At 70.5% G+C, this 228413-nt stretch carries 207 protein-coding genes and 7 pseudogenes (1 of these 214 running past the window's edge); 105 read left to right on the forward strand and 109 right to left on the reverse strand.

Features of this window, described 5'->3' with window-relative positions; translation table 11 throughout:
- Positions 1-227 precede the first annotated feature (227 nt).
- Positions 228-1316 carry a redox-regulated ATPase YchF gene (ychF, locus tag ABZ826_RS05375; protein ID WP_361442512.1) on the reverse strand — a complete coding sequence of 363 codons (1089 nt, stop codon included), beginning with the start codon at positions 1314-1316 and terminating at the stop codon, positions 228-230.
- A 244-nt stretch (positions 1317-1560) separates the two neighbouring features.
- Between ychF and ABZ826_RS05380 the strand changes: the two genes are divergently transcribed.
- Positions 1561-2166 (forward strand): DUF6542 domain-containing protein, encoded by a 606-nt coding sequence (locus tag ABZ826_RS05380; protein ID WP_361442515.1) that lies wholly within the window; start codon positions 1561-1563, stop codon positions 2164-2166.
- 88 nt (positions 2167-2254) lie between these two features.
- Here ABZ826_RS05380 and ppgK read toward each other — a convergent pair whose 3' ends face one another.
- Complete coding sequence (gene ppgK / locus ABZ826_RS05385) at positions 2255-2995, reverse strand: polyphosphate--glucose phosphotransferase (protein WP_361442518.1); 741 nt, start codon at positions 2993-2995, stop codon at positions 2255-2257.
- Between the two features lie 67 nt (positions 2996-3062).
- Positions 3063-4043, reverse strand: coding sequence for a 4-hydroxy-3-methylbut-2-enyl diphosphate reductase (locus tag ABZ826_RS05390; RefSeq protein ID WP_361442521.1), 981 nt, complete (start codon positions 4041-4043; stop codon positions 3063-3065).
- A gap of 84 nt (positions 4044-4127) precedes the next feature.
- Between ABZ826_RS05390 and ABZ826_RS05395 the strand changes: the two genes are divergently transcribed.
- The 4 genes from ABZ826_RS05395 to ABZ826_RS05410 all read left to right on the forward strand — a co-directional run bounded on the left by ABZ826_RS05395 (position 4128) and on the right by ABZ826_RS05410 (position 8015).
- Positions 4128-5519, forward strand: a complete 1392-nt coding sequence (locus tag ABZ826_RS05395; protein WP_361443125.1) for an APC family permease — start codon at positions 4128-4130, stop codon at positions 5517-5519.
- 79 nt (positions 5520-5598) lie between these two features.
- Positions 5599-6813, forward strand: coding sequence for an exodeoxyribonuclease VII large subunit (gene xseA / locus ABZ826_RS05400; RefSeq protein WP_361442524.1), 1215 nt, complete (start codon positions 5599-5601; stop codon positions 6811-6813).
- 135 nt (positions 6814-6948) lie between these two features.
- Positions 6949-7206, forward strand: coding sequence for an exodeoxyribonuclease VII small subunit (locus ABZ826_RS05405; RefSeq protein WP_361442527.1), 258 nt, complete (start codon positions 6949-6951; stop codon positions 7204-7206).
- A gap of 218 nt (positions 7207-7424) precedes the next feature.
- Positions 7425-8015, forward strand: coding sequence for a malonic semialdehyde reductase (locus ABZ826_RS05410; RefSeq protein WP_361442530.1), 591 nt, complete (start codon positions 7425-7427; stop codon positions 8013-8015).
- 123 nt (positions 8016-8138) lie between these two features.
- On the opposite strand, the gene ABZ826_RS05415 is transcribed toward ABZ826_RS05410, so the two are convergent.
- Entirely contained in the window at positions 8139-8657 is a 519-nt protein-coding gene (locus tag ABZ826_RS05415; protein WP_361442533.1) for a DUF4245 domain-containing protein, read from the reverse strand.
- A 141-nt stretch (positions 8658-8798) separates the two neighbouring features.
- Between ABZ826_RS05415 and glpX the strand changes: the two genes are divergently transcribed.
- Complete coding sequence (glpX, locus tag ABZ826_RS05420) at positions 8799-9830, forward strand: class II fructose-bisphosphatase (RefSeq protein ID WP_351785198.1); 1032 nt, start codon at positions 8799-8801, stop codon at positions 9828-9830.
- Positions 9831-10003: 173 nt separating this feature from the next.
- Here glpX and ABZ826_RS05425 read toward each other — a convergent pair whose 3' ends face one another.
- Positions 10004-10387, reverse strand: coding sequence for a WhiB family transcriptional regulator (locus ABZ826_RS05425; RefSeq protein ID WP_361442537.1), 384 nt, complete (start codon positions 10385-10387; stop codon positions 10004-10006).
- Between the two features lie 272 nt (positions 10388-10659).
- Entirely contained in the window at positions 10660-11325 is a 666-nt protein-coding gene (locus ABZ826_RS05430) for a DUF1707 domain-containing protein (protein WP_361442540.1), read from the reverse strand.
- A 189-nt stretch (positions 11326-11514) separates the two neighbouring features.
- Here ABZ826_RS05430 and ABZ826_RS05435 point away from each other — a divergent pair, with 189 nt between their 5' ends.
- On the forward strand, positions 11515-13182 hold the full coding sequence (locus ABZ826_RS05435) for a fumarate hydratase (RefSeq protein WP_361442543.1): 1668 nt from the start codon (positions 11515-11517) through the stop codon (positions 13180-13182).
- Positions 13183-13301: 119 nt separating this feature from the next.
- Here the strand turns inward: ABZ826_RS05435 and ABZ826_RS05440 are convergent, their stop codons facing one another.
- A complete protein-coding gene (locus tag ABZ826_RS05440; protein ID WP_361442546.1) occupies positions 13302-14132 on the reverse strand; it encodes a LuxR C-terminal-related transcriptional regulator in 831 nt (276 codons plus the stop codon).
- Positions 14133-14594: 462 nt separating this feature from the next.
- Between ABZ826_RS05440 and ABZ826_RS05445 the strand changes: the two genes are divergently transcribed.
- Together ABZ826_RS05445 and ABZ826_RS05450 are read left to right on the forward strand one after the other, a co-directional pair.
- Positions 14595-15971: an MFS transporter gene (locus ABZ826_RS05445; protein WP_361442549.1), complete on the forward strand. Its 1377-nt coding sequence runs from the start codon at positions 14595-14597 to the stop codon at positions 15969-15971.
- A 602-nt stretch (positions 15972-16573) separates the two neighbouring features.
- Positions 16574-17875 (forward strand): M18 family aminopeptidase, encoded by a 1302-nt coding sequence (locus ABZ826_RS05450; RefSeq protein WP_361442552.1) that lies wholly within the window; start codon positions 16574-16576, stop codon positions 17873-17875.
- A gap of 72 nt (positions 17876-17947) precedes the next feature.
- Here ABZ826_RS05450 and ABZ826_RS05455 read toward each other — a convergent pair whose 3' ends face one another.
- Positions 17948-19477 carry a ricin-type beta-trefoil lectin domain protein gene (locus tag ABZ826_RS05455; RefSeq protein WP_361442555.1) on the reverse strand — a complete coding sequence of 510 codons (1530 nt, stop codon included), beginning with the start codon at positions 19475-19477 and terminating at the stop codon, positions 17948-17950.
- A 105-nt stretch (positions 19478-19582) separates the two neighbouring features.
- On the opposite strand from ABZ826_RS05455, the gene ABZ826_RS05460 reads away from it, so the two are divergent.
- The 4 genes from ABZ826_RS05460 (at position 19583) to ABZ826_RS05475 (ending at position 25646) form a co-directional block, all read left to right on the forward strand.
- On the forward strand, positions 19583-21007 hold the full coding sequence (locus ABZ826_RS05460; RefSeq protein WP_361442558.1) for a class II fumarate hydratase: 1425 nt from the start codon (positions 19583-19585) through the stop codon (positions 21005-21007).
- A gap of 44 nt (positions 21008-21051) precedes the next feature.
- Positions 21052-21756, forward strand: coding sequence for a DUF402 domain-containing protein (locus ABZ826_RS05465; protein WP_361442561.1), 705 nt, complete (start codon positions 21052-21054; stop codon positions 21754-21756).
- 371 nt (positions 21757-22127) lie between these two features.
- Complete coding sequence (locus ABZ826_RS05470) at positions 22128-24041, forward strand: SpoIIE family protein phosphatase (RefSeq protein ID WP_361442564.1); 1914 nt, start codon at positions 22128-22130, stop codon at positions 24039-24041.
- Positions 24042-24188: 147 nt separating this feature from the next.
- Entirely contained in the window at positions 24189-25646 is a 1458-nt protein-coding gene (locus ABZ826_RS05475) for a catalase (protein ID WP_361443128.1), read from the forward strand.
- A gap of 74 nt (positions 25647-25720) precedes the next feature.
- On the opposite strand, the gene ABZ826_RS05480 is transcribed toward ABZ826_RS05475, so the two are convergent.
- Positions 25721-27955 carry a transglycosylase domain-containing protein gene (locus tag ABZ826_RS05480; RefSeq protein WP_361442567.1) on the reverse strand — a complete coding sequence of 745 codons (2235 nt, stop codon included), beginning with the start codon at positions 27953-27955 and terminating at the stop codon, positions 25721-25723.
- Positions 27956-28187: 232 nt separating this feature from the next.
- Here ABZ826_RS05480 and ABZ826_RS05485 point away from each other — a divergent pair, with 232 nt between their 5' ends.
- The 5 genes from ABZ826_RS05485 to ABZ826_RS05505 all read left to right on the forward strand — a co-directional run bounded on the left by ABZ826_RS05485 (position 28188) and on the right by ABZ826_RS05505 (position 33236).
- Positions 28188-29159, forward strand: coding sequence for an SPFH domain-containing protein (locus ABZ826_RS05485; RefSeq protein ID WP_361442570.1), 972 nt, complete (start codon positions 28188-28190; stop codon positions 29157-29159).
- Between the two features lie 44 nt (positions 29160-29203).
- Positions 29204-29401, forward strand: a complete 198-nt coding sequence (locus ABZ826_RS05490) for a hypothetical protein (RefSeq protein ID WP_361443131.1) — start codon at positions 29204-29206, stop codon at positions 29399-29401.
- A gap of 231 nt (positions 29402-29632) precedes the next feature.
- Positions 29633-30157 carry a PadR family transcriptional regulator gene (locus ABZ826_RS05495; protein WP_361442573.1) on the forward strand — a complete coding sequence of 175 codons (525 nt, stop codon included), beginning with the start codon at positions 29633-29635 and terminating at the stop codon, positions 30155-30157.
- Positions 30154-30840: an ABC transporter ATP-binding protein gene (locus ABZ826_RS05500; RefSeq protein WP_361442576.1), complete on the forward strand. Its 687-nt coding sequence runs from the start codon at positions 30154-30156 to the stop codon at positions 30838-30840. Before ABZ826_RS05495 ends, ABZ826_RS05500 begins: the two co-directional genes overlap by 4 nt.
- Positions 30837-33236, forward strand: a complete 2400-nt coding sequence (locus ABZ826_RS05505) for an FtsX-like permease family protein (protein WP_361442579.1) — start codon at positions 30837-30839, stop codon at positions 33234-33236. Before ABZ826_RS05500 ends, ABZ826_RS05505 begins: the two co-directional genes overlap by 4 nt.
- A 62-nt stretch (positions 33237-33298) precedes the next feature.
- On the opposite strand, the gene ABZ826_RS05510 is transcribed toward ABZ826_RS05505, so the two are convergent.
- Positions 33299-34258, reverse strand: a complete 960-nt coding sequence (locus tag ABZ826_RS05510) for a hydrogen peroxide-inducible genes activator (protein ID WP_361442582.1) — start codon at positions 34256-34258, stop codon at positions 33299-33301.
- 131 nt (positions 34259-34389) lie between these two features.
- On the opposite strand from ABZ826_RS05510, the gene ABZ826_RS05515 reads away from it, so the two are divergent.
- Positions 34390-34944, forward strand: coding sequence for a peroxiredoxin (locus ABZ826_RS05515; protein ID WP_150487917.1), 555 nt, complete (start codon positions 34390-34392; stop codon positions 34942-34944).
- A 12-nt stretch (positions 34945-34956) separates the two neighbouring features.
- Positions 34957-35490: an alkyl hydroperoxide reductase gene (locus tag ABZ826_RS05520; protein WP_361442585.1), complete on the forward strand. Its 534-nt coding sequence runs from the start codon at positions 34957-34959 to the stop codon at positions 35488-35490.
- Between the two features lie 80 nt (positions 35491-35570).
- On the opposite strand, the gene ABZ826_RS05525 is transcribed toward ABZ826_RS05520, so the two are convergent.
- From ABZ826_RS05525 to ABZ826_RS05540, 4 genes are all read right to left on the reverse strand, one after another.
- Positions 35571-37019, reverse strand: a complete 1449-nt coding sequence (locus ABZ826_RS05525; protein ID WP_361442588.1) for an AI-2E family transporter — start codon at positions 37017-37019, stop codon at positions 35571-35573.
- A gap of 138 nt (positions 37020-37157) precedes the next feature.
- On the reverse strand, positions 37158-37871 hold the full coding sequence (locus ABZ826_RS05530; RefSeq protein ID WP_361442591.1) for a transglycosylase SLT domain-containing protein: 714 nt from the start codon (positions 37869-37871) through the stop codon (positions 37158-37160).
- 389 nt (positions 37872-38260) lie between these two features.
- Entirely contained in the window at positions 38261-39583 is a 1323-nt protein-coding gene (locus tag ABZ826_RS05535) for a PhoH family protein (protein ID WP_361442594.1), read from the reverse strand.
- A 391-nt stretch (positions 39584-39974) separates the two neighbouring features.
- Complete coding sequence (locus tag ABZ826_RS05540; protein WP_361442597.1) at positions 39975-40736, reverse strand: isoprenyl transferase; 762 nt, start codon at positions 40734-40736, stop codon at positions 39975-39977.
- Positions 40737-40936: 200 nt separating this feature from the next.
- Here ABZ826_RS05540 and mgrA point away from each other — a divergent pair, with 200 nt between their 5' ends.
- Complete coding sequence (gene mgrA, locus ABZ826_RS05545; protein ID WP_361442600.1) at positions 40937-41977, forward strand: L-glyceraldehyde 3-phosphate reductase; 1041 nt, start codon at positions 40937-40939, stop codon at positions 41975-41977.
- A gap of 247 nt (positions 41978-42224) precedes the next feature.
- On the opposite strand, the gene ABZ826_RS05550 is transcribed toward mgrA, so the two are convergent.
- The 4 genes from ABZ826_RS05550 to ABZ826_RS05565 form a co-directional block, all read right to left on the reverse strand.
- Entirely contained in the window at positions 42225-42758 is a 534-nt protein-coding gene (locus tag ABZ826_RS05550; RefSeq protein WP_361442603.1) for a hypothetical protein, read from the reverse strand.
- Positions 42759-42959: 201 nt separating this feature from the next.
- Positions 42960-43418 carry a hypothetical protein gene (locus ABZ826_RS05555; protein ID WP_361442606.1) on the reverse strand — a complete coding sequence of 153 codons (459 nt, stop codon included), beginning with the start codon at positions 43416-43418 and terminating at the stop codon, positions 42960-42962.
- A gap of 68 nt (positions 43419-43486) precedes the next feature.
- On the reverse strand, positions 43487-44311 hold the full coding sequence (locus ABZ826_RS05560) for a class I SAM-dependent methyltransferase (RefSeq protein ID WP_361442609.1): 825 nt from the start codon (positions 44309-44311) through the stop codon (positions 43487-43489).
- A gap of 84 nt (positions 44312-44395) precedes the next feature.
- Complete coding sequence (locus ABZ826_RS05565; RefSeq protein ID WP_361442612.1) at positions 44396-45208, reverse strand: A24 family peptidase; 813 nt, start codon at positions 45206-45208, stop codon at positions 44396-44398.
- Positions 45209-45311: 103 nt separating this feature from the next.
- On the opposite strand from ABZ826_RS05565, the gene ABZ826_RS05570 reads away from it, so the two are divergent.
- Complete coding sequence (locus ABZ826_RS05570) at positions 45312-45695, forward strand: DUF192 domain-containing protein (protein ID WP_361442615.1); 384 nt, start codon at positions 45312-45314, stop codon at positions 45693-45695.
- A 307-nt stretch (positions 45696-46002) separates the two neighbouring features.
- Here ABZ826_RS05570 and ABZ826_RS05575 read toward each other — a convergent pair whose 3' ends face one another.
- A complete protein-coding gene (locus ABZ826_RS05575; RefSeq protein WP_361442618.1) occupies positions 46003-47235 on the reverse strand; it encodes a glycosyltransferase family 39 protein in 1233 nt (410 codons plus the stop codon).
- 132 nt (positions 47236-47367) lie between these two features.
- Entirely contained in the window at positions 47368-47952 is a 585-nt protein-coding gene (locus ABZ826_RS05580; RefSeq protein ID WP_351085461.1) for an XRE family transcriptional regulator, read from the reverse strand.
- A 196-nt stretch (positions 47953-48148) separates the two neighbouring features.
- Between ABZ826_RS05580 and ABZ826_RS05585 the strand changes: the two genes are divergently transcribed.
- From ABZ826_RS05585 to ABZ826_RS05605, 5 genes are all read left to right on the forward strand, one after another.
- Positions 48149-49297: a Zn-dependent alcohol dehydrogenase gene (locus ABZ826_RS05585; protein WP_361442622.1), complete on the forward strand. Its 1149-nt coding sequence runs from the start codon at positions 48149-48151 to the stop codon at positions 49295-49297.
- Positions 49294-50724 carry an APC family permease gene (locus ABZ826_RS05590; RefSeq protein WP_361442625.1) on the forward strand — a complete coding sequence of 477 codons (1431 nt, stop codon included), beginning with the start codon at positions 49294-49296 and terminating at the stop codon, positions 50722-50724. Before ABZ826_RS05585 ends, ABZ826_RS05590 begins: the two co-directional genes overlap by 4 nt.
- A gap of 312 nt (positions 50725-51036) precedes the next feature.
- Complete coding sequence (locus ABZ826_RS05595; RefSeq protein ID WP_361442628.1) at positions 51037-53031, forward strand: hypothetical protein; 1995 nt, start codon at positions 51037-51039, stop codon at positions 53029-53031.
- A gap of 92 nt (positions 53032-53123) precedes the next feature.
- Entirely contained in the window at positions 53124-53690 is a 567-nt protein-coding gene (locus ABZ826_RS05600; RefSeq protein WP_361443134.1) for a hypothetical protein, read from the forward strand.
- Between the two features lie 20 nt (positions 53691-53710).
- Positions 53711-54160, forward strand: a complete 450-nt coding sequence (locus tag ABZ826_RS05605; RefSeq protein ID WP_361442631.1) for a DUF3592 domain-containing protein — start codon at positions 53711-53713, stop codon at positions 54158-54160.
- Positions 54161-54187: 27 nt separating this feature from the next.
- Here the strand turns inward: ABZ826_RS05605 and ABZ826_RS05610 are convergent, their stop codons facing one another.
- The 6 genes from ABZ826_RS05610 to ABZ826_RS05635 form a co-directional block, all read right to left on the reverse strand.
- On the reverse strand, positions 54188-54916 hold the full coding sequence (locus tag ABZ826_RS05610; RefSeq protein ID WP_361442634.1) for a hypothetical protein: 729 nt from the start codon (positions 54914-54916) through the stop codon (positions 54188-54190).
- Positions 54917-54966: 50 nt separating this feature from the next.
- Positions 54967-57336 (reverse strand): Tox-REase-5 domain-containing protein, encoded by a 2370-nt coding sequence (locus ABZ826_RS05615; protein ID WP_361442637.1) that lies wholly within the window; start codon positions 57334-57336, stop codon positions 54967-54969.
- A 170-nt stretch (positions 57337-57506) separates the two neighbouring features.
- Positions 57507-58100, reverse strand: a complete 594-nt coding sequence (locus ABZ826_RS05620; RefSeq protein WP_361442640.1) for a hypothetical protein — start codon at positions 58098-58100, stop codon at positions 57507-57509.
- Positions 58101-58295: 195 nt separating this feature from the next.
- Positions 58296-59708 carry an MMPL family transporter gene (locus tag ABZ826_RS05625; RefSeq protein WP_361442643.1) on the reverse strand — a complete coding sequence of 471 codons (1413 nt, stop codon included), beginning with the start codon at positions 59706-59708 and terminating at the stop codon, positions 58296-58298.
- 181 nt (positions 59709-59889) lie between these two features.
- On the reverse strand, positions 59890-60534 hold the full coding sequence (locus ABZ826_RS05630) for a response regulator transcription factor (protein WP_361442646.1): 645 nt from the start codon (positions 60532-60534) through the stop codon (positions 59890-59892).
- Positions 60498-61787: a sensor domain-containing protein gene (locus ABZ826_RS05635; protein ID WP_361442649.1), complete on the reverse strand. Its 1290-nt coding sequence runs from the start codon at positions 61785-61787 to the stop codon at positions 60498-60500. Before ABZ826_RS05635 ends, ABZ826_RS05630 begins: the two co-directional genes overlap by 37 nt.
- A 202-nt stretch (positions 61788-61989) precedes the next feature.
- Between ABZ826_RS05635 and ABZ826_RS05640 the strand changes: the two genes are divergently transcribed.
- Positions 61990-62493, forward strand: a complete 504-nt coding sequence (locus ABZ826_RS05640; protein ID WP_361442652.1) for a DinB family protein — start codon at positions 61990-61992, stop codon at positions 62491-62493.
- A 98-nt stretch (positions 62494-62591) separates the two neighbouring features.
- Here ABZ826_RS05640 and ABZ826_RS05645 read toward each other — a convergent pair whose 3' ends face one another.
- Positions 62592-63461, reverse strand: a complete 870-nt coding sequence (locus tag ABZ826_RS05645; protein WP_361442655.1) for an LLM class F420-dependent oxidoreductase — start codon at positions 63459-63461, stop codon at positions 62592-62594.
- Positions 63462-63683: 222 nt separating this feature from the next.
- Positions 63684-64436, reverse strand: coding sequence for a GntR family transcriptional regulator (locus ABZ826_RS05650; RefSeq protein WP_361442658.1), 753 nt, complete (start codon positions 64434-64436; stop codon positions 63684-63686).
- 296 nt (positions 64437-64732) lie between these two features.
- Here ABZ826_RS05650 and ABZ826_RS05655 point away from each other — a divergent pair, with 296 nt between their 5' ends.
- From ABZ826_RS05655 to ABZ826_RS05680, 6 genes and pseudogenes are all read left to right on the forward strand, one after another.
- Positions 64733-65854: an extracellular solute-binding protein gene (locus ABZ826_RS05655; protein WP_361443137.1), complete on the forward strand. Its 1122-nt coding sequence runs from the start codon at positions 64733-64735 to the stop codon at positions 65852-65854.
- Entirely contained in the window at positions 65854-66756 is a 903-nt protein-coding gene (locus tag ABZ826_RS05660) for an ABC transporter permease subunit (RefSeq protein ID WP_361442661.1), read from the forward strand. Before ABZ826_RS05655 ends, ABZ826_RS05660 begins: the two co-directional genes overlap by 1 nt.
- Positions 66744-67652, forward strand: coding sequence for an ABC transporter permease subunit (locus tag ABZ826_RS05665; protein WP_361442664.1), 909 nt, complete (start codon positions 66744-66746; stop codon positions 67650-67652). The genes ABZ826_RS05660 and ABZ826_RS05665 overlap by 13 nt, the downstream gene beginning before the upstream one ends.
- A gap of 3 nt (positions 67653-67655) precedes the next feature.
- Positions 67656-68744: an ABC transporter ATP-binding protein gene (locus ABZ826_RS05670; RefSeq protein WP_361442667.1), complete on the forward strand. Its 1089-nt coding sequence runs from the start codon at positions 67656-67658 to the stop codon at positions 68742-68744.
- A complete protein-coding gene (locus ABZ826_RS05675) occupies positions 68741-69409 on the forward strand; it encodes an HAD family phosphatase (protein WP_361442670.1) in 669 nt (222 codons plus the stop codon). The genes ABZ826_RS05670 and ABZ826_RS05675 overlap by 4 nt, the downstream gene beginning before the upstream one ends.
- Before the next feature lie 30 nt (positions 69410-69439).
- Positions 69440-69631 (forward strand): annotated as a pseudogene (locus tag ABZ826_RS05680) (IS200/IS605 family accessory protein TnpB-related protein); the annotation flags it as partial.
- Here the strand turns inward: ABZ826_RS05680 and ABZ826_RS05685 are convergent.
- From ABZ826_RS05685 to ABZ826_RS05700, 4 genes are all read right to left on the reverse strand, one after another.
- Complete coding sequence (locus tag ABZ826_RS05685) at positions 69610-69852, reverse strand: hypothetical protein (protein WP_361442672.1); 243 nt, start codon at positions 69850-69852, stop codon at positions 69610-69612. The pseudogene ABZ826_RS05680 and the gene ABZ826_RS05685 sit on opposite strands and share 22 nt — an antisense overlap.
- 198 nt (positions 69853-70050) lie before the next feature.
- Positions 70051-71130 (reverse strand): DUF916 domain-containing protein, encoded by a 1080-nt coding sequence (locus ABZ826_RS05690; RefSeq protein ID WP_361442674.1) that lies wholly within the window; start codon positions 71128-71130, stop codon positions 70051-70053.
- Between the two features lie 77 nt (positions 71131-71207).
- Positions 71208-73187 (reverse strand): fibronectin type III domain-containing protein, encoded by a 1980-nt coding sequence (locus ABZ826_RS05695; protein ID WP_361442677.1) that lies wholly within the window; start codon positions 73185-73187, stop codon positions 71208-71210.
- A gap of 126 nt (positions 73188-73313) precedes the next feature.
- Positions 73314-74519 (reverse strand): HupE/UreJ family protein, encoded by a 1206-nt coding sequence (locus tag ABZ826_RS05700; protein WP_361442680.1) that lies wholly within the window; start codon positions 74517-74519, stop codon positions 73314-73316.
- A 172-nt stretch (positions 74520-74691) separates the two neighbouring features.
- Here ABZ826_RS05700 and ABZ826_RS05705 point away from each other — a divergent pair, with 172 nt between their 5' ends.
- The 3 genes from ABZ826_RS05705 to ABZ826_RS05715 all read left to right on the forward strand — a co-directional run bounded on the left by ABZ826_RS05705 (position 74692) and on the right by ABZ826_RS05715 (position 77104).
- Positions 74692-75375, forward strand: coding sequence for a hypothetical protein (locus ABZ826_RS05705; protein ID WP_361442683.1), 684 nt, complete (start codon positions 74692-74694; stop codon positions 75373-75375).
- A 251-nt stretch (positions 75376-75626) separates the two neighbouring features.
- Positions 75627-76112, forward strand: a complete 486-nt coding sequence (locus ABZ826_RS05710; protein ID WP_361442686.1) for a hypothetical protein — start codon at positions 75627-75629, stop codon at positions 76110-76112.
- 11 nt (positions 76113-76123) lie between these two features.
- Complete coding sequence (locus ABZ826_RS05715) at positions 76124-77104, forward strand: aldo/keto reductase (protein ID WP_361442689.1); 981 nt, start codon at positions 76124-76126, stop codon at positions 77102-77104.
- Between the two features lie 323 nt (positions 77105-77427).
- On the opposite strand, the gene ABZ826_RS05720 is transcribed toward ABZ826_RS05715, so the two are convergent.
- The gene (locus ABZ826_RS05720) at positions 77428-77973 is read right to left on the reverse strand and encodes an ATP-binding protein (protein WP_361442692.1); all 546 of its coding nucleotides are present in this window, start codon (positions 77971-77973) and stop codon (positions 77428-77430) included.
- Between the two features lie 316 nt (positions 77974-78289).
- Here ABZ826_RS05720 and ABZ826_RS05725 point away from each other — a divergent pair, with 316 nt between their 5' ends.
- Complete coding sequence (locus ABZ826_RS05725; RefSeq protein WP_361442695.1) at positions 78290-79141, forward strand: helix-turn-helix transcriptional regulator; 852 nt, start codon at positions 78290-78292, stop codon at positions 79139-79141.
- Between the two features lie 11 nt (positions 79142-79152).
- Entirely contained in the window at positions 79153-79344 is a 192-nt protein-coding gene (locus ABZ826_RS05730) for a hypothetical protein (protein WP_361442698.1), read from the forward strand.
- Positions 79345-79460: 116 nt separating this feature from the next.
- Here the strand turns inward: ABZ826_RS05730 and ABZ826_RS05735 are convergent, their stop codons facing one another.
- Positions 79461-80216 (reverse strand): helix-turn-helix domain-containing protein, encoded by a 756-nt coding sequence (locus tag ABZ826_RS05735; protein WP_361442701.1) that lies wholly within the window; start codon positions 80214-80216, stop codon positions 79461-79463.
- A gap of 237 nt (positions 80217-80453) precedes the next feature.
- Between ABZ826_RS05735 and ABZ826_RS05740 the strand changes: the two genes are divergently transcribed.
- Positions 80454-81119: a DUF4097 family beta strand repeat-containing protein gene (locus ABZ826_RS05740; protein ID WP_361442704.1), complete on the forward strand. Its 666-nt coding sequence runs from the start codon at positions 80454-80456 to the stop codon at positions 81117-81119.
- Positions 81120-81273: 154 nt separating this feature from the next.
- Positions 81274-82092: an alpha/beta hydrolase gene (locus ABZ826_RS05745; protein ID WP_361442707.1), complete on the forward strand. Its 819-nt coding sequence runs from the start codon at positions 81274-81276 to the stop codon at positions 82090-82092.
- Positions 82093-82310: 218 nt separating this feature from the next.
- Here the strand turns inward: ABZ826_RS05745 and ABZ826_RS05750 are convergent, their stop codons facing one another.
- From ABZ826_RS05750 to ABZ826_RS05815, 14 genes are all read right to left on the reverse strand, one after another.
- Positions 82311-82961, reverse strand: coding sequence for an OmpA family protein (locus tag ABZ826_RS05750; RefSeq protein ID WP_361443140.1), 651 nt, complete (start codon positions 82959-82961; stop codon positions 82311-82313).
- Positions 82962-82969: 8 nt separating this feature from the next.
- A complete protein-coding gene (locus ABZ826_RS05755; RefSeq protein ID WP_361442710.1) occupies positions 82970-83581 on the reverse strand; it encodes a hypothetical protein in 612 nt (203 codons plus the stop codon).
- Between the two features lie 31 nt (positions 83582-83612).
- Positions 83613-84224: a pilus assembly protein TadG-related protein gene (locus ABZ826_RS05760; RefSeq protein ID WP_361442713.1), complete on the reverse strand. Its 612-nt coding sequence runs from the start codon at positions 84222-84224 to the stop codon at positions 83613-83615.
- Positions 84224-84454 (reverse strand): hypothetical protein, encoded by a 231-nt coding sequence (locus ABZ826_RS05765; RefSeq protein WP_361442716.1) that lies wholly within the window; start codon positions 84452-84454, stop codon positions 84224-84226. Before ABZ826_RS05765 ends, ABZ826_RS05760 begins: the two co-directional genes overlap by 1 nt.
- Positions 84455-84699: 245 nt before the next feature.
- Positions 84700-85803, reverse strand: a complete 1104-nt coding sequence (locus ABZ826_RS05770) for a response regulator transcription factor (RefSeq protein WP_361442719.1) — start codon at positions 85801-85803, stop codon at positions 84700-84702.
- 100 nt (positions 85804-85903) lie between these two features.
- Positions 85904-87220 (reverse strand): histidine kinase, encoded by a 1317-nt coding sequence (locus ABZ826_RS05775; RefSeq protein ID WP_361442722.1) that lies wholly within the window; start codon positions 87218-87220, stop codon positions 85904-85906.
- A 51-nt stretch (positions 87221-87271) separates the two neighbouring features.
- Positions 87272-88159: a DUF5936 domain-containing protein gene (locus tag ABZ826_RS05780; protein WP_361443143.1), complete on the reverse strand. Its 888-nt coding sequence runs from the start codon at positions 88157-88159 to the stop codon at positions 87272-87274.
- Between the two features lie 14 nt (positions 88160-88173).
- Positions 88174-89112, reverse strand: a complete 939-nt coding sequence (locus ABZ826_RS05785) for a type II secretion system F family protein (RefSeq protein WP_361442725.1) — start codon at positions 89110-89112, stop codon at positions 88174-88176.
- Positions 89113-89122: 10 nt separating this feature from the next.
- Positions 89123-90460 (reverse strand): CpaF family protein, encoded by a 1338-nt coding sequence (locus ABZ826_RS05790; protein ID WP_361442728.1) that lies wholly within the window; start codon positions 90458-90460, stop codon positions 89123-89125.
- 68 nt (positions 90461-90528) lie between these two features.
- Positions 90529-90939, reverse strand: a complete 411-nt coding sequence (locus ABZ826_RS05795) for a TadE/TadG family type IV pilus assembly protein (protein ID WP_361442731.1) — start codon at positions 90937-90939, stop codon at positions 90529-90531.
- Positions 90940-90942: 3 nt separating this feature from the next.
- Positions 90943-91428 carry a TadE family protein gene (locus ABZ826_RS05800; RefSeq protein ID WP_361442734.1) on the reverse strand — a complete coding sequence of 162 codons (486 nt, stop codon included), beginning with the start codon at positions 91426-91428 and terminating at the stop codon, positions 90943-90945.
- A 15-nt stretch (positions 91429-91443) separates the two neighbouring features.
- Positions 91444-92736, reverse strand: a complete 1293-nt coding sequence (locus tag ABZ826_RS05805; protein ID WP_361442737.1) for an AAA family ATPase — start codon at positions 92734-92736, stop codon at positions 91444-91446.
- Between the two features lie 7 nt (positions 92737-92743).
- Positions 92744-93451 carry a Flp pilus assembly protein CpaB gene (gene cpaB / locus ABZ826_RS05810; protein WP_361442740.1) on the reverse strand — a complete coding sequence of 236 codons (708 nt, stop codon included), beginning with the start codon at positions 93449-93451 and terminating at the stop codon, positions 92744-92746.
- Positions 93452-93526: 75 nt separating this feature from the next.
- Positions 93527-94393, reverse strand: coding sequence for a hypothetical protein (locus tag ABZ826_RS05815; RefSeq protein ID WP_361442743.1), 867 nt, complete (start codon positions 94391-94393; stop codon positions 93527-93529).
- 762 nt (positions 94394-95155) lie between these two features.
- On the opposite strand from ABZ826_RS05815, the gene ABZ826_RS05820 reads away from it, so the two are divergent.
- Positions 95156-96823, forward strand: a complete 1668-nt coding sequence (locus tag ABZ826_RS05820) for a glycoside hydrolase family 18 protein (RefSeq protein WP_361443146.1) — start codon at positions 95156-95158, stop codon at positions 96821-96823.
- A gap of 440 nt (positions 96824-97263) precedes the next feature.
- On the opposite strand, the gene ABZ826_RS05825 is transcribed toward ABZ826_RS05820, so the two are convergent.
- The 5 genes and pseudogenes from ABZ826_RS05825 to ABZ826_RS05845 form a co-directional block, all read right to left on the reverse strand.
- Entirely contained in the window at positions 97264-97692 is a 429-nt protein-coding gene (locus ABZ826_RS05825) for an SRPBCC family protein (protein WP_361442746.1), read from the reverse strand.
- A gap of 233 nt (positions 97693-97925) precedes the next feature.
- A pseudogene (locus ABZ826_RS05830) lies at positions 97926-98473 on the reverse strand (hypothetical protein); the annotation flags it as partial.
- 223 nt (positions 98474-98696) lie between these two features.
- Positions 98697-99107: a RidA family protein gene (locus ABZ826_RS05835; RefSeq protein ID WP_361442749.1), complete on the reverse strand. Its 411-nt coding sequence runs from the start codon at positions 99105-99107 to the stop codon at positions 98697-98699.
- A 6-nt stretch (positions 99108-99113) separates the two neighbouring features.
- Complete coding sequence (locus tag ABZ826_RS05840; RefSeq protein WP_361442752.1) at positions 99114-99872, reverse strand: IclR family transcriptional regulator; 759 nt, start codon at positions 99870-99872, stop codon at positions 99114-99116.
- Positions 99873-99945: 73 nt separating this feature from the next.
- Positions 99946-101043: a sugar kinase gene (locus ABZ826_RS05845; protein ID WP_361442755.1), complete on the reverse strand. Its 1098-nt coding sequence runs from the start codon at positions 101041-101043 to the stop codon at positions 99946-99948.
- Between the two features lie 125 nt (positions 101044-101168).
- Here ABZ826_RS05845 and ABZ826_RS05850 point away from each other — a divergent pair, with 125 nt between their 5' ends.
- Positions 101169-102503, forward strand: a complete 1335-nt coding sequence (locus tag ABZ826_RS05850) for an alanine racemase (protein WP_361442758.1) — start codon at positions 101169-101171, stop codon at positions 102501-102503.
- Between the two features lie 116 nt (positions 102504-102619).
- Positions 102620-104251, forward strand: coding sequence for a D-aminoacylase (locus tag ABZ826_RS05855; RefSeq protein ID WP_361442761.1), 1632 nt, complete (start codon positions 102620-102622; stop codon positions 104249-104251).
- Between the two features lie 69 nt (positions 104252-104320).
- On the opposite strand, the gene ABZ826_RS05860 is transcribed toward ABZ826_RS05855, so the two are convergent.
- On the reverse strand, positions 104321-105172 hold the full coding sequence (locus ABZ826_RS05860) for a siderophore-interacting protein (protein ID WP_361442764.1): 852 nt from the start codon (positions 105170-105172) through the stop codon (positions 104321-104323).
- 83 nt (positions 105173-105255) lie between these two features.
- Here ABZ826_RS05860 and ABZ826_RS05865 point away from each other — a divergent pair, with 83 nt between their 5' ends.
- Positions 105256-106077: a TetR/AcrR family transcriptional regulator gene (locus ABZ826_RS05865; RefSeq protein ID WP_361442767.1), complete on the forward strand. Its 822-nt coding sequence runs from the start codon at positions 105256-105258 to the stop codon at positions 106075-106077.
- A 153-nt stretch (positions 106078-106230) separates the two neighbouring features.
- Here ABZ826_RS05865 and ABZ826_RS05870 read toward each other — a convergent pair whose 3' ends face one another.
- The 4 genes from ABZ826_RS05870 to ABZ826_RS05885 form a co-directional block, all read right to left on the reverse strand.
- Positions 106231-107415, reverse strand: coding sequence for a DUF6596 domain-containing protein (locus ABZ826_RS05870; RefSeq protein WP_361443149.1), 1185 nt, complete (start codon positions 107413-107415; stop codon positions 106231-106233).
- An 8-nt stretch (positions 107416-107423) separates the two neighbouring features.
- Positions 107424-107831: a YciI family protein gene (locus ABZ826_RS05875; protein ID WP_361442770.1), complete on the reverse strand. Its 408-nt coding sequence runs from the start codon at positions 107829-107831 to the stop codon at positions 107424-107426.
- Positions 107832-108211: 380 nt separating this feature from the next.
- Entirely contained in the window at positions 108212-109090 is an 879-nt protein-coding gene (locus tag ABZ826_RS05880) for a serine protease (protein ID WP_361442772.1), read from the reverse strand.
- 135 nt (positions 109091-109225) lie between these two features.
- Positions 109226-110245 (reverse strand): DUF3626 domain-containing protein, encoded by a 1020-nt coding sequence (locus tag ABZ826_RS05885; protein WP_361442775.1) that lies wholly within the window; start codon positions 110243-110245, stop codon positions 109226-109228.
- 66 nt (positions 110246-110311) lie between these two features.
- Here ABZ826_RS05885 and ABZ826_RS05890 point away from each other — a divergent pair.
- The 8 genes and pseudogenes from ABZ826_RS05890 to ABZ826_RS05925 form a co-directional block, all read left to right on the forward strand.
- Positions 110312-110746, forward strand: a pseudogene (locus ABZ826_RS05890) (NAD(P)-dependent oxidoreductase); the annotation flags it as partial.
- A gap of 26 nt (positions 110747-110772) precedes the next feature.
- Entirely contained in the window at positions 110773-111630 is an 858-nt protein-coding gene (locus ABZ826_RS05895; protein WP_361442777.1) for an arylamine N-acetyltransferase, read from the forward strand.
- A gap of 374 nt (positions 111631-112004) precedes the next feature.
- Positions 112005-113216 carry a pyridoxal phosphate-dependent aminotransferase gene (locus ABZ826_RS05900; RefSeq protein WP_361442780.1) on the forward strand — a complete coding sequence of 404 codons (1212 nt, stop codon included), beginning with the start codon at positions 112005-112007 and terminating at the stop codon, positions 113214-113216.
- A 102-nt stretch (positions 113217-113318) separates the two neighbouring features.
- Positions 113319-113729 carry a hypothetical protein gene (locus ABZ826_RS05905; RefSeq protein WP_361442783.1) on the forward strand — a complete coding sequence of 137 codons (411 nt, stop codon included), beginning with the start codon at positions 113319-113321 and terminating at the stop codon, positions 113727-113729.
- A gap of 159 nt (positions 113730-113888) precedes the next feature.
- Positions 113889-114992 (forward strand): hypothetical protein, encoded by a 1104-nt coding sequence (locus tag ABZ826_RS05910; protein ID WP_361442786.1) that lies wholly within the window; start codon positions 113889-113891, stop codon positions 114990-114992.
- A 29-nt stretch (positions 114993-115021) separates the two neighbouring features.
- Positions 115022-116239 carry a toxic anion resistance protein gene (locus tag ABZ826_RS05915; protein ID WP_361442789.1) on the forward strand — a complete coding sequence of 406 codons (1218 nt, stop codon included), beginning with the start codon at positions 115022-115024 and terminating at the stop codon, positions 116237-116239.
- Entirely contained in the window at positions 116236-117867 is a 1632-nt protein-coding gene (locus tag ABZ826_RS05920) for a VWA domain-containing protein (protein ID WP_361442792.1), read from the forward strand. The genes ABZ826_RS05915 and ABZ826_RS05920 overlap by 4 nt, the downstream gene beginning before the upstream one ends.
- Before the next feature lie 40 nt (positions 117868-117907).
- A complete protein-coding gene (locus ABZ826_RS05925) occupies positions 117908-118498 on the forward strand; it encodes a hypothetical protein (protein ID WP_361443152.1) in 591 nt (196 codons plus the stop codon).
- Positions 118499-118746: 248 nt separating this feature from the next.
- Here ABZ826_RS05925 and ABZ826_RS05930 read toward each other — a convergent pair whose 3' ends face one another.
- Positions 118747-120582, reverse strand: a complete 1836-nt coding sequence (locus tag ABZ826_RS05930) for a phosphoenolpyruvate carboxykinase (GTP) (protein ID WP_361442795.1) — start codon at positions 120580-120582, stop codon at positions 118747-118749.
- 212 nt (positions 120583-120794) lie between these two features.
- On the opposite strand from ABZ826_RS05930, the gene ABZ826_RS05935 reads away from it, so the two are divergent.
- From ABZ826_RS05935 to ABZ826_RS05945, 3 genes and pseudogenes are all read left to right on the forward strand, one after another.
- Complete coding sequence (locus ABZ826_RS05935; protein ID WP_361442798.1) at positions 120795-121493, forward strand: hemolysin III family protein; 699 nt, start codon at positions 120795-120797, stop codon at positions 121491-121493.
- Positions 121494-121641: 148 nt separating this feature from the next.
- A pseudogene (locus tag ABZ826_RS05940) lies at positions 121642-123197 on the forward strand (MFS transporter).
- An 11-nt stretch (positions 123198-123208) separates the two neighbouring features.
- On the forward strand, positions 123209-123841 hold the full coding sequence (locus ABZ826_RS05945) for a TetR family transcriptional regulator (protein ID WP_361442801.1): 633 nt from the start codon (positions 123209-123211) through the stop codon (positions 123839-123841).
- An 81-nt stretch (positions 123842-123922) separates the two neighbouring features.
- Here the strand turns inward: ABZ826_RS05945 and ABZ826_RS05950 are convergent.
- Positions 123923-125966: pseudogene (locus ABZ826_RS05950) on the reverse strand (thioredoxin domain-containing protein).
- A 292-nt stretch (positions 125967-126258) separates the two neighbouring features.
- Between ABZ826_RS05950 and ABZ826_RS05955 the strand changes: the two are divergent.
- Together ABZ826_RS05955 and ABZ826_RS05960 are read left to right on the forward strand one after the other, a co-directional pair.
- Entirely contained in the window at positions 126259-126825 is a 567-nt protein-coding gene (locus ABZ826_RS05955; RefSeq protein WP_361442804.1) for a Uma2 family endonuclease, read from the forward strand.
- Between the two features lie 162 nt (positions 126826-126987).
- Entirely contained in the window at positions 126988-127245 is a 258-nt protein-coding gene (locus ABZ826_RS05960) for a DUF4365 domain-containing protein (protein ID WP_361442807.1), read from the forward strand.
- Here the strand turns inward: ABZ826_RS05960 and ABZ826_RS05965 are convergent, their stop codons facing one another.
- From ABZ826_RS05965 to ABZ826_RS05980, 4 genes and pseudogenes are all read right to left on the reverse strand, one after another.
- Positions 127246-128163, reverse strand: coding sequence for an IS3 family transposase (locus ABZ826_RS05965; protein WP_361442810.1), 918 nt, complete (start codon positions 128161-128163; stop codon positions 127246-127248).
- Positions 128160-128468 (reverse strand): transposase, encoded by a 309-nt coding sequence (locus ABZ826_RS05970; protein WP_361442813.1) that lies wholly within the window; start codon positions 128466-128468, stop codon positions 128160-128162. Before ABZ826_RS05970 ends, ABZ826_RS05965 begins: the two co-directional genes overlap by 4 nt.
- 539 nt (positions 128469-129007) lie before the next feature.
- Positions 129008-130214, reverse strand: a pseudogene (locus ABZ826_RS05975) (erythromycin esterase family protein).
- A gap of 24 nt (positions 130215-130238) precedes the next feature.
- The gene (locus ABZ826_RS05980) at positions 130239-130865 is read right to left on the reverse strand and encodes a thioesterase domain-containing protein (protein WP_361442816.1); all 627 of its coding nucleotides are present in this window, start codon (positions 130863-130865) and stop codon (positions 130239-130241) included.
- A 376-nt stretch (positions 130866-131241) separates the two neighbouring features.
- On the opposite strand from ABZ826_RS05980, the gene ABZ826_RS05985 reads away from it, so the two are divergent.
- On the forward strand, positions 131242-134469 hold the full coding sequence (locus tag ABZ826_RS05985) for a tetratricopeptide repeat protein (protein ID WP_361442819.1): 3228 nt from the start codon (positions 131242-131244) through the stop codon (positions 134467-134469).
- 140 nt (positions 134470-134609) lie between these two features.
- Here the strand turns inward: ABZ826_RS05985 and ABZ826_RS05990 are convergent, their stop codons facing one another.
- Complete coding sequence (locus ABZ826_RS05990; protein WP_361442822.1) at positions 134610-134843, reverse strand: hypothetical protein; 234 nt, start codon at positions 134841-134843, stop codon at positions 134610-134612.
- Position 134844: 1 nt separating this feature from the next.
- Positions 134845-135726, reverse strand: coding sequence for a mycothiol conjugate amidase Mca (gene mca / locus ABZ826_RS05995; RefSeq protein WP_361442825.1), 882 nt, complete (start codon positions 135724-135726; stop codon positions 134845-134847).
- Positions 135727-135877: 151 nt separating this feature from the next.
- Here mca and ABZ826_RS06000 point away from each other — a divergent pair, with 151 nt between their 5' ends.
- Together ABZ826_RS06000 and greA are read left to right on the forward strand one after the other, a co-directional pair.
- Positions 135878-136294: a DUF4307 domain-containing protein gene (locus ABZ826_RS06000; RefSeq protein ID WP_361442828.1), complete on the forward strand. Its 417-nt coding sequence runs from the start codon at positions 135878-135880 to the stop codon at positions 136292-136294.
- Between the two features lie 205 nt (positions 136295-136499).
- Entirely contained in the window at positions 136500-136997 is a 498-nt protein-coding gene (gene greA, locus ABZ826_RS06005) for a transcription elongation factor GreA (RefSeq protein ID WP_361442831.1), read from the forward strand.
- Between the two features lie 144 nt (positions 136998-137141).
- On the opposite strand, the gene ilvA is transcribed toward greA, so the two are convergent.
- On the reverse strand, positions 137142-138371 hold the full coding sequence (gene ilvA, locus ABZ826_RS06010) for a threonine ammonia-lyase (RefSeq protein WP_361442834.1): 1230 nt from the start codon (positions 138369-138371) through the stop codon (positions 137142-137144).
- Between the two features lie 156 nt (positions 138372-138527).
- On the opposite strand from ilvA, the gene ABZ826_RS06015 reads away from it, so the two are divergent.
- From ABZ826_RS06015 to ABZ826_RS06030, 4 genes are all read left to right on the forward strand, one after another.
- Positions 138528-139058, forward strand: coding sequence for a MarR family transcriptional regulator (locus ABZ826_RS06015; RefSeq protein ID WP_361442837.1), 531 nt, complete (start codon positions 138528-138530; stop codon positions 139056-139058).
- A gap of 153 nt (positions 139059-139211) precedes the next feature.
- The gene (locus ABZ826_RS06020; RefSeq protein WP_361442840.1) at positions 139212-139706 is read left to right on the forward strand and encodes a sigma factor-like helix-turn-helix DNA-binding protein; all 495 of its coding nucleotides are present in this window, start codon (positions 139212-139214) and stop codon (positions 139704-139706) included.
- Positions 139703-139951: a hypothetical protein gene (locus ABZ826_RS06025; protein ID WP_361442843.1), complete on the forward strand. Its 249-nt coding sequence runs from the start codon at positions 139703-139705 to the stop codon at positions 139949-139951. The genes ABZ826_RS06020 and ABZ826_RS06025 overlap by 4 nt, the downstream gene beginning before the upstream one ends.
- Positions 139952-140014: 63 nt before the next feature.
- Positions 140015-140206: a DUF1059 domain-containing protein gene (locus tag ABZ826_RS06030; protein ID WP_361442846.1), complete on the forward strand. Its 192-nt coding sequence runs from the start codon at positions 140015-140017 to the stop codon at positions 140204-140206.
- Between the two features lie 376 nt (positions 140207-140582).
- On the opposite strand, the gene ABZ826_RS06035 is transcribed toward ABZ826_RS06030, so the two are convergent.
- Positions 140583-141728 (reverse strand): cystathionine gamma-synthase, encoded by a 1146-nt coding sequence (locus ABZ826_RS06035; protein WP_361442849.1) that lies wholly within the window; start codon positions 141726-141728, stop codon positions 140583-140585.
- Positions 141729-141796: 68 nt separating this feature from the next.
- On the opposite strand from ABZ826_RS06035, the gene ABZ826_RS06040 reads away from it, so the two are divergent.
- The 4 genes from ABZ826_RS06040 (at position 141797) to ABZ826_RS06055 (ending at position 147479) form a co-directional block, all read left to right on the forward strand.
- On the forward strand, positions 141797-142900 hold the full coding sequence (locus tag ABZ826_RS06040; RefSeq protein WP_361442852.1) for a hypothetical protein: 1104 nt from the start codon (positions 141797-141799) through the stop codon (positions 142898-142900).
- 276 nt (positions 142901-143176) lie between these two features.
- Positions 143177-145945 carry a M48 family metallopeptidase gene (locus ABZ826_RS06045; RefSeq protein WP_361442855.1) on the forward strand — a complete coding sequence of 923 codons (2769 nt, stop codon included), beginning with the start codon at positions 143177-143179 and terminating at the stop codon, positions 145943-145945.
- Between the two features lie 168 nt (positions 145946-146113).
- Positions 146114-146788: a peptide-methionine (S)-S-oxide reductase MsrA gene (gene msrA, locus ABZ826_RS06050; protein ID WP_361442858.1), complete on the forward strand. Its 675-nt coding sequence runs from the start codon at positions 146114-146116 to the stop codon at positions 146786-146788.
- A 79-nt stretch (positions 146789-146867) separates the two neighbouring features.
- Complete coding sequence (locus ABZ826_RS06055; RefSeq protein WP_361442861.1) at positions 146868-147479, forward strand: DUF6461 domain-containing protein; 612 nt, start codon at positions 146868-146870, stop codon at positions 147477-147479.
- A gap of 103 nt (positions 147480-147582) precedes the next feature.
- On the opposite strand, the gene gdhA is transcribed toward ABZ826_RS06055, so the two are convergent.
- The 5 genes from gdhA to ABZ826_RS06080 all read right to left on the reverse strand — a co-directional run bounded on the left by gdhA (position 147583) and on the right by ABZ826_RS06080 (position 152503).
- Complete coding sequence (gene gdhA, locus ABZ826_RS06060; protein ID WP_361442864.1) at positions 147583-148962, reverse strand: NADP-specific glutamate dehydrogenase; 1380 nt, start codon at positions 148960-148962, stop codon at positions 147583-147585.
- 217 nt (positions 148963-149179) lie between these two features.
- Complete coding sequence (locus tag ABZ826_RS06065; protein ID WP_361442867.1) at positions 149180-149350, reverse strand: hypothetical protein; 171 nt, start codon at positions 149348-149350, stop codon at positions 149180-149182.
- Between the two features lie 250 nt (positions 149351-149600).
- Positions 149601-151133 (reverse strand): hypothetical protein, encoded by a 1533-nt coding sequence (locus ABZ826_RS06070; protein WP_361442870.1) that lies wholly within the window; start codon positions 151131-151133, stop codon positions 149601-149603.
- 179 nt (positions 151134-151312) lie between these two features.
- A complete protein-coding gene (locus tag ABZ826_RS06075) occupies positions 151313-151960 on the reverse strand; it encodes a hypothetical protein (protein WP_361442873.1) in 648 nt (215 codons plus the stop codon).
- A 276-nt stretch (positions 151961-152236) separates the two neighbouring features.
- Positions 152237-152503: a hypothetical protein gene (locus tag ABZ826_RS06080; RefSeq protein ID WP_361442876.1), complete on the reverse strand. Its 267-nt coding sequence runs from the start codon at positions 152501-152503 to the stop codon at positions 152237-152239.
- Positions 152504-152973: 470 nt separating this feature from the next.
- Here ABZ826_RS06080 and ABZ826_RS06085 point away from each other — a divergent pair, with 470 nt between their 5' ends.
- A complete protein-coding gene (locus ABZ826_RS06085; protein ID WP_361442879.1) occupies positions 152974-153597 on the forward strand; it encodes an RDD family protein in 624 nt (207 codons plus the stop codon).
- 327 nt (positions 153598-153924) lie between these two features.
- On the opposite strand, the gene ABZ826_RS06090 is transcribed toward ABZ826_RS06085, so the two are convergent.
- From ABZ826_RS06090 to ABZ826_RS06110, 5 genes are all read right to left on the reverse strand, one after another.
- Positions 153925-154419, reverse strand: a complete 495-nt coding sequence (locus ABZ826_RS06090; protein WP_361442882.1) for a hypothetical protein — start codon at positions 154417-154419, stop codon at positions 153925-153927.
- Positions 154420-154913: 494 nt separating this feature from the next.
- Positions 154914-155597, reverse strand: a complete 684-nt coding sequence (locus ABZ826_RS06095; protein ID WP_361442885.1) for an ABC transporter ATP-binding protein — start codon at positions 155595-155597, stop codon at positions 154914-154916.
- Between the two features lie 44 nt (positions 155598-155641).
- Positions 155642-157105 carry an ABC transporter permease gene (locus ABZ826_RS06100; protein ID WP_361442888.1) on the reverse strand — a complete coding sequence of 488 codons (1464 nt, stop codon included), beginning with the start codon at positions 157103-157105 and terminating at the stop codon, positions 155642-155644.
- A gap of 165 nt (positions 157106-157270) precedes the next feature.
- Positions 157271-158536, reverse strand: a complete 1266-nt coding sequence (locus ABZ826_RS06105) for an Ig-like domain-containing protein (RefSeq protein WP_361442891.1) — start codon at positions 158534-158536, stop codon at positions 157271-157273.
- A gap of 291 nt (positions 158537-158827) precedes the next feature.
- The gene (locus tag ABZ826_RS06110; RefSeq protein ID WP_361442893.1) at positions 158828-159223 is read right to left on the reverse strand and encodes a hypothetical protein; all 396 of its coding nucleotides are present in this window, start codon (positions 159221-159223) and stop codon (positions 158828-158830) included.
- A gap of 108 nt (positions 159224-159331) precedes the next feature.
- Between ABZ826_RS06110 and ABZ826_RS06115 the strand changes: the two genes are divergently transcribed.
- Entirely contained in the window at positions 159332-159619 is a 288-nt protein-coding gene (locus ABZ826_RS06115; RefSeq protein ID WP_361442896.1) for a hypothetical protein, read from the forward strand.
- 88 nt (positions 159620-159707) lie between these two features.
- Here the strand turns inward: ABZ826_RS06115 and hutH are convergent, their stop codons facing one another.
- The 5 genes from hutH to ABZ826_RS06140 all read right to left on the reverse strand — a co-directional run bounded on the left by hutH (position 159708) and on the right by ABZ826_RS06140 (position 165741).
- Entirely contained in the window at positions 159708-161258 is a 1551-nt protein-coding gene (hutH, locus tag ABZ826_RS06120) for a histidine ammonia-lyase (RefSeq protein WP_361442899.1), read from the reverse strand.
- 78 nt (positions 161259-161336) lie between these two features.
- Positions 161337-162497 (reverse strand): GGDEF domain-containing protein, encoded by a 1161-nt coding sequence (locus ABZ826_RS06125; protein WP_361442902.1) that lies wholly within the window; start codon positions 162495-162497, stop codon positions 161337-161339.
- A gap of 85 nt (positions 162498-162582) precedes the next feature.
- Positions 162583-163395 (reverse strand): enoyl-CoA hydratase-related protein, encoded by an 813-nt coding sequence (locus ABZ826_RS06130; protein WP_361442905.1) that lies wholly within the window; start codon positions 163393-163395, stop codon positions 162583-162585.
- 75 nt (positions 163396-163470) lie between these two features.
- The gene (locus ABZ826_RS06135) at positions 163471-164646 is read right to left on the reverse strand and encodes an adenylate/guanylate cyclase domain-containing protein (protein WP_361442908.1); all 1176 of its coding nucleotides are present in this window, start codon (positions 164644-164646) and stop codon (positions 163471-163473) included.
- Between the two features lie 228 nt (positions 164647-164874).
- Entirely contained in the window at positions 164875-165741 is an 867-nt protein-coding gene (locus ABZ826_RS06140) for a biotin--[acetyl-CoA-carboxylase] ligase (RefSeq protein WP_361442911.1), read from the reverse strand.
- 133 nt (positions 165742-165874) lie between these two features.
- Here ABZ826_RS06140 and ABZ826_RS06145 point away from each other — a divergent pair, with 133 nt between their 5' ends.
- The 4 genes from ABZ826_RS06145 (at position 165875) to ABZ826_RS06160 (ending at position 168679) form a co-directional block, all read left to right on the forward strand.
- Positions 165875-167467: an acyl-CoA carboxylase subunit beta gene (locus ABZ826_RS06145; RefSeq protein WP_361442914.1), complete on the forward strand. Its 1593-nt coding sequence runs from the start codon at positions 165875-165877 to the stop codon at positions 167465-167467.
- Between the two features lie 14 nt (positions 167468-167481).
- Positions 167482-167691 (forward strand): acyl-CoA carboxylase epsilon subunit, encoded by a 210-nt coding sequence (locus tag ABZ826_RS06150; protein ID WP_361442917.1) that lies wholly within the window; start codon positions 167482-167484, stop codon positions 167689-167691.
- A 229-nt stretch (positions 167692-167920) separates the two neighbouring features.
- Positions 167921-168049: a hypothetical protein gene (locus ABZ826_RS06155; protein WP_093900106.1), complete on the forward strand. Its 129-nt coding sequence runs from the start codon at positions 167921-167923 to the stop codon at positions 168047-168049.
- A gap of 12 nt (positions 168050-168061) precedes the next feature.
- On the forward strand, positions 168062-168679 hold the full coding sequence (locus tag ABZ826_RS06160; RefSeq protein ID WP_361442920.1) for a nucleoside triphosphate pyrophosphatase: 618 nt from the start codon (positions 168062-168064) through the stop codon (positions 168677-168679).
- A gap of 181 nt (positions 168680-168860) precedes the next feature.
- Here ABZ826_RS06160 and ABZ826_RS06165 read toward each other — a convergent pair whose 3' ends face one another.
- Positions 168861-169316: a hypothetical protein gene (locus ABZ826_RS06165; RefSeq protein ID WP_361442923.1), complete on the reverse strand. Its 456-nt coding sequence runs from the start codon at positions 169314-169316 to the stop codon at positions 168861-168863.
- 411 nt (positions 169317-169727) lie between these two features.
- Between ABZ826_RS06165 and ABZ826_RS06170 the strand changes: the two genes are divergently transcribed.
- Both ABZ826_RS06170 and ABZ826_RS06175 read left to right on the forward strand, forming a co-directional pair.
- Positions 169728-171482 (forward strand): biotin carboxylase N-terminal domain-containing protein, encoded by a 1755-nt coding sequence (locus ABZ826_RS06170; RefSeq protein ID WP_361442926.1) that lies wholly within the window; start codon positions 169728-169730, stop codon positions 171480-171482.
- Between the two features lie 165 nt (positions 171483-171647).
- On the forward strand, positions 171648-172247 hold the full coding sequence (locus tag ABZ826_RS06175) for a helix-turn-helix domain-containing protein (RefSeq protein WP_361442929.1): 600 nt from the start codon (positions 171648-171650) through the stop codon (positions 172245-172247).
- A gap of 193 nt (positions 172248-172440) precedes the next feature.
- Here the strand turns inward: ABZ826_RS06175 and ABZ826_RS06180 are convergent, their stop codons facing one another.
- The gene (locus ABZ826_RS06180) at positions 172441-173415 is read right to left on the reverse strand and encodes a DeoR/GlpR family DNA-binding transcription regulator (RefSeq protein ID WP_361442932.1); all 975 of its coding nucleotides are present in this window, start codon (positions 173413-173415) and stop codon (positions 172441-172443) included.
- Between the two features lie 196 nt (positions 173416-173611).
- Positions 173612-175051, reverse strand: a complete 1440-nt coding sequence (locus ABZ826_RS06185; RefSeq protein WP_361443155.1) for an NAD(P)H-quinone dehydrogenase — start codon at positions 175049-175051, stop codon at positions 173612-173614.
- Between the two features lie 248 nt (positions 175052-175299).
- Between ABZ826_RS06185 and ABZ826_RS06190 the strand changes: the two genes are divergently transcribed.
- The 4 genes from ABZ826_RS06190 to ABZ826_RS06205 all read left to right on the forward strand — a co-directional run bounded on the left by ABZ826_RS06190 (position 175300) and on the right by ABZ826_RS06205 (position 180446).
- Positions 175300-175737: a gamma-glutamylcyclotransferase gene (locus ABZ826_RS06190; RefSeq protein WP_351082125.1), complete on the forward strand. Its 438-nt coding sequence runs from the start codon at positions 175300-175302 to the stop codon at positions 175735-175737.
- Between the two features lie 111 nt (positions 175738-175848).
- Positions 175849-176673 (forward strand): purine-nucleoside phosphorylase, encoded by an 825-nt coding sequence (locus ABZ826_RS06195; RefSeq protein WP_361442936.1) that lies wholly within the window; start codon positions 175849-175851, stop codon positions 176671-176673.
- A 168-nt stretch (positions 176674-176841) separates the two neighbouring features.
- Positions 176842-178482 (forward strand): phospho-sugar mutase, encoded by a 1641-nt coding sequence (locus ABZ826_RS06200; protein WP_361442939.1) that lies wholly within the window; start codon positions 176842-176844, stop codon positions 178480-178482.
- Positions 178483-178646: 164 nt separating this feature from the next.
- Positions 178647-180446, forward strand: coding sequence for a hypothetical protein (locus ABZ826_RS06205; RefSeq protein WP_361442942.1), 1800 nt, complete (start codon positions 178647-178649; stop codon positions 180444-180446).
- A 120-nt stretch (positions 180447-180566) separates the two neighbouring features.
- Here the strand turns inward: ABZ826_RS06205 and ABZ826_RS06210 are convergent, their stop codons facing one another.
- The 14 genes from ABZ826_RS06210 to ABZ826_RS06275 form a co-directional block, all read right to left on the reverse strand.
- On the reverse strand, positions 180567-181403 hold the full coding sequence (locus ABZ826_RS06210) for a phosphate ABC transporter ATP-binding protein (protein WP_361442945.1): 837 nt from the start codon (positions 181401-181403) through the stop codon (positions 180567-180569).
- 24 nt (positions 181404-181427) lie between these two features.
- On the reverse strand, positions 181428-182366 hold the full coding sequence (locus ABZ826_RS06215) for a class E sortase (RefSeq protein WP_361442948.1): 939 nt from the start codon (positions 182364-182366) through the stop codon (positions 181428-181430).
- 118 nt (positions 182367-182484) lie between these two features.
- Positions 182485-183867, reverse strand: a complete 1383-nt coding sequence (locus tag ABZ826_RS06220; protein ID WP_361442951.1) for an Ig-like domain-containing protein — start codon at positions 183865-183867, stop codon at positions 182485-182487.
- 100 nt (positions 183868-183967) lie between these two features.
- Positions 183968-184936 (reverse strand): hypothetical protein, encoded by a 969-nt coding sequence (locus ABZ826_RS06225; protein ID WP_361442954.1) that lies wholly within the window; start codon positions 184934-184936, stop codon positions 183968-183970.
- Between the two features lie 198 nt (positions 184937-185134).
- Entirely contained in the window at positions 185135-187594 is a 2460-nt protein-coding gene (locus ABZ826_RS06230) for a hypothetical protein (protein ID WP_361442957.1), read from the reverse strand.
- Positions 187591-189312, reverse strand: a complete 1722-nt coding sequence (pstS, locus tag ABZ826_RS06235) for a phosphate ABC transporter substrate-binding protein PstS (RefSeq protein WP_361442960.1) — start codon at positions 189310-189312, stop codon at positions 187591-187593. Before pstS ends, ABZ826_RS06230 begins: the two co-directional genes overlap by 4 nt.
- Positions 189309-190511 (reverse strand): phosphate ABC transporter permease PstA, encoded by a 1203-nt coding sequence (pstA, locus tag ABZ826_RS06240; RefSeq protein WP_361442963.1) that lies wholly within the window; start codon positions 190509-190511, stop codon positions 189309-189311. Before pstA ends, pstS begins: the two co-directional genes overlap by 4 nt.
- Positions 190512-190525: 14 nt before the next feature.
- Positions 190526-191530: a phosphate ABC transporter permease subunit PstC gene (gene pstC, locus ABZ826_RS06245; protein ID WP_361442966.1), complete on the reverse strand. Its 1005-nt coding sequence runs from the start codon at positions 191528-191530 to the stop codon at positions 190526-190528.
- A 61-nt stretch (positions 191531-191591) separates the two neighbouring features.
- The gene (locus ABZ826_RS06250; protein WP_361442969.1) at positions 191592-191972 is read right to left on the reverse strand and encodes a hypothetical protein; all 381 of its coding nucleotides are present in this window, start codon (positions 191970-191972) and stop codon (positions 191592-191594) included.
- Positions 191973-192220: 248 nt separating this feature from the next.
- Entirely contained in the window at positions 192221-193342 is a 1122-nt protein-coding gene (locus ABZ826_RS06255; RefSeq protein ID WP_361442972.1) for a cation diffusion facilitator family transporter, read from the reverse strand.
- 192 nt (positions 193343-193534) lie between these two features.
- Positions 193535-194728 carry an ABC transporter permease gene (locus tag ABZ826_RS06260; protein WP_361442975.1) on the reverse strand — a complete coding sequence of 398 codons (1194 nt, stop codon included), beginning with the start codon at positions 194726-194728 and terminating at the stop codon, positions 193535-193537.
- A complete protein-coding gene (locus ABZ826_RS06265; protein ID WP_361442978.1) occupies positions 194725-195444 on the reverse strand; it encodes an ABC transporter ATP-binding protein in 720 nt (239 codons plus the stop codon). Before ABZ826_RS06265 ends, ABZ826_RS06260 begins: the two co-directional genes overlap by 4 nt.
- Complete coding sequence (locus ABZ826_RS06270) at positions 195441-196520, reverse strand: peptidoglycan-binding domain-containing protein (RefSeq protein WP_361442981.1); 1080 nt, start codon at positions 196518-196520, stop codon at positions 195441-195443. Before ABZ826_RS06270 ends, ABZ826_RS06265 begins: the two co-directional genes overlap by 4 nt.
- Positions 196517-197173: a hypothetical protein gene (locus tag ABZ826_RS06275; RefSeq protein WP_361442984.1), complete on the reverse strand. Its 657-nt coding sequence runs from the start codon at positions 197171-197173 to the stop codon at positions 196517-196519. The genes ABZ826_RS06270 and ABZ826_RS06275 overlap by 4 nt, the downstream gene beginning before the upstream one ends.
- Before the next feature lie 135 nt (positions 197174-197308).
- On the opposite strand from ABZ826_RS06275, the gene ABZ826_RS06280 reads away from it, so the two are divergent.
- From ABZ826_RS06280 to ABZ826_RS06310, 7 genes are all read left to right on the forward strand, one after another.
- The gene (locus tag ABZ826_RS06280) at positions 197309-198004 is read left to right on the forward strand and encodes a response regulator transcription factor (protein ID WP_361442987.1); all 696 of its coding nucleotides are present in this window, start codon (positions 197309-197311) and stop codon (positions 198002-198004) included.
- 47 nt (positions 198005-198051) lie between these two features.
- Positions 198052-199560, forward strand: a complete 1509-nt coding sequence (locus ABZ826_RS06285; RefSeq protein ID WP_361443158.1) for a HAMP domain-containing sensor histidine kinase — start codon at positions 198052-198054, stop codon at positions 199558-199560.
- Positions 199557-200051, forward strand: coding sequence for a hypothetical protein (locus ABZ826_RS06290; RefSeq protein ID WP_361442990.1), 495 nt, complete (start codon positions 199557-199559; stop codon positions 200049-200051). Before ABZ826_RS06285 ends, ABZ826_RS06290 begins: the two co-directional genes overlap by 4 nt.
- A gap of 503 nt (positions 200052-200554) precedes the next feature.
- Positions 200555-201199, forward strand: coding sequence for a hypothetical protein (locus tag ABZ826_RS06295; RefSeq protein ID WP_361442993.1), 645 nt, complete (start codon positions 200555-200557; stop codon positions 201197-201199).
- Positions 201200-201359: 160 nt separating this feature from the next.
- Positions 201360-201971, forward strand: a complete 612-nt coding sequence (locus tag ABZ826_RS06300; RefSeq protein ID WP_361442996.1) for a helix-turn-helix domain-containing protein — start codon at positions 201360-201362, stop codon at positions 201969-201971.
- The gene (locus ABZ826_RS06305; protein ID WP_361442999.1) at positions 201968-203050 is read left to right on the forward strand and encodes a DMT family transporter; all 1083 of its coding nucleotides are present in this window, start codon (positions 201968-201970) and stop codon (positions 203048-203050) included. The genes ABZ826_RS06300 and ABZ826_RS06305 overlap by 4 nt, the downstream gene beginning before the upstream one ends.
- A 66-nt stretch (positions 203051-203116) precedes the next feature.
- The gene (locus ABZ826_RS06310) at positions 203117-203713 is read left to right on the forward strand and encodes a dihydrofolate reductase family protein (protein WP_361443002.1); all 597 of its coding nucleotides are present in this window, start codon (positions 203117-203119) and stop codon (positions 203711-203713) included.
- Between the two features lie 114 nt (positions 203714-203827).
- Here the strand turns inward: ABZ826_RS06310 and ABZ826_RS06315 are convergent, their stop codons facing one another.
- A complete protein-coding gene (locus tag ABZ826_RS06315) occupies positions 203828-204493 on the reverse strand; it encodes a PH domain-containing protein (protein ID WP_361443005.1) in 666 nt (221 codons plus the stop codon).
- Positions 204494-204617: 124 nt separating this feature from the next.
- Here ABZ826_RS06315 and deoC point away from each other — a divergent pair, with 124 nt between their 5' ends.
- From deoC to ABZ826_RS06330, 3 genes are read left to right on the forward strand one after another with little or no spacing between them, the layout of a single operon-like run.
- Positions 204618-205619, forward strand: a complete 1002-nt coding sequence (gene deoC, locus ABZ826_RS06320; RefSeq protein ID WP_361443161.1) for a deoxyribose-phosphate aldolase — start codon at positions 204618-204620, stop codon at positions 205617-205619.
- Between the two features lie 5 nt (positions 205620-205624).
- Positions 205625-207064, forward strand: coding sequence for an aldehyde dehydrogenase family protein (locus ABZ826_RS06325; RefSeq protein WP_361443008.1), 1440 nt, complete (start codon positions 205625-205627; stop codon positions 207062-207064).
- A complete protein-coding gene (locus tag ABZ826_RS06330) occupies positions 207054-207983 on the forward strand; it encodes an aldehyde dehydrogenase family protein (protein ID WP_361443011.1) in 930 nt (309 codons plus the stop codon). The genes ABZ826_RS06325 and ABZ826_RS06330 overlap by 11 nt, the downstream gene beginning before the upstream one ends.
- 69 nt (positions 207984-208052) lie before the next feature.
- Here ABZ826_RS06330 and ABZ826_RS06335 read toward each other — a convergent pair whose 3' ends face one another.
- Positions 208053-208469, reverse strand: a complete 417-nt coding sequence (locus ABZ826_RS06335) for a hypothetical protein (protein ID WP_361443014.1) — start codon at positions 208467-208469, stop codon at positions 208053-208055.
- A 63-nt stretch (positions 208470-208532) separates the two neighbouring features.
- On the opposite strand from ABZ826_RS06335, the gene ABZ826_RS06340 reads away from it, so the two are divergent.
- Entirely contained in the window at positions 208533-209240 is a 708-nt protein-coding gene (locus ABZ826_RS06340; RefSeq protein WP_361443016.1) for a uridine kinase, read from the forward strand.
- Positions 209241-209527: 287 nt separating this feature from the next.
- On the opposite strand, the gene ABZ826_RS06345 is transcribed toward ABZ826_RS06340, so the two are convergent.
- Complete coding sequence (locus ABZ826_RS06345) at positions 209528-210340, reverse strand: SigE family RNA polymerase sigma factor (RefSeq protein ID WP_361443019.1); 813 nt, start codon at positions 210338-210340, stop codon at positions 209528-209530.
- 192 nt (positions 210341-210532) lie between these two features.
- Here ABZ826_RS06345 and afsQ1 point away from each other — a divergent pair, with 192 nt between their 5' ends.
- From afsQ1 to ABZ826_RS06370, 5 genes are all read left to right on the forward strand, one after another.
- Positions 210533-211210: a two-component system response regulator AfsQ1 gene (gene afsQ1, locus ABZ826_RS06350; protein WP_329818864.1), complete on the forward strand. Its 678-nt coding sequence runs from the start codon at positions 210533-210535 to the stop codon at positions 211208-211210.
- Positions 211207-212745, forward strand: coding sequence for a HAMP domain-containing sensor histidine kinase (locus tag ABZ826_RS06355; protein ID WP_361443022.1), 1539 nt, complete (start codon positions 211207-211209; stop codon positions 212743-212745). Before afsQ1 ends, ABZ826_RS06355 begins: the two co-directional genes overlap by 4 nt.
- The gene (locus tag ABZ826_RS06360) at positions 212742-213359 is read left to right on the forward strand and encodes a hypothetical protein (RefSeq protein ID WP_361443025.1); all 618 of its coding nucleotides are present in this window, start codon (positions 212742-212744) and stop codon (positions 213357-213359) included. Before ABZ826_RS06355 ends, ABZ826_RS06360 begins: the two co-directional genes overlap by 4 nt.
- A 149-nt stretch (positions 213360-213508) precedes the next feature.
- Positions 213509-214057: a VanZ family protein gene (locus tag ABZ826_RS06365; protein ID WP_361443028.1), complete on the forward strand. Its 549-nt coding sequence runs from the start codon at positions 213509-213511 to the stop codon at positions 214055-214057.
- A 93-nt stretch (positions 214058-214150) separates the two neighbouring features.
- Positions 214151-214351, forward strand: a complete 201-nt coding sequence (locus ABZ826_RS06370) for a PspC domain-containing protein (RefSeq protein WP_361443031.1) — start codon at positions 214151-214153, stop codon at positions 214349-214351.
- 71 nt (positions 214352-214422) lie between these two features.
- On the opposite strand, the gene ABZ826_RS06375 is transcribed toward ABZ826_RS06370, so the two are convergent.
- The 4 genes from ABZ826_RS06375 to tnpA all read right to left on the reverse strand — a co-directional run bounded on the left by ABZ826_RS06375 (position 214423) and on the right by tnpA (position 217833).
- The gene (locus ABZ826_RS06375) at positions 214423-214740 is read right to left on the reverse strand and encodes a hypothetical protein (protein WP_361443034.1); all 318 of its coding nucleotides are present in this window, start codon (positions 214738-214740) and stop codon (positions 214423-214425) included.
- A 135-nt stretch (positions 214741-214875) separates the two neighbouring features.
- Positions 214876-216030 (reverse strand): adenosine deaminase, encoded by a 1155-nt coding sequence (locus ABZ826_RS06380; RefSeq protein WP_361443037.1) that lies wholly within the window; start codon positions 216028-216030, stop codon positions 214876-214878.
- A 148-nt stretch (positions 216031-216178) separates the two neighbouring features.
- Positions 216179-217387 carry a transposase gene (locus ABZ826_RS06385; protein ID WP_361443040.1) on the reverse strand — a complete coding sequence of 403 codons (1209 nt, stop codon included), beginning with the start codon at positions 217385-217387 and terminating at the stop codon, positions 216179-216181.
- Positions 217384-217833, reverse strand: coding sequence for an IS200/IS605 family transposase (gene tnpA, locus ABZ826_RS06390; RefSeq protein WP_361443043.1), 450 nt, complete (start codon positions 217831-217833; stop codon positions 217384-217386). Before tnpA ends, ABZ826_RS06385 begins: the two co-directional genes overlap by 4 nt.
- Positions 217834-218057: 224 nt before the next feature.
- Here tnpA and ABZ826_RS06395 point away from each other — a divergent pair, with 224 nt between their 5' ends.
- The 4 genes and pseudogenes from ABZ826_RS06395 to ABZ826_RS06410 all read left to right on the forward strand — a co-directional run bounded on the left by ABZ826_RS06395 (position 218058) and on the right by ABZ826_RS06410 (position 221969).
- Positions 218058-218735, forward strand: a complete 678-nt coding sequence (locus tag ABZ826_RS06395; protein ID WP_361443046.1) for an alpha/beta hydrolase — start codon at positions 218058-218060, stop codon at positions 218733-218735.
- Positions 218736-219703: 968 nt separating this feature from the next.
- Positions 219704-220135 (forward strand): annotated as a pseudogene (locus ABZ826_RS06400) (AraC family transcriptional regulator); the annotation flags it as partial.
- Between the two features lie 175 nt (positions 220136-220310).
- A complete protein-coding gene (locus tag ABZ826_RS06405; protein ID WP_361443165.1) occupies positions 220311-220544 on the forward strand; it encodes a helix-turn-helix domain-containing protein in 234 nt (77 codons plus the stop codon).
- 444 nt (positions 220545-220988) lie between these two features.
- The gene (locus tag ABZ826_RS06410) at positions 220989-221969 is read left to right on the forward strand and encodes an RICIN domain-containing protein (RefSeq protein ID WP_361443049.1); all 981 of its coding nucleotides are present in this window, start codon (positions 220989-220991) and stop codon (positions 221967-221969) included.
- 235 nt (positions 221970-222204) lie between these two features.
- Here the strand turns inward: ABZ826_RS06410 and ABZ826_RS06415 are convergent, their stop codons facing one another.
- The gene (locus ABZ826_RS06415; RefSeq protein WP_351086452.1) at positions 222205-223158 is read right to left on the reverse strand and encodes a LysR family transcriptional regulator; all 954 of its coding nucleotides are present in this window, start codon (positions 223156-223158) and stop codon (positions 222205-222207) included.
- Between the two features lie 63 nt (positions 223159-223221).
- On the opposite strand from ABZ826_RS06415, the gene ABZ826_RS06420 reads away from it, so the two are divergent.
- From ABZ826_RS06420 to ABZ826_RS06430, 3 genes are all read left to right on the forward strand, one after another.
- On the forward strand, positions 223222-224541 hold the full coding sequence (locus ABZ826_RS06420) for an MFS transporter (RefSeq protein ID WP_361443053.1): 1320 nt from the start codon (positions 223222-223224) through the stop codon (positions 224539-224541).
- An 85-nt stretch (positions 224542-224626) separates the two neighbouring features.
- Positions 224627-225343 (forward strand): L,D-transpeptidase family protein, encoded by a 717-nt coding sequence (locus ABZ826_RS06425; RefSeq protein ID WP_361443056.1) that lies wholly within the window; start codon positions 224627-224629, stop codon positions 225341-225343.
- 106 nt (positions 225344-225449) lie between these two features.
- The gene (locus ABZ826_RS06430) at positions 225450-226439 is read left to right on the forward strand and encodes a sigma-70 family RNA polymerase sigma factor (protein ID WP_361443059.1); all 990 of its coding nucleotides are present in this window, start codon (positions 225450-225452) and stop codon (positions 226437-226439) included.
- 262 nt (positions 226440-226701) lie between these two features.
- On the opposite strand, the gene ABZ826_RS06435 is transcribed toward ABZ826_RS06430, so the two are convergent.
- A complete protein-coding gene (locus ABZ826_RS06435) occupies positions 226702-227070 on the reverse strand; it encodes an STAS domain-containing protein (protein ID WP_361443061.1) in 369 nt (122 codons plus the stop codon).
- 362 nt (positions 227071-227432) lie between these two features.
- Between ABZ826_RS06435 and ABZ826_RS06440 the strand changes: the two genes are divergently transcribed.
- Positions 227433-228413: the 5' end (the start) of a S8 family serine peptidase gene (locus ABZ826_RS06440; RefSeq protein ID WP_361443168.1), read on the forward strand. 2295 nt of this gene lie beyond the right edge of the window; only the first 981 of its 3276 coding nucleotides appear in the window; its start codon is at positions 227433-227435; the stop codon falls past the right edge of the window.

Raw genomic sequence — 228413 nt, forward strand, 5'->3', positions numbered from 1 at the left:
GAACCCCCGCCCCTTCGCCTGGACGAAGAGCGCCGACGAGATCCTCGAACGCCTCGCCGCATATCTTGATCGAATTCCTGGCGCAGGACACTAGTGGTGTGGGTCATAGACGTCGGGCACCGCTCCACGGTCTACGACACGTAGCCGTTTCAGGTTCTGCGGACTGCTGCGGACAGCACAACGGCCTGACCTGTCTTCTCACAGGTCAGGCCGTTATTCACGTCCAATCAGACGTTGAAGCGGAACTCCACCACGTCCCCGTCCTGCATCACATAGTCCTTGCCCTCCATGCGCGCCTTGCCCTTGGCGCGGGCCTCGGCGACCGAGCCCGTTTCGAGCAGGTCCTCGTAGGAGACGATCTCCGCCTTGATGAAGCCCTTCTGGAAGTCGGTGTGGATCACACCGGCCGCCTCGGGGGCCGTGGCGCCCTTCTTGATCGTCCAGGCGCGGGCTTCCTTCGGACCTGCCGTGAGGTAGGTCTGCAGGCCCAGGGTGTCGAAGCCGACGCGGCCGAGGGTGGCGAGGCCGGGCTCCTCCTGGCCCATGGACTGGAGGAGTTCCAGGGCCTCGTCGTCGTCGAGCTCGATCAGCTCGGACTCGATCTTGGCGTTGAGGAAGATGGCCTCGGCGGGGGCGACCAGGGCGCGCTGCTCGTTCTTGAAGTCCTCGTCGACCAGCTCGTCCTCGTCCACGTTGAAGACGTAGAGGAAGGGCTTGGTGGTGAGGAGGTGCAGCTCGTGGAGGAGCTTGCCCTTCTCCGTGCCCGCGGTGATGCCGGCGGCGAAGAGGGTCTGGCCGGACTCCAGGATCTTCTGGGCCTCCTCGACCGCGGCGAGGACCGCGACCTTCTCCTTCTGGAGACGGGACTCCTTCGTGAGGCGCGGGACGGCCTTCTCGATGGACTGGAGGTCGGCGAGGATCAGCTCGGTGTTGATCGTCTCGATGTCGTCCTTGGGCGAGACCTTGCCGTCGACGTGAACGACGTTCTCGTCCTTGAAGGCGCGGATGACCTGGCAGATCGCGTCGGACTCACGGATGTTCGCGAGGAACTTGTTGCCCAGGCCCTCACCCTCCGAAGCGCCCCGGACGATACCGGCGATGTCGACGAAGTCGACCGTCGCGGGAAGCAGCCGCTGGGAGCCGAAGATCTCCGCCAGCTTGTTCAGACGCGCGTCGGGGACGCCGACGACGCCGACGTTCGGCTCGATCGTGGCGAACGGGTAGTTGGCCGCCAGCACGTCGTTCTTGGTCAGGGCGTTGAACAGGGTCGACTTGCCGACATTCGGCAGGCCGACGATTCCGATCGTGAGCGACACGTTGGCGACTTCCTGAGGAGTGAGGAGTGAGAAGTGAGGCGAGGAGTGGTGAGCGGGTGAAAAGACGTCGGCCCGGGTGGGCCGATTCTCCAGTTTACGGGCGGGGGCAACCGGGCACCCACGGGTCCGGCCGGGGGCCGAATCGGTTCCCGTTCGGCCGTGTGGCATCGAACTCACCCCCAAGGTCACCCAAAGCGCGTGTCCCGCACCCGTTTCCTCCCGCTCGGCGACCTACGTTGTCCCGGTGGAGCAGCACAGGACACGTCCCCCGCAGCGCAGCCGGTCTCGGCAGGCCCCGCTGTCCCCGCAGGGCACCATCGACGAGGCCGCGGCCGTCTACCGGGTGATGGAAACGACGCCGGAGGGACGGTCCCGTCCGGTGCCGCCCATCGTGCTCGCGTTGCGCAGGCTGCCCAACCCCCGGCTGACCGGTATCGGCGCCGGGCTCTTCGCCGCCGCCACCATGTTCGTACTGGCATGCCTCGACTGGCTGATCCTGGACGGTTCGTCGGCCGTGTTCGGCGTGCTGTTCCTGCCGGTCAGCGCGCTGACCGCGCTGTGGGTGCGGCCCGCGGACCTGGTGACCGCGCCGATCATCGTGCCGATCGCGTTCGCCGTCGGGGTCATCCCGATCTCCGGCGGCCCGAGTGGCTTCGCGGGCCAGACCATGGCACTCGTCACCGCGCTCGCCGTGCACGCCGGGTGGTTGTACGGCGGCACTCTCGTCGCCGGGCTCATCGCGACCGTGCGGAAGGTACGGCTGATGCGGCAGCGACAGCGGCAGCGCCAGATGCTGCTCGCCGCGCAGACGGCGCGGGCCGCACAGCCGCCCCGCCGCCCCCAGCGCTGACCGAGGGAAGATACAGAGGAAGCAGGCGGGGCGGAGCGGTCGTGTGCACCGCCACCGCACACCCCGTGTGCGCCGCCGGCGTCATCGCCTACGTCGTGCCCGCCGCCGACATCGCCGCGCCCACGATGCCCGCGTTGTTCTGCAGCTCCGCAGGCACCATCTCGGCCCGTACGTGCTCGATCAGGGGCAGGAACTTGTCGGCCTTGCGGCTGACTCCGCCACCGATGATGAAGAGCTCGGGCGAGAACAGCATCTCCACGTGGGCGAGGTACTTCTGCACCCGGTGCGCCCAGTGGTGCCAGCTCAGCTCCTCGTCCTCCTTGGCCTTGGTGGAGGCGTGCTGCTCCGCGTCGTGGCCGTTCAGCTCCAGGTGGCCCAGCTCGGTGTTGGGGACGAGCTTGCCGTCGATGAAGAGGGCGCTGCCGATCCCCGTACCCAGCGTCAGGACGATCACGGTCCCCATGCGCCCGCGCCCCGCGCCGAAGGCCATCTCGGCGACGCCGGCCGCGTCCGCGTCGTTCAGGACGGTGACGGGCAGGCCGAGTCTGTCGCCGAGCAGTCCGCGGGCGTCCGTGTCGATCCAGGCCCGGTCGACGTTGGCCGCCGTACGGGTGCAGCCGCTGGTGACGACGCCCGGGAAGGTGATGCCCACCGGGCCGGACCAGTCGAAGTGGCCGACCACCTCCGCCACGCACTCGGCCACGTCCTTGGGCGTGGCCGGGTGCGGTGTCAGTACTTTGTGGCGCTCCTGCGCCAGGTCTCCGCGGTCCAGGTCCACGGGAGCGCCCTTGATCCCGGATCCGCCGATGTCCACGCCGAAGATCTGCATGCAATCCACGGTACGGGCAGGTGGCCCGGCTCACTTCCCGGAACGGGAAGCCGTCAATGCGCAGCCGTCACTTCTCCGCGAGTGCGGCGGCCTCGGCGCGCAGGTCACGGCGGAGTTCCTTGGGCAGCGAGAACGTGATGGACTCCTCGGCCGCCTTGACGATCTCCACGTCCTCGAATCCGCGCTCCGAGAGCCACGCCAGGACGCCGTCGACCAGCACCTCGGGAACGGACGCGCCCGAGGTGACACCGACCGTGGAGACACCCTCCAGCCAGGCCTCGTCGATCTCCTCGGCGAAGTCGACCAGATGGGCGTCGTTCGCACCCGCGCCGAGGGCGACCTCGACCAGGCGGACGGAGTTGGAGGAGTTCTTCGAGCCGACGACGATCACGAGGTCGGCGTCCGCGCCCATCTGCTTCACGGCGATCTGGCGGTTCTGCGTGGCGTAGCAGATGTCGTCGCTGGGCGGCGAGACCAGGAGCGGGAACTTCTCCTTGAGCGCGCCGACCGTCTCCATCGTCTCGTCGACGGAGAGGGTGGTCTGGGAGAGCCAGACGACCTTCGACGGGTCGCGCACCTCGACACCCGCGACGTCCTCGGGGCCGTCGACCAGCGTGATGTGCTCGGGGGCCTCGCCGGAGGTGCCGATGACCTCCTCGTGGCCCTCGTGACCGATCAGAAGGATGTCGAAGTCCTCCTGCGCGAAGCGGACGGCCTCCTTGTGGACCTTGGTGACCAGGGGGCAGGTCGCGTCGATCGTGGCGAGCCTCCGCTCGGCCGCCTCCGCGTGCACGGTCGGCGCGACGCCGTGCGCGGAGAACATCACGATCGAGCCCTCGGGGACCTCCGCCGTCTCCTCGACGAAGATCGCGCCCTTCTTCTCCAGGGTCTGTACGACGTACTTGTTGTGGACGATCTCGTGGCGCACATAGACCGGGGAGCCGTACTGCTCCAGGGCCTTCTCCACGGCGATCACGGCACGGTCCACGCCCGCGCAGTAGCCACGGGGAGCGGCGAGCAGGACGCGGCGGGGTGTCGTAGCAGTCATGCGCCCCATCGTAAGGCCGCGCCGGACGCGCGGAAGATCGGCGGGGTCACGAGACTGATGACCACGCGACTCAACGGAGGGCTCATGTCGGGGACGGGCAGCGGCAGCAACGGGGTCACGGAGGCCGAGGGGGCGAGCGGGGCGCACCAGGAGAAGGGCAGACTGCGGCGGACGCTCGGCTTTCGCGATCTGGTGGTCTACGGGCTCCTCTTCATCGCGCCGATGGCACCCGTCGGTGTCTTCGGCACACTCGACGCGAAATCGGGCGGCGCGGTCGCACTGGTCTATGTCGCGGCGACCGTCGTGATGGCGTTCACGGCCTTCAGTTACGCCCAGATGGTGCGCGTGGCCCCGCTGGCGGGCTCGGTCTTCGCGTACGCGCGCAAGGGGCTCGGGGAGGGGCCGGGGTTCGTCGCCGGGTGGATGGCGATGCTCGACTACCTCCTGATCCCCGCCGTCGCCTATCTCTTCTCCGGGATCGCGCTGAACGCGCTCGTGCCCTCGGTGTCGCGGTGGGTGTGGACGGCGCTCGCGGTCGTCGTCACCACACTGCTCAACCTCTGGGGTGTACGGGCCGCCGCCCGGATCGGTTTCGCGGTGCTCGCGATGGAGATCATGGTGCTGCTGGTGTTCCTGGTGTCGGCGGTGGCGGTGCTCCTACGGGGCGGGGCGCAGCGCGGCTGGCTGACCCCGTTCACCGGTGATTCCGGCTTCTCCGCGTCGGCGGTGCTGGGGGCGGTGTCGGTGGCCGTGCTGTCGTATCTGGGCTTCGACGCGATCGCCTCGTTCGCGGAGGAGGTGACAGGGGGCTCGGACAAGGTCGCGCGGGCGGTGCTGTTCTGCCTGGTGCTCGCGGGCGTCCTGTTCGTGGCGCAGGGATATCTGGCGGCGCTGCTGGAGCCGATGACGTCGGCGGAGCTGGCCTCCGATCCGGCCGCGCAGGGCTCGGCGTTCTACGACACGGTGGACTCCTCGGTCGGGACCTGGCTGCACGACCTGGTGGCGGTCAGCAAGGCGATCGGGGCGGCGTTCGCCGCGCTGGCCGGGCAGGCGGCCGCGGGGCGGCTGCTGTTCGCGATGGCCAGGGAGCGGCGGCTGCCCTCGCTGCTGTCCAAGGTCGATGCGCGGTCCGGGGTACCGCGGGTCGCGATCCTGCTGGCCGCGACGGTGACGCTGGTGGCGGCGGTGTGGGCGGCCCGGCGCGCCGACGGCCTCGACCGTCTGGTCTCGGTGGTCGACATCGGAGCGCTGACGGCGTTCGTGCTGCTGCACGCGTCGGTGGTCGGCTGGTTCACCGTCCGCCGGATGGAGGGCCCGCCGAGCTGGTGGCGGCATCTGCTGGTGCCGGTGGTGGGTGCGGGGGTGCTGATCGCGGTGATCGTGGAGGCGACCGCGAGCGCGCAGGTGGTGGGGGCGTGCTGGCTGGCCGTGGGGCTGGTGGTACTGGCGTTGCAGCGGGGGCGCCGCACGGCCTGAGGGGCCGGTGTTGCGCCGACAGCACGTGGCCGTCGGCGTGGGCGGCTGATTGTCGGTGGCGGCGGTTACGCTCGCTCGCATGGCTCTCCAAACGTCCGCGGAAGCTCCGCTGCCCGTCGGTGATGTGTCGCGGCTCATCGGGGGGTGGATCGACCGGCTCGGGGCGGTCTGGGTCGAGGGGCAGATCACCCAGCTGTCGCGGCGGCCCGGGGCCGGCGTGGTGTTTCTGACGCTGCGCGACCCGTCGCAGGACATCTCGGTGAGCGTGACGTGCTTCCGCCAGGTCTTCGAGCGGGTCGCGGACGTGGTGACGGAGGGGGCGCGGGTCGTCCTCCTCGCCAAGCCCGAGTGGTACGCGCCCCGCGGCCAGCTGTCCCTGCGGGCCACGGAGATACGGCCGGTCGGCATCGGCGAGCTGCTGGTCCGCCTTGAGCAGCTGAAGAAGTCGCTGGCCTCGGAGGGGCTCTTCGCGCTCGACCGGAAGAAGCCCCTTCCGTTCCTGCCGCAGCTGATCGGGCTGGTCTGCGGACGGGCCTCGGCGGCCGAGCGCGACGTCCTGGAGAACGCGCGGCGGCGGTGGCCCGCGGTGCGTTTCGAGGTGCGCAACACGGCGGTGCAGGGGGTGCACGCGGTCAATCAGGTGGTCCAGGCCGTGAAGGAGCTGGACGACCTGCCGGACGTCGACGTGATCGTCGTGGCGCGGGGTGGCGGCAGCGTGGAGGACCTGCTGCCGTTCTCGGACGAGCAGCTGATCCGGACGGTCGCCGCGTGCCGTACGCCGGTGGTGTCGGCGATCGGTCATGAGCCCGACTCCCCGCTGCTCGACCTGGTCGCGGATCTGCGCGCCTCCACGCCGACGGACGCGGCGAAGAAGGTCGTGCCCGATGTCGGCGAGGAGCTGGACCGGGTGCAGCAGCTGCGGGACCGTGCGCTGCGGACCGTCCGGGGGCTGCTGGACCGGGAGGAGCGGGGGCTGGCGCATGCGCTGGGCCGCCCGGCGATGGAGCGTCCCCAGCGGATGGTGGACGAGCGGGCGTCAGAGATCGATGCCCAGATCGGGCGGGGCAGGCGGGTGCTGGGGCATCTGCTGGACCGGGCGGACTCGGAGCTCGCCCACACCCGGGCGCGAGTGGTCGCGCTGTCGCCCGCCGCGACGCTGGAGCGCGGATACGCGGTGCTGCAGCGGCCCGACGGCCATGTGGTGCGGGCCCCCGCGGACGCGGGGGCGGCGGGCAATGTGCTCCGTGCGCGGGTCTCGGGTGGCGAGTTCGCGGTGCGGGTGGCCGGTGAGTGAGCGCGGACGCGGTACGAGCACGCCGGCCGGCGGCTGCTCGGCGCGCGGGCACCGGACGGGTTCGAGAGGCGGGCCCGAAGGCGATGACGGACGAGGTCGAAGGCTCCTGGCGAGCCGGAACGTAGGGTGGAGCGCATGACGGACGACGGGACCACGGCGGCTGCCGCGGGCACGCTCGGATACGAGCAGGCCCGTGACGAGCTGATCGAGGTGGTGCGCCGCCTGGAGGCGGGCGGTACGACGCTGGAGGAGTCCCTCGCGCTGTGGGAGCGGGGCGAGGAGCTGGCGAAGGTGTGCCGGCACTGGCTGGAGGGCGCGCGCGCCCGGCTGGACGCGGCCCTGGCGGGGCCGGCCGACGCCGAGGAGACCGCCACGGCAGCCGGCAACGGCTGAGACCGCCCGGCCGGGTGCGAGGGACACGGCGGCCGTCTCCCCGGCGGGCGTCGCACCGGAAGGCCGTCGGCGGCACCGAGCGGACGGCGGCGGCGCAAGAGACCCGTGCTGTGTAACGGGTCACTCCGTTCCGGTTTTAGTTGAAACTTAACCTACCTCTCCCGTACGGTGGCCGTCGTTGCTTGATCCACGTGTACGTCCGGAAGGTAATACGCACGATGTCCCTCGCTCTTGACCCCGCCGCCCAGGACCTCCTCTTCCGTGAGGCCCGCACCGCCAACACCTTCACCGACGAGCCGGTGACCGAGGAGCAGGTCCAGGCGATCTACGACCTGGTCAAGTACGGCCCCACCGCGTTCAACCAGTCGCCGCTGCGCGTCGTCCTGGTCCGCTCCGACGACGCCCGCGCGCGCCTCGTGAAGCACATGGCCGAGGGCAACCAGCCGAAGACCTCCACCGCCCCGCTGGTCGCCATCCTGGCCACCGACAACGAGTTCCACGAGGAGCTCCCGGCCCTGCTCCCGCACTTCCCGCAGGCCAAGGACGCGTTCTTCTCCGAGCGCCCGGTCCGCGAGTCGGCCGCCGCCCTCAACGGCGCCCTGCAGGCCGCGTACTTCATCATCGGCGTCCGCGCCGCCGGCCTGGCCGCGGGCCCGATGACCGGCTTCGACGCCGCGGGTATCGAGAAGGAGTTCCTGGACGGCGACCACAGCCTGCTGATGGTCGTCAACATCGGCAAGCCGGGCGAGGACGCCTGGTTCCCGCGTCTGCCGCGCCTCACCTACGACGAGGTCGTCAAGACCGTCTGATGGCCGCCGCGCGTACGGAGAAGGCCCTGGAGCACCTGATACGGCTCCAGGGCCTTCTCCGTACGCCGTGCACGGGGCGTGCGGCCCCGTGCACGGCCATCGGGGCATCGGGGCGTCGAGCCGTCAGGACGACTTGAGCGCGGCAGCCATCTCCGCCAGCCGCTCAGGCGACGCGGAACCCGTGACCACCGTGGTCGCGCCCTTGTCGTGGCGCACGAGGGCGTCGTACTTCTCGCCCTTCCAGTGCTGCCAGGTCTCGCCCGCGACCTGCTGCGTACGTCCGGTGTCCTTGGCGTCCTGGCTGACCTCGGTCACGTACTTCTTCGCCGGGGAGGTGGACTGTTCCACCGCGACGTACTTGCCCTCCGGGTCGAGAAAGCCCAGGTGCCAGCTGTTGCCGGCCTTGCGGTCGTAACTGACCGAGGTCGGCTTCCACTCCTTGGCCAGACCGTCCGGCGCGGCCACCGGATACGGCGCCGCGCGCCGCGCCGTCAGCAGCTCCACCCGGTAGTCGACCGGCTTGACCGGGTTGGCGTTCTCGTCGTGCGGGACGAAGATGTAAACAACGCCTGCCGCGGCGGAGATGACCACCATCGACAGGAACATGTCCCGCACCGTCTGCTTGCCTCGCTTGCTAGCCACGGGTCCATGGTCGCATTAGGCCCAGTGGGCCCGAGCCGGGGGCAACCGCTCATAAGTGACCCGGTCTGCTCATTTTGTCGACCTGACGATAGAGTCACAGCACCCTCTTCCGGTCGTCGTCGTACAGAAAGGTGCGCTCCGATGTCCGAGCATCATCTGCCGTCTCAGCTGGAGGTCTCCCCCGAGGCCCCCGACCGCAACCTGGCCCTGGAGTTGGTCCGGGTCACCGAGGCCGCCGCCATGGCAGCAGGACGCTGGGTGGGCCGCGGCGACAAGATCGGCGCCGACGGTGCCGCCGTGAAGGCCATGCGGACCCTCGTCTCGACCGTCTCGATGAACGGCGTCGTCGTCATCGGCGAGGGCGAGAAGGACGAAGCCCCCATGCTGTTCAACGGCGAGCGCGTCGGTGACGGCACCGGTCCCGAGGTCGACATCGCTGTGGACCCGATCGACGGTACGACCCTGAACGCCAAGGGCATGCCGAACGCGATCGCCGTCCTGGCCGCCGCCGACCGCGGCGCCATGTTCGACCCGTCCGCGGTCTTCTACATGGACAAGCTGGTCACCGGACCCGAGGCCGCCGACTTCGTCGACATCAACGCGCCCGTCTCGGTGAACATCCGCCGCGTCGCGAAGGCGAAGAACTCCGCCCCCGAGGACGTCACCGTCGTCGTCCTGGACCGCCCCCGCCACGACGGCATCGTCAAGGAGATCCGGGAGACCGGCGCCCGGATCAAGTTCATCTCCGACGGCGATGTCGCGGGCTCGATCATGGCCGCCCGCGAGGGCACCGGCGTCGACCTGCTCATGGGCATCGGCGGCACCCCCGAAGGCATCATCTCGGCCTGCGCCATAAAGTGCCTCGGCGGTGTCATCCAGGGCAAGCTCTGGCCGAAGGACGAGGCCGAGCGGCAGCGCGCGCTGGACGCCGGGCACGACCTGGACCGGGTGCTGTCCACCGACGACCTGGTCAGCGGCGACAACGTCTTCTTCGTCGCGACCGGCATCACCGACGGCGAGCTGATGCGCGGCGTGCGGTACCGCGCGGAGACGGCGACCACCGAGTCGATCGTCATGCGGTCCAAGTCCGGCACCATCCGGAAGATCGACTCGACGCACCGGCTGTCGAAGCTGCGCGCCTACAGCGCCATCGACTTCGACCGCGCGAAGTAGACCCGGTCCCGGAAGGCCGGTCCGACCCCTGGAGGCGGATCCGGCCCGGGAGACGGATCCGCGACGCGGATCCCCCGAGAACGCGAAGAGGCGCCCCCGTGTGCGGTGGGGGCGCCTCTTCGGGTGTACGGGCACGGGCGGACACGCGCCCGCGCGGCCCGGCACCCGGCCGGTCAGCCCGCCGCGGCGACGCGGCCCGTGACGCCGGAGGACGCGGAGGATGCCTTGAGCTCCATCTCGCGACGTCTGCGACGAGCGAGCACCACACGGCGTTCGGCGGCGGTGAGGCCGCCCCACACCCCGTACGGCTCCGGCTGTATAAGGGCGTGTTCCTGGCATTCGACCATCACCGGACAGCGCGCGCAGACCCGCTTCGCGGACTCCTCGCGCGCGAGTCTGGCAGCAGTCGGCTCCTTCGACGGGGCGAAGAACAGCCCGGCTTCGTCCCGGCGGCACACCGCCTCCGAGTGCCAGGGACCGGTCCGGTCCTCCCGAGCGGGGGTGCGCCGGGGAGGGACGGCGGCGACCTGCAGGGGCTGATGCGGCAGTTGCAGCACGGTCTACTCCTGACGACGGACGGCTTCGCGAGCGAGAGACGATGCAGCACTCCCTACCCGCTGCGCGTGCGCCTATGCACTGCGTGGCACCCGGCTCCAGGGTGCGAAATTGCGTCCGGTCAGGAATTTGGCTTGATTTCGAAGGACTTCGAAGGGCTTACGCGGACTTCGACGGACTTCGGCGGAGACCGAAAGGATTCGGAGAAGTCCGGAGAAGTCCGAAACGGTTCGGAGCGGCTCGGAAGTGTGTGAAGGAGGGCGGACCGAGCCCCTCAGCCGAGGTATTTGCGCAGCCGGTCCTGGAGATCCGCGATGAACTTCCCCCGCTTGGGCTTCGCTTCGACGCTGCCGAACACCGAATATCCGTTGACGACGACCACGGGCGCCTCGGGATCCGCGGATTCCAGTGTGGCGACTTCGAAATTGCCGAAGACACCCGTGCCGCTGCCGCGCAGCGAGATGTTCTCCGGGACCTTGATCTCGACACTTCCGAAGATGGCGGTCGCATTGATCACCGTGAGCCTCTGACCGAAAAGCGCCTCGGTCAGATCGATCTCCACACTGCCGAAGAGCGCGAAGGCGTTGGTACGGCCACCGACCCGCCAACGGCCCTTGCGGGTGGAGCTGCTGAAGATCGCCACCAGGTTCTCGGCGGGCCCCGCCGGGCCCTCCGCGCCGTGGGCGCCGGGCATGGCGGCCGAGCGGGAGGCGCCTGGGGGGGCGGGCAGATCCCGTACCAGCGGTTCGAGTTCGCCGACCGTCTTGGCGCGGTAGACCGCGTCGACCCGCTCGCCGTGTTCCTCGGCGGTGAGCCGGCCCTCGGCCAGGGCCTCGCGCAGGATGTCCGCGATCCGGTCGCGGTCCGCGTCGGAGGCACGGATACCGGCCGGCTCCGCCGGGGCCACGGAGGGCTGCTGAGGGTGCTTTTCGAGGTCCACCGGCCCAGCGTACCCAAACGCGATAGATCGCGACTAGCCCCCGCCCCGCCTCCGCCGTGTCGCCCGCGTCCGGGCGGATGCCGAACTGAGCCCTACCTCACAGCTTCGGCCTCCGCTCGGGGTTCTACCCTGGTGGGTGCGCTGCCCAAGGGAGGCCAGCCGCCGTCTGCCGAGTGAGGAATGGCCGTAATGCCTGAGTTTGCGTACTCCGATCTGCTCCCTCTGGGAGAGGACACCACGCCGTATCGTCTGGTGACCTCCGAGGGTGTCTCCACCTTCGAGGCCGACGGTCGTACGTTCCTCAAGGTCGCCCCGGAGGCGCTGCGCACCCTGGCCGCCGAGGCCATGCACGACATCTCGCACTACCTGCGCCCCGCCCACCTGGCGCAGCTGCGGCGGATCGTGGACGACCCCGAGGCGTCGTCCAACGACAAGTTCGTCGCGCTCGACCTGCTGAAGAACGCGAACATCGCCGCCGCGGGCGTCCTGCCGATGTGCCAGGACACGGGCACCGCGATCGTCATGGGCAAGCGCGGGCAGAACGTACTCACCGAGGGCGGTGACGAGGAGGCCCTGTCGCACGGCATCTTCGACGCGTACACCAAGCTCAACCTGCGCTATTCGCAGATGGCTCCGCTCACCATGTGGGAGGAGAAGAACACCGGCTCGAATCTGCCGGCCCAGGTCGAGCTGTACGCCACCGACGGCGGCGCGTACAAATTCCTCTTCATGGCGAAGGGCGGCGGCTCGGCCAACAAGTCGTTCCTCTTCCAGGAGACGAAGGCCGTGCTGAACGAGGCCTCCATGATGAAGTTCCTGGAGGAGAAGATCCGTTCGCTGGGTACGGCCGCCTGCCCGCCGTACCACCTGGCGATCGTCGTCGGCGGTACGTCGGCCGAGTTCGCCCTGAAGACGGCGAAGTACGCCTCCGCGCACTACCTGGACGAGCTGCCCGCCGAGGGCTCCCCCACCGGTCACGGCTTCCGGGACAAGGAGCTGGAGGAGAAGGTCTTCGAGCTGACGCAGAAGATCGGCATCGGTGCCCAGTTCGGCGGCAAGTACTTCTGCCACGACGTGCGGGTCGTCCGCCTCCCGCGCCACGGCGCCTCGCTCCCCGTCGCGATCGCCGTGTCCTGCTCGGCGGACCGCCAGGCCACCGCGAAGATCACCGCCGAGGGCGTCTTCCTGGAGCAGTTGGAGAAGGACCCGGCCCGCTTCCTGCCCGACACCACCGACGAGCACCTCGACGAGGCGGGCGACGTCGTCGAGATCGACCTGAACCGGCCGATGGACGACATCCTCGCCGAGCTGACCAAGTACCCGGTCAAGACCAGGCTCTCGCTGACCGGCCCGCTGGTCGTGGCCCGCGACATCGCGCACGCCAAGATCAAGGAGCGGCTGGACGCGGGCGAGGAGATGCCTCAGTACCTGAAGGACCACCCGGTCTACTACGCGGGCCCGGCGAAGACGCCCGAGGGCTACGCCTCCGGCTCCTTCGGTCCGACGACGGCGGGGCGGATGGACAGCTACGTCGCGCAGTTCCAGGCGGCGGGCGGCTCCAAGGTGATGCTCGCCAAGGGCAACCGGTCCAAGCAGGTCACCGACGCGTGCGACGCCCACGGCGGTTTCTACCTGGGCTCGATCGGCGGCCCGGCGGCGCGCCTCGCGCAGGACTGCATCAAGAAGGTCGAGGTCGTCGAGTACGAGGAGCTCGGCATGGAAGCGGTGTGGAAGATCGAGGTCGAGGACTTCCCCGCGTTCGTCGTCGTCGACGACAAGGGCAACGACTTCTTCACCGAGCCCGCCCCGGCGCCGACGTTCACCAGCATTCCGGTGCGGGGTCCGGGTCTCGCCTGATGCGTTGAGACGTACGGGACCACGGGACGCGGACGACGTGCGCGAGGCGAACGGAGCCGGCGTCCCGCCGGGGACGCCGGGCCGGATGGATCACGGCTGGGCGCCCCCGTGGGCGCTTCTCACTGCTCCAGCAGGCCCGACGTCGCGATCAGATAACCGAGTTGGGCGCGGCTGTTGCTGCCGAGCTGCTCGGAGACCCTGCGCACGTGCTCCGCGACGGAGCGGCGGCTCATGCCGATCCGGCGGGCGATCGACTCGTCCGTCTCGCCGCCCACGACCGCCTGCAGGATGGTGCGTTGCAGGTCGGAGGTGACGACGGGGGTGCGCAGCGGTACGCGTTCCGGTCGCACCGGGACCGAGCGGGCCCAGGCTTCGTCGAAGTGCCGGACCAGGAAGCGGACCAGGGACGGGTGCTGGATGCGCAGAGCGCTGTGCGGCTCGTCGGAGTACGGGACGAACGCGAGGTTCCGGTCGAAGACGATGATCCGGTCGACGACCTCGGCGAGCGTTCCGACCTCGGCGCCCTCGGTGGTCACCCGCTCGATGTAGGCGAGCGTCGTACGGTCCGAGCGGACGGTGTGCTGATAGATCGTCCGCTGCCGGATGCCCCTGCGCAGCTTGCTCAGGTCCCGGCGCAACGCCGCCTCAAGCGTATGCGCGGGACAGCCGCCGCCGGGCTGGGCGGTGCGGACCTCCTCGCGGCAGCCGGCGACGCCGGCGTCGATCGCCTTGCCGATGACGGCCGCGCCGGAGAGCCGGGTGAGCGCGGGCTGTTCGAGCCGGTGCACATCGGCGTACAGGCCCTCGAAGACGGCCAGCGCGGCGCGGGCCGAACGGAGCGTGCGACGCTGCTGGGCGATCGTCTCCTCGATGGGCCCGAGCGCGTCGAACGAGGCGGTCTCGGGCGGTACGGGAATCAGGTACCCGGGTGAGTCGCGGTCCTCCACCATCAGATGAAGGCGGCTCAGAGCCTGTCGGGCGGCCTTCGATCGGACAGCGGACGCGGTCTGGTGCGTGCGATTCCAAGGCGCCGGGATGGCCTCGAATGGGGTCTCCCCTGCTCGAACGAAGCTGAGAGCTCGGGGATGGAGCTACTAGGACATCTCGGCAACGCGGGAGGGGGTCCCCCCTGGCCCTCAAGGCCTTGGGGGAGTGCGTGCCAGGGCGTGGCCGCCCGATCAGAGGCCGCCCGACAGGCTCTCAGACAGCGGGCCACGTCGCCCGCCGGAAGGCTTCCCTCCGTGAGCGCGCGCCGATAGGCCGTGAGGGCCGTGTCGCAGACGCGATCCGATGACGATTCGCGGCAATCACACACCCGTGGGCGGGAATGATCGTCCTTCACAACCATGCAGATTACATTCGTGCAATCCGGAGGCCCTGGGCGAGCACGGCCGCTCGGTGACGATGGGCCGGTGACGCACGACATCGAGCACGGGAACGACCGGCCGGACCGCGTGCCGGACATCGATCCGGACATCGATCCGGCCGGCGCGGCAGGCGGCGAGCGCCGGTATCGAGTCCTCGTCGCCGGTTACTCGCTCTCCTCGTACGGCACCTTCCTGAACATGGTGGCGCTCAATCTGTTCGTCTACGAGACGACGGGCAGGGCGCTCGCGATGGGCCTGTTCATGGCCGTGCGTCTGGGGTCCGGATTCGTCGCCGGACTCGCGGCCGGTGTTCTCCTCGCCCGATTCACGGCCAAGAGCGTCATGCTGTGGACGAATGTGGCGCAGGCGGCGGTCATGCTGTCGCTGGTCCTCGCGCCGGATGGGATGCGCACGGCGGCGCTGATGGCCGTTTCCGTGGTGGTCGGCGCCTGCGGAACGCTTTTCATGGTGTCCCTGCGCAGTTCCATTCCCGAGATGGTCGGCTACGACCGCCGGTCCTGGGCGAACTCCCTTTCCATCACGGGGCGTTCGCTGGCCATGGTGGCGGGGTTCGCTTCGGCGGGAGTGGTGGTCTCGCTGGTCGGCTACACCGCGGCGTTCGTGGTGGACATGGCCACCTTCGTGGTCTGTGCCGTGACGGTGGCTCTGCTGCCGATCGCGGGCGGCGGAGGGAAGGACGCCCGGCCGGATTCGGAGGGGGATTCCGGCGGGCGTACGCGGGAGGGGAAGAGGGGGGCCGGGGCCGGGCGGCGGCGGTTGCCGGGGGCGTTCCTCCGGTCCGCCGTCGCACCCGGCCTCGGTCTGATGGTGGTGCTGCGCGGTGTGGACGCCTTCGGTTCGTCCTCCCACAACGCCGCGCTGCCGGTCTACTCCGCCGGGCTCGACGCCTCGCGCCCGGCCGTGTTCGTCAGCGCGTTCTGGAGTCTGTGGGCGCTGGGGAACGTCGTCGCCCAGCAGCTGGTCCAGTGGTACGCGGCACGCACCGGGCGGTCGGTGGGGGCACCGGGTTTCGGGTACGGCACATGTCTGATGTCCGGGGCGTTCATCCTGGCGTTCGCCGGGTTCCCGTACGCGGCGACCGCTGCGATCGCACTGGTCGCGGGGGCGGCCGACGGACTCACCGAGGTCTCGTACACCTCGCATCTGCAGACGCTCCCCGCGGATCTGCGCGGTCATGCGTTCGGACTCTCCGCGACCGTCGAGAACCTCGGGTTCGGCGTCGGCATGATCCTCGTCGCGGCGGCGCTCGACAGCCACAGCCCGCTGACCGTCGTCGCCTGGTCGCACGGGGGGGCCCTCGTGGTCGCCGTCGTGTTCCTGATCAGGGTGGCGGGGCCGCGGAGCGGGGATCGTGTCCCCGCTCCGCGCTCCGGCGCCGATCGCGGCGGGCAGGTGCGGTGAGGCTTCGCGTACGACTGTATTCAGCCAATCTTGGGACGATCACCGGGAGGCCGGCCGCGCGGCCCCGCGCAGGCGTGCGGACCGGGGACGCGCGGCCGTCACCGGGGCCTCGGCCGCCGCGTGCGGTACGGGGCGCGGGCTCCCGCGAGGTCCGCGAGCCAGTGGCGGCGGGCACGGACGGTGTCGGGGAGCCGGATGCCGCGCGTCCGGGCCCTGCGGAACGTCTCCCCGGACGCGTGTCCGGCGCGGGTCGGCCGCACCACCGTCTCCGCTCGCGCATGCCTTCGACCGCCTCGCGCCCGGGTCCGGGCGGGCCGGAGCGGCACCACCGCTTTCGCGCAGCGGGCCGGGCCGCGGACTTGCGCCGTGCCGGGCCGCCGCGGTGGGTTGTCGGACGTTCCTGACGCGCTCCGCCGACCCAAGGAATCAGGAAACCGTCCCGGGGCACCGGGACCCGCACCTGGAGGCCCGGGAGCCGACCACCACCCCCCACACCCCCACGCCCCCCGAACGCCTGCCGCGCCGAGCGGCCCGGCGCGGGTTCGTCCCTCTCGCCTCTCACCCCCACCCTCACCGTCGAACACCGGAAAGGCGGACACCGTATGTCGCCGCTCCCCCGTCGCAGCCACGCCGACGACCTGCTGTCCTTCATCAGGGACAGCCCATCCCCCTACCACGCGGTGGCGAGCGCCGCCCAGCGTCTTGAGAAGGCCGGCTTCCGTGAACTCCACGGCACGGAGGACTGGACGGGCGCGACCGGCGGCGCCTTCGTCGCCCGGGGCGGCGCCCTGATGGCCTGGTACGTCCCCGAGGACGCACCCGCCCACACCCCCTTCCGGATCGTCGGTGCCCACACCGACTCACCGAACCTGCGGGTCAAGCCCGTCCCCGACACCGGGTCGGCGGGCTGGCGCCAGATCGCCGTGGAGGTCTACGGAGGCGTGCCGCTGAACACCTGGCTCGACCGGGATCTGGGCATCTCCGGGCGGCTGACGCTGCGCGGCCCCGACGGCGGCGTCGGGTCCCGGCTCGTCCGGATCGACGAACCGCTGGCGCGGGTGCCCCAGTTGGCCATCCATCTGGACCATACGGTCAACGACGGGCTCGCGCTCGACCGGCAGCGCCATCTCACCCCGCTCTGGGCCCTCGGGGCCCCCGAGGAGGGTGCGCTGCTGCGCCGGGTCGCGGCGGCGGCGGAGGTGGACCGGGACGACGTCCTCGGCTGGGACCTGATGCTCCATGACACCCAGCCGCCCGGATACCTGGGCGCGGACCGGGAGTTCGTGGTGGCCTCCCGGCTGGACAACCTGGTGTCGGTGCACGCGGGCGTCACGGCCCTGGTGGGTGCGGCGACCGGGGCCGAGGAGCCCTCGTGCATCCCCGTCCTGGCGGCCTTCGACCACGAGGAGGTCGGCAGCGGTTCGGAGACGGGGGCGCAGGGGCCCCTGCTGGAACGGGTCCTCGGCCGTTCGGTCACCGCGCGTGGCGGCAGCGCCGAGGACTGGTCCCGCGCCCTGTTCGGCTCCTTCTGCGTCTCCGCCGACATGACGCACGCGGTGCACCCCAACTACGCGGAGCGGCACGATCCGGGCCACTGTCCGCTGCCCAACGGCGGGCCCACGGTCAAGGTCAACGTCAATCAGCGCTACGCCACCGACGGCGCCGGCATGGCGGTGTTCACGGCGGCGTGCGAGCGGGCGGGCGTGCCGCGGCAGTCGTTCGTCTCCAACAACGCGAGGCCGTGCGGCACGTCGATCGGCCCGCTGACCGCGGCCCGGTTCGGTGTCGCGACGGTCGACGTGGGGGTGCCCGGACTGTCCATGCACTCGGCACGCGAGCTGTGCGGGGCGGACGACCCCGGTCATCTGGCCGCCGTCCTGGGCGCTTTCGTGACCTCCGGCTGACGCGCCGGCCGGTGCGGAAGGGATGGGGCGGGGCCCGACGTGCTCCCCGCCCCACCCCACCGGGATTGAGAACTACGCGAACCGCTGCTGCGCGCTGCCGTCGCAGCTCTGCAGCCTCAACGGGTCCTTGGCCGCCGCGAGCGTCAGGCACAGACCGGTCGAAGCCGCCGGACGCAGGGTCCCCGACTGCTTGACGAACTGCTGGTTGGCCGCGCCCGAGCAGTCCCACAGGATGAGTGTGGCGCCCGCCTTGTAGTCGGCGCCCGGCACGTCGAGGCACCGGTCGTGGCTCAGCTCGGTACGGATGTTCTTCGTGCCGGAGTCGTACCACCAGCCCTGGTTGCGGCCGCCGTGGCAGTCCCAGCCGGCGATCCGGGTGTTGTTGCGGGTCACCGAGGCGGGAACGTCCACGCAGGTGCCCGTGGCCTCGTTCTTCAGGGGCTTGAAGACGTCGTCCCACGCCGCGGCCTGGAGAACCGGCTGTCCGGTGCTCGCCGGGTCGGCGCAGCTCGCCTCGCGCAGGGACGAGTTGTAGATCTGGGTCAGGCAGGAGGCGAAGGCGGCGTGGCCGCGCGCGTTCGGGTGGAAGGACTGCCGGACGGAGTTGGAGTCCGGCGGGAAGTGCGACAGGTCGATGTAGAGGCCGCGGGCCCAGGTGTTGTCGCTGCAGACCTCGTGGCCGTGGAAGAGCCGGGAGTTGTCGAGGTAGACGGCCCCGGTGTCGGCCGCGGCCTTGCGCATTCCGCGCTCGAAGGCGGGGACCGCGACGTCACGGCCCCAGGCGGCGTCGGAGTCGTATCCGGCGCAGCCACCGGGAAGCTTGCCGGGGAAGTTCGGGTTGTCGTAGAAGTCCGGGCCGATCGGGCTCGGGTAGCCCATGACCACGAGCTTGTAGTCGCTGTTGGCGTATCCGGCGTCCGACATGACGGTCTTCAGGTCGCGCACCGTCTTCTCGACCTTGGGGACGAGTCCGTCGACGCGCGCCTGCCAGCCGCCCTCGTACTTCGGCCGGCAGGTGCCCTGGGAGAGCACCCAGCGCTGGACGCAGTCCGTCATGACCGGGCCGAACTGGAGGTCGTCATTGGCGCCGGCGACCAGCACGATCATCTTGATGCGGGTGTTGCGGGCCTTGATGGCGAGGTTGTCGCTCTGCACGAGCTCGTCGGCGTACTGCTTCGATCCGCCGGTCACGATGTTGCCGGTGTACGCACCGGAGCAGGAGACGTTGTACGTGACGTCGGCCGGGATGCCGGTGCGGTGGATGGCGGAGTCGGGCGAGCGGTGGCACCAGTTGTCGGGGCCGTTGGTGCCCGCCTCGTACGTGCCGACGCCCTCGCCGGAGATCTCGCTGTCGCCGAGCGAGATCAGCCCGGTCTTGCGGTCGGCGAGCGGACGCTGGGCCGGGTCGCCGTACAGCCGGGTGGCCTCGGCGGCGCGGATGGCCTCCAGTTCGGGTGACAGGGGGGTGGATGCGGTAGTGGTGGTGCCGGACCGGTCCGCCGCGCCCGCCGGTCCTGCGGCGGCGGCCGTACCGCCCCATACCGCCGCCATGGCCGCGGCGGCCGCGACCGTACAGCGAAGTCTGTGCCTGGTGCGCCTCATTGCGCCTCCCCGGGTTGTGGTTACCCCCGGTATTTACTGGTCGGTAGGCGACTTGGGAATAGACAGAACAAGACAAGTGCTCAACTTTTTCAGGAGGTTGCACCCATGGACGAGTCACAGGCCCCCGCACCGACCCCCGCGGACGGCACGGATTTCCGCGTCGAGCACGATTCGATGGGCGAGGTGAGGGTGCCCGCGGACGCCAGGTGGCGGGCCCAGACACAGCGCGCGGTGGAGAACTTCCCGATCTCCGGGCAGCGCCTGGAGCGGGCCCACATCGAAGCCCTGGCCCGGATCAAGGCGGCCGCCGCCAAGGTGAACGCCGAGCTGAAGGTGCTCGACCCGGACATCGCCCTGGCCATCCGGGCAGCCGCCGAGGAGGTCGCCGAGGGGCGCTGGGACGCCCACTTCCCGATCGATGTCTTCCAGACCGGGTCCGGCACCTCGTCCAACATGAACACCAACGAGGTCGTGGCCACTCTCGCCACCGAGCGCCTGGGCCGCGAGGTCCACCCCAACGACCACGTCAACGCCTCGCAGTCGTCCAACGACGTCTTCCCCTCGTCCATCCACATCGCCGCGACCGCGGCCGTCACCGGCGAGCTGATCCCGGCGCTGGACCACCTGGCGACCGCCCTGGAGCGCAAGTCCGCCGAGTTCGCGACGGTCGTGAAGTCGGGACGTACACATCTGATGGACGCCACGCCCGTCACCCTGGGCCAGGAGTTCGGGGGCTACGCGGCGCAGATCCGGTACGGGATCGAGCGACTGCGTGCTTCCCTGCCCCGCCTCGCCGAGCTGCCGCTGGGTGGCACGGCCGTCGGCACCGGCATCAACACCCCGCCCGGCTTCTCGGCCGCCGTCATCACCGAGGTCGCCCGCGCCACCGGGCTGCCGCTCACCGAGGCCAGGGACCACTTCGAGGCGCAGGGCGCCCGGGACGGGCTCGTGGAGACGTCCGGCCAGCTCCGTACGCTCGCCGTCTCGCTCACCAAGATCTCCAACGATCTGCGCTGGATGGCGTCCGGACCGCGCACCGGTCTGGCCGAGATCAGCCTTCCCGACCTCCAGCCCGGCTCGTCGATCATGCCGGGAAAGGTGAATCCGGTCATTCCCGAGGCCGTCCTGATGGTCGCGGCCCAGGTGATGGGGAACGACGCGACGGTCGCCGTCGCGGGTGCGGCGGGCAATTTCGAGCTGAACGTGATGCTTCCGGTCATCGCGAAGAACCTGCTGGAGTCGGTGCGGCTGCTGGCCAATGTCTCCCGGCTGCTCGCGGACCGCACGGTCGACGGGATCACCGCGAACGTCGAGCGCGCCAGGGAGTACGCGGAGTCCTCGCCGTCCGTCGTCACCCCGCTGAACAAGTACATCGGCTACGAGGAGGCGGCGAAGGTCGCCAAGAGGTCGCTGGCCGAGCGGAGGACGATCCGCGAGGTGGTGCTGGAATCGGGATATGTCGAGCGCGGCGACCTCACGGTGGAGCAGCTCGACGAGGCGCTGGACGTGTTGCGCATGACCCGCCCGTGACACGCGTCGCGGCAACGGGCCCGCGGCATCCCTAAGATCTGTCCATGGCAGGTACGGACAGCGGACACATCGAGCACTGGGCGCCGGGCGATCACATCCTGTGGCGCTACCGCGGCAACGTCCCGCGACCGCGGGACGCCGCGCCGGAGCACGCCCCGGACCCGGTGCACATCTGCCGCCCCGTCACCGTCGTCCAGGACACCGACGAGCTGCTCGTCGTGTGGGTGGCGCCCGGCACCGAGTGCGTGAAGCCGGTGCTGGCGAACGGCACCGAGGTGCACGACGAGCCGCTCGCCACCCGCTACACCGCCCCGCGCACCACCTCCCGCGCGCCCTGGCTCGGCAACGGCGTTCTCAAACTCGCCCGTCCCGGCGAACCCTGGTCGGTCTGGCTCTTCTGGGAGACCGGCTGGCAGTTCCGCAGCTGGTACGTGAATCTGGAGGAACCACGCACCCGCTGGGCGGGCGGAATCGATTCCGAGGATCACTTTCTCGACATCTCCGTCTACCCGGACCGCAGCTGGGTCTGGCGCGACGAGGACGAGTTCGCCCAGGCGCAGCGGGTCGGTCTGATGGCCCCGCAGACCGCGCGTCGGGTACGGGAGGCGGGCCGCGCGGCCGTCGAAGTGATCCGGGACTGGGGCGCGCCGTTCCGGGACGGCTGGGAGGACTGGCGGCCCGATCCGCGGTGGCGGGTTCCCGCGCTCCCGGATGACTGGGACCGTACCCCCTCACACATGGGGCCATGAGACCCTTGTTGCACACCAGGGGGGCAAACGTAGGATCGTCCTCCGGAGCGCGCATCCGCTCCAACCGACGGACACCGCACCGGACCTGACCGCACGTCATCGCACGCGCACCACGCACTGTATGAGCTGTATGAGCCACATCGGTCGTATGAATCGCCTGAGCCACTACGAGGGGGTGGAGACGTGCTCGCTGTCGCCCGCCCCGTCGCCGGAAACGTTGTCACCGAGCCGCCCCGCGGGCATCCGGTTTCGGCCCCTCGTTCGGGGACATCCGGTGACAGCCGTTGTTATCGCCGCTCTTGCCGGGGCACAGTAGCGCCCCACGAGGTGATTGCCTCATACAACCGGCCCGGACGGACGGAACCCCACGCGTGACGGAGCACCCCACCTCCCACGAAGGCCGGCAGCCTCTCGCCGCCCGGTCGCAGGAACGCGCCCGGCCGCGGCAGCAGGACGCCGCGCCGACCGCTTCCCCTGCCACGGCAGCGATCCCCGGCCCGGCCACGGCGCCGGGCGGGGGAGCGAGCCAGCCGGCCCCCGCGGGACGCGACCCACAGGCCGCGGCCCGTCGCGAGGGCGACCGGCTGCGTTTCGTGGGGGCCGCCACCCGGCGGATCGCCCGCGGCATAGACCTGGACGAGATCGTGCTGGGTCTGTGCCGGGCCAGCGTGCCGACGTTCTCCGACGCCATACTGGTCTACCTCCGCGACCCGCTCCCGGTCGGTGACGAGCGGCCGGTCGCCCCGTTCGTGCTGCGGCTGCGCCGGTCGGACCGGCTGCGCCTGAACGAGGACGAGACCGAGACCCCGTCGGAGATCGAGCGGCTGCGGCTGCCCGCCCTCGACCCGCACGGCGACCTGCCCCCGGCGGCCGAACTGTGCGAGGTCCGCTCGGGCGGCGCGCTCGCCGAGGTGCTGCGCGGTGTGCGGCCGGTCTTCGGGGACTCCGCGGCAGCCCGTGCCGCGCTGCCCGAACTGCTCGGCGCGGGCCGGGCCGTACCCACCGGACACCGCGCGATCCTCGCCCCGCTGCGCGGCCGGCGGCGGGTGATCGGCGCCGCCGTCTTCCTGCGCGGCACCGAACGGCCGTCCTTCGAGGCCAATGACCTGCTGGTCGCGGCGCAGCTGGCGACGCACACGGCGCTCGGCATCGACAAGGCCATGCTGTACGGACGCGAGGCGTACATCGCCGACGAGCTGCAGCGCACCATGCTGCCCGACTCGCTGCCGCAGCCGACCGGCGTCCGGCTCGCCTCCCGCTATCTCCCGGCCGCCGAGACGGCCCGGGTCGGCGGCGACTGGTACGACGCGATCCCGCTGCCCGGCAGCAGGGTGGCCCTGGTCGTCGGCGACGTCATGGGCCACTCCATGACGTCCGCGGCGATCATGGGCCAGCTGCGCACCACCGCCCAGACCCTGGCCCAGCTCGACCTGCCGCCGCAGGAGGTGCTGCACCATCTCGACGAGCAGGCGCAGCGGCTCGGCAGCGACCGCATGGCGACCTGCATGTACGCGGTGTACGACCCCGTCGCGCACCGCATCACCATCGCCAATGCCGGGCATCCGCCGCCCGTGCTGCTCCACCTGGGCGGCCGTGCGGAGGTACTGCGGGTGCCACCGGGAGCCCCGATCGGCGTGGGCGGTGTGGACTTCGAGGCCGTCGAGCTGGACGCGCCGGCGGGCGCCACGCTGCTGCTGTACACCGACGGTCTGGTGGAGTCCCGGCTGCGGGACGTCTGGACCGGGATCGAGATGCTGCGCGAACGGCTCGCCGCCACCGCCCGGCTGACCGGCCCGGACCACTCACCACCGCTGGAGGCCCTGTGCGACGACGTCCTGGACATGCTCGGCCCCGGTGACCGGGACGACGACATCGCACTGCTCGCCGCCCGGTTCGACGGGATCGCGCCGAGTGATGTCGCGTACTGGCATCTGGAACCGGAGGAGACCGCGCCCGGCCGGGCCCGCAGGCTGGCCCGGCGGGCCCTGAGCCGGTGGGGGCTCGACGAGCTCTCCGACTCGGTGGAGCTGCTGGTCAGCGAGGTGGTGACCAATGCCGTGCGGTACGCGGAGCGCCCGGTGACGCTGCGGCTGCTCCGTACCGACCTGTTGCGCTGCGAGGTCGGCGATGATGCCCCGCAGCTGCCCCGGCAGCGCCGGGCCCGGGACATGGACGAGGGCGGACGGGGTCTGTTCCTCGTCAACCGGATGGCCAGACGGTGGGGCGCGACGCGTCTGTCGACCGGCAAGGTGGTCTGGTTCGAGATGCCGACCCGGGGCCAGTAGGGGGGTCCGGGCGGGGCGCGCGCGAGAGCCCTGCACGGACGGTAGCCAAATGTTGCCGACCTCCTGTCGGCGGAGTTGACTTCAGTCGTGAACGAGGCGACCTGACCGAAACCCCCCACCGACGGGAGGACGCTCGTGCCCGAGGAAATGAAGACCAAGAACACCCCCTACACCACGAACAACGCCGGAATCCCGGTGGAGAGCGATGAACACTCGCTCACTGTCGGATCCGACGGACCGATCCTGCTCCAGGACCACTACCTCATCGAGAAGATGGCCCAGTTCAACCGTGAACGGGTCCCTGAACGGGTGGTCCACGCCAAGGGCTCCGGTGCCTACGGCGTTTTCAAGGTGACCAACGACGTCAGCCAGTTCACCAAGGCCGACCTCTTCCAGCCGGGCAAGCAGACCGCCATGCTCGCCCGCTTCTCCACGGTCGCCGGCGAACAGGGCTCCCCGGACACCTGGCGCGACCCCCGCGGGTTCGCCCTGAAGTTTTACACGGAGCACGGCAACTACGACATGGTCGGCAACAACACGCCGATCTTCTTCGTGCGCGACCCGATGAAGTTCCAGGACTTCATCCGTTCGCAGAAGCGCCGCCCGGACAGCGCGGTGCGCGACCACGACATGCAGTGGGACTTCTGGACGCTGTCCCCCGAGTCCGCCCACATGGTGACGTGGCTGATGGGCGACCGGGGCATCCCGAAGACGTACCGCAACATGAACGGCTACAGCTCGCACACCTATATGTGGGTGAACGCGGGCGGCGAGCGGTTCTGGGTCAAGTACCGCTTCAAGACCGACCAGGGCATCGACTTCTACCCGCAGGCCGAGGCCGACGAGATGGCCGGCGTCGACGGCGACGTCCACCGCCGCGACCTGTTCGAGTCGATCAAGCGGGGTGACCATCCGAGCTGGACGCTGTACGTCCAGATCATGCCGTTCGAGGACGCGCCGGACTACCGGTTCAACCCGTTCGACCTCACGAAGGTGTGGCCGCACGGCGACTACCCGGAGATCGAAGTCGGCCGGATGACGCTCAACGAGAACCCGGAGGACTTCTTCGTCCACATCGAGCAGGCCTCCTTCGAGCCGTCGAACCTGGTGCCCGGCATCGGTCCGTCGCCCGACAAGATGCTGCTCGGCCGGCTCTTCTCGTACCCGGACACCCACCGGTACCGGATCGGCCCGAACTACGCGCAGCTGCCCCCGAACCGTCCGCGGTTCGGCCGGAACTCGTACGCGAAGGACGGTCCCATGCGGTACGAGCCGACGCGTACGGGAGCGGTCTACGCGCCGAACTCGTACGGCGGTCCGGCCGCGGACACCGAGCGCTTCGGCGACCCGGCGGGCTGGGCCACGGCGGGCGAGATGGTGCACGAGGCGTACAAGCTGCACCGTGAGGACGACGACTGGGGCCAGGCGGGCACTCTGGTGCGCAAGGTCCTGGACGACGCGGCGCGCGAGCGGCTGGTGTCGAACATTTCCGGCCATCTGCTCGACGGTGTGAGCGCCCCGGTCCTGGAGCGGGCGCAGCAGTACTGGCGCAACGTGGACAAGGACCTCGGCGACCGGATCGCCAAGAAGGTCAACGGCAGCTGACACCGTCGTACGCGGCGGACATGGGTGAGGGGCGGTGCCGGCCGGCACCGCCCCTCACCCATGTCCTTACATCGTCAGTGTCCGGGCGGGTTGTTCGCGACGTTGTTGCTGTTGCCCGGCAGTCCGGGGTCCCCTCCCTCGCCCGGCAGACCCGGGGTCTGGCTCGGCGGCGGCTCCGGCGACTGGCTCGGCGGCGGCTCCGGCGACTGGCTGGTCGGCTGGCTGGGCTCGTCGCTCGGGCTCTGCGCCGGCCGGCTCGGCTCCTGCGACGGGGACTGCGTGGGGCTCTCCGGTGCCGAGGGGGTGTTCGACGGGGTGTTCGGCACGGTGGCCTCGCCGCGCTCGACGTCCTGCAGGTCGAACTGGTTACCGGAGCCGCCGTTCAGCGCGCCGAGGGTGTAGTCGGCCCAGATCTGCGCCGGGAAGCCGCCACCATTGGCCCGGCCGGAGTTGGCGGTACCGGTGAGGCTGACCTGGGTGCCGCCCTTGGGGGATTCACCGAAGAGCGCGACGACCGTGGTGAGGTCCGGGGTGTAGCCCGCGAACAGGGCGGACTTGTTGTTCTCCGAGGTGCCCGTCTTGCCGGCCGCCTCGTAGGCCGAGGTGTCGGCCGCCTGGCCTGAGCCGCTCTGCACGACGCCCCGCAGCACGGAGGTCACGGTGTCGGCGGACTTGCGGCTGATCACCTGGTCTCCGATGCCCTTGACCGGCTCGACCGTCCGGTCGCGGTGGATGGCGGACTTCACGATGAACGGGGTGACCTTCTTCCCGTGGTTGTCGAGCGTGGCGTACGCGCCCGCCATGTCCCAGGTCGAGGCGTTCATCGTGCCGAGCGTGATGGCGGGGCGCTGGGGGAAGTTCTGGTCGGGCAGACCGAGTGCCAGCGCGGTCTTCTTCACCGCGGCGGGGCCGACGTCGACGACCATCTGCGCGAAGACCGAGTTGATCGACTTGTTCATCGCGGTCTGCACGGTGACATTGCCGTAGCTCTGGTTGTCCTCGTTCTCCGGGGCGAACGGGGTGTCGCTGCCCACCACCGGCCGCTTGCTGGTGCCGTCGTAGCGGGTGTTGACGCCGATCAGGTCGCCGTCCTGGGTCTTCGACTCGTTCTCCAGCGCGGAGGCGAACACCAGGGGCTTGAAGGTGGAGGCGGGCTGGTAGTCCCGGCGCGTGGCGTTGGACACGTAGTGCTTGACGTAGTCCACTCCGCCGTAGAGCGCGACGACGGCGCCGGTCTTCGGATCGACGGAGGTGGCACCCGCCTGGACGGTCGCGTCGACCTTGTTGTTCTTGCGGTCCAGCTTGGACTCCAGCTGCCGGTCGACCGACTCCTCCAGCTGCTTCTGCCGCTTCTTGTCGATGTTGAGGGTGAAGGTCCAGCCGCCGGCCTGCCGCATCTCGGCCGTGATGCCCTGCTTGGTCAGCTCCGCGTTGGCGGCATCGACGAGGTAACCGGTCTGGCCGTTCATGCCGGGGGCGGGCTTGGGCTTGTCCGGGACGGGGAACTTCAGGGTGTCGCGCTTGGCCTTGTCGAGCCAGTGCATCTCGACCATGTTGTCGAGCGTGTAGCCCCAGCGCTCCTTGACGAGCCGCTTGCCGGTCGGTGACGCGACCGCCCAGTCGTACTGGCTGGGGGCCTGGAGCAGCGCGGCCAGATAGGCGCCCTGGGAGACGTTGAGGTCCTTGGCGTCGACCCCGTAGTAGGCCTGCGCCGCGGCCTGGATCCCGCTGGCGCCCCGGCCGTAGTACGACGTGTTGATGTACCCGGCGAGGATGTCGTTCTTCTCGTACCTCTGGTCGACCTTGAGGGAGATGACCAGCTCTTTGAGCTTGCGGCTGACCGTCGGGTCCTGCGTCAGGTAGTAGTTCTTCACGTACTGCTGGGTGATGGTCGAGCCACCCTGCTTGCCCTTGCCGGAGAGGGTGTTCAGGATGCCGCGCGCGGTGCCCTTCAGGTCGACGCCCTTGTCCTGGTAGAAGGACTTGTTCTCGGCGGCGACGAAGGTGTGCTGCACGTCCTTGGGGACCTCGGCGAGATCCACGTTCTGGCGGTTGACCCCGTCGCCGGTCCGGGCCAGCACGGTGCCGTCGCTGTACTTGTAGACGTTGCTCTGCCGCTCGGCCAGGGCGTTGGCCTTCGGTATGTCCACGTACATGTAGAGCGCCACGAAGGCGCCCATGATCAGCAGGCAGAAGACGAAGAAAGCGCCCAGCATCTTCCGCCAGGTGAAGAGTCTGCGTATGCCGCCGCTCTTCGGCGCCCGCCGCGCTCCGCGCTGCTGGGCTCGTCGCGCATCCGCTCGACCCATCGCTGTTTTGCTCCTGTTTCTCTGCTCGACCAGATCAGCTCAGCCCAGCCAGCTAACACCGTCGGCAAGGACAGAAAGCAAGCGATGTGGCCTTTTCCGGACGTGACAATCAGCACCCGCTCTGTAGGGAACCGACTCACCAGAGGCGCTCAAGGTTGCGAAGGCAGGTAATGTGTAATCACATTGCTAGCACTGAATCAGTCGCTGCCGGCCTTCCGAAACGGGGGATTCCATGTCCGACCACGGCAATCCGTACGATGTGTCCACTCTGACCGCCGACCTCGCACCCGATGCCCCTCAGATGCCTGAACCGCAGGTGAGAGAGGTGACGGCGCACAGCATCCCGGGCGGCCTCGGCCTGCTGCTGACCGTGATCGGAGTGATCGCCGGCATCGGACTCGCGATCGTCGGCGGCGTCGTCGGCTCGAACGGGAACAACGGCGTGGGCGTCCCGGTCCTGATCCTCGGGATCCTGCTCGTCATCGCCTCGTTCTTCTGTATGACGGGTGTGAAGATGGTCGCACCGGGCGAGGCGCGGGTGATCCAGCTCTTCGGCCGGTACGTCGGCACGATCCGCACCGACGGGCTGCGCTGGATCAATCCGCTCACCAGCAGCCGGAAGATATCCACCCGGGTCCGCAACCACGAGACCGCCGTCCTGAAGGTGAACGACGCCTACGGCAACCCGATCGAGCTCGCCGCGATCGTCGTCTGGAAGGTCGAGGACACCGCGCAGGCGCTCTTCGAGGTCGACGACTTCCTGGAGTTCGTCGCCACCCAGACCGAGGCGGCCGTCCGGCACATCGCGATCGAGTACCCGTACGACGCCCACGAGGAGGGCGGCCTCTCGCTGCGCGGCAACGCGGAGGAGATCACCGAGAAGCTGGCCGTGGAGCTCACCGCCCGGGTGCAGGCCGCCGGCGTACGGATCATCGAATCGCGCTTCAGCCACCTGGCGTACGCCCCCGAGATCGCCTCCGCGATGCTCCAGCGCCAGCAGGCCGGCGCGGTGGTCGCGGCCCGGCAGCAGATCGTCGAGGGCGCGGTCGGCATGGTCGAGATGGCGCTGACCCGGATCGCCGAGCAGGACATCGTCGAACTGGACTCGGAACGCAAGGCGGCCATGGTCAGCAATCTGATGGTGGTGCTGTGCGGTGACCGCGCGGCGCAGCCGGTCCTCAATACGGGCACTCTCTACCAGTGACGGAAGAAGCCCCCGGGCGCAGGCCCCCGCCGCAGCGCAAGCAGATGCTGCTGCGGCTCGACCCCGCGGTCCACGACGCGCTGGCCCGCTGGGCCTCCGACGAACTGCGCAGCGCGAACGCCCAGATCGAGTTCCTGCTGCGCAGGGCGCTGGCGGAGGCGGGTCGCCTGCCGGGCACGGCCCGCCCGATCCCTCGGCGGGGACGCCCGCCGAAGGAGAGGCCGAACCCTTCCGGTGGCTGAGGTCCGGGGGCGAGGAGTCCGGGGCTCCGGGGCGGACGAGGCCCGACAACCGGGGCCCGACGGGAACCGGTGATCCCGCCCAGGATCCCCGAATCCGGGTGACCGCGGGGCGCTTGCCCCCGCTCTGATGCGGTGCGGGACGGGGCCCGGGCCGGGGAGGTGCACGAGCCCTCCCCGGCCCGATCCCCCAGGTATACACCGAAGGTATACACACCATGTATAGTGCTCGGTATGTCTATCGGCCACACCCTGCTCGGGCTCCTGGAGTCCGGCCCCCGCCACGGCTACGACCTCAAGCGGACTTTCGACGAGAAGTTCGGCCACGACCGCCCCCTGCACTACGGGCAGGTCTACTCGACCATGTCCCGGCTGCTCAAGAACGGCCTCGTCGAGGTCGACGGCGTCGAGAGCGGCGGCGGCCCCGAGCGCAAGCGGTACGCGATCACCGAGGCGGGCATCACCGATGTCGGCACCTGGCTCGCGCAGCCGGAGAAGCCCGAGCCGTACCTCCAGTCGACGCTCTACACCAAGGTCGTCCTGGCCCTGCTCACCGGCCGCAGCGCCGAGGCCCTGCTGGACACCCAGCGCGCCGAGCACCTGCGCCTCATGCGCATCCTCACCGACCGCAAGCGCCAGGGCGACCTCGCCGATCAGCTGATCTGCGACCACGCGCTCTTCCACCTCGAAGCCGATCTGCGCTGGCTGGAACTGACCGCCGCCCGGCTGGACCGGCTCGCCGCGGAGGTGCGCGCGTGAACCCCGACGGCTCCCTGCTCAGCGCCGACAACCTGTACAAGTCGTACGGATCGACTCCCGCGCTCGACGGCGCCTCGTTCTCCATCCACCCCGGCGAGGTCGTCGCCGTGATGGGCCCGTCCGGCTCCGGCAAGTCGACCCTGCTGCACTGCCTCGCCGGGATCGTCACCCCCGACAGCGGCACGATCAGCTACGCGGGCCGCGAGCTCTCCGCGATGTCCGACGCCGAACGCAGCGCGCTGCGCCGCACCGAGTTCGGCTTCGTCTTCCAGTTCGGCCAGCTCGTCCCGGAGCTGACCTGTGTGGAGAACGTCGCCCTGCCGCTCCGCCTGAGCGGCACCAAGCGCAAGGACGCCGAACGCACCGCCCGCCACTGGCTGGAGCGCCTGGAGGTCGACACCGTCGGCGCCAAGCGCCCCGGCGAGGTCTCCGGCGGCCAGGGCCAGCGTGTCGCCGTGGCCCGTGCGCTGGCCGCCTCCCCGAAGGTGATCTTCGCCGACGAGCCGACCGGCGCCCTGGACTCCCTCAACGGCGAGCGGGTCATGGAGCTGCTCACCGAGGCGGCCCGGTCCACCAACGTCGCCGTGGTCCTGGTGACCCACGAGGCCCGCGTCGCCGCCTACTCCGACCGCGACGTCACCGTGCGCGACGGCCGGGCACGCGACCTGGAGCGCGCGGTATGACTCTGCTCGACCACAAGAACGCCCCGGCCGACGCGCCGCCCCGGCCCGCCGGACCCACCGGCATCGCCGCCCTGCTGCGCGATCTCGGCCTGGGCGTCCGGTTCGCCGCCTCCGGCGGGCGCGAGGGCTGGATCCGCACCCTGCTGACCGCCGTCGGCGTCGGCCTCGGCGTGGCGCTGCTGCTGGTCGCCTCCTCCGTGCCGAACATGCTCGACCACCGTTCCGCGCGCGACCAGGCCCGCTCCGAGACCAAGATCTCGGAATCACCCGACGCCCAGGCCAAGAAGACCGACACCTCGGTGCTCCGGATCAACACGGCGACCGAGTACCGCGGGCGCTCCATCGGGGGCTACCTGATGCGCGCGGACGGCACGCATCCGGTCGTCCCGCCGGGTGTCGCGCGCTTCCCCGGCGCGAACGAGATGGTGGTCTCCCCCGCTCTGAAGAAGCTGCTCGGCTCCTCGGAAGGCAGCCTCCTCAGGGAGCGGCTGCCGTACCGGATCACCGGCACGATCGCCGGCCCCGGCCTGATCGCTCCGGGAGAGCTGTTCTACTACGCGGGCAGCGACACTCTGACTCCCGCCAACGGCGGCCACCGGATCCCCGGTTACGGCGACCCGGGCCCGCCCGATCCCATGTCGCCGATCCTCGTCGTGCTGACCATCATGATCTGCGTCGTCCTGCTGATGCCGGTCGCGATCTTCATCGCGACGGCCGTGCGGTTCGGCGGCGAGCGGCGCGACCGCAGGCTCGCCGCGCTGCGTCTGGTCGGTGCGGACATCCGGATGACCCGTCGGATCGCGGCCGGCGAGGCGTTCTTCGGGTCGGTGCTCGGACTGCTGGCCGGCCTGGCCTTCTTCCTGGTGGGGCGTCACTTCATGGGCTCCGTCGAGGTGTGGGACGTCAGCGCGTTCCCGGCGGACCTGGTCCCCGACCCCTGGCTGGCGGCGCTGATCGTGGTCGCGGTTCCGGTGGCGGCGGTACTGGTCACGCTGGTCGCCCTGCGTTCGGTAGTCATCGAGCCGCTCGGAGTCGTGCGCAGCGGCCGCAGCCGCAAGCGCCGGATCTGGTGGCGCCTGCTGGTTCCGGTCGCGGGCCTGGCGGTGCTCCTGCTGTCCGGCAAGACGGACACCGAGGTGAACCCGTATCCGGTCGCGGGCGGCGCCGTGCTCGTGCTCGTCGGACTCGCCCTGCTGCTGCCGTGGCTGGTCCAGGCGTGCGTGAACCGGTTGCGCGGCGGCCCGGTGCCCTGGCAGCTCGCCACCCGCAGGCTCCAGCTGAGCAGTGGCGCGGCCTCCCGCGCGGTCAGCGGCATCACGGTCGCGGTCGCGGGCGCCGTGGCGTTGCAGATGCTGTTCGCCGCGGTGGGCGACGAGTTCAGCCGGATGACGAGGCAGGACCCGACGCGGGCCCAGTTCTACACGTACTCCGAGACCGTCACCGGCGACGCGGCCACGCGGACCATCAAGAAGTTCCGGGCCACCGAGGGGGTGACCCGGGTGATCGGGATGGTCGGGACGTACGTCGCCAAACCCGGCACGTACAAGAGCGACGACGTCCAGCCCACCACCTCGCTGACCGTCGGCGACTGCGCGACCCTGCGCGAGATCGCCCGGATCGGCTCCTGCCAGGAGGGCGACGTCTTCGTCGTCCATCCCCGGGACAAGGAAACGGCCGAGTGGGTGGACGAGACGGCCCGCAAGGGCAAGCCGGTCGAGCTCAACTACATGGCGGGGAAGCCCGGCGAGAAGTCGAAGCTGTGGACCCTGCCCGCCGACGCCCGGACCGTCCCGGCCCGCCTCGATCCGATGGGCGAGGAACACTTCGGCATCGTGGCCACGGTCGGCGCGATCGACCCGACCACCCTGCCGCATGCCCAGACCAACGCGCAGATCCGGGTGGACCGGAGCGTCAAGGACGTCTCCGAGTACGTGCGGAACACGGCGGCCGAGCTCGACCCGGGGATGCGCATCGCCGCCGTGAGCTCGGTGGTCCACGACCGGCAGTACGCCAGTGTGCAGAGGGGTCTCCAGGTCGGCGGGACCGCGACGCTGCTGCTGATCGCCGCCGCGATGCTGGTCTCGCAACTGGAGCAGTTGCGGGAGCGCAAGCGCCTGCTGTCCGTCCTGGTCGCCTTCGGCACCCGGCGGACCACGCTCGGCTGGTCGGTGCTCTGGCAGACCGCCGTTCCCGTCCTCATCGGACTGGCGGTCGCGATCGCCGGCGGTCTCGGCCTGGGGGCCGTGATGGTCCGCATGGTCAGCAAGAAGGTGACCGACTGGTGGCTGTTCCTGCCGATGGCGGGAGCGGGCGCGGCGCTGATCGCGCTGATCACCCTGGTGTCGCTGCCACCGCTGTGGCGCATGATGCGTCCGGACGGACTGCGCACGGAGTGACGTCGCGGTAGCCACGAGGGGTGCGGTCCCCGAAACACAGGACCGCGCCCCTTCCGCCTGCCCTACGCGCCTGTCCTCACCCGCACCGGCAGGGCCCTCATCGCCTCCCGCAGCGCCACCGCGAACTCCTCGAACTCCTCGTGCCGTGCCGCGCCCGTCCGCATTCCCAGCGCCACCCGTCGCGACGGTGCGGGTTCCGTGAAGTACCCGGTGGCCAGCGCGTCGTTGCGGCCGGTCTCGACCGTCACCGCGGTACGCGGCAGCAGCGTCACCCCGAGCCCGCCGGCGACCAGCTGCACCAGTGTGGAGAGCCCGGCCGCGGTCGTGGTGACCGGCGCCCCCTCCGTGCGCCCCGCCTCCCGGCATATGTCGAGCGCCTGGTCGCGCAGGCAGTGCCCCTCGTCGAGCAGCAGCAGCGGCAGTTCGCGCAGCGCCTCGCGCGGAATGTCGGTGCGCCCGCCCAGCCAGTGGTCCCGCTCCATGACCAGCACGAAGTCCTCGTCGAACAGCGGGAGTTCGGTCATGCCCGGCACCCCGAGCGGCACGGCGAGCAGCAGCAGGTCCAGCCTGCCGGCGGCCAGCCCCTCCAGCAGCGAGGAGGTCTGCTCCTCGTGCACCTGGAGGTCGAGTTCGGGATAGCGGTCGTGGACCAGCCGCAGCACGGTCGGCAGCAGATACGGGGCGACGGTCGGGATCACTCCGAGTCTGAGCACTCCGGTGAACGGCGCCCGGACCGCCTCGGCCTCCTCCATCAGCTCGCCGACGGCCTCCAGAACCACCCGGGCCCGGACCGCGAGCCGCTCCCCGGCCGGCGAGAGCAGCACCTTGCGCGTCGTACGCTCGATGAGCTGGACACCCAGTGCCTCCTCCAGCGCCGACACGGCCCCGGAGAGCGCCGGCTGACTCATCCCGATTGCTGCCGCCGCGTCCCTGAAGTGCAGATATTCAGCGACGGCCGCGAAGGCGCGCAGCTGCGACAGACTGGGCTGTTTGGTTCGATTGCCCTGATTATTCCGCGCCACTGATAGGTACCTCCGATCATCACGACCGAGTGTAGCTATTTCCGCGATCAATGCACTCTGTGCCAAGGTGGATCCCGTCCAACCCTCAGGAACTCCCACAAAAGGGAATTCCAACCCCGCAAGGAGAGCGCGTGCTCACTGTCGGTGACAAGTTCCCCGAGTTCGACCTGACTGCTTGTGTCTCGCTGGAGAGCGGCAAGGAGTTCGAGCAGATCAACCACAAGACCTACGAGGGCAAGTGGAAGATCGTCTTCGCGTGGCCGAAGGACTTCACCTTCGTGTGCCCCACCGAGATCGCCGCCTTCGGCAAGCTGAACGACGAGTTCGCCGACCGTGACGCCCAGGTCCTCGGCTTCTCCGGTGACTCCGAGTTCGTGCACCACGCCTGGCGCAAGGACCACCCGGACCTGACCGACCTGCCGTTCCCGATGATGGCCGACTCGAAGCACGAGCTCATGCGTGACCTCGGCATCGAGGGCGAGGACGGCTTCGCGCAGCGCGCCGTCTTCATCGTCGACCAGAACAACGAGATCCAGTTCACGATGGTGACCGCCGGTTCCGTGGGCCGTAACCCCAAGGAGGTCCTGCGGGTCCTGGACGCCCTGCAGACCGACGAGCTGTGCCCGTGCAACTGGACCAAGGGCGAGAACACCCTCGACCCGGTCGCGCTTCTCTCGGGCGAGTGAGCTGACAGCGACATGGCACTCGACGAACTGAAGGCCGCCGTCCCGGACTTCGCCAAGGACCTGAAGCTGAACCTCGGTTCGGTCATCGGGAACAGCGAGCTTCCGCAGCAGCAGCTGTGGGGCACCGTCCTCGCCTGCGCGATCGCCTCGCGCTCGCCGAAGGTGCTGCGCGAGCTGGAGCCCGAGGCGAAGGCCAACCTCTCCGCGGAGGCGTACACCGCCGCGAAGTCGGCCGCCGCCATCATGGCGATGAACAACGTCTTCTACCGGACCCGGCACCTGCTGTCGGACCCCGAGTACGGGACGCTCCGTGCGGGCCTGCGGATGAACGTCATCGGCAAGCCCGGCGTGGAGAAGATCGACTTCGAACTGTGGTCGCTCGCCGTCTCCGCGATCAACGGCTGCGGCCAGTGCCTGGACTCCCACGAGCAGGTGCTGCGCAAGGCCGGCGTGGACCGTGAGACCATTCAGGAAGCCGTCAAGATTGCCTCGGTGATCCAGGCGGTCGGCGTGACCCTCGAAGCCGAGGCCGTGCTCGCCGAGTAGGACCAGCACCACCCCTTGAACGAGAAGGGCCCCGAGGACGACCGACCGTCCCCGGGGCCCTTCTTCTCATCCGCCTCGCGTCACCTGCCGGGCCCGTCCTTGGTGCCGCGGTCCTCGACGGCCTCGTCGTCGCCGCAGTCGATGTCCTCGGGCGGCGAGCCGGGCGCGGCGGTCGGAGCGACGTCGAGCGCGGTCGCCCCGTGCGGGGCCGGCATGTGCCGCAGGGCTTCCTCCTGCCCGTACGCCCGCAGATAGCCGACCACCGTATTGGTGACCGCCACCAGCGGCACCGCGACGACCGCTCCGCCGATGCCCGCGATCATGCCGCCCGCGGCGACGGAGAGGACGACGGCGAGCGGATGCACCCGTACCGCGCGTCCCAGAATGAACGGCTGCAGCACATGCCCCTCGATCTGCTGTACCGCGAGCACCACGACCAGCACCATCAGCGCGGTGAACACGCCCTCGGTGACCAGCGCGACGACCACCGCGAGCGCTCCGGAGACCACCGCGCCGATCAGGGGGATGAAGGCGAAGAGGAAGATGAACACGGCGAGCGGCACCGCCATCGGCACCTTGAGGAACCAGATTCCGAGCCCGATGAAGATGGCGTCGATCAGCGCCACCAGGACGGTGCCCCGCACATAGGCGGTCAGGGTCCGCCAGGCACGCGGCCCGGCACCCGCGACACCCGGCCGGGCCTGGGCGGGCACCAGCTTCAGCACCCAGTGCCAGATCCGCTTCCCGTCGTACAGCAGGAAGAGCGTCGAGAACATCGCCAGCAGCATCCCGGTGAGGAACTCCACCATCACGGTGACGCCCTGGAGTCCAGCGGAGGTTATCTGCTCGGTGTTGGTGCCGATGGTGTCGCTGAGGTTCTTCGCGACATCGTTGATCTGCTGCTCGGTGACGTGGAAGGGGCTGTCGAGCAGCCAGTTCTTCAGGTCGTCGATACCCGTCCGCACCTTGTCGGAGAGGGTGTCGATGTTGTCCATGACCTGCCAGACGACGAACCAGCCGACCAGCCCGATGATGACGAAGCCCAGAATCGCGGTGACCGCGGTGGCCAGTCCGCGCGGCAGACCGTACCGCCGCAGCCGGGAGACGGTCGGCTGCAGCATCGCGGTGACGAGCAGCGCGGCGACAAAGGCCAGAACCACCAGCTGGACGGCGCTGATGACCCGCATCATCACCCAGAGGGTGCCCGCCAGGACGAGCAGCCGCCAGCCCGCCTCGGCCGCGACCCGCATGCCCCAGGGAATCGCCGCGACCGGATCGGGCCGGGCGGCCACGGAGGGGGCGTACGCGGGCGGCGGCGGCACATGGTCGGCCACGGCCTCGCGCCGGGGCGCCTCGGCCGGTACGGGCCCGGCGGGGACAGCGGGAACGGCGGGGGCAGTGGCGGGCACCGGCGGTTCGGCCGGCAGGGCCTCGTCCGCCTCGGCCTCGGCCCTGCGCCGCTCCAGCCGCTCGCCAAGTTCGGTCAGTTCGGCGCCCAGTCGGCCGAGCCACCCCGGTAGTTTCGACATGAATGGTTCCTCTTCCCCCCGCTCTCGCTCCCCACCGCTCCCCCGGCGAGCCGTCCGGACCGACCGTACACGCGCGAAGCCCCTCACCGTAGGACGGCGAGGGGCTTCGAAAGGTTGAGACCAGAACTTCCGAAGGTTCTAGTACCAGTGGTTGGCCTGCCAGAAGGTCCAGGCACCACACGGGCTGCCGTACTTGGTGCCGTTCATGTAGCTGAGGCCCCACTTGATCTGCGTGGCCGGGTTGGTCTGCCAGTCGGCTCCGGCGGACGACATCTTCGAGCCGGGCAGCGCCTGGACGAGGCCGTAGGCACCGGAACTCTGGTTGGTCGCCCGGTAGTTCCAGCTGGACTCGACGTTCACGATGTTGCTGAAGCACTGGAACTGGTCGGCCGGAACGATCTGCCGCGCGATCGCCTGGATCTCGGCCACGGTGTACGAGCCCTGCTGGGCGAAGGAGGAGGCGCTGCGGACCGAGGAGCGGCTGGCGCGCTCCTCCGCCTCCCTTGCCTTCTTCTCCTTGCGCTCCTGCTCCAGCTTGTCGTCGGCCGCCGCCTTCTTCGACTTGGCGTCCTTGGCTGCCTGGATACGAGCCGCTTCCTCCACGGACTTCTTCGCCGTCGCGTCGGCCGCGGATGCCTGGGCATCGGCCTGCTGCGTCAGCGAGGCAGTCTGCACCTGGGCCTGCTGGCCCGCGGGGATGTCTGCGAGCAGCGTGGTGTCGGCTGCGGTCGCCTCGAAGTTGTTGTCGTCGACAGCGGGAGTGCTGCCCGAGGCAACGCCTACGACGGCGCCAACGGTGGTTACGGCAGTGGCGGATGCCACGGCGAACCCCCGGACCGAGATCCGGCTCACACGGTGTCCTTCCAGCATCGCCCGCTTAGGTGACCTCGCGGACGCAATCGTGCCCCTGACGCTGGCCTCCCTACTGCTTGGGTCACGGGAGGCACGGGCCCGGTGGGCAACTCCCCGGAGGAAGTGCCGCGTGGTACTCGCGGGCGGCATACGGACGGCGGTTGTTGAGTTGTGTGGTGCGTGGCACCTCTGGAGGTGCGGGTGTGCCGTATGCGGGGCCTGACGGAAGCAAGACTCTGCCGGAACGGCACACCGGGAAGCAATTCTCCGTTGCGTGTGAAAGCTCACATCCCGTTTGGAGCAAGTGTTTTACGAAAGTGCCACGCAACACGATGCCGCCCGGCTAAGCTGCTTCGCTCGCCGGGCGGCACCAACGGTCGTATCCCGTATCAGATCTGGCCTTCCTCCAGCATTTCGGTCACCAGCGCGGCGATCTGTGAACGCTCGGAGCGGGTGAGCGTGACGTGCGCGAAGAGCGGATGGCCCTTCAGCTTCTCGACCACGGCGACGACCCCGTCGTGCCGGCCGACCCTGAGGTTGTCCCGCTGGGCCACGTCATGCGTGAGCACCACCCGGGAATTCGCCCCGATCCGGGACAACACGGTCAGCAGTACGTTCCGTTCGAGCGACTGCGCCTCGTCGACGATCACGAAGGAGTCGTGGAGCGAGCGGCCGCGGATGTGGGTGAGCGGCAGGATCTCCAGCATGCCGCGCCCCAGCACCTCCTCGATCACCTCGCGCCCGGCGACCGCCGAGAGCGTGTCGAACACGGCCTGCGCCCAGGGGCTCATCTTCTCGGCCTCGGTGCCGGGGAGATAGCCGAGCTCCTGCCCACCGACCGCGTACAGCGGCCGGAAGACCATCACCTTCTGGTGCTGCCTGCGCTCCAGGACGGCTTCGAGACCGGCGCAGAGCGCCAGCGCCGACTTGCCGGTGCCGGCCCGGCCGCCCAGCGACACGATGCCGACGTCCTGGTCGAGCAGCAGATCGAGGGCGATGCGCTGTTCGGCGCTGCGGCCGTGGATGCCGAAGGCCTCCCGGTCTCCGCGCACCAGGCGCACATTCCCCTCGGCGGTGACCCGGCCGAGCGCCTTGCCGCGCTCGGACTGGAGGACCAGTCCGGTGTGCACGGGCAGCTCGGCGGCTTCGGGGACGTACAGCGTCTCCTCGCCGTAGAGCAGATCCACCTGCTCGGCGGCGAGGGGCAGTTCCGACATGCCCGTCCAGCCGGAGTCCGTGATGGCGAGTTCGGCGCGGTACTCCTCGGCGAGGAGGCCGACCGAGGACGCCTTGATGCGCAGCGGCAGGTCCTTGGAGACGACCGTGACGTCGTACCCCTCGGCCTGGAGGTTGCGCGCGACCGCGAGGATCCGTGAGTCGTTGTCCCCCAACCGGTAGCCGGCGGGCAGTACGCCGGGATCGGAGTGGTTGAGTTCGACACGCAGCGTCCCGCCCAGATCCCCGAGCGGGATCGGGGCATCCAGCCGGCCGTACCGGGTCCGGAAATCGTCCAGCAGGCGCAGGGCCTGCCGGGCGAAATACCCCAGCTCCGGGTGGTGCCGTTTGGCCTCCAGTTCCGTGACCACGACGATCGGGAGCACGACCTCGTGCTCGTCGAAGCGGGCCAGGGCGTTCGGATCGGCCAGCAGGACGCTGGTGTCGAGAACGTAGGTGCGCCTGTCGGACAGGCGGCGCTTTGTGCTGGTCACCACGGAAGGACGTACCCCCTCGGACGAGGTTGGGGTGCGACGGCGTCGCGGAGCATCCCAATGGGAGAGGACGGACCGGGCTGCGACCCAGATGCACGGGCCGAGCTCCGGCCCTCCGCGTCGGCCGCACTGTGTGTACGGTCCTTCGTGTGCAAAGGGCCTCCCGGGCGAGCGGACTCCATGCCGCTCACTTGGACACGACGTCCGCCTGGTTGGTGACCGGACATCGACCTGTCAGGGGTATTCCCTCGAACACGCGAAGCCATGCCGCCCGGGGCGGGCGGGGTGAGCGGGGCCGGTGCGTCCGGGCACGTCAGCACGGGCCCACCGCCGTAGCGGCCCTGCCGGGGACGTTGCTCCCTCCGGGGGACGGGAGCCCCGGGAACAGGCGGTGTCAGCCGCCGTAGCGGCGGTGCCGGGCCGCGTAGTCGCGCAGGGCCCGCAGGAAGTCGACGCGGCGGAAGGCCGGCCAGAAGACCTCGCAGAAGTAGTACTCGGAGTGCGCGCTCTGCCAGAGCATGAAACCGGACAGCCGCTGCTCACCGCTGGTGCGGATGACCAGATCCGGGTCGGGCTGGCCTCGGGTGTAGAGGTGCTCGGAGATCAGGTCCGTGGAGACGATCTCCGCCAGGTCCTCGAAGGACGTCCCCTTGGCGGAGTGGTCCAGCAGCAGCGAACGGACCGCGTCCGCGATCTCCTGGCGCCCGCCGTAGCCGACGGCGACGTTGACCAGTATCCCGTCGACTCCCACCGTGGCCTGCTCGGCCTCCTTGAGGACGGTCTGGGTGTGGGCGGGCAGCAGATCGAGCGTGCCGACGTGATGGACCCGCCAGCGCCCGTCCGCCGCGAGGTCGCGCACGGTGTTCTCGATGATGCCGAGGAGCGGGGTCAGCTCGGACTCGGGCCGGTCGAAGTTGTCCGTGGAGAGCAGCCAGAGTGTGACGACCTCCACATCGGTCTCACTGCACCAGCCGAGCAGTTCCTGGATCTTGTCCGCGCCGGCCTGGTGTCCCTGCGCGGCCGTGCCGCCGGACGCCTTCGCCCAGCGCCGGTTGCCGTCGAGGATGACGCCGATGTGCTTGGGCACCTGGGTGTGGTCGAGGCGCGCCTCGACCCGGCGTGCGTAGAGCCCGTACACCAGGTCGCGCAAGTTCACTGAGTTCACCTCTCGGTTCTGTGCGGGCCCGCCCGCCCCGATGCCCGGGGGCCGGGGTCGTCCCCCTGGGGATCACCGCACGACTCCACGGAGTCCATCGCCCCGCCGTGTCGCGGGGGTCCCCGAAGCCGCCACATTACTGCGCAGGCGGCACACCGGCCCAACCCGGCCTGTCACGAGTCCGTGATAAGGAGAGAAACGTGACTGATTCTCCTCTCTTCTACCGGGCAGCCGGTTCGCGCTACGACTCCATGGAATACCGCCGCACCGGCCGCAGCGGTCTCAAGCTCCCGGCCGTCTCCCTCGGCCTCTGGCACAACTTCGGCGACGACCGCACGCTGGACTCCCAGCGGGCGATCCTGCGCCGTGCCTTCGATCTCGGGGTGACCCACTTCGATCTGGCCAACAATTACGGGCCGCCGCCCGGCTCCGCCGAGCTCAACTTCGGCAAGATGTTCCGGCAGGACTTCGCCCCGTACCGGGACGAGCTGATCATCTCCACCAAGGCCGGTTACGAGATGCACCCCGGCCCGTACGGCGAGTGGGGCTCCCGCAAGTATCTGCTGTCGTCGCTGAACGCCTCGCTGAAGCGCATGGAGCTCGACCACGTCGACATCTTCTACTCCCACCGCTTCGACCCGGACACTCCGCTGGAGGAGACGATGGGGGCGCTGGCCTCCGCCGTGCAACAGGGCAAGGCGCTGTACGTGGGCGTGTCCTCGTACAACGCGGAGCAGACGGCCGAGGCGGCCCGGCTGCTCAAGGAGATGGGCGTCCCCGCCCTGATCCATCAGCCGTCCTACTCGATGATCAACCGCTGGATCGAGGACGACGGGCTGCTCGACACCCTGGAGACGGCCGGCATGGGCTGCATCTCCTTCGTGCCGCTCGCCCAGGGCCTGCTCACGAACAAGTACCTGACGGGCATCCCGGTGGGTTCGCGGGCCACCCAGGGCAAGTCCCTGGATCCCGGTCTGCTCTCCGACGAGGTGGTGCGCCGGCTGAACGGGCTAAACGACATCGCCCGGCGGCGCGGCCAGTCGCTCGCCCAGCTGGCACTCAACTGGGTGCTGCGGGACAGCCGTATGACGTCGGCGCTGATCGGCGCGTCGAGCGTGCGGCAGCTGGAGGAGAACGTCGCGGCGCTCTCGGGCCAGCCGTTGTCCGACGAGGAGTTGAAGGAGATCGACACCTTCGCCGTGGACACCGCGGGCACCAACATCTGGGCCGGACGGAGCTGACGGGGGCCCTCGCGGGCCGATGAGCCGAGGCCGTACGCGGAGCCGGTCCGTGGTCGGCACGCGGTCCGCTCGGGGTCGGCAGCGCGGGGCCACAAAAAAACGGGCCGGTCCGTGGGGGGGATACGGACCGGCCCGAGGGGGGGTTTCCACCATAACCCTTCGTAAGTGATGCTGCGTGCCACGCCACTCCACAATTACTCTCCGAATTCACCGGACTCCGTTCCGAGCGCGGTGTCCGGTTGACGCCTCAGTGGCCACCGACCGGTTTCACACAGCCGGTTCCTTCGAGGTACCGGCCATGGGCCTCGGCCGTGACGAGCCCGTTGACCAGGCCGTCCAGCGCGCCCTCCACACAGATCGGGCCGAGCTCGACGATGAACGTGGTGCGGTGGGGGCCGAAGGTGCCGGTGGAGATGGACTCGGGGCTGTATCCCAGACCGGCGAGCGCCTCGTGGAGCTGGGACTCGGTGGTCCTGCGACCCTCCGCGATCCCGGCCAGCCCCGCCTCGACCTTCTTCACCGCCGCCTCGCCCCTGGCCCGGTCGGCCGGGGACAGCTCCGCGGTGGACTGGAAGGCGTGGTTCTCCCGGTAATGCGGCGCACCGTCGTCGGCGCCGGGTTCGACATAGGGGGTAGCGGGGCCCGCCGAGGGCGGACCGCTGCTCCCCGCACCGGGTCCGGCGTCCCCGGCGCGCTGTGTGCCGCAGCAGGCGAGGACGGTCGTCAGGACGAGCACTGCCGCGGTGGCGAGGGCCTTGGCCGTATGTCTCGCAGGGGTCATGCGCCGAGTATGGGACAGGCGCTGGTCCGTTGGGCCGCCTTTCGTCCGGATCGGGCCGGATGAGCGAGCGGGGCACGCGAGCCCGGCATGTGCACCCGTCCGGACGTCGTCACGCTCGACGGCCGGGAGGCGCTCGCCGGGCTCGTGCGTCGCTGTCCATCCGCACGCGTACGGCCCGGCCACGCCCCGGCGGGCCGGCCGTCAGCTTCTCGCCGGTGCGCCCCGGTGGCCGCGGGTGAAGCGGATCGCCACCGTGTCGCCGCCGATGACCACGAAGCGTCCGCCCTCGCACCGGATGACGGCCTCGTGCACCTCGCCCCGCTCGTCCCTGCGTTCCTCGGTACGGGTGACGATCCAGCCGCCTTCGGGTGGTCGCGGCAGGTTCGACACATCTGCGAACTCCCACTGTCCCGACGGTACGCACCAGTCGGGCAGTTGCGGCCAGGCGCCGGGGCCGACGTGCAGGGTCCAGTCGGAGGCGCAGGTCAGGAGCACCGACTGGCCGTCGGCCAGCAGGAATTCCACGGCTTCCGGCTCCCCCATCCGCCCTTCCGGCCGGTAGTAGACGCCGAGTACCGCGACGATCCGCTCGCCGCTGAGCCAGTCGGCCCTGCCCTGCCGCGGGACACGCAGTGCTTCGTCCTCGTCGCCCACCCTCATGGCCGGTTCCCTCCCCATCCGCTCACCGTCCAGGGTCGCATCCTCGGGGCGGGAGCAGGCGGCCCGGCCTACTCCGGTTTACGGGCCTCGATCAGGAACCGGGTGGTGTGGGCGACGAACGGCCCCTCGGTCTCGATCCGGTGGTGCAGCTCGGCCAGCCTCGGCCGGTACTCCTCGACGGTGAAGCCCGGCACCATCCAGATCACTTTGCGCAGGAAGTAGACGACGGCGCCGATGTCGAAGAATTCGGTACGCAGTCGCTCCCCGCGCAGCTCGACGACCTCCAGCCCGGCCGCCTCCGCGGCGGCACGTGCCCGCTCCGGGTCGCGGGCGCCGCGCACCTCGGGCGGCTGCGGGCCGAGGAAGTACTCGACGAGTTCGAAGACGCTGGCCGGGCCGACCTGCTGCGAGAAGTACGTGCCGCCGGGGGTGAGCACCCGGGCGGTCTCCGCCCACCAGGTGGTCGCCGGATGCCTGCTGACCACCAGGTCGAAGGCGTTGTCGCCGAACGGCAGGGGCGGCTCGTCCGCGTCGGCGACCACGGCCACGCCGAGCGGGTGCAGGAGGGCGGTGGCGCGGGCGACGTTCGGCGGCCACGACTCGGTGGCGACGGTGAGCCGCGGCAGCCTCGGTACGGAGGCGAGGACCTCGCCTCCCCCGGTCTGGATGTCGAGCGCGGCCCCGGCCCGTCCCATCCGGTCCGCCATGGCGCGGGCGTAGCCCCAGGACGGGCGCTGTTCGGTGGCCCGGCCGTCGAGCCAGGAGAAGTCCCAGCCGTCGACGGAGACGGCGGCGGCCTCGGCGACGAGTGCGTCGAACCTCGCTCGTTCTGCTTCCGCGGCGGCGTGCGCCGCGTCCGGCGCTCCTGGCGCCTCTTCGGGTGTTCCGGACATACGTGAATGGTGTCAGCCGGGAACCGGTCCGCGCGACCTCAATACGGCGACGTCAAGGCCGTCGACCGGTCCGCCCGGCGGCGGTCACGCGGCGAGCCCGCCGAGCAGCATGCCCAGCAGCGCACCCGTGATCATGAATGGCCCGAACGGGATGCCGGTCTTGCGTCCGGCCCGTCCCAGGACCATCAGCCCGAACCCGTACGCCGCGCCGAGCAGGAACCCGGCGAACCCTCCGGCGAAGAGCACGGGCCAGCCGTACCAGCCGAGGGCGACGCCCAGAGACAGGGCGAGCTTGACGTCCCCGAAGCCCATGCCGTGGGGATTGATGAGGAAGAGCAGGAAGTAGAAGGCGCCGAGCGCCGCTCCGCCGAGCAGGGCGGACAACCACGATCCGCCGTGCTCCGGGAGCAGCGCCGCAATGCCCAGGAGCACGACGACGGTTGCGGCGGCGGGCAACGTCAGCCGGTCGGGCAGGCGGTGCACACGACGGTCGATGGTCGCCAGGAGTACGCCCACGGGCGCCAGCAGCAGCCAGACGACGAGCTCGGGCCGCAGTCCGGTGGCCGCCGCGAGGGCGGCGCAGGCGAGCGCGGTGACGACGGGGACCAGGACGCCGGGGGCGTAACGCTCCACGGGCCGCACGGGGTCGCCCTCCCCGTCGCTCCGGTCCCCCGGTTCGGCGCCCGGAGCGGCGGCCACCGGCACCGCCGCCGCGCACTGGGCGCACCGGGTGGAGCCGAGCCAGCCGCCGACCGCACCGGTCAGGGCGTGGCCCGCGGGGCAGCTGTCCCGCCAGGCGTCCTCCGGTTCGACGGAGAACCGGTAGGCGGCGCGCGGGACCAGCAGTCCGGCCGCCGCGCCCCAGAGTGCGGCGAGCGCTATCAGCATGGCGTACACGGAGCAGACCCTAGGCGGGCGGCGGGCACGGGGCATGGGTCCAGGGGCCCACTGCGGACCGTTCCGGACCCAGCGGAGGTCACCGGACGCTACCGTCTTGGCCATGGCTCAATGGCGCAATGGGAACGGCACGTTGACGGTCACCGATCCACAGGGAGGGCAGGAGCCGGAGATACCGCTGCGGATCGCGGCCACGTACCGGGCCAGGAGCCGGGGACTGCTCGGCCAGGACGGCATCGACGGCGCCCTGCTGATCACCCCGTGCGGAAGTGTGCACACCTTCCGGATGCGGTTCGCCATCGATGTGGCGTACGTGGACCGGAAGTTCCGCGTGGTCGCCGTCCACACGATGAAGCCGGGCCGACTCGGGATGCCCCGGCTGCGGGCCCGTCATGTGATCGAGTCGGAGGCCGGGGCGATGGAGAAGTGGGGGCTGCGGCCCGGGGCACGGGTGCGGATCGTCCGGACGGAGGAGAGCCGGGGCTGAGAGGAGCTCGCGGCCGGACCACCGCCCTCGCGTCCGGCGGCCCACGCGCCGGCCCGGATGGAGCAGGTCCGCATGTGCGTCTCCGTCAGCGGGCCGCACAATCTCCTGGTCGTGGTCCGGCTGCACGGCCCGGACGCCATCGGCCCGTTCGAGACGCTGCCGGCGGAGCGCTTCCCGACGCTGGAGGTCAAGGACCGTACGGGTGGCGCCGCATTCGCCCAAGCGCATGGGCCGGCTCCTCGACACCCGGGGCCGCGCGGTCCGCCGCGTCCCGCTGGGCCTGCCCCGGCCCTGACCGGGTTCGCTTCTACGGCGGGCCGGAGCCGAGCAGTGTCCATGCCCCGTAGGCCGCCGAGGCCAGCGCGAGCACGGCGACGACCGCCACCGTGCGGGCCGTGGTGCGCAGCCGCAGCAGCGCGACGGCGGGCGGCAGGAGCAGCGGGAAGGCGGGCATCATCAGCCGCGGCCTGGACCCGAAGTACCCGGAGCCGATCAGCGCGATGACGACGACGGCGACGCAGTAGGCGAGTACGGGGAGCGGCTGGCGCTGCCGTACGCACAGGAACACCACCCATCCCAGGCCCACCAGTGCCGCGCACAGCCCGAGCGCACCGGGCAGCGGCAGCCCGAGGATGAACGAGGCGAGCGCCGCGCCTCCGTCGATGCTGTTGCCCCACTGCGCCTGGACGTCGAAGTACGCGAACGGGCTGCCCTGCCGTACGGCGACGAAGAGCACGTACGCCAGCCAGCCCAGCGGCGCAAGCGCGACACCGGCCAGCATCCGCGCGTTGCGGCGCACGATGCCGTCCGTCCGGCCGGCCCGGTACTCGTGTACGAGCGTGGCCGCGGCGGTGATCGCGAGGGCGGCGATGAGCGCCGCGGCGGAGGGCCTGGTCAGCCCGGCGAGTACGCACAGGGCGCCCGCCACGATCCAGCGCCGGGTCAGTACGGCGTACAGCGCCCAGGCGGCGAACGCGGTGAACAGCGTCTCGGTGTACGCCATCGACTGGACGAACGCCGTCGGGTACACGCCCCACAGCGCGGCCAGCACCACCCCGGTCCGGCGCCCGTACAGACGCGCCCCGACGGCGAAGATCCCCCAAGCGGCGAGGAGCGAGGCGATCCAGGCGACCAGCAGCCCGGCGCCCGCGAGGGAGAGCGGGGTCAGTTCGGCGACCGCCCGTTCCAGAGCGGGCAGCAGGGGGAAGAAGGCCAGGTCGGGGTGGACGCCGCCGTTCGGGAGGGTGACGGTGTACCCGTAGCCGTTCTCGGCGATCCGCTGGTACCAGACGGAGTCCCAGCGCCCGCCGAGGAGGTGGAGGGCGCTCTTGTCGGCGTGGGACGCGGCGGCGGCGAGGACGACGAGGCCGGTCAGGCGTACCGCCGCGTACGCCCCGAGGGCCGGCGCCGCCGCCGCGAGGGCCGTGGCGAGGCGGCCGCGGGCGGGTGGCCGCGGCGGCTGCGGCGTTCGGTGGCCGCGTTGCCGCACGAGGCGCAGTGCGGGGGCGGTGGCCTGGGCGGCCGGATCGTCGTCGGGCATGCTGTCGATTGTCGCGCAGCGGACAGCCCCTCCTTCACGGGCGGAGCAGGTCCGTCACGGGCGGAGCAGGTCGTTCACGGGGCCGGGACGTACCGGGCGTCGCGCGGCGGGCGGGGCCCCCGGCACACGCCTCTACGGCCGGAGCTTGGTGCGGGAGAGCGGCAGGGCGGGGGCGATCGACCAGAGGACCTCGGCCTCCTCCTCGCCGGGGTTGTCCCAGGCGTGTGCGGCGCGGGCCGAGAACGTCGTCGAGTCACCGGCCTCCAGGAACCTGGGCTCGCCGTCCACGCTCAGCCGCAGCGTGCCGCGGACCAGGTAGGCGAAGACGGTCTCGGCCTCCAGGCTGTACGCGCCGCCCGAGCCGCCGCCGGGCCGCAGGATCGTCCGCATGACCTGGACGTGCCGTTCCTCGGCCGGTGTGAGGAGGAACTCCTCGATGCCGTGCCCGCCCATCTCCAGCTTGGCGCCCAGGCCGCCCTTGACGACGTCCTGGTCCGGATAGTCGAAGAGCGCGGCGATGCCGGTGCCCAGCGCCTCGCAGATGCGGATCAGGGTCGGGACGGAGACCGAGGTCTTGCCGCGTTCGGCGAGGCTGACGAACCCCTTGGTCACGCCTGCGGATTCGGCGATCTGAGCGAGCGTCAGCCCTTGTGCCCGACGGAGCTCACGCAGCCGCGGACCGATCGTGGACATGTGGCTGTCAGAGGCTTCGGACATGGCGGACACGCTACCTGTCGAGGGAGTCACGGTCAGTGGCCGGGGACAAACGCAGGTCAGAAGGGTCTTTACCCATCGAGTTTAGTGCTGTAAAACTTTGACGAAAGTTTAATGACGCTAAACAAGGCGTCCTGGTGGACCGCTGTGCCGCCCTCCCCCTCCCCCGCCCGTACCGCACCATCCGAGGAGTAAGCCGATGAGCTCCCCGTCTTCCCAAGAGAGCACCGCGCGCACCGTGCGCGGCGTCGTCTTCCGCTCCCCGGGGCAGGAGGTGACCGTCACCGACGTCACCCTGGCCCCGCCCGGCCCCGGAGAGGTCGAGGTCGCCGTCGCGGCGGCCGGCGTCTGCCACTCCGACCTCCATGTCATCCGCGGCGAGTGGGACCACCCCACCCCGGTCGTGCTGGGACACGAGGGCTCGGGCGTGGTCACCGCTGTCGGCGAGGGCGTCACCGGTCTCGAACCGGGCGATCACGTCGTGCTGTCCTGGGTCCCGTCCTGCGGCGCCTGCCGCTTCTGCCTCTCCGGGCGTCCGGCCGCGTGCAGCCTGGTCGCCGAGGTCGTGGCCCCGGGCGGGGTGCTGTACGACGGCACCAGCCGGCTCTCCGTCGACGGCGAGCCGGCCCACCACTACCTGGGCGTCTCCTCGTTCGCCGAGCGCGTCGTGGTCCCCGCGTCCGGCGCGATCAAGGTGCGCGAGGACGCGCCCCTCGATGTGATCGCCCTGGTCGGCTGCGCCATCGCCACCGGTGTCGGCGCGGTCCGCAACACCGCGGGGGTCGAGGCCGGGGCGACCGTCGCCGTCATCGGCTGCGGCGGGGTGGGCCTGTCCTGTGTGCAGGGCGCCCGGCTGGCGAAGGCCGGCCGCATCGTCGCTGTCGACGTCGTCCCCGAGAAGCTGGAGCTGGCCCGCCGGCTCGGCGCGACGGACGCGGTCGACGCGCGTGACGGCGATGTCGTCGAGGCGCTGCGGGCCCTGGTCCCGGAGGGCCTGGACTACGTGTTCGACGCCATCGGCAAGATCGAGACCACCGAGCAGGCCATCGCCGCGCTCGGCCAGGGCGGCGCCGCCGTCATCGTCGGTCTGCCGCCGACCGGCCGCACCGCGCGCTTCGACCCGCTCGCGCTCGCCGAGGCCGACCAGCGCATCCTCGGTTCCAACTACGGCTCGGTCGACGCCGCCCGCGACATCCCGGCCCTGGTGGACCTCGTGGTGTCGGGTGAGCTCGACGTGGAATCGATGATCTCGGCACGGCGCCCGCTGGACGAGGCGGGCGACGCCCTGGCCGACCTCGCCTCCGGCCACGCCCTGCGTCAGCTGCTGATGATGGAGGACCGGACATGAGCACCGCCGGAAAGCAGGCCGCGCCCGGAAAGCCGGCCGACGGGCTGGCCCACCGCTCCGTCTCCACGTTCGAGGTCGGCGCGCAGAGCGTCGCGAATGTCGCGCCCAGCGCCGTCATCGCGTTCGCCCCCGCCAGCATGGCGGCGTCCGCCGGCAACGGCGCCTGGTTCTCGTTCTTCCTGGCCATGGCCGCCGTCCTCGCCATCGCGTACTGCATCTGCGTGTTCGCCCGCCGGCGCGCCGGGGTCGGTTCGCTGTACGCCTTCTCCCGGCTCTCGCTCGGGGCCCCCGGCTCCTTCGTGACCGGGTGGGCCCTGCTCATCGGCGCAATATGCATCGGTTCGGGTTCGCTCGCGGGCGCCGGGTACTACACGGCGCGCGCCCTCGACCAGATCGGCATCGGGATCTTCACCGGCATCCCCGGCCAGATCCTGCTCGATCTGCTGCTGGCCGCCGTCGCGATCCGACTGACGATCGCCAGTGTGCGGACGGCGGCGCGCGTCGCCTCCGTGCTGGAGGTCGTGTCGATCGTCCTCATCGTCGTCGTGCTGGTCCCCGCCTTCTTCAAGAGCGGGAACATCATCGACACCGAGCAGCTGAGCCTCAGCGGCTCCACCCTCGACGGTGTCGTCTTCGCCGTGGTGCTGGGCGTGCTCGGCTTCGTCGGCTTCGAGGGCGCCGCCTCGCTCGGGGCCGAGGCCACCGACCCGTACAGGGCGATTCCCCGCTCGGTGATGGGCAGTGCGGTGCTGGCCGGTGTGCTGTACATGTTCGCCACGTACGCACAGGTCGCCGGGTTCGGCGGGGCGGACGCCCTGGCGAAGAGCTCCGACCCGATGGACGAGCTGGCGGAGCTGTCGGGCCTCGGCTTCCTGAAGTTCTTCCTGCACGCGGGCTTCGCGGCCTCGTTCGTGGCCGTGGTGATGGCCTGCATCACCGTCGCCGCCCGGCTGCTGTTCGGGATGGCGAAGGAGGGTGTGATGCCAGCCCGGCTCGGTGTCGCCCACCCTCGTCACCGGACCCCGTCCGTGGCGATCTGGGCCGTCGCCCCGTTCGTCGCCGTTCCCGCCGTGCTCGTGGTCGGCGCCGGGACCGCGCCGCTGAACGCGACGTCGTACATCGACACCATCGGCGTCTTCGGCTACATGCTCAGCTACACCCTGGTGTGCCTGGCCGCGCCGCTGTTCGCACGCCGGATAGGAGCCCGCGGCCTGCTCGTCACCTGGGGCCTGGGGCTGATCGGCGCCGCCGCGATGATCTACGTCTTCTACCGCAACCTGTGGCCGGTCCCGGCCTGGCCGCTGAACGTGCTGCCGTACGTGTTCGTCGGCGCGCTGGTCGTCGGCATCGTCGGCTTCGCCGTGCTGCGGGTCCGCAGGCCGGAGGTCGCCGAACGCGCCGGGACGTTCGCGGACGACCTGGACTGACCCTCCGGAGCGGACCCGGACCGGCCGCCCCGTGGCCGGAACCGGGCCACCGTCCCGGACCCGGACCGGCCGCCCCCCGGCCGGTGCGGACCCGCGCCTCTCCTGCCCGTCCCTCCTTCTCTCCCTTCCCCCTCTCTCTCCCGATGCCCTGCTCCCCCGCACCCCGCGGGCGGGGCGGGCATCGCTCGTTGGGCCCGACTTTGGGGCCAAGGGCCCAGGTCACCCGGCCCGTACACCCGTACGCTCACGCCCAAACCCGTATGCGGAACTGCGGGCACAGGCATGGCACATGAGCGTCGGAGAGGAAGAACCGTGACGGGTGGCGGGGGCTGGGGAAGCGGAAGCGCGGGCCACATACCACCGGGGAGCGGGGGTGGTGGTTCCGGCGCGAGCGGTGGCGTGTTCTTCGCCCTGACGCGTAGTTGGGCCGCGGGTGCCCTGGTCTACATCGCCGCCGGATACCTGGTGTCGCGCGGGCTCGTCGAGCTGCTCGCCACCGACCAGCGGCTCGCGTCGTTCGGCTGGCGGCTCGCCCTGCTGCATGTGCCGAACGTCATCACGACCGTGCTCACGGTCCTGGCCGCGGCCCGCGTCCTGCCCGAAGAGCGGCGCGAGTCGCGCCTGCTGACCCTGCTCGCCGCACTCGGTGTCCCGCTGGCCGCGCTCATCTACGGATTCGCCGTGTCCTGGCATCTCGTGGGCCTTGAGGGCACGTTGATGCCGGTCGTCACGCTCGTGACGGGTTCGGCCGCGGGACTCGCCGTCGACCGGCTGCTGGACGACCGCGAGGAGCAGGCGCCCACGCCCCACTCGTACGCGTGGCGGGACGGCGGAGCCACCGCGATGGAGTACCTCGGGGTGATCGTCCTCGTCGTCACGCTGATCGGCGCGATGGCCATGGCGGGCGTGGGCGGCCAGATCGGCGAACGCATCCGCTGCGCGATCAGCTCGATGGGCGGCGGCGGTGCCGGCTGCTCCACGGGCGGCGGGACCACCACCGCGAAGCCGAAGACGGACGCCGACTACGAGCCCAAGATGTGCCAGGTCTCCAGCATCTCCGACACCGTCGGCGGCAAGGTCAAGATCGGCTGGTTCGAGTGGGGCAACGAGTACGGCTTCCAGCAGAAGGTCAGCCAGGCCAAGACCGATGTGAACGGCGACGGCAAGGTCGACGAGAACGACAAGCTGGTCTACATGACCTTCACGGACGCCGCCTCGGCCGGCGCGACCGCCAGCACCCCCGGCGTCAAGCTCGGCAAACTGGGCAAGGCGGATGTGGACGTCGGCGGCGGCATCAAGATCACCAACGGTGACACCTGGGTCTTCAAGAGCGAGGAAGAAGCCAAGAAGATGCGGGACGACATCGAGGAAATGAAGATGTGGGAGACCTCCACCAAGTACAGCGGTGGTTACGGCGGCGGCTGGTACTCCGGCATGAAGTGGGCCGACAAGAAGAAGGACGTCGAGAGCAAGATCGGCGACAAGAAGATCTCCTACTCGACCATCGGCCTCAACGCGTACGCGGACGGCGGCCTCTCCATCAGCGCGGGCGACGAGACCAAGCTCGGCGCCAAGCTCGGCGGCAAGGCCAAGTTCTCCCCCGAGGTGACCATCACCAAGGACGACGTGAACGGCAACGAGTCGTACACGTACACCGCCAAGCTCGAACTGGAGGGCAAGGTCAGCGGTTCGGCCGGTCCGCTCGGCGGCACGGCCGCGGCGAAGGACAGCCGGACCGGCGCGATCACCGTCACCCGCGACCAGAAGACCGGCAAGATCGTCCGCATCGACATGACCCAGACCGTCGAGGGCGGCGCCCAGTCCGACAAGGGCGACATCAGCGGCGACAACGGCAAGAAGGACGGCGACAAGCGCGGCGGCAAGGTCAGCGGCACCGACTCCTCCAGCGAGACCGGCATCGAGGTCCTGACCAACTCGATCGTCTTCGGCAAGGACACGGACCAGGCCACCGAGGACAAGCGGGCCGTCGCCGAGCAGTGGCTGAACGGCTCCGGCAACAACACCGCCCCGTTCGAGTACATGTTCGGCGACCACTCCATGCAGCAGAAGCCCACCGGGACCGACCCGTTCGACCAGCTGATGTTCCAGGACGGCCTGTCGAGCAGCATGAAGTACCACGGTGAGACGGACGCCCAGGAGTTCGGCTTCGAGGTGTCGCTCGGCATGAGTCTCGGATTCTCCATCTCGGACGAGCACAAGAAGGAGACACTGACGGACGCGCAGTTCCTCGGGGCTCCGCAGGGCGACAAGCGCTCGTACCTTCCGTACAGCTACTGCGCCAAGTAGCCAGGGCGGTACGGGTACGGCACGGTACGGGTACGGCACAGCACCAACCACGCACGACGAAGAGGCGATAGGCGATGACGACGACGATGAAGATGTCCCAGGCAATCGGCGCAGCTGCTGCCGCCGCCATCGGCCTCACCCTGCTCACCGGCTGCGGCGGCGACGCCGCCGCGCTCCCGGAGGGCTGGGGAAAGCTCGACACCAAGAGCCTCTCCGTCGGCTACCCCGAGAACAAGGGCTACAAGGAACAGCCCGCGACCGACCGCGCCAAGGCCAACGCCGCCGTCGCGCTCAAGGACGAGGGCGGGCTGCGCACCGGCATGGTCTCCGTGCAGCTCGACTTCGCCACGGGCGTGGACGACGCCGGTGAGGCGGCGGCGGCAGCGGGTGCCGGTATCGGTCTCGGGGCGACCCGCAAGGACACCTCGGACGTGCGGCTCGCGGGCGCGGAGAGCGCCCGCGAGGCGCGCAGGATCGACTACGAGTTCACATCGAGCGGCAAGGACCGGACCCCGGCTCCGGGCACCCCGATGACGGGTGTCGTGGTGGCGGGCGTCGATTCGAAGCATGTGCCGTTCGCGGTCCGGATCAACGCGGTGAAGGGCTCGCTGAGCCGACAGGACCTCGACGCGTTCGTCGATTCGATCACGGTCAAGTAGCGGATCAGGGGCGCTCGTTCATGCAGATCCTGCCCGGCGGCACGGCCACGTTCCTGCTTCTGTTCGGACTCCTCCTCGGCGCGTTCGCCATCCGGTCGGCGCTGCGTCTGAACCGGGTGCTGCGGCTGGTCCGGCACGGCGAACACGCCGAGGGCCGGTGCGCGGACCGCCGGACCGTCGACCGGGGTCCGGGCATGGAGCGGAGCTACGCCACGGAGTACGTCTTCGCGTTCCGCACCCGGGACGGCCGCGACATCGAGTTCACCGACCATGCCCCGGGCCCCTTCGGCTTCGAGATCGGGGCGCCGGTCCGCGTCAGCTACGACCCGGCAGACCCCTCGGGGAGCGCCACGGTGGCGGGGCGGGGGGCGTGGGGGCCGGTGGTGATGCCCGCGGTGTTCGCGGTCGTGCTCGGGGTGTTCGCGGTGGGACTGCTGCTGGGATGTGCGGCGATGCGCGGGTGGCTCTGAGACCCGCCGCTCACGGGCGCGCGGGTGTCAGAACGTGGCCCGGTCGAACGGCACCGGGAGCTTCTCCAGCGCCCCGGCCTCCCGCAGCCGCGTGTTCGCCTCGATGACCGTCTCGATGGCCGGGGACTCCGTACCGCCACGGGTGAGGTCGATGACCAGTCCACCGTGTGCGGTGCGGACGTACGTTCCGGGCAGCCCCTCGGGTGCGAGGGCGGCACGGCCGGCGGAGAGGAAGACCGCCCGGCCGCAGCGGGGGTCACTGTTCGCCAGGTCGAACCGCTCGGCCACCGCCCGGTACTGGGGCCTGTCGTACACCTGCCCGGCGTCGATCTCCCAGTTCTCCGCCAGGAGACGCAGGATCTCCGGAGCGCGCCGGATCACCTCCGCGGTTTCGTCCACCTCGCGCGACCGGAAGGCGAGCGAGACGGAGTTCACCGCGTAGTGCGAGGTACTGCCCGCGTGAAGGGCCATGGACACCCGCGCCGCAGCGGGGTTCTGCGCCCACAGCGACGTCGTGCAGCCCACCACGTCGAGGTCGGGGCCCGTGTTCTTCCGCTCGATGTACTCCGTCAGTGCGGGGACCGAGGGCTCCAGCACGGGATCGGACGGGAGGTCGTCACCGGCCTCGTGCCATACGTCGAACGTCGGGCCGTCGATGTCCTTGAGCGCGGTGAGCGTGCCGGACCAGCGCTCGGCGATGCCCGGCACCGATTCCCCGCGGAGGCCCCAGAAACCGTTGACTACGACGTTCAGCACGACACGTTCTCCTCGGGCTCCGGTCTGCGGTTCCACACCCCGTCCGGCGGTCAGCCGGTCACGTCCCCCGGGGTGTGGATCACCTTAACCGGGATGCCCCGGTCCTCGAACATCTCTCGCGCCGCCTCGACGACGTCCGGGTCGGACAGGTGCCACTCGACCGGCTTGCCGCGTGCCGCGTCGACCTGCCGGCGCGCCTGGTCCGCCCACCGGTCGGCGACCTTCGATGTGAGCGTCCCGGTGTCGGCGTTGTAGTAGTCCTTGCCCTTGTACCCGTACTTCGCCTCCAGATAGGTGCCCCGCGAGGCGTCCCAGCCGTCGAAGTCGACCGGCTTGCCGGTGAGTTTGTCCAGCGGAACCCGGTACTCCTTGCCGCGGCCCACCTTGGAGATCTGCTCCTGATAGCGGGCGCCCATCTCGGTCGGGTAGTTCCACACGCCCGGCTTGATCTCCTGCCAGTTGCCCGCGCCGCCGTCCTTGGCCCCGGCCGGCGGGTCCTTGAGGTCCTTGTACCAGGCCGGCTTCGGCTGGTTCTGGGCGGCTTCCAGGGCCTTCCGGCGCTTGGCCGCGTCGGCCGCCTTCTTCGCCTCGTCGGCCTGCTTCTGGGCCTCGTCGGCGGCCGCCTTCTTCTCCGGGTCCACCTCGTCGCACTTTCCGGCGAGGAACCCGACGGGCACGGACGTGCGGGTCGCGGCCAGGACACCGGTGCCCGAGCCGGACAGCCCCATGCCCGCACCGCTGCCGTACGGGACCCGCACACGGCCGCCCATGCCGACGGTGCAGCCCTTGAGGCCGGCCTTCTCGGCGGCGTCGTCGGCGTGCTGCTGCGCTTCCTTCGCGGCCTTCTCGGCGGCCCCGACATCGCCCGCCTTGGCGGCCTTCTTCGCCTTGGCCGCGGCCTCCGATGCCTTCTCCGCGACTTCGCCGAGTTTCCCGAGCTTGCCCAGCTTTCCGAACTTGCCGACGAGCTTGGCCTCGCCGTAGCCCGGGATGAAGAGCGAGCCGATGTTCCAGAGGCCGGTGCCGATCGCCTGGCCCTCGTTGCCCTTCTTCCACATGTCACGGACGTCGTCGCCGATGAACATGTCGTCCAGGACCTTCAACCCGGTGCCACCGGACGCCTTGGTCCAGTCCCAGACCGCACCGAGGTAGTCGCCCTTGGACCACTTGTCCCCGGCGCCCTTGGAGTCCTGGCTCCACTTGTCGCCGAGGCTCTTGCCGTAGTCCATCAGGCCGTTCCACGCCTTGATGGGGTGGGCGATCGTGTCGAAGGTGCCGGTGATGTCGCCCCACAGGCCGTCGCCGACCAGGCCCTTGAAGAAGCCGCCGGTCTGATGGGCGGCGCAGGAGAAGAACGCGCCGACGCCGGAGGTGCAGCTCTCACCGGGCTTCTCGTCGCCGCCGTTGCCGCCGTCGTCCGGGACGTCGCCGCCGTCCGGCTCACCGGAGCTGTCCACGTCGTCGCCGCCCTCGTCGGCCTTGATGGCGGTGTCGCTCCCGCCGGAGGCGCCGGCCGCGCCCGAGCCGCCGGAACCGGACCCCGCGGTGCCGGAGCCGCCGGAGTCCGACCCTCCGGAGTCCGACCCTCCGGAGTCCGTGCCGCCACCGACGACCGACCCGCCCGAGTCCGTACCGCCGGAAGCCGCCGTGCCACCCGAGTCCGTACCGCCGGAAGCCGAGCCGGACCCGCCGGAATCCGCGCCTCCGGCCGTCGTGCTCCCGGACGTCGCGCCCCCGTCGTGCCCCTCGTTCCCGGCCACCACATCGCCCCCGGGCGCGGGGCACGCGCTCCCGGTGAGCTTGCAGATCGCGTTCTGCATCTCACCGGTCAGCTGGGCGCCGATGCCCGTGGCGACGAGCCCGCCGATGAGGGCCACGACCACCAGGACCATGCCCAGGTATTCCATCGCGGTCTGACCGTCGTCGTCGCGGCGCCACCTGATCATCCGCGCGATGCTGAACCGCCGGTGCGGCAACCGCTGTTCGAGGGGAAGGTCGAACCATTCGCGCGAGCTCGGCCGGAACAGCAGGACGACCACGGTGACGGGCATCACCAGCTGTGTGACGCCCCGCCCGCCGCCGTCACCGCCGAGGGTCGCCAGCGCGCCGAGGACGAGCCAGACATGTACGGCCAGGAGTCCGCGCCAGATCCAGATGCCGCCGGTCCGCAGGTACAGCGAGAGCACGAACGCGGTCACGCTCGGGAGCGCCGCGTACAGCAGCAGCCCGAACAGCCGGCCGTCGACCTCGTTGACCGCCGACGCCACCGTCAGCACACCCGCGCCGCCCAAAACCGCTGCGGCGAAGAGGATCCGGACGAGGATCAGCACCGCCTGCAACGGGCGCGGCAGCGGCTGCCTGCCCTGCTGGACCACGGCGGCACCCCCACCGGCGCCACCCGAAATCGCAAATCCGCCCATGCCAGACACGACGAGTCCCCCAGCTTGTCGGTGTGCAGCCACAGTTCAGCCACTCCACGCATCCGACCACATCGACACCCATCGGGCATGGGCCTCAGGGCCCAATGCAAGGCTCAAAGTTGGCCATACCGACGGGAGTTGCGGTTGCGGGCAAGTGGAGACGACTCCGGCTACCGGCTGGGGACCTCGCTCCCGAACAGCATCCACGGCGACTGGTCGTACGAGGCCACTCCCGCCAACTGGGGCTGCATCGCCGCGATTTCATGCCGCACGGCGAGGGTGTCCGGCCAACTGTCGAAGTACGTGGTCCCGTTGATGACGACGCCGCTCCAGTCGGTCGCCGCCGAAGCGCCCTCCCGGTCGACCACGAAGCCGATGCAGAGCACGGAGGCCCTTCCTATCGCCTCTCTGATCGCCCGCGCGGCCACCTCCTGCTCGTCCCGTGTCAGACGCCCGAAGCCGAATTCGAGCGCGACGACTCCGTCCCCCATCCGTCGGATGCGCGCGGGAACGTCGGTTCCGCTGTTCATCCACAGGACGAAGTCGACCCTGTCGAGCCGTTGCAGGCCGGCCAGGAGTACAAGCTGTTCCCTGGTCACCCACGAAGGAGTGCCCCATGGGTCCGGCCCCGGGCCGAGGAGTGTGACCCGCCTCGTGACGGGGTGGCGGAGCCGCAGTCCCGCCGCGTCGAGGTCGCCGAAGAGCGACTCGGCATCCGGGCGGCTCCAGCCGAGGTGGTAGGAGTAGAAGAAACCGTCACTCATCGATACATCACCCCAGGGAACGGATTCAGACGGAGGTGCAGATCAACGTGCGTATGGGCGCGCCGGACGGGCGCCCGTGACGGGCGCGGGCCGGGTGGGCTCACAGTTGGGTCGCATACGAGCGTAATGAGCCCGGCTTGCCCCGGCGTGGGCCCACGGACCCAGGGGCGGGCCCCAATGAGTGGGGCCTGCCGGTCACGGGCACCGGACACCACTGCCTCCGCCGTCCGGGACCATCGCCGCCTCCGCCGGGGCGACCTCGGTGACCCCGTCGATGCCCTTGAGCGCGGCGGCGATCGTGGGGGCGGCGCCGGCCTTGCTGATGACCTCGGCGGGCCGGCTCTGTCCGGCCGGGTAGTGGGCGGCAAGGAGGTCCTGGCCGGCGATCGAGCCCGGCCTGCCGACCACGAGGTGTTCGTCGTCGAGTCCGGTCTTCAGGCCGAGCGAGCCGAGCGCGAGGACGGTGAGGACGAGCGCGGAGCCGATCCACACGAGGCGGGGGCGCCGGGAGATCCGGCCGCCGATCCGGTCCCACAGGTGATGGCCGGCGTTCTTCACGGCCGTCCCGGCGCGCGGCACGCGGGGCCAGAACACCCAGCGCCCGAGCAGCACCAGCACGGCCGGGAAGAGTGTGGTCATCGCGGCGAGTCCGCAGACGATGGCGATGGCGCCGGCCGGGCCGAGCGTGTGGTTGAAGCCGACGTCCGCCCGGGTGAGGCAGAGCAGACCGATGCTGACGGTCGCGGCGGACGCGGCGATGGCCGGTACGGCCCGGCACAGCGCGGTCCGCGCCGCCAGGTGGCGGTCGTCGTGGACCCGCAACTCCTCCCGGTAGCGGGCCAGCAGCAGCATCGCGTAGTCGGTGCCCACACCGAACAGCAGGGCCGTCACCACGATCTCGTTCCCGCCGCCGGCCGTCAGGCCGAAGCCCTTGGCGAGGAGGTACGAGACGGCCTGGGTGGTGAGGAAGGCGACGCCCACGACGAGGAGGGGCAGCAGCCACAGGATCGCGCTGCGGTACGTGATCAGCAGGAGCCCGGCGACGACGAGGACCGTGATGACGGTCAGCGCGCGGCCGGTCGACTCACGGGCGTCGGTGGCGTCCAGCGAGTTGCCCGCCGGGCCGGTGAGCCTCGCATCGAGGCCGTCGGGCCGGTCGGCCGTGGCCCGGTCCCGCACCTTCTTGGCGTTGTCCGAGAGCGCGGCGCTGTCCTCCTTGTCGAGGGGTACCAGCGCGGTGAGCGCCTTGCCGTCGGCGGAGGGCCTCGCCGGTCCGACCGGTCCGGCCGCCAGCGCGGCGAACACCTCGATGTCGGCGGCGACCTTCGCCCTGTCCTCGGCGGTGAGCCCCTCGGCGCGGGCGTAGACAACGACGCCGAGCGAGATCCTGCCGTCGGCGAACCGGTCGGCGAGGCCTGCCACTTCGGTGGACTCGGCCCCGCGGGGCAGCTCGACGGTGGGTTCGTCCTGCTCGATGCCGGACAGCTGTCCGGCGAGCGGCACCGACACGGCGACGATGATCAGCCATGCGATCAGCGTCAGCCACTTTCCCTTCCTTCCGGCCGGTGAGGTCACGAGCCGGTCGGCCCAGCTGCGCGGTCTTGACATGGGGGCTCCTGGTCCAGGATCGGATGTGGGGGCTGCGAGTCGGGGCGCCGTGTGCTCGGCGGGCGCCGCCTCCGCACCGTCGCAGGCAGGACGGAACCGTGCCTCTCCCCCGAATGAGGTCATGCCTCATCGGACGCGGCACGCCCGTGATGGCTGTACGGCGCCTGTACGGCTGCGAAGTTCAGGAATTCAGATACGCGAGGACGGCGAGAACGCGGCGGTTGTCGTCGTCGGAGGGTGCCAGGCCGAGTTTCGCGAAGACGTTCGACGTGTGCTTGGTGACGGCCTTCTCGCTGACGCCGAGCCGTCCCGCGACGGCGGCGTTGGAGCGGCCCTCCGCCACCAGCGACAGCACCTCGCGCTCGCGTGCGGTGAGCCGGGCCAGCGGTTCGTCGCTCGCGTTGCCCGCCAGGAGTTTCGCCACCACGTCCGGGTCCATCGCACTGCCTCCGGCGGCCACCCGGCGCACACAGTCGATGAACTGCCGGCTGTCGAAGACCCGGTCCTTGAGCAGGTAGCCGACCCCGCCGGAGCCGTCCGCCAGAAGTTCGCGGGCGTAGAGCTGCTCCACGTACTGCGAGAGCACCAGCACCGGAAGTCCGGGGATCCTGGTCCGTGCCTCGATGGCGGCGCGCAGCCCCTCGTCGGTGAAGGTCGGGGGGAGGCGTACGTCCACGAGCGCCACGTCGGGCCGGTGCTCGATGAGCGCGTCCAGGAGTGCGGGGCCGTTGTCGACGGCGGCGGCGATCTCGAATCCGTGGGCCGCCAGGAGGCGGACCAGACCTTCCCTCAGGAGGAAGAGATCTTCGGCGAGAACAATGCGCACGGGATCTCCATGGTCGCCATCGTCGGTCCGCCCCGGGGGCTGTTCACGGCAAGTATGCCGTCGAATGCGGCGATGCGGCTCACGATTCCGCGCAGCCCGGTCCCCGCCGACGCGTTCGCACCGCCGATCCCGTCGTCGCTCAAGCTGATGCGCAACGCGTCGTCGTCGTGCCGGATGTCGATCCAGACGCGTCCGGCACGGGCGTGCTTCGCCGTGTTCGTCAGTAGTTCACCGACAGCGAAGTACGCGGCGGACTCGACCGGTGCGTCCAGCCGCCCCGGCAGATCGACGACGACGTCGACCGGGAGGGGGCTGTCCAGGGCCAGCGCGCGTACGGCGTCGCCCAGTCCCCGGTCGGAGAGGACCGGTGGGTGAATCCCCCTGACGAGGTCGCGGAGTTCGCCGAGCGCCTTCGAGGACGAGTCCCGGCTCTCCGCCAACAGGGCCCGCGCGGCTTCGGGGTCGGTGTCCAGGAGTTGCTCGACGGCGTCGAGGTTCATGCCCATGGCGACCAGCCGGGCCTGCGCCCCGTCGTGCAGATCGCGTTCGATGCGACGCAGCTCCGCCGCCTGGCTGTCCACGACCGCCCCGCGCGTCCAAGTCAAATGCCCGACGCGGGCCGCGAGTTCATCCCCGGGGCGCGGACCGAGCAGCTTGCGGGTGAACCGGGCGTGGGCGGTGAGGAGCCGGGGTCCGGCCCAGAGGCCGAGGCCGATGAACCCGATGCCCGCCAGGGGCATCAGCCAGGTGCCTGTGCCCCGCTCGCCGCTCACCCGGATCAGACCGGCGTAGCGGTCGTCGTAACCGGCCGACACGAGGTCGTCCCAGACGAACGGGAGGACCAGGCCCTCCAGCCCGTAGACCAGCAGCGCCGCGGGCAGCAGCGCGAGCACGGTGCCGACGACGGGGTCGCCGATCGTCCACAGCATGTCCCGCCAGGTTGCCGGGTCGGAGAGCAGGTGCCGGCACCGGTGCCACCGGCCGGCGAATCCCGGCTCGCGGGCAGGCAGCGGAAGGTACGGCTCGGAGATCCTGACCCCGGACCAGGTGTGCGCGAGGCGCCGCGACCGGTTCGCCAGCTTCCGTACACCCGCCACGACGAGTGGCAGGAGCAGCACACCCACGCCGAGCCCGAGGTACACGAGGGAGATCACCATCAGGACGAAGAGTGCGAGCTGTGGCACCTTCTGCGCCACCAGGGCGAGTCCCCGCAGTGGCGGCTGCCAGGGTCTGGGCGGTGCTGGTGCGGTCATGACTGCTGCCTCCTGCGAGTGGCCTCTTGGTCCGGCACAGGGCAGTCTGTCGTGCGACGGCCCCGGGAGCATTGGGCCTGCCCCCCGTTTCCAGGGGGACTCAGGTCCCCCTGCCCGACCGCGTCGAGGTCACCGGCCGGTGTCCGTCGCCCTTGGAATATCCGATGGACGACGGCCGGTGAATCGCCCATGGTGTACGGCGATGACACGCACCGATTCGCCTCCCGCATGGGACGAGCGCACCCAGTTGGCCACCTTCCTCGACTACGTACGCGACACCGCACGCGCGAAGTGCGAGGGCGTCTCGCCGGACGATGCCCGCCGGGCTCCTCTGTCCGGCTCCCCGCTGATGACGATCGCCGGGCTGATCAACCACCTCAGCTGGGTCGAGTACTTCTGGTTCGAGGTGGTCTTCCTCGGCGGCGAGGACGAAGGCCCCTGGACGGACGAGGACCCCGACCGCGAGATGCGCATCGCGGTGGACATGCCGCTCGCCGATGTGCTGTCGCAGTACGAGGCACGGACCACCCGCTACCGCGAACTGGTCGCCTCCCACGACCTGGACACGCCGGCCAAACGCCCGCACAGGGACGGCCGTTACCCGGATCTGCGCTGGATCGTCCTGCATCTGATCGAGGAGTCCGCCCGGCACAACGGCCACCTCGACATGATCCGGGAGATCGTCGACGGCACCACCGGGACCTAGGTCACGTCCGCCTTGAGCAGCGCCGGTCCGGGCCGCTGCCGCTGACCGCCCTGCCTCGGCGGCGGGTCGCGATCGAACCCACGTCGCGCGGCGTTCGGCTAACCGATCCCGGCGATCGCGGGTGCGAGGTGCTCGGCGACCTGGTGGGTGAAGCTGACCGGGTGCCGGTCCGGCAGCACCTGGATCTCGCTGATGCCCAGGCTCGCGTACGCCTCCGCGTCGGCGAGGAACACATCCGGCCGGTCCAGCACCGGGCCGTTGTACATCACGGTCTTCGTAATGGCGTCGTAGTCCCGGTCCTCCGCGGCGCAGTGGGCGCGCAGCACATCGAGTTTGTGGGCCACTTCCTCCTGGCCGGTGGCGAACAGATTGCAGGCGTCCGCGTACCGGGCGACCAGGAGCAGCGTCTTCCGCTCGCCCCCGCCGCCGATCATGATCGACGGGCGCTCGCCGATCGGCTCGGGCACGCACAGCGTTTCGGCGAGCTGGTAATGACGGCCGTGGAAGGGGCCGTTGTCGTCGCTCCACATCTGCAGGCAGATCAGGATCGTCTCCTCCAGCCGCTCGAAGCGCTCGGCGACCGGAACCACCGGCACTCCGAGCCCGTACTGCTCCCGCTCGTACCAGGAGGCGCCGATGCCCAGCCTGGCCCTGCCGCCCGACAGCACATCGAGGCTGGTGACGATCTTCGCCAGCAGTCCGGGATGCCGGTACATCACCCCCGTGACCATCAGGCCGAGCGTCATGCGCTCGCTCACCGCCGCGACGTAGCCGAGCGTGGTGTACCCCTCCAGCATGGGCTCGTCGGCGACGGTCTGCCCGGTCTCCATCTGGAAGTAGTGGTCCATCACGGTGAACGACGAGATTCCCCCCTGGTCGGCGACGCGTACCGACTCCGCGAGTGTCGGCGCGATGAGGGCGGGGTCGGCCGGTGTCGAGTAGTTCCAGTAGTGCAAGCCGAGCTTCACGTCCGACCTCCGCGGGTCATGGGGGGAGCAGACCGGGAGGGTGTCACCGCCCCGGCCGGAGCGGTCAGCCGGATTCGTGCTCCGGGCCTGTCGGCGTGCAACCTCCTGACCACCCGTCCCACAGCAACCGTCCGTAGCTGGTAGTCACGCTACGCGTCCATGCGGCGGTCGGCATTTCGGTACGCCCACCTGCCGGAACGCATGCCGGCCGATGCCGATGCGTCAGGCGGGCGTCGGCCCCCGGTGGCGTTCCAGTGGCGCCGCGGTGGCGGAATTGCTGACACTGAACGCGACGCTGCCGGCGCGGTAGCGGTCGTCGGTCCACTCGATGGCTTGTCCCGACTGGTCGCAGGTGACATGGCGCTGGCGCAGCAGCGGGCTACCGCGACGTACGCGCAACAGACCGGCGTCCTCGGTGCCTGCGGCCACGGCATCGATGAGGTGCTCGCCGTGCTGGGCGACGATGCCCGCGTTCCGGGCGATGCTGTCCGTGATCGACACACAGTCCTCGGGCAGCGCCTCGACCGCCGGTGTGGCCCAGTCCGCATAGGCGGTCCGCTCCACCATGGCCGGCTCTCCTTCCAGGGAGCGCAGGCGCAGGACGTGGAGGATCTCGGTGCCCTCGGGCAGGGCAAGGCGATGGGCCTCCTCGGGGGTGGCCTCCCGCCTCGTCCGCACCAGGATCCGACTGGTGACCTTCAGCCCCATGCTCCGGGCCCACTGAGCGAAGCTGTTCAGCTCGGCAAAGCTGTGGCGTCGTTCCTGACGCAGCACGATGCGGCGGGCTCCCTGGCGGGAACCGATCAGCCCTTCCGACATCAGGAGTGCGACGGCCTGGCGGACCGTACCGCGAGATGCCGACCAGCGGGCCACCAGCTCGCTCTCCGAAGGGAGTTGGGCTCCTACGGCGTAGTCGCCTTCGAGTATCGCCCGCCGCACGGCGTCTGCGATCTCCAGATAGCGTGCCGTTCCCACGTGCCAACCTCTCCGTCCGCTCTTGTGCGCAGCAGGTCATACAGAGTGCCGGTCGGACGCTCACTCCAGCCGGGCCCCCGCGCAAACGCGTTCCCCTCCCGGAGGCCCCAATTTTACTGCGTTCACCTGGACTTCATGAGCGTCAGGTCTTCGTGCGGCGCTCCCCGACCGGCCACGCCCCGTTCATCTTCACGTCGGTCCGCACGGGCGAACTAGAAGTCACTTGTTCAAACAAGTTGCCCATCTCGTTTCAGGAGACTCCCGTGCCCAGACCTTCCGGTCGTCGTGCCGCCGTCCTGCTCGGCGCCGCCGTGCTCACCACCCTCACCGCCGCCTGCGGGGCGGCACCCGACGCCCCAGCCGATGCCGCCGGGCACAAGGGGGGCGCGAAGACCGCCGAGTCCGCCGCCGCTTTCGGAGGGATGAAGGCCCTCGTCGCGGCAGCCGAGGAGGAGGGCCGGCTCAACGCGATCGCGCTGCCCTCGGACTGGGCGAACTACGGCGAGCTCATCAAGGCATTCGAGGCCAAGTACAAGGTCAAGATCAAGGTCGAGAACCCGGACGCCGCCAGCGCCGACGAGATCGCCGCGGTGAAGTCCCGCAAGGGCCAGGACCGCGCCCCCGACGTCCTCGACCTCGGCATCGCCTTCGCCCGCAGCGGCGCCGAGGAGGGCCTGTTCGCCCCGTACAAGGTGGAGCCGTGGGACAAGATCCCGGACAGCCAGAAGGACGCGGACGGCCGCTGGTACAACGACTACGGCGGCTACGTATCCATCGGCTGCGACGCCAAGCGCATCAAGGTCTGCCCGCAGACCTTCGCCGACCTGCTCAAGCCCGAGTACAAGGGCAAGGTGGCCCTGAACGGCAACCCGACCAAGTCGGGCTCGGCCTTCGGCGGCGTCTACGCCGCGTCGCTCGCCAACAAGGGCTCCTTCGCCGACATCCAGCCGGGCATCGACTTCTTCGGGAAGCTGAAGAAGAGCGGGAACTTCATCCCCGTCGAGTCCACCCCGGCCACCGTGGAGAAGGGTGAGACGCCCATCTCCATCGACTGGGACTACCTGAACGCCGGATACGCCGACCAGTTCAAGAGCAAGGGTGTCGACTGGAAGGTGGCCGTCCCCAGTGACGGCGTCTACGCCCAGTACTACTCCCAGGCCATCAACAAGCAGGCCCCGCACCCGGCGGCCGCCCGCCTGTGGATGGAGTTCCTCTACAGCACCGAGGGCCAGAATCTGTGGCTCAAGGGCTACGCCCGCCCGGTTCTGCTGCCCACGATGACCGAGGACGGCACCGCCGACAAGGGCTTCGTCGCCAAGCTCCCCGAGGTCTCCGGCACCCCGGCCTTCCCTGCCTCCGCCGAACTCGACAAGGCGAAGGCCACCCTCGCCGAGAAGTGGGACAAGGCCCTCTCCTGATGTCCGCCTCCCCCACCCCCCGCCCAGGGACGCGAACCGCCGGCGGCACCCGCCGCCGGCGGCGCGGCCCGCGCACCTGGCTCGCCGCCCTCCCGCTCCTCGTCTTCACCGGCCTGTGCTTCGGAGTTCCGCTGGCCGCCCTCCTGTTCGGCGCGGTCACCCGCACGGACCCCGGCTCGGGTGCCACCTCCCTCACCGGCGAACACCTGGCGCGATCCCTGCAGGGCCCGTACCTCGGTTCGCTGATCGGCAGCGTCGAGCTCTCCGCCCTCACCGCGCTCATCGGCGGGGTGCTGGGGGTCCTGATCGCGCAGGCGGTCGTCACCTCCCGCTCGCAGGCGCTGCGCGACGCGGCGCTGACCGCGTCCGGAGTGCTCGCCAACTTCGGCGGTGTCCCCCTGGCGTTCGCGTTCATCGCGACGCTCGGCATCTCCGGTGTGGTCACCCAGCTCGCCGACCTCGGCGGCCTGGGCTGGGATCTCTACTCCTTCACCGGCCTGACCGTCGTCTACCTCTACTTCCTGATCCCGCTCATGGTCCTGGTCATCGTCCCGGCGCTGGACGGGCTGCGCCCCCAGTGGCGGGAGGCGGCCCAGAACGCGGGGGCCACCCCGTGGCAGTTCTGGCGCCACGTCGGCCTGCCCGTGCTCGCGCCGTCGCTGCTCGGCGGCTTCGTTCTCCTCTTCGGTACCGCCTTCGCCGCGCATGCCACGGCCGCCGCGCTGGTCGGCGGCTCGGTGCCCCTGGTCACCCTGAAGATCGCAGATGCGCTCTCCGGAAATGTCCTGGTCGGCCAGGAGAACGTGGCACTCGCCCTCGGCCTCGACATGATCCTGATCGCCGGCCTGGTCATGGCCCTCTACCTGCCCCTCCAACGACGGAGCGCCCGATGGCTGCGATGACCCGGACCGTCCCGGACAGTGCCGCGTTCGAGGCGCACGGCCCGGTGCCCCGCACCCGGCCCCGGGCCGCCCGCCGGCGGCCACGGATCTGGCGCGGGCTCGTCCTCGCCCTGGCAGGCGCGTACTTCCTCGTTCCCGTCCTCGCCTCGTTCGTCTTCACCGTGCATGTACCGGGCCGGGGCGTCTCCTTCGACGCGTACACGGAACTGCTCGCCGCCGACGGCTTCACCGGGAGCCTGCTGCTCTCGCTGTCGCTGGCCGCCGCCACCATCGTGCTGTCACTGCTGCTGACCGTGCCCGCCCTGCTCGCCGTACGGCTCGGCTCGCCCCGACTGCGCCCGGTGATCGAGGTGGTGTGCATGCTGCCGCTGGTCGTACCGCCGATCGCCCTCGTCACCGGCATCAGCACGGTGCTGCGCTGGGGACCGGAGCACCTGTCCCGAACCCCGCTCTACCAGACCTTCATCGCCGTGCAGAACGAGTCCTTCCCCGTCGTCCTGGTACTGGCCTACACCGTCCTGGCCCTTCCCTTCGTCCACCGCTCGCTGGACGCGGGACTGCGGGCCGTCGACGTGCCGACGCTGGTGGAGGCCGCGCGCAGCTGCGGCGCGTCGTGGACGTACACCGTCGTCCGTGTCCTGCTGCCGAACCTGCGGACATCGATCGCCTCGGCGGCGTTCCTCACCCTGGCCCTGGTCCTGGGCGAGTTCACCATCGCCTCGCTGCTCGGCTTCGAGCCCTTCGCGGTGTGGATCGTCTCGATCTCCGGAGCCCAGGCCCGGATGTCGGTGGCCGTCTCGATCCTCAGCCTCGTCATCACCTGGGCGCTGCTGCTCGTCCTCTCCCGCACGGGAACGACGGCATCCGATTCGGCGCCCTCGCGTAAGGAGTCCTGACCCATGTCCTCAGCAACCGCGGAGCGGTCCCAGCCGCCCGCCACCACCGGAGCACGGGTCGAATTCCGTTCCCTGCGAAGGACTTTCGGCTCGACCGTCGCGCTCGACGGACTCGACCTGACCGTCGAGCCCGGTGAGCTGATCGCCCTCCTCGGCCCCTCGGGCTGCGGAAAGACCACCGCGCTACGGATGGTCGCCGGTTTCGAGCGGCCCGACTCCGGCGAAGTCCTCCTCGACGGTCAGGACATCACCGGCGTGCCGGCCAACCGCCGCGACGCGGGCATGGTCTTCCAGTCGTACAGCCTCTTCCCCAACCTCACCGTCCGCGACAACGTCGCCTTCGGCATGCGGGTACGCAAGGTCCCGGCCGCCCGGCGGCAGGCGCGCGCGGCCGAACTCCTCGAACTCGTCGGACTGCCCCAGCATGGCGCCCGCTACCCGCACCAGCTCTCCGGCGGCCAGCAGCAACGCGTCGCCCTCGCCCGGGCGCTGGCCCTGCAGCCGCGTGTGCTGCTGCTGGACGAACCGCTCTCCGCCCTCGACGCGAAGGTGCGGCTGAGCCTGCGCGAGGAGATCAGGCGGCTCCAGCTCTCCCTGGGCATCACCACCGTCTTCGTCACCCACGACCAGGAAGAGGCCCTGTCCATGGCCGACCGGGTCGCCGTGCTCGACGCCGGCCGACTGGAACAGTGCGCTCCACCGGCCGAACTGTACGAACGGCCCGCCACCGCGTTCGTCGCCGAGTTCGTCGGCACGATGAACCGGCTGCCGGGCCGTCTGACGGGCGGGGACATGGTCGAGGTCGCCGGGCGCAGGCTTCCGGTCGACGGGGAGGTCCCCGCCGGGCGTGAGGTGGACGTGCTGGTGCGGCCGGAGAACGTGACGGTCACGGCGGACGCCGAGGGCACGGTCACGGTCGTCTCCACCTCGTTCCTCGGCGCCGTCACCCGGGTCCACCTCGGTCTCCCCGGAGGGGGCACCGTCAAGGCCGATCTGCCCTCGCGGGACGCGGGCGAACTGGTTCCCGGCGCCCGCGCGGTCATCGACCTCAGCCCGCGGCCCGTCCTCGTCGCCCCGCGGAGGCCGGCGTGAGCGCCCTGGCCGCCGTACTGTTCGACATGGACGGCACCCTGGTGGACACCGAGGAACTGTGGTGGCAGGTGACCCGGGACGTGGCGGCCGGACTCGGCCACGACCTCACCGACGCCGACGCTCCCGAGGTCGTCGGCCGGGCCGTCGAGGACACCGCGGCACACCTGGCACGGATCACGGGCAGGGACGACACAGAACGGGTCGCGACGGCGCTCGGTGACGCGTTCTTCCGCCGGGTCGACGCGGGTGCACCCCTGCGCCCCGGCGTCCAGCGGCTGCTGTCGGAACTGGAGCACGAGGGCGTTCCGTTCGCCCTGGTGAGTGCTTCCCCGCGAACGGTGGTCGACTCGGTGACCCGGGGGGCGCTGGCACACGTGCCGTTCGCGTTCACCCTCTCGGCCGACGACACCGTACGCACCAAACCCCATCCCGCCCCTTACCGGGCGGCGGCGGAGCGCTTCGGGGCGGCCCCGGCGGCCTGTGTCGCCGTCGAGGACTCACCGGACGGCGCCGCGTCGGCCGAGGCGGCGGGCTGCCCACTCCTCGTGGTGCCGTCTCTGCTCCCCGTGCCTCCCTCGCCGCGACGGACCTTCGCGGACAGCCTCGACGGGATCGGCGCGGCAGACCTGCGCCGCTGTGTGGAGGCGGGCCGGCAGAAGGGCTGAGGACGCGGCGGTGACACCTGTCACACCGACCGCAACCGCTGGTACCTCACCGCGTCCTGGCAACGCCCCGCCGTCCGGACCATCCCGCTGGAGAAGGCCCGCGCCCGGGGCGTGGTCGGCGTCGACACCGGCGCCGACCACTTCGCCGCCTGCCACCTCGACCCACATGGCAACCCCATCGGCGAGCCCCGGCGGTTCCCCTACGACCTGTCCGGCACCGCCGCTCCCTGGGATCCTCCGCCTACAGGAAGCGTACGGAACGGCGGTGTTTCGGCATCGCTGGTCACTTCGGCGAGGATTCGCTCCTCGTCTTCCGCCTCCATGACGCGCAGACTTTCTCCGCCCCGGCCCATGCGGGCCACCACGCTGCTCCCGTCGCCGAGCAGTTCCGGAAGGCCGTAGGCGGAGCCGTCGGCCTCCCCCGTCAGCGCCCACCCGGTCACCGCGTCGTCGTCCGGGTGACGACAACGGGCTCACGCGCAGTCCCCAGAAAAGGCAGACCGCCAACCGCTGCTGGGCGGCGATGCGGACCGAGAAGATCCGGCCGTGGGAGTCAATGCCCGTGATGATCGAACCTTCCACGGTCGATCAGCGTGGCGCTCGGCAACGGTCGCGGCGGACTCGTCGACGTACGCGGGCAGTCAGTTCTCCTGCGTCTTCTGGTCGGAGAGCGCCTGTTCGACGGCGTCCCGTACGCGGGCGTCCTCAGCCAGCTTGCGCTGTACGCGGCTGCGGCGTGCGAGAACCAGCGCCCCGGCGATGACCGCGATCAGTACGACGACCAGCAGCAACAGCGTCCACGGGACCGCCCAGCCGTGTGTCGTGGCCTGGACCGGCTTGAGCGAGGTGGTGGAGCCCGACGCGTCGGTGAGCAGGGGGGTCAGGGTAGCGGTTGCGGCCAGGCTGACTCCGGGGGCGACGCCGTGCACGGGCACCGTCACCTTCCAGCTCTCACCCGGCAGCAGCTCCGGCGGCGAGGCGATCTCGCCCGCTTCGGTCCGCAGCCATCCGAAGGGGCCCGAGACCGACGCCCTCTGCTGGGCCGACAGCATGGCGTTGCCGGTGTTGTGGATCGTGTACGTGACGGTGGCGTCGCCCTTGGCGAACGGGTCGGCCGAGCCGGAGTAGTCCACGTGGAGGTTCTCGATCGCGAGGCTCGGCTTGAGTTCGCCGCTGATCCGCAGCTTGACGCGGATACCGAGGCGTCGATCCACGTTGATGCCCTCGGCATCGTCGGACTGCGTCAAGGAAGTGAGGATGCCGCCCACGTGGTCGCCGGGCGTGGCGTTGTCCGGAACGGTAACGGTGAAGGGAACCTCGACGGACTTACCGGGCTGGATCGCGACGCTGTCGCGGTCGGCGTGGACCCAGGCGCCGATTCCGACGGACTTCTTGTCCTTGGTGAGCAGGTCGAGCCGGCCCGTGTCGGCCGTGAAGCCGTCGGCGGCGTAGACGGCGAGGTTGAGCGGAACCTTGCCGCGGTTGGCGACGACCATGGCGTCCTTGATCTGTCCACCGGGGTTGACCGCGTGACTGAAGCTGGACCGGTCGGCGCCGTAGCTGTTGGAGGCCGTCTTGACCGTCCAGGTGACGTCGCCGTCCGCTGCCAGAGCGGGGCCGGCGGGCAGGACAGCGACCGTGAAGGCGGCGAGCAGGACCACGACGGCGATACGGACGAGGGCGGCGACGGTGGTCTTCCGGCGCGTTACGGACGCGTGCATCTCGGGGGTCTCCTGGAACGAGAGGCGGGGCAAGGCACCAGAAGGGTGCCCTGCCCTGCCGATGGGAACGAGTCCGATCAGCTGCTCAGCGCAGTGACCGTGAGGGTGGCGCGGTAGGCGCCCTTGTCGACGCTGCCCGGGATGTTCAGATTCAGGTCAGCGCCCAGCTTGGCCGTGCCCTTGGGGTGGCCCTGGTCGGCCCAACCGAGGCCGCGCGAAACGGACAGGCCCTGGCCGTGGTCGTCGTGGGCGGACGCCACCGACCCGCTGGCCTTGGCACCGGCGCCGTCCTGGAGCACGCGCGGCGTCCAGCCGAGGTAGGCGCCCGAGAACGTCTTGCCGGCGTCCTTGAAGTCACTCACGTTGGCCGAGATCGACCACGGGGCGAGCGAACGACGGCTGTCCGACACGAGGATCGGGTTGATCTTGCCGGTCGCCTCGAAGTAGTCGCCGTTGTGGTCCTTCGCGGTGCCGAGGTCCACCAGGCCGTTGTAGCCGTCGATCGTCCAGCCGAACTCACCCGGAGCGGCGTTGGGTACGTTGACCTGGAGCTCCTGCCCCGTGCCGTGGTACGGGTGCACGGTGACCTTGTCGACGATCGAGCCGACGGGCTGCCCGGAGGGGGTGTTCTTGCAGGAGTCCTGACCGAGCTCCACCGCCGCGTTCGGGGCCGCACAGGTGCCGCTGCGGAGGTTCTCCACGACGAGCTTGTCGTTGCGCACCTGGACCTTGACGTAGGTGCGGACGTGCTCCTGGTTCTGAACCGAGTTGTACCAGTAGTTCTCCGGGTTCAGGGGGTCGGCACCGTTGCCGGCGCCGCTCGTGCCGCTGTTGTCCGGGCTGGTGATGTCGTAGTACTTCGAGCCCGAGGCGGAGTTCGACGTCACGTAGAGGACGCCGCCGGGACCGGGGTACACGTCGGCGGCGCCGGGCTGCTCGTCCTTGTTCGCCTTCTCGCCGTTCTTGATCAGGTAACTGCGGGAGTAGCTGTGGTCGTGGCCCTGCAGCACCATGTCGACGCCGAGCTTGGAGAAGGTGGTCGGGAAGTCGGTACGACGCGCCTTGTTGTCCTTGTCCTTGGCGTGGGAGGCCGGCGAGTAGATCGCGTGGTGGTAGACGAGTACCTTCCACTTGGCCTCGGAGCCGTGCTTGTTGATGACGTCGGTCACGTAGTCGATGTGCGCCGCGTCACCGCCGCCGCCCTGGGAGGTGGCGTAGCTGTTGCTGTTGAGGTCGATGAAGAGCACGTCCTTGTAGACGTACCAGTAGTTCCCACCGGACGTGTTGGAAGCCGGGTCGCCGTTGGAGTACAGCGGGGCCGAGTTGTCGGTGTTCGGGGTGGTGAAGTGCTGCTCGTAGGCCTTGCCGCCGACGTCGTGGTTGCCGATGGTGGCAGCCCACGGGTACTGACGCAGCTGGTCGGGGGCGAGGAAGGAGTTCCACTGGGACTCGGTGTTGGCGGTCTCGACATGGTCGCCGCCCGACACCAGCAGTTCGGAGTTCGGGTTGGCCCCGAGAGCGACGTCCAGCGTGTCCTGCCAGCCGGCCTGGTCCTTCGCCAGGTTGCCGGACGAGCCGATCTGCGGGTCGCCGAAGAACAGGAAGTCGTAGTCGCCCTTGAAGTCCTGCGTCTTGAAGGAGTACGTCGGGGACCAGTTGCCCTCGGTGCCGACGCGGTAGGAGTACGCCGTGTGCTCCTGCAGGCCGGTGAGGGTCGCGTGGCGGTTGAAGCCGCCGCTGGTGGCGATGTTCGCTCCGCCGAGGGCGTCGTAGGTGGCGGCCCCGGCGGTGAACTCGCCGTTGACGAGCTGCGCCGTCGGGACGAGCTGGACCTTCTGGGCCGTGTCGTCCGAGGAGTACCAGGTGACGGTGCGCTGGGACTCGTTGGCGCCCACACCGAGGATGATGCCGGTGAGCGCGGTCGGCTCGGCGGCAACCGCGGGGGAGGCCAAGCCGCTGCCGAGGGCCACGGACAAGCCCAGGAATGCTGCCGTGACCCCTGTGGCCACGCGGCGCCGCACAAGCCCGTGGGCCTGCGTCGAGGTGCTCGATTTCATCGGGTTCCGTTCCTAGTGCGCACGAAAGTGCATGAAATGGCGATGCTCAAGATCTCTTCGCTCGGTTAACCGAACATAAATGCGACGCCGGGGATGGTTGAACTTTCCAGGAGACCTGAGGCGGTCTCAGGTCCCGAACGCCCGTTGCACGAACCACACCAGCCCCATGACGGACACACCCGCACAGATCACGCCGGTCACCCAGAGGCCGGCCCTCGGCGCACGGTGGCGCACCACGGTCAGCAGCGGGAAGACGGCGGCGATGATCGCCAACTGCACAACCTCAATGCCCACGTTGAACACGAGCAAGGACCACAGGAGCGTCCACGACCACGCCTCTTCGATCCCCAGGGCGCCCGCGAAGCCCAGGCCGTGTACGAGGCCGAAGCAGAACACGACCCCGAGGCGGGTCCAACCCGCACGGTCCAGGCTGAAGTGACCGTCTCCCCCCGTCCCGACGTCGGTTGCGTGACCGCCGTGTCGCCAGAGCCGCCACAGGTACCAGCCGGCGACCACGGCGATCGACAGCGCGATCACGGGCTCCACGATCCTCTCGGGCGCCCGGACCAGGCCGAGGGCGGCGAGCATGAAGGTCACCGAGTGCGCAAGGGTGAAACTCGTGGCCGCGAGCACGATCTCCCGCAGGCGCCGTGACCCGGCGATGAGCGCCAGCAGGAACAGGATGTGGTCGATCCCGGTCAGCAGGTGCTCGGCGCCCAGGCGGAAGAACTCCCAGAACCGCTCGTACCACGACTGCCCGACCGAGAAGGACGGGTGATCGGCATCGAGCGCGGCACTGCCCGAGCGGCCGTCGATCTCGTAGGTGACGATCGTCTTGGTGCCGGTGACATAGCGTTCGGTGTCGGGGAACAGCTCGCTGCGCACCTGGTGATCGCTGCCCTGCTCAGGACAGGCCCAGTCGAGCAGCAGGTCGGCGTATGGCACGTCCTCCCGCCGGCTCATCGTGAAGTCGCCGACCTGCGTCGGCGTGCAGGCCCTGCCGTCCGAGGTGACCGAGAAGCGCTCGGTGACATACCTGACGGCCGGCTTCGCGTGGGCGTTGAGCGCCGCGGCCTGCTCCTTGGTGTCACCGGCCTCGAACGCGGCGTTTCCCGCCCGGAAGAGCGGATCGTCCTTCTCCAGGTCGGCGGCGGACACGACGAAGAGGTCGTATTCGAGTGCCACCGTCGTCCGTATTCGACCGCCGTCACCCGTGACGTGGACGTACACGGTCGACGCGAAGCCGTGGGCGGACGCCGGTTGCACGGTGCCCAGAAAGGCGATCACCGCCGCAGTGATCCCGATGACGGTGCGGCGCACCCATTTCGACATGTTGCTCCTTCAGGTTGCCACTGCACCGTCCACGTCGCGGGTGAACGCGAACCGGCTCACCGGCGAACCCTGGAGTAAGAAGTGCGAGAACGACGCCCGCGGATGACGGCGACCCGAACTCGCGAAGGAGGATGTAGACGCACCATCCGCCACCACTCGGAGGACGATCGACTTGCGCCCCCCGCTTCGGGCCGTTGCCACGCTGGCAGCGGCCGCCGCGCTGGTCACCGGATGCAGCTCCGGCGACGACTGGTCCCGGCCGCACCCCAAGCAATCTGCCATCGGCACCCTCGGCCCGGGGTTCATCGACCCTTCCGCGCCACCCACCCCGGAGGCCACCGTCACGCCGCGGCCCGGCTCCTGGACCGGGGTTCACCCGGCGAAGGGGTACCGGGTGGTGCTGCTCACCGCAGGTGACGACCGCCCGACCAAGGCCCTCGTGACGGCGGTCAAGAACTGGGCCGCGAGCGAGCACGTCGACCTCAGAACAGTGGTCGCCGACGACCGGTCCGACCTCATTCCCAGTATCACCAGGGCGATCGACATGAGTCCGGACCTCGTCGTCAGCGCGGGCAACGGCCTCGTCGACCCCCTCACGGTGGTCACCGCGAGCCACCTGTCACAGCAGTTCCTCGTCGTCGGCGCGGAGTTGGCCGAACCCACCCACAACGTCACGGCGGTGGTCTGGCCCGGCGCGTCGTTCCGTGGCGAAGGGCTCGACATGTCCTCGACGTACGACCCCGGCTCGTTCACCTCCGGGCGCTGCGCGGCCGCCATCAGGGCGGGCGTCGCTGCCGTGCTCCACGATCTGACGGGGATGGTGATCTGGCTCGACGATCTCCAGCTGGTGCCGTGACCGGCAATGTTTGCCGGAATCTTCCGGGAAGCCGACGGCCATCGATTTTGTCGCGGCCGCGACAGCACTGAGTTATGCGGGTCCACGGGTCGTCGTCACATCGGACGTGGACGACATCAACAAACTCTGCGGAGACCGGGTACGAACCGTGGGCGTCTGAGGAAGCGGATACGAGAGTCGGGGCCGCAGTATGTCAGGGTCCCGACCCTGCAGGATCTCGCCGCTCCTGCTCCATGCCGGAAGATGGGGCCGTGCCGCCCTACGTCTACCGAGTCACCAAGTACGACCCGGTCGACCGAGACGAACACGGCCATGACACCGGCTTCGAGGACAGCGACCGCGGCCAGGCCGAGGATGCCTGTCGTCAGGCGGTCGAGGTATTCGCCACGGACACCGGCATCGACCACTTGGCCGTACGCGAGCCACAGGTCGCGTCCCTCGCCCACTTCGGCGCAGAGCGGCCATGGGGCGACTTCGGGCTGGACGGACTCTTCCCATCAGGCCTGACCGGCTTCCACGACGGAGCAGAGGTGCCCCTCGCTGTCAGGCTGGAGCGGTGCGGGTCATGCTGCGCGACAGCGGCGCCTGATGTCGGCTGGAGGCGAAGGGTGCAACCAGGATGGTTCGCCGGGTCTGGGGTCGGGCTCGTGGCGTCGGCCGGTCGGCAGATCAACGTGGTGGCCAAGGATCTCTGGATCACTCGTCGGCCTTGTCCTCGTGTGCACTCCAACTCGTAGCGTGCTCAGGCATGGAGAACAGGACGCTGGGAGACAGCGAGATCGAGGTCAGTGCGCTGGGGTTCGGGTGCTGGGCCATCGGCGGTGAGTGGCAGGACGCCGACGGAAACCCCCTCGGATGGGGCGCGGTCGATGACGAGGAGTCCGTCGCGGCGATCCGGCGGGCGACGGAGCTCGGGGTTACTTTCTTCGACACTGCGGACGTGTACGGCACCGGCCGCAGCGAGCGAGTACTGGGGCGGGCGCTCGCGGGTCGGCGGGACGAGGTGGTCATCGCCACCAAGTGGGGCAACGTCTTCAACGAGGAGACGCGGACGCTGATCGGTGAGGACACAACCGTCGCATACATGCGCCGGGCACTGACCGCGTCGTTGCGGCGGCTGGGCACCGATTGGATCGATGTGTACCAGCTGCATCTGGGCGACGCACCGTCGGTCGCGGCGGCTGAACTACGCGAGGTATGTGAGGAGTTCGCACGAGAGGGACTCATCCGTGCGTACGCCTGGAGTACCGACGATCCCGGGCGAGCAGCGCTCTTCGCCCAGGGGGACCACTGCGCGGGCGTCCAGCACGCGTGCAATGTACTGGTGGATGCGCCTGAGATGCTGGCGCTGTGCGAGCAGCGCGGACTCGCGTCCATCGTTCGCAGCCCGCTCGCTATGGGCCTGCTCACCGGCAAGCGGGGATCTCCCGGCCGCGGTGCAGCGGGCGACATCCGTTCGCTCCCGCCCGCGTGGCTGCGCTGGTTCGACGAAGGTGGCGTGCCCGCACCACAATGGAGGGAGCGCGTCAATGCCGTACGGGACGTGCTCACCGCCGACGGCCGCACGCTTGCCCAGGGCGCGCTCGCGTGGCTGTGGGCACGCAGCCCGCGGACGGTACCGATCCCCGGCTTCCGTAGCGTCGCCCAGGCCGAGGAGAATGCCATGGCCCTCCAGCGCGGCCCCCTGTCCGAGGCCCAGTTCTCCGAGGTCGCTCAGCTGCTGCGGTGAGAGGTCCGGCCAAGCGCCGTGCCGCGCGCGCCGCCCGGACCAGATGGAAGTCCAGCATGGCATGAGCGCGTTTTGGCCCTAGCCGAAGAGGCTGCGCTTCGCCGTCGGCGGTTCTTGGCTGTCCCTCAGGTAGCGTCGGCGGAGGCGGGTAAAGGCGGTGGGGCTGGGGCGGTGCGGGAGGAGCTCCTTGATGCGCTGTGCGCATTCGCGTGCGCCAGGACGACAGTTCCGTCCGACCCGACCGGCGCCTCGAAATCCGTCCCCGGCTGACCAACGCCTGCATCCGCCCCGTCAGGAGCGCCACCAATCACCGATCGTGAACGTCAACGAGGCAACACCACCCAGGACTTGGTTCCCCGCTGTGGCGGCGGCGCGTCGCAGGTGCCCCACTCCCCGCCCCAGTCGTCCACGACAGCCGACAGCAACCAGAGCGCCCGCCGACGCCGCGTATCGCAGAGCGTGGCGGTGTCCGGGTCGCGGTGACAGGGATGCTGGTCCCAGACGAGGAGGCGGACCGCGTCGTCCCGGTGGCGCAGGGACACATAGAGCTCCTTGCCCGGACTCATCCGGGCCGTGACGCCGATGAGTTCGTCCACCACATGCATGGCAGGCCAGACGTACGGGGCGAGCCCGTGCGCCTTCAGGGCGGCGGCGATCGCCGTACGCCCGATGAACGCGCTACGGACATCGCCGGGCAGGGTGAAACTCAGCGCGAGGCCGCGAGTTGGGCGCCCCTTGGAACGCAGATGGGGCAGCGTGTACTGCTGCTGCGGACCGAGGCGTGGAGCCTCGCGCGGATACGGGTACGGGACCGGCGTACGCGCCTCGGCGAGAACCGGGCAGAGTGCGGTGAGCGGAGCTGAGTGCATGGCTGAATCCCCTGACGAGGGTGGTGAGTTGGCGGTCACTGTTTCGCATGGGCGCGCACGGATGGCTCACACGGTTGCGTTGCGGACGAGCGGTGGCTTGCCTCCCTGACGCGGGGCTGCCCCTCCCAGGGAAGGAGACTGCGGGCAGGACCGCGCGATGCACTTCCGGCTCGTCATCGTTGCGTGAGCGGTGCATAACCCAATGTAGCCTCCGAGGGGCAAAATAACCCCTCACCTCTAGTAAATGAACCCTTTCGTGGCCGACTGCCACGCGCACGCGGCAGACTGCCGGTGACCGCATGCGGAAAGGAACGGCATGGCAGCAAGGACGTCTCCTACCGAGCGTCAGAGGCGACTCGGTTCCGAGCTGCGAAGGATGCGCACATCAGCCGACGTGTCTGCCGAGTTCGCGGCCGGCTTGCTCGGCGTGGACCGGGGCAAGATCTCGAACATCGAGGCCGGTACCCGCCCCATCAGTCCGGACCGTCTGCGTACGCTGGCCTGCAACTGCGACTGCAACGACGAGAAGTACGTCAATGCTCTCGTCGAAATGGCTCAGCCACGCGGACGTGGCTGGTGGGAGAGGTATCGAGGCACACTGCCCCAAGGGCTGCTCGACATCGCCGAACTGGAGGCTTACGCGCTCCGCATGCAAGCCGCGTACTCCATGCATATCCCAGGACTTCTCCAGACCTCGGACCACGCCCTGGCCCTCTTTCGAGTGGTGATTCCCCAACTTCCGGAACATGAGGTCGCGTTGCGGCTGGCACATCGCGTGGAGCGTCAGGAGGTCCTGAACGGTGACACGTCACCGCCGTACACGGGCATCGTCCACGAGGCAGCGCTCCGCATGCAGTTCGGCGGGCGCGCCGTCGCACGCGCACAACTCGATCACTTGCTGGAGAGGTCCGAGCAGCCGAACGTGACGCTGCTGGTGATCCCCTTCGAGGCCGGCGCCTTCCCCGGCGCCGGGCAGACCGTCCTGTACGCGGAAGGACCGGTACCCCAACTCGACACCGTGCAGATCGACAACTCCCACGGACCTGTCTTCGTCCACTCGGACACGCAGTTGTCGAAGTACCGGGCCCATTTGGACTGGATGGAAGGGATCGCTCTGTCGCCGGACAGATCGCGGGACTTCATCCACAACATCGCACGCCAACTCTGAGGAGATGACCGATGTCGGATGTCAACTGGGAAGAATCGTTCTGCGGCGAGGGAAACTCCTGCTACCGGATAGGAACCGATGAGCAGGGCAACAGCTACATCGCAGTCACCGGCGAGGAGGATCGTTACCTCACCGACAGCCGCGAGGCGCTTCAGCAGATGATCCGCGACATCAAGGCCGGCAAGGCCGACCACTTGCTGTAGCGACAACAGGGGCCCAGCACCGCGACGTGCGCGCAGTGCCGGGCCCCTGCATGCAGTTGCTCGTGGTCACACCGACCGACCGGGGCCCGGCCGGTCGTGACGATCGATACGGCTGTCTATCCGTGGCCCTGACTTGGTCGGGCGTTGTCGTTTGATGCTGTTTCGGGTTTGGTGTGGAGGACTTCGCGGGCCTGTTCGGCGGCGCGGGTGATGCTTTCGCTGATGAAGTCGAGGAAGCGGGCGACGTTCTCCAGGCGGGTGGCGGCGGGGGTGTGGGGGCCGAGGACGGCGACGCCTCGGCGTGCGGTTTCGACGAGCTGGTCGTTGGCTCGGGCGCTGGCGATCGTCGCCTGGTAGAAGAGTTCGTCGTCGACGATGTAGCGGTCGCGGCGGCGTTCGTCACGTTCTCGGCGGACGAGGCTCTGGCCCTCCAGGAATGTGATCGCCTTGGAGATGGACGCCGGGCTGACCTGGAGATGCCGGGCGAGTTGGGACGCGGTGAGGCTGCCCGCGTCGGTCATGTACAGGCAGGTCAGCACCCGGGCCGACATCTTGTTCAGGCCCGAAGCCATGAGGACGGTGGTGAACGTCTCCTCGTACTCGGCCACAGCCTCGGCGTCGCGTCCGTGTGGCTGAGGGACCGACTCCGACCCTCGGGAGGAGCCGGGCCTGCGCCGGTGGGCGCGGCGTTCGGTGGCGCGGTGAGCCAGGTCGGCGCGGTAGGTGGTGGGGCCGCCGTTGCGCATCACCTCACGCGTGATCGTCGAGGTCGGACGGTCCAGGCGTCGGGCGATCTCGGCATAGGGGAGGCTGTCGGCCAGCCCCAGCGCGATCTGCTGTCGTTCCTGCTGGTTGAGCCTGCCTCCCGGCATCGCGATCTCCTTGGTGATCCCTCGTGGTGGTCCCTATCCCCTCACTATAGCGTTCACTTCTCATCCATTGCAACGATCGATGCAATCGCCGTTGCGTTAGCCTCGAAGTCGTTGCAACAGTTTCTTGGCCCTCACCTGCATGGATATCGATTCTGCGCAACAGATGCGTTGCCCACTCCTAGAAAGCAACGTAGCGTTTCTGGCATCGGAAACGACGATCGAGCACAGGAGAGCACGATGCAGAAGTTCGACACCCCCGCCCCGATCTCCGCCGTCTTGGCCATCCCCGCCGGACGCATCCAGTTCATCGCCGCCGACCGCGCCGACACCATCGTCGAGGTCCTGCCCGCCAACCCCTCCAAGAGCCGCGACGTCCAGACCGCCGAGCAGACCACCGTCGCCTACGCAGACGGCGTCCTTCGGATCCACACCGCCGAGCCCAAGAACCAGCTGTTCGGCCCCTCCGGATCCCTGGAGATCACCGTCCAGGTGCCCGCCGACTCCCGTATCCAGGTCATGGCCGCCGGCTCCGAGCTCCGCGGCGTCGGCCGCCTTGGCGACATCGCCTTCGAAGGCGCCTACCGCCAGATCAAGATCGACGAGGCCGCTGGCGTCCGCCTCACCGCGATCGACGGCGACGTCGAGATCGGCCGGCTCAACGGCCCCGCGGAGATCAGCACCGCAAAGGGCGACATCCGGATCAACGAGGCCGTGCGCGGCACGGTCGTGCTCCGCACCCAGTCCGGCGACATTTCGGTCGCCGCCGCCGCCGGCGTCTCGGCCGCCCTGGACGCCGGCACCGGCTACGGCCGCATCAGTAATGCCCTCAAGAACGATGGCACCGCCGAACTCGACATCCGCGCCACCACCTCCCACGGCGACATCAGCGCCCGCAGCCTCTGAAGGAGCAGAACCAGGACCATCCGGCCGGGCCCACCGCGATCGAGATCCATTCGGTCGTCGCCGACGGCCCGGCCGTCCGTCCCGAGGAGCCTGCGATCCACGTGCAGAGCCTGGAGAAGTCGTACAAGATCCCTCACGCGACCAGGTGGAACACATGACGAAGAACAGCACTTCCTCTACCGGTTCGAAGTGGACCGGCATGGTGCCGGTTGACGATACGGCCCTGGCCGTCACCGACACCGGCGGTCCAGGAATCCCCGTGGTCTACCTCAACGGCCAGTTCGCCACTCAGGGGTACTGGCGGCGGGTCATCGCCGAACTGGGGGCGGGGTGGCGGCACATCACCTACGACGAGCGGGCCCGCGGCAGGCGATCGAAGCGCTCGGCGGACTATTCCTTCGAGGCCGCCGTCCGGGACGTCGATGCCGTTCTCGCGGCCAGGGATGTGGACCGGGCGCTGGTGGTGGGCTGGTCCTACGGGGCGTGCGTCGGGGCGCACTGGGCCGGCCGGAACCCGGAGCGTGCCGTGGGCGCGGTCTTGGTTGACGGCGCGTTTCCGTACGACTGGCTCGACGAGGCCATGGAGCGGCGGATCCGGAAGCTGTTTCGGCGGATGGGCTGGTTCCTGCCGCTCCTGCGCCCGACGGGCCTGGCCCCGCGGATGACCGCCGAACAGCAGGCCGACAGCAACATCGAGCTCGGCAAGCTCTCCCGCGAGCGCGAGCTGGGCCCCGTGCTGGCCGACATCACCGTCCCGGTGCGGTACGTGGTCGCTTCGGGGACATCCTTCGGAAGCCGCGGTGACGAGCAGGAACGGATACGCGTCGGCCTCGATGCGGTGACCGCCCGCAACCCGAACGTCAAGGTGAGCGCGAAGGTCGCCGGCAACCACGGTGCGATCCTCAAGAAGGACTTCCGCGCCGTCGCCGAGGCCGTACGCGAGGTCGCCGGCCTCGACCGCAGGGGGCGCTGAAGACTTGTCCGGGCTGCCCCGGCTGCGCCCGATGTCCTCGCGTAACTCCAGCAGCACCGTCGCGGAGGAGCGGGTCGTCGCCCACTCCATTGAGCGAATCCAGACTCACCCCTTCGTCGATCTCACGGCGATGTCGCACGCGACATCCATACGACATCAGCCGTGAGATGACGACACGGAGCCTGAGTTCCTACACCTGCATATGCCGGTGCGGGACCTCAGGAAGAACCGCCACGCGGGAAGGAGACCTCCACGCGGCGGTTCTTCTTGCGGCCTTCTTCGGTGCTGTTGTTGGCGATCGGGTACTGCTCGCCGTAACCCCGAATATCGAAGGTGACGTTCGAGCCCAGATCCTTGACCAGCACCGACTGCACGGCGTTGGCACGCTGCTTGGACAGCACGTCACCGTGTGCGGCGGTACCGAGGTTGTCGGTGAAGCCGAACACGCGCACCTTGGTGGCGTTCTGCTTCTTGATCTCGGCGGCGATGGCAGCGATACGGGAGTTGGCGGCTGAGCTCAGCTTGGCACTGTCCTTGCCGAAGAGGACCTCGGCCTGGAGCGCGAACTTGATGTCCGCGTTGCTGTCCTCGCGGCGCTCCTCGCCGCCCATGTCCTCGACGACCTGAACGATGTCGAGAACCTTGGCGGGGGCGAGTGTGCCGCCTTCGGGCATCTTCAGGTCGGGGTCGCTGGGGTCGAGCTTGACGGGGGGCACGGACGCGGCCTCGGTGCCGGGGGGCACGCTCGGGCCGTCGTCGGCAACGGCGTTCGACGCCCCCAGGACGGTCACGCTCGCCATCAGCAGTGCGGCCGCGATGGCGCTTCCGGCCAGACGCGGTGGCGTACGGCGGGTACGGGTACGGGTCATGTCAGCCGTCACCCGGAGATCTTCAGTGAAGTGGTGGCGAACGACGGCAGCGTAAAGTCGACTTCGGTCGTTGTGTTGGGAGGCGCCGGAAACTGCATGAATACGGGGGTTGTCTTTCCCGCAAGCAACGGTGGAATACTGGTGGTGCAGAGGCATCGATTCTCAGTATCGCGAAGCACGTAGTAGCGCTTCTTTCCCACCTTGTCCACCAGTGTGGCGCCCGCAACGGAGTTGGGGTTCTTGGCGACGATGGCGCTCTCCGTGCCCGACCACGCACTGGTGTTGCGCGACTGCCCACTCTCGTTCTTGATCTCGCCTTGGACTGTGATGAACCCACCGGAGTCGCGCTTCACTTGATTGATGGTGAGCGTCAGGCCATCGCCCTTGACCTCGGCGAGCTTCACATTCGGGTCCACCTTGTCCCCGGCAGCAGTGTCTTCTTGCTTTGCCTCTTTGTCCCCGTCAGAAGACTTGGAGGGCTCGGAGGACGGCGACGAACCGGCATCGTTCGTCTTCCCGCCGCCATCCGTGCCGCAGCCAGTGACGGCGAAAGCCAAAGCCGCCGTCAGCGAGACGGCTGCCACTGCCCTTCGGGACAAGGTGGAGCGCCGAATGCTCATGGGTTCTGTTTCCTTTACTCGTCGTTCGCTGTCAATTGTCGACCAGGTGCACGTCGTAGAGAATCTTGCTCACCTGAGACCAGGGCGGCGGGCTACCCGGGGCGATTTCGACCATCCCGGCGCTCCCGCACGTGAAGATGTACAAGTCCTTGACACCGTCATGGTTGAAGTCCAAGGCCTTCCACTCGGGGCAACGGAACTCGACAATGGCAGTGGCCGTGGCCTTCGCAACCTTCTTCTTCGTGCCGGGAATCACCGACGAGTCCACCGGTTTACGGCCCTTGACCTCAACCTTGATCTGGTCTCGATAGCCGCCATGCGTCGGCGGCCAGCAGTGGTTGACTTTCGCTTGATTCACTGCCGCAAATTTCCGAGCCGCGGGGCACCCGTCAACCAAGTGGGCCTGAAGGAACTGCTCCAGCATGTCCCCGGGGAGCGACGCGAGGAACCCGTCCCCGAAGTCTTCACGATTCTGTTGAGCAGCAGCCAGCGCGGCGGCATCCGCCGCGCCCTGGGCTCCATTACGCAAGGCGGCGGCCTTGCCGACGGCAAAGAATGCGAACACGAGGAAGAGCAGGCCCGCCACCATCACTACATAGATGGGGAAGGCCTGCCCTGCATCGTTGCGCGAACGACCGATCATCACTGAGCGGTAATGGAGTCCACGAGGCCGGAGATACGGGACGAGATCGCGCCACCGATACCCGTGGCCACGATCGCGCCGATGATCGCCACGACCACCAGGATGATGCCCAGGTACTCGAACGCCGTCTGGCCGCGGTCCTTGGCCTCGTAACGCTTCTGGATCGCGCTGACCGCAGTGTTGGCCCAGCCGTTGACGCGGACGGCGGTCTTCAGGGTGATGTTCGACATGGTGTTCCCCTCCGGGTTCGGCCGACCGGTAGTCGGCCGACTCGCACGTTTCTTGGGTGCCGCCGGCGGATCCGGCTTCCTCCTGGCCGGAGCCGCTGGCGACATGAGAAACATACGGCGGCGCGCCCTGCTCGCCGGAGGGTCCCAGGGCCCATTCCCGGGCCCAAAGGGTCAGTTGGGCCTGTCCCGCTCGTACGTGCCGGGCCCCACGCCCCGCACGTACCGCCGCATTGGCGTTCTCCCGCTCAGCCACGATGACCACCGGCCCCGCGTACCCCTGGTCCCGCCGTGGGGGCCGTGCCGAGCCAGCGGGCGATGGCCTCGCTGCGACTGGTGCTGTGCAACTTGGTGAAGATGCGGTTGATGTGGTTCTTGACCGTCTTCTCGCTGATGAAGCAGGTGGCGGCGATCTGCTGATTGCTCATGCCGGACGCGATCAGCTCCATGACCTCCACCTCCCGTGAACTCAGCCCGTACTGCTGCCTGTTGAGAGCCGTTCCCGACCCCCCGGTCACCGAAGACTGTGCCACAACTGGTTGCAGATGCGAAAGACCCTGGGGCGACGGGACCGGTCGCGCCGCAGGTGGAGAGGGTTCACGGCCGGGCACATGTGCAGGCGCACCTAGTTGCTGAACCGAAGTCGGGTCATGGCCGTCGTAGCCCGGACCCTGGTACGGAACGCCCGTGGTCAGGGCCGCGCCGAGCCCTTCCGGGAGTGGTCGTCCCTGGGGGCCGGCTCCCTGGCGCATGTGGGCGAGGAGGGCATTGGCCGCTGTTGCGGTGAAGTGGGCCCGGCCGTTCTTGGTGTCGCGCACGGCCTGTACCAACTGGTCGGCGGTGAACTCGCCGTGGACCAGGTAGCCGCCCGCGCCGAGGCGCAGGGCCTCGTGGACGATCTCGCTCTCGCGGCTGTAGGTCAGCATCATGACCGGCGCGACCTGTACGAGGTGGGGCAGCGCGGAGATGCCGTCGACACCGGGCATCCGGACATCGAGCAGGACGACGTCCGGTCGGTGCAGCACGGCCAGGTCGTAGGCCTGACGGCCGTCCGCGGCCTCCGCGACGACCTCGATGTCGACACGGCCGGACAGCAGTACTCCCAGGCCGGCCCGGACCACGGGGTTGTCGTCGGCGACGACGACCCGCAGGGCGCCGGGTACGGGTGCGGGGGGCGCCGCCGGGAAGGAAGGCAGGGACCCGGATGCCGCGGACTGCTGGGAGACGGGAACGGGGAACCCGGTGGAACCGGTCTCCGAGTTGAGCGGGGTGACGTGCGAGGACGTGTGCTGGGACGCATGGTTCTGTGCGGCCCAGTTCTGGCCCGACGCGCGGGAGACATCGTCCGGCATCTGCGACCTCCTCTCAGAATGTTATGGGGGGTGAGGGTGGATTCGGGGCTGTTCGGCTCGACTGCCGGTCGGTTCGGCCGCTGTTCAGTCGAGCTGGTGTTCAGTTGGGTTGCATTGCGTCGGGAGCGGTACTGAGAGCGGCGATCGGGAGTTCCAGGCGTACTTCGGTTCCCTTGGCCGCCTGGCCCTTTCCGATCCGGATGCGGGCGCCGATGGATGCGGCACGTTCGACCATGCCGACGAGGCCGAAGTGTCCGGCGCGCCGGAGGTCGTCGAGCGTCGTGCCCGGGGGCAGGCCGCGCCCGTCGTCGTACACGCTGACGCGCAGGACATCGCCCTTCACGCCGGTCAGTACGACGAGATAGGTGGGTTGTGCATGGCGGTGGGCGTTCTCCATCGCCTCGGAGGCAACGGTGAGCAGCTGACGCGCGACGACCTGCGGGACATGCGGGATCGGTGCGTCATTGAGCAGTCGGAAGGTGGCTGTGAGTTCATGGCGCCGGGTGAAGTCCTCCGCGCGTGCCCGCAGTTCCCGTACGACGTCCACACCACCGTCGAGACCGGACTCACGGCGCAGGTCGGAGAGGAGCTCGCGGGACTCGGCGGCGGCACGGCGGGCAGCACGGGCAACCAGTTCGGCCTGGTGCTTGACGGCCAGCGGGTCCATCCGGTCCGACGAGGCTGCCAGGCCGTCGGCGGCCAGGGCGAGGCCGTGCAGGGTCTTGGCCACCGAATCGTGCATCTCCCGGGCCAGCCTGGTGCGTTCGCCCTCCACGGCCTCGTTGACGGCAAGGCGTGCCCTGGTCTCGGTGAGGGCCTGGCTGGCCGTCCCGAACCGGAGAAGCAGATTGCGCAGGGTGACACCGACAGCCCCGGCGATGATGCAGAAGCCGGGGAGGAGGACCGCCGTGGCGTCTGCGGGGTGCAGTTTGGGGTCGGTGTTGTACACACCCAGGACGATGACGACCTGAAGTGCGGCGAAGACCGCGGCGCCGCGCCAGCCGTAGACAAGCCCGGCCAGCAGCGGGGTGCACACGGTGACGTAGGCGAGGGTCGACTCGGGGCTGGCGGTGATCAGCAGCAAGGCGCCGAAGAAGGCGTCTATGCCGAGCAGCCAGGGATGGCGCAGGAGGACCGGGCCGAATCGCTCCCAGTCCCGGAACAGGACATAGCTGCCCATGAAGGTGATGAGAATGGCCGAGCCGATCAGCCAGGTGGCCGGTCCCCGTACGGTGTGGCCGATCGCGAACGGTGTGGCTATGGCGATCATCGCGAGCCGGAAGCCGAAGACCTGCCTGCACATCGCCTGGAGTGCGTTGAGCTGGATGGCGAACGCCGGGCGGGACCCGGGATCAGCGATCGCCTGGCGCACCTCCGCATTCAGTCCGGTGTGGATGCCGCCGAGCTGGAACGACATGAGCCTGTCACCTCCTTCTGATCGTCCTGCCCACCGCCCGCTTCGTTCACGTCATCCGCCCGTGAGGAAGCCGAAGTCGACGTTGGCCCCGTAGACGAAGCCGACGGTCAGCAGGACCAGGGTTCCGGGGAGGAGGAACGTGGTGACCGCGAAGGTCGCCTTGGGGACGGCCCTGGCCGCCTTCCGGCGGGCGTTCTGGGCGTCGGTACGTCGCATGTCGTTGGCGATCTGGATCAGCGTCTCGACGATCGGCGCACCGAGTTCCTCGCCCTGCTGGAGCGTGGTCACGAACATCGCCACCTGCTCCGAGTCATTGCGCTTGCGCAACTGCTCGAAGGCCTCGCGGCGGCTGACGCCCATGTCCATCTGGCGCAGGGTGATGCGCAGCTCGTCGGCCCAGGGGCCCTCGTACTTCTCGGCGACACGCCCCAGCGCCTGACGGAAGCCGAGGCCCGCCGAGACGACGACGGCCAGCACGTCGAGGAAGTCGGGGAGCGTCCGGTCGATGTGGTCACGGCGGACGCGTACGGCCGACCAGATGCCGACCTCGACCCAGAAGAGCCCGAAGGCGACCAGTATCAGAGCGAGGAAGATCTGGCCACGCATGAGCATCGTGAGAGCGCCGAGCGCGCCGAGGCCGCCGTAGACGGCGCGGCGGGCGGCGTAGCGGTCGATGGTCAGACCACCGGGGTTGCCCGCCATGTCGATCTGGCGGCGCTTCTTGTTGACGGCCTTGGGGCCCATCATCCGCAGGACCATGGGGGCCCAGCGCATGCCGAGGCGGTCGATGCCGGAACCGACCGCGCTGGTGCGGGTGGCGCCGACCTCCAGAGCGATGGCCAAGTCGCCAGGGAGCTTCGCGTCGCGCCGGTACATCCGGATGCCGGCGATGATTCCGTACACCGCGAGACCCATGACGCCTGCGAGCAGCAGGTCCATGTTCGCCCCGCCCATCAGACGTCGATCCGGGACAGGCGGCGGATCACGATGAATCCGACCGCGTACAGGGCGATGGAGATGACCACCGCGACCTGGCCGATGAACGCGCCGGTCATGCGGTCGAGCGCGCCGGGCATGACCGCGTTCATCAGGAGCATGGCGCCCAGGCCGAAGATGGGGACGGCATAGGCGGTGACGGTGACCTGGGAAAGCTGGGTCTTGACCTCGCGCCGGGTCTCCTTGCGCTCCTCCAGTGTCTCGGTGAGGTTGCGCAACGAGCTGACGACCGTACCGCCGGCCCGGTTGGACAGGACGAGCGTGGTGACGAGGACTACGAGTTCGCGGGAGGGCAGCCGGTCGGTCAGTTCGCTCATCGCGTCTTCGAGGGACTCACCGACGGCGAGGCGTCGGGAGACCCGGGCCAGCTCCTCGCCGGCAGGGTCCTCCATCTCATCGGCCGCCATGCCGATGGACGTGCGCAGCGCGAGTCCGGCCTGGGTGGCGTTGGCGAGGATGCGGGCGAGTTCGGGGAGCTGGTTGATGAAGCGTTCGGTGCGCTTGGTCCGCTGCCAGTTCAGGAAGGCATTGGTGCCCCAGAGGCCGATGAGCGCGGCAACCGGGCCGAAGAAGTTGGCGAGTATGGACGAGGCGATCATCCACAGGGCGGCCATCGAGAGAATCGCGTAGACGAAGAATTCGCCCGGGGTGATTTCGAGACCGGTGGCGGCCAGCTTCAGTTCGAGTTTCCGCCCCAGGCCGGTCTTGCGCAGCCTGCTGTCGAGTCCCCGGAAGCGGCGGTGGCGTCCGGTCTCCTGGACGTGGCCGGTGTGCGAGAGACGGTCCACCAGGGCGTCCCGGTCGGCCTTCCCGCCGGAGTAGGCGTGCAGGCCCGTGACGCCCGTGACGCCGCAGAGCAGCGTGACGCCGATGGTGAGCAGAGGGAGATTGGTCATGGCACGGTACCTAGTTGGCCTCTCGGGTGGCGAGCTGTTCGGCGGAATCGGCGACCCCGAAGGCCTGCGGGACGGGCTGGCTGGCCATGTAGAGACGCTCGGCGATCTTGCGCGGGATCGGGAGGTACTGGAACTCGCCGTTGATCCGCCCCTCGGCGTCCATCGGCTGGGCGTCGAACCGGGCGACGGTCACGATGCGGTAGGGATCGCGGCCGTGCGAGTCGAGGACGGCGATCTCGGTGATCTTGCGGGAGCCGTCGGCGTGCCGGGTGAGCTGGACGATGACGTCGACGGCGCTGTTGATCTGGTCGTGCAGTGCTTCGAACGGAATCTTGATCTCGGACATCGAGGCCAGAGTCTGCAGACGCATGAGCGCGTCCTCGGCGTTGTTGGCGTGGACGGTGGCGAGCGAGCCGTCGTGACCGGTCGACATCGCCTGGAGCATGTCGAGCGACTCACCACCACGGACCTCACCGACGACGATGCGGTCGGGTCGCATACGCAGGGAGTTGCGGACCAGGTCACGGATGGTGATCTGGCCCTTTCCCTCGACGTTCGCCGGCCGGGACTCCAACCGGATCACATGGCTCTGCTGGAGCTGGAGCTCGGCGGAGTCCTCGATGGTGACGATGCGCTCGCTGTCGGGGATGAGGCCGGAGAGCGCGTTGAGGAGCGTCGTCTTACCGGTACCGGTGGCGCCGGAGACGATGACGTTCAGCTTGGCCTGGACGAGTCCGGAAAGCAGGATCAGCATCTGCTCGTCGAGCGAGCCGACGTTGATCATTTCCTGGAGCGTGAAGGCCCTCGGGAACCGTCGGATGGTGAGCGTCGCACCGCTCAGCGACAGCGGCGGGATGATCACGTTGACACGCTCACCACTGGGTAGACGCGCGTCGACCATGGGGTTGGACTCGTCGACGCGGCGGTTGACCGTCGACACGATGCGTTCGATCGTCTGCATCAGTTGTTCGTGCGAACTGAAACGCATCGGAAGCTGCTCGACCTTGCCGCTGCGCTCGACGAAGATCTGGTCCGGCCCGTTCACCATGATTTCGGTGATGGACGCGTCTTCGAGGAGCGGTTCCAGAATGCCGAGACCGAGGGCCTCGTCGACGACCCGGCGGATCAGCTGGGTGCGTTCGACGGTCGAGAGGACCGGTCCTTCGCGGCTGATGATGTGGCTGAGCACGCGCTCCAGCCGCGCTCGCCGGTCTGCGGCGGCGAGCGAGGACATCTCGGCCAGGTCGATCTCTTCGAGCAGCTTGGCGCGGTAGGTGGCCACCATGTGGCTGTCCTCCCGCGCCCCGCCGTTCTTCTCGGGGGCGGTCATGCGTGCCCGCAGACTCATTGCGTAACTCCTCGTTCGGACGTGCTTGTTGAGCCGCTGGTGAGGCAGTGGTGCGGTGCGCCGCCAGGTCAGGTGCGGGGCATCGTGGAGCTTCGTACGGCCGTGCTCCAGATATGGACACCCGGGAGGATGTCGGGCACCTTGACGCGGGCGGTGCAGGTGACCTCTTCGGAAGAGGTGGACCGCTCGTTGATGCGGGCCCGCTTGGCGGTCCAGTCGCTCATCGCGTCCTTGCCCACCTGCTCGTCGCAGCCGCCCGTCGACATGCTGGCCATGCGGGCCGCCGCGCGGGCGCCGGTCCCCGCCTGGTTGGCGGCGTACGCGGCGAGGCCCGCCTGGATCGCGAGGAGACCGACCAGGAGCAGCAGGGGGAGGAAACCCAGATACTCGATGGCGACCTGACCGCGGTCGCGGCCGGCGGCGGTGGACGTGGTGGTGGTCGCGGCCGTCCGGCCGGGTGTGTGCGTGCGCCTGCTCATCGCTCAGCCCTCCAGCGGCGCGGCCGCATGGCCGGTGACCGGGTACTTCCAGTTGAGGATGCCGGGCACCAGAATCGGCACCTGCACCTTGACTTCGGCCGTGTACATGCCGGACCTGGAGCGGCACGTCGTCTTCTGCAGCGACTTCCGCCAGGCCTTCGGCAGATGCTTCTTCGCCGCGTCCCGGCACTCCGTGAACCGCAGGCCCTGCGCGACGGCTCCCTTGTGCGCCGCCTCGTCCGCCGCGTTCCCCGCGAGGGAGAAGGTGTAGCCGATCAGCGCGCACTGCCAGAGCGCGATCATCAGCAGGATGATCAGCGGTGTGACGCCCAGGAACTCGATCGCGGTCTGGCCGCGGTCCCGCTCGCGACCGAGCAGCCGACCGTTCAGTCGGCCGCGCATCCGGCCCCGCGCCGAGCCCCGGCCCGGGGCGGCGTCACCGTAACGCCTTCCCCGTATCTCCATGTCTGTCGTCTCGGTAAGTGCCATCGGTCAACTTGCCCCCTAGGTCGTCGCCCGGTTCCGGGAGTCGCCGTCGCGTCTGCCGATGCGCGGGCGCCCGATCGAGCCTCGGTCGTTCTTGAACTTCGCGCCGCTCTTCGCGCCGTTCTTTTCCGCCTTCTCAGGAACCTTGACGATGCCGAGCTCGCCCGCAAGGGCCCAGAGGGCCTGTTTGACGGTGCTCTTGGAGTCGAGTTCGTGCAGCCGGCCGGCGTCGACGACGGCCTGGAGTTCCTTGAAGTTCGCCGGAATCGCGGTGTTGGCCGTGCTGGTGCCGGTGATCTTCTCGATCAGCTGCGGTTGGATCTCGGTGTTGCGGATGAAGCGGTTGACGACGGTGACCGTCTCCTCCGCCTTGCGGATCTGGAGCCGGTCCCACATCCGTACGAGTCGCTTGGCGCCGCGCACCGCGATCACATCGGGTGTGGTGACCAGCAGCGCCGTGTCGGCCATCTCGATGGCTGCGGCGCTGGCGCCCTGGAGCTGGCTGCCACAGTCGATCACCACGACCTCGTAGCGCGAACGCAGGGCGCTGACGATCTGCCGGGCCGAGCGGTCGCTGACCTCCTCGGCGCTCTCGCCCTCACCAGGGGCCAGGAGCAGCGCAAGGCCGGTGCCATGGTTGAACACGGCGTCGGAGAGGACGCGCGGCGAGATGTCGGTGATCGTCGACAGGTCGACGATGGAGCGCCGGAACTGCACATCGAGGTACGAGCCGATGTCGCCGGCCTGGAGGTCCAGGTCGACCAGGGCGACGGAGCGCCCGGACGTCTGTGCCGCCAGGGCGAGTTGTACGGCGGTGACGGTGGCTCCGACGCCGCCCTTGGCGCCGCTGACCGTGACGACCGTTCCGCCGGGGCCGGTGAAGACATCGGCTCCGGCGCTCAGGTGGCGGCGGACGCCGACGGACCACTGGGCGGCGGACTGGACCCGGCTGGCCAGTTCCTCATAGCTCAGGGGCAGAGTGATGACACCTCGCGCGCCCGACTCCATGGCGGACGCGAACAGGCCGGGGGTGACGTCGGCGGTGATCAGCACGACCCCGATGGCGGGGAAGCGCAGGGAGACCTCCCGGATCAGTTCCAGTGCCGGCACCGGGCCGATCCGCTCGTGGACCAGCACGACCTCGGGCAGTTCGTCGAGCGACTCGCCCGCGAGCCGGGCGAGGGCGTCGATGAGCTGGGTCGAGTCGCCGACCGGGGCGGCCGGTTCCGCGTCGGGGAGCTGGCTGAGCAGGGTGGTGACGGATCTGGCCGCGTCGACGTCACCGACGGCCGGGAGGATCCTGGTGGTCATGCGATCCTCACTTGTCCTTGTCGAGCGTGTAGGTGCGGTCGCCCGGACGGATGGTGCTGTCGCTGCCGGAGGCCAGGAGCGCGAGGCGTACGTGCTCCGCGAAGGACTCGGCGTAGGCGATGCGCTGGGTGTCGAGCGTGTTGAGCGCGAAGGTGATCGGAACGGCCTCGGTGCCCATGTTGGACTTGCCGTCGCGGTTCGGTTCCAGAGCGGTCAGTTTGCCGACGTCCAGCACCTTGGCGTTGGAGACGATGACCTTCGACTGGGAGGGGTCGCCGTCGCGTTCACCGGCGAAGGTGGCGTAGATGTTGACCGTGGCACCGGGGGTGATCTTGCCCGCGACGCCGGTGGCGGCGTCGATCATGATGGCGATCTCCTGTTCCCCGGGCTGCAGTGAGGGGCGCTTCTGCATCATGTCGGACTGGAGCAGGGAGCCCTTGCGCAGCTGGGTGACGGCGATCTTGCCGCTCACCTCGGAGAGGTCGGTCACCGCGTTGGTGGAGAGCCAGCGCTTGGGCATCGAGATCTTCTCGAACTGCCCGGACGACAGGGCGGTGTAGGGCGCCACGTCGGACTTCAGCTGGTAGGCCGAGACTTCGGGCCCGACCTTGGTGTTGACGTCGCTGATCACCGAGAGCACGCCGGCGAAGGCGCCGAAGGCGCACAGAACCGACAGAAGCAGGAGTATCACGCCGCGGCGCTGGCGGGAGTTCATGGGCCGGACAACCTCGTTCGAATCGGATGCGTGGGGCAGCGGACAGGAGGGCGTCTACGGAGGAAAGCGGAAGCGCTAGGACTGCGGTGGTGCGGGCGCTCCCTGGCTGAGGACACCGGCGGTGTGCATTCGGTTCTCGGCCGCGGGGAGCGGGGAGGAGCAGAACCCGCAGCGGTCACCGATGAGTTCCATTCCGCACCAGTGGCAGTTCTCGCGACGTACGGAGGACACCAATTGGTACAGGACGGAGATGTCTGGCAGATAGGCGGCGAATTCCACCAGTTTCCCGGTTCCCCACCATGCGGGGGAACCGGAGGGAAGCGCGGCCTCGTGAATGGACTGGACCTGCCACGCGGGCGCGAGGGTCTGCTTCACCCACTCGGACTGCGACTGCCCTTTGGCGGTCAGCAGATGGGTGGCGAATTCCGGGCCGGTCGGTGGGTCCGCCTTCGGGCCGACCTTGACGAGCTGCGGGTCCGGCCCCGCGACCACGGCGAACTGCGAGCCCGGCACCCAGGACTTGGCGTGTGTCCTGAGGTCGACCGGCACCCGGTCGAACTTGGTGACGGAGTTCAGCAGGGCGCCCGCGTGGATGTAGTGGGACAGCAGCCGGGCGGCGGAGGCGACCACTCCGGGGCTGAAGTCACAGATGGACAACTGGCGCAGCTGCCGCACGAGTACGGCGACGCCCAAGGGGGGGAGGTCCACCTTGAGCAGCGCGATGCGGTCGCTCTCCAGAACGGAGCGCACGGAGTAGAGCCGGCGCTCGTGGGCGGGCGCGATGCCGGTCGGGTAGACGGCGACGACGTAGCCGTGCTGTTCGAGCAACACGTGCATGTCACCGATGGCCATCTCCAGCGCCTGGGCGTCGGGAGCCTGCAGCAGGGCAGCCGTCGGTGTCTGCTGGTCGGTCGGAGGTAGTACCAAATCAGCACTGGTCACTGCTATTGCGGTCGGCACGCTGTTCCCCGTTTCGGCTCCGGCCAAACGCCGGTCATGACGTAGGCCGCAATCGCTCCTGCTCCGCGGTTCTGCTTCAGCACTTTATCCACGTCCCACCTGGCAGAGAACACTTTTCGGAGGCCAGTACGACAACTCCTGCGGGACAGCGGGGCCGCACCCCAGTGCTAAAACGGATCAAATCGAGAATCGTTAACTCCTGTACCACTGCGGAGTGTTACGAATCCATCTTCCGATTACCTGCGGCCCGGAATTCGTCTCCGCACGTCAGACGGACACGGGACCTGCCGCGCGACGCCCCGGAGGGGGCCGGGTCGTCACTGTGCGGACATCTGGGCCACGTCACACGTACAGGGGCGCACGAGGTCAACAAAACGTCAATTCATTCGCCGTTCACGGCGGTTCCGGAACCCCTGCGGGACCGAGCGCGGGCGGGTGACGGAACTGTCCGCGAGCGGCCGGCCGAGGGCTGCCGTCACGGCTGTCATTGCCAGAGGTCTTGACAACTTGATTGGTCTGGACCAGTTTATCGGCCAGCGGTGGCCACCGTCGTTCACGTCCACTTCCCCGTCATCCCCGTGTCGCTCCCCGGACAGCCCCGGCACGCCGGTCGACCCCGCCGGCTCGCCCCGAGGTATCCCGCACGGTTCCCAACTCCCCCACGGAGGCAGCAAAGTGGAATCTTCCCCCGCCAGCGGCCACAGAGCCCGCAGGCGCCACACCCGGCCGCTGCTCGGCGGTGCCATGGCCGTCCTCGCGGCCGGCGCGCTCACCGCCACCGGTCTCGTCGGCAACGCCCAGGCCGCCGACGTCAACGTCGCCAAGAACGCCGGCTTCGAGTCGGGGCTCGCCAACTGGACCTGTTCCGGCGGCAGCGGCACCACCGTCTCCTCCCCCGTGCACAGCGGCACCGCCGCCCTCAAGGCCACCCCGGCCGGCCAGGACAACGCGAAGTGCACCCAGACCGTGGCCGTGAAGCCCGACTCGACGTACACGCTCAGCTCCTGGGTGCAGGGGGGATACGCGTACCTCGGCGCGAGCGGCACCGGCACCACCGACGTGTCGACCTGGTCCCCCGGCTCCAGCAGCTGGACCCAGCTCACCACGAGCTTCAAGACCGGCCCGAGCACCACCTCGGTCACGGTGTACACGCACGGCTGGTACGGGCAGGCCGCCTACTACGCGGACGACATCTCGGTCAGCGGCCCCGACGGGGGCGGCGGCACCGACCCCACGCCCGAGATCCCCGCCGCGCCCGCCGGACTCGCGGTCGGCGCGACCACGTCCTCCTCCGTCTCCCTGTCCTGGAACGCGGTATCCGGCGCGACCGGCTACACCGTCTACAAGAACGGGGCGAAGGCCACCACGTCCACCGGGACCTCCGCCACGATCACGGGCCTGAGCGCCGACACGGCGTACCAGTTCGCGGTCACCGCCACCAACGCGGCCGGTGAGTCCGTCAAGTCCGCCACGGTCAGCGGCCGTACGGCCCAGTCGGGCGGCGGCAACCCCAACCCGGGCACCTCGGTGCCCAAGCACGCGGTGACCGGCTACTGGCAGAACTTCAACAACGGCGCGACCGTGCAGAAGCTCAGCGACGTACCGGCGAACTACGACATCATCGCGGTCTCCTTCGCCGACGCCACGACCACGCCGGGTGCCGTCACCTTCAACCTGGACACGGCGGGCCTGAACGGCTACACCGTCGACCAGTTCAAGGCCGACATCAAGGCGAAGCAGGCGGCCGGGAAGAACGTCATCATCTCGGTCGGCGGCGAGAAGGGGGCCGTCGCGGTCAACAGCGACGCCTCCGCCACGAACTTCGCCAACTCCGTCTACTCGCTCATCCAGGAGTACGGCTTCAACGGCGTCGACATCGACCTGGAGAACGGGCTCAACTCCACCTACATGACGAAGGCGCTGCGCTCACTGTCGCAGAAGGCGGGCTCCGGCCTCGTCATCACGATGGCCCCGCAGACCATCGACATGCAGTCCACCGCGGGTGAGTACTTCAAGACGGCGCTCGACATCAAGGACATCCTGACCGTCGTCAACATGCAGTACTACAACAGCGGTTCGATGCTCGGTTGCGACGGCAAGGTCTACTCGCAGGGTTCGGTGGACTTCCTCACCGCGCTCGCCTGCATCCAGCTGGAGGGCGGCCTCGACCCCTCGCAGGTCGGTCTCGGTGTCCCCGCCTCCACCAGCGGCGCGGGCAGCGGCTACGTGGCTCCGTCGGTCGTGAACGCGGCCCTGGACTGCCTGGCCTCCGGCACCGACTGCGGCACCTTCAAGCCCTCGAAGACGTACCCGGGCCTGCGCGGCGCGATGACCTGGTCGACCAACTGGGACGCCAAGTCGGGCAACGCCTGGTCGAACGCGGTGGCCCCGCACGTGCACGGCCTGCCGTAACGACCTGATCCACTCTCTATCGTGCACCAGGTCGTAACCACCGGCCGGCATCAGTGACCAGCAGCGCCGCCGCTCCCCCGGCGGCGCTGCTGCGTGCGAGCGGCTCCCACCCGGGTCGGTGCATCGCCCGCGCCGTCCACGTCCTCGACGGAACTTGGAAATGATCACCACCCCGTCCCGGGGGACCTGCACCGTCACGGCGCCGACCTCCGCCATGACCTTCTCGGCCCCGTAGCCGTTGCGCATGTTGCCTTCCGAACGCGATCCACGCCCACCGGCCCGGCCGGCCTCGGTGGTCAGGTCCTCGTTCATCTCGGCCGCCGGCGCGGCCTGCATCGGGCGCTGAGCCGGCTCGGCAGCAGCCCGCCCTCGCCCATCAGCCTCGGCCCCTGCCCACGGACCCTCTCTGCCGCGAGCACATCCTCCGACAGCTCACGGGATCAGTGCCGGCTCTCCAGCAGGTCCTTGAACTTCTCCAGGTCGGTCCGGACCGTGTTCTCGATCGCGTGGACCTGGGCGAATCCCTTCGGGCCGCCGAAGGTCGCCCGCACGGTGTCCGGGTCGTACTCCAGCCGGACTTGCAGCTGGGTGTGCTTGTCGTCCAACGGGTTCACCGCGAAGGCGGCTTTCAGCTCCGGGCTGTCCACCGTCCAGTCCATCACCTGAGCCTTGCCCTGATCGGTGATACGAGTCTCGAAAGTCTGCTCGTCGCCCCCGATCCGGACGTCGAGATGGGCTCGGCTACTGCCGTGCGCAGCGGCGCTCTTCACGCCCTCCACGAACATCGGGTACTCATCGATGCGGTGCAGCTGCGCCCAGACCTCCTGCGCCGGGACATCGACGTCGACCTGCTCTTCGAGCCTGCTCATCAGGAACCTCGCTTCCCGGCCCGGCCGCCCGGGCCATCGGTACTTCCAGCGTGCTCTGCTGCCCGCCCCCCGGCCACCCAGCCGGTTCTGGCTCACGTGATCCGGTCAAGCTCCGTGAGTGCGGTGGCGTACAGCGGGACGGGTCACCAGGCAGGTGATCGACGGGATTCCGCCCCGGGTGCGGACCGGCGTTCAGTGGCGTGACCTGCCCTCTTGCCGCTGGACAGGCCCTGGATCACCAGGCTCAGCAGCGCCGCCACCGCGAATCCCGCCACCGACAGCACCGTCTCCAGGACGGTCCAGGACTTCAGGGTGTCGCGTTCGGAGATGCCGAAGTACTTCGACACCATCCAGAAGCCGCCGTCGTTGACGTGCGAGGCGAAGATCGAGCCGGCCGAGATCGCCATGATGATCAGGGCCAGATGCGCCTGCGACAGGTCCTGGCCCTCGACCAGGGGGACGACGATGCCCGCGGTGGTGTCGATCGCGACCGTCGCCAAGCCCTGGGCGACCCGCAGCACCACGGAGATCAGCCAGGCGAGCAGGCGTCGACCATGTCCTGCGGGACATCGACGGAGATCCGCTTGCCGATCCAGGCGGCGTAGCCCCAGGCGGCGAGCACGGACGGGATGCCGACGACGGCGCCCATCAGGATGACCCAGCCGAGCGAGACATGGAAGAGTCCGGCGGCGGCGACCGGGCCGGGGCGCGGCGGCAGGAAGGCGTGGGTCATCGAGAGGCCCGCGAGCAGCGGCATCGCGTAGAGCAGGATCGACTTGCCGCGGAGGGTCCCCCCTGTTTCGAGCGGAGCCGAGAGCTTGGGGGCGCTTGGCGCGGCGTACACGCTCGGCCGGTTGCGGAGCGGCGGCGAGCAGCATGGGCAACTCCGTCGCCGGAGAGGGATTTTGGGTAGGGGGGAGCGCGGCACGGCGCTCCAGTGGTGCTGGGCGCCGTGCCGTGCGCGGTGATGCGGTGGAGCAGGTGCGGCAAGTGGATCAGCTGGTTCAGCCGAGGACCGCGAGCGCGTCGATCTCGATGAGCAGGCCCTTGGGGAGGCCGACGTAGACCGTCGTACGGGCGGCGGGGGCCGCCTTGAGGTTCTGCTCGGCGAAGTAGCTGTTGTAGATCTCGTTCATCTCGGCGAAGTGGTCGACGTCCGTGAGGTAGACGCGCATCATCATCACGTCGTCCCAGCTCGCGCCGCCCTCCTCCAGGATCGCCTTGACGTTGGCGAAGGTCTGGAGGGTCTGCTCGCGCAGCGTCGGACCGGCGGGGGTGGGGGCCTGGCCCTCCACGGCGGGGAGGAAGCCGACCTGGCCGGCGACCTGGAGGATGTTCCCCTTCCTCACCCCGTGCGAGAACTTCGCGGGCGGCGTGGTGTGGGTGCTCGGGGTGAGGGCGATCTTCTCGGTCATGGCTGTTCAGGCTTTCTTGGGTTGGTTGGTGCCGGAGTACTCCCGGCTGATGGTGTCGGCGGTGCGGCGCACCAGGGGGAGCAGGGTGAGGAGTTCCTCGGCCGTGACGACGACATTGGGCGCGGACACCGACATCGCGGCGACGACCCGCCCGTCGGCGCCCCGGATGGGGGCGCCGACGCAGTTGATGGACTCCTCGTGGCCACCGAGGTCGGTGGCCCAGCCCTGTTCGCGGACGACGGCGAGCTCCTTGAGGAAGGCACCGGCATTAGGGATCGAACGGGATGTGTACATGGGGTAGTCGAGCTTCTCGGCGATGGCGCGGCGTTCGGGCTCGGTGAGGTCGGCGAGGAGCAGCTTGGCCACGGCGGCGACGGTGATCGCGACGGGCTTCCCGATCCGCGAGTACATCCGGACCGGGTAGCGGCTCTCGACCTTGTCGATGTAGAGGACCTCGTGCTCCTCGTACACCGCGAGGTGCACGGTGTGGCCGCAGCTCTCGTTGAGTTCGACGAGGTGGGGGTGGGCGATCTCCCGTACGTCGAGGTTCTCGACGGCCTCCTGCGCGAGCGCGAAGAGGCGGGCGCCGAGGCGGTAGCGCTGGTCCTGCTGGCGGTAGACGAGTCCGTGCTCGTGGAGCGTGCGGAGCAGGCGCAGCGCGGTGGACTTGTGGACGCCGAGCCGCTCGGCGACCTGTCCGAGGTCGGCGGGTCCCTGGGCGAGCAGCGGCAGGATGCTCAGCGCCCGGTCGACGGTCTGACTCATGCGCGTGCCTCGCTGTTCCCGTCCCGGCCCTCGCCCGGGTCGCCCCTCTTGTCCGTTCGCTCTCCGCGCCCGCTCACGTCGTACGTACCTCCTGGTCGTGCCCCGTCCACCCGGGGCCGAGACGAAGTCTCCCCCAGGCGTCGTCGTCCAGTGCGGCAAGGGCGTCGGCGTGCGCGCGGGCCGGAGGCCCGGTGAGGTCGCCGGGGACGGTGAGCACGGCGGCGGCCATGAGATGGCCGTGCCGGATGCGGTCGCGTACGGGGAGGGCGCGCAGGGTGGCGGAGAGGAACCCGGCGGCGAAGGCGTCGCCCGCGCCGACGGGGGCGACGACGTCGACACGGAGGGCGGGGACGGTGGTGACGGTGTCCGCCCCGTCGGTCCCGTCCGCCCCGTCGGTCCCGTCCACCGCGTCGGTCCCGTCGGCCCGCGAGAACACCCTCGCCCCCGCGCCGCCCCGCTTCACGACCAGCACCGCCGGTTCGGGCAGCGCCGCGCGGATCGCCTCCGCGCCGCGCACCTGCCACGCCTCCTCCGCCTCGTCCTCACCGACGAAGACCAGGTCGCAGCGGCGGGCCAGGTCCAGGAGGACGCCGGGGGCGGCGTCGGCGTCGCGCCACAGACCGGGGCGGTGGTTGACGTCGAAGGAGATCAGCGGGCGGTCGGGCCGGGGCGCCGTCAGGTCGTGGAGCAGGGCCAGGCAGTCGGCGGAGAGCGCCGCCGTGATGCCGGACAGGTGCAGGACGCGGGCGGCGGGCAGCGCCTCGTACGGGACGTTGTCCGGGGACATCGCGGAGGCGGCGGACCCGGCCCGGTAGTACGCGACCTCGTGCACCTCGGTGGCCCGGTCCGTCGCCGTACGGAAGTAGATCCCGGTGGGACGGTCCGGATCGCGCCGCACGGCGGAGGTGTCGACGCCGTACCCGGCGATCGCCTCCACGAGGTGGTCCCCGAATCCGTCGGCGCCGACCCGGCTGACCCAGGCCGTCCGGTGCCCGGCCGCGGCGAGCGCGCAGGCGACATTGGACTCGGCGCCGCCGATGCCGCGGCCGAAGGAGGGTACGTCGGCGAGGCGTCCGGGCTGCGACGGCAGGAACGTCACCATGGACTCGCCGAGGCACACGACCTCGGCGGCCGTGGCGGTCTCGGCGGTCCTGGCCGGGGTTCCGGACACTCGGGGCTCCTCGCGGGGTAGGTGGCTTCGGTGATGCGGGCAGCGGTTCTGGGAGCGGTGGAGCCGGCTCTCGGCATTGACCCGGCGTCGGCTCGGATGTTAGACAGCGTCAAGCGATATACGCAATGGGTGTTGCATATACTGCAACGATTACTTCGATCGAGGAGGCCCCCTTGGCCGCCGACCGTCCTGTGGCCGGACTTGCCGACGAGCTGGTCGACCATCGCTTCAAGGCGCTCCCTCCCGACGCGGAGGGTCTGACCGTGGGCGCCCTCGCCGCCGAGCGGCGCAGTCTCTTCACGGGCGGCTTCACCACCCCGGTGCTGGCGCTGTCCGCCGAGTCGGTCGAGCACAACCTCGCGCTCCTGGAGACGTACGCACAGCGCCACGGGCTCGCCTTCGCCCCGCACGGCAAGACCTCCATGTCGCCGCAGCTCTTCGACCGCCAGCTGGCGCACGGCGCCTGGGGCATCACCGCCGCCGTGCCGCACCAGGCGCGGGTCTACCGGGCGTACGGGATCCGGCGGATCTTCCTCGCCAACGAGCTCGTCGACGCGGCGGCCCTGCGCTGGCTCGCCGGCGAGCTGGACGCCGACCCGGAGTTCCGCTTCATCTGTTACGTCGACTCGGTGCGCGGCGTGGAGCTGATGGACGAGGCGCTGCGGGCGGCGGGCGCCTCCCGGCCCGTCGACGTCGTCGTGGAGCTGGGCGCGGGCGAGGGCGCCCGCACCGGCGTCCGGACCGAGGCCGAATGCGCGGCGGTCGCCGACGCCGTGGCCGCCACCGGGACCCTGCGTCTGGTGGGCGTGGCCGGCTACGAGGGCGAGGTGCCGGACGCGTCCGGCGAGCGGGTACGGGAGTGGCTGCGGCGGCTCGTCGCGCTGGCCGTCGACCTCGACCGGGCGGGCCGGTTCGCGGCGACAGCGGCCGAGGGCATCGTAATCAGCGCGGGCGGCAGCGCGTGGTTCGACGCGGTGGCGGACGTGTTCGCGGACATCCCGGACCTCTCCGCCCCGGTGCTCAAGCTGCTGCGTTCGGGGGCGTACGTCTCGCACGACGACGGCCACTACCGCCACCTCACCCCGTTCAACCGCGTCCCGGAGGAGGGGGCGCTCCAGCCCGCCTTCCGGCTCTGGGCGCAGGTCGTCTCCCGGCCCTGTGCCGAGCAGGCGTTCCTCAACGCGGGCAAGCGGGACGCGGCGTACGACCTCGACCTCCCGCAGGCACAGGTCGTCCGGTCCGGCCGCGACGGCACGGTCCGGCCCGCGACGGGGGTCACGGTCAGCGGTCTGTCGGACCAGCACACCTGGCTGCGCACGGAGCCGGACGCGGAGCTGGAAGTGGGCGACTGGGTGGGGATGGGCCTGTCGCATCCGTGCACGAGCTTCGACAAGTGGCAGCTGATTCCGCTGGTGGAGGCGGACGGCACGGTCACGGACTACATCCGCACCTTCTTCTGACCGTCTTCCCGGGTCCGGGGCTCAGAGGCCGCCCGACAGGCTCTCAGGCCCCGGACCCGGACCCGAGCCCCTCGAATGCCGTAGGGGCCCGATCCCGGTGAAAGGCGGCCCTCCGCATGGACCTGGTCATCCGCAACGCCCGCGTCGTCGACGGCACCGGCGCACCCGCCCGCCGTGCCGACGTGGCCGTCGACGGCGGCCGGATCGCCGAGATCCACCCCGAACACGCGCCCGGCCCGCGCCCCACCGCCCGCCGCACCCTCGACGCCGACGGGCTCGCTCTCTCCCCCGGCTTCGTCGACATGCACGCGCACAGCGACCTCGCGCTGCTCCGCGACCCGGACCACAGCGCCAAGGCCGCGCAGGGCGTCACGCTCGAAGTCCTCGGCCAGGACGGTCTGTCGTACGCCCCGGTCGACGACCGGACGCTCGCCGAGGTACGCAGGGCGATCACCGGCTGGAACGGCGGTGCGCCCGAGGACACGGATCTCGACTTCGACTGGCGCACGGTCGGCGCGTACCTGGACCGCCTGGACCGCAACTTCGACGGCCGGGGCATCGCGGTCAACGCCGCCTACCTCATCCCGCAGGGCACGGTCCGGATGTACGCGATGGGCTGGGAGGACCGGCCGGCCACCGAAGCCGAACTGACCCGGATGAAGGAACTCGTCGCCCAGGGCATGGCGGACGGCGCGGTCGGCATGTCCTCCGGCCTCACGTACACCCCCGGCATGTACGCGGACGACGCCGAACTCACCGAACTGTGCCGGGTGGTGGCCGGCCACGGCGGCTACTACTGCCCGCACCACCGCTCGTACGGGGCGGGGGCGCTCGACGCGTACGCGGAGATGGTGCGGCTCACCCGGAACGCGGGCTGCGCCCTCCATCTCGCCCACGCCACCATGAACTTCGGCGTGAACGAGGGCAGGGCGCCGGACCTCCTCGCCCTTCTCGACGACGCCCTCGACGCGGGCGCGGACATCTCCCTGGACACCTACCCGTACACCCCCGGCTGCACGACCCTCGTCGCGATGCTGCCGAGCTGGGCGAGCGAGGGCGGGCCCGAGGCCGTCCTCGCCCGGCTCGCGGACGACGCGACGGCGGAGCGGATCCGGCACCACCTGGAGGTGCTGGGCTCGGACGGCTGCCACGGCGTGCCGATCGAGTGGGACACGATCGAGATCTCGGGCGTCAGCATGCCCGGCCTCGCCGACCAGGTCGGCCGCACGGTGGCGGAGTCCGCCCGGCTGCGGGGCGAGGCGCCCTGGGTGACCGCGCGCCGGCTGCTCATCGACGACCGGCTCGGCTCGACGATCCTCCAGCACGTGGGCCACGAGGAGAACGTCCGGCAGATCATGCGCCACCGGGCGCACACCGGCGGCAGCGACGGCATCCTCCAGGGCGACAAGCCGCATCCGCGCGCGTACGGCACGTTTCCACAGTATCTCGGCCGGTACGTGCGGGAGTTGGGCATCCTGTCCCTGGAGGAGTGCGTCGCCCACCTCACCTCCCGCCCGGCGAAGCGGCTGCGCCTGGCCGACCGGGGGTACGTGCGCGAGGGCTACCGCGCCGACCTGGTCCTCTTCGACCCGGAGACGGTGGCGGCCGGCTCGACGTTCGAACAACCGCGTACGTCGCCCGTCGGCATCCCGCACGTGCTGATCGACGGCCGCTTCGTCATCGAGAACGGCCGCCGGACGCAGGTCCTGGCGGGCCGGGCCGTACGGGGAGCAGGCCGCACTCGCTGATCCGGGCCGTACGGGGAGCAGGCCGCACTCGCTGATCCGGGCCGGTCCGGACGAGCGGTTCGACGACCCTTAGGCCGGGTCCCGGCCCTCCGCCGCCCGCTCCTTCGCCCAGGCCAGGTCCTCCTCGGTCGGGGCGTCGTCCTGAGTGAGGCGCTCCCGCCAGTAGCCGCTGAACTCCACGGCCCTCTTGGGCAGTTCGCGCTCCTCGACCAGGTGACGGCGCAGGGCCCGTACCGCCCCGGCCTCACCGGCCAGCCATGCCGCGCCGGATCCGGCGGGCAGCACGGCGCCCCTCACCGCGTCCACCAGCGTCTCTCCCCGGTCCCGGTGCACCCAGTGGACGGTCACCTCGCCGGACGACGCGAGCACCTGCTCCTCCGCCTCGTCGGCGACCTCGACGTAGACCACCGCCCGCGCCCCGGCCGGGAGGAATTCCAGGAGCGTCCCGATCGCCGGGAGCGCCGTCTCGTCCCCGGCCAGCAGCAGCCAGTCGGCGGCGGGCAGCGGCCGGGCGTACGCCGACGACGGACCGACCATGCCGAGGACGTCCCCGGGGCGCGCGTCCCGGCCCCAGCGGGCGGCGGGTCCGCCGTCCCCGTGGAGCACGAAGTCGACGGTCATCAGGCCACGCCGGCGGTCGAACGCGCGGACGGTGAAGCTCCGCATCAGCGGACGCTCCGGTTCGGGGATCGCGAGGTACGCCTCGTACCACCGCATGCCGTAGGTGTCGTCGGCGTCCGGCTCCGGAAGGCGGGGCACCCCCTGCCCCTCCCTCGGGAAGCAGAGCTTCATCTGCTGGTCGGGCCGGTCCTCCAGGAGTTCCTCCAGCGCGTCCCCGGCGAAGACGACGCGTGCCGCCCTCGGGGTGATCCACTCCACCTCCACGACCCGTACGTACGACACGGGCAAGGCCTGACCCATCGCGGACCCACTCTCTGCGACTGATACTTTACGGCATAATCAATTGCCTGGGTGAAATTACTTTATGGCGTAAGGAGTCGCAAGTGGTGGTCTTTGCCGGACAGGGCGATGCCCGCCGTTCGATGCTCTTGCTGTGGCGCGCCGAACAGCCGGCGCGAGCACGCCGCGGCCCCGCGCCGGGCCCCAGGCCGGGGCTGAGCGTCGACGCGATCGTGACCACCGCGATCGCCGTCGCCGACGAGGAGGGCATGGCCGCGCTCTCGATGCGCGCGGTGGGCGAGCGGCTCGGGCGTACCGCGATGGCGCTCTACACGTACGTCCCCGGCAAGAGCGAGCTGCTGGACCTGATGTATGACGCGGTCCACACCGAACTGCCCACGGAGTACACCGATGTCGGCGACTGGCGTGCGGCGCTGACCGATTGGGCGCACGACACGCTCGCGTTCCACCTCCGCCACCCCTGGGTGCTCCAGGTCTCCCAGGCCCGCCCGGTCCTCGGTCCGCACGAGTACGCCGCCCTGGACACTCTCGTACGCCTCCTGAACGGCACCGGGCTCGACGCTCCGCTCCAGCGGCGGCTGGTCGGCACGCTGTCCCACTTCCTCCGCGGCTGCGCCGGGACGGTCGCCGAGGCGCGGCAGGCTGCGGCGGTGACGGGCGAGACGGACGAGGAGTGGTGGTTCGCCCGCTCGGCCCTGCTGGGCGAGGTGGCACCCGACTTCGCGGACCGTTACCCGGCCCTGAGCGCCATGGAGCGGGCGTCCGCCCCGCAGCCGCCCTCGGCCGCTCCCGGTGACGAGGCGATGCCGTACCTGGAACACGAGGCGCGGGAGATGTTCACCGTCGGACTCGGCGTGCTGCTCGACGGGATCGATGCGGCGATCCGCCGCGCCGCCGGCCGGTGAGCCGGTGCGGGCCGCACGGCAGCACGCGTGCGGCCCACCGGCCGCCGATGGACCCACCTGCGGTACCAGCGGGCCCGGCCGGCCCCTGAACCGGGCCGCGCCGAGTGGCGGCGGGCCGCGCCGAGTGCTGCGGGAGAATCCGGGCGCGATCCGTCAGCGACGCCCGCGGGCGTTGAGCCGGGCGGCCTGGCGTGTCAGGTGGTCGCGCTCGGCGAGGTTGGATGCCTTCCGGGCCGCCTCGGCGTACAGCCGTGCCGCCGTCGCCAGGTCGCCGTCGCGCTCGTGGAGGTACGCCGCCACCGCGGCGTGGCGGGGCACTGAGTCGTTCAGCGCCGCGAGCGCCGCCAGGCCGGCGCGCGGTCCGTCGGCCTCGCCGACGGCCACCGCGCGGTTGAGCCGGACGACCGGGCTGTCGGTCAGGCGCGCGAGCTCGTCGTACCACTCGACGATCTGCACCCAGTCGGTCTCCTTCGCGGTGGGCGCGTCTGCGTGGAGTGCCGCGATGGCGGCCTGGGCCTGAAACTCGCCCAGCCGGTCGCGGGCGAGGGCCGCCTGCAGGATCTCGACGCCCTCGGCGATCGACCCGGTGTCCCACCGGCCGCGGTCCTGCTCGGCGAGCGGCACCAGGCTGCCGTCGGGCGCGGTCCGGGCGGCGCGCCGGGCGTGGTGGAGCAGCATGAGGGCCAGCAACCCCGCCACCTCGGGATGGTCGACCGCGGCCGCGAGCTGCCGGGTGAGCCGGATCGCCTCGGCGGCGAGGTCGATGTCGCCGGAGTAGCCCTCGTTGAAGACCAGGTAGAGAACGCGCAGCACGGTGGCGACGTCGCCGGGCCGGTCGAGCCTTCCCCTGGCTCTCGGCTTCGTTCGAGCAGGGGATACCCCAGGGCCGGAGACGGTGCGCTTGGCCCGGCTGATGCGCTGCGCCATGCCCGCCTCGGGCACCAGATAGGCCCGGGCGATCTGGCGGGTGGTCAGTCCGCCGACGGCGCGCAGCGTGAGCGCGACCGCGGAGGACGGGGTCAGCGACGGGTGGGCGCACAGGAAGTAGAGCTGGAGCGTGTCGTCCACCGCGGGCACCGGACCCGGCGCCGGCTCCTCGTCGACGAGGTCCTCTCGCCGGCGGCGGGCGGCGTCCGCCCGGGTCGCGTCGAGGAACCGGCGCCAGGCCACGGTGACCAGCCACCCCTTCGGGTCCCGCGGGGGGTCGGCCGGCCAGACGCGGACCGCCTCGACCAGCGCGTCCTGCACGGCGTCCTCGGCCGCCGCGAAGTCGGCTCCGCGGCGGACGAGGATCCCGAGCACGCTCGGCGTGAGGCTCCGGAGCAGGGCCTCGTTCATCTGGGAGGTCACTCCGTGATGGTGGGCGGCGCGGCCAGGAACGGTCGCACCTCAAGCCACTCGTGGATCGGCTTCCCGCCCGCCCCGGGTGCGGCCGACAGTTCCCCGGCCAGTTCGACGGCGCGCTCATAGCTGTCGACGTCGATCACCATCCAGCCGGCGATGAGGTCCTTGGTCTCGGCGAACGGGCCGTCGGTGACCGGCGGGCGCCCCTCGCCGTCGTACCGGACCCACATCCCCTCGGGGGCGAGCGCCTGACCGTCGACGAACTCACCGGTCTTCTCAAGCCGGTCCGCGAAGTCCTGCATGTACTGCATGTGCGCCGAGATCTCCTCCGGCGTCCACTGATCCATGCACACGTCGTTGACCGGAGCCGGGGCGCCGCGGTAGTGCTTGAGCAGCAAGTACTTGGCCATCGTGTTTCTCCTCGGTGCCGGTGCGACCCATTCTGGTCGCGTTCATAGCAGGGACGGAGCCGGTCACGCGTTCTCGACATCGCCGTCGAAATTCTTTTGGCTCTCGCGGATGAGCCCGGGTGAGCCGTCTCGCGGTGTCCGGGTGAGCCGTCTCGCGGCGTCCGGGGCCATGGAGCGGCGCGAGACCCGTTTTCGCTCCGATTTCTCGGCGACGGAAGAAATCCATGTTTCTCTTCGGCGCCGCGGAGAGGCCACGGAAGAGCCCGCCGGAATCCGGCGGGCTCTTCCGTGCACGGTGCGAACCGATGATCCGCGGTGCGGCGGGCCACCGTCATCGATGCCCGAACGGCGGCGACGGCGGCGACGGCGGAGTCACACACTCACGGCTTGGGCAGGGCACACCCCGGCCGGCTGAGGTCGAACTTGTTGCCGGTGCCGATGCACGGCACGATGCCGTAGGTCTCCTGGGCGTAGTTGATGCCCTGGCGCACCGTCACATTGCCGCTCTCGTCGACCTCGCACGGATTGTTGTCCGTGCACCGCTGGCCGTCCTCGTTGCCGGTGTTGTTGACGGCGACGACCTTGCCGGTCGCGTTGTCGATCACCGGGGAGCCGGACGTGCCGCCGATGGTCTGGCAGGCGGAGGTGTAGCGGAGCGAGTCCTTCCAGGTCCAGGCGCCTTCCTTGAGACGGTAGACGAATCCGTCCACGTTGCAGGCGTACGTGCGCTTCCAGTAGCCGGAGACGACGGTGATCGCGGTGCCCTGGACGGGGTGCGCGGTGTTCAGCTCCAGCGCCTTGATGCCGTAGCTGCTCTCGATCTGCGCGTAGGTGCGGGTGAGTTGGTACACCGATATGTCGGTGTCGGTCATCGTCCCGTACGCGATCTTGCTCGCCCGCAGGGTGCCGACACCGCTGCCGGCGGCGTTCAGCAGGGTGAAGCTACGGGTGGACGGCTGGTCGAACACCACCTCGCCCGGTCCCGGGAACCCCGACTCCATGCAGTGCCCGTTGGAGAGCACGAGCGCGGGGTCGTCGGGCTGGGAGTCGGGCGTACGGACGACCGAGCCGGAACAGTTGCTGAGCGCGACGGTCCCGGCGAAGTTGACCGCCTTCGGCTTGATCTGTTCCTTGGGCTGGATCTGTGCCTTGACCGTGCCGGTCGCTGCCGCGTCGTGGCTGGTGGCCGCGGTCGCGGGTGCGATTCCCGCCCCGAGGAGCAGAACGGTGAAAAGCGCGCCGACGAGAGGCTTCTTCATGTGGGGGTCCCCTCCAGTGACCTCTGCAGGGCCCGAACGGTCCCTGCGACCGAAGTTCCTTCGGTTTTGACATGCGCATGTTGGCGTACGCGAGGGGCCCCCACAAGGGGCGGTTTCCAGCCGCCCGGCCTCGGATCACCCGGTACCGGACCGTCCGGTACCGGGCCGTCCGGTCTCAGACCTTGGTGCGCTCACCGGGATCCAGAGTTCCGCTTCGGCCTCTCCGGAGTCCTGCGACAGCCTGGCGCGCAGGATCTCGGGGCCGGGCCTGCTCCGGTACGGATCCGTGCCCGGATCGGTCGAATCGGCCGGGCGGTGCGGTGGGGCGCCGAAGCGGGCCAGGCAGTGCCAGACCCGCTTGAGCGACTGCGCGTCGTACCGGCCGTCGCGGACGGCGTCGCCGACGATGCGCGGGTCGAGCACACCGTCCTGCGCGAGCTCGGCGCCGAGCTCGACGATCTCCGCGCCCCGGTAGCCGGGACGGCGCCGCAACTGCTCGACGGTCAGCCGGAATCCCGGGTGCCACTCCGTGCGGCAGCGGAGCCGACGGGCAGCCTCCTCGACCGGTGTGGACCGGTAGCAGGGGTCCAGTACCAGGGCGTCGACGTGGCGGTCGAGGACGACCGGGCCATGGATCTGCGCCTCGATGTAGTCGTCGAGCGCGTCCCGGTCGTCGGCCTCGGCCAGTTCGATGAGGTGCGTACCGGAGGCGACACCGAAGTCCGTCGGCCCGACAGCACTGTCCGGGTAGCAGAACGTGGCCCGAGGCAGGGCGTCCGCGGCCAGCCGGAAGTACGAGGAACCGAACCTCGGCGCCGCGCCGACGGCTATGTGACGGAAATTCAACGCGCCGTACACCGGCCGCTGTTCGGCGGGCGCGTCGTCATACGCGCCGCCGAAGATCCGGCTCTCCCAGCGCCACCGGTCGCCACCCGGGTGCGCGGTCAGGCCGCCGTTGCCGGTGCCGGTGACGAACTGCGACCGGTAGACACCGTCCTCGGCCAGCCGGTCCAGGATCGGCCGGCCGCCCACCAGCCGGTCGGGGTGGAAGTTCAGCGTGAGGGACAGGCCGGGGTCGAGCGGCCGGCCCGCGGACCGGGACGCGACATGGCTCAGGGCCCGCGCCTGCGGCGACGGGGAAGGAACTGCGGTCACCGGCGCAGTGTGCCGGAGCACGGTCCACCGCCGCACCCGGATTGCGATCGGCCGACGGCGAACGCCCACCGCGACGTCCTGGCCGTACCGGCCGGCACCTCCTACGTCGGCGAGGACGCCGGATACGCCGCCCTGCACGACGTGGCGCTGCTGAGTGCGATGCACGGGATGTTCGCCGGGGTCTCCCACGCCTTCGCCCTGATCCGCAAGGAGAACATCGCCCCGGCGACTCTCGCCCCGCTGCTGGCCGACTGGCTCGTCGCCATGACGCCCTCCGTGCACGCGTCCGCCGCCCAGCCGGCCGACGGAGACTATGCACGGGGGGTTGTTTCCAACCTCGCCATGCAGGTCGCGGGCAGTGCGACGCTGCTGCGCACGGCGGAGGAACAGGGTGTCAGCAGCGAGCTGCTGACCCCGTATCTGGCCCTGATGAAACGCCTTCTCGCGGACGGGCGGGGCAACGAGAGCACAACGGGCGTGGTGGACCTGCTGGTCCGCTGACGCACTCGTTTGCGTACGGTCGGCGCATGACATCCGACCATGCGGCCGACCAGGGCCGACGCCCCGGCCCCGGCCTCGATCTCGACGCCTATCTCGCCCGCATCGGCTGGACCGGGGAACGCCGGCCGACCGCGGAGGTGCTGCGCTCCGTGCACCGTGCCCACGCGCTGGGCATCCCGTTCGAGAATCTGGACCCGGTCCTGGGCAGCGCGCCCTCGCTCGCGCTCGCGGACCTGGAGGCGAAGCTCGTACGCGGCGGGCGCGGTGGGTACTGCTACGAGCAGAACACGCTGCTGGCCGCCGCGCTGTCCGCGCTCGGGTTCGAGATCACCCTGCTCTGCGCACGGGTGGTGCTGGGCGCCGGGCCCGGGGACGTACGGCCGCGGACCCACATGCTGATGCTGGCACGGGTGCCCGGCGGGCCGACCCCGTATCTGGCCGATGTCGGCTTCGGCGCCACCGGCTCGCTGCTGGAGCCGATCCCGCTGGTCGCGGACGCGGAGCTGCACGACGCCCCGCGCCGCCACCGGCTCGTGAACACCCCGCACGACGGGCCGCTGGAGCAGTGGGAGCTCCAGGCGCTCACCGCCGACGGGGGGTGGGAGGCGCAGTACGCCTTCACGCTGGAGCCCTTCGAGGCTCCGGACTACGAGGTCATCAACTGGCACATGGCGACCAACCCGCGTTCCCCGTTCCGGCACCAGGTGTACGTCCGGCGCACCACCCCGGACGCGCATCTGTCCCTGACCGGCCGCACCCTCACGGTCACGGCGCACGACGGCACCCGCGAGGAACGGCGGCCGGCAACCGACGACGAGGTGCTCCACGTGCTGGCGGCCGACTTCGGCATCGACCTGCCCCCGGGCACACGACTGCCGGAGTGACGACACGGGGCGCACGACCGCCCGAGTGACGCGAGGAGCCGAGAGCGTGCCCCTCCGGGGGCGCGCCTCCTTCTCGGGCAGGGGCGCACGGGCGGGAGTGCACGGGCCGGGTCCACGGCGGGGGCACACCCGGCTCACGGCGCTCACCCCTCGAACACTTCCGCTCACGTGGCGCATCTCACCCGTCCGCCTCCGTCACGTCCCCGTTTTGGCCCTTTCCAAGCCCCGCCCCGCCCCCCACCGGCGTTCTCACGGTCCGGGGACGGTGGACGCATGGCTATGGAAGTCGGGCAGCGGCGCGTCACGCACCCGGCTGGGGCAACCGGGGGCGGAAGGCCGGGCGGCGCGCGAAACACGGTCGTAAGCTCCCAGACATGCAGGTCATCCAGTCCACGAAGCTCGCCAATGTCTGTTACGAAATCCGGGGCCCTGTGCTGGAGGAGGCGATGCGGCTGGAAGCGGCCGGTCACCGCATCCTCAAGCTGAACACCGGCAACCCTGCCGCGTTCGGGTTCGAGTGCCCGCCCGAGATCCTCGAAGACATACTGCGCAACCTCGCCGGGGCGCACGGTTACGGCGACGCGAAGGGGCTGCTGTCCGCACGGCGAGCGGTGATGCAGCACTACCAGACCAAGGGGATCGACCTCGACGTCGAGGACATCTACCTGGGCAACGGCGTCTCCGAGCTGATCCAGATGTCGATGCAGGCACTGCTCGACGACGGCGACGAGGTCCTCGTACCGGCTCCGGACTATCCGCTGTGGACGGCGTCGGTGTCGCTGGCCGGCGGTACGGCCGTGCACTACCGGTGCGACGAGCAGGCCGACTGGATGCCGGACCTCGCCGACATCGAGCGGAAGATCACCGACCGCACCAAGGCGATCGTGATCATCAACCCGAACAATCCGACGGGTGCGGTCTACGACGACGAGATGCTGCGCGGGCTGACGGAGATCGCCCGGCGCCACAACCTGGTCGTCTGCTCCGACGAGATCTACGACCGGATCCTGTACGACGGAGCGACCCACACCCCGACCGCGACGATCGCCCCCGATCTGATGGTGCTCACCTTCAACGGGCTCTCCAAGAACTACCGGGTGGCCGGGTACCGGTCCGGTTGGCTGGCGGTCTGCGGCCCCAAGGCGCACGCCTCCTCGTACATCGAGGGGCTGACGATCCTCGCCAACATGCGGCTCTGCGCCAATATGCCGTCGCAGCACGCCGTGGCCACCGCGCTCGGCGGCCGGCAGTCGATCAACGAACTGGTGCTGCCGGGCGGCCGCATCCTGGAGCAGCGGGATGTCGCGTACGACCTGCTGACCTCCATTCCAGGTGTGACCTGCGTGAAGCCGAAGGGGGCGCTGTATCTCTTCCCGCGCCTCGACCCCAAGGTCTACAAGATCAAGGACGACCGGCAGATGGTCCTCGACCTGCTGCGGGCCGAGAAGATCATGGTCGTGCACGGCACCGGGTTCAACTGGCCGGAGCCCGATCACTTCCGCGTCGTCACGCTGCCCTCGACCGAGGAACTGACGGACGCGGTGACCCGGATCGCGCACTTCCTGGACGGCTACGGGCAGCCGTGACGGGTGGCTGATCGTTCCCTGAGCCATCTCGGAATCGATCACAAACAACTTTAGACTGAATCCAAGCTAAGATGGTTCCACAGCAACACCAGGAGGCCATCCATGTACGAACCGATCCGCACCAAATCGGTCCACACACCGGCCGACCACGCCGACGACTTCCCGCACCGTTCCCGCGAGGAAGAGCTGGACATCCAGCTCGCCGGGCACCTGGCCGCGCTTCTCGCGGTCACCGACGAGCTGGACCTCGGCGTGGCGGGCGACCGCATCGCCGAGCAGGTCGCCAGGCTGCGCGGCGCGCCGCCCGCCCGGCACGCCGGTCGAACCGATGCACCCGCGCTCACGCTCCACCGCCGTGCACACGCCCTCGCGGGCCGAGCACTGGTGGTGGCCGCGTCCCGTGCCGACACGGCCGTCGCGATCCTCGCGGCCGAACGCATGGACGCCCACGCGGCGGCGGTCGACGCCGCCACCTGCCCCGCCGCCCCGTCGCGACTGGTCGGCGCCCTCTGACGGCCCCGGTCCACGGGCCGTCGAGGCGCGTGGACCGGGTGCCACCCATCCGTACCCCGGAGGCAGGACACCGGAGCGCCGCGCTCCCGTTCCGCCTCCGTTTTCGTTGCGTACTGGGATGCTTACTTCACCTCCCGTCCACCCAACTCCGCCTGGAATGTGGGTTTCCGCGAGCAGGCTTCGCGTGTGAGACGCATCGTGGGAATCGTCCTGGCGGTGCTGCTGATCGGCGGAGTGGCAGTAGCCGTCGCAGTGGGCCGCGACACCAGGGACACGAGCACGGCAACGAAGACCGTGCGTGGAGTGATCGGATCGGAGAAGGCCGAGTTCTTCGCCGATCCCGACGTGGTGAAGGCCCTTGCCGGCAAGGGGTTCACCGTCAAGGCGGAGACATCCGGGTCCTGGGCCATGGATCAACTCCCCCTCAAAGGCTATGACTTCGCCTTCCCCGGCTCGCAGGCCCCGGCCGACGAGCTGGGGCGCAGGTTCTCCGTCAAGGGCGGACCGCTCAGGCCGTTCTACTCGCCACTGGTCGTCGTCGCGCACCGCGGCGCCGCTCAGGTGCTGGCGGACAACGGACTCGCGACGCTGAACGGAAAGGCCGGCGGCAAGCTGCTCATGGGCCCGTACCTCAGGGCCGCGCGGGCGGACCGGACCTGGCAGCAGCTCAAGGGCGCCGAAAAACATGCCGAGTTGACCGGGACCGTCTTCATCACCAGCACCGATCCCGTCTCGTCCAACTCCGGCGCGCTCTACCTCGCCGCGGCCTCGTACGTCGCCGACGGCGGCCGGGTCGCCGCGGACGAGGCCGCGATCGACCGCACCGCGCCGCTGCTGAAGAAGCTGATCCAGGTGCAGGGCGCGCAGCAGACCAGCAGCGACGCCCCGTTCAGGGACTTCATCAGCGGCGTCGGCAATCCGCTGGTCCTGGTGTACGAGTCGCAGGTCGCCTCGCTGCTGATGCAGAAGCAGGAGGCCGGGGACCTGGTTCTCCTCTACCCCGACACGACCGTCTCCAGCGACCACACCCTCGTCCCGCTGACCGGCACCGGCCGGCGACTGGGCGAGCTGCTCTCCACCGACCCGGAGCTGCGCGGGCTCGCCGTGCGGCACGGGTTCCGGCCCCAGGGTGCCGCGGCCGAGTTCACCGCCGCCACCAAGGGCCACACCGACTACATCGACCAACAGCTGACCGGGGTCCGTCAGGCGCCCGTGCCCACCGCCACGGTGCTGCGCGCGATGGCCCGGCGAACCCGCGGCTGATGATCCACGCCTCCCAGGAGATCCCACCCATGACCCAAGAGCCCCAGCCGCCCGCCCTCATCCCGCCCGACGGGGCCGCCCCGCCGCTCGTCCTCACCCCGCCGGAGCCGGTCGCCCCGGTCCGCGCCGAGCAGGCCGCCGGTCTCGTACCGGTCGACGATTCGGTACGGGCGGAGATGACCCGCCGTGCCACCGAGTACATCGGCGGCCTTGCCGGGCTCGACGCCCGGTCGCCCGAGTTCTCCACCCGGATCGGGGAGATCACCTCCCTCGGGCAGGCCGACATCCGCGGCGCCGCCCAGCAGTCCAACCGGATGCTGGAGCGCACCGTCCGCTCGCTGTCCGGTTCCGGGGAGGGCGACGCGCAGACCCGGGTCGGCACCTCCCTCGTCGAGCTGCGCCGCACGGTCGAGGACCTCGACCCGCGCGACACCCCGGGCCGCGGCGCCCGCCGGCTCCTGGCCAGGCTCCCGGGCGGCAACAGGCTCCGCGACCACGTCGCCAAGTACGCGTCCGCCCAGTCCACCCTGAACAGGATCGTGGGCTCGCTGCGCGGCGGGCAGGACGAGCTGCGCCGTGACAACGCCGCCCTGCACACCGAGCGCACCCGACTCTGGGAGACCATGGGCAAACTCCAGGAGTACGTGGTTCTCACCGAGGCACTGGACGGCGCCGTCGAGCAGCGCATCGCGGCGACCGCGGCCACCGACCCGGTGCAGGCGGACGCGCTGCGGGCCGATGTGCTCTTCCCCGTGCGGCAGAAGCACCAGGATCTGCTCACCCAGCTCGCGGTCTGCGCGCAGGGGTACCTCGCGATGGATGTCGTACGCCGGAACAACGACGAACTCATCAGGGGCGTCGACCGGGCCGCGACCACCACCGTCTCCGCCCTGCGGATCGCCGTGATGCTGGCATCGGCGCTGGAGAGCCAGCGCAAGGTGACCGAGCAGGTGCAGGTGCTGCGCTCCACGACCGAGGACCTGATCCGCGGGAACGCGGAGATGCTCGCCGGCCAGAGCGGCGAGATCCAGCGCATCGCCGCCGATCCGGCGGTGGGCGCGGAGACGCTGCGTACCGCGTTCCAGCAGATCTACCGGACGCTCGACGCCATCGACACGTACAAGGTGCAGGCGACCGAGTCGATGGCGGCGACCGTGGAGTCGCTTTCCATGGAACTCCAGCAGGCCGGCGCCCACTTGGCGCGCAGCCGGTCCGCCGGTGCCCTTGAGGGCGGGGGTCTCGGATGACGGGCCGTCCCCGGCGGCGGCCGAGACGGCTGCGGCGCCGGGTCACCCGCTCGCTCGCCTCGCTGCTGGCCGTCGCCGCGCTCGTCCCGCTCGCCGCCTGCTCCGCGTCGGACGCCGGACCGTCCGGCGGTCCGACGAAGGACGACGGCGCCCCGCACCCCGGCACGCTGCGCGTCCTCGCCTCCAGTGAACTCGCGGACATGAAACCGCTGTTGGAGCAGGCACGAAAGGCGACCGGGATCACCGTGCGGCCCACCTGGACCGGCACGCTCGACGCCGTCGAACTGCTCGGGTCCGGCAAGGCCGACGGTGCCTACGACGCGGTGTGGCTGTCGTCGAACGACTATCTGCGGCTGCACCCGGACGCGGCCCGGCGCATCACGTCACAGACCCCGCTGATGGCTTCGCCGGTCGCCCTCGGGGTCCGCCCGGCCGCCGTGAAGCGGCTGGGCTGGAAGCCTTCGGACGTCACCTGGTCGCAGGTGCACCGGGCGGTCACCGAGGGCCGGCTGACCTATGGAATGACCGACCCGGTCCGTTCCAACTCCGGTTTCTCCGCGCTGGTTTCGGTCGCCTCCGGACTCTCGGGCGCGCAGTCCGCCCTGACCGACGCCGATGTGCGCGGGGCGAGCGGGAAGCTCAAGGAGTTCTTCGCGGGGCAGCGGCTGACCTCCGGCTCCTCGGGCTGGCTGGCCACCGCGTACGCCCGGCGCGGCACGGTCGACGCGCTGATCAACTACGAGTCGGTGCTGCTCTCGCTCAACCGCGACCGTCACACCGGGCTGACCGTGATCCGTCCCCGCGACGGGGTGGTGACCGCCGACTACCCGCTCGGCGCGCTGACCGCCGCCGCACCGGAGGCGAAGGACTCGGTGCGCGCGCTGACGGCCTACTTCCGCACCCCGGCCGTTCAGCGGCAGTTGACCCGGCAGACGTTCCGCCGACCGGTCGTGCCCTCGGTACGGCCCGCCGCGCCGCTCGCCGCCGAGGCGCGCCGCGAACTTCCGTTCCCCGGCTCGCGGTCGGTCGCCGACGGGCTGCTCCACTCGTACGAGAACAAGCTCCGCCGGCCCTCGCGCACCGTGTACGTCCTGGACACCTCCGGCTCGATGAACGGGGAGCGGCTGCGGCAGCTGAAGGCGGCACTGACCGGGCTGACCGGGGACTTCCGGGAGCGGGAGGAGGTCACGCTGCTGCCGTTCGGCTCGTCAGTGAAGCAGGTCCGTACGCATACGGTCGACCCCGCCGATCCGCGGCGGGGCCTGGCGGCGATCGAGGCGGACACCGCCGCGCTGACGGCGAGCGGCGAGACGGCGATCTATTCGAGTCTGGAGTCGGCCTACGAGCACCTCGGCGACAGCACCGAGTCCGCGTTCACCTCGGTGGTGCTGATGACGGACGGCGAGAACACGGCCGGCGCCACGGCCGACGGCTTCGCCTCCTACTACCGGTCGCTGCCCGCCGCGCGGCAGGCCACTCCGGTCTTCCCGGTCGTCTTCGGCGACTCGGACCGCGGCGAGCTGGACCGGATCGCCACGCTGACCGGCGGCCGGCTCTTCGACGCGACGAAGGACCAGGGGCCAGGCTCCCTGGACGGGGCGTTCGAGGAGATCCGTGGCTACCAGTAGGCCGCGGGGCGAGGCGCGGGGCAGGTCCGCGAACAGGGCCCTGGCCTACGTCGAATCGCGGAAGAACCTCACCGGGAGCGCCTGCGGGATCGCCGGCCTCGCCTTGACCTTCACCGGGCTCGCGGGGGCGTACTGGCCGGTGGTGGTCATCGGGCTGTACGGCGCGGGCGCGCTGATCGCACCTCCCGAGCGCCCGCCCGCCCCGGACTTCCCCGATCCTTCGTCCCAACTGGAAACGCTGCGGGACGACTTCGGGACCCTGCGGGCGTATCTGGACGAGGTGGAGCTGCCGCCCGCCGCAGCCGGCCGGCTCACCGAACTGACGGAGCTGCTGGCGGGGTTGCTCGCCCCAGGCTGGGTGTCCCAGGCGCTGGCCACCGACCCGGAGGGCGTCCACGCCCTGTCGCGCGCCGTGCACCAGGACATCCCGGAGTCGGTCGACACGTTCGTACGGACCCGATGGTGGACCCGCATCGCGCCCGGCACGGAACCGCCCGAGCGTCATCTGGAGCGGCAGCTGGCGCTGTTGCACCGGGAGGCGGAGGCCTTGGCGACGGCGCTGCGGGAGGCGGAGGCGCTGCGGCAGCAGACCCACACCCGGTATCTGGAGGACCGGGGCCACAACGGGTAGCGCGGTGGGGCGGCGGTCCGGGTGACGGCCCGGACCGCCGCTCAGGGAAGCGGGACGGTGCCCGTCAGTTGCGGGCCCGTATGGGCGCCGGCCACGGGACCGTCGGCCGTGTGGCGGCCCCCGGAACCGTGAGGGGATTCCGGGGGCCGTACCGCGGCGGGTCGTCGACCCCACAGGTCAGGGCGGATGTCCAAAGACCCGGCCGCGGGGTGCGTGAGGGCGCACCCGCGCGGGGTGCGCCCGGGGCGTCAGCCCAGGCGCTGGACCAGCGCGCGGTACTCGTCCCACAGCTCCTTCGGCGCGTGGTCACCGAAGGTGTTGAGGTGCTCGGGGATCAGCGCCGCCTCCTCGCGCCAGACCTCCTTGTCGACGTCGAGCAGGAAGTCCAGGTCCGCGTCGGAGAGGTCCAGGCCCTTGGTGTCCAGGGCGCCCTTGGCGGGCAGGACACCGATCGGGGTCTCGACGCCCTCGGCCCTGCCGTTCAGGCGCTCGACGATCCACTTCAGGACGCGGCTGTTCTCGCCGAAGCCGGGCCACACGAACTTGCCCGCGTCGTTCTTGCGGAACCAGTTCACGTAGTAGATCTTCGGGAGCTTCGACTGGTCCGCCTTGTCCGCGCCGACCTTGATCCAGTGGGCCATGTAGTCGCCCATGTTGTAGCCGCAGAACGGCAGCATGGCGAACGGGTCGCGGCGCAGCTCGCCGACCTTGCCCTCGGCGGCGGCGGTCTTCTCGGAAGCCACGTTGGCGCCCAGGAAGACGCCGTGCTGCCAGTTGAAGGACTCGGTGACCAGCGGTACGGCCGAGGCGCGGCGACCGCCGAAGAGGATGGCCGAGATCGGCACGCCCTTCGGGTCCTCCCACTCGGGCGCGATGATCGGGCACTGGCCGGCCGGGACGGTGAAGCGGGCGTTGGGGTGGGCGGCCGGGGTCTGGGACGCCGGCGTCCAGTCGTTGCCCTTCCAGTCGGTGAGGTGGGCCGGAGCGGTCTCCGTCATGCCCTCCCACCAGACGTCGCCGTCGTCGGTGAGCGCGACGTTGGTGAAGACGGAGTTGCCCCACATGGTCTTCATGGCGTTGGCGTTGGTGTGCTCGCCGGTGCCGGGCGCGACGCCGAAGAATCCGGCCTCGGGGTTGATCGCGTAGAGGCGGCCGTCCTCACCGAACCGCATCCAGGCGATGTCGTCGCCGATGGTCTCGACGGTCCAGCCGGGGATCGTGGGCTCCAGCATGGCGAGGTTGGTCTTGCCGCAGGCGCTCGGGAACGCGGCGGCGATGTACGTCGGGGCGGCGGCCTCGCCCTGCGGCGGCGTGAGCTTGAGGATCAGCATGTGCTCGGCGAGCCAGCCCTCGTCGCGCGCCATGACGGAGGCGATGCGCAGCGCGTAGCACTTCTTGCCGAGCAGGGCGTTGCCGCCGTAGCCGGAGCCGTACGACCAGATCTCGCGGTCCTCGGGGAAGTGCGAGATGTACTTGGTGCTGTTGCACGGCCACGGAACGTCTTCCTGGCCCTCTTCCAGGGGCGCGCCCAGCGTGTGCACGGCCTTGACGAAGAAACCGTCGGTGCCCAGCTCGTCCAGGACGGCCTGCCCCATGCGCGTCATGGTGCGCATCGAGACGGCGACGTACGCGGAGTCGGTGATCTCGACGCCGATCGCGGAGAGCGGCGAGCCGACGGGCCCCATGCAGAACGGCACGACGTACATCGTGCGACCGCGCATGGAGCCGCGGAACACCCCCTTCTCACCCGTGAAGATCTCCCGCATCTCGGCGGGGGCCTTCCAGTGGTTCGTCGGACCCGCGTCCTCCTCCTTCGCGGAGCAGATGAACGTGCGGTCCTCGACGCGGGCGACATCGCTCGGGTCGGACGCGGCGTAGTACGAGTTCGGGCGCTTCGTCCCGTCCAGCTTCGTGAACGTGCCCTTGGCCACGAGCTCCCCGCACAGGCGCTCGTACTCGGCCTCGGAGCCGTCGCACCAGACCACCCGGTCCGGCTCCGTGATGGCTGCGATCTCGTTCACCCAGGAAACGAGTTCCTGGTGGTCGGTGGGGGCAGTGAGGGGAGCCGCGATGTCGCGCGCCACGATCGCTCCTAGATGAGGGTGTCTGTTTGGTAGTTGCCCCGTGGGGGCTGCGACCCGGACGCTTCGACCCCTTCGAATCCCGTTGGCGCTCATCCGGTGCCGACCGCACTCATTTGATCATCCGACCGTTTGGCCCATATGTCCAGGGGGCCGCACACGTGAGCATCGCCACTCGCGACCCTTACCTACGGTGCCGTAGGTACGATGCGGGAATGACTGCCGCCGCCGCCGCGCCCGAGCCAGCCGGGCTGGAAACAGCCGAGTCCGACACCGCCCCGCCGAAGCCACGGATGCGAGGCTGGCTGCACGCCGGGATGTTCCCCGCCGTGATCGTCGCGGGGATCGTGCTGATCGCACTGACGGACAGCGTCCGCGGCCGGCTCGCCTGCGGTATCTACGTCCTGACCGCGTGCCTGCTGTTCGGCGTGAGCGCCCTTTACCACCGCGGCACCTGGGGCCCGCGCGGCGAGGCGGTGCTCCGCCGGCTCGACCACGCCAACATCTTCCTGATCATCGCGGGCACCTACACCCCGCTGACCCTTCTCCTGCTCCCCGAGGCGACCGGGACGCCACTCCTGTGGGCGGTCTGGGCGGCGGCGGCAGCGGGCATCGCCTTCCGGGTGTTCTGGGTCGGCGCCCCGCGCTGGCTCTACACGCCCTGCTACATAGCGATGGGCTGGGCCGCGGTCTTCTTCCTGCCGGACTTCATGCGGACCGGCGGGATCGCGGTGCTGGTACTGGTCGTCGTCGGCGGACTTCTCTACAGCGTGGGCGGCGTCATCTACGGCATCAAGCGCCCCAATCCGTCGCCGCGGTGGTTCGGCTTCCACGAGGTCTTCCACTCGCTGACCCTGGCGGCCTTCGTCGTGCACTACGTCGGCATCTCGCTGGTGGCGTACAACCACAGCTGAGCACCCCTCCACCCCTCCCCCGCAATGGCCGTGGCTTGAAAGCCGCGGCCATTCGCCATGCCAGGACCCCGGCGGGCCGCACACATTGACACTCACCATCTTTTGAGAGTTACTTTCACTTGACTCTGACTCTCAAAGGGGCGTTCTCATGAATCGACGCTGGTGGGCCCTGGGCGCGCTGGTCGCGAGCATGCTCGTCCTCGGATTCGACATGACGATCCTCAATGTGGCGCTGCCGACCATGGCCGGACAGCTCGGCGCCACCACAGGTGAGCAGCAGTGGATGGCCGACGCCTATGTCGTCGTCTTCGCCGCGCTGATGCTCCCGGCCGGACTGCTCGGGGACAGTTCCCCAAGCTCTCAGCTCCGTTCGAGCAGGGGAGACCCCACTGGCCGTCGCGGATGCTCATCACCGGCCTCGGCATCTTTCTGATCGGCTCGCTCATCGGCTCACTGGCCGACGCCGTACCGGCCGTCGTGACCGCCCGCTGTGTGATGGGCATCGGCGCGGCCCTCGTCACGCCGCTCGCGCTGGCCGTGCTGCCCTCGCTGTTCGGCGCGCCCGAGGACCGGGTCAAGGCCATCGGTATCGTCTCGGCCGCCTCCGCGCTGGGACTGCCGCTCGGCCCGATCCTCGGCGGCTGGCTGCTGGACCACTTCTGGTGGGGCTCGATCTTCCTGATCAACATCCCGATGGTGGCGATCTCCATCGCGGCCTGCGTGTTCCTGCTCCCGGAGACCAGCGACCCGGCCTCCCCGAAGGTCGATGCCGTCTCCACCGCCCTGACCGCGACCGGTCTCGGCACGCTGATCTACGCGATCATCGAGGCGCCCGGGCGCGGCTGGGGCGACCCGCTGGTACTGGGCATGCCGGCCGCCGGTGTCGTGCTGCTCGCCGCGCTCGTCGTACGGGAACGCGGCGCCGAGCGCCCGATGCTCGACATGTCCCTGCTGCGGCAGCGGCCGTTCCTGCTGAGCGCGCTCGCCGCGACGCTGGTGATGTTCGTGATGTCGGGGCTGATGTTCATCCTGCCCGGCTACCTCCAGGCGGTCCTGGGCCACGACGCCTTCGGCACGGGGGTACGGATGCTGCCGATGATGGGCGGGCTGATCGTCGCCGCGAAGACGGGCGCCCCCGTCAGTCGGCGGTTCGGGGCGCGCACCACGATGACGGCGGGCCTGGTCGTGCTCGCCTTCGCCGCGCTCCTCGGCAGCCGTACGACGGTCGACAGCGGTTACGGCTTCACGGCGCTGTGGCTCTCCGTGGCCGGGGCCGGCTTCGGCTTCGCCGTCGTCCCCGCGATGGACGCCGCGCTGGCCGCCCTGCCCGCGGACCGTGCGGGCAGCGGATCGGGGCTGCTGATGACCGTACGGCAGACGGGCAGCGCCCTCGGGATCGCGCTGCTCGGCAGCCTGCTCGCCGGTGCGTACAGCGGCCGCCTCGACACCACCGGCGTACCGGCCGCCGCCACGGACACGGCCGGTGACTCGGTCGTCGCCGCCCATGCCGTCGCGGCGAAGCTCGGCGCGCAGCGGCTGGCCGACTCCGCGGACGCGGCGTATCTCCACGGCATGAGCGTGGTGCTGCTCGTCGTCGCTGTCACGTCCCTGGTGTCGGCGCTGCTGGTCGGGGCGTTCCTGACGAACCTTCCCGCCGAGTCCCGGGAGGGGACGGACGTGGCCCCCGCGCCCGTCGATGCCTGACAATGGCGACCATGGCCGCCACCTCCCGTCCCCCTTCCGTTTCCGCCCTCGGGACGCCTCCCGCGATGGGGCTGCGCGAGCGGAAGAAGCTCAAGACCAGGATCGCGATCCGCCGGGCGACGTACCGGCTGATCTCCGAGCAGGGATACGACGCGACGACGATCGAGCAGATCGCCGAGGCGGCCGAGGTGTCGCCGAGCACCGTCTTCCGGTACTTCGCGACCAAGGAGGACATCGTCCTCACCTACGAGTACGACCCGATCATGGAGGCCGAGCTGCGCAACCGGCCGGCCGACGAACCCCCGCTGGAGTCGCTGCGGTTCATCATGGCCGAGGCGCTGACGGCGTTCCTCGCGAGCGAGGAGGAGGAACTGCGCCAGCGCACCCGGCTGATGGTGGAGGTCCCCGCCATCCGGGCGCGGATGACGGAGACCATGTCGGACACGGCGAAGGTGCTGGCCAAGGCGCTCGCCGACCGCAGCGGCCGCAACCCGGACGACCTGGAGGTCAGGGTGTTCATCGCGGCGGTGCTGGGGGCGATGCGCGAGGTGACGCTGTACTGGGGCGAACACGGTCTGGAGGGCGACCTGATCGCATTGATCAACCAGGCGCTGGACATGCTCGAAGGCGGGCTGACGCTGTAGCCGGGGCTCCGCCCCGGCCGGTTTCCTCCTCGCCCCGCTCCCCGGCCGGTTCCTCGCCCCGTTCCCCGGCCGGTTTCCTCCTCAGTCCTCCGCGGGGACAGTCCTCAGGCTCCGCGCCAGCTCCCGCGGGTCCGTCGTCGGGGCGTCGCAGACGAAGTGCCTGCACACATACGCCGTCGGCGCCCCGCCCACCAGCGGCCGGTCCGCCAGCAGCGGGAACTCCGTCCCCGCCGTCTCCCCCGCCGCCACCACCGCGCCGGGCGCCCGTCCCAGCAGCGCCGTACGGTGCAGTTCACCGCCGACCGGCCCGGCGACCGCGACCTCGCGCGGCCCGTCGAGCAGCGCCTCGGCGACCGCGAGCCCCCAGCCGATGAAGCGGGGAACGCGCGGGCCGAGCGCCTTCACCACGCCCAACGCCCCTTCCGCGGCGGCGCGGTGGGCCTCCGAGCCGGTGTGCGCGGCGTACGAGAGCAGCGCGCCGGCCGCTGCCGTCCAGCCCGCCGGGGTCGCGCTGTCGGTGGGGTCCTGCGGGCGGCGGATCAGCTGCTCGGCGTCGTCCGCCGTGTCGTACAGCTGCCCGCCCTCTCCGGTGAAGTGCTGGAGCACGGTGTCCAGCAGGAACCCGGCGAACTCCAGCCAGACGCCCTCGCCGGTGACCGCGGCCAGGGCGAGAAAGCCCTCCGCGACATCGCCGTAGTCCTCCAGGACCCCGGCGTGCCCGCCGGACCGCCCGTCCTTCGAGGTACGGGACAGCCGGGCGACGTCGCCCATGTGGACCCGGACCAGCAGATCCGCCGCCTCGGTGGCGCGCTCGACCAGATCGGGGCGGTCGAAGTACGCCCCCGTCTCGGCGAGCGCGGCGATCGCCAGACCGTTCCAGGCGGCGACCACCTTGTCGTCCCGCCCGGGGCGGGGGCGCAGCTCACGGGCGGCCAGCAGCTTGGCCCGTACCTCGGCGGCCCGGTCCGCGTCCACCGCGGCGCCGGTCCGTGCGAGCCGGAGGACCGAGGCGCCCTCCTCGAACGTGCCCTGCTCCGTGACACCGAAGTACTCGGCGGCGAAGGCCGCGTCCTGTTCGCCCAGGACCTCCCGCAACTGCTCGGGCGTCCACACGTAGTACGCGCCCTCGACGTGCCGGCCGGCTCCGTCCTCGCTGTCGGCGTCGAGCGCGGAGGCGAAGCCGCCCTCCGCCGTGCGCAGCTCGCGCACCATGAAGTCGGCGGTCTCCAGGGCGACCCGGCGGGCCAGTTCGGAGCCCGTGGACCGCCACAGGTGCGCGTAGACCCGGCAGAGCAGCGCGTTGTCGTAGAGCATCTTCTCGAAGTGCGGAACGACCCATTCCCGGTCCACCGAGTAGCGGGCGAAACCGCCGCCGAGCTGGTCGTACATCCCTCCCATGGCCATCGCCGCGCAGGTGTCGGCGGCCATGTCGAGGGCGCCTTCCGCGCCGGTGCGGGCATGGTGGCGCAGCAGGAACTCGATGATCATGGACGGCGGGAACTTGGGCGCGCCGCCGAACCCGCCGTGCTTCTCGTCGTACTCCCGGGTGAGCCCGAGGAGCGCCTGCGCCAGCTCCGGTTCGCCCGGCAGCCCTTCGCCGCCGTGGGCGAGGGAGCGCCGGGTCAGGTCGTGGACGATGCGTCCGGCGACCTCGGTCACCTCGTCGGGGCGGTCGGTCCAGGCCGCCGAGACCCCTTCGAGCACCTGATGGAAGGAGGGCATGCCGTGGCGCGGCTCGGGCGGGAAGTACGTACCGAAGTAGAAGGGTTCGGCGTCGGCGGTCAGGAAGACGGTCATCGGCCAGCCGCCCTGCCCGGTGGCGGCTTGCACAGCCTCCATGTACACAGCGTCCACGTCGGGACGCTCTTCACGGTCCACCTTGACGCACACGAAGTGCTCGTTCATGTACGCGGCGATGTCGTCGTCCTCGAAGGACTCCTGCGCCATGACGTGGCACCAGTGATCAGTCGGCTAAGTGGCACGACGAATAGCCCACCGACAGAAGGATGGGTACGTCGCGCCTCTTTGCCTCTTGCATCGCCTCCTCTCCCCATGGCCACCAGTCGACTGGATTGGTGGCGTGCTGGAGGAGATAGGGCGACTGGGAGCTGGCCAGTCGGTTCATACGATCCAGCCTCTCACAACACCCGACCCGGCCGGCGAAGCCCGCACGGACCCGCCTCGCTTGGCCGAATTGCACCTATGGGCCATCACGTGGTGGACGACACCTTCCCCCGCGTAACCGTGGACATCGACTTCGGGGACAGGGCAGTCCTCGGGGGCATGCATGGCAAGCGGAACAGGTTGATGTCGAACTTTTCCCGGCGCTCTCCCGAGTCGGGCGACCCGGTGTCTCAGAACAGTAGGCTGAGCGCAGCAGGGCTGAGCCTGTCGAGGCTCCTCGAAGGAGGTACACCATGACCGCCGAGATGGTGGCGCCCGCGTGGATGCATACGCAGATCAGCGCGGAGCAGTACGACTCCTGGTCCGAGGAGCAGTGTGCCGGCATTGAGATCGTGGACGGGATGGTCGTCGTGAGCCCAAGCGCCTCGAAGCGGCACAACCGGCTGGCCCGGATCCTGGCCAATGCCCTGGACGCCGCCGCAGGCCCGGACTGGAACGCCGACACGGACTTCGATGTCCGACTGCAGGACGTTCCCCTGACCAACCGCCGTCCGGATGTCACCATCTACCGGGCGGAGACCATCGACCTCACGCCCACCCGCCCCGAACACGTGCTCCTGGTCGTCGAGGTCGTGTCGCCCGGCTCGGAGACCACCGACCGGATCGTGAAGGTGGACCAGTACGCCAAGGCCGGCATCCCCTTCTACTGGCGGGTCGAGCAGGCCGCCACCGGCGTCCCGATCGTCTACACCTACGTCCTCGACCCCGCCACCAAGGCCTACCGGGAAGGCGAGATGTTCACCGGCGTGATCAAGGCTGCCGCGCCCTTCTCCGTCACTGTGGACCTGGGAGCCATCTGACGACCAGCATTCGCGTGGTCAGCAGCATCAACAGCCGGTACAGGCCGACGGGAGTCGGTCACGCACACACGGCAGGCGAGCACAACCACGCCCCGCCGCCAGGCTGAGCTGTAGCCTCTCGTCGTCACCGGTGCCGACCGGCGCGGCGGGGGAGGGGTAACAGTGTCGGCAAGAGTCTCTCGGAGCAGAAGGATCGAACGGGCAGGGGTCAACGCGCTCCGGACGCTACTGGAGGCACACGATCAGATCGTCCAGGAGATCGACGGTGGCAACGACTTCGGCGAGGATCTGTTCGTCATGCTTACTCGGGAGGGTGAGCGAACTGGTTCGTCGATCACCGTTCAGGTGAAGAGCGGTGACAAGTACAAGCGGGCGAACGGCTACGCGATTGAGGTTCCCCCGGCGTGCGGGAGGTGCTGATCAGCTGGTCAGGGCGGGTTGACGGGGTTTCAGGTTCGCTCGTTCGGCCGTTGCCTGGTCGGCGTAGTGCTTCTCCTCGAACTCGATCGGGCTGAGGTAGCCGAGCCGTTTCTGGATGCGCCGGGAGTTATAGAACCCATCGATGTACTCGAACAGCGCCAGGTTCGTCTCGGCCCGGGTGGCGAAGACGCGGCCGCGGATGCACTCCGTCTTGGTGATCATCCACAGGTTCTCCGCGAGGGCGTTGTCGTACGAGTCTCCGACCGAGCCCATGGACGCCTGAACTCCCGATCGCAGCAGGCGAGTTGTGAGCTTGATCGACGTATATTGACAGCTGTGATCCGCGTGATGAATGAGCTGTCCGGGCTCGACCTCGCGGGAAGCGAGGGTGTACTCGAGCGTGGACAGCACCAGGTCGGCGTCCGCACGGGCGGAGGTCTCCCAGGCCACCACCCGGCGGAAGAACGCGTCCCGGATTGCGGACAGCCACAACGGGCCCTCGCCGGTCGCGATCACCGTCAGGTCGGTGGCCCACAGCCGGTTCGGTGCACTCGCGGTGAAATCGCGCTGGACCAGGTCCGGGGCCAGGGTGGCCCTGGGGTCCCGGCGCGTGAAGCCCTTGCGACGCGGGCTGATCCCAGCGAGGTCGGCCTCGCGCATCAGGCGCTCGACCCGCTTGCGGCCCACGTGGACGCCCTCACGCTTGAGCACGGCATGCACGCGCGGCGAGCCGTAGATCCCGCCCGAGTCGGCGTGGATCTCCTTGATCTGCTCGGTGAGTTCCGCGTCCCGGCGCATGCGTTCGCACGGCTCGCGCTCGGCACGGCGCCAGCGGTAGTAGGTGGAGGAGGGGACGGACAGTTCCCGGAGTACGGGCTCGACCCCCAGGTGCGGGTGCTCGTCGAGGAGCGCCGTCACCTGGGCCGGGTCGGGTCGAGCTGGGCCGCGAAAAAAGCCGAGGCCGTCCGCAGGACCTCGTTCGCCCGCTTGAGCTGGGCGTTCTCCTTGCGCAGCGCGGTGAGCTCGGCGCGTTCGTCGGTGGTCAGCCGGTCATCGCGCTCGCCGGCGTCGGCCTCGGCCTGCCGGATCCAACCGCGCAGGGCCTCCGGATGCACGCCGAGATCGACGGCCAGTTTCTTGATCTGCGGCTTCGGATCGGCGGTGCGGTACACCCGTACCGCACGCTCACGCAACTCGAGCGAGTATTTCCTGGGGGCAGCCATGGTCGATGTTCCTCTCATGAGAACCATCTGCCCCTCTGTCACCACAGTCCGCATCTCGGGGGAACCTCACAGGCAGCTTTCCCGGCATACCGGGAAATCGAGCGCTGGCGGATGAGCGCGCCCGGCGGGATGTCCAACGCCGTCTACTGGCCGGACCAGGACGCCCGCCCCGTGGAGCTTCCCGGTCGCGTGGCGTTGGAAGTCAACGACGGCGGCCGTATCGTCGGCGTCCGCGACTTCCCCGACTCGTCCGTGTTCCCGTTCACCGCGGTCATGTGGGAACCGGCCCGGGGGCGCACGACGGCTCTCGGAGACAACGAACTGGGTTCGTACGTCCTGGCGGTCAACGCCTCGGGCCGGTCCCCGGCTACGCCGTCGCGGCGTACGAGGGGAAGCACTACAACACCGCCGTCTGGTGGGACCCGCCCCGGCGCTGAGGGTGTCCCGGGCGCCGCCTGGACCGTAGCCGACCAGGCGGCGCCGAGCACTGCGCAGCCCAAGGGCTGTCCCGCAATCCCCGGCGGGCGACGGGACAGCCCTCAGCGCGGTGTGACGTCCTTGACGAACACGATCCCGTCACTGCTCGCCACGTTGGCCCGGGTTCAGCGGGGAGTAGCCGTACCAGGGGGACTCGCGGTGAACGAGCGTCATATCGCGGACGGCATCGGCCAGTCGGCCGGCGTCGATGACACAGCGGTCCTCCGGGACCGTGCACAGGACCCCCTCGATGGTGTCGGGGGGCGGAGCGTCGACATCCCGGTGGCGAAGCGTACCGAGGAGGGTGGTCAAGAGGGCGTACTCATCGCCCAGTTGGTCGCTCACGGTCATCCCGCCGCTCGGCCACTCCACCAGCTGGTCGCCCAGGTGCATGGAGCTGTTGTTCCGCTGGAGATGGCCATTGTGACCGTTCGCCAGCACCGGACCCCGCTCGGCGATGGCGAGCAGATTGGCGGCCATCATCGATTCCCGCTGGCCCAGCAGCCGCGCCACGCGGTTCGGTGACGCGTCGGCCATCCAGAAGTGGTACTGCAGCAGCCCGGTGGCGGTCCGACCGTACATCCGTGCCCGGTCCGACTCGTCCCGCGAGGACGCCTCGATCAGGTGCCGCGTCTGCGCGTCGAGCAGGGCTACCAGTTCGTCGGCGAGCTGCCGCAGCTGTTCGGCCTCGGGCGTCTGCCCCACGGACTGGGACGGGTCCATCATCGCGCCGGGTTCGGCCCACCGGTCGTCGGCGCCGAGCAGGCGGTCGAGCGTCTGTGCGGTGCAGGGAAGCAGATCGGCTTCGACCCGCGCGGTGAGGTAGGCGTGGAGCGCGGTGAGGGACTGCCGAGGGCTCGCGGCGCCGTCGTGCTCCAGCGGGGCTTCGAAACCGGCGAAGCGCAGCTGTTCCGACGCGGGCCGGCTGCCGTTGTACTCGCGCATCCAGCGCACCAGTTCGCGGTTGCCCGCGGACGCGTTGAACCACTGGTGGCTGAAGCCGCGCTCCATGACCTCGTCGAGTGTGCCCGTACCCGAGGTGACGTAGTCGTCCACGACCAAGCCCCTCAAGCAGTCGCTCTCAAGCGCGATCGTCCGGAAGTGCTCCTGCTCGACGAGTTGCCGGAAGAGATCGTTTCGCAGCTCGGACAGGACCTCTTCGCCGTGGGCGGGCTCGCCCAGGGCAAGCAGCCGCGGCCGGGCCGGGAGCAGCCCCATGACGGAAGGAGCGTCCACGGCCCGCGCAGCGTCTTCGACAGCAGCAGTCATGCTCTCCACGTATCCGCGATGGGGTCACGTGCGCTCCCGGTCCAGGATGTCCGAGACCAGCCCGGCCACGTCGCCGGCCACGTGGAAGTGCCCGCCCGGTCGCACCCTCAGTCTGAATTCGCCCGAGGTGACACCGGCCCAGTCCGCCAGCCGCGTCTCCTCCACCAGCGGATCCCCGACGCCGTGGCAACAGCTGACCGGGCAGGACAGCGGCTTGCTGTCGGAACCGGCCTCGTAGGTCGCGTGCGCTCGAAGGTCCGAGCGCAGCGCCGGCGTCACCATCTCTCGCAGCTCCTCGTTCTCACGATGCCGGCTGCCTTCGCCGAAAGCGCTCTGGGTGCCCGCAAGCGGCAAGCAGTCGCTCGCCGCGGCGCTTACTTTTACGCGCCACCGAGCCGCTTCCACGTGTGGATGAACGACCTGATGACCCGAACGATGGCCCTCCCCGGCATCCGCGGTCTCGCCCAGCGCGGCATCAAACGGCAGACCTCCTGAGGAGCGACCCGAAACCTTCAGGTCAGGATCGCTTCTCCGCCGCCACCAGCGCTCGGCGGCGGGTGAGCCGTCTTCCCGGTGCTGACGGATGTGGACGCAGTGCTCGGGCACCCACTCGGGAGAGGCGGCCAACTGGTCTTCGCCCCAGGCGTCCATGTCTTCGCCCGGTTGCTCACCGTAGGCGCACTCCTTGGAAACGCACCGGGTCAGAGCTACCTGGTTGTCTTCGCCGCCGTGTCACCAGTGGCAGCTCGCGCACCGACGCCGAGCAGCACCGGCACATTCCGCCTGCGCACCTCCTCGAACGTCTGAGAGCCTGTCCCGGGCCACCGGTCGACGGCATGGTCGGCATGGTCGGCATGCCCGAGGAAGTACGGGGAAGTCTCACGGTCCAGGCGATTCGGCACAGCCACAGCTTCACTCGGGCCCGGTTGATCGCCTCGTTCACTCGCGCTGACGCGCCGCACGCAGGAGACTGGGCGGCGATGCCGGCTGAGGCAGCTGCAATCGTCGTATCCGGAGGGGGACGCACATGCGGGACAGCCATCGGGCGGAAGCCGAACGGCTGTTGGTACGCGCCGTCGAGGAAGAGGTACGGCGATCGGGCGGGCGGGCCGACGCCGGAACGCTGATGTCGCGCGGACGGGCCGCGCTCGATTCCCTGGCGGCGGGCGCGGACGACGAGTACGCCGCCTATCTGCGGGCGCTGGACGCGGCGGAGGCCGGACAGCAGCCGCTGTCCCGGCGGTTCAGCCGGGCGGCCCTGGGAACTCCCCTGCTGGTCACCGGAGTTGCCGCGGTCGCGGCCGTCGGCGCGGACGTCGCGTTCGGTACGGCGACGGGGCCGGCCCTCGGCGCGGGCGCCGTCGTCGCGGTCGCGGGGGCCACGGCGACGGTCGCCAAGGTCACCGCCTCGCACTGGCCCGCCGCCCATCGGCGGGCGGGTGCGCTCGGGCAGCCGGGTGGCACCGAACAGCTGCGGCTGCAGTGGCTGGCGGCGCTGGAGGTGCGGGGCATCCGCCCGTTCCTCGACCAGCAGCGGATGCTCACCGCCTCGTCCCGCACACCGGCGAAGAAGGTCCCCGCGCAGTCGCGGACCGCCCCGCAGCTGCGGGGCGGGGACCGCAGCGCCGCAGCGCGCATGCGCGCGCTCCTGGAACAGTCGTTCGGTCATCTGCCCGCCGCGGAGGGGCCGTTCGCCGGGCGGCGCACCGAGCTGGCGCAGATCGCGCAGTGGGTGCGCGAGGCCCGCGCGTCGACGGAGACCAAGCCGACCGTCGTCGTCCTGCACGGCATGCCCGGCGCCGGACGCACCACGCTCGCGGTGCGGGCGGCACACAGCCTGAAGGACCAGTTCCGGGGCGCCTGCGTGGTGGACCTGCGCGGCGATGTCGCCGGGGAGGCACCGCTGCCCACCCGGGACGCGCTGCTGCATCTGCTGAACCGGCTGGGCGCGCCCCGCGAGCAGCTGCTGTTCCGTGAGAGGGCCTCCGCCGAGCAGCAGGTGCGGCGGCTGAGCGAGCTGTACCACCAGCACCTGGCCGGCACCCCGGTGACGATCGTCCTCGACGACGCCGGCGACGCGGCCCAGGTCGGCACGCTGGTCCCCGAGCGTTCCGACAGCCTTGTCCTCGTCACCTCCCGCGAACCCCTGGAGCTGCCCGCCGACATCCCGGCCCGGGTCCATCAGCTGCCGGTCGGCGCGCTGGACGCGGCGGGCGCCGAGGAACTGCTGCGCGAGGCGGCCGAAGCGGAGCAGGCGGGCCCGTACGACTCCCGGTCGACGGACACCGTCACCGAGCTGTGCGGCGGGCTGCCGCTGGCGCTGCGCATAGCGGGCTCCTCGCTCGGGCCGCGCACCCGCAGCGCCCTCGCCGCCGATCTCGCCGCGTACGGGCCGGTCGCGCCGGTCGAGCGCGCGCTGTGGCTGCGCTACACCGACCAGTCCGAACAGGCGCGGCGGCTGCTGCGCCGGCTCGCGCTGGCCGGGCGGGCGAGCCTCGGCGCGGCGGCGGCGGCCGCGCTGCTCTCGACCGAAGAGCAGGAGGCCGAGCGGCTGCTGACGGACCTGGCCGGGGCCGGTCTCCTGGACCATGTACGGGGCTCGCGCTACCGGCTGCACGACCTCGTACGCGGCTTCGCCCTGGCCCGGCTGCGGGACGAGGAGGAGGCGGCGGACCGGACCGCGGCCCAGGAGCGGCTGATCCGGAACTACGCGGACCTGGCCGGTGCGGTGATCCGCATGGTGGACGGCAAGATGTCGACCCGGGCCGGGCAGTTCGGCCCGCACGGGTTCGGTTCACTGGACTCGGCGCTGCGCTGGCTGGACGACGAGTCGAGTTTCATCACCTCGGCGCTGCGGCACGCGGAGGGCGTCGACCAGGGGGCCGTACTGGATCTGCTGGGCGCGCTGTGCGACTACTGCCTGCTGCGCGGCGACCTCTACCGGCTGGGCGAGATCAGCGAGTTGACTCAGGCCGTGGACAAGGGGTTGCTGGAGCGGTCGGTGCAGTGGCGCACCGGTATCGCGGCCCGTCAGCTCGGTGAGCTGGACAAGGCCCGCACCACTCTGTCGTCGGTGGTCGGGCTCTACCGCGAGGCGCAGCACGAGGCGGGCACGGCGCTGGCGCTCTGCTCGCTCGGCATCACCCTGCACCATCAGGGCAATCTGACCGAGGCGGCGGCCCGGCTGCGGGAGGCGATCGAGCTCCAGTCCTCCGACGAGCAGGCCGAGGACCGGGCCTGGTCGCTGCACGCCCTGGCCGCCGTCGAACGCGACCGGGCCCATCTGGCGGAGGCGCTGACCCTCCTGGACTCCGCGCTGATCCTGCACCGGGAGGGCGAGTCGCTGCACGGCGAGGCGTGGACACAGTTCCAGCTGGGCCAGACCCTGCTGCGGATGGGCGACGTGGACCGGGCGAAGGATGCCCTGCGCACGGCCCTGGATCTGTACAGCCGCACCCGTGACGAGCGCGGCGAGGCCTGGGCGCTGACCCAGCTGGCCCGCGCCCGGCTGCTCGACGGCGACCCGGCCGCGGCGGCCGAGGAGCTCCGTCTGGCCCTGGCCCGCCACCGCGACAACGAGGACGCGCGCGGCGAGGCGTGGACGCTGTACTACCTGGGCCAGGCCCTGGAGGAGAACGGCGACACCGATCAGGCGGTGCGGCAGCTGGAGCGGGCGCGCACGATGTTCTCCCGGATGCGGGACGTGTACGGGCTGGCATGCGCCCGGCACCACTCGGGCCGGGTCACCCGCGACCAGCGGGCCGCCCAGACCGGAAACCTGCGCAACTCCGGCTTCGCCCGCCAGCTCCTGATGGACGCCCGCGCGGACTTCCGGCGCATCGGGGTCGCCCACGGCGAGGCCTGGACCTGTCTGGAGCTGGCCCTGATCGACGCGGGCAACAACCGCGCCCCGCAGGCGCTGGAGCTGTGCGGCGAGGCAGCGGAGCTGTTCGACTCCTACGGCGACACGCGGGGTGCGGACTGGGCCCGCTTCCTGCGCTGCACGCTGCTGCCCTACGCGTCACCGGGCGGCAGCGAGGTGGGCACGGTGGTGGCCCAGCAGGAACTGGCCGACCTGCTCCGGGCCGGTCACCCGACGCGCGACGGGAAGCTGGAGGACTGTGCGGAGGCGTTCACCGTGGTGCTGAACCGCGGCGTGGAGCTGGAGGACGGCTGGCAGGCGTGGCGCCTGGGCATGACGCCGTCGCGCCACGCCCGGGAGATCATGGGCGTGCCGGTCCCGCCGAGGGTGTGACGGCGCACCGGGCGCCGCCTCGTTCTCGGCCGTCGGGCCCCGGGCCCGCAGGTGACCGTCCGGGAACCGGGCCGCCGCCGGAGTCCCGGCGGCCGTCCTGGGGCAGGGCGGCCACCGGGCCCCGGCGGGCGGCCCCGTGCCTACGTGTGCTTCGCGGAACCCGCTCCCACGGCGGCGTCGGGCACCGCCTCCGGGTCCGGGGCCTCCACGAAGTCGACCTTGCCCATGTGCCGGTTCATGGACTTCATCAGCAGCCACACGCCGCCGGCGAGTGCCGCGAAGACGATGAAGCCGAGAACGCCGGGAGTCACCTTGTTGTCGTCGACCTCCTTGGCGAGAGGGACGAGATGGGTCAGTGCCTGGGTCGCGTACATATCAGGCATTGTCGCGGATGCCCGCGAAGAGGTCGCTCTCGGGGAGGGAGGTATCGACGAGAGACTTCGCCAGCTCGTACTCCTCGGTCGGCCAGACCTCCTTCTGGATCTCCATCGGAACGCGGAACCAGCCGCCGTCGGGGTCGATCTGCGTCGCGTGCGCGATGAGCGCCTTGTCGCGGATCTCGAAGAAGTCCGCACACGGAACGTGCGTGGTCAGCGTGCGCTCGTCGCGCTCGAACTCCTTCCAGCGCTTCAGCCACTCGCCGTACGGGGACTCCAGGCCACGGGCGAGCAGTGCCTCATGGAGCGCCACCGTGCGCGGCCGGTTGAAGCCCTGGTTGTAGTAGAGCTTCTGCGGCTGCCAGGCCGGGCCGAACTCCGACTCGGGGAACGTCTCGGTGTCCGCCGCGCCGTCGAAGGCGATCATCGTGATCTTGTGGGTCATGATGTGGTCGGGGTGCGGGTACCCGCCGTTCTCGTCGTACGTCGTGATGACCTGCGGCCGGTAGGCGCGGATGCTGCGGACGAGACGTCCCGCCGCCTTCTCCTCGTCCTCCAGGGCGAAGCAGCCCTCGGGCAGCGGCGGCAGCGGGTCGCCCTCGGGCAGGCCCGAGTCGACGAAGCCGAGCCACTCCTGTCCGACGCCCAGGATCTCCCGGGCCTCGTCCATCTCCTTCCTGCGCACCTCGTGGATGTTCTCCTCGATGTAGGCGTCGCCCTGGAGCTTCGGGTTGAGGATGGAGCCGCGCTCGCCGCCCGTGCAGGTCACGACCAGCACGTCCACCCCCTCGGACACGTACTTGGCCATCGTGGCCGCGCCCTTGCTCGACTCGTCGTCGGGGTGGGCGTGAACGGCCATCAGTCGCAGCTGCTCAGTCAAGACTCGATCCTCAGTGATTGGTCGCCATGGAGTGGTGCGTCGCGAAAGGACGCCTGTGTGGGGTGGCGGTCGGACGGTGTGCGGGAGGCTTCTATAGTGACCGAACCGGGGGGCGGAAAATTCCTCGATCCCCGGTACAGGAGGAACGATCATGACCGCGGTGCGCGAAGCGCTTCCGGAGAACCGCTACGGCCGCTCCGCCGACCAGCGCGCGGACCGCAAGCTCAGGATCATCGGTTCGGTGCTGGGCGTCGCCCTCCTCGGCGTGATCGGCTGGATCGGTTACGACTACGTCGGCGGCCAGGGCATCAGCGCCGAGGTGATCAAGTTCAAGGTCGTCTCGGACGAGCGGGTCGATGTGCACCTGGAAGTGCGCAAGGGCAAGGACACCAAGGGCTACTGCACCCTCCGCTCGCAGCACGAGGACGGCAGTGACGTGGCCCGCAAGGACTTCCGCTTCGACGACCGCACGGATCGCATCGACCGCGTCCTGTCACTGCGTACGACGTCCAGGGCGACCAACGTCGAGCTGCTCGGCTGCACCGCCGACGGCGGGGCCGCGCACTGACGACGGCGGAGCGGCGCGCTGACCGCCGCACGCCGGAACCAAATCGCTGTTAACGCGGCTGACCTGCGCAAACGCAGTCCCGGCGGTTAACCTTCTCCCCCTTTTCCTGGGGAATTGTTAGGCTCGTGGTTTCGCCCACCCGTAGGGGCACATGCTTACGGGTAGGGCGATGCTTTGTATTCCCAGTACCGACGAGGAGCACCCTGTGACCCAGACCAGCGAAAACGTCACCTGGCTCACGCAGGAGGCGTACAACCAGCTCAAGGCCGAGCTGGAGTACCTGTCTGGTCCCGCGCGCACGGAAATCTCCGTAAAGATCGCGGCGGCCCGTGAGGAGGGTGACCTCCGGGAGAATGGCGGGTACCACGCCGCCAAGGAGGAGCAGGGCAAGATGGAGTTGCGGGTGCGCCAGCTCACCCAGCTCCTGGAGCACGCGAAGGTCGGCGAGGCGCCTGCCGACGACGGCGTGGTCGAGCCCGGCATGGTCGTGACGATCGCCTTCGACGACGACCCGGACGACACGATGACCTTCCTGCTCGCCTCGCGCGAGTACGCGAGCTCGAACATCGAGACGTACTCCCCGCAGTCGCCGCTCGGCACCGGCGTGAACGGCAAGAAGATGGGCGAGAACGCCGAGTACGAGCTGCCGAACGGCAAGACCGCCACCGTGAAGATCCTCGCGGCGAAGCCCTACACGGGCTGATACCGCACACCACTGACGCGGGGGAGCCCCCGGCCCCGACGGGCCGGGGGCTCCCCCGCGTGTGCGGCATCCCACGGACGCGGGTGCGGCGCACCCACCCGGGACGGCCGGGCGGCGCCTGCGCCCCGGACGCGGTGGAGGCGCTCAGCTCATCACCAGATAACCCGCGTCGCGCAGCGCCGCCGAGACCTCCTCGCAGTGCTCCGGCCCCTTCGTCTCCAGCTGCAGCTCCACCTCGACCTCGGTGAGCCCGAGCCGGGGATCGGTCCGCACATGGCCGATGTCGAGCACATTGGCGTCGACCACCGAGAGCACGCCCAGCAGGGTGGCCAGCGCGCCCGGACGGTCGCTCAGCCGCAGCCGCAGGCTCAGATAGCGGCCGGCCGCGACCATGCCGTGGGTCAGGATGCGCTGCATCAGCAACGGGTCCACATTGCCGCCCGACAGGAGCGCGACCACCGGCCCGCGGAAGGACTTCGGATCGCTCAGCAGCGCCGCCACCGGGCTCGCGCCGGCCGGTTCCACCACCAGCTTCGCCCGCTCCAGACAGAGCAGCAGCGCGCTCGACAACTCGTCCTCGGAGACCGTACGGACCTCGTCGACCAGCTCCCGGACCAGCTCGAACGGCACATCGCCGGGGCGCCCCACCTTGATGCCGTCCGCCATCGTGTGCAGCGGGCCGACCGACACCGGGTGGCCCGCGGCGAGCGACGGCGGATAGCAGGCCGCACCCGCCGCCTGCACGCCGACGATCCGCACGTCCGGCCGGATCGCCTTGACCGCCACCGCGATCCCGGCGGCGAGACCCCCGCCGCCGATCCCGACGACGACGGTGCGCACCTCGGGACACTGTTCGAGGATCTCCAGGCCGACCGTGCCCTGTCCGGCGATGATGTCGGGGTGGTCGAAGGGGTGGATGAAGACCGCGCCGGTCTCGTGCGCGTACTCCTGGGCGGCGGCCAGCGTGTCATCGACGACATGGCCGTGCAGCCGGACCTGCGCCCCGTACTGGCGGGTGGCGGCCACCTTCGGCAGCGGCGCCCCGACCGGCATGAAGACCGTCGACCGCACGCCGAGCAGCGCGGAGGCCAGCGCGACGCCCTGCGCGTGGTTTCCGGCGCTCGCGGCGACGACCCCGGCCGCCCGCTCCACCGGTGACAGACCGGCGATCCGCACGTACGCGCCACGCAGTTTGAACGAACCGGTCCGTTGCAGGTTCTCGCACTTGAGGTGGACCGGCGCGCCCACGAGCTCGGTGAGGTGGCGGCTGCCTTCCATGGCGGTCATCCGGGCCACACCGGAGAGCATCTTCTGCGCCCCGAGGATGTCGTCGAGGATCAGCGGAGGAAAGTGGCCGGGCGTGCGGAAGTTCATACCGTAAGTCTTGCAGCTCGGCAGGGGGGTGGACGCCGCATACGGTCCCGTCCTGCGCCGTTGTCCACAGGTTTGTGCAGCGCTGGTACGCGTTGCCCCGTGGCCGCGTACTCTGTCCCCCACCCATCCAAAACCGCACGAAGAGAGCCCCCGGCCATGCCCCCTCAGGACATGACGACAGCTGCGTCTCCTTCCGGGGGCGCCACCCCCGCATCCACGGATTCCGACCACGTGCTCGACGCGCTGCAGCACCAGGTCGCGGTATTCGCCCGCCGTGCCGAGCAGACCCGCCTCGGCGGTGTCGGCCAGGTGCGCAATTCGATGGACCGGGCCGCCTATCTGCTGCTCAACCGGCTGGACCGGGAGGGCCCGATGGGCGTCAAGGCGCTGGCCGCGGGCATGGGGATCGATTCCTCGACCGTGACCCGGCAGGTCGCACCCCTCGTCGACACCGGCCTGGTCAAGCGGACCTCGCACCCGGAGGACGGCCGGGCCGTCGTGCTCCAGCTGTCACCGCGCGGCCAGGCCCGGCTGGACGAGGTCCGCGGCTCCCGGCGCGAGCTCATGACACAGGTCACGGACGACTGGACGGCCGAGGAGCGCGAGTCGTTCTGCGCGCTGCTCACCCGGTTCAACGCCGCGCTGGCCGCACGGCAGACCACGCACCAGGCACCCCCGGCCGGTTAGCGTCTTCCGTTCGGATCAGGCCGGGGCCCGGCGTGATCCGGCCGGAGGAGCCCGGTTCCCGCCCGGAGGATGCCGCGACACCCGGGGCTCCGCGCGGGCCACCGGACGCACGCCTCTTGACCAAAAGCCCCCGCACCGGCTCGGATGGGCACTGTGCGAGAGCGCCAGGCGGGCCGGGAGCGGCGCCGCGCCCAGGAGTTCGAGGCCTTCGTGGCGGGCGCGGCCGGCCGCCTGCTGCACACGGCCACGCTGCTCACCGCCGAGCCCCTGCGGCCGCCCGGCGCGAACCCGCGGGCCCAGCGGATGCTCATGGCCGCGCTGGCCCGCACCTACGCGCAGTGGGGACGGCTGCAAGGCGAAGACCCCTACGACCGCACCCGGCAGGAGCTGGCCGTCCGGTTCGCCCACGAGGTCCGGCGGCACCACCGGCCGCACGGCGGACCGCTGGACCGGCTGACGCCGCAGGAGCGCCTCGTTCTCGTGCTGCGGCTGTACGAGGGGGTCGCGGAGGAGCAGGCCGCGGCCCTGCTGGGGCTTCCGGTGGAACGGATCAGGGCGATCTGCAACCGCTCGGTGGCCACGATGCGCGGCACCCGCCGGCCCACGGCGCGGTGGGGGCCGCAACGATCGCTGGGGGCGGCGCCATGAGCCGGGGCGGCGACCGGGAGGACGAGGTCCGGCGCATGCTGGACGGCCCGCATCCGCAGGTGCCCGCCGACCTGGCACGCCGGGCCGCCGAGCGCGGCGGCCGGCTGCTGCGCCGACGGCTCCTGGCCCGCAGGCTGGCGCTGCTGGTGGCGTTCGCCGCGGTGGTCGCCTTCACGGTGTGGGCGGTGCGGGTGCAGCCGTGGCAGCTGCCGCCCGCCGAGACGACGCCGCTGGTCGGCTGGTGAGGGCCGGACGGGGGCGAACTATCCTGGAACGGGGCGACAGGGCAACCGGCCGAGGAGGCTGCGATGACCAGGAAAGTCGCCGACTGCCGCAAGTATCCGAGCGTCACGAACTGCTCGCTCACCATCTCGGGCGAGGAAGAGGAAGTCGTGCGGGCCGCGGCCGAGCACGCGGTCTCCGTCCACGAGCACACCGACGGCCCGGAACTGCGCGAACAGATCCGGGCATCGCTGGACGACGAGAAGGCCGACGCCTGAGTGAGGCCGGACGGGCCCGATCCCTCGAACCCGCCCGATCATCCGCGTCCGCCGCCGACCCGCCGGGCGGGACTCGGGGCCCCTCGCGGGACAGGACGCGGCCCCTTCTGCCCGGATCACGCCGGACACACGGATCCGGTCGCCGAGCCGGCCTGATCCAAACGACAGCCCTTAGAGCCTGTCGGGCGGCCTCTGATCGGGCGGCCACGCCCTGGCACGCACACTTCCCCCGTTGCCGAAATGCCCTGGTAGCTTCATCCCCGAGCTCTCAGCTTCGTTCGAGCAGGGGAGACCCCGTCCGAGGACATCCCGGCGCCTTGGAATCGCATGCACCAGACCGCGTCCGCTGTCCGATCGAAGGCCGCCCGACAGGCTCTTAGCCGAGCGCCTGAATCAGATCGGCGATCAGGTCGTCGGCGGACTCGATGCCGACGGACAGCCGGACGAGGTCGGCCGGCACCTCCAGCGGCGAACCGGCCGCCGAGGCGTGCGTCATGCGGCCCGGGTGCTCCACGAGGGACTCGACACCGCCCAGCGACTCGCCGAGGGTGAACAGCTTCGCCCGGTTGCAGACGTGGACGGCGGCCTCCTCGCCGCCCACGACACGGAAGGACACCATGCCGCCGAAGGCCCTCATCTGCTTGGCGGCGACCTCGTGGCCGGGGTGCTCGGGGAGTCCCGGGTAGAGGACCTGGGTGACCTTGGGGTGCCGGGTCAGCAGGTCGGCGATCTTGGTGGCGTTCTCGCTGTGCCGGTCCATGCGGACCGCGAGGGTCTTGATGCCGCGCAGCACCAGCCACGCGTCGAACGGCCCGGCGACCGCACCCATCGCGTTCTGGTGGTACGCCAACTCCTCGGCCAGTTCAGGGTCGTTGACGATCAGCGCGCCGCCGACGACGTCCGAGTGACCGCCCATGTACTTCGTGGTGGAGTGCACCACCACATCGGCGCCCAGGGCGAGCGGCTGCTGGAGGTAGGGGCTGGCGAAGGTGTTGTCGACGACCAGTCGCGCGCCCGCCGCGCGGGCCACACCGGCGATCGCGGCGATGTCGGTGACGCCGAGCAGCGGGTTGGACGGGGTCTCCACCCAGATCGCCTTGGTGCGCGGGGTGATCGCCGCCCGTACCGCCGCCACGTCCGACGTGTCGGCGACCGAGAACTCCACTCCCCACCGCGAGACGACCTTCGCGAACAACCGGAACGTGCCGCCGTAGGCGTCGTTCGGGATGACCACGTGGTCGCCGGGCGTGAGCAGCGTACGGAGCAGGCAGTCCTCGGCGGCGAGGCCGGAGGCGAAGGCGAGTCCCCGGCGCCCGCCCTCCAGGGCCGCGAGATTGTCCTCCAGGGCGGTACGGGTCGGGTTGGCGCTGCGGCTGTACTCGTAGCCGCCGCGCAGTCCGCCCACGCCGTCCTGCTTGTACGTGGACACCTGGTAGATGGGCGGGACAACGGCGCCGGTGAGGGGATCGGCGGTGTTTCCCGCGTGGATCGCGAGAGTCTCGAAGCTGTGCTGGTCGCTCATGGGGCCCGAGCGTAGTTCGTCGCGAGGGCGCCCACCGGGCTACCGGGCCGTCCGGTGACAATGGGGGCATGGAGATTCTCTGGTTCCTGATCGCGCTGTGCATGCTCGCCGCGGTCATCGGCCCGTTCGTGTTGCGCCGCCGCGGCGGCATCCGGCAGGTCGCGCCCGGTTCGCCGGACGCCGCCGACCCGGACACCTACGGCTTCGCGCGCCAGGAGGAACTGGACGTCCGGCTGCCGGGCCCGGACCAGGATCTCCTGGATGTGCTCGACGTCGTGCAGCGCTCCCAGGACTGGCGGGCGGCTTCGCAGCTGCTGGCCGGCACACCCAAGGAGGGCGAGGTGCGGTGGCAGCGGGTACAGGCGTTCGCCGGCGCCGCCTCGCTGGAACTGGCGCAGCAGCCCGGTGCGGGCGGCGCATGGCTGCGGAAATGGCGGGCCGAGGCATCGAAGGACGCGGGCGGCGCCGCGGTGCACGCCGAGTTCCTGGTGCAGCAGGCATGGCGCTCGTCGACCGCGGGGACGGACGACTTCCGGATCATCCTGGAGGAGGCCCGTACGGTCTGCGGCGAGGCGGCGCTGCTGGCGCCCGGTGACCCGGTCCCGTACCTCGTCGAACTGGCCGTCGCCCGCGGACTCGGTTACTCCCACGAGGACTTCGACCAACTCTGGGCGAAGATCATCGACCGGGCGCCGGCCCACATGGGCGCCCACATCGCCGCGCTGCACTACTGGTGCGAGAAGTGGCACGGCTCCCGTGAGGCGGCCGACCGCTTCGCCACCACGGCCGCCGCCCGCGCCCCGCAGGGTTCGCTGCTGGCCGCGCTGCCGCTGTTCGCGGTGTACGAGCATCTGCCCGAGGTCAATCTCGTGCAGGGCTTCTATCGGAGCGCGGTGGTGACCAAGGCGGTCGAGGGCGCCCTGTTCGCGGTGCACGCGGCCCGCGCCGACGACCCGATGCTCGCGCACGTCCGCCATCTGCTGGTCCTCTTCCTCGTCCGGATGGAGCGCTGGTCGGAGGCGATGAACCAGCTCGTCCACATCGACGGTCACGTGGGCGCGCTGCCGTGGACCCAGAGCCCCGACCCGGCCGCCGAGTACACCGTCCACCGGGCGCTGGCGGTGGCCGGCTACGAGGCGAACGGCGGCAGTCCGGCGACGCTGCCCCGGTAGCCATGCGGCCTGGCCGGGGGCGGCGGGGCGAGACGGCAGTGCCGCCGTGGCCGCGCGCCGCAGCGGCGCCGCCCGGATATGCGCGGGGCCCGGCATCCGCCTCCCGTACTACGCACGAGCGATGGCCCGGGGCGGCGCGAGCCCGCCCCGACCCCCGGGCCGCCCGCATATCGCATTGCCGCGCCCGCCCGCGGGACGACATACTCCGATTCCCCACACGCACCACGACCACCACCGTCGCCGCCAACTACCCTTCCCGTGGGGGGAATCCGTCCGATGACCCCGACTCTGCGCGCCGTCCGCGCCGTTGCCCTGCTCGCCGGTTTCCACCTGCTGGGCGTCCTCCTGCTCGCCGTCCTCTGCGTCGCCAACTGGGCCGTGTTCCGCTGGGCGTGGCTTCCCGTCGCCGTGATGTTCCTCGCCCGCACCTCGGTGCCCGCGCTCTCGATCGTGCGCAGCATGTCCCTGCCGCGCACGCCGGAACACGACGACGTACGCGGGCTGCGCGTCGACGACTCCCGGCAGCCCCGGCTCTGGGCCATGGTCCGCGACCTCGCCGACCGGGCCGGCACCCGCGCGCCCGACGACCTCGTGCTCACCGCCGAGGTGGGCGCCTCGGCCGTCGAGCACACCAGGCTCCTCGGCCTGGTCGCCGGCCGCCGCCGACTCCTCGTCGGCGTACCGCTGTTGGCCGGAATGTCCGAGGCCCAGCTGCGTTTCGTACTCGCGTACGAGATGAGCCGCTACGCCGATTCCGACACCCGCCTCGCCGCGGTCGTCACACGCGGCCGGGACCAGACCGCCCGCGCCGTCGCCCACTTCCGGGAACAGGCGGAGAAGGCCGTCGCCAGGGAGCGGGAACGCCAGGAGCAGAAGGCCGCGACGGCACGCGCCAAGGGCAGGAAGCCCAGGAAGATCGACCCGGGCCACGCCGGCGCCTCGTACCGCTTGCTGGCGGCGCGGTACCAGAGGTACCAACGTTTCTGCACGCGCGTCACGACGTCCGACATCGACCGCGCGAAGGCCGCGGCCGACGTCGCCGCCGCGCGGATCGCGGGCCGCGACGTGAGCGCGTGCGCGCTGCGCGAGTTCCGGGTCCTCCGCCGCACGCACGAGGAGTACATGGACTCGTACGCCCTGCTCGGCGTGAAGGCCGGGCTGCTGCCCCCGCCCGGCCAGGTCCTCGGCGGCCTGCGGCATGTGCTGGCCGCGCGCAGGGACGTGCTGGACGAGTCGCGCGACTCCCTGCCGCCCGGAGCGAGCGCCTCTCGCACGCATGGGTTGTTCACGGAACGCATCGCCCGGATCGAGGCGCTGCCGGACGACGGGCGCGCGCCGGCGCCCGTGGCACCGGCCCTGGACCTGCTCGTCGACACCGAGCGCACGCTGGCCGCTGTCGAGGAGCAGGTGCTGGCACCGGAGCTGCTGCGACTGCGCCGGGTCGACTGGCCGGATCTGCTGCACGAGTCGGTGGCGGTGCACGAGGAGCCGACGGCGCGGTACATGGTCAGGGCGGTCGCCTCGGCGACCGGCGGCGACGGCTCGGCGGCCGAGGCGCTCGACGCCGTGGACGCGGGCGCACAGTGGCAGATCGCCGACTGTCTCCACAAGTCCGCCAAGGCCCGGCAGGCGACCGGCCGCGTGGCCCGCGAGTTCGCCAGGCACGCATTCCGCTCCGGGCTGCGGAAACTGGCCGAGGCCGAGTACGTACGGCAGGGACGCGCCCGCTGGCGGCTTCCCTGGACCGACGACGAGGCATCCCTGGAGCTGCCGCCGGGCCACTCGGAGCTGCTCCCGGCGGCGCTGGACGCGTCGGTGGCGGATGTCCCGGACACAAAGCCGCTGCGCGCCCTGCTCGACCCCGACCTCCGCCCCCTTCCCCGCACCGGACTTCCCCGCACCGGACTTCCCCGCATCGAACCGGGGCCCTCCACGACGACACCCCGGCTGCTCCCGTCGGCCACCGCTCTGCGCGAGTCCCTCCGGGCGCGCGAGCACCTCTGGGCGAAGGTCCAGAAGAAGGTACGGAGGACGCCGCCGTGGACCGCCCCCGGGAGCACCCCCGACCCGCACGACAAGAAGATCCCCGACAAGAAGCTCCCCGCCGAGGAAATCCGCGACGAGGAGATCCGCACCGCCCTCCGCTGCGGCGACTGGCGGGCGGGTGCCGCCTTCCTCCGCAAGGCGGGCCGGAACCGGCAGGAGCGATACCGGCGCGCCGCCGTCCTCCAGGACGAGGCCGCGGCCGACGACGCCTGGCTGCTGGCCTGGCGCGCCGCACGGCCGACGGACGCGGGTGCGGCCCTCGTGCACGCCGGCGCGTTGATCGAAGTCGCCGCGCAGGTCCACGGTACGAAGCCGACGCAGCACCCCACGTGGGAGCAGTCCTCCGTCTTCCGCCAGGTGATGGCCAGGGCCCGCGAGGCATGCCACCAGGCCCAGGCGCTGGCGGGCGACGACCCGTGTCCGTACGTCGCCGAGATCCCCTGCGCCCTCGCCCTCGGCTACGACCGGGCCGAGTGCCGTGCCCTGTGGGCGAAGATCGTCGTGCGCGGCGGGCCTCACCTCGCGGCCCACGACACGGCGCTCCGGTACTGGTGCCACCGCTGGGCCGGCTCGTACCGGCAGGCCGGGTACCTCGCACAGGAGGCGGCGAGGCGGAGCAGCCCCGGCCGGCTGCTCTCGCTGCTCCCGCTGTACGCCGCGTTCAAGGAGGAACGGAGCAGCTCGGAAACGGACCCGGACGAGTACTACAAGAGTCCGGAACTGATCGCCGCGGCCGACGCCTGCCTGGCCGACGTGGCTGCCGCCGCCGCGGCCGACCCCGAGGGCCGGCGGCTGGTCCGGGCCCGCCACATGCTCGCCTGGACGCTGTACTGGCAGGACCGGTACGAGGAGGCGATGGAGCAGTTCCGCCTGATCGACTGCCCCGTCGCCGACAACCTCCCGTCGCCGTACGCCCCGTGGTCGTACTACACGTCTCCGAAGAGATTCTTCACCACATGCCACGAGTACAGCGCCCTGAAGGTCGCGGAGGACGACTGACAGCGACCGACCGCCACGGACGCGCCGGGACGGCGGGGGCGGCGGGGCGGCAGGGGCGGCAGGGGCGGCGGGGGCGGCAGGGGCGGCGGGGCGCCGGGGCGCCGGAATCTCCGGCGCCCGCACCGCGTTGTAGGGACCGTAGACCCCAGCCCCCGGAGGAGCCCCCGCATGTTCCTGCACCGCCGTACCCCCGAGCTCCCCACCCCCGAGGAGGCCCTGAAGGGCCGTCCCACCCCCGAATTCACCGTCCCCTCCCGCCACACGGTCCTCGGCAACCCACTGGTGGGCCCGTACCCGGCGGGTCTGGAGGTCGCGGACTTCGCGCTGGGCTGTTTCTGGGGTGCCGAGCGCAAGTTCTGGCAGACGGACGGCGTCTGGACGACGCTCGTCGGCTACCAGGGCGGCTACACCGAGAACCCCGCGTACGAAGAGGTCTGCTCGGGCCTGACCGGCCACACGGAGGCGGTCCGGGTCGTCTTCGACCCGAAGACCGTCTCGTACGCCAAGCTGCTGAAGCTCTTCTGGGAGTCCCACGACCCGACCCAGGGCTTCCGCCAGGGCAATGACGTGGGCACCCAGTACCGCTCGGCGATCTACACCCACTCCACCGAGCAGGCGGCAGCCGTGGCGGCCTCCCGCGAGGCGTACCAGAAGGTCCTCACGGGCTCCGGTTTCGGCGAGATCACCACGGAGATTCTCCCGGCCGAGGGCCGCACGTTCTGGCCTGCGGAGGCGTACCACCAGCAGTACCTCGACAAGAACCCGGCGGGGTACTGCGGGATCGGCGGGACGGGGGTGTCCTGCCCGATCGGTGTGGCCGCCGCGCCGACGGCCGAGGACTGACGCGACAGGGTGGCCCGGTCCGGTGATCCGGTCCGGGCGCGCGCCGGGCGATGTCAGCGGCCGCTGTCATGCTTGCGCCATGTATGAAGCGACCGCGCAGGACTATCTGTGGTTCGACGAGCACTTTCCCTTTCTGGCCGAGGCGTACTGCGTGACGCTGGTCCGCGGGCTGACTCCCGATTCCCTGCTGACGCGGCTGGGCGCGACGGGGGTGCGTCGCGTCACCGGCATGGGCGATCTGACCGAGTCCGCGTACGGGACCTGGAGCGATCACGACGGGGACCGGTTGTTCGTCGGCGTGACCGGGGTCGGCGAGTGGGCGCTGATGGTCGAGCCCAATGGCTACCTCGGCATCAGCGACGAGATCGTGGGACCGCTCTCGCGCGGAACGACGGCCGTGTCGCACTTCCGCAACATCAACGCCGTCGACCACTTCAACTGGTACGAGGACGGCGGGCGGCGGCTCCACTTCGAGCCTCTCTTCGCCTACGCGCGCGACGGCAGCGATCCCGACGGTTGCGTGGACACCATGCGGGCGGCGGGCTTCGACCTGAGCGACGATGAGGAGCGGGACTACAACCTCCACACGGAAGCCGCCTTCGCGCTCGCCGAGCGCCTCACGGGCGTGCGACTCACCCGCGAACTGTTCGACACCTCCGAGTTCCTGGGCGGATCCGTGCCCATGCCTTGACGGTATGCCGGGCATCGCGCCACGGGACGGCCCGCGCCCGGCATGACAGCGGCCCGGCCGTGGAGGACGGCCGGGCCGAGCGATCGCACAAGGGACCGACGGATCAGATGAGACCCTGCGCGAGCATCGCGTCCGCGACCAGTTCGAAGCCGGCGATGTTGGCGCCGACCACGTAGTTGCCGGGGCTGCCGTAGCGCTCCGCCGTGGTGTAGCAGGAGTCGTGGATGTGGCGCATGATCTCCGCGAGGCGCTCCTCGGTGTGGGAGAACGTCCAGGAGTCGCGTGAGGCGTTCTGCTGCATCTCCAGGGCGCTGGTGGCGACGCCGCCCGCGTTGGCCGCCTTGCCGGGGGCGAAGGCGACGCCCGCTTCCTGGAGGACGCGTACGGCCTCCGGTGTGGTGGGCATGTTGGCGCCCTCGGCGACGGCCTTCACACCGTTGCGCACGAGGGCCAGCGCGTCGGCCTCGTGGAGTTCGTTCTGGGTGGCGCAGGGCAGGGCCACGTCGCAGGGGACGTTCCAGACGCCGGTGCCGGCGACGTACCTGACATGTTCGCCGCGCCGTTCCGCGTACTCGGAGATCCGGCCGCGGCCGGTCTCCTTGATCTCCTTGAGCAGGGCGAGGTCGATGCCCTTCTCGTCCACGACGTAGCCGTTGGAGTCGGAGCAGGTCACCACCGTCGCGCCGAGCTGCTGGGCCTTCTCGATCGCGTAGATCGCGACGTTGCCCGAGCCCGAGACTGCGATGCGCTGCCCGTCGAGGGACTCGCCCCGGCTGCGGAGCATCTCGGCGGTGAAGAGGACGCAGCCGTACCCGGTCGCCTCGGTGCGCGCCTGGGCGCCACCCCAGCCCAGGCCCTTTCCGGTGAGGACTCCGGACTCGTAACGGTTGGTGATCCGCTTGTACTGGCCGAACAGGTAGCCGATCTCCCGGCCGCCGACGCCGATGTCACCGGCGGGGACGTCGGTGTACTCCCCGAGGTGGCGGTGCAGCTCGGTCATGAACGACTGGCAGAACCGCATGATCTCGGCGTCGGAACGGCCCTTCGGGTCGAAGTCGGCGCCGCCCTTGCCGCCGCCGATGGGCATGCCGGTGAGCGCGTTCTTGAAGATCTGCTCGAAACCGAGGAACTTCACGATGCCGAGGTTGACCGAGGGGTGGAAGCGCAGTCCGCCCTTGTACGGACCGAGCGAGCTGCTGAACTCGACGCGGAAGCCGCGGTTCACGTGGATGTCGCCGGAGTCGTCGGACCACGGCACGCGGAAGATGAGCTGGCGCTCCGGCTCGCAGACGCGCTCGATGATCCGGGCGTCCACGAACTCGGGCCGCTGTGCGAGGACCGGGCCGAGGGTCTCCAGGACCTCTCGTACCGCCTGGTGGAATTCCTTCTCGCCCTGGTTTCGGCGGAGTATCTCGGCGTACAGCGGCTCGATGACACGGCTCTCGGTGGCGTGCGGGGTCGTGGAATCAGGGGTGACCGGCATCTGATCAAGACCTTCCGTGGGTCGGCAGTGCGCGCGAAGGTGCCCCGTCCCGAGGGGCACCAGCGGTCCCCCTCCCCATTGAGGGCGTCGCCCGGAATCGCGCGCTCTGCGGCTCACGAAAGCGACGTACAGAACCGTTGTGGCCTACCGATTGTCCCAGTGACCCGGAAAGATGCGCCACGGTATCCGCATAGTGGGCCTCCGGCCGTGCCCGAGCTCATGCGTCGGCCGGGCGGCGCAGCATCCACAGGCCCACGCCGGACGTGAGGGCGACCACACCGGAGACGACGCTCAGCGCGATCTGCAGGCCGCCTTCGCCCACGAGGAAGTTCAGGCAGACGTTCGCGGCGATGGCCGCGCAGAACACGGTCCAGAGCAGTGCTTTCATGGTGATCCTCCGTGGTCGGGGTGGTGTCCGGTGATGGCTCCATCCTTCCGGCGCACGCCCGTCGCCACGAGAGACCGACCACCCGGAACGATGGTGTAGTCAGCTGCACCATCGTGCGGAGACCCGGAGCCCGCTGTCCGGACCGACCGCCCGCGTCGGCGGCGACGCTCCCGGCCGCCTTCCGCGAGCGCGGGCGGTCCGCGCGCTCACCTCAGCGGCCGGCGCCGTCAGTGGGTGCCCGCGTACCGGCTCAGCACTTTCCCTGCCAGGGAAGTCCGTACGAGGAGTCGATCCGGTACTCACCGGCCGCCGACGCCTTCAGCCGGGTCCACTCGCCCGCCCGCTCCACGCAGCCGGTGTCGGCCCGGAGCCAGGGGGAGTAGGCGACGCGCAGGATCACCGATCCGGGCGCGCGGGTCCGTACGACGAGTCCGGCGCCGTCGCTGCGGACGACGGACGAGCCGGCGCCCGACACCATGGGCGTCGCGTCCTCGACCCGGTAGACGCGCCAATGGGTGTCCCGCCACACGGGCCTCAGCCAGCCCGGCTCGTCGCGCACGAGCGCGGCCTCGTCCTTCGCGGCCCAGTCCGGGGTGCCCTCCGGCAGGACGACGTATCCCACCGCCCAGCGGTGAAGCCAGCTGCGGTACTTCTCGGCGGAGAAGGAGCCTTCGTAGAAGAGCGCCCCGCGCTCCACGTCGAGCTGGCGATTCCAGCCACGGGCCAGGTTGACGTGGGGGCCGAGGGCGCTCGTCTCCCGATGATTGACGGCCGGCACCACTTCGACGCGTGTGCGATCAGCCCCAAGACGGTCGAGGGCGGCCACCACGCCCTCGGTCTCCGTGGCCCAGGCCGGTACGGGAGTCGACATCTCCAGCACATGGACGGCGTGCTGCGCGACCCACTGGACGGACAGTGCCAGGGCTGCACCGAAGGCGACCTTCCGCCAGAAACGCACCCCGTGGGCCAGCAGCGCGGCGAGCAGGACCGGCGGTCCGAACAACTCGGCGAGGCGGATGACGTTGGAGCCGACCGGCGACGGAATGAGAACGGTCAGCACGACCCCGGCCGCGTAGACCGCCGCGCCGAACCGCAGCACTCGCCACTCCCGCGGCGCCAGCGCGAGGAGCAGCACGCCGAAGAGGACCGGCTTCCAGACATCGCTCGTCGCCATCGGCATCTCGCCGCTGAAGGGGAACAGCAGGGTGGTCAGTCCGACCACGGCCGCGGGCGGGGCGCAGAGCACGGCGGCTCTCGGCACGTCCCGGTCCAGCAGCCAGCCCGCGCCCGCGACCAGCAGGAAGAGTCCGGCGACCGGACTGGCCATGGTCGCCAGCGCACCGAAGACACCGGAGAGGACCAGACGGCGCGAGCCGCCCACGAGCACCAGAACGGACACCATCGCGAGGGCCACCCCCAGGGCGAAGGTGGAACGGCCGGACGCCACATTGCACCAGAGGGTCAGCGTTGCCAGCAGAGCGGGCCACAGGGGGCCACGCATCCCGCTGCGGACACACAGGCTCGCTGCCAGCCAGGAGGCCGCCACTCCCGAGAGCACGGTGACGGTTCGCACGCCGAGCACCGCCATCAGCTGCGGTGCGACGACGCTGTAGTTGCCGACGTGGATACCGCCGTACCAGGAGAGGTTGTACGGGTTGCCGGGATACCGCGCCACGAAATCGGTCCAGGCCACCTGAGCCGCTAGGTCTCCGCCACCGGTGGCGAGGAAGGCCGCCCAGAGCACGTGGAGCGGCACGGAGAGGGCCGTGGCCAGGAGCGGCACGCGATGCCTCTGCCAGACGGTATCGATCCGCCGGGAACCGTCGGGGCGCGTACGTTGCGTGGGTAATCCGGGTGTCTCGAGGGAGGGTTGCACGGGCTGTTCCGTTCAGTGGTTGAGCAGAAGCGGCGGTGAACACGCTAGCTCCATCAGGTGCGTTGACCTAGGCCGATGGGGCGACGTCAGCTCGATTCCTGTCGTGCCAGCACGAGTCGAGCGTTGTCCAAGTAGCGCCGATTCGCGGTCTTCAGCTGGGCGAAGTACGTCTTGTGTTGCTTGATCGCGGCTTCTTCCAGCACCTTTTCAGCCGAGAACCAAACCTTTACAAGACTCACCTTCCGCTTGCACTTGACATCAACCCTGGCCGTAGTCAGCTCCTCGCGCGATGCTTTGTCCTTCGCGTACCATCGACGGTCCTGATCCGCGTCCCAGGACGTTTCGTAGTCGTACCCTTCCTTCTTCATGCAGGCGCTCCAGCTCTGCATTGCCTGCCGCACCTCCGGGGAGCGTTTGGCCGCTTCGAAGGTTTCCGACTTCAGATCATTGAATTGAGCGAAGGGAGCTTTCGCTTCATGAGTCAGAGTGCGGTCCGCCTGGTCCTGGCAGTCTTTAGCCGATTGGTTTGCACGCTGCGGAAGGCTTGACTTCCGGGTTTTCATCGCCACGACCATTTCTCTGGATTCGGGTGGCGCCAGAAGTTCTGCCGGTGTGTGATAGCCAAATTTCTCCGCAACCTGCTGCTCCATCACCCCGAAATGCAGTCTGTTGCGCCAGCCGGGAGAACCTTCAGGTATCGCGACGCGCTTCCACTCATAACCCTTCTTGCTCATGCATGAGCGAAGCAGCACATCGCTCGCCCGGTAGGTGACGTTGACCTCGCTGTCGGACAGTTCGTACGAGTCGAACGGGAAGACGAGTCCGCGAGCCTCCCCGGACGGTGCAGGTATGCCCGGGCTTCCCTCGCCAGGTGCGACATGGGAGCAGCCGGCGACGAGGAGACACAGGACTACGACTGACAGGTGTCGGCGATGCATGAGACAGCTCTTTCCGCAGAGGCATGCCGCCGGGGGTGCCGCGTGACGCGGCACCCCCGGCGTAAGAATTGCTCAGAACCCGTTGAGAGAGCTGGCCTTGTTCGAGAAGCTGTTGTTGCCGAAGTCCGAGTCCGAGCTGTTCGGCTTCAGGCTGTACCCCTGACCCTTGTAGTACGCGTCCGCGTACATGTGGATCCAGAAGCCACAATTGTTCTTCCCGGCGTTGGCGGCGTCGTTCATCTTCTTGCCGTTCGACCAGTTGTTGTTGGAGAAGTCGTTGTCGTTGCCCGAGAAGGCTCGCGATCCCCCCTCGTACCCATGGGTGTCCCAGAGCGTCACACATGCGGACGCCTGCACGGCGTTTTCAGATGCGGTCGCCGCAGGCGCAACAGCGATGAGGCTGCCGGCGCAGATTGCTGCCAGTCCGAGAGAAAGCGTGATCTTGCGCATTGAATTTCCCCTCCCTGAATCGGGTACGAGCGCAGAAGTCCAGGCGCCTGAACACCACACCCGACTTCCATGCCCCGTTTTCGGTCGCGAAGATCTCAACATCGAAGACATGTGCGAGTCAACAAGATTTTTGTCTCTCGGACATCTTTGGCTCATTCACCGCGCCGCCCGGTTCACGGGAACCGGTTGGTCGTGCGAGAGGGCGGAATCACGGTTCACCTGCGGGACTCGAAATGAATCCTTCATTCCGCTGCGCCCATGCCCCGGATTCGACGTGGCAGAAACTCGCCCCTGTGCGGGCAGGGGCGTGAGTGCGTATCCGGGGCACGCGGGAACGCGCGATCGGACATGATGCCGTCATGACGACGCCACGGGGGCGCAGACGTACCCCGCGCTGTTCCCGGCCGACGACCGCACTGGCCGCCCACCCACCGCTGGAACACGGGCATCTTCGGCGTGCGGAACCCCACGGCCGCCCGGCACTGCCGCCCGCCCCCGGGCAGCGCGCCGCGCCGCGCGTCCCACCGCGGGTGGGCGACATGCGCCGCTATCTCGCCATCGGCCTCGACGGCTACCTCTGTCTGGTCACCGGCGGCTTACTCGCCCGGCCGTACGTGGTCACGGCCGGCGTCGCCGAGGCCGTCGGTCTGCTCCTCGGCCCGACGCTCGCGTTCTCGTTCCTCAATCACGTGGTCCTCACCGCGCTCGCCGGAGGCGGCGCGGGCAAGCTGATCATGGGGATACGGGTGATCGGACTGCCCGACGCCGGACGCCCGGGGCCCGGTCGGCTGCTGCGGCGCTGGGTGTACGGACTGGGCCGGCTGCCGTTGCAACCGTGGTACGCGCTGCGCGCATTCCTCACGGACCCCGGTCCCCTTCCGCTCAGCGCCCTCTGGAGCAGCGGGCACACCGATCCGACGGGACTGCGCCAGGTCCGCCGCAGCGACCTCACCGCCCACCGGAACGCCGCCTCTCGCCGGTGAGCCCGGCCGGAACCTCCGCCGGAAGGGACCGGCCTGTTCCCCTTCGTCGAGGCGCGCGCGTCGCGCGGGCGATCGGGGCGTCTCGACGGAGGCGAGCACTGTCGATTCCGTTCAGTAGTTGACCAGAAACGGCAGTGAACACGCCATCTTTCGCAGGTGAGTTGGCCTGGCTGATTGGATCAACGTCCATCGGGATCCGTGCCGACACCCAGCGCAAACCGTCAACGACAACACCCCCGCCGACACCGGCCGGATGCTAGGCCACGCAGTCGTACTGTTCGGTGAGGTTGCCGAGGGCCTCCAGGAGGATGGTGCGGCTCTTGGAGATCAGAGCCGCCGTGTCCCAGTTCTCCTTGACCAGGACACCTGGGGGACCTTCAGAGTCACGGTGACGTGGGGTGCGCTGGTTCCCATGGGCTTGGCGCAGGGGGCGGGGAGCTGGACTTCGCTCTGGCGCGGCCCGATCCAGCCGGAGTACCCGCCACCGACCGGGGCGGCGTCCTTGGCGGGCTTGTCGAGTGTGTCAGCCGGCCGCACGTCGAGGGTGTACTGGGTGCGGGGAGTCGTGTCCTTGCCCGTCTCGCGTCCGACGAAGCAGATGGTGGAGAACACCGGATCCGCCCCTTCGCCTTTGTCCTCGTCCACGACCGGCTTGCCCCCCTCGTGGTCGTCGAGCAGGCCCACCGTCTCCTTCGTGAGCATCCCCAGGCACAGATTCTTCGCGCGCAGATCCTTCAGCGGGCTGGGCCAGAGCCGGACCACGGCGACGACGGCCGCCGCGGCCACGAGCACGGCCGGCAGGATCAGGTACTTCTTGTTCATGAACATCCCTCTGTGCGCACGAGGTTGCCGGCATTCTGACGTGCCACTACCGCGCTGTTGCGGATCGCCGTGTCGCGGTCGACGGTGCCGTGCTTCTCCCCTTGCGAGGGCGCGCTCAGCGCCACGGTGAGGTACGGCGTCGTCGACCCCGTGCGCCGGGCGCACCCGGCCGGGAGCCGGGCGACTGCCTCCGTGGCGGTGGCCCAGCCGGTCCTTCCACCGCCGAACGGACCGGCCGACACCACCGTACGTCCCCTCTCAGAGCCTGTCGGGCGGCCTTCGATCGGACAGCGGACGCGGTCTGGTGCGTGCGATTCCAAGGCGCCGGGATGTCCTCGGACGGGGTCTCCCCTGCTCGAACGAAGCCGAGAGCTCGGGGATGGAGCTACCAGGGCATCCCGGCAATGCGGGAGGGGGTCCCCCCTGGCCCTCGATTCCTTGGGGGAGTGCGTGCCAGGGCGTGGCCGCCCGATCAGAGGCCGCCCGACAGGCTCTCAGGCCGCCGCGTTCTCCGTGATGGTGACCTTGCCCTTGCGGATGGTCGCCAGCCGTGGCGCCCGCCGGGCGATGGCGCTGTCGTGCGTGACCACGATGAAGGTCAGTCCGTGCTCCTTCCACATGGTCTCCAGCACCTCCATGACCTCGTCGCGCATCGACTCGTCGAGGTTGCCGGTGGGTTCGTCGGCGAGCAGCACCTTCGGCCGCTTCACCAGCGCCCGGGCGATCGCCACGCGTTGTTGCTGGCCCCCGGACATCTCGCCGGGCAGGTGCCCGAGCCGTTCACCGAGTCCGACGGAGTCCAGTGCCTCGGCGGCCCGCCTGCGCCGCTCGGACGCCTTGCCGCCCAGTGGTACGAGCGCGGTCTCGACGTTCTCCTGGGCGGTGAGCGTCGGGATGAGGTTGAAGCTCTGGAAGACGAAGCCGATGTTCTGCGCGCGCACCTTGGTGAGCTTGGCCTCACCGAGCTTCGCGAGATCCACACCGTCGAGTTCGACACTGCCGCTCGTGGGGCGGTCGAGACCGCCGAGCATCTGCAGCAGCGTGGACTTGCCGCCGCCGGTGGGACCCTGGATGACCAGCCGGCCGCCGTCCTCGATGGTCAGGTCCACACCGGCGAGCGCGTGGACGGAGGTCTTGCCGCGCGTATAGCGCTTGGTGACGTCTCTGAGCGTGTACATGGGTCAACTCCTGCTGGAACAGAGGGGGGTGGGCGCCGGGTGGGCTATTCGACGCGGCGCAGAGCGTCGGCGGGGCGCAGCCGGGAGGCCCGCCAGCCGCCGAACGCACCGGCGATCAGCCCGCCCGCCACGGCCAGGGCGACAGCGATCAGGATGATGGAGAGCGAGACGGGTGCGGTCAGCGCCACGTCGAGCGTCCTGGCCGCGCCGGGACCGCCCGGACCGGCCATGAACCTGCCGCCGCCCATGCCGCCGCCCGAGGAGCCGAGCTGTGCGGTGAGGGTGGGGCTGATGGCGGTCACGACATACGCGCCGGCGAGTCCGGCGGCGATGCCGAGCACCCCGCCCAGCAGCCCGTTGACGAGGGCCTCGCCGACGACCTGACGGGTGACCCGGCCGCTCTTCCAGCCGAGCGCCTTGAGGGTGCCGAACTCCCGTACCCGGCGGCTGACCGCCGAGGAGGTGAGCAGCCCGGAGACCAGGAAGGCGGCGGCCAGAACCGCGATCGACAGCCACTTGCCGACGCCTGCGGCCAGGTCGGAGGCGGTGGAGAGGGAGCCGGAGACGGTGTCGGCGAGATCGGCGGAGGTGGTGACCGTCGTGCCCGGAACGTTCTTCTGGATGGTGGACTTGACCTGGTCGATCTGCTGCGAGTCCGTGGCCTTCACATAGACCGTGGTGACCTTGTTCTTCGAGTCGGCGAGGGTCTGTGCCCGCTTCAGCGGGATGTAGAGGTTGGCGGCCGCGTCACCGCTGTCGGCGGTCGAGACCCCGACGATCGTGAACGTGGTCCCGTGGATGGTCACGGTCTTGCCGACGTCGAGCTTCTTCTCCTTGGCGTACGCGGAGTCGACGACGGCGACCTTCGCGTCGGTCTCGGACGTCTTGAACGTACGGCCCTTGGTGACCTTCGAGGAGGTCAGCGGGCCGAGGGCCTGCTGGGTGACGTCGGTGCCGTACACGGAGTAGGAGTTGACGTCGAAGGAGGCACCGCCGCCCCTGACCTCGCCCTGCGGCTGCGCGGCGCCGCCGCCCTGCCCGCCGGGACCGCTCCGGTTGTCCTGGCCTCCCGTGCCGCCCTGCTGTTTGAACTCGCCGCGCTTGAACTGGCCGTCGACCTTCATGACGTTCAGACTGAGTCCGCCGACGGCGTCCGCGACACCGTTCTGTCCGCCGATCGCGTCGACGGTGGAGGAGGCCAGCGCCCGGAAGCCCTGTACCAGGACCCGGTCGCTGCTCTGTGTCGAGTCGTCGCCGTTGCCCTTGGCATCGAACTCGAACTTCGGGCGTCCGCCGCCGGAGCCGGGAGCGACGGCGGCCTTGGTGACCGTCATGTCCGTACCGAGGCCGTACAGCGATTGCAGGACCTTGTCCTGGGCCTTGCTCATGCCGGAGGAGACCGAGCTGACGACGATGACCAGCGCGATGCCCAGGGCGAGTCCCGAGGCGACGACCAGCGCCGCCTTTCTGCGGCGGCGCAGCTCGCGCCGGAGGTAGGTGAAGAACATGGCGCGAAGCTACGGACCGCTCGTGATGGTGGGTTAAGGCCACGATGAGAGCCGGATGAGAACACCCGCGTACGCCGAAGGCGGCGGCGCCGCGGATCCGAGGGGATCCGGGTGCCGCCGCCTCCGTACGGGATTCGGGACTGCGGGAGGGGTGGTGCGTGCGGGTCAGGCCTGGGAGCCCGCCGTCCACTCCGCCCAGCTCATGTTCCAGCCGTTGAGGCCGTTGTCGGGGGTGATGGTCTTGTCCGGGGAGTTCTTGACGATGACCACGTCGCCGACGAGGGAGTTGTTGTAGAACCAGGCGGCGGGCTGGTTGGCGTCGTTCGCGCCCTTCACGTCGGCGAGACCGACACAGCCGTGGCTGGTGTTGGCGCTGCCGAAGATCGACCGCGCGCCCCAGTAGTTGCCGTGGATGAAGGTGCCCGAGGTGGAGAGCCGCATGGCGTGCGGCACGTCCTTGATGTCGTACTCGCCCTTGCCGTCGCCGTCGGTGAAGCCGACCGTCGCGCCGTTCATCCGGGTCTCCTTGAACTTCTCGGAGATCACCATCTGCCCGTTGTACGTGGGGTTGGCGGAGGAGCCGGAAGAGATCGGGATGGTCTTGATCGTCTTGCCGTTCTGGGTGACGGTCATCATCTTCGTGTTGGCGTCGACCGTCGAGACCTGGTTGCGGCCGACCTTGAAGGTGACCGTCTTCTGCTGCACACCGAAGACTCCGTCCGCGCCCTCGACGCCGTCCAGCGCCAGCTTCAGCGTGACGGTGGAGCCGCCCTGCCAGTAGTTCTCGGGGCGCAGGTCGAGGCGCTGCGCGTTGAACCAGTGTCCGACGACCTGCTGGCCGCTGCTGGACGTCACGGTGATCCCGGCCTGGACGGCCTTCTTGTCCGTGATCGGCTTGTTGAAGTTGATCGAGACCGGCATGCCGACGCCGACCGTGGAGCCGTCCTCGGGGGTGAAGTTGCCTATGAAGCTGTTGTCGGGCGAGACAGTGGTGAACGAGGAGTTCTCGTGCGCCTCGCGGCCCTTGGAGTCCTTGGCCGTCGCGCTGATCTTGTACGTGGTCGAGCGCTCCAGCTGGACGTCCGGCTTCCAGCTCTTGCCGTCGGCGGCGAGCGTGCCCTTGACGGCCGCACCGGCCTGCGTGGTCATGGCGACCTGGGACAGCGTGCCCTTGCCGACAGTGACCTTCGCGTCGTTGTTGATGCTCGCGTTGGTCGCACCGTTCTTCGGCGAGATCGCGATCTGCGCCTCGGACGCGTCCTGGGCCGCCGCCTTGTCGACCTCGGCCTGCGACTTCTTCGAGCTCCCGGCGCTGCCGCCGCTCGCGTCGCCGTCGCTGCAGGCAGTGAGCACCAGCACGCCGCCGAGCAGTGCGGACGCGGCCATCAGACCCCTGCGCCGCTTGCTTCCCGTCATCACACGCTTCTCCATCGTTGCCGAATCCCCAAAAACCCCGAGCAGAGCCGCCGGCGCCCGGCGAAACCCGTCAATGTTCCTAGAACCCATGGAAAGGGTCCTTCGTTCCACATCCGAGAGAGATGTGGGGAACAACACTCACCGACGCATCCGCGGCAGTGGCGGTTCCCGCTTCCGGTCACGTATGTGCGAGACCGGTACGCACCACGGCCCCGGCCCAAGGAAAGCGGGCCGGGGCCGGTGCTTCACACCTGCCGGACCCGTTGTTCCGTGCCGCCGCTCACGCCATTGTGTCCGCCGTCGTCCTCACCCATTGTGCGGGACGTCGTCGTCGACCTCGTCGGCGTCGTCGGTCTCGTCGTCCTCGTCGCCACCCTCCTCGTCCTCGTCGAGGTTCCAGCCGTCCGGGTCGTCCGGGTCGTAGTCGACGGTCTCGCTGCTCCAGGACGCCTGGGCGAGTTCGACCCCCGGCACCTCGCTGACCAGGTCGAACGGATCGACGAGGGAGGCGAGGGCCTCCGCGCCGTCCTCCCGTACGGCCTCCTCGGCCCGTACGCGTTCCTCGGCGGCCTCGCCGCCGGGCTCCCCGTACTCGGCGGCGATGGACTCCAGCGCGGTGCCGCTGAGGGCGTCGGAGTCTGTGATCTCCAGCATCATTTCGACGCGAAGCCGAACAAACCGTGGTGTCTCAGAAGTGCTCATGTGCCGGAGCGTAAGCTCCCCGCCCCCGCGACTTTCCCGCGACCCGCTGCTTTCACTAGCATCTGCGTACAGGCCTAACTCACGGCTGTGACAAGGGGGATCGATTCCGTGGCCGCTGCTCGCCGCCCGCTCCTGACCGCCACCGCCGCGGGCACGTTGCTGGCCGCCCTGTGGTTCGTCCCGTCCGCCAACGCGACGGACGAATCGGCCGGCGCTCCGGGCGCCCGGAGCCGACAGGCAACCGCCGCCGAGGACACCACGCCGGGTCCGAGGCTCGCCGACACCGGCGCCGGGGTCGACACCACTCCGTATCTGATCGGTGGCACGGCGTTCCTGAGCATCGGCGCGGCGTTCGTCACCTGCTCGGTGCGCCGCGCCGACGCCCTGTCCGCCTGAACAGGCCGGGATCTTCAGGGTTCTTCGTCCGGATCATGCCGGATCGGGCACCGGGCACACGAACCCGGCACGATCCGGACGAAAGCTCCTAGGCCAGCGGTCCGGTGACCGGCTCGACCGCCGCGACCAGCTTTCCGGTACGGACGAACGCGTCCGCCGCGGCCAGGTCCGGCGACAGGAAGCGGTCCGGTCCCGGCCCCTGCACACCCGCCGCACGCAGCGCCTCGATGGCCGCCTGCGAGGCGGGGGCGGGGGTGAGGCCCTGCGCGGCGCGCAGTTCGATGGCGCGGGTCGCCGCGTACAGCTCCACGGCGACGATCCGGGCGAGGTTGTCGACGGCGGTACGGAGCTTGCGCGCCGCCGACCAGCCCATGGAGACGTGGTCCTCCTGCATCGCGGAGGACGGGATCGAATCGGCCGAGGCGGGGACCGCGAGCCGCTTCATCTCGCTGACCAGGGCGGCCTGGGTGTACTGGGCGATCATCAGGCCCGAGTCCACCCCGGCGTCGTCGGCGAGGAACGGCGGCAGCCCGTGCGAACGGTTCTTGTCCAGCAGCCGGTCGGTGCGGCGCTCGGTGATCGAACCGAGGTCGGCGGCGACGATCGCCAGGAAGTCGAGGACGTACGCGACGGGGGCACCGTGGAAGTTCCCGTTGGACTCGACCCTGCCGTCGGGCAGGACCACCGGATTGTCGACGGCGGAGGCCAGTTCGCGGGCCGCGACGATGCCGGCGTAGTCGAGGGTGTCACGTCCGGCGCCGTTGACCTGAGGGGCACAGCGCACGGAGTAGGCGTCCTGCACACGCGGCGCGTCGTCCTGATGGTGGCCGGTGAGGCCGGAACCGGCAAGCACCCGCAGCATGTTGTCGGCGCTGACGCCCTGGCCCGGGTGCGGCCGGATGGCGTGCAGTTCCGGGGCGAGCACCTTGTCCGTGCCGAGCAGCGCCTCCAGGGAGAGAGCGGCGGTGATGTCGGCCGAGGTGTAGAGGTTCTTCAGGTCGGCCAGGGCCATGACGAGCATGCCGAGCATGCCGTCGGTGCCGTTGAGGAGGGCGAGGCCCTCCTTCTCGCGCAGCTCGACCGGGGCGATGCCATGGGCGGCGAGCAGCTCACCGGCGGGGCGCACGGTGCCGTCGGGACCCTCCGCGTCACCCTCGCCCATCAGCGTCAGCGCGCAGTGGGAGAGCGGGGCCAGGTCGCCGGAGCAGCCGAGCGAGCCGTACTCGTGGACAACGGGGGTGATGCCCGCGTTGAGGACGTCGGCCATGGTCTGCGCGACCTCGGGGCGCACACCCGTGTGCCCGGAGGCGACCGTCTTCAGCCGCAGGAACATCAGGGCGCGGACGACCTCGCGCTCGACCCGCGGGCCCATGCCGGCGGCGTGCGAGCGGACGATGTTGCGCTGGAGCTGTGCGCGGAGGTCCTGGCTGATGTGCCGGCTGGCCAACGCTCCGAAGCCGGTGGAGACTCCGTAGACCGGCTCGGGCTTGGCGGCGAGCGCGTCCACGATCTCGCGCGCGGCGGCGAGCGCGCTCACGGCATCCGCGGAGAGCTCGACGCGGGCGTTGCCGCGGGCCACGGCGATGACGTCCTGAGCGGTGGTACCGGACGTCCCCACCACGACTGTATGCATATCCATATTCAGAAGCGTACGGATTGAATCCCTTCATGTCACTAGTGGTCACGCGGTTGACCCCTTACCGATCCGGTCACACGGTCAGGGGCGGCTGCCACGCAGGTGGCGGCGGTCGTGCGGGGACCTGGGCGGCGCGTCGGCCAGCCGGATCACCTCCCCGTCGCGCCCCGCCACCACCGGCTCCGCCGAGCGGGCCGCCTTCGCCCGGTACTGGGCCGCGTCCGCCAGCCGGAAGAGCCGTCGCGCCGACACCACCGGGCCGATCGGATCACCGGTCGACGCGAGCCCGCACGCCACCCCGTCACCGAGCTCCAACTCGGCCGCCCGCTCGCAGAGTTCGGCGGCCACCCGGATCACCTCGTCCGCTTCGGGACCCACCGTGAGCAGACAGAACTCATCGCCGCCGAGCCGGGCCGCGAGCGCACCGGGCAGCATGGCGCCGCAGCGGGACAGCACCGAGCCGAAACGTTCCAGCAGGCGGTCCCCGACGGCATGGCCATGAGTGTCGTTGACCCGCTTCAGACCGTTGAGGTCGCAGACGACCAGACTGACCACGGCCCCGTCCGCCCGGTGCCGCTCCACCGCCTCGTCGAGCCGCACATCGACGGCACGGCGGTTGGCCAGCCCGGTCAGCGGATCGGTGAAGGCGAGCTTGCGGACCTCTTCGAGCCGTTCGGTCTGTGAGATCCCGGCGGCGACGACCGCCGCCAGCACGGTCGCGAAGTCCGCGTCCTCCCGGCCGAACACCGGCCGCCCCACCGGGCGGGCCACATACAGCTCACCCCAGGCCCGCCCGTGCAGCACGATCGGCGCGACCACGCAGCAGCCGCGCCCGCGCCGGCGCAGGGCGGCCACCCGCTGCTCGCAGTACCCGCGCCCGTACCCCCGCACCCCCGCGCACGGCGTCCGGCCCACCGGACCGTCGGCGGTCTCCACCCAGGCATCCGGCTCACCACCACCGGCCCACCGTTCATGCAGGAACTCGGTGATCTCCGGGAACTGGTGCACCGGATACGCCTCCTCCTCGGGGAACTCCTCCTCCCCCTCGGCCCGTTCGCCCGCGTTCACCAGCACGCGCAGCCGTCCGCGCCCCCGCTCCCAGACGGAGAGCGCGGCGAAGCTGCCGCCCAACGCCTCGCACGCCCCCAGCGCAGCCGCTCGCCACGACCCCCGCGGGGTGTGCGCCGCCGCCATCGTCTGCGCGAGCGAAACCACGGCCCGCAGCCGCACATCATCACCCATCGCTACAGCTTATGTAGTTTTGTGGTGATTTGATCAGTTTGCGACATCGGTAGCGCTCGCTGCGTGTCTCGTTGAACGCGCAACGTCACTCACCGGGCCAGTTCGGCTTCCTCTTCTCGTTGAACGCGGCCACTCCCTCGGCCCGGTCGCCGGAGAAGGCCACCGACCGCCAGGCGGCGTCCTCGACTTCGAGACCGGCCCGCAGATCGAGGCCGTGCCCCAGGCGCAGCGCGCGCTTGGCAGCCCGCAGCCCCACCGGGGAGTTGGCGGCGATCCGCCCCGCGAGCGCCAGCGCGGCCTCCCGGTCCCGCCCCGCCTCCACCAGCTCGTCGACCAGCCCCGTCTCGCGCGCCTCGGCCGCCTCCACCCGCCGCGCCGTGAAGACCAGCTCGGCGGCGCGCGCCGCGCCGATCCGCCGCGGCAGCAACTGCGTGCCGCCGCCGCCCGGGATGACACCGACCGACACCTCGGGCAGCCCCACCACGGCTGTGCGGTCGGCGACGATCAGGTCGCAGGACAGGGCCAGCTCGAATCCGCCGCCGAGTGCGAAGCCGTGCACGGCCGCGATGGTCGGCATCGGCAGTTCCAGTACGCCGGTGTACGCGGCGCGTGCCGTCGGGCGCTGACGCAGCAGCTCGGCGTCGGTGAAGGAGTTGCGCTCCTTCAGGTCCGCGCCCACGCAGAAGGCCCGCTCATGGCTGGAGGTGAGGACGGCGACCCGTACGCCCGGGTCGGCGGCGAGCGCGGCACAGGCCGCATGGATCGAGCGGGCCATGTCCGTGGACACCGCGTTCATCGCCCCCGGCCGGTCGAGGACCAGCTCGGCGACGTGTTCCTGCCCTTCGTGGACCCGTACGACGACGAATTCCCCGAACCGCTGCTCGGACGTGACGGTCATGACTGGCACCCCTCCGGTTAACGATCGTTGCCGGAGGGATCCTATGGGGCTTCCCGGACAGCGGTCCGGGCGCGTTCAGGCCCGGGACGCGCCCCGGCGCGCCAGCAGCCAGGGCTCCACCACGCCGAGGCCGCGCACCGGACGCTGCCACATCGGCTGCAGCCCGTAGCGGTACGTGGGCACGGACGGCTCCATGCCGTCCCGGCGCTCCTTCTCGGCCGCGGCGGCCTCCTCCGCCGCCTGCGCCTCGGAGACCGGCGCGTCGCCGGTACGGGTCAGCTCCTCCGCGAACGCCCCGTCCACCAGCACGGCGTCCTTGGGGGCTATCGAGGTCAGCCGGCTCGCGAGGTTCACCGTCGTACCGAAGACATCGCCCATTCGGGTGGTGACGGTGCCGAACGCGATGCCGACCCGCAGCGCCGGCATGGTCTCGTCCTGGGTCATCGCCTCGATCAGACGCAGCGCGATCTCGGCCGCGGTGCCCGCGTCGTCGGCGGCGAAGAGGACCTCGTCGCCGAGGGTCTTGATGAGCCGGCCGCCGTGGGCGGCGACCAGGTCGGCCGAAGTGGTCTCGAACGCCTCGACCAGCTCGCCGAGCTCCTGCTCCTCCAGCCGCCGGGTCAGCCGGGTGAATCCGACGAGGTCGGCGAAGCCGACGGCCAGGCGGCGGTCGACCATCTCCTCGTCGTCGGCGGCCTGCACGACCCGGCCGGTGGCGGCGGCGAGCTGGCGCCGCCACACGTACACCAGGAACTCCTCCAGCTCCGGGAGGAGCAGCTCCACCAGCGGGTACGTGACCTCGGTGCGGGTCATTCCGGGCTCGGGCGGTTCGGTCAGCCCCTCCAGGAAGGAATCGATCTGCCATTCCGCCAGCCGGGCGGTGGTCTGCCCGGTGGACCGCGCCACCTGGATGGCCATCGGCTCGCTGAGCAGCCCCGCCTCGACGAGCCCCGCGAGCCGGCGCAGCGCCAGCACATCGGCCTCGGTGAGCGCCCTGGCCTGCCCGATGTCGGCGAAGCCCATGGCCCGCCAGAACCGGGAGGCCAGGTCCATCGAGACACCGGCGGTACGGGCCGCCTGGAACGGCGTGTAGCGACGGTCGGCGCCCAGGATCAGCTGTTCCAGCCGGATCGCGAGAGGGTCGTCGGTCGGTTCCGCCGTATGGTCGACTTCGTGATGCGGTGTCGGGTGGACCGAGGGTTCCGACGGGGGCTCCGCGCCCGCACCGGAGGTCGTGTCGTCGACGGTCACCAGCCGCCTCCTGCCCGTTCCCTGCGCACTGCCCTGCCGATCTGTCGGTGGATCGCCTCAACGATACGGCAGGTGTGCCGTGGCTCACGTCCCCATGGCCTCCGGAAATGTTCCTGGGTGAGCCAGAGGGCGTGGGTGGTTTCCGCCGGTGGGGGGTTTCCGGAAGAGCACGTCCCGTGCCTCGGTACGGGTCCGGGCGGGCCCGGGGGGCGATCATCGTGCCTCCTCTCAGACCAGGCCGCCGCCGATGCCCCGCAGGTGCACGATGTCGCCCGCCGAGACGGGTTCCTGGAGACCGTCGTCGGTGGACAGGATCAGGCGGCCGTCGCCGTCGATCGCCATGGCCTCGCCGGTGAGCGTGCGGTCGCCGGGCAGTTGGGCCCGTACCGTGCGGCCGAGGGTCGCGCAGCCCGCCGCGTACGCCTCCTGCAGTCCGCTCGCCGCCGGGTCGCCCTCCGCCGCGTGCCACTGGCCGTACCAATGCTCCAGTGAGCGCAGTACGCCGCGCAGCAGCGTCTCCCGGTCGGTGGAGACCGCTCCGGCCAGGGCCAGCGAGCCGGCCGTGGCGGCGGGGAGTTCATCGGCGCGCAGGGACACGTTGAGGCCGATGCCGACGACGACGCCGTTCCCGGCGCGCTCGGCCAGGATGCCGCCCGCCTTGCGCTCCTCGCCCGCCACTGTCACGAGAAGGTCGTTGGGCCACTTCAGGGCCGTGTCCACGCCCGCCGCGCGGGCCAGGCCCGTCGCCGTCGCGACGCCGGTGAGCAGCGGCAGCCAGCCCCACCGCCGGACCGGGACGTCGCCGGGCGTCAGGAAGACGGAGAAGAACAGACCCGACCGGGCCGGGGCCGTCCACGTGCGGTCCAGGCGCCCGCGGCCCGCGGTCTGCTCCTCGGCGACCAGCACGGCGCCTTCGACGAGGCCCGCCGCCGCCTGTCCGGCGAGGTCGGAGTTGGTGGACCCGGTGGTCTCCACGACGTCGAGCGAGGTCCACAGGCCGCCCGGCCGCAGCAGTCCGCGGCGCAGGGCGGGGACGTTGAGGGGCGGCCGGTCCAGGTCCGACCAGCGGCTGTGAGGCGCATCCGAAGGTGTCATGCAAGCCAGACTAGGTGTGGCAAACGACGCACTGCCGAACCGTATCGGCGCCGATACCCTACGGATCAGTAGGTGTTCAGTACCTGATCAGCAGCACAGTCGTCCCCGTGACCAGGCAGGGAGCCGCCACCCGATGTCCGAGCCGGAAGAGATCGACATCCACACCACCGCGGGCAAGATCGCGGACCTGCAGCACCGAATCGACGAAGCGACGCACGCGGGCTCCGAGCGCGCGGTCGAGAAGCAGCACGCGAAGGGCAAACTGACCGCCCGCGAGCGGATCGACCTTCTGCTGGACGAGGGTTCCTTCGTGGAGCTCGACGAGTTCGCCCGGCACCGCTCCACCAACTTCGGCATCGAGAAGAACCGCCCGTACGGGGACGGCGTCGTCACCGGCTACGGCACGGTCGACGGCCGCCCCGTCTGCGTGTATTCGCAGGACTTCACCATCTTCGGCGGATCGCTCGGCGAGGTCTACGGTGAGAAAATCGTCAAGGTGATGGACTTCGCGCTGAAGACCGGCTGCCCGGTCATCGGCATCAACGACGGCGGCGGTGCCCGTATCCAGGAAGGCGTGGCGGCGCTCGGTCTGTTCGCCGAGATCTTCCGCCGCAATGTGCACGCCTCGGGTGTCGTCCCGCAGATCTCGCTGATCGTCGGACCGTGCGCGGGCGGCGCCGTCTACTCCCCCGCGATCACCGACTTCACCGTCATGGTCGACCAGACCTCGCACATGTTCATCACCGGTCCCGACGTCATCAAGACCGTCACCGGTGAGGACGTCGGTTTCGAGGAACTCGGCGGCGCCCGCACCCACAACACCACCTCCGGGGTGGCGCATCACATGGCGGGCGACGAGAAGGACGCCATCGAGTACGTCAAGTCCCTGCTGTCGTACCTCCCTTCGAACAACCTCTCCGAAGCACCGGCCTTCCCGGAGGAGGCGGACCTCGCCACGACCGACGAGGACCGCGAGCTCGACACCCTCATCCCGGACTCGGCGAACCAGCCGTACGACATGCACGCCGCCATCGAGCACGTGCTGGACGACGGCGAGTTCCTGGAGACCCAGGCCCTGTTCGCCCCGAACATCCTCACCGGTTTCGGGCGCGTCGAGGGCTATCCGGTCGGCATCGTCGCCAACCAGCCGATGCAGTTCGCCGGCTGCCTGGACATCAACGCGAGCGAGAAGGCGGCACGGTTCGTCCGCACCTGCGACGCCTTCAACGTGCCCGTCCTGACCTTCGTCGACGTACCCGGCTTCCTGCCCGGCGTCGACCAGGAGTACGGCGGCATCATCCGCCGCGGCGCCAAGCTGATCTACGCGTACGCGGAGGCGACGGTCCCGCTGATCACGGTGATCACCCGCAAGGCGTTCGGCGGCGCGTACGACGTCATGGGCTCCAAGCACCTGGGCGCCGACATCAACCTCGCCTGGCCGACCGCGCAGATCGCCGTGATGGGCGCGCAGGGCGCGGTGAACATCCTGCACCGCCGCGCCATCGCCGCCGTCACGGACCCCGCCGAGGCGGAGGCCAAGCGCGCCGAGCTGATCGCGGACTACGAGGACACCCTGCTCAACCCGTACGTGGCGGCCGAACGCGGCTACGTCGACGCGGTGATCATGCCGTCCGACACCCGCGCCCACATCGTGAAGGCGCTGCGCCAGCTGCGCACCAAGCGGGAGTCGCTGCCCCCGAAGAAGCACGGCAACATCCCCCTCTAGAAAGGGTCCTGGCCATGATCAAGGTCGTACGGGGCAACCCGACCCCTGAGGAGCTGGCTGCCGCGCTGGCGGTGGTCCGGGCACGCGCCGGGGTATCGGTGTCCGAGGTGTCGTCCGGTGCTCCGGCGCTGTCCGGTCAGTGGTCCGACCCGGGACGCATCGCCCGGCGCGAACGCCATCTGCCGGGGCCGCGGGCCTGGGCGCGGACGTACTGGCCCGGCTGAGGGGCGCCCCGCAATCCCGGGACAGCCCTCAGGGTCTTTCGTCCGGATCGGCCCGGATCCCCACCCCATCGCGCACCGGACCGCCACCCGTCCGCACGTGTTTTCGGAGGTCCGGGCCCCTTCGGGTCCGGACCTCGCTGCGTACGGGCGCGATCTGGCCCGTACGCACCAGGGCGCCTGAGTACCCGTACTCAGGCGCGTCGTCCGGCCCCGCAGCAGGATCGGTCCCATGCTGTGGTCCGACCCGGAGAACAAGCCGCCGAAGGAACTGCGCGACGCCCAGGACATGATGCGGCGCGCGGGGCTGGTGCTCGCGCTCGCGATGGTGGTCGCGATGTTCGTGCTCGGGACACGGTGAGGGGCTTCTACGATGGCGCGTATGACTGATCAGCGCCGTCTCGTGCTCGCCTCCGCCTCCCCCGCCCGCCTCGGCCTTCTGCGCCAGGCCGGATTCGCACCCGAGGTGATCGTCAGCGGGGTGGACGAGGACGCGCTGGGCGCCCCGACACCGGCCGAGCTGGCGCTCGTGCTCGCCGAGGCCAAGGCCGCCGCGGTGGCCGGCCGGCCCGAGGCGGCGGGTGCCCTGGTCATCGGGTGCGACTCGGTGCTCGAACTCGACGGCGAGGCGCTCGGCAAGCCGGCCGACGGCGAGGAGGCCATCGCCCGCTGGAAGTCCATGCGCGGCCGGGCCGGAGTGCTGCGGACCGGCCACAGCGTGATCGACACCGCGACCGGCCGTACGGCCTCGGCGACCGCGTCCACGACCGTCCGCTTCGGCGAACCGACGGACGCCGAGATCGCCGCCTACGTGGCCACTGGCGAGCCGCTCCACGTCGCGGGCGCCTTCACGCTGGACGGCCGCTCGGCGCCGTTCGTCGACTCCATCGAGGGCGACCACGGCAATGTCATCGGGCTCTCGCTGCCGCTGCTGCGCCGGCTGCTGGACGAGCTGGGGATCTCCGTCACCGAGCTGTGGGTCCGCGGCTGAGCCGGACCGCCCACCCCGCCGGACCGTCCGGTGCGGCCGTTGGAGTCGGGCCGGCCGAGCCGGACCGTTCGGACCCGTCGGTCCGGTTCGGCCGTTCGAGTCGGGCCGGCTGAAGACTGTCCGGACCGGGCCGTCCGGGTCGGGCCGTCCGGGTCGGGCCGTCCGGGTCGGGCCGTCCGGGTCAGACGGGAGCGGGAGCGTTCGGCTCGGCGTCCTCGGCGGGCCGGCCGGTCCCGGACTCGGGGCCGTACGCCACCAGCGCCAGCACGATCAGCCCGAGCACCACCATCAGGCACGCGAACGCGGCCCAGCCGACCAGCCCCACCGTCAGCGCGCCCAGCACCCCGTGCACCACGGCGCAGGTGATGAGGGCGATGCGGCCGATGCGGCCGGGGGCCCGGTCGCGGATGCCGGCCAGCAGGAGGACCAGCCCGCACAGCAGCAGATACGCGCCGAAGACACCGCCCATCACCCAGGTGCCGTTGACCATGGCGGCGGGTTCCAGCCCGGCGAGCGACATGTCCTGGTTCTTGACGACCGTCGCCAGGATGCCGTTGACGACCACGATGCCCACGGCCTCCACGAACAGCACGATCGCCGTCACGAACGCCACCGGTCTGCGCACCACGGCGCTCACCCCCTGTTACCTGCAGTACGTGCGATAGCGCGGACCCTACTAATGGGTAACGCCCGGGACAAGGGCCCCGGCACCCTTCGCCTGCGCCCCGCACTCCTGACACGCACCCGTGCGCTTCCGCCGCGCCCCGCTTGTCGCACCCCTCGTGCGTCGGGCAAAGAATCGTTCGCCCATTAGTGGGGACTCGACAAAGAAACGCCGGGCTGGGCCGCTTGCGCGAACAGAGACCTGGACCACACCTCGTGGCTACTGTGCGGTCATGGATCCGGGCGTACCGTGGTGCCACAAGGGATTTCGCGACTTGAGGAAGCCTCGAATCACCCTCCGTGTGGGCAAGCTCACCATTGGGGACGGGTCGTAGGGCCGTGTCGGTAGTCCCTAAACTCAGCTTGTTTCAAGGAGGGAGCCATCGTGCGCAAGGTGCTCATCGCCAACCGTGGCGAAATTGCTGTCCGTGTTGCTCGGGCATGCCGGGATGCCGGGATCGGGAGCGTGGCCGTCTACGCCGACCCGGACCGCGACGCTCTGCATGTGCGTGCGGCCGACGAGGCATTCGCCCTGGGCGGTGACACCCCGGCCGCCAGCTATCTGGACATGGCCAAGGTGCTCCAGGCTGCCAAGGACTCCGGGGCGGACGCGATCCACCCGGGCTACGGCTTCCTGTCGGAGAACGCCGAGTTCGCCCAGGCCGTGCTGGACGCGGGCCTGACCTGGATCGGCCCGCCGCCGCAGGCGATCCGGGACCTCGGCGACAAGGTCGCCGCCCGGCACATCGCACAGCGTGCCGGTGCCCCGCTGGTGGCCGGCACGCCCGACCCGGTCGAGGGCTCCGCCGAGGTCGTGGCCTTCGCCGAGCAGCACGGGCTGCCGATCGCGATCAAGGCCGCCTTCGGTGGTGGCGGTCGCGGGCTGAAGGTCGCGCGCACGCTGGAGGAGATCCCGGAGCTGTACGACTCCGCGGTCCGTGAGGCCGTGGCGGCGTTCGGCCGTGGGGAGTGCTTCGTGGAGCGCTACCTCGACAAGCCGCGCCATGTCGAGACGCAGTGCCTGGCCGACACCCACGGCAACGTCGTCGTCGTCTCCACCCGTGACTGCTCGCTCCAGCGCCGCCACCAGAAGCTGGTCGAGGAGGCCCCCGCGCCGTTCCTCTCCGAGGCGCAGAACGCGGAGCTGTACGCGGCGTCGAAGGCCATCCTCAAGGAGGCCGGTTACGTCGGTGCGGGCACCGTGGAGTTCCTCGTCGGCACGGACGGCACCATCTCGTTCCTGGAGGTCAACACCCGGCTCCAGGTCGAGCACCCGGTCACCGAGGAGGTCACCGGCCTCGACCTCGTCCGCGAGATGTTCCGCATCGCCGACGGCGAGGAGCTCGGCTACGGCGATCCGGCCCTGCGCGGGCACTCCTTCGAGTTCCGGATCAACGGCGAGGACCCGGGCCGCGGCTTCCTGCCCGCCCCGGGCACCGTCACCGTCTTCTCCCCGCCGACCGGCCCCGGTGTCCGCCTCGACGCGGGCGTGGAGTCCGGTTCCGTCATCGGGCCCGCCTGGGACTCGCTCCTGGCGAAGCTCATCGTGACCGGCGCGACCCGTGAGCAGGCGCTGCAGCGGGCGGCGCGCGCGCTGGCCGAGTTCGATGTCGAGGGCATGGCCACCGCCATTCCGTTCCACCGCGCGGTCGTCGCCGACCCGGCGTTCACCAGTAACCCGTTCCGGGTCCACACCCGGTGGATCGAGACCGAGTTCGTCAACGACATCAAGCCCTTCACCGCCGCCGCCGACGTGGAGGCGGAGGAGGAGACCGGTCGCGAGACCGTCGTCGTCGAGGTCGGCGGCAAGCGTCTTGAGGTCTCGCTGCCCTCGTCGCTGGGGATGAGCCTGGCCCGTACCGGACTCGCGGCGGGCGCCAAGCCCAAGCGCCGGGCGGCGAAGAAGTCCGGCTCCGCGGTCTCCGGCGACACGCTGGCGTCCCCGATGCAGGGCACCATCGTCAAGGTGGCCGTCGAGGAGGGCCAGCAGGTCCAGGAGGGCGACCTGGTCGTCGTCCTGGAGGCCATGAAGATGGAACAGCCGCTCAACGCGCACCGCGCCGGCACCATCAAGGGACTCGCCGCCGAGGTCGGCAGCTCGATCTCGTCCGGCGCCGTGATCTGCGAGATCAAGGACTGACCCACGAGGTCGGCCTGTCCTCGCGCCGGGGCCCCTGCGGAGTCGTACGACTCGGCAGGGGCCCCGCCCGTTCACTCGGAGGTTCCCTCCGAAACGATGCGGATACTCCCTCCGGATACGCGATGGCATCCTGGACCCCAGGGCGGAAAAAGGGAGGACTGCGCAATGGCGATGAGCACGGCACAGACATCGGCCCGGCCCATGCGCGCCGACGCGCGCCGCAATTACGACCGGCTGCTGGGCGAGGCCCGTACCGCCTTCGCGGAACACGGCACCGACGCGTCCCTGGAGGACATCGCGCGACGCGCGGGCGTCGGGATCGGCACGCTGTACCGGCACTTCCCGAACCGGCACGCGCTGATGAACGCCGTCTTCCAGGAGGCCCTGACCTCCCTCATCAACCGGTCCCGGGAGCTCGCGGGGGCACAGCAGCCGTGCCGGGGTCTGGTGGAGTGGCTGGGCGCGATCATCACCCACGCGGGCGAGTACCGCGGGCTCGCCCAGGCGCTCATGTCGACGTCACGGGACGAGACTTCGGCACTGTCGCAGTGCAATGTGCCACTGCGTGAGGCGGGAGCGGTGCTGCTGGAGCGGGCTCAGGCGAGCGGGGCAGTTCGGTCGGACGTGTCCATAGACGATCTGATGCAGCTGACGAACGCGATCGCGCTGACCGCGGAACAGTCGCCGGACGACCCGGAGTTGGCGAGCCGGCTGCTGATGCTGACCTTGCAGGGACTGAAGGGGCCGAACGTGGAGGCGAATTGAGGGGGCGGGTGCGGGTGACCGCAGGCGTCGCGGGGCCGCGGTGCGGGTCTCGCCCCTCCGCCCGCCCCTGCCCGTGACCGGTGGCGCTGCCTCCGGATCCCCCGGTCGTCGACCGCCGGAAAGGCTTGATTCCGCCGGGTGCGGCGCGGAACGGGCCCGCGGCTGACGAACCGCACCCGCACCGCACCGCGCCCTACCGGCGTCGCAGATCCGCCACTCTCGCCCGGTCTCCCTGGCCCTGTTCCGCCAGGCCCGCCGCGCTGCGCAACTGCTGCGGGCCCGGCCCCCCGGGGCCGCCTCCGCGCGTACGGCGCTGACCGGGCAGCGGCATGTCGCGGCGGGCCTGACGGCCCGGGGGAAGGGCTTCGGCCGGTGCGGGGCCGCTGCCCGCGCCGGCCACCGCGATCTGCACCCCCTGATCCGCCAGGGCCTGCAGTTCGGTGGCGGCACGGTCGTCGTGGCCGGGCGGCTCGTCCGTCACCAGGCGGGTGATCAGATCCGTCGGCACCGTCTGGAACATGGTGTCGGAGCCGAGCTTGGTGTGGTCCGCCAGGACCACCACCTCCGCCGCCGCCTGCACCAGGGCCCGGTCCACGCTCGCCGAGAGCATGTTGGACGTGGAGAGGCCGCGTTCCGCCGTGAGGCCGCTCCCGGAGAGGAACGCGCGCGAGACCCGCAGCCCCTGGAGGGACTGCTCGGCACCGCTGCCCACCAGGGCGTAGTTGGAGCCGCGCAGCGTTCCGCCGGTCATCACCACTTCCACCCGGTTGGCATGGGCCAACGCCTGGGCGACCAGCAGGGAGTTGGTGACGACGGTCAGACCGGGGACCCGCGCGAGCCGGCGGGCCAGCTCCTGCGTGGTCGTACCGGCACCGACGACGATGGCCTCGCCCTCTTCGACGAGACCGGCGGCCAGGTCGGCGATGGCGGTCTTCTCCGCGGTCGCGAGATGGGATTTCTGCGGAAAGCCGGACTCCCGCGTAAAACCGCCCGGCAAAACCGCACCGCCGTGCCGGCGGTCGAGGAGTCCTTCTGCCTCCAGTGCCCGCACGTCCCGCCGTACGGTCACTTCGGAGGTCTGGACGACGCGGGCGAGCTCACGGAGCGATACCGCCCCGTTGGCACGCACCATTTCGAGGATCAACTGACGACGTTCTGCAGCGAACACGAAACTGACAGTAACGTGACTGCCCGAGTGTTTTCAGCAGTTTGCGCCGAATAAGAGAAGTTGCGCATACAGGGGGCCGCCAAGTGGTAGGGGCGGCCCCCTTGTTGTTCCGTACTGATCGCCCGGCGGTCACCCGGCCACCCGACTTGCCGGGAGTTGCCGGGGATTTACGGGCTCCGAAGCCTCTTGGAGGAGCTCACGCCTCGCCCGCGAGCTTGCGGGTGTGCAACTGACGGGCCACTTCCGCGATCGATCCCGACAGGGACGGATACACGGTGAAAGCGTTTGCGATCTGTTCGACCGTCAAATTGTTGTCGACCGCGATCGAGATCGGGTGAATCAACTCGCTCGCCCGCGGCGCGACGACGCAGCCGCCGACCACGATCCCGGTGCCGGGCCGGCAGAAGATCTTGACGAAGCCGTCACGGATGCCCTGCATCTTGGCGCGCGGGTTGCGCAGCAGCGGCAGCTTGACCACCCGGGCGTCGATCCGGCCGGCATCGACATCGGCCTGGCTGTAGCCGACGGTGGCGATCTCGGGGTCGGTGAAGACGTTCGAGGAGACCGTCTTCAGATTCAGCGGCGCCACCGCGTCGCCCAGGAAGTGGTACATCGCGATCCGCCCCTGCATGGCGGCGACCGAGGCGAGGGCGAAGATCCCGGTGACGTCACCGGCCGCGTAGACGCCCGGGGCGCTGGTGCGGGAGACCTTGTCGGTCCAGATGTGGCCGGACTCCTTGAGCCGGACCCCGGCCTCCTCCAGGCCCATGCCCGCGCTGTTCGGGATCGCGCCGACCGCCATCAGGCAGTGCGAACCGGAGATGACCCGGCCGTCGGCGAGGGTGACCTCGACCCGGTCGCCGACCCGCTTGGCCGCCTGGGCGCGGGAGCGGGCCATGACGTTCATGCCGCGGCGGCGGAAGACGTCCTCCAGCACGGCGGCCGCGTCCGGGTCCTCGCCCGGCAGCACCCGGTCGCGGGACGAGACGAGGGTGACGCGCGAGCCGAGCGCCTGGTAGGCGCCCGCGAACTCGGCGCCCGTCACGCCGGAGCCGACCACGATGAGCTCCTCGGGGAGTTCGTCGAGGTCGTAGACCTGGGTCCAGTTCAGGATGCGCTCGCCGTCGGGGAGCGCATCCGGAATCTCCCGGGGGTGACCGCCGGTCGCGATCAGCACGGCGTCGGCGGTGAGCGACTCCTCCGTGCCGTCGGCGGCGGTCACGACGACCTGGCGGGAGCCGTCGGCGGCCTGGAGGCCTTCGAGGCGGCCCCGGCCCCGCATCACGCGTGCCCCCGCACGGGTGACGGAGGCGGTGATGTCGTGGGACTGGGCGAGCGCCAGGCGCTTCACCCGCCGGTTGACCTTGCCGAGGTCGACGCCGACGACGCGGGCCGCCTGCTCGGTGTGCGGGGTGTCGTCCGCGACGATGATGCCCAACTCCTCGTACGAAGAGTCGAAGGTGGTCATCACCTCGGCCGTCGCGATCAGGGTCTTCGAGGGCACGCAGTCGGTGAGCACGGACGCGCCGCCGAGACCGTCGCAGTCGACGACGGTCACCTCCGCGCCGAGCTGGGCGCCCACCAACGCCGCCTCGTACCCGCCGGGTCCGCCGCCGATGATCACGATCCGGGTCACGAAAAGTCCGCCTCGCATGTGTCATCCCGCGGCCGTCCGCTGCCCCGGCCGGGGGTCCGGGGGGTCGCCCCGGGGAATGCAGTACGTACTTCATTGTCCCGCACGCGCCAAGGTGCTTCGTCCCGGGGCCCTCCATGCGTGAGCCGAGGCGTGCTCGACGGGGGTCCGGGACGGGAATCGGAACCCCGTACGGGGTCTTCCTCACAGGAATCGACGTTCTCCCCATCACCTCCCGTACCCTCGGACCCATGTCGCTCTACGCCGCGTACGCCGGCAACCTCGACGCGCGGCTGATGACGCGCCGCGCACCGCATTCCCCGCTGCGCGGCACCGGCTGGCTCAACGGCTGGCGGCTGACCTTCGGCGGGGAGCAGATGGGCTGGGAAGGCGCGCTCGCCACGGTCGTGGAGGCCCCCCGTTCCCAGGTCTTCGTGGCGCTGTACGACATCGCGCCGATGGACGAGGACTCCATGGACCGGTGGGAGGGCGTCGGCCTGGACATCTACCGGCGGATGCGGGTGCGCGTGCACACCCTGGACGGCGAGGAGCCGGCCTGGATGTATGTGCTGAACGGGTACGAGGGCGGGCTGCCGTCCGCGCGCTATCTGGGCGAGATCGCTGATGCCGCGGAGTCCGCGGGCGCGCCGCACGACTATGTGATGGAACTGCGCAAGCGACCCTGCTGACCCCGCCGACCCGGCGGACCAGCGCTTTTGTGTGAATGTACGAGGAAGCAAGTGCAGACTCTGCGCATGAGCATCTACGCGCGTAGGGAATCACCGGTTACCCTCATCCGCGTGAACGCATCAGTTATTCCGGACAACATCCAGGGCGACCCGTACGCCGCCGCCGACGACGCCGCCGCCCGCCTGCGCGAGCTGACCGGCGCCGAGACCCACGACGTCGCGCTCGTGATGGGTTCCGGCTGGGCACCCGCGGTCGATGCGCTCGGCACCCCGGAGGCCGAGTTCCCGGTGACCGACCTGCCCGGCTTCCCGGCGCCCGCCGTGCAGGGCCACGGCGGCACGATCCGCTCGTACCGGATCGGCGAGAAGCGCGCCCTGGTCTTCCTCGGCCGGACGCACTTCTACGAGGGCCGCGGCGTCGCCGCCGTCGCCCACGGGGTGCGTACCGCCGTCGCCGCCGGCTGCAAGACCGTCGTCCTGACGAACGGCTGCGGCGGTCTGCGCGAGGGCATGCGCCCCGGCCAGCCGGTCCTGATCAGCGACCACATCAACCTGACCGCGGCCTCCCCCATCATCGGCGCCAACTTCGTCGACCTGACCGACCTGTACTCCCCGCGGCTGCGCGCGCTGTGCAAGGAGGTCGACGAGACCCTCGAAGAGGGTGTGTACGTGCAGTTCCCCGGCCCGCACTACGAGACCCCCGCAGAGATCAACATGGTCCGTGTCATGGGCGGCGACCTGGTCGGCATGTCCACCGTGCTGGAGGCGATCGCCGCACGGGAGGCGGGGGCCGAGGTGCTGGGCATCTCCCTGGTCACCAACCTGGCGGCGGGCCTGAGCGGCGAGCCGCTCAACCATGAAGAGGTGCTGCAGGCCGGGCGCGATTCGGCCACGCGGATGGGGGCGTTGCTGGCACGGGTGCTCGAACGGATCTGAGCGGATCCGGCGGTGCCGGGGGCGGGGTGCGATGCGGGTGCGGTGCGCCCGTGGCGGGCCCGTCCCCTGCCCGTGACCGGGGGCGCCGCCCCGGACGCCCGCTCCTCGAACGCCGGACGGGGCTCGACAGTGACGAGCCCCACCCCATCCCGCAGAAAGGCGGACACCGTGCAGCAGGACCTCATCGCGCGGGCCAGGACATGGCTCGCGGAGGACCCCGATCCCGAGACCCGCGACGAGCTCGCCAAGCTCATCGCCGCCGAGGACCTCGACGAGCTCGCCGCACGGTTCGCCGGCACGCTGCAGTTCGGCACGGCCGGACTCCGCGCGGAGCTGGGCGCCGGACCGATGCGGATGAACCGCTCGGTCGTCAGCCGCGCCGCGGCCGGGCTCGCCGCCTTCCTGAAGGCCGGGGGGCAGGCCGGCGAACTCGTCGTCATCGGGTACGACGCCCGCTACAAGTCGGCCGACTTCGCCCGCGACACCGCGGCCGTGATGACCGGCGCGGGCCTGCGCGCGGCGGTGCTCCCCCGCCCGCTGCCCACGCCCGTGCTGGCGTACGCCGTACGGCACCTGGGCGCCGTCGCGGGCGTCGAGGTGACCGCCAGCCACAACCCGCCCCGCGACAACGGCTACAAGGTCTATCTCGGCGACGGCTCGCAGATCGTCCCCCCGGCGGACGGCGAGATCGCCGCCGCCATCGCCGCGGTCGGCCCGCTCGACAGCGTGGCCCGCCCCGACGACGGCTGGGAGGTCCTCGGCGAAGAGGTCCTGGACGCCTACCTGGCCCGTACGGACACCGTGCTGGCCGCCGGATCGCCGCGTACCGCCCGCGTCGTGTACACGGCGATGCACGGAGTCGGTACGTCCGTGCTGACGGCCGCCTTCGACCGCGCCGGATTCCCCGCCCCGGTGCTCGTCGCCGAACAGGCCGAGCCCGACCCGGCGTTCCCCACCGTCGCGTTCCCCAACCCGGAGGAGCCCGGCGCGATGGACCTCGCCTTCGCCACCGCGCGCCGTACGGACCCCGACATCGTCATCGCCAACGACCCGGACGCCGACCGCTGCGCCGTCGCCGTCCCGGACCCGGCCGCCGACGGTGGCTGGCGGATGCTGAGCGGCGACGAGGTCGGCGCGCTGCTCGCCGCCCATCTGGTGGACCGCGGCGCGACCGGTGTCCTCGCCGAGTCGATCGTGTCCTCCTCGCTGCTCGGCCGGATCGCCGAGAAGGCGGGCCTCGGGTACAAGGAGACCCTCACCGGCTTCAAGTGGATCGCCCGCGTGGACGGTCTGCGGTACGGGTACGAGGAGGCGCTCGGCTACTGCGTCGACCCGGACGGCGTGCGCGACAAGGACGGCATCACGGCCGCGCTGCTCGTCGCCGAACTCGCCTCCGTGCTCAAGGAGCGGGGGCGTACGCTCCTCGACCTCCTCGACGACATCGCGGTCGCCCACGGGCTGCACGCGACCGACCAGCTGTCGGTCCGGGTGGAGGATCTGTCGGTCATCGCGGACGCCATGCGGCGGCTGCGCGAGCAGCCTCCGGCCACGCTCGCCGGACTCGCCGTCACCTCGGCAGAGGATCTGTCCCGGGGCAGCGGGCAGCTGCCGCCCACCGACGGGCTGCGCTACCGGCTCCAGGGCGCCCGGGTCATCGTCCGCCCGAGCGGCACCGAGCCGAAGCTCAAGTGCTATCTGGAGGTCGTGGTGCCGGTCGGTTCGGCGCAGGAGCTGCCCGCGGCCCGTGCGAAGGGTGCTCGGCTGCTCGCCGGGATCAAGCGGGACCTGGCGGCGGCAGCCGGGATCTGACACCGCGCCGGCTGGGCCCGGGACCTGTCCGAGGTTCCGGGCCCAGCCGGCGTATGGGCCCGGAACTGGGTCCTGTGACCCTCTCGGGATCGCTTCTTCCGCTTCTACGCTGCCCACGGCAGACGGGGGTCGGTCGAGCGGGTCACGCAGGGGGGCTCACAGGCATGCGGACGAAGAGCGGGCATCGAAGAAGGACGGACCGGGGGCAGACCGCCGTCGAATACCTCGGTCTCATCACCCTGGTGACGCTGTTGGTCGGCGCCATCGTGACCACGACCATCTCGACCGGGCTGAACGACGGCCTCAGAACAGCGCTGTGCCGGCTGGTGCAGGTCGCAGGGGGCGGTGGTTCCTGCGACTCTGACAACGTTGCCACAGGCGGGCAGGAAACGCCCGGACCGCAGGAGCCGGATTCGCCGGAGCCCGATCCGGGAGAACCGATCACCGATCCGGCGCCGCCGGCGTCCCCCGCACCGGACGCCCCGGACGAGAGCGATCCGCTCCAGCCCGCCCGGTGCCTGCTGGCCGTGGACGACACGAAGGACACGGTGGTCGTCCAGATCCTGTTCATCAAGATCAGCCATTCCGAGCAGGTCAAACTCTCGCAGTGGTCCGACGGCTCGGTCACCCTGGAGCGGATGAGCACCACCGGTGGCGGCGTCTCGGGCTCGATCGGTGCGAGCATTCCCGGCCTGAAGAAGTGGGGCGGCGGCGCGTCGCTCAGCGGCAGCTACCTACGAGGCAGCGGCAGCGGCGGACAGTGGATGTTCGACGCGCACAGGACGGATGATCCGAACGCCGACCTCGCGGCCAACCTCGACGAGGCGAAACAGTTCTCCGAGTACCTCAAGAAGGCGGAGAAATGCCGTAACAAGACCGGCCCCCGCGCCTCCGAACTGGGCATGATCTGCAGCTACTGGGCCGACAAGGACAAGCCCGACGTGGATCCGGAGCGCGCTCCGGACATCGACATCACCAAGACCACCACCGAGGCCTCGGGCAGCGTCAGCTTCGGCGGCAAGTACGCCAAGAACGACAAAGAGGTCGCGGCCCTGCGGAAGACCATCGCCGACGAGGTGACGAAGAACAACCCGGGCGTCAAGGGCGAGGCCCTCGACAAGCTCATCAAGAACGCCCAGTCCAACAGCGTCATCAAGGACGTGCCGGAGACCAAGAGCGTGGGCAACGTCTCCGCCGAGGGCGTGTCGGGCGCGCTCAGCAACGATGTGGTCGTCATGCGCCACAAGACCGGCCCGGACACCGGGAAGATCACCTTCGTCTACACCTTCTCGCTCAACGGCTCGATCGGTCCCGGCGGCCAGGCGAGCGGATCGCGGATGCAGCAGGTCGCCGTCACGTACGACGCTCAGGCGTACGACCGCGAGGAGAAGGCGGGCGAGGCGCACCACCCGCAGAGGATGAAGATCACCACGAGCCAGGAGAGCGGCGGCACCGAGGGGGTGTCCGTCGGCGGAGGCGCCAACGCGGGCCCGGTGACCATCGACATCGGCGGAGGCGGCGGCGAGACGGAGTCGGATCTGCACACCGAGGCCGCCGAACTGGACCTCTCCGACGAGAAGGACAGCGCCACGGCCGAGGACTGGCTGCGTGGACGCGGCAGCAACCCGGCCGACGAGGCGATGCCGTCGCCTTCCTCCATGGCCGAACCGCTGCCGAGGGACGCGTCCGCGATACGGCGGCTGCTGCACGACAAGGGTCAGTTGCAGCGGCTGGACTACAAGGTCGACACCGACTGGTGGAACGCCTCGCTGGGCATCGGATTCGGTCTCTCCGCAGGCCAGTTCAGTCTCGGCTTCAAGCTCTTCGGGATCGACATCACCCACGAGCACCGGCAGCAGACCCTGACCGGCAACCCGACCTACGCGAGTGCGCCGGGGCCGGACGGCACGCGCCCGTGGAAGGACTTCACCAACTGCTCACGCACCAGGCCCATCACCGCCTGAGAGCCTGTCGGGCGGCCTTCGATCGGATAGCGGACGCGGCCGGGGTCGGGCGGTCACGGCCCAGGGTCTTTCGTTCGGATCGGGCCGGCCCGGCATGGTCCGAACGAGAGGCCCCGGACGTCATCCGAAGCGGCCGTTCACGTAGTCGGCGGTCCGGGTGTCCTGTGGGGAGCCGAACATCTCGCCGGTCGGGCCGTGTTCGACGATGACACCCGGTGTGCCCTGCTCGGCGAGGAAGAACGCGCAGTGGTCGGAGACCCGCGCCGCCTGCTGCATGTTGTGCGTGACGATCACGATGGTGACCTCCTCCTTGAGGCCGGCGATGGTCTCCTCGATCCGGCGGGTGGAGGTCGGGTCGAGCGCGGAGCAGGGCTCGTCCATCAGCAGCACGCGGGGGCGCACCGCCAACGACCTCGCTATGCACAGGCGTTGCTGCTGTCCGCCGGAGAGCGCGCCGCCGGGCCGGCGGAGCCGGTCCTTGACCTCACGCCACAGTCCGGCCTTGGTCAGGCACTCCTCGACGAGGTCGTCCCTGCTGCCCCTGGCCGCCTTGATGCCGTTGAGCTTCAGGCCCGCGAGGACGTTGTCGTACAGGGACATGGCGGGGAACGGATTGGGTTTCTGGAAGACCATTCCGATCTCGCGGCGGGCCCGGGTGATGCGGCGCCCGCGGTCGTAGATGTCGTCGCCGTCGAGCAGCACCCGGCCGGCCAGCGAGGCGGAGCCGATCAGTTCGTGCATCCGGTTGAGGATGCGCAGGAAGGTCGACTTGCCGCAACCGGACGGGCCGATGAGGGCGGTGACCTCCAGGGCGGGCATGTGCAGGGACACCCGGTCCAGGACCTTGTGGTCGCCGAACCAGGCGGAGACCGCCTCGGCTTCGAGGGTGGCGGGCGAGGCGGTGAGCGTGCGCGGCCGGTTCGGGACGGCAGCGGGCAGCGGGATGGTCTCGGTCATCGGGGTGCGTCAACTCCTGGATTGTCAGAGCAGGTTGGGGAGGAGGCGGGTGGTGGCTCCGGCGACCGCGAGGCCGAGTGCGGCCAGCACGGGTCCGGCGGTGATCCAGGTCTGCCAGTTCCCCCACACCCGGTGCAGCCAGACCGTCAGGAGCGCGGCGGCGAGCAGAGCCTGCGACCGGAGGAAGACGACGAGCCAGGCGCCGCTCTCCCCGCCGAGCGCCTCCTCGGCGGGGCCGATCCAGCCGAGGCGGACGTGGCGGGGCGGGCTGGGCTGGACCGGGGTGGCGAGCTCGGCGTCGACGTACAGCACGCCCGAGGGGGTGTACGGGCTGCCCGACGCGGTGACGAGGGTGAGCCTGCCCCCGGCCCCGGCGGGTGCGGGGAGCCGGTCGCCGGGGCGGCGGACGCCCCGGACCTGGTACACCGCCCTGCCCTGACCGGTGGTCGCTTCGATCCTCGCGCCTGCCGGGAGCTGGGACAGCGCGTTGAACGGGCTGCCGTACCCCCACTGGCGTCCCATGATCACGCTGGTGCCGGCCTGGCCCGGCAGCGGGGTGTCGCGGCGGTGGCCGGGCCCGGACATCAGGACGCCGGACGTGGTGCCCTCGCCGACGACCTCGCGCAGCCCGAGCGCGGGGATGCGGAGGAGGGCGACGGGAGCGCCCATGGGGACGGGTTTGTCGTCGAAGGTGCGCTGTCCGACCGGCGCGGTGCCGAGCGCGAGTTGCCTGCGCAGTTCGTCGTAGGCGGTCTGCTGGTCGCGGGCGTGCTGAAGGTGCCCGACGACCGTGAGGTTGCCGGCGAAGCCGAGGAGTACGGCGGCGAGCACGCACAACGCCGCTCCGGCCAGGGCGAGGCCGGGGCGGGCGTGGGGCCGGGGGGTCCCGTCGGGGCCCGTCGGGGGTGGTGGCGGAACGGGGGAAGAGGTCACCGGTGGGGGCGGAGTCAGCACGGTCGTCACGTCGGATGCGCTCCTCGTCGGGGCGGGGCGTCGGGGGCGGGCCAGGAGGCGGGGCCGGTACGGAGGCGTACGGAGGCCGCAGCGGGGAGGCGGGGGCCGGCGGCCCCCGCCCCGTAGGTCAGAACCGGAGCAGGCCGCCCCGGCGCCGGGCGTGCGTCACGAACGCGGCGCCGAGTCCGCACAGGGCGAGCGCGGCGGCTCCCAGCGCGAGGGCGCTGGTGCCGGTCGAGGCGAGCGGGCCCGTGGCGGTGTCGCCGCCGCCCGGTCCGCCGTCGGTGGACGGGCCTCCGGTGTCCCCGTCGTCCGCCCCGCCCGTCGTGCCGCCGACGTCCGCGCTCGGCGAGTCGCTCGGGCCGGGACCGGGACCGGGTGCGTCACCGATGGCGAAGAGGAACTCGACGCTGTGGCCGTCGGCCTTGTCCTCGGCGAGGGTGAGGGTGTACGAGCCGTCCTCGATGCCGGACGGAACGGTGAACGCGTAGCCGGAGACGGTCCCTTCGGCGTCGGCGGTGGCGTCGGGGAAGGTGTCCTCACTGTCGGCGAGGGCGACCTTCACCTTGGCGTTCTTGGTGTAGCCCCGGGCCGTGATGAGGACCTTCTGTCCCGCGGTCAGCGTCGGGTTGACCTCCAGGGCCTTGCCGTCCGCGTCGGTGACGTCGAGGTCGGCGGGCGTGGACGGGGCGGGGCTGCCGGTGTCGCTCGGGTCGGGGGAGGGCGGGGTACCGGCCTCGGTGACGGTGTGGGCCACGGCGGCGGAGACGGATTCCGCGTACGCCGCGGTGTCCGCCGGGACGAACTTCGCGGTGAGCGTGTGCTCGCCCTCGGTCAGCGCCTTCGTCGTCAACTCGGCCGTTCCCGAGGCGACATCGACGGTGCCGAGTGCGGTGGCCCCGTCCAGGAAGGCGACCTTTCCGGCGGCGGTCTCGGGCGAGACGGCGGCCGTCAGCTTCACCTCGGTGCCCGCGGCGGTGGGGGCGGCGGGGGCGGCCGTGAGCGCGGTCGTGGTGGCGGTGGCCGCCGGAAGGGCCCAGGAGTCGCCGGTGACCTGGATCTTCGCGGGGAAGTACGTGCCACCCGTGTTGCCCGCGTCGCGGCACATGAGCCGGATGTCGTAGGTGCCGTCGAGCGGCCCGGCGGGGATCGCGTTCCGCAGCAGGGTCTCCAGCGCCTTTCCGGCGGGGATGCCGACAGTGAACGGTCCCTGGTCGAAGGGGGCCCCGGCCGTCGTCTTCCCCAGGGTCAGTGTGCCGCCGGTCGGCACCGCGAGTACCAGAGAGACCATCTGCGCGTTGGCGGCGGGGCAGGCGCCGTCGGTGGTCACCTCGGGGAAGGTGGGGTTGTCGGCGATCTTCCCCGAGGTGACCGGCAGCGTCAGTCTGCCCAGGGTGTCGTCGGCGTGCGCCGGCGGCACGAGGCCGAGGACGGTGGCCGCCGCGGCGAGCAGGAGCGAGCAGCAGAGCAGCAGGGCTGCAGGTGTTCTCGGTGGTGCGAGGTGTCTCATGGTGGTGGATCCCCCCAATGGGATGCAGTGGTCGCGCGGGTACGCCGTGGGGCCGGGCACCCTGGGGGTGCCCGGCTGTCGCGCGGTTACGGTGCGGTGATCAGCTCTCGCCCTTGAGCGAGGTGCTGCCGCAGTTGGCGATGGTGCCGAAGCCGTAGGTGTTGATCACGGCGGTCTGCGCGCAGACCTTGGACGCGGTGCCGACGAAGGCGGCGGCGATCGTCGGGGCGGTCAGCTTGGCGGTCGGGACGACGTTGTAGACGTCGCGGTTGAAGGGGAAGGCGGTGTTGAGCGTGCCGTTCGCGTTGCGCGGGGCCACACCGTCCACCGAGCCGAGCACGGCCGCGCCGCGCCGGTCGACGACGTCGCCCGGCTCGTTGCTCTGGGCGATGTACTGCGCGATGGAGTACGGGGCGATGTCGCCCGCGCTGTCCAGCGCCTCGCCGTTGTGCTCCTGGACCGTGTCGTCGACGCAGGTGCCGAAGGTGTCCTCGGTGAGACCGAGCCGGCCCAGGAAGAAGGACCGGGTGCCGGAGCCGGACTGCGGCAGCAGCGGGGTCAGCGGCACTCCGTTCAGGGAGGTGGTCTTGCAGGTGTAGATGGAGACGAGCTGCGCCTTCGTCAGCGCCTTGGGCAGCGCGCTGTCGCCGCGTACAGTGAACGTGACCGCGTCCTTGCCGAACGGGATCCACGTCAGGTCGGTGGTCGAGCTGTCCGCGACCCCGCGCGAGGAGCGGGCGAAGTCCAGGCAGCCGGTGTTGTTGTCGACGGCGTTGCGCAGCGCGTTGATGCCGGCCGACGAGCCGTTCGGCCGCGGGATGGAACAGCCGGTGGCGCGCGTCTTGACCGTCGCCGCTCCGGTGGCGTTGTACGAGGCGATGAGGGCGCCGCCGTCGATGGCGGTGCCCAGGCCGTTCACGACGTCCTGGGTGGTGTCGGAACCGACGCCGGCGAGCACCCGGTAGGTGCCGGGGGCCGGGTCCGCCGACGCGGGGGCCGCCATGGCGCCGAGGGCGAGGGCCGCGGTACCGACAACGGCACCGATGCGTGCGCGGGACTTGACGTTCACTTCTGTTCTCCTCCGTGCATACGGAAACGCGGAATGGAAGGACTGGAAGGAATGGACGCTCAAGCAGAATTCAGAATTCTTTTTCCACCGGCCCGTCGACCGGCCACCTATGACTTTTCCGTATCCGATCCCCGGCGGCCACCAACGGCGACGGTTCATCAGGTTACGAAATCCTTTACGAGATGACGCCTGGAGAACTCACCCGGCCCGGACGGATTTCCGTACAGAAAGGCGGAGCATAATCGGCCCGGAAAGGCCCGCCGCGCCGCCCGCGAGCAGCACTCCGATCAGCACCCAGCGGACGATCCCGAGGACCGCGGCGGGGGTCACCTCGCCGGACGCGGCCGCGTTCTGCCGCTGCGGGCCGCCCCGGTCCGCCGACGGGGCCGGCCGGCCCGCGGTGCCGGGGCCCTTCCCGTCACCGACACCGCCCCCCGCGGCCGCACCGCCACCGGTGCCACCGGCACCACCGCCCGCTCCCGCCGGTCCGCCGCCCGGAGCGCCGGCGCCGCCGGAGCCGGCCGGACCTCCCGGACCGCCCGCGTCACCGCCCCCGGGCGCGGACTTCGCGTTCTGCAGCCGGTCCGCCGCGGCCAGGGCCTCGCTCCGCAGCGCCTTGGGCAGCGGCGCGTATCCCGGCGGGAGCTGTCCGGGCGAGACACCGGGGTCCTGACCGGCCCCCGCCGCGTACCGGATCAAGGAGGCGTAGTCCTTGCGCTCGGCCGCCCCGGTGCCCGTGCAGGCGCCCGCGTAGACGACCGAGGCGAGCGGGTAGACCCGCCCCTTGGCGCCGCCCGGGTTCGGCGCGAGCACGCCCGGCACGGCCGAGTCCCTCATCGCGGCGACACCGGCGAGCAGCGAGTCGGGGCTGGGTGTGACGAAGGCGCCGTCGGCGTTGCGCAGGGCCGCGGTCTGGAGCCCGTAACGGGCCGCCGAGGCCGCGTCGACGATCGCGAGGACCATGCGCTGACCGGGCAGCTGCGGGGTGTTGACCAGCTTGGCCGGCGATCCGTTGCTGCCCGCGGCCGGGGTGGTCGTCGCGCCGTTGTTGCCCCGTCGGGTGCGCAGCGCGCCCTCGTGCATGTCCTGAACGTACGGGGCGACTTCGGTGGTGCCGTACTCCAGACTCTCCTCGCCGATGGTCACGACCGTGCGCGTCGGGTCCGCCTTGGGGAAGTCGGACACGGTCGTGTCGGTGGCCAGGCCGAGCTCCTCGAAGTACGGATTGATCTTCGTACCCCAGGGGTCGGGGGTCCCGGCCAGGAAGTCCCGCGCCTCGGTGTCCGACCGGAGCCACTTCCACAGCATTTCGGTGGTGTCGGAATTCTCCAGCTGCACCATGAGACTCATCGGCGGCTGGGTATAGCTCTGCCAGTCCTTGAAGGCCGGATTGAGTTGCTTGAATTCCTCGTCGTGGAACAGACTGAGCGGATTTCCCTTGATGTGTTCGGGGACGTCCCTGCGGCCCCGCGTCACATCCTTCTGGTACGAGGAGGTGAGCAGTTTCGCGAGCAGTCTGGGGGTGAGTTTCATCGAGGTGAGCTGTCCCGAGCCCGGCATCTCGACGAAGAAGCCGACCACCAGGGCGCTGACGGCGACCGGTGCGTGCACGGCGCTTCCCGCCGTACCGTCCTGCGGCGGTCGCAGCGGATCAACGGTGAACGCCAGGCCCGGCGTCCCGGAGCCGGGCCGGACGATCGTCTGTCGCGCGTTCTCCTCGCCGCTCTGGCTGAACGCGAACTTCGCGCCGCCGTCGACCGAGCAGATCCTCGACTGCCACGAGCTGATCGCGTCGGTGACCAGCTCCGATCCGATCACCCGGCGCTCCGCCCGGTCGGCGGGGCAGGTGTTGCCGACCGGCAGGAAGTCGAGCGGCACCACCAGGCGCTGGGCCCAGTTGGAGGCGGTGAGGGGCGACGAGTCCAGCCGTTCGCCGGTGCCCGTCGCACCGTTCACGTCGTGCTCGCCGCGCGGTACGACGACGAGCCAGCAGGAACGGCCCCTGGTCGCACCGGACTTCTTCACCGGGTCGCCGCAGCCGAGCTGCGAGGCCTCCTGCGCGGTCTGCATCTGGAAGGTGAACTCCCCCGTCCCGTCCTCGTGCGTGACCGCGTACGGCTCCTCGTTGGTGTCCAGCGAGCTGAAGTAGGTCCAGTCGCGCGATCCGGTGGTCGCGGGCCCGCCGTCGGCGGGCCGGAACGGAACGTACGATTCGCCGCCCGGCCCGTTGTGCGCGTACTCCTGCTCGGCGGGGTCGGGGACGCCGTCGATCTGGCGCAGTGCGGTCCAGTCGCCGCCCTGCGCCACCCCGCTGCCCCCGAACTGGCACTGGTCGCGCGAGGGCCCCTTCGGGTCGTCCCCCCAGCACTGCATGATCTGGAGATAGTTGTGCCGGAAGCCGTCCTCCGTGGGCCCGGCGCCGGTCCAGGTGATCCGCACGCCCTGGGCCCGCAACTGCTTCGTCTGGTGCACGGTGACCCTGAGCTTCGAGAAGTCGTCGTACGTGCCCTTGCGGCCGGTCACGGTGACCGCGGAGCCCGTCGCCGCCTGGGCGGGGGCGGTGGTGGCCGGCAGCGGGAGCAGGGCCACCACCAGGGCGGCGAGCAGAGCCCCCACCGCCGTGACGACGTGTCCGTCGGTGCGGCGTCCGTTCTTCATCGCAGCCCTTCCTTGCGGCGGCCCCGCGCGGCGAGCGTCCGCGCCACCAGGGGCGGTCCGACGACCACGCCGACCAGCAGGACGGCGGACAGCGCCATCAGCACGCCGCGCAGGCCCAGCGAGTCGGCCGAGGCGAGCGTGACCGGGTTGCCGACGACCGAGGCGTCCCCGGCCCCGGCGGAGCCGTCGCCGATCGGTTCGCCGGTGTCGGGGTCGACTGCGCCCGAGGCCGAGCCGCCCGCCGTACCGCCCGAGGCCCCGTCCGTGCCGGAGGAACCGCCGCCGGACGAGCCCGCGGTGCCGGCGCCGCCGGAACCGCCGCCGGAGGCCGCACCGCCTGCCGTGCCGCCGCTCGCACCGCTTCCACCGCCGCTGCCGCCGCCTCCCGAACCGCCGCCGGTCGCACCGGGGTTCACCCGGGTCTGCTCCTTGGCGCCCGCCGTGCCGTCCGCGCACTGGGTGGTGCCGCGCTTGTCGCAGGCCTTCGGGTACGGGGCGTTCCTGGCGAGGGTGTTGGAGCCGTCCGAGGAGAACGTGGGGTTGCGGCAGCTCTTGATGTCGATGCCGCTGGTGGGCGCGCCCGGTATCCGGCGCACCTGGGCGAAACCGGCCTCGACGAGGTTCTTGGGCAGCGGTGAGTAGCCGAGCTCCTCGGCCTGCTGCTGCCCGTCGCAGAGGAAGTAGTTGGCGAAGGTGCCGAGCGTCCTGCCCTTGGCCGTGGTGAACGGCTGCTCGGTGGAGGTCGGCACGATCATGTAGCTGTAGCTGGAGAGCGGGTAGGTGCGGCGGTCGGCGGAGCGGTAGACGCCGTCGAGGATCTGCGTGAGGTAGTTCTCGGAGCTCTCGTCCTCGTTGATCCGGGCCTTCAGCAGTGCCACGGCGACGCTGGAAGCGGTCGGCTCCACGTAGTAGCCGGAGGCGTTGAGCAGCTTCGCCACCGGGAAGCCGGTCTTGATCGCGTACGAGTACTCGACGTACGTGATCGCCCCTTCGGCGTGCCCCTGCTTGGTGTAGCCGGAGACGCCCAGCGAACCGGACTTGGCGATGTGGGAGGAGCCGGGCACGACGGGGAAGTACGAGGTCATGCCGCAGGGCGTGGACCGCCCGGCGCGCTTGCAGTAGTCGTCCCACAGGCCGGCGTGTTCCTTGGCCATCCAGGTGGTCAGCTGGGCCGTCGTGCCGGAGCCGTCGGAGCGTACGACGGGGATGACGCGGCGCGCGGGGAGGGTGAGGCCGGGGTTGTCCGCCCGGATCTCCGGGGCGTTCCACATGCTGATCCGCCCGGTGAAGATCTTGGTGATGACCTCGCCGGAGAGCCGCAGGTTGGTGACCTTCCTGCCACCGATTTTGAGGTTGTACATGAAGGCCGTGCCACCGGCGACGATCGGCATGTACGCGTAGCCGCGCTTCGGCGGCGCGTCCCGCATCCCGGCCTCGGTCAGCCCGTAGGGGATCTCGGACACCGCGAAGTCGGCCGTGCCGTTCTTGAACTGCTCACGGCCGACCGAGGAGCCGACGGCCGCGTAGTTGACGGTCAATCCGCTGTTGGCGGCGACATTGCGGCGCCACTGGTCGAGCGCGTTGGAACTCCATGTCGAGCCCGCGCCGCTGATCTTGGTGTACGAGTCCGCCCGTGCGGCGGGCGGCTGAAGGGCGAGCAGCACGCACACCAGTGCCGCCACCGCCAGGGCCAGTCGGGAGACGGTTGCCGGTCTCACTGCTCACTCCTCGTGTCCAGGGGGATCTCGGACTTCGCCCGTGCGGCGAAGCGTTCGGCGTCACGGCGTGACGCCAGCACCCGCCGGTGTTCCTGACGCCGCGTCAACTGCCCGGCGCCGCGCCCGCCGATGACCCGGGCGACGACGAACAGCAGCAGGACGAGCGCCATCAGCACCGCCGCCGTGCCGAAACCGCGGGCGATCATCGTGGGCTCGGGCGACTTGACGAACTCGAAGGTGGCCAACGGCAGCGAGACCTGCGGCCCGGACAGCGGATCGCTGTTGATCTCGGCGGTGAATCCGGCGGTCAGCAGTACCGGCGAGGTCTCGCCGACCCCGCGCGCGGTGCCGAGGATCACCGAGGTCGTCAGCCCGGACCGGACGGTCGGCAGCACCACGTGCCAGACGGTCCGCCAGCGTGACGTGCCCAGCGCGTACGAGGCCTCCCGCAGCGTCCCCGGCACCAGTCGGATCACCACGTCGGCCGCCCTGATGATGATCGGCAGCATCATCACGGCGAGGGCGAGCGACGCGGCGAGCCCGGACCGGTCGAAGCCGAGCGCGAGGATCACCGTCGCGTAGACGAACAGACCCGCGACGATCGACGGCAGCGCGGTCATCGCCTCGACGACGGTCCGTACGAACCGCGCGAAACGGCCCGGCACCTCGTTGAGGAAGACCGCGCAGACCATGCCGGACGGCACGGTCAGGGCGAGGGCGACGGTGATCTGCTCCAGCGTGCCGAGGATCGCGTGCAGGATGCCGCCGGTCGAGAGCGGGTCCAGCGGCCCTGCCTTCGCCATGTCCTGGGTGAAGAAGTTCAGGTGCGGCAGCGCCTTGCGGCCCTCCCACAGGGTGAAGACGACGACGAAGCCGAGCGCGACGACCATGACCAGGCCGAGGCTCTGCACAACGACCGCGGCCAGCCGGTCCCGTACCGCGGGACCGCTCTCGTCGAACGAGACCAGCAGCGCGTACAGGGCGAGGAACAGCCCGTACGCGACGGCCAGGAAGCCGACCGTCCCGCTGAACGGCAGCAGTCGGGCGAACAGCAGCCAGGTGATCGACAGCGCGGCGGACGCGGCGCCCAGCAGCGCGTACACATCGGTGGCACGCAGCAGGGCCAGGGACCGCCGCCGCTCTCCCGTGGTCACCGGCCGCTCCACGGCCGCGGCGGTCCTGACGGGTGCGACGGTCATCTGTGTGGGTCCCCTCATTCACTCGCCGCGCCGGACCGGCTGCGGGCGACGATCGACGACGCGGCGAAGTTGACGACGAGCGTCATCAGGAAGAGCGCGAGGCCCGCGGCCATCAGGGCCGACATGCCGAATTCGCTGGCCTCGCCGTAGCGCAGGGCGATCAGGGCGGCGACCGAACTGGCGCCGCTCTGCAGTACGTGCCACTGGATCTCGAAGACCGGCGAGATGATCAGGTAGACCCCGATGGTCTCGCCCAGGGCCCGGCCGAGACCGAGCATGGTGCCGCCGATCATGCCGCCCTTGCCGAACGGCAGGACGACGCTGCGGATCATGCCCCAGCGGGTGGCCCCCAGCGCGTACGCGCCCTCCCGCTCACCGACCGGGGCCTGCGAGAACACCTCGCGCATCACCGAGCAGGCGATCGGCGCGACCATCAGCGCCACGACGACGCCCGCGACCAGCGTGGAGGACGTGTAGACGCTCTCCGGTGCGAGCGGGTCGGCCGGATCGGCGCCGTCCACCCGGAAGAGCGGTATCCAGCCCAGGTACGTCGCGATCCAGCGCGCGGTGGGGAGGATCCTGCCTTCGAAGAAGAACAGCCCCCACAGCCCGTAGACCACGGACGGCACCGCCGCCATCAGGTCGACGACGCTGATCAGCGTGCGGCGCAGCCGGGGCGGCGCGTACTCGGAGATGTACAGCGCCCCGCCGAGCGCCAGCGGTACGGCGACGGCGACGGCCACCAGCGCGATGAGCACCGTCCCGACCAGCACGGCGGCGATCCCGAAGCGGCCGGCGTCCGGCTCCCATGCCTGCGTCGTCAGGAACGACCAGCCCGCCCGGGACAGCGCCTGCCAGGCCCGGTAGAGCAGAAACCCGCCGACCAGCAGCATGACCGCGAGCACCAGTCCGCCACCGCTGCGGGCCACTCCCCGAAAGACGCGGTCGGGCAGCCCCGGATCCGCGTACAGCCTCCGGGGCAGGTCCTGCGCCTCGGTCCCACTCGTATCTCTCGTCACGCGGACGACGCTGACGGCGCGTCATGGACATGCGCGCTCCGAGATGTGAATGAGGTGTGCCCTAAAGGCAACTTCCGGTGACGCCTCCCCTCTCACCGAGCAGCGCGCGGAACCGTTCGTACGCCGCCCGGCAGGTCGAATGACGCTCGTACGCCCGTGCCGAAACGACGGTGGCCCGTCCGTCCCGGTCCCGGAGTAACCAGATCCAGCCGTTGCCCTCCGGCGTGTGCTGGACCCCTCCCGCCAGCTCCTGCTGCCCGGCGCACAACTCCTCGAAGGCGGCCCGGCATTCGCCGTACTCGCCGTACGAGAGCGCGGAGACGGCGACCACGCGACCGTTCTGCGCGATCATCCGCCAGCCGTATCCGCCGTCCGTGTCGATGTCGATCCGGCAACGCGCACCGCTGGTGTCCGCTCTGCCGGAACCGCCGTCGTCCGTCATCTCGTCCCACCCCCCGCCGCCCGCATCGGAAGTCGGGGCGGCACGCGCAATGTATGGAGACGGACGTGACCGGGGGGACCGGAATCCTGCGACACCGTCGGCTTTCACACGGAAGTTGCCCGTAGGGCGCCCCGCATACACGGAGGCGTTCCACCCTGCGCCACGGCCGGCCGCCCGGACTTCCGGCGGGCGCGACAGGAGGCCGACCGCAGGGTCGTGTCGCGCGGTGGGGTCGGCACCGGGGTCCGTCACCGACCGGCCGTTTCGGCCGCCACCGGCGGTGGCCCCGGCCGCTCGGCGTGGTGGGTGAGGGCCGCGTGCGGGTCCCTGCTGCCGATGGGGGCGTGGTCGGTGTGGACGGTCGCGGCGGTCAGCCGGGGGATCGCGTGGATCAGGGCGTGCTCGGCGTCGACGGCCAACTCATGCGCCTGGACGACGGTCAGGCGCGGACCGACCACGATGTCGGCCTCGGCACGCAGGACATGGCCGATCCACCGCATCCGTACCTGCCCGATGTCCAGGACCCCCTCCACACCGCGCAGCGCGTGCTCCGCGGCTTCGACGAGGGCAGGGTCGACCGAGTCCATCAGACGCCGGTAGACCTCGCGGGCGGCGTCCTTGAGCACCAGCAGGATGACGAGAGTGATCAGCAGACCGACGACCGGGTCCGCCGCCCGCAGGCCCAGGGCGGCACCGCCGGCCCCCAGGAGGACGGCGAGGGAGGCGAAGCCGTCCGTACGGGCGTGCAGGCCGTCGGCGACCAGCGCGGCGGAGCCGATCCTCCGGCCGGTCCGGATGCGGTAGCGGGCGACCCACTCGTTGCCGACGAACCCGGTCAGGGCAGCCGCGGAGACCGCCCACAGGTGGGTCATGTCGCGGGGGTCGATCAGCCGGTCGACGGCCACCCAGGCGGCCAGGGCCGCGGACGCGGCGATGGTCGCCACGATGAGGACGCCGGCCAGGTCCTCGGCGCGGCCGTAGCCGTAGGTGTAGCGGCGGTTCGCCGCCCGCCGCCCGAGCACGAAAGCGATGCCGAGCGGGACGGCGGTCAGTGTGTCGGCGGCGTTGTGGATCGTGTCGCCGAGCAGCGCCACCGAGCCGGACAGGGCGACGATCACGGCCTGGACGACGGTGGCCGCCCCCAGGACCGCCAGGGAGATCCACAGCGTGCGCATCCCCTCGCGGGAGGTCTCCATCACCGCGTCGACCTTGTCACCGGCTTCATGGCTGTGCGGCGTGAGCACATGGGCGAGCCGGTGCCGCAGCCGCGTCGGCGGCGTGTCTCCCGCCCCGTGCCGGTGCTCGGCGCCGGTGTGACGGGGCGCGTGAGGGTGGTGGTCGTGTGCATGGGTGTGCCGATTGCCCTCCATGACCTCACCGTGGCACAGGGATTTGATTGCGGCTACAGCCGTCATACACCCTGTGACCAGGTGCGATGCCCTCGCATGTGCGGCTCGGGGGCGGGTGGCACGCCCGCCCCGGGTCAGCGGTCGCGCTTCTGGCGTGGAGCCCGTGGGGCGTACGGGGCGCCGCCCCGGGAGGGCGCCCCGTACGCAGCCGCCTCATGTCGCGTTCAGAGCGACCGTCGGGTGGAGACGGGAGGCACGGATCGCCGGACAGAGACCGGCGATCACACCGATCAGGAGGGTGGCGGCCAGGCCGCCCGCCAGGGACCAGGGCGGGACCACCGCCGTCCAGCCCTGGACCCGCGCGAAGCCGAACGTCGCCGCCGCGCCCAGCAGCGCGCCCGTCGCTCCGCCCAGGGCCGACAGCAGCAGCGACTCGGTGAGGAACTGGAGCCGGATCGCGTTGCGGGTCGCGCCCAGCGAGCGGCGCAGGCCGATCTCCTGGCGGCGTTCCAGGACGGAGATGACCATGGTGTTGGCGACGCCCACCCCGCCGACCAGGAGGGCCACCGCGCCCAGGCCGAGCATCAGGGTCGTCAGGCCCTTGTCGGTGGCGGCCTTGGCGGCCAGCGCGTCCGAGGGGCGGGAGACCCTGACGCTCGCCTCGTTGCCGGGGCTGATGGTGCGGGCCAGGATCGCCCGTACATCCTCCACCGAGGCGTCCGTGGAGCGCTCGAAGACGGTGGTGGGGTGGCCGTCGAAGGCGAAGTAGCGCTCGGCGGCGGGGAATCCGACCATCGCCACCCGGTCCAGGGTGGGGACCAGTTCGAGCGGCTTGAGGATGCCGACGACGACCACACGGGTGTCGTTCATCATGATCGTCTCGCCGGTGCGGGTGATACCGAGGCGCTGCGCCGCGACCGCGCCGAGGACCGTCACGGGGAGGCGTTCGTCGGCCGGATTCAGCCAGGCGCCCTTGTCGACCTCGCCGCCGAGCGTGGACAGCAGGTCGAGGCGGGCCGCCTGGGTGGTGACGCCGGCGGTGCGCTCCTCGGGGACCACGTCGCTGCGGCGGATGCGGGCGTCGACGTCGGCGGTGGCCGTGGCGTGCCGCACCGGGCCGACGCGCTCGACCATCGCGACCGCGTTCCTGGGGAGCTTGACCGGCTTCCCCATGGGGTCCTCGCTCGCCTCGGCGGTGAGGAGGTTGGTGCCCAGGCGGTCGAGCTGGGCCATCAGGCCCGCGCGGCTCGACTCGGACAGACCGACGACCGCGACCATGGTCGCGATGCCGATGGCGATGCCGAGCGCCGAGAGCACCACGCGCGCACGGCGGGCGCGCAGGCCGACCGCACCGACGCGGAGGATGTCGCGGTGGGAGAGACGGGCGGGTTTGAGGTCGTTCCTCATGGGCCGGCCTCCTCCGTGCGGGGGGCGGGGCGCGCGCCGGACCGCGCGTCGGAGACGATCTCGCCGTCCTTGAAGCGGACCCGGCGCGGCAGCGAGTCCGCGATCTCGTTGTCGTGGGTGATCACGCAGATGGTGGTGCCGGACGCGTTCAGCTCGTGCAGCAGATCCATGACCATCTTCCCGGACGCGGTGTCCAGTGCGCCGGTCGGTTCGTCCGCCAGCAGCAGCCGGGGCTCTCCCACCAGGGCGCGGGCGATGGCCACGCGCTGCTTCTCGCCGCCGGACAGCTCGTTCGGCGTGTGCGAGCAGCGGTGCTCCAGCCGCACCGCGGCCAGCGCTTCCCGCGCACGCGCACGCCGTTCCTTCAGCGGCACGCCCGCGTACAGCAGCCCGTCGGCGACGTTGTCCACCGCGTCGCGCCCCGCCGCCAGGTGGAAGTGCTGGAACACGAAGCCGATGTGGCGGGCGCGCAGCGCGGAGAGCCGGGAGTCGGAGAGCCGGGCCACGTCGTACCCGGCGACCCGGACGGTGCCCGTGGTGGGCTTGTCGAGGGTGCCCATCACGTTGAGCATGGTGGACTTGCCGGAGCCGGACGGGCCGACGACGGCGAGCAGTTCGCCCGCTTCGACGGTGAGGTCCACTCCACGCAGGGCGTGGACGCCGCCGGGGTACGACTTGGTGGCGTCCCGCAGTTCGATCACCGGGTCCGGCGTCATGACTTCGCCACTCCGACCTTCATTCCCTCGCGCAGGTCCGGGCCGCTGACCTCGATCCGTCCGTCGGCGGTCATGCCCGTCTCCACCCGCACCATCCTTGAGGTGGTGCCCTGGACCACCTGGAGGCCGTAACCGCCGTTCTCGCCGCGCAGGGCGACGACCGCCTCGACGGGGACCGCGAGGACGCCCCGGTGCGCCTCGCTGACGAACTTCACGCTCGCCGACGCCTTGGCGTCCTCGCCGGACGCGGCGCCCGCCCCGCCGTCCAGGACGACCTCGACGGTGATGCCGTCCTGGGCGCCGGCTCCGCCCCCGGACGCGGTCTCCTCGGGGCGCACCGTCCCGGCGACCCTGCCGGCCGCGGTCCTCCCGCTCGGCAGGGTGACCTCGACCTTGGTGTTCCTGGCGACGAGCGCGCCGTCGGTCTGGTCCAGTTCCGCCCGTACGACGGGCTTGGTGGAGGCGATCGTCAGGACCGGGGTGTCCGGCCCGACCTGGTCGGCGAGTGCCGCGTCGGCGGCGACCACCTTGACCTGGCCGGGCTGGAAGACGACATCCCCCCTGCCGACCCTGCCGGTGGTCTCACGGTTCAGGGACTTCTGCCAGAGCTTGACGGCGGCCTCGGTGTCCTTGTCGTACCGGATGTCGACGTACAGCTTCGACCCGTACCCCACGTCGCGCAGATTGCGCTCCAGTTGGAGTACGTCGCTGCCGCGGTCACCCACCTTCATCTCGCGGAACATCGGGACCGGCCCGTAGAGGAGGGTGACGGGCTTGTCGTTCAGCTCGTACAGCGCCTGCCCCCTGGTCACCGTCCTGCCTTCGGAAGCGGCCACCGTGACGGTGCCCTGGACGGCGGACTTGACGGGGCGGCGCTGCGCGAAGTCGAGCCTGCCGTCGACCGTCTTGGACTGCACGAGGTCGGTGCGCACGACGGTCGCCGTGGCGGGCGGCAGGTCGCCGCCCTTCCCGGAGGCGCCCGCGTCGCCGCCGTCGCCGAGGAACAGGACGCCCCCGGTGACGGCGGCGGCGACGGTCACCGCGCCGAGCACGAGAGGGACACTGCGGTGCTTCACTGCATGCCGTCCAGACCGTCGAGCAGCTTCGACTTGCACGCCTCGCGGGCCTGCTTGTACGACGGTGAGCCCAGGTCGATGGACGGGGACCCCGGGTTCGGGTCGCCGCCGGGGATCGCGTTGCCGCCGCTCATGGTCGGGTTGGTGAACCTGGAGACGCCGTGGTCCCGCATGCACTTGGCGTGCGCGAGCATCGACTCGTAGGACTTCTGCTGGTCGCGCTCGGGCTCGGCCGCCATGACGGCCTGCAGTTCGGGCAGGCACACGTTGTTCTTTCCGGCCTTGATGCCGGCATTGCGGCCGGATTGGGAGCCGATCTCGTTGATCTTCGTCCAGTCGAGGTATCCGCTGAGTTCGGGGTCGGGGTATTCCTTGTAGCCGCCCTTGGCACGCATGCACTGGACGAACTTCATCTGTGCGTCGTAGAAGGCGCTCTTGCCCGCGGGGCCGGCGCTCGGTCCGCTCTCGCCCTTCGTGCCGCTCGCGGCCGGTGCGTCCGGCACGTCGGCGATCGCCTCGTCGTTCTTCTTCGCCCCGCCGGCGCTGTCGTCGCCGCCGCCGCACGCGACGCAGAGGGCGAGTACGGGCACGGCCACGAGGGTGGCCACGCGCAGCCGGGCGGTGGCGCGGGGATTCGTCCTGAGGAAGCTCATGCGCTGTACGCTCGCCGCCGCGGATGATGGCCCGTCCATGGCCACATGATGGGAACGTAACAATGCCCCCGACCTGCACGTCCACTCTCGTAGGGGCTGGGCGGAAACGGTCTCGGCCTGCTCATAATCGGCCCCATGCCGCATGTACTGCTCATCGAGGACGACGTGTCCGTACGGGACGGAATGGAGCTCGTGCTGCGCCGGCACGGGTACGACGTCGACACGGCGGCCACCGGCGAGGCGGCTCTCGCCCTGCTGGACGGCCCCGGGGGCGGGAAGGTGGAGCTGGCCGTGCTGGATCTGATGCTGCCCGGCATGGACGGCTTCGAGGTGTGCCGCCGCATCCGCGCCAGGACCACCGCCATGCCGGTCATCATGCTGACCGCGCGCGGCGACGACTCCGACATCGTGACCGGCCTGGAGGCGGGCGCCGACGACTATGTGGTCAAGCCGGTCACCGCGCCCGTGCTGGAGGCCCGCATCCGGGCCGCGCTGCGGCGCGCGGAACCGTCCGGGCAGGCGCGGAAGGCGGACCCCGGCTTCGCCGGGCTGGTGATCGACCGCGCCGCACTGACCGTCACCAAGCGTGGCGTCCCCATCGCGCTGCCGCCGAGCGAGCTGCGGCTGCTGCTGGAGCTGTCGGCCTCCCCCGGCCGGGTCCTCAGCCGCGAGCAGCTCCTCGAATCCATCTGGGACCACACCTTCCTGGGCGACTCCCGGCTGGTGGACGCGGCGGTCGGCCGGCTGCGGGCCAAGATCGAGGACGTGCCCGCGAAGCCGCGTTACATACAGACGGTGCGGGGCTTCGGCTACCGCTTCGGGCCGCTGTGAACCGTACGGAAACGGCCGCTGCGAACCGCACGGACACAGCCGCTGCGATCCGCACGGACGGCGGCGGGCGCGGCGCCGCCCCCAAGCGGCGCACCCGGCGGCTGGTCGGCGGGCTGCGCACCCGGCTCGTCGTCACCTTCGTCGTCGTCGCCCTCATCAGCGCGGTGACCGCGACCGCCCTCGCCTACCGGGACGCTCGCACCGCCGTCCTCCAGCGCACCCAGAACGCCGCCGTGAACGACCTGCGGGAGCGGGTCACCGCGGTCGCGGCCGACTTCGACGTACCGCCCGACCAGCGGGCGCTGTCCCGGTTCGCGGCGAAGGTCTCGGACGGCATCGGCGCCCGCATCGTGGTCGTCCGCTACCAGGACCTCGTCGCGGTCTCCGACTCGCTCGCCGACACGGAGGAGAGGATCACCGCCGAGCTGCGCGCCGCCGTGCGCGCCGGGGGCGGGGCCCGGTTCCAGCGGGTGGTGTGGCGGGGCGAGCCCTATCTGGTCGTCGGCATGCCGGTGCGGTACGCCGACGGGGACCACCGCACCTCCGGCCTGGAGGTCTTCGCGATCACCGATCTGCGCGCCGAACGCGACGACACCGCCGCCCTGCTGGACTCCGTACGGACGGGCATCGCGCCGGTGGTGCTGCTGTCCGCCGTGCTGGCGCTGCTGGCCGCGGGGACGGTCCTTCGTCCGGTACGGAAGCTGGGCCGGGCCACCCGCGAGCTCGCGGCCGGAGACCTCGGCAGCCGGGTCGCCGTCACCGGGCACGACGAACTCGCCGACCTGGCACGGACGTTCAACGAGTCCGCCGACGCGCTCCAGGCCTCCGACGCGGAACTGCGCGAGCAGGAGGCCAAGGCGCGCCGCTTCGTGGCGGACGTGTCGCACGAACTGCGCACGCCCCTCGCGGCGATGACGATGGTGGCCACCGTCCTGGAGGAGGACGCCGACCAGCTGCCGCCGGACGCGGCGCGGGCGGCCCGTACCGTCGGCGCGGAGACGGCACGGCTGGCCCGGCTGGTCGAGGACCTGATGGAGATCTCCCGCTTCGACGCCGGGGCGGTACGGCTGAACGCGACCGAGACGGACCTCGCCGACACCGTACGGGCCTCACTGGCGCTGCGCGGCTGGACGGACCGGGTGCGGACGCGTCTCCAGGAGGACGTAAGGGCGGTGGTCGACCGGCGCCGCATCGACGTGATCGTCGCGAACCTGGGGGGCAACGCGCTGCGGCACGGGGCCCCGCCGATCACCGTGACCCTGGGGACGGCCCTCGCGGCGGACGGGGAGTGGGTGACGCTGGAGATCGCCGACCACGGTCCCGGGCTGCCGCCGGGGGCCCGGGAGCGGGTCTTCGACCGGTTCTACAAGGCGGACGAGGCCCGCACGCGTGGCGCGGCCGACGACAGCGGACAGGGCAGCGGGCTCGGCACGGCGATCGCGCTGGAGAACGCGCGGCTGCACGGCGGCACGATCGACGTGGCCGACGGACCGCGGGGCGGCGCGGTGTTCACACTGCGGCTGCCCCTGCGACGTACAGGGGAGGACGCGGAGTGAAGGTCCGGCAGGGAGTCGTGGTGGCCGCGCTGGGAATCGCCCTCATGGGGTGTGGCGTGCAGCCGACCGGAGTGATCGGCGCGGGCGAGTCCGCGTCCGGGCCGACGCGCGGATTCCGGCTGTACTTCGTGTCCGCCGACGGACTGCGCGGGGTGCCCGTGCCGGACGTGAAGATCAAGGACCTCGACTCGGTGGTGAAGCTGCTCCTCGCGGGGCCGTCGCCCGCCGCGCAGGGCGACGGGCTCACCTCTTTCGTCGAGCTCCCCGGCTTCTCGGCGACCGGAACGGGCAGCCGGGTCACGTTGCGCCTCTACGGCCCCTATCCGCAGACGGGGCGCGATCAGGGCACGGGCCAGCTGGTGTGCACGCTGGCACGCGCCCAGTCCGTACTCGACCAAAAGGTCAGGACCGACGACGTCGAGGTCACCCTGCGATCGCCCGAAGGCGCCACGCCGGGCCCCTACCGGTGTGCGGACTTCCTCAACAGGTGAGGCGGGCAGGCGGGTTCGCGGCGACGCTCCGGTTGCGCGGCCGCGCCGCCGTCCGCGCTGCGCACCGTCCCGTACGGCGCCATCGGTATGAAGAGCCGATGCCTCGGCCACCCGAACGGATCAAGTGCCGAGCGCATCGGCGAAGGCACGGACCGGCGCACGGCCCGCGGGACCGGCTGACACCCGTACCCGCTGGCAGCCCGATCGGGAGAGGGTCCCGGCGCCTCCCGCCCGGACCGTGTCAACGAACGACACGCCGCTTTCGGGGCGAGCGGGTGCCGGGGGGTCGCCCGGACAGGCGAACGGCACATCAATTCACCTGCGCACAAAGGATGCCGATGGGCTGTCAGATTGCACCTGAATGGCATACGGGTGGCCGCCGTCCCGACCGGCGCCCCGGGTTCAGCTTTTCGATACGCCCGATATGACAGGTATGGGGGGCGAAAGTACGTTCAGTCACGGGTCGACTGCGCAGCCGACCTCTCTGAGACAGGAGAAGTGACATGGCTAAACGTTCCACCGTGATCGTCGGCGCGGTCGCGGCCGTCGCGGCCCTGATCGCCACCGGCAGCACCCTCACCTCGGCCGCCACCTCCGAGCCGGCCCAGGTGGCCCCGGCGGCCCCGGCGCCCCCGATCGTCCAGCAGGCCGCCGCCCCCGCTCCCGCCCCCGCCGCGGTCCCCGACGGTGCGGGCGATACCGGAAAGGGCAACGGAGGCAGGGGCGACGAGGGCAGAGGCAACGGCGAGGGCCGGGGCGACGAAGGAGGCCGAGGCGGCGAAGGCCGAGGCGGCGAAGGAGGCTACGGCGAGGGCCGAGGCGGTGGCGGAGGCTACGGCGAGGGCCGCGACAGGCGCGACGAGGGCAGGATCCACTTCAACGAGCGCACGTACTCCGCGACCCCCGGCGGCTGCATCACCGCCGCCAGCGGCCTCGGCTCCACGAGCTTCAACATCTTCAACGACAGCCGCCGGACCGTCGAGGTCTTCAGCGGGGCGACCTGCGACAACGGCGCCCCTGTCGCCACCGTCGGACCGTACGGCGCCACCAATGGCGTGTTCCCGCGACGCGTCGAAGGAGGCATCTTCGTCCCCGATGGAGTAGGGGGAAGCTTCCGGGTGATCGAGCACGACGACTACGACTGGTGACCGGGCCCACCGCCCGCATGAGGTGACACGGACCCCGGCCCGCCGGAATCGGGCCGGGGTCCGCGCATGACCGGCCCCCGGAGCGGCTTCGACGACCGGGCCACGGCCAAGCCCCCATTATTAGGTAGACTGGTCTACCTAATTCAGCAGAGGGGCAGGAATGACCGATCCGAAGGCCGGCGAGAAGCAGCCGGTGACGCGGCGACGCGGGGCCGCACGAGGGCGGATCCTCGACGCTGCGGCGCGCCGGTTCTATGCCGACGGCGTCGCGGCGACCGGGATCGACACCATCACGGCCGAGGCCGGTGTGGCGAAGATGAGCCTCTACAACAACTTCGCCTCCAAGGCCGATCTCGTCTCCGCCTACCTCCAGGCCCGGCACGAGGAGTGGCTCGGCCTCTACCAGCGGCGCCTGGCCGATACGCGGGGCCCGAGGGAGGGCGTGCTCGCGGTCTTCGACGCCTACGCCGACCATGCCGATCTCGCCTATGAGCACGGCTTCCGGGGATGCGGGCTGCTCAACGCCGCCGCCGAGCTGCCCAACGGGCACGAGGGCCGCACGGTGGTGCGCCACCACAAGGAGCAGGTCGAGGACCTGCTCCTGGCCCATCTCCAGCAGCTGTTGCCCGGCCGGGACGAGCGGGCCCGCGCCGCGGCGGAACACCTGGCGTTCCTGCTCGAAGGGGCCATCGTGCGCGCGGGCCTCGAAGGAGACGGCGTACGCATGCGACGGGCACGCGACATGGCGGCTCGTCTGGTGGACGGCCTGTGATCCGGCAGGCCGGGCGCGCCGCCGGACCTGGCGCGGGCGCGTTCGCCGTACTGCTGGCCTCGGTGCTGTGGGGCACCACGGGCACCGCGGCCACCTTCGCGCCGCAGGTGGGGCCCCTGGCGATCGGCGCCGCGGCGATGGGCCTGGGCGGCCTGCTGCAGGCGCTCGTGGCCGGGCGCCGCATCGCGCAGGGCCGCGCGCAGCTCGGGGCGCAGTGGCGGACCGTGCTCGTCGGAGGAGTCGGCGTGGCGCTGTACCCACTGGCGTTCTACACCTCCATGCATCTGGCCGGTGTCGCGGCGGGAACGGTCGTCTCGATCGGCTCGGCCCCGCTGGCATCGGCCTTGATGGAACGGATCGTCGACCGGCGGCGGCTGTCCCGGCGATGGATGGCCGGGGCCGCCCTGGGACTGGCCGGCACCGTGCTGCTGTGTGCCGCCGAGGCCGCGCGGGGCGGTTCCGCGACCGGTGCGGGGTCCGCCCGGCAGACCATCGCCGGCGTGGGGCTCGGGCTGGTCGCGGGCCTGACCTACGCCGCGTACGCGTGGGCGGCGCACCGTCTCATCACCCGCGGCATCGCCTCCCGCGCGGCCATGGGAGCGGTGTTCGGGCTGGGCGGGCTGATGCTCGTACCCGTGCTGCTGGCCACCGGCGCACCGCTGATCGCCTCCTGGACGAACGCGGGCGTCGGCCTCTACATGGCGCTGGTGCCGATGTTCACCGGGTACGTCCTGTTCGGGTTCGGCCTGGCCCGCGTCCCCGTGAGCACCGCGACGACCCTGTCCCTGCTGGAGCCCGCCGTGGCGGCGGTGTTCGCGGTGCTGGTCGTGGGCGAACACCTGCCCGTCCTCGGCTGGACCGGGATCGCGCTCGTCATCGCCTGCCTCGGCGTGCTGACCGTCCCCTCCCGGCCCCTTCGAGTTCCTCGCCGTGCCGACCGCCGCTCCCGGTTCCTTCGCACTCCTCGCCGCGTGACGGCGGGGACGCCGGCGACGGGTCCCCCACGTCCGCGGCCCCGTCGGCGTCTTCGGACCGTGCCGCCGCCGACCGGCCCCGACGCGATCGAGGATCCGCGATGATTTCGGGGCGGTACGGCAGTCTTCATTGCCGTACCGCCGAGTGGGATGAAATAGGGAGCGAGCCCCATGCGCATCGTGATCAGTGAGTTCATGAGTCTGGACGGCGTCGTGCAGGCGCCGGGCGGCGCCGACGAGGACACCGACGGCGGCTTCGCCCACGGTGGCTGGTCGCACGCGTTCTTCGATCCGGAGGTGGTGGGCGGCGCATTCGACGACGCGCTGTCCGGCGCCGAGGCGCTGCTGTTCGGGCGCCGTACGTGGCAGACGATGGCCGCGGCGTGGCCCGACCGGGCCGGCGACCCGTTCGCCGACCGGATGAACGCCATCCCGAAGTACGTCGTGTCCAACACCCTGAGCGACGACAAACTGTCCTGGGACGGCACCACGCGCATCCCCGGCGCCAAGGCCCTCGCCCGCATCAAGGAACTGCGCGGCTCCGACGGCGGCGACCTGCTCGTCATGGGCAGCCCCACGCTCGTACGCACCCTGCTGAGCGAGGGCCTGGTCGACGAGCTCCGGCTGGTGATCATGCCGGTGATCCTCGGCGGCGGAAAGACGATCTTCCCCGACGACGGTGCGCTGCGCGCGCTTGAGCTGGTCTCGGCCGTCACCGGCGCCACAGGGGTGCAGGTGTGCACCTACCGACCGGCCGACGAGGCGTAGGCGGAGGAAGCACAGGCGGAGGGGCGGCGCCGGGGCCTCCCCCCGGGTGCGGCCGGGGGAGGCCGGTGTACGTACGCCGAGGCCCGCCCCTTGCGGACGCACCTCGGCACCGCCTCAACCGGCCGCGAACAGCACCGCCAGCAGCACCGCGCCCACCACCGCCGGTGCGATCACCTCGTACGCCCAGCGCACCGAGACCGAGGATGCCGGGGCCGCCTGCGATGGCGCGGACTTCGCCGCGCCCGCGCCCGTCTTCGCGCGCTCCACCAGCTCCCGCAGGTCCGCCATGGTCCGGTCGGCCGTCGCCATGCGGGACTTGCTGTCGCGGACGTCGGCGTGCACGGAGGTCCGGCCGTACGGGTCGTCCACCGACTGCAGGGACTGCCTCCGGGCCGCCTTCTTCCGCTGCCGCAGCGACACCGGCACCGCCCACATCTGGTACTTGGTGCCGTCCTCGGTGAACAGCTCGCTGGAATACCCGGCCCGCAGATCCGCGACCGCGGTCCACGGCATCGTGATCGTCCGGAACGGGTTACGGATCTTGACACGCTGTTCATCGGCGAACACGACGGGCCGCAGCGTGAACGCGACGACCAGCGGCACCGCGGTCAGCATCCCGGCCAGCGCCAGCCACGGCACCCGCCCGTGGCCCCGGAGCGCGGCATCCCCGCCGACCCAGCAGATGAGCACAAGCAGCAGGACACCACCGACGATCCCGGCGGGCGACCGGAAGGTCCGGTCGGCATAGGTCGGCTCGGCGGGCGGTGTGGGGCTCGTCATGGGCCCGATTCTGCCTGACGCACGCACGGGGTGCCGGGGCGCCCGCCCCCGTACCGCGGGACGCTCGGACGACCTGGCCCCCTGTACAGGTCGCTACGCGCGTAGATATGCTCCTCTGGTGACCATGCCCACCACAGCCCCCTCCCCCAAGCTCTCAACCGTGTTCGAGCAGGGAGGTACCCCCCTCTCCGACGCGACCGCGTCCGACAGTGCGCTGCGCCGCTTCCTGCACGGGCTGCCCGGCGTCGACGCCGTCGGCCTCGAAGCGCGCGCCGCGTCCCTCGGAACCCGTTCGATCAAGACGACGGCCAAGGCGTACGCCATCGACCTGGCCATTTCGATGATCGACCTGACGACGCTGGAAGGCGCGGACACCCCGGGCAAGGTCCGGGCCCTCGCCGCCAAGGCCGTCCATCCCGACCCGACCGACCGCACGACCCCGCGCACCGCGGCGGTCTGCGTCTACCCCGACATGGCGGCGACCGCCGTCGCCGCACTGGCCGGTTCCGGCGTGAAGGTGGCGTCCGTGGCGACAGCCTTCCCGGCCGGCCGCGCCGCGCTCGACGTCAAGCTCGCGGACGTCCGCGACGCCGTGGCCGCCGGGGCCGACGAGATCGACATGGTGATCGACCGGGGCGCCTTCCTCTCCGGCCGCTACCTCAAGGTGTACGAGGAGATCCTCGCCGTGAAGGCGCAGTGCGCCCGGCCCGACGGCGCCGACGCCCGGCTGAAGGTGATCTTCGAGACCGGCGAGCTGTCCACGTACGACAACATCCGCCGCGCCTCCTGGCTCGGCATGCTGGCGGGCGCGGACTTCATCAAGACGTCGACCGGCAAGGTCTCCACCAACGCCACGCCCGCGAACACCCTGCTGATGCTGGAGGCCGTGCGCGACTTCCGGGCGCAGACCGGCGTGCAGATCGGCGTGAAGCCGGCCGGCGGCATCCGCACCTCCAAGGACGCGATCAAGTTCCTGGTGCTGGTGAACGAGACCGCGGGCGAGGACTGGCTGGACAACCACTGGTTCCGCTTCGGCGCCTCCAGCCTGCTGAACGATCTGCTGATGCAGCGCCAGAAGCTCAGCACCGGCCGCTACTCCGGCCCCGATTACGTGACGGTGGACTGATCCCCATGGCATCTACATTCGAGTACGCACCCGCTCCCGAGTCGCGCTCGGTCGTCGACATCGCGCCCTCGTACGGCCTGTTCATCGACGGTGAGTTCACCGACGCGGCCGACGGGAAGGTCTTCAAGACGGTCTCGCCGAGCAGCGAGGAGGTGCTCTCCGAGGTCGCGCAGGCCGGCGCCGCGGACGTCGACCGGGCCGTGAAGGCTGCCCGCAGGGCGTTCGAGAAGTGGTCGGCGCTGCCCGGCTCCGAGCGTGCCAAGTACCTGTTCCGGATCGCCCGGATCATCCAGGAGCGCAGCCGCGAGCTCGCCGTTCTCGAAACCCTCGACAACGGCAAGCCGATCAAGGAGACCCGCGACGCGGACCTCCCCCTGGTCGCGGCGCACTTCTTCTACTACGCGGGCTGGGCCGACAAGCTGGACCACGCCGGTTTCGGCGCGAACCCCCGCCCCCTTGGCGTCGCGGGCCAGGTCATCCCCTGGAACTTCCCGCTCCTGATGCTCGCCTGGAAGATCGCCCCGGCGCTCGCCACCGGCAACACGGTGGTCCTCAAGCCCGCCGAGACGACCCCGCTCTCCGCGCTGTTCTTCGCGGACATCTGCCGCCAGGCCGGCCTGCCCAAGGGTGTCGTGAACATCCTCACCGGGTACGGGGACGCGGGCGCCGCGCTCGTCGCGCACGAGGACGTCGACAAGGTCGCCTTCACCGGGTCGACGGCGGTCGGCAAGGCCATCGCCCGTCAGGTCGCCGGCACGGACAAGAAGGTCACCCTCGAACTGGGTGGCAAGGGCGCCAACATCGTCTTCGACGACGCCCCGATCGACCAGGCCGTCGAGGGCATCGTCACCGGCATCTTCTTCAACCAGGGCCAGGTCTGCTGCGCGGGCTCGCGGCTGCTCGTGCAGGAGTCGATCCAGGACGAGCTGCTGGACGCCCTGAAGCGCCGGCTGTCGACGCTCCGGCTCGGCGACCCGCTGGACAAGAACACCGACATCGGCGCGATCAACTCCGCGGAGCAGCTCGCCCGGATCACCGCGCTCGTCGAGACCGGCGAGACGGAGGGCGCCGAACGCTGGTCCGCCCCCTGTGAACTCCCCTCCTCCGGCTACTGGTTCGCCCCGACGCTGTTTACGAACGTCACCCAGGCGCACACCATCGCCCGCGACGAGATCTTCGGCCCGGTGCTGTCCGTGCTGTCGTTCCGCACGCCCGACGAGGCCGTCGCCAAAGCCAACAACAGCCAGTACGGCCTCTCGGCCGGCATCTGGACGGAGAAGGGCTCCCGCATCCTCGCGGTGGCGAACAAGCTCCGGGCGGGTGTCGTCTGGGCCAACACGTTCAACAAGTTCGACCCGACCTCGCCCTTCGGCGGCTACAAGGAGTCGGGCTTCGGCCGCGAAGGCGGTCGTCACGGCCTGGAGGCGTACCTCGATGTCCGATAACCGTCTGAGCGTCTTCAAGACCTACAAGCTGTACGTCGGGGGCAAGTTCCCCCGCTCCGAGAGCGGCCGGGTGTACGAGGTGACGGCGAAGAAGTCAGCCGCTGGCGCGGCGGGCGAGGGCAAGTGGCTGGCGAACGCCCCCCAGTCCTCCCGCAAGGACGCGCGGGACGCGGTCGTGGCCGCCCGCAAGGCGTTCGGCGGCTGGTCGGGCGCGACCGCGTACAACCGCGGCCAGATCCTCTACCGCGTCGCGGAGATGCTGGAGGGCCGCAAGGAGCAGTTCGTACGCGAGGTGGCGGACGCGGAGGGCCTGTCAAAGTCCAAGGCGGCGGCCGTCGTGGACGCGGCGATCGACCGCTGGGTCTGGTACGCGGGGTGGACCGACAAGATCGGCCAGGTCGTGGGCGGGGCCAACCCGGTCGCGGGCCCGTTCTTCAACCTGTCCACGCCCGAGCCGACCGGTGTCGTCGCGGTCCTGGCGCCCCAGAAATCGTCGTTCCTGGGGCTGGTCTCGGTGATCGCCCCGGTGATCGCGACCGGCAACACGGCGGTCGTCATCGCTTCGGCGGACTCCCCCCTCCCGGCCCTGTCCCTGGGCGAGGTGCTGGCCACCTCCGACCTGCCGGGCGGCGTGGTGAACATCCTGTCCGGGAAGACGGCGGAGATCGCGACACCGCTCGCGTCCCACCAGGATGTGAACGCCATCGACCTCACGGGCGCGGACGCCGCCCTGGCGAAGGAGCTGGAGATCGCGGCGGCGGACAATCTGAAGCGGGTGCTCCGCGCGCCGGCCGCGCAGGAGGACAGCGCCTCCGACTGGTCGGCCGATCCCGGCACCCACCGCCTGACGGCCTTCCTGGAGACGAAGACGGTCTGGCACCCGACGGGTGCGCTGGGCGTCTCGGGGTCCTCGTACTGACCCGTGCGACCGCGGCCCGCCCCTCCGCATTCCCCGGAGGAGCGGGCCGCGACCGCGTGCACGCGCTTCTCAGCCGTGCAGCACTCCTGCCACCTGCCCGGCCACCGGGAGGTCCTTCAGCGCGCCACCGCCGCTCAACGGGCCGGTGACGGCGGCCGTGGAGAGCGGCTTGAAGTCGGCGACCTGCGTACCCACCGCGTTGTCCAGCGGGTCCGTGCCCGTGCCGGCCAGCGGGTCGAGCCGGAGGTGCGTGACCGGTGCGGTGCCGCTCCTGAGCGACTGCCCGACCGCCCCGGTCACCGCGCTGTCGGCCGCCTCTCCGAGCCCACCGAGTCTGCTGTCGGTGCCCGCGGCCGGAGCGAGGGGCAGCGGCGCCGCCTGGGCCGCCGCACCCCCCGCGCAGAGTGCGGCACCCACCGCGGTGACGGTCAGACCTGCCCGCAGCGGGGTGCGGCGCCGGGACTCGGAAAGTGCGTGACGTGCCATGGAGTTCCCACCCGATCGAGACGATCGAGTAACCATCTGGGTACGTAGAGTAGTTGAGGTGTGATGCTCGATACCAACCCGACCTCCGGGGGATCCCCTGCGCGGGTCAATGCCTCACACTCGTGTCCTGTGAATTCGCAACCTCCCCCGACCCGCGTCGTGCTGCTCGCGGGCCCTTCCGGCTCCGGCAAGTCCTCCCTGGCCGCCCGCACCGACCTTCCGGTGCTGCGTCTGGACGACTTCTACAAGGAGGGCGACGACCCCACCCTGCCGCTCGTTGCCGGCTGCACGGACATCGACTGGGACTCCGCACAGTCCTGGGACGCCGATGCGGCGGTGGCCGCGATCGCGGAGCTGTGCCGCACGGGACGCACCGAGGTCCCGGTGTACGACATCGCCACGAGCTCCCGTATCGACCGGGAGGCCTTCCACATCCAGCGCACCCCGCTGTTCGTGGCCGAGGGGATCTTCGCGGCGGACATAGTCGAACGGTGCCAGGAGCTGGGGGTCCTCGCGGACGCGCTGTGCCTGCGCGGCCGACCCACGACGACATTCCGCCGACGGCTGCTGCGGGATCTGCGCGAGGGGCGCAAGTCGGTGCCGTTCCTGCTGCGGCGGGGGTGGCGGCTGATGTGGGCGGAGCGGCGGATCGTGGCGCGGCAGACGGCGCTGGGCGCGTATCCGTGCGGCAAGGAGGAGGCCCTGGGGCGGCTGGCCGCTGCCGCGGCGGGCCGGTGCCGACGGGCGCCCGCGGCGCGGGGGACGGCGTAGCGGGAGCGGCAGGACGGCGCCCCGGAAGCGGGGGACGGTGTTCCGGGAGCGGGGCGGGGGCATCCGGCCTCGGGCGCGCCCCTGCCCCGGCCCTTCCCGTGAGCGGAGCTCCGCCCTGGATCCCGCACCCCGTCGGCCCCCGGGGGGCCGGGGGGCCGGGGGCATGACGACGGGGTCGGACGGGCCCCCAGCCCGTCCGACCCCGCAGCACTTCCCCCGTGCACCACCGCCTCCCCCGAAGCAGTGGCCCCGCTCTCCCCCGTATCCCCCGTATCCCCCCCGTCCCCTCAGGCCACCAACTCGCCGAAGGACTCCTCCTCGTCACGGCCGAAGCTGAGGACCTCGTCCTCGCGCAGCCGGCGGAGCGACCGCCAGATGCTGGACTTCACCGTGCCGACACTGATGTCGAGGATGGCCGCGATCTCCGGGTCGGTGCGGCCCTCGTAGTAGCGCAGGACCAGCATCGTGCGCTGGAGTTCCGGCAGCCGCGCCAGCGCCTGCCAGAGCACGGCGCGCAGTTCCGTGCCGCGCATCGCGTCCGTGTCGCCCGCCGTCTCCGGCAGCTCCTCGGTCGGGTACTCGTTGAGCTTGCGCCTGCGCCAGGCGCTGATGTGCAGATTGGTCATGGTGCGGCGCAGGTAGCCGCCGACCGCCGCCTTGTCACTGATCCGGTCCCACGCCCGGTACGTCGAGAAGAGGGCGCTCTGCAGCAGGTCCTCGGCCTCGAACCGGTCACCGGTCAGGTGATAGGCGGTTGCGTACAGGGAGGCGCGGCGCTCCCGGACGTAGGCCGTGAACGCCGTTTCGGCGTCCTCGACCTGCGCCGGGGCCTTCCGCTCCCCCGTGACCTCCCCGTACGCGGCTCCCCCGTTGCTTCCCCCGCCGTTTCCCCCGTTGGCCCCCACGGACGCGTCGATCACCGTCATGTACGACGTGTGCTGACGCCCGACGCCGCGCACGCACCCCCGCCCGCCCCCGAGCTCTCGGCTCCGATCGAGCAGGGAGGCGCCCCCCACGGCACCGGATTTCTCGGTGCTCCGGCCGACATCGTGGAGACGCGTGACAACTGCGCTTGCGGTGGTGCTGTGAATTGCGTTCATCGTGCGCCCCCCATCGGTGGAGTCCGTCCGTTCCTTGTGCCAATGAGCTTGCCGGGGCAGTTTCATCGGGCTGTCCGCCGACTGTCACAGCCCTGTCACAGGGCCTGCCGTCGGCGCGTCGGCGGTGTGCGGGATGCATGAGTCGGCGCCAACTGTCGAACTGGGGCTCCACCATGGGTCAGAATGACCAGCGTGCCTTTCCTGTTGCTGATCGAGGACGACGACGCCATCCGCACGGCCCTCGAACTCTCGCTGTCACGCCAGGGCCACCGTGTGGCCACCGCGGCGACGGGAGAGGACGGCCTGAAACTGCTGCGTGAACAGCGGCCGGATCTGATCGTGCTGGATGTGATGCTGCCCGGCATCGACGGTTTCGAGGTGTGCCGGCGCATCCGGCGCACCGACCAGCTGCCGATCATTCTGCTGACCGCGCGCAACGACGACATCGACGTCGTCGTGGGACTTGAGTCCGGCGCCGACGACTACGTGGTGAAACCCGTGCAGGGCCGGGTGCTCGACGCCCGCATCCGGGCGGTGCTGCGCCGCGGCGAGCGCGAGTCCACCGACTCCGCGTCCTTCGGGAACGTGGTGATCGACCGTTCCGCGATGACCGTGACCAAGAACGGCGAGGATCTGCAGCTCACGCCGACCGAGCTGCGACTTCTGCTGGAGCTGAGCCGTCGGCCGGGCCAGGCCCTGTCACGGCAGCAGCTGCTGCGGCTGGTCTGGGAGCACGACTACCTCGGTGACTCCCGGCTCGTGGACGCCTGTGTGCAGCGGCTGCGCGCCAAGGTGGAGGACGTGCCGTCCTCGCCGACCCTGATCCGTACCGTTCGGGGTGTGGGCTACCGGCTGGATTCGCCTCAGTGAGCGATGTCGTCAAACGGAGCCTGCTCACCGGGCTTCGCTGGACCAGTCTGCGGCTGCGTCTCGTCGTGGTGTTCGCGCTGGTGGCGCTGACCGCCGCGGTGTCCGCCTCGGGGATCGCGTACTGGCTGAACCGCGAGGCCGTGCTGACCCGCACCCAGGACGCCGCCCTCGGGGACTTCCGTCAGGAGATGCAGAACCGGGCGGCCTCGCTGCCGCCGCGGCCCACCAAGGACGATCTGCAGAACGCCGCCGTGCAGATGGCCAGCAGCTCGCCCGGCTACAGCGTGCTGCTGGTCGACGAGCGCGACCACGGCAAGCCGATCGTCGGCAACTCCGACCTGGACATCTTCACGCTCGACAACGTGCCGCTGTCGCTGCAGAAGGCCGTCAACAAGAAGCAGCCGATCGAGGCGGGGAACAAGTACGCGTACCACCTGTTCTGGCAGCGGACCAGCATCCGCGGCACGCCGTATCTGGTGGGCGGGACGAAGATCATCGGCGGCGGCCCCACCGGCTACATGCTGAAGTCCCTGGACCAGGAGCGTCAGGATCTGAACTCCCTCGCCTGGTCGCTGGGGATCGCCACCGGGCTCGCCCTGGTCGGCTCGGCGCTGCTCGCGCAGGCCGCCGCGACGACCGTGCTGCGGCCCGTGCAGCGGCTCGGTGACGCCGCCCGCAAGCTCGGCGAGGGCAAGCTCGACACCCGGCTCGTGGTGTCCGGCACCGATGAACTCGCCGACCTCTCCCGTACGTTCAACAGGACCGCGAGTTCGCTGGAGAAGAAGGTCGCGGACATGAGCGCGCGGGACGAGGCGAGCCGGCGGTTCGTCGCCGACATGTCGCACGAACTGCGCACCCCGCTCACCGCGCTGACCGCCGTCACCGAGGTGCTGGAGGACGAGGCGGACAACCTCGATCCGATGATCGCGCCCGCGGTGCACCTGGTGGTGAGCGAGACCCGGCGCCTCAACGACCTGGTGGAGAACCTGATGGAGGTCACCCGCTTCGACGCGGGCACGGCCCGGCTCGTCCTCGACACGGTCGATGTGGCCGACCAGGTCACCGCCTGCATCGACGCACGTGCCTGGCTGGACGCGGTGGATCTGGACGCCGAGCGAGGCATGCTGGTCCGCCTCGACCCTCGCCGGCTCGATGTGATCCTGGCGAATCTGATCGGCAACGCCCTCAAGCACGGCGGTTCGCCGGTACGGGTCGCGGTGCGGACCGAGGGCGACGAACTCGTCATCGAGGTCCGCGACCACGGCCCCGGCATCCCCGAGGACGTCCTGCCGCACGTCTTCGACCGGTTCTACAAGGCCAGCGCCTCCCGGCCGCGCTCCGAGGGCAGCGGCCTCGGCCTGTCGATCGCCATGGAGAACGCGCACATCCACGGCGGTGACATCACGGCCGCGAACTCACCGGACGGCGACGGCGCGGTGTTCGTCCTGCGGCTGCCGCGCGACGCCGAGCCGCTCACCCGTTCCGACGCGGACCGCGACCCGGGGAGCCAGGACGAGGAGGGCGAGGCGACATGACGGGCGGCAACCGCCGGGCGGTCCGGTCGGCCGTGGCGCTGGCCGGTGTCGTGACCGCCGCCGTGCTGACCGCGGGCTGCGGGATCAGGACCACCTCCGTGCCGGTGGACGCCGGAGCGGCACCGTCCCAGGTGCCGTGCTCGATGTCCGCGGAGGACGTCACCACCCAGGCCCTCCAGGGCATCCCTGTACAGATCTATCTGGTCTGCTCCTCGCAGCTGGTCACGGTGGACCGCACGGTGCAGGTCCCGGACACGAAGTCGGACCGGATCCGGATAGCGCAGGCGCTCCTGGAGGAACTGGAGCAGAAGCCGCCCGCCGACGAGCGGCAGGCCGGGTTCACCACGGCCGTCCCGGCCGGGCTGCGGATCGGCCCGGACCGCAGCGGCGACCGGCAGGGCACGCTGCGGCTCAGCAAGCAGCCGGAGGACCTGCCGGCCGAGGCGCTGGCGCAGATCGTGTGTACCTACGCGGAGAGCGAAGCGCTCGCCCCGAAGGGCACGGTGGTGCTGGCCGGGCCCGGCAACTACGCGCCGCGCGGGTATCTGTGCACCGCGGAGACGAGGGCGAGGCCGAAGGCCGTGCCGACGCTGGGGGCACGGCCAAAGGCCTGAGCGCGGGAATGCCACAGGCGCGAAAGACGTCCGACGGCCGCCCCTCCGTTCTCGCGCGCCGTGGGCCGGGATCGGCCCGAGCCGGTCCGGGCGACGGGTTCGTCCGGACCGGCGGAACCGATCCTGCCGCCCGGCGCGTCTTGGGGGGCGTGCGTCAAGGTTCGGGCAGTCGAGCTGCCATCCGCTTCCGCGCGGCCGGGGTCTCTCTCCTCCTCGCGCATCTGCTGCTTGTCGGCTGGCTGACGCTGCGCCCCCTCGACGTGCCGTGGACGACCGCCTCGAACTTCCACCCGCTCGCCGGCATCAGAGCGGACCTGTCGCTCGGCCCGGTCGAGGCCACCCGCCGGATCGGCGCGGGGCTGCTGCTGCTGGCCCCGCTCGGCGTGCTGCTGCCGATGGCCGGAGGGCGGCTGTTCGTCTCCCCGTGGGCCTCGATGGCCCGTACCGTCGCGGCCGGGACACTGATCTCGCTCGCCATCGAGCTGCTGCAGACCGGAGTGCCGGGACAGGTCGTCGACGTCGACTCGCTGCTGCTGAACACGATCGGCGTGGCGCTCGCCCATCTGCTGGTCGTACCCGTGGGCCGGGCGCGGCTGCGCCACAGGAAGCAGCGGCGGATCAGGGTGATGCCCCGCCCCAGGGACGAGCCGGCTCAGGGGCCGACCCCGACGATTCCCAGGGTCGGTATCGCACCGTAGAGCGATGCTTTGCCCCTGTTCGTCGGGCGACCATGGATGCATCGGGAGCACGACGGAGCTGCTCCCTCAGCAAGGTTCACGAAGGAGCCCACCATGGCCGCACTTGTCCGCCCCCGTGACGGACGCATGATCGGCGGGGTGTGCGCGGCGCTGGCACGGCGCTTCGGCACCTCCGCGGGAACCATGCGCGTCATCTTCCTGCTCTCCTGCCTGCTGCCGGGGCCGCAGTTCCTGCTCTATCTGGCGCTGTGGGTGCTCTTCCCCGCCGAGAAGACGTCGTCCACCGCCTGGTGACGCGTCGCACCACACGCCTGTGGGGCGGACACCCGGTTCGGGTGGCCGCCCCACAGGCGTGTGAACGAGGGTCAGCCGCCGAGCGGGAGACCGTTGGCCGACAGACCGCCGGTCTTCAGGCCACCCGCGGGCAGACCGCCGAGCAGGCCCTTGACCGGGGCGGTGGTGTCGCCGGCGAGCTTCTGCCGGCCGGTGCCGAGGAGCTTGGTGGTCGTGTCCTGGACCGGCAGGGTCCGGGTGGTGTTCTCCAGCGCCGAGCCGGCGACCGGCAGGGCGGTGGCCGCGGCGTCGGCCGGCAACACGGCGGCGGAGGCGGTGCCCGCGGCGGCAGCGGCGAAAGCGGCACCGAGCGCGGCGACGCCGAGAGTCCTGACGGCAGACTGCTTCATGTGAAATTCGTCCTTGGGGAGGGGGAAGTGAGCGGCTCTGAAACGTAGTCAGCCCACTACCCGTCCTGCAAACATGCCCCACCCGGGCAACGGCCGGGAATTCGCCGCCCCGGCCGTTCCCCGCGAAGGTGTGAATCAGTCCCCGGAAGTCGAAGAGACGCTGGTCGTGGCGGTCTGCTCGAAGAGCCACTCGGACTTCAGCTCGGCATATCCGGGCTTGATCACATCATTGATCATCGCGAGACGTTCATCGAAAGGGATGAACGCGGACTTCATCGCGTTGACGGTGAACCACTGGATGTCGTCGAGCGTGTATCCGAAAGTCTCGGTCAGTTTCTCGAATTCATGGCTCATGGTCGTACCGCTCATCAGCCGGTTGTCCGTGTTCACGGTGACCCGGAAATGCAGCTTCCGCAGCAACCCGATGGGGTGCTCGGCGTACGAGGCGGCGGCGCCGGTCTGGAGGTTGGAGCTGGGGCACAGCTCCAGCGGGATGCGCTTGTCCCGTACGTAGGAGGCGAGACGGCCGAGCTTCACACCGCCGTCCTCGGCGACCTCGATGTCGTCGATGATGCGGACGCCGTGGCCGAGCCGGTCGGCCCCGCACCACTGGAGGGCCTGCCAGATCGACGGCAGCCCGAAGGCCTCGCCCGCGTGGATGGTGAAGTGGTTGTTCTCGCGCTTGAGGTACTCGAACGCGTCGAGGTGCCGGGTGGGCGGGAAGCCCGCCTCCGCGCCCGCGATGTCGAAGCCGAAGACGCCCTGGTCGCGGTAGCGGTTGGCGAGTTCGGCGATCTCCAGGGAGCGGGCGGCGTGCCGCATCGCGGTGAGGAGCGCGCCCACGCGGATGCGGCGCCCGTCCCGGCGGGCCCGCCGCTCGCCCTCGCGGAAGCCCTCGTTGACCGCCTCGACGACCTCTTCGAGGGTCAGCCCGGCTTCCAGGTGCTGCTCGGGGGCATACCGCACCTCGGCGTAGACGACACCGTCCGCGGCCAGGTCCTCGGCGCACTCGGCGGCCACCCGGAACAGTGCCTCACGGGTCTGCATGACGGCGCAGGTGTGGGCGAACGTCTCCAGATAGCGTTCCAGCGATCCGGAGTCGGCCGCCTCACGGAACCAGATGCCGAGCTTGTCGGGCTCGGTCTCGGGAAGTCCGTCGTATCCGCTCGCGAGGGCGAGGTCGACGATCGTTCCCGGGCGCAGGCCGCCGTCGAGGTGGTCGTGGAGAAGGACCTTGGGGGCACGTCGGATCTGATCCTGGCCGGGCACATGGAGGGTCGGGCTCATCATTTGGGCACTCTAGCGCCTACGCGCGTAGATTGTCGCTTGCCGATACGTAACAGTGACCGCGAATACGGGTGGAGTACGCCTCTCCTTCTGACACTGTTCTGTCGTGACTCCACCCACGCGTGAACGTGCAGGCTTCCTGTGTCGCTGGTTAAGCAGCGACACAGAGGACCAGCCCGGCCCTGCTGAGGACATTCAGGGCACCGACGTGGTCCGCGTTGGCTACGAGCCCGCACGCCGTGCACTGGAACTTCGCTTGGGTGACGCGGTTCTCCTTCGCGGTGTGCCCGCAGGACGGGCAGGTGCGGGAAGTGTTGCGGGGGTCCACCGCGACGACGGTCCGACCGGCGCTTTCAGCCTTGCTGGCGAGGATCGCGAGGAACACCCCCCAACCCACGTCGAGGATGCTGCGATTGAGCCCGGCCTTCGCGGCCCGCTGATTCGGAAGGAATACATCGGGCTGCTCGGGATCGGGCTTCGGCCGGGGGGCGCGGGTCATGCCCGCGGTGTTCAGCTTCTCGTGCGCGATCGCGTCGTGGTCGCGCACGAGGTCGAGCGCGGTCTTGTGTGCATAGTCGAGGCGCTGGCGCCGGATCTTTGCGTGGATTATGGCGACATTGCGGGCGGCGGCGCGGTGCTTCTTGGTCCGCCGCTTGGTTCGCCGGGGGAACGTCGACAGGTGCCGTTGGGCTTCGGCGAGTTCCCCGGCCGCTGCTTCGAGGAAGCGGGGGTTGGCGATGTGCACGCCCTGGGAAGTGGTCAGGAAGTGGGTCACGCCCGTATCGATGCCGACGACCACGCCTGTTGGGGGCAGGGGCTCGGCGGGCACGTCGTCGCACGACAGGACCACGTACCAGCGGTCGCCCTCCCGCTTGACGGCGATCGTCTTCACCCGGCCCTCGACGGGCCGGTGCCGGTGCACGCGGATATGCCCGATGCCCTGGAGCCGGACGCGGGCCTGGGGGGCGTGGGGGGTGGAGTCCCGGCGGCAGCCGTCGCCATCCTTGGGGAAAGTCACGGTGTCGAAGTGGCCGATGCCCTTGAAGCGCGGGTGGCCAGGCTTCTCGCCGTTCCTGACCCGACGGAAGAACGCCTGGAACGCCTTGTCCAGGCGGCGCAGGGTGGCCTGCTGGGAGGAGAAGGACCAGCGGCCCTGACACTCCGGGTCGAAGGCGCGGATCCCCTTGAGCTGAGCGGACTGGTCGCCGTACCTGATGCTCGTCTTCGAGCCGTGCTGGTAGGCGTCACGGCGTTCCTGGAGCGCGCCGTTGTAGAGGGAGCAGTGATCCCGCAGCATTTCGCGGAGGGCCTGTTCCTGGCGGGCCGTGGGGCGCAGGAGGAACTTGTATGCGCGGATCACGCCTGCTCCCCCATCTCCTTCTGCCGCGGGCGTTCCCGCTGGGTCTCGATGTACTTCAGCACCGTCTCGGCCGGGACGGTGCCAGCTGAGGCGGCGAAGTACGACGACGACCACAGGGTCGGGAGTTTCGACTTCAGGTGCGGGAACTCCTCCCTCAGCACGCGTGAGGTGAAGCCCTTGAACTGGTTGGCCACGTACGACGCCGACGACTTCGGGTCGTGCTTGACGAACAGGTGCACGTGGTCCGGCATCACCTCAAGGACGGTGATCTCCCACCCGCGCTCCGCGGCCTTCTGCTCCAGAAGCTCACGCAGCCGGACCGCGACTTGGCCGTCGAGGACCGGGCGGCGGTACTTCGGGCACCACACCACATGGAGCCCGAGGGCGTACACGCCGCCGGAGAACCGGCGAGCTTTTCTGGTCACAGCCACACGATCAATATACATGCACGATAAGTCTAACAATCCGTGATGTCTTGGCGCGAACAAAAAGTGCAAATCTTCACAGAAAGTCGAGGTCAGAGCAGTTGAGAGAAGCAACTCCCCACCCAGCTGAAGCCGGGCGTCCCCTCGCCAGATATCGGAGGGCACAGCGGCGCGCACTCCCCCTGCCTGCTGCGAGGCTGGGACGGGCCGTCAGGACGGCCGGAGCACCAACTGCGGTCAGCGGCGTGGTTCTGCTGCTCCCGGACGGCGAGGCCGACTCGCACCGCCGCCCCTCCCCCCTGTCGTACGCCCTCCAGCTCCCGCTGGCCCGGACCCTGGCCCGCGCGGGCCGGGAGGACGGGCTCGCCGCGCATGTCGTGCGTTACCGCTGCCGCGGCTGGAACGCGACCGACGCGCAGCTCGCGGCGGACGCCCGATGGGCGGTGGACGAGGTCGTACGACGCTACGGCGACGTCCCCGTCTGCCTCGCCGGCCACGGCATGGGCGGCCGCGCCGCCCTCCGCGCGGGCGGCCACGCGGCGGTCAGCTCCGTTCTGGCGATGGCTCCTTGGCTGCCCGAGAACGCGGCGGTCGAGCCGGAACCGGTGAAGCATCTGCTCGGCCGGCAGGTCCTGCTCGTCCACGGTACGAACGATGCCCGTACCGACCCCGAACTCTCTTTCCGCCTGGCCGAACGCGCCAAGAAGGCCAACCGCGACACCTGCCGTTTCGAGGTCCACTCGGACGGCCATGGCCTGCGCCAGCACCGGGCCGAAGTGGCGGCGCTGGTCACGGACTTCGTCCGCGGCTCACTCTTCGGCCGGGCCTACGCCCGCCCGGTGGCCGACGCCCTGGCGGCGCCGCCGCCGCTGGGGCTGCGGATGCCACTGGCCGCGGGGTTCGGTAGGTCGCTGCGGGACTGAGGGGACGGGGGCAGGGGCGGGGGCGGGTACCGGCCCGTGGAGCGGGTACACGGGGACGACTGGACGGCGACCGCCTGTCCGGCAGCCCGTCGACTGAGCCCAGGCAGTGCAGCACTGTCCGGGCCCGCTCACTCGTGACCTGCGCCCAGCTGGGCTGCTCGCCGGTGCACGGGTTGACGTTGCCGCCGGAGCTCATCAGGGCGCGCGGGCCGGTGGCCCGGGAGGCGCATGTCCGGAAAGCCGTACCACCTGCGAGGGATCGACGAGAGAACCATCCTGCGCACCCATGTCCCTCAGGCCGTGCCTACGAGTACGGGGCCGGAGTCGACAGCGCCCACACGGATGCCCCTGGGGCCCATGCTCGGGGAGCAGCACACGACAGGCCAGGACCGCGTGACGAAGGTTCAGGAAATCGCTTTGCGAACTGGGTTCGGCCCTGGGAAGAGCGGCCGGAGCAAAGGCGGTTTGAGACAATCGATTCACGCAGACGCCGAACTGCCGCGCAAAAGGACTGCACTTCATGCCCGTTATGCCGGAATCAACGAAAGTGTACGAGAACCACACCTCTCCGCGATAAAGCCGCAGGTCACGAACTGTGCTCCCCGCGCATGCGGGGATGGTCCTGAAACGTCCGGATTGGTGAGGAGATTGCTGGGGTGCTCCCCGCGCATGCGGGGATGGTCCCCGCGCTCCGGAGGGTCTTGTCGTCGGCGTCGCGACGCATGCGAGGGTGGGGCGGGCTGCTGATGCCGGCAGTCACCAGGCCGGGCGATCCTTCGGCACCCGCCCGGCGCGAGTGGAACCGGCGCGTTCTGCTGCCTCGCCATCCCCCGAAGGGCATGTGCCCTGCGGTTTCAGAAACGGTGAAACGACAGTTGTTGGACGAGATGGTGTTCCGCAGCGAAGACGTGTCCGCGACGAACCGGTTCACATACTGGACCGAGCTCTTGGGCCGTACCCATGCGCCCATGGAGCTGCACAGCGACCACACCGACGACTTCCGGGCCTCCCAGCGCGTGCTGGACCTCGGTGCCGTCACCGTGTGGTCTGCCACGTTCCAGCCGCTGGTGTTCCGACGCACATCGAAGCTGATCCGGCAGTCCGACCCCGAGGCGTACCACCTATCACTCGTCGTACGCGGGAGCGGGGCAGGCGTGTGGCGGCACCGGGAGACCGAGTACAAGCCCTACGACCTGTTCATCAACTCGTCGTCGCTGCCGAACGACGTCTACAGCACCAGGGACGCGGTTCAGACTGTGGCGCTGGAGGTTCCCAAGGCCCTGCTGCCACTGCCTCGCGACATGGCCGGCCGAATCGTCGGAGCGCCGGTGTCGGCCCGGGAAGGCATGGGCGCCCTGCTGGCACAGTTCCTCACCCGGCTGCTCGCGGACTCGGCCGCGTACCAGCCCTCCGACCGGCCGCGGCTGGCCTCCATCGCGACCCCACTGGTCGCCGCGCTTTTCGCCCACCTGCTCGAAGCCGACGCCTGCCTGCCCCCGGAGACCCATCAGCGGGCCCTCACCTTCCGCATCCCCGAGCACCATTGCCGCCGCACACCACATCTCCACCAGCTACCTGCACCGCCTCTTCCAGGACGAAGACGCCACAGTCGCCGCGTGGATACGCCGCCTGCGTCTGGAGGCGGCCCGCCGCGACCTCACCGATCCCGCGCTCCGCACCACACCTATCCACGCCATCGCCGCCCGCTGGGGATTCACCCGCGCAGCCGACTTCAGTCGCGCTTACCGCGCGGCCTACGGCGCCACACCCAAGGACCACCGGCACCAAGCCCTCCACTACCGCAAGTGAACCCATTGCGAACACAGTTGTGCACTCAGCGCTAACGACCTGACCGCCTCAAGTCGGCATCCTGGAGGACGTTCGTGACGAAACGCGGGCCCGGGTGTCCCGCCGGGCTGTCGAGCCCGTTCTGAAATCAGACTCCTCATCGGACACGCGCAGGGGCGGGGTCACGGGGAATCACGTTGCTCGTCATGCGTGAACGAGACGGAAGAGACGGGGTCCCGGTGGAGCAAGGGCAGCAGGGCCGGCAGTGCGTCCACACCCCTGCCGCAGCGGGGACCGGCCACGATGCGTACCAGCCCGAACGCGGACTGTTCACCCCGCCGGCCCGCACTGATCCCCCTCTTCTCCACGTCATACCGCGCTCTGACGAACCATCACAACAGAGCCATTCAAGACAAATCGATCACACTTTGCGTCGATTTCACCGATAAATTGAGGTCCGGCCACATGATTGCCAAGCAACGAGACCGTCGCAGAGGACGGATCACAGCGGCGCTGGTCGCTCTGTCCTCGTTGGCGGCGCTGATATCGGGCGCCCAGCAGGCGGTCGGCGACGACAAGATCATCGAGATCAAGGACAAGAACAAGATATTCAAGAGCGAGTCGGCATCCGGCTTCGTTCTCCATCCGCGGGAGATACCAGGTGTTGACGAGGGCCAGACGGCACGCTCGGTGATCGAGGGGGCCGAGGCGAAGGGCGTCGTGACGCGGGTCTCTCCGCTGAGCGTCGCCCAGTCGAAGCAGCACATCGGCCGCTCGCTGTGCCACACGACCGGCATCAACGGCACGTTCAAGTACAACGGCTTCTGCTGGGACGAGACGGACGACAAGACCAGCGCCTGGTCCAACGGCTGGCATCCGCAGGGCTTCACCGCCTCCCACGACGCGGACGCGAGCGGCACGGTCGACGGTCACCACCTGTACATGGCGACCTGGTACTACGGCGTCGAGGAACACGACCGCAACAAGAAGGCCCGCATCTCCATCCTCGAATCGAACGGCACGGAGCGGACTTACGGGCACGTCCTGCTCGTCCGGCCCAGCGGCAGCCGGGCCGACCCCCAGTTCACCTCGTTCAACGACGTCCACGCCGACGGCATGGTCTGGTACGGGAACAGGCTGTTCGTGGCCAACGGCGGCGAACTGCAGATCTACGACCTCAACCACCTGTGGAAGGTCAACTCCATCTCCGAGAAGTCAGGCATCTCGGGCGGCACGTCCTCGGCCGAGTACCACCAGTGGGCCCTGCCCATGGTCGCCCGCTACTGGTGGTACGACCAGGACACCCACGAGCTGCGGAACGTCTACTCGGGCAAGTGCCTGGGCCTGGGCTCCGCCGCCACCAAGGGCAGCCAGCTCATCCAGTGGACCTGTAACGGCGCACAGGACGAGCGCTGGATCATCTCCAGGACCGCCCCCAAGGTGTGACCTGAACACGCCTGCGACGGCCCGCCGGGAAACCCGGCGGGCCGTCGCGTTCTCCGTCTCGCGTACAGCAGTGGCGTACCGGCCGATGCTTCCCCTCCGGCCATGGCCGCCTCGGAGGCCGGTGCGTGCCCCGCTCGGCCCGCGGTGACCAGGAGGGTGAGGGGACCGGGCCCGTCCGTCGCAGGCGAGGGGGCCTTCGTGCTCAGCCTCCACGGGAGCGTTCGAGCGCGTCCCTTCAGTCCGGCAGCAGGTGTCCCCGCCTCGACAGCAGGAAGCGTTTGAAGGCGGCCACCGGCGGGGTGTCCGGGTGGCCGTCCAGCCAGGCGACGCCGATCTCGCGGGCCGCCCTCGGGGCGGTCACGGTGAGCTCGACGACACCGGGGCGGGCCACCGCGGGCGGCGGCAGCAGGGCCACGCCGAGACCGGCCGCGACCAGGCCGCGCAGGGTCTCCGCCTCCTCGCCCTCGAAGGCGACGCGTGGCGTGAAGCCCGCTTCCGCGCACAGGTCGTCGGTGATCCGCCGCAGGCCGTAACCCGGTTCGAGGGTGACGAACTTCTCGTCGGCGGCCTCCGCCAGCCGGATGCGGCGGCGCGAGGCCAGGCGATGGTCCTCGGGAACGACGAGGCGCAGCCGCTGTTCGTCGAGGCGGCGGGCGACCAGATCGGGGGCGTCCGGGACGGGTGAGGTGAGACAGAGATCGAGGCCGCCGGCCCGGAGGCGTTCGATCATCGCCTCTCCGTAGTTCTGCACCAGCTGGAAGCGGACCCGGGGGTGGTCGGCGCGGAAGGCGCGGAGCAGGGCGGGCACGGTCTCGGAGCCCATGGTGTGCAGAAAGCCGAAGGCGACCTTGCCGGTGGCCGGGTCGGCGTCGGCCCGTACCGAGTCGGCGGCCTTCTCGACCTCGGCGAGGGCCCGCTCGGCGGAGCCCAGGAAGGTGCGGCCCGCAGGGGTCAGGGAGACGGTACGGCCCTTGCGGGCGAACAGGGCGACTCCCAGGTCCTGTTCGAGCCTGACCATCGATCGTGACAGCGTCGACTGCGGGACGCCGAGCTCGTGCGCGGCGCGGGTGACGTGCTCGTGCCGGGCCACCGCCTCGAAGTGGGCCAGCCGCGGCGCGAGGACCGCGCGAATGTCTTCTTCGTAACTGCTCGGTGACAGCCGTGGCCGTGAGCTGCGTTCATGCACCATGGGATTGATTATCGCGAATGCGTGCATTGGACGCATGAAACCTGGGAGGCCTACTTTCGAACCATGCCTCCTGCCAGTACCGGGGCGTCCACCCTCACCGTGGCCGCCTCGCCCCAGCCGTCCCCCGTCGCCGCTGCCGCCACCGCCGGCCCCGTCGGAGCGGACCGTCTCGAACCCGGCCGCCCCGGTTACCGCCGGATGAGCTTCGCGCTCTTCGCCGCCGGTGTCGCGACCTTCGCACTCCTCTACTCCACCCAGGCCCTGCTGCCCGCCGTCTCCGCGTCCCTCGGCGCCACGGCCGGACAGGCCAGCTGGACGGTCTCCGCCGCGACGGGCGCCCTGGCACTGTGCGTGCTGCCGATGAGCGCACTCTCCGAGCGCTTCGGGCGACGGCAGATGATGACCGCCTCACTGGGGGTCGCCGTGCTGGTCGGGCTGCTCGTACCCTTCGCGCCCTCGCTGGGCTGGCTGATCGCGCTGCGCGCCGTCCAGGGCGCGGCGCTGGCCGGACTGCCCGCCTCCGCGATGGCCTACCTGGCGGAGGAGGTACGGCCGAAGGCGCTGGTCGCCGCGATCGGACTGTTCGTGGCGGGGAACAGCATCGGCGGGATGAGCGGCCGGATCCTGACCGGCTGGATCGCCCAGCTGTGGGGCTGGCGGGCGGCGCTCGAGGCGGTCGGGCTGCTGGCCGTGGCCTGCGCGGTGGTCTTCCACTTCATGATCCCCCGGGCCCGCCACTTCACCCCGGGCTCGCTGAACCCGAAGGCCCTGGCGAAGACGGTGGGCGGGCACCTCGCCGATCCCCTGCTGCGCCGGCTGTACGCGATCGGCGCGCTGTTCATGACGGTGTTCGGCGCGGTCTACACGGTGATCGGCTACCGCCTGGTGGAGGCGCCGTTCAACCTCCCGCAGGGGATCGTCGGCTCGATCTTCCTGGTCTATCTCGTCGGTACGGTCTCCTCCGCGGCGGCGGGCCGGCTGGTCGCCCGGCTCGGCCGCCGGGGCGCGCTGTACCTCGCCGTCTCCACCACGGCCGCCGGTCTGCTGCTCTCGCTCGCCGATCAGCTGGCCGCCGTACTCCTCGGCCTGGTCCTGATCACGGCGGGCTTCTTCGCCGGACACGCGGTCGCTTCCTCGTCCGTGAGTCGTACGGCGACGAAGGGCCGGGCGCAGGCCTCGGCGCTCTACCAGTCCGCGTACTACCTGGGCTCCAGCGCGGGCGGCACGCTCGGCGCGGTCGCCTTCCACGCCGGGGGCTGGGCCGGGACCGTGTCGCTGGGGCTGCTCGCCGTCCTCGGCGTCATCTCCATCACGCTGTACGGCTCGCGGGCCGCGCGCGCCGAGCGCCGTCGGCTCCTGCCGGTGGCGTCCGTACAGAACTGAGACATACGAGGCACAACCATCCACTCCCCGACGCGCGTCTAGCAGGCGGAATCACCTCACTGCGCGCGAAGGGGAGTTGGCGTACATGAGAGTCGCAGGAATCATTCGGGGGGTCCGGATGCGGCGCGCGGTCGCGCTGTCCGTCGCCGGTCTGACGGCGGCGCCCGCCCTCGTCCTGGGCACCGGCGGATCCGCGCAGGCGGCGTCCTGCACGACGTCCACCGGGCCGTACCAGAAGCAGGTCGAGAAGTATCTGCACCGGCCGGTCGACGGCAAGCAGTCGTCCGCCGACTGCAAGGCGATCCAGTCGTTCCAGCGCACCTACGGGGTCACTCCCACGATCGGCTACGCGGGGCCGGTCACCTGGCGCACGATGAAGACGCTCACGGCCCAGAAGGCAGCCGGCAAGACCCCGAACAAGGCCAAGAAGTGCCCCACGAACAGGGGGCGAATAGCGTGCGTGGACCTGACCCGGCAGCTGAGCTGGATCCAGGACGGCAGCAAGCTGAAGTTCGGTCCCGTGCCGGTGCGGACCGGGCGGAACGGGTACGAGACGCGCACCGGGTCGAAGAAGATCTACCTGCGGCACATCAACCACGTCTCGTCGATCTACCACGTGTCGATGCCGTACTCCCAGTTCTTCGACGGCGGGCAGGCGTTCCACTCGGTGGGCGTCAGCATGTGGAACCCGCCGGGGTCGCACGGTTGCGTCAACATGCGGGACGCCGACGCGAAGTCCTACTGGAAGCTGCTGAAGAACGGCGACGACGTGTACGTGTACGGACGCAAGCCCGGAACGTGACCTGATGGTGGGCCGCTTCGGTACTTCCCGCCCCCGTTGTCAGTGGCCTGCGGTAGCTTCCACAGTGCTGAAGTGAGCGGCGTCACAGCACAACAGGGGTGGAACGATGGGTGATCTGACAGCGGCGGCGGACATCGACAGCCGTCTGGAGGGACACCGGGTCGAGCTGACCGGCTACTGCTACCGGATGCTCGGCTCGGCCTTCGAGGCGGAGGACGCGGTCCAGGACACGCTGGTGCGTGCCTGGCGCAACTTCGACAAGTTCGAGGGGCGTTCCTCGCTGCGGTCCTGGTTGTACCGCATCGCCACCAACGTCTGTCTGGACATGCTGAACGCGGGCAAAAAGCGGGCCCGTCCGGTCGATCTGACGGGCCCGACGCCGCTCGCCCAGGCGGCGCTCAACCCGCTGCCGGAGAACACCTGGCTGGAGCCGATGCCGGACGGGCGGATCCTGCCCACGGTGGCCGACCCGGCGGAGGCCGCCGTGGCCCGGGAGTCGGTGCGGCTCGCATTCGTGGCCGCGTTGCAGCATCTGCCCCCCAAGCAGCGGGTGGTCCTGATCCTGCGCGAGGTGCTGGCCTGGAAGGCGGGCGAGGTCGCCGAGCTGCTCGACACCTCGGTCGCCTCGGTCAACAGCGCCCTCCAGCGGGCGCGCGCGACCCTCTCGGAGCGCGAGGGCCTGGTCCCCGACAGCGCGAATCCGCTCGACGAGGAACAGCGCAAGCTCCTTGAGCGGTACGTCGCGGCCTTCGAGGGGTACGACATGGCGGCGCTGACCGCGCTGCTCCACGAGGACGCCGTGATGACCATGCCGCCGTTCGATCTCTGGCTCCAGGGACACGAGGACATCACCGGCTTCATGCTCTCCATGGGTGGCGGCTGCGCGGGCTCGCGGCTGGTGGCGGCGGAGGCGAACGGCAGCCCGGCGTTCGCGCACTACAAGCCGAATCCGGACGGACCGGGGTTCGTGCCGTGGGCGGTACAGGTCATCGACATCTCCGAGGGCGCCATCACCGGGGTGCACTGCTTCCTGGACACACCGCGCTGGTTCCCGCTGTTCGGTCTGCCCGATCACCTCGACGCCGACGCGACGTGAGGCACGGCGTACGGAACGGGCTGGTGGCGGGCTGGGTGGTGCTTGCGGCCGGCGGGTGGGGGCTCACCCGGTGGATCGGTGAGCCCACCGGCCCTGGACAGCGCCGGTAGCGGCCGCCTCGTGGTGGTGTTCTGCGAGGTACGGAAATGAGCGGCGGACGGGGCCGCGTCGGGCCGGTGAGGTGAGCGTGGTGGCCGGGCCCGACGCGCGGAGTGCCAGGGCCCGGTGCGCGGGGCGTCCGGGCGGCGGTCCGCGCTCCCGCTCAGCCTCCGTCGTCGTCGGCCGCGCACCGTACGTCCACCACGTCGGCCAGCCCCACCAGGTCGAGCAGGCTCCGTAGTTCCGGCGGTGCGTTGCGCAGCCGGAGCCGTCTGCCGCCCGCCCGGCGCGCGACGAGCCCCAGTCGCGCTATCGCCTCGACCAGGGCCAGATCCGCCTGCACGACCCCGCCCACATCGCAGTCCACCTCTGCGTCAGGGGCGCGGACGGCGCCGTCGGGGCCGTCCAGCAGCGACTCCAGCTCGGCGCAGAGTCCCGGCACGGAGTCCCGTGTGACGCGGCCGGTGACGACGAGAACGATCGGGCTCATGGCTTCCACATCAGGGAGACCGGTCCGACGGCCGAAACTCATCGCTGTGCCGCTCCGCAGTTTCCCGCCGCCCCGGACCGGCCCATACCCCCCGAATCCGCCTGTCACCTGCTCCCTCATGCCTCGCACACGCCCCTCGGCACCCGCTCGTCCCATCGGCCGGTTCACCCGCCCACCGATGAACTTCCGCCAACTCCGGTTATCTGTGCGGTTTCTGTGAACCTTTTCGATCAATTCCCCCTCTAGGTAGGTGAACCGGCCGACACCGGCTTCTCAGCGGTGCCGACTGACCAGTGGCCCTCAGCGGGCTGCCTGATTCTCCAGGGGGAGAGTTGCGCAAACACGTGAGAAACGCGTGTGTCTCGACCATCGCCACGGCGGCCGCCGTGGCGCTCGCAGCCGGGATGACCACGCCCGCCGTGGCACAGCCCGATGCCGCCCGGTCCACGGGCACCAAGTCCGTGGCCCGGCACCAGCTGACGCTGATCACCGGTGACCGCGTCTCGGTGGACGCCAAGGGCCGGATCACGGGCTTCCGGCCCGCCAAGGGGCGTGAACACATACCCGTGCAGCGTCAGATACGGGACGGGCACACCCTGCTGGTCCCGGCCGACGCACACCGGCTGATCAGCTCCGGCAAGCTGGACCGCCGGCTGTTCGACGTCACCGAGCTGAACCGCGCGGAGAACCGCCGGGCACAGAAGGCAGGCCTGAAGCTGATCGTCGCCTACCGGGGCGACCGGGCCGCGACGGCGAAGGCGGAGGTCCGTGACGCGGGCGCCACCCGGGTCGAGCGGACCCTGAAGACCCTGAACGCCGAGTCGGTGACCACCCCGACCCGCGACGCGAAGGACATCTGGCAGGCCCTCACCAGCAAGCCCTCGAACGGCGCCCAGCGCACCACGGCCGCCGGGATCGACCGGGTCTGGCTCAACGGCGTGCGCAAGGCGAGCCTCGACAAGAGCGTGCCGCAGATCGGCGCGCCGACCGCCTGGAAGGCCGGTTACACCGGGAAGGGCGTCAAGATCGCCGTCCTGGACACCGGGGTGGACGCCACCCACCCGGACCTCAAGGGTCAGGTCCTGGAGACGAAGAACTTCACCTCCTCGCCCGACACCAAGGACCGGGTCGGGCACGGCACGCACGTCTCCTCGATCGCGGCCGGCACGGGCGCCAAGTCGGGCGGCAAGTTCAAGGGCGTGGCCCCGGACGCCAAGCTCATCGAGGGCAAGGTGCTCGACGACGACGGCTTCGGCGACGACGACGGCATCCTGGCCGGCATGGAGTGGGCGGTCGCGCAGGGCGCCGACATCATCAACCTGAGCCTCGGCGGCGGCGACACCCCCGAGATCGACCCGCTCGAAGCGGCAGTCAACAAGCTGTCG

This window comes from Streptomyces sp. NPDC047515, assembly GCF_040643055.1.
Classification (GTDB): Bacteria; Actinomycetota; Actinomycetes; order Streptomycetales; family Streptomycetaceae; genus Streptomyces.

Bases quoted from the DNA above. Each gene is read 5' to 3' on its own strand.
- ppgK (WP_361442518.1), bottom strand. From the start codon at position 2,995: ATGCAGATCTTCGGCGTGGACATCGGCGGATCCGGGATCAAGGGCGCT.
- ABZ826_RS05390 (WP_361442521.1), bottom strand. From the start codon at position 4,043: ATGACTGCTACGACACCCCGCCGCGTCCTGCTCGCCGCTCCCCGTGGC.
- ABZ826_RS05395 (WP_361443125.1), top strand. From the start codon at position 4,128: ATGTCGGGGACGGGCAGCGGCAGCAACGGGGTCACGGAGGCCGAGGGG.
- xseA (WP_361442524.1), top strand. From the start codon at position 5,599: ATGGCTCTCCAAACGTCCGCGGAAGCTCCGCTGCCCGTCGGTGATGTG.
- ABZ826_RS05405 (WP_361442527.1), top strand. From the start codon at position 6,949: ATGACGGACGACGGGACCACGGCGGCTGCCGCGGGCACGCTCGGATAC.
- ABZ826_RS05410 (WP_361442530.1), top strand. From the start codon at position 7,425: ATGTCCCTCGCTCTTGACCCCGCCGCCCAGGACCTCCTCTTCCGTGAG.
- glpX (WP_351785198.1), top strand. From the start codon at position 8,799: ATGTCCGAGCATCATCTGCCGTCTCAGCTGGAGGTCTCCCCCGAGGCC.
- ABZ826_RS05435 (WP_361442543.1), top strand. From the start codon at position 11,515: ATGCCTGAGTTTGCGTACTCCGATCTGCTCCCTCTGGGAGAGGACACC.
- ABZ826_RS05440 (WP_361442546.1), bottom strand. From the start codon at position 14,132: ATGGTGGAGGACCGCGACTCACCCGGGTACCTGATTCCCGTACCGCCC.
- ABZ826_RS05450 (WP_361442552.1), top strand. From the start codon at position 16,574: ATGTCGCCGCTCCCCCGTCGCAGCCACGCCGACGACCTGCTGTCCTTC.
- ABZ826_RS05455 (WP_361442555.1), bottom strand. From the start codon at position 19,477: ATGAGGCGCACCAGGCACAGACTTCGCTGTACGGTCGCGGCCGCCGCG.
- ABZ826_RS05460 (WP_361442558.1), top strand. From the start codon at position 19,583: ATGGACGAGTCACAGGCCCCCGCACCGACCCCCGCGGACGGCACGGAT.
- ABZ826_RS05465 (WP_361442561.1), top strand. From the start codon at position 21,052: ATGGCAGGTACGGACAGCGGACACATCGAGCACTGGGCGCCGGGCGAT.
- ABZ826_RS05475 (WP_361443128.1), top strand. From the start codon at position 24,189: ATGAAGACCAAGAACACCCCCTACACCACGAACAACGCCGGAATCCCG.
- ABZ826_RS05480 (WP_361442567.1), bottom strand. From the start codon at position 27,955: ATGGGTCGAGCGGATGCGCGACGAGCCCAGCAGCGCGGAGCGCGGCGG.
- ABZ826_RS05485 (WP_361442570.1), top strand. From the start codon at position 28,188: ATGTCCGACCACGGCAATCCGTACGATGTGTCCACTCTGACCGCCGAC.
- ABZ826_RS05490 (WP_361443131.1), top strand. From the start codon at position 29,204: ATGCTGCTGCGGCTCGACCCCGCGGTCCACGACGCGCTGGCCCGCTGG.
- ABZ826_RS05495 (WP_361442573.1), top strand. From the start codon at position 29,633: ATGTCTATCGGCCACACCCTGCTCGGGCTCCTGGAGTCCGGCCCCCGC.
- ABZ826_RS05505 (WP_361442579.1), top strand. From the start codon at position 30,837: ATGACTCTGCTCGACCACAAGAACGCCCCGGCCGACGCGCCGCCCCGG.
- ABZ826_RS05520 (WP_361442585.1), top strand. From the start codon at position 34,957: ATGGCACTCGACGAACTGAAGGCCGCCGTCCCGGACTTCGCCAAGGAC.
- ABZ826_RS05525 (WP_361442588.1), bottom strand. From the start codon at position 37,019: ATGTCGAAACTACCGGGGTGGCTCGGCCGACTGGGCGCCGAACTGACC.
- ABZ826_RS05550 (WP_361442603.1), bottom strand. From the start codon at position 42,758: ATGACCCCTGCGAGACATACGGCCAAGGCCCTCGCCACCGCGGCAGTG.
- ABZ826_RS05555 (WP_361442606.1), bottom strand. From the start codon at position 43,418: ATGAGGGTGGGCGACGAGGACGAAGCACTGCGTGTCCCGCGGCAGGGC.
- ABZ826_RS05560 (WP_361442609.1), bottom strand. From the start codon at position 44,311: ATGTCCGGAACACCCGAAGAGGCGCCAGGAGCGCCGGACGCGGCGCAC.
- ABZ826_RS05570 (WP_361442615.1), top strand. From the start codon at position 45,312: ATGGCTCAATGGCGCAATGGGAACGGCACGTTGACGGTCACCGATCCA.
- ABZ826_RS05575 (WP_361442618.1), bottom strand. From the start codon at position 47,235: ATGCCCGACGACGATCCGGCCGCCCAGGCCACCGCCCCCGCACTGCGC.
- ABZ826_RS05580 (WP_351085461.1), bottom strand. From the start codon at position 47,952: ATGTCCGAAGCCTCTGACAGCCACATGTCCACGATCGGTCCGCGGCTG.
- ABZ826_RS05585 (WP_361442622.1), top strand. From the start codon at position 48,149: ATGAGCTCCCCGTCTTCCCAAGAGAGCACCGCGCGCACCGTGCGCGGC.
- ABZ826_RS05590 (WP_361442625.1), top strand. From the start codon at position 49,294: ATGAGCACCGCCGGAAAGCAGGCCGCGCCCGGAAAGCCGGCCGACGGG.
- ABZ826_RS05600 (WP_361443134.1), top strand. From the start codon at position 53,124: ATGTCCCAGGCAATCGGCGCAGCTGCTGCCGCCGCCATCGGCCTCACC.
- ABZ826_RS05605 (WP_361442631.1), top strand. From the start codon at position 53,711: ATGCAGATCCTGCCCGGCGGCACGGCCACGTTCCTGCTTCTGTTCGGA.
- ABZ826_RS05615 (WP_361442637.1), bottom strand. From the start codon at position 57,336: ATGGGCGGATTTGCGATTTCGGGTGGCGCCGGTGGGGGTGCCGCCGTG.
- ABZ826_RS05620 (WP_361442640.1), bottom strand. From the start codon at position 58,100: ATGAGTGACGGTTTCTTCTACTCCTACCACCTCGGCTGGAGCCGCCCG.
- ABZ826_RS05625 (WP_361442643.1), bottom strand. From the start codon at position 59,708: ATGTCAAGACCGCGCAGCTGGGCCGACCGGCTCGTGACCTCACCGGCC.
- ABZ826_RS05635 (WP_361442649.1), bottom strand. From the start codon at position 61,787: ATGACCGCACCAGCACCGCCCAGACCCTGGCAGCCGCCACTGCGGGGA.
- ABZ826_RS05640 (WP_361442652.1), top strand. From the start codon at position 61,990: ATGACACGCACCGATTCGCCTCCCGCATGGGACGAGCGCACCCAGTTG.
- ABZ826_RS05660 (WP_361442661.1), top strand. From the start codon at position 65,854: ATGTCCGCCTCCCCCACCCCCCGCCCAGGGACGCGAACCGCCGGCGGC.
- ABZ826_RS05665 (WP_361442664.1), top strand. From the start codon at position 66,744: ATGGCTGCGATGACCCGGACCGTCCCGGACAGTGCCGCGTTCGAGGCG.
- ABZ826_RS05670 (WP_361442667.1), top strand. From the start codon at position 67,656: ATGTCCTCAGCAACCGCGGAGCGGTCCCAGCCGCCCGCCACCACCGGA.
- ABZ826_RS05690 (WP_361442674.1), bottom strand. From the start codon at position 71,130: ATGCACGCGTCCGTAACGCGCCGGAAGACCACCGTCGCCGCCCTCGTC.
- ABZ826_RS05695 (WP_361442677.1), bottom strand. From the start codon at position 73,187: ATGAAATCGAGCACCTCGACGCAGGCCCACGGGCTTGTGCGGCGCCGC.
- ABZ826_RS05700 (WP_361442680.1), bottom strand. From the start codon at position 74,519: ATGTCGAAATGGGTGCGCCGCACCGTCATCGGGATCACTGCGGCGGTG.
- ABZ826_RS05715 (WP_361442689.1), top strand. From the start codon at position 76,124: ATGGAGAACAGGACGCTGGGAGACAGCGAGATCGAGGTCAGTGCGCTG.
- ABZ826_RS05720 (WP_361442692.1), bottom strand. From the start codon at position 77,973: ATGCACTCAGCTCCGCTCACCGCACTCTGCCCGGTTCTCGCCGAGGCG.
- ABZ826_RS05725 (WP_361442695.1), top strand. From the start codon at position 78,290: ATGGCAGCAAGGACGTCTCCTACCGAGCGTCAGAGGCGACTCGGTTCC.
- ABZ826_RS05730 (WP_361442698.1), top strand. From the start codon at position 79,153: ATGTCGGATGTCAACTGGGAAGAATCGTTCTGCGGCGAGGGAAACTCC.
- ABZ826_RS05735 (WP_361442701.1), bottom strand. From the start codon at position 80,216: ATGCCGGGAGGCAGGCTCAACCAGCAGGAACGACAGCAGATCGCGCTG.
- ABZ826_RS05740 (WP_361442704.1), top strand. From the start codon at position 80,454: ATGCAGAAGTTCGACACCCCCGCCCCGATCTCCGCCGTCTTGGCCATC.
- ABZ826_RS05745 (WP_361442707.1), top strand. From the start codon at position 81,274: ATGACGAAGAACAGCACTTCCTCTACCGGTTCGAAGTGGACCGGCATG.
- ABZ826_RS05750 (WP_361443140.1), bottom strand. From the start codon at position 82,961: ATGACCCGTACCCGTACCCGCCGTACGCCACCGCGTCTGGCCGGAAGC.
- ABZ826_RS05755 (WP_361442710.1), bottom strand. From the start codon at position 83,581: ATGAGCATTCGGCGCTCCACCTTGTCCCGAAGGGCAGTGGCAGCCGTC.
- ABZ826_RS05760 (WP_361442713.1), bottom strand. From the start codon at position 84,224: ATGATCGGTCGTTCGCGCAACGATGCAGGGCAGGCCTTCCCCATCTAT.
- ABZ826_RS05765 (WP_361442716.1), bottom strand. From the start codon at position 84,454: ATGTCGAACATCACCCTGAAGACCGCCGTCCGCGTCAACGGCTGGGCC.
- ABZ826_RS05770 (WP_361442719.1), bottom strand. From the start codon at position 85,803: ATGCCGGACGATGTCTCCCGCGCGTCGGGCCAGAACTGGGCCGCACAG.
- ABZ826_RS05775 (WP_361442722.1), bottom strand. From the start codon at position 87,220: ATGTCGTTCCAGCTCGGCGGCATCCACACCGGACTGAATGCGGAGGTG.
- ABZ826_RS05780 (WP_361443143.1), bottom strand. From the start codon at position 88,159: ATGGACCTGCTGCTCGCAGGCGTCATGGGTCTCGCGGTGTACGGAATC.
- ABZ826_RS05785 (WP_361442725.1), bottom strand. From the start codon at position 89,112: ATGACCAATCTCCCTCTGCTCACCATCGGCGTCACGCTGCTCTGCGGC.
- ABZ826_RS05790 (WP_361442728.1), bottom strand. From the start codon at position 90,460: ATGAGTCTGCGGGCACGCATGACCGCCCCCGAGAAGAACGGCGGGGCG.
- ABZ826_RS05795 (WP_361442731.1), bottom strand. From the start codon at position 90,939: ATGAGCAGGCGCACGCACACACCCGGCCGGACGGCCGCGACCACCACC.
- ABZ826_RS05800 (WP_361442734.1), bottom strand. From the start codon at position 91,428: ATGGCACTTACCGAGACGACAGACATGGAGATACGGGGAAGGCGTTAC.
- ABZ826_RS05805 (WP_361442737.1), bottom strand. From the start codon at position 92,736: ATGACCACCAGGATCCTCCCGGCCGTCGGTGACGTCGACGCGGCCAGA.
- cpaB (WP_361442740.1), bottom strand. From the start codon at position 93,451: ATGAACTCCCGCCAGCGCCGCGGCGTGATACTCCTGCTTCTGTCGGTT.
- ABZ826_RS05820 (WP_361443146.1), top strand. From the start codon at position 95,156: ATGGCCGTCCTCGCGGCCGGCGCGCTCACCGCCACCGGTCTCGTCGGC.
- ABZ826_RS05825 (WP_361442746.1), bottom strand. From the start codon at position 97,692: ATGAGCAGGCTCGAAGAGCAGGTCGACGTCGATGTCCCGGCGCAGGAG.
- ABZ826_RS05835 (WP_361442749.1), bottom strand. From the start codon at position 99,107: ATGACCGAGAAGATCGCCCTCACCCCGAGCACCCACACCACGCCGCCC.
- ABZ826_RS05840 (WP_361442752.1), bottom strand. From the start codon at position 99,872: ATGAGTCAGACCGTCGACCGGGCGCTGAGCATCCTGCCGCTGCTCGCC.
- ABZ826_RS05850 (WP_361442758.1), top strand. From the start codon at position 101,169: ATGGGTGTTGCATATACTGCAACGATTACTTCGATCGAGGAGGCCCCC.
- ABZ826_RS05855 (WP_361442761.1), top strand. From the start codon at position 102,620: ATGGACCTGGTCATCCGCAACGCCCGCGTCGTCGACGGCACCGGCGCA.
- ABZ826_RS05860 (WP_361442764.1), bottom strand. From the start codon at position 105,172: ATGGGTCAGGCCTTGCCCGTGTCGTACGTACGGGTCGTGGAGGTGGAG.
- ABZ826_RS05870 (WP_361443149.1), bottom strand. From the start codon at position 107,415: ATGAACGAGGCCCTGCTCCGGAGCCTCACGCCGAGCGTGCTCGGGATC.
- ABZ826_RS05875 (WP_361442770.1), bottom strand. From the start codon at position 107,831: ATGGCCAAGTACTTGCTGCTCAAGCACTACCGCGGCGCCCCGGCTCCG.
- ABZ826_RS05880 (WP_361442772.1), bottom strand. From the start codon at position 109,090: ATGAAGAAGCCTCTCGTCGGCGCGCTTTTCACCGTTCTGCTCCTCGGG.
- ABZ826_RS05895 (WP_361442777.1), top strand. From the start codon at position 110,773: ATGACATCCGACCATGCGGCCGACCAGGGCCGACGCCCCGGCCCCGGC.
- ABZ826_RS05900 (WP_361442780.1), top strand. From the start codon at position 112,005: ATGCAGGTCATCCAGTCCACGAAGCTCGCCAATGTCTGTTACGAAATC.
- ABZ826_RS05905 (WP_361442783.1), top strand. From the start codon at position 113,319: ATGTACGAACCGATCCGCACCAAATCGGTCCACACACCGGCCGACCAC.
- ABZ826_RS05915 (WP_361442789.1), top strand. From the start codon at position 115,022: ATGACCCAAGAGCCCCAGCCGCCCGCCCTCATCCCGCCCGACGGGGCC.
- ABZ826_RS05920 (WP_361442792.1), top strand. From the start codon at position 116,236: ATGACGGGCCGTCCCCGGCGGCGGCCGAGACGGCTGCGGCGCCGGGTC.
- ABZ826_RS05935 (WP_361442798.1), top strand. From the start codon at position 120,795: ATGACTGCCGCCGCCGCCGCGCCCGAGCCAGCCGGGCTGGAAACAGCC.
- ABZ826_RS05945 (WP_361442801.1), top strand. From the start codon at position 123,209: ATGGCCGCCACCTCCCGTCCCCCTTCCGTTTCCGCCCTCGGGACGCCT.
- ABZ826_RS05955 (WP_361442804.1), top strand. From the start codon at position 126,259: ATGACCGCCGAGATGGTGGCGCCCGCGTGGATGCATACGCAGATCAGC.
- ABZ826_RS05970 (WP_361442813.1), bottom strand. From the start codon at position 128,468: ATGGCTGCCCCCAGGAAATACTCGCTCGAGTTGCGTGAGCGTGCGGTA.
- ABZ826_RS05980 (WP_361442816.1), bottom strand. From the start codon at position 130,865: ATGGACGCCTGGGGCGAAGACCAGTTGGCCGCCTCTCCCGAGTGGGTG.
- ABZ826_RS05985 (WP_361442819.1), top strand. From the start codon at position 131,242: ATGCGGGACAGCCATCGGGCGGAAGCCGAACGGCTGTTGGTACGCGCC.
- ABZ826_RS05990 (WP_361442822.1), bottom strand. From the start codon at position 134,843: ATGTACGCGACCCAGGCACTGACCCATCTCGTCCCTCTCGCCAAGGAG.
- ABZ826_RS06000 (WP_361442828.1), top strand. From the start codon at position 135,878: ATGACCGCGGTGCGCGAAGCGCTTCCGGAGAACCGCTACGGCCGCTCC.
- ilvA (WP_361442834.1), bottom strand. From the start codon at position 138,371: ATGAACTTCCGCACGCCCGGCCACTTTCCTCCGCTGATCCTCGACGAC.
- ABZ826_RS06015 (WP_361442837.1), top strand. From the start codon at position 138,528: ATGCCCCCTCAGGACATGACGACAGCTGCGTCTCCTTCCGGGGGCGCC.
- ABZ826_RS06025 (WP_361442843.1), top strand. From the start codon at position 139,703: ATGAGCCGGGGCGGCGACCGGGAGGACGAGGTCCGGCGCATGCTGGAC.
- ABZ826_RS06030 (WP_361442846.1), top strand. From the start codon at position 140,015: ATGACCAGGAAAGTCGCCGACTGCCGCAAGTATCCGAGCGTCACGAAC.
- ABZ826_RS06035 (WP_361442849.1), bottom strand. From the start codon at position 141,728: ATGAGCGACCAGCACAGCTTCGAGACTCTCGCGATCCACGCGGGAAAC.
- ABZ826_RS06040 (WP_361442852.1), top strand. From the start codon at position 141,797: ATGGAGATTCTCTGGTTCCTGATCGCGCTGTGCATGCTCGCCGCGGTC.
- ABZ826_RS06045 (WP_361442855.1), top strand. From the start codon at position 143,177: ATGACCCCGACTCTGCGCGCCGTCCGCGCCGTTGCCCTGCTCGCCGGT.
- msrA (WP_361442858.1), top strand. From the start codon at position 146,114: ATGTTCCTGCACCGCCGTACCCCCGAGCTCCCCACCCCCGAGGAGGCC.
- ABZ826_RS06055 (WP_361442861.1), top strand. From the start codon at position 146,868: ATGTATGAAGCGACCGCGCAGGACTATCTGTGGTTCGACGAGCACTTT.
- gdhA (WP_361442864.1), bottom strand. From the start codon at position 148,962: ATGCCGGTCACCCCTGATTCCACGACCCCGCACGCCACCGAGAGCCGT.
- ABZ826_RS06065 (WP_361442867.1), bottom strand. From the start codon at position 149,350: ATGAAAGCACTGCTCTGGACCGTGTTCTGCGCGGCCATCGCCGCGAAC.
- ABZ826_RS06075 (WP_361442873.1), bottom strand. From the start codon at position 151,960: ATGAGCAAGAAGGGTTATGAGTGGAAGCGCGTCGCGATACCTGAAGGT.
- ABZ826_RS06085 (WP_361442879.1), top strand. From the start codon at position 152,974: ATGACGACGCCACGGGGGCGCAGACGTACCCCGCGCTGTTCCCGGCCG.
- ABZ826_RS06090 (WP_361442882.1), bottom strand. From the start codon at position 154,419: ATGAACAAGAAGTACCTGATCCTGCCGGCCGTGCTCGTGGCCGCGGCG.
- ABZ826_RS06095 (WP_361442885.1), bottom strand. From the start codon at position 155,597: ATGTACACGCTCAGAGACGTCACCAAGCGCTATACGCGCGGCAAGACC.
- ABZ826_RS06100 (WP_361442888.1), bottom strand. From the start codon at position 157,105: ATGTTCTTCACCTACCTCCGGCGCGAGCTGCGCCGCCGCAGAAAGGCG.
- ABZ826_RS06105 (WP_361442891.1), bottom strand. From the start codon at position 158,536: ATGGAGAAGCGTGTGATGACGGGAAGCAAGCGGCGCAGGGGTCTGATG.
- ABZ826_RS06110 (WP_361442893.1), bottom strand. From the start codon at position 159,223: ATGAGCACTTCTGAGACACCACGGTTTGTTCGGCTTCGCGTCGAAATG.
- hutH (WP_361442899.1), bottom strand. From the start codon at position 161,258: ATGGATATGCATACAGTCGTGGTGGGGACGTCCGGTACCACCGCTCAG.
- ABZ826_RS06125 (WP_361442902.1), bottom strand. From the start codon at position 162,497: ATGGGTGATGATGTGCGGCTGCGGGCCGTGGTTTCGCTCGCGCAGACG.
- ABZ826_RS06130 (WP_361442905.1), bottom strand. From the start codon at position 163,395: ATGACCGTCACGTCCGAGCAGCGGTTCGGGGAATTCGTCGTCGTACGG.
- ABZ826_RS06140 (WP_361442911.1), bottom strand. From the start codon at position 165,741: ATGACACCTTCGGATGCGCCTCACAGCCGCTGGTCGGACCTGGACCGG.
- ABZ826_RS06145 (WP_361442914.1), top strand. From the start codon at position 165,875: ATGTCCGAGCCGGAAGAGATCGACATCCACACCACCGCGGGCAAGATC.
- ABZ826_RS06150 (WP_361442917.1), top strand. From the start codon at position 167,482: ATGATCAAGGTCGTACGGGGCAACCCGACCCCTGAGGAGCTGGCTGCC.
- ABZ826_RS06155 (WP_093900106.1), top strand. From the start codon at position 167,921: ATGCTGTGGTCCGACCCGGAGAACAAGCCGCCGAAGGAACTGCGCGAC.
- ABZ826_RS06160 (WP_361442920.1), top strand. From the start codon at position 168,062: ATGGCGCGTATGACTGATCAGCGCCGTCTCGTGCTCGCCTCCGCCTCC.
- ABZ826_RS06175 (WP_361442929.1), top strand. From the start codon at position 171,648: ATGGCGATGAGCACGGCACAGACATCGGCCCGGCCCATGCGCGCCGAC.
- ABZ826_RS06190 (WP_351082125.1), top strand. From the start codon at position 175,300: ATGTCGCTCTACGCCGCGTACGCCGGCAACCTCGACGCGCGGCTGATG.
- ABZ826_RS06205 (WP_361442942.1), top strand. From the start codon at position 178,647: ATGCGGACGAAGAGCGGGCATCGAAGAAGGACGGACCGGGGGCAGACC.
- ABZ826_RS06210 (WP_361442945.1), bottom strand. From the start codon at position 181,403: ATGACCGAGACCATCCCGCTGCCCGCTGCCGTCCCGAACCGGCCGCGC.
- ABZ826_RS06220 (WP_361442951.1), bottom strand. From the start codon at position 183,867: ATGAGACACCTCGCACCACCGAGAACACCTGCAGCCCTGCTGCTCTGC.
- ABZ826_RS06230 (WP_361442957.1), bottom strand. From the start codon at position 187,594: ATGAAGAACGGACGCCGCACCGACGGACACGTCGTCACGGCGGTGGGG.
- pstA (WP_361442963.1), bottom strand. From the start codon at position 190,511: ATGACCGTCGCACCCGTCAGGACCGCCGCGGCCGTGGAGCGGCCGGTG.
- ABZ826_RS06250 (WP_361442969.1), bottom strand. From the start codon at position 191,972: ATGACGGACGACGGCGGTTCCGGCAGAGCGGACACCAGCGGTGCGCGT.
- ABZ826_RS06255 (WP_361442972.1), bottom strand. From the start codon at position 193,342: ATGGAGGGCAATCGGCACACCCATGCACACGACCACCACCCTCACGCG.
- ABZ826_RS06260 (WP_361442975.1), bottom strand. From the start codon at position 194,728: ATGAGGAACGACCTCAAACCCGCCCGTCTCTCCCACCGCGACATCCTC.
- ABZ826_RS06265 (WP_361442978.1), bottom strand. From the start codon at position 195,444: ATGACGCCGGACCCGGTGATCGAACTGCGGGACGCCACCAAGTCGTAC.
- ABZ826_RS06275 (WP_361442984.1), bottom strand. From the start codon at position 197,173: ATGAGCTTCCTCAGGACGAATCCCCGCGCCACCGCCCGGCTGCGCGTG.
- ABZ826_RS06280 (WP_361442987.1), top strand. From the start codon at position 197,309: ATGCCGCATGTACTGCTCATCGAGGACGACGTGTCCGTACGGGACGGA.
- ABZ826_RS06295 (WP_361442993.1), top strand. From the start codon at position 200,555: ATGGCTAAACGTTCCACCGTGATCGTCGGCGCGGTCGCGGCCGTCGCG.
- ABZ826_RS06300 (WP_361442996.1), top strand. From the start codon at position 201,360: ATGACCGATCCGAAGGCCGGCGAGAAGCAGCCGGTGACGCGGCGACGC.
- ABZ826_RS06310 (WP_361443002.1), top strand. From the start codon at position 203,117: ATGCGCATCGTGATCAGTGAGTTCATGAGTCTGGACGGCGTCGTGCAG.
- ABZ826_RS06315 (WP_361443005.1), bottom strand. From the start codon at position 204,493: ATGACGAGCCCCACACCGCCCGCCGAGCCGACCTATGCCGACCGGACC.
- deoC (WP_361443161.1), top strand. From the start codon at position 204,618: ATGCCCACCACAGCCCCCTCCCCCAAGCTCTCAACCGTGTTCGAGCAG.
- ABZ826_RS06325 (WP_361443008.1), top strand. From the start codon at position 205,625: ATGGCATCTACATTCGAGTACGCACCCGCTCCCGAGTCGCGCTCGGTC.
- ABZ826_RS06330 (WP_361443011.1), top strand. From the start codon at position 207,054: ATGTCCGATAACCGTCTGAGCGTCTTCAAGACCTACAAGCTGTACGTC.
- ABZ826_RS06335 (WP_361443014.1), bottom strand. From the start codon at position 208,469: ATGGCACGTCACGCACTTTCCGAGTCCCGGCGCCGCACCCCGCTGCGG.
- ABZ826_RS06340 (WP_361443016.1), top strand. From the start codon at position 208,533: ATGCTCGATACCAACCCGACCTCCGGGGGATCCCCTGCGCGGGTCAAT.
- ABZ826_RS06345 (WP_361443019.1), bottom strand. From the start codon at position 210,340: ATGAACGCAATTCACAGCACCACCGCAAGCGCAGTTGTCACGCGTCTC.
- ABZ826_RS06360 (WP_361443025.1), top strand. From the start codon at position 212,742: ATGACGGGCGGCAACCGCCGGGCGGTCCGGTCGGCCGTGGCGCTGGCC.
- ABZ826_RS06370 (WP_361443031.1), top strand. From the start codon at position 214,151: ATGGCCGCACTTGTCCGCCCCCGTGACGGACGCATGATCGGCGGGGTG.
- ABZ826_RS06375 (WP_361443034.1), bottom strand. From the start codon at position 214,740: ATGAAGCAGTCTGCCGTCAGGACTCTCGGCGTCGCCGCGCTCGGTGCC.
- ABZ826_RS06380 (WP_361443037.1), bottom strand. From the start codon at position 216,030: ATGATGAGCCCGACCCTCCATGTGCCCGGCCAGGATCAGATCCGACGT.
- tnpA (WP_361443043.1), bottom strand. From the start codon at position 217,833: ATGTATATTGATCGTGTGGCTGTGACCAGAAAAGCTCGCCGGTTCTCC.
- ABZ826_RS06410 (WP_361443049.1), top strand. From the start codon at position 220,989: ATGATTGCCAAGCAACGAGACCGTCGCAGAGGACGGATCACAGCGGCG.
- ABZ826_RS06415 (WP_351086452.1), bottom strand. From the start codon at position 223,158: ATGGTGCATGAACGCAGCTCACGGCCACGGCTGTCACCGAGCAGTTAC.
- ABZ826_RS06420 (WP_361443053.1), top strand. From the start codon at position 223,222: ATGCCTCCTGCCAGTACCGGGGCGTCCACCCTCACCGTGGCCGCCTCG.
- ABZ826_RS06425 (WP_361443056.1), top strand. From the start codon at position 224,627: ATGAGAGTCGCAGGAATCATTCGGGGGGTCCGGATGCGGCGCGCGGTC.
- ABZ826_RS06430 (WP_361443059.1), top strand. From the start codon at position 225,450: ATGGGTGATCTGACAGCGGCGGCGGACATCGACAGCCGTCTGGAGGGA.
- ABZ826_RS06435 (WP_361443061.1), bottom strand. From the start codon at position 227,070: ATGAGTTTCGGCCGTCGGACCGGTCTCCCTGATGTGGAAGCCATGAGC.